This window comes from Comamonas sp. JNW (assembly GCF_003105075.1).
GTDB classification, from domain to species: Bacteria; Pseudomonadota; Gammaproteobacteria; order Burkholderiales; family Burkholderiaceae_C; genus Comamonas; species Comamonas squillarum.
Window position 1 is genome coordinate 1 of the sequence record NZ_QETI01000011.1, and the last position, 166880, is coordinate 166880.

At 64.7% G+C, this 166880-nt stretch carries 169 protein-coding genes, 5 tRNA genes, 2 pseudogenes and 1 riboswitch; of the genes and pseudogenes, 114 read left to right on the plus strand and 62 right to left on the minus strand.

All coding sequences use genetic code 11. From position 1 onward, the window contains the following. Nucleotides 1–100: 100 nt before the first annotated feature. Together DCO45_RS15745 and DCO45_RS23370 are read left to right on the plus strand one after the other, a co-directional pair. Nucleotides 101–646: pseudogene (locus tag DCO45_RS15745) on the plus strand (ProQ/FINO family protein); the annotation flags it as partial. 128 nt (nt 647–774) lie between these two features. Next, nucleotides 775–900 (plus strand): hypothetical protein, encoded by a 126-nt coding sequence (locus DCO45_RS23370; RefSeq protein WP_269075791.1) that lies wholly within the window; start codon nt 775–777, stop codon nt 898–900. A gap of 14 nt (nt 901–914) precedes the next feature. Here the strand turns inward: DCO45_RS23370 and DCO45_RS15750 are convergent, their stop codons facing one another. The 3 genes from DCO45_RS15750 to lplT form a co-directional block, all read right to left on the minus strand. Continuing rightward, nucleotides 915–1412, minus strand: coding sequence for a glutathione peroxidase (locus DCO45_RS15750; RefSeq protein WP_116926725.1), 498 nt, complete (start codon nt 1410–1412; stop codon nt 915–917). Nucleotides 1413–1449: 37 nt separating this feature from the next. After that, complete coding sequence (locus DCO45_RS15755) at nt 1450–2301, minus strand: DMT family transporter (protein ID WP_342395168.1); 852 nt, start codon at nt 2299–2301, stop codon at nt 1450–1452. A gap of 140 nt (nt 2302–2441) precedes the next feature. Then, entirely contained in the window at nt 2442–3746 is a 1305-nt protein-coding gene (gene lplT, locus DCO45_RS15760; protein WP_021027614.1) for a lysophospholipid transporter LplT, read from the minus strand. 141 nt (nt 3747–3887) lie between these two features. Here lplT and alr point away from each other — a divergent pair, with 141 nt between their 5' ends. Continuing rightward, a complete protein-coding gene (alr, locus tag DCO45_RS15765) occupies nt 3888–4991 on the plus strand; it encodes an alanine racemase (protein WP_116926727.1) in 1104 nt (367 codons plus the stop codon). 147 nt (nt 4992–5138) lie between these two features. Here the strand turns inward: alr and DCO45_RS15770 are convergent, their stop codons facing one another. Further along, on the minus strand, nt 5139–5642 hold the full coding sequence (locus DCO45_RS15770; protein WP_116926728.1) for a transcriptional regulator: 504 nt from the start codon (nt 5640–5642) through the stop codon (nt 5139–5141). A 143-nt stretch (nt 5643–5785) separates the two neighbouring features. Between DCO45_RS15770 and DCO45_RS15775 the strand changes: the two genes are divergently transcribed. The 8 genes from DCO45_RS15775 to DCO45_RS15810 all read left to right on the plus strand — a co-directional run bounded on the left by DCO45_RS15775 (nt 5786) and on the right by DCO45_RS15810 (nt 18346). Next, nucleotides 5786–6370, plus strand: coding sequence for a TetR family transcriptional regulator (locus tag DCO45_RS15775; protein ID WP_116926729.1), 585 nt, complete (start codon nt 5786–5788; stop codon nt 6368–6370). Further along, entirely contained in the window at nt 6367–8031 is a 1665-nt protein-coding gene (locus tag DCO45_RS15780; RefSeq protein ID WP_116926730.1) for an MFS transporter, read from the plus strand. The genes DCO45_RS15775 and DCO45_RS15780 overlap by 4 nt, the downstream gene beginning before the upstream one ends. Before the next feature lie 42 nt (nt 8032–8073). Further along, on the plus strand, nt 8074–9303 hold the full coding sequence (locus tag DCO45_RS15785; RefSeq protein WP_116926731.1) for an HlyD family secretion protein: 1230 nt from the start codon (nt 8074–8076) through the stop codon (nt 9301–9303). After that, nucleotides 9300–10766, plus strand: a complete 1467-nt coding sequence (locus DCO45_RS15790; protein WP_116926732.1) for an efflux transporter outer membrane subunit — start codon at nt 9300–9302, stop codon at nt 10764–10766. Before DCO45_RS15785 ends, DCO45_RS15790 begins: the two co-directional genes overlap by 4 nt. Before the next feature lie 178 nt (nt 10767–10944). Continuing rightward, entirely contained in the window at nt 10945–15012 is a 4068-nt protein-coding gene (locus tag DCO45_RS15795) for a Pls/PosA family non-ribosomal peptide synthetase (protein ID WP_116926848.1), read from the plus strand. After that, entirely contained in the window at nt 15000–15632 is a 633-nt protein-coding gene (locus DCO45_RS15800; protein ID WP_116926733.1) for a hypothetical protein, read from the plus strand. Before DCO45_RS15795 ends, DCO45_RS15800 begins: the two co-directional genes overlap by 13 nt. Nucleotides 15633–15802: 170 nt before the next feature. Continuing rightward, a complete protein-coding gene (locus tag DCO45_RS15805; RefSeq protein ID WP_116926849.1) occupies nt 15803–17425 on the plus strand; it encodes an ABC transporter substrate-binding protein in 1623 nt (540 codons plus the stop codon). 45 nt (nt 17426–17470) lie between these two features. Continuing rightward, a complete protein-coding gene (locus DCO45_RS15810) occupies nt 17471–18346 on the plus strand; it encodes a substrate-binding domain-containing protein (RefSeq protein ID WP_116926734.1) in 876 nt (291 codons plus the stop codon). Nucleotides 18347–18359: 13 nt separating this feature from the next. On the opposite strand, the gene DCO45_RS15815 is transcribed toward DCO45_RS15810, so the two are convergent. Next, on the minus strand, nt 18360–18986 hold the full coding sequence (locus DCO45_RS15815) for a glutathione S-transferase family protein (protein WP_116926735.1): 627 nt from the start codon (nt 18984–18986) through the stop codon (nt 18360–18362). A 135-nt stretch (nt 18987–19121) separates the two neighbouring features. Here DCO45_RS15815 and radA point away from each other — a divergent pair, with 135 nt between their 5' ends. Together radA and DCO45_RS15825 are read left to right on the plus strand one after the other, a co-directional pair. Continuing rightward, nucleotides 19122–20507 (plus strand): DNA repair protein RadA, encoded by a 1386-nt coding sequence (gene radA, locus DCO45_RS15820; protein WP_116926736.1) that lies wholly within the window; start codon nt 19122–19124, stop codon nt 20505–20507. Between the two features lie 4 nt (nt 20508–20511). Then, nucleotides 20512–21186 carry a phytanoyl-CoA dioxygenase family protein gene (locus tag DCO45_RS15825; RefSeq protein ID WP_116926737.1) on the plus strand — a complete coding sequence of 225 codons (675 nt, stop codon included), beginning with the start codon at nt 20512–20514 and terminating at the stop codon, nt 21184–21186. A gap of 21 nt (nt 21187–21207) precedes the next feature. Here the strand turns inward: DCO45_RS15825 and DCO45_RS15830 are convergent, their stop codons facing one another. From DCO45_RS15830 to DCO45_RS15845, 4 genes are all read right to left on the minus strand, one after another. After that, nucleotides 21208–22212, minus strand: coding sequence for an aldo/keto reductase (locus DCO45_RS15830; RefSeq protein WP_116926738.1), 1005 nt, complete (start codon nt 22210–22212; stop codon nt 21208–21210). 97 nt (nt 22213–22309) lie between these two features. Continuing rightward, the gene (locus DCO45_RS15835; protein WP_116926739.1) at nt 22310–23389 is read right to left on the minus strand and encodes an FHA domain-containing protein; all 1080 of its coding nucleotides are present in this window, start codon (nt 23387–23389) and stop codon (nt 22310–22312) included. After that, entirely contained in the window at nt 23386–24849 is a 1464-nt protein-coding gene (locus tag DCO45_RS15840) for a serine protease (protein WP_116926850.1), read from the minus strand. Before DCO45_RS15840 ends, DCO45_RS15835 begins: the two co-directional genes overlap by 4 nt. A 160-nt stretch (nt 24850–25009) precedes the next feature. Then, nucleotides 25010–25723 (minus strand): MarC family protein, encoded by a 714-nt coding sequence (locus DCO45_RS15845; protein WP_116926740.1) that lies wholly within the window; start codon nt 25721–25723, stop codon nt 25010–25012. Nucleotides 25724–25912: 189 nt separating this feature from the next. Here DCO45_RS15845 and DCO45_RS15850 point away from each other — a divergent pair, with 189 nt between their 5' ends. The 4 genes from DCO45_RS15850 (at nt 25913) to DCO45_RS15865 (ending at nt 28897) form a co-directional block, all read left to right on the plus strand. Beyond that, nucleotides 25913–26344, plus strand: coding sequence for a glycerate kinase (locus DCO45_RS15850; RefSeq protein WP_116926741.1), 432 nt, complete (start codon nt 25913–25915; stop codon nt 26342–26344). A 244-nt stretch (nt 26345–26588) separates the two neighbouring features. Further along, nucleotides 26589–26795: a zinc-finger domain-containing protein gene (locus DCO45_RS15855; protein ID WP_021028650.1), complete on the plus strand. Its 207-nt coding sequence runs from the start codon at nt 26589–26591 to the stop codon at nt 26793–26795. Next, the gene (locus tag DCO45_RS15860; protein WP_232539476.1) at nt 26796–27608 is read left to right on the plus strand and encodes a glycosyltransferase family 2 protein; all 813 of its coding nucleotides are present in this window, start codon (nt 26796–26798) and stop codon (nt 27606–27608) included. It begins immediately after the preceding gene. Further along, nucleotides 27605–28897, plus strand: a complete 1293-nt coding sequence (locus DCO45_RS15865) for an O-antigen ligase family protein (RefSeq protein WP_243419381.1) — start codon at nt 27605–27607, stop codon at nt 28895–28897. Before DCO45_RS15860 ends, DCO45_RS15865 begins: the two co-directional genes overlap by 4 nt. Before the next feature lie 29 nt (nt 28898–28926). Here DCO45_RS15865 and DCO45_RS15870 read toward each other — a convergent pair whose 3' ends face one another. Genes DCO45_RS15870 through DCO45_RS15885 form a run of 4 tightly spaced genes read right to left on the minus strand, consistent with a single transcriptional unit; the run spans nt 28927 to nt 32398 of the window. Further along, the gene (locus DCO45_RS15870; RefSeq protein WP_116926744.1) at nt 28927–29484 is read right to left on the minus strand and encodes a GNAT family protein; all 558 of its coding nucleotides are present in this window, start codon (nt 29482–29484) and stop codon (nt 28927–28929) included. 14 nt (nt 29485–29498) lie between these two features. Beyond that, nucleotides 29499–30416 (minus strand): pyridoxal kinase PdxY, encoded by a 918-nt coding sequence (gene pdxY / locus DCO45_RS15875; RefSeq protein WP_116926745.1) that lies wholly within the window; start codon nt 30414–30416, stop codon nt 29499–29501. Between the two features lie 48 nt (nt 30417–30464). Continuing rightward, nucleotides 30465–31517: a nitronate monooxygenase gene (locus tag DCO45_RS15880; protein ID WP_116926746.1), complete on the minus strand. Its 1053-nt coding sequence runs from the start codon at nt 31515–31517 to the stop codon at nt 30465–30467. Beyond that, nucleotides 31514–32398, minus strand: coding sequence for a LysR substrate-binding domain-containing protein (locus DCO45_RS15885; protein ID WP_347707646.1), 885 nt, complete (start codon nt 32396–32398; stop codon nt 31514–31516). The genes DCO45_RS15880 and DCO45_RS15885 overlap by 4 nt, the downstream gene beginning before the upstream one ends. Before the next feature lie 78 nt (nt 32399–32476). On the opposite strand from DCO45_RS15885, the gene DCO45_RS15890 reads away from it, so the two are divergent. The 7 genes from DCO45_RS15890 to rbsD all read left to right on the plus strand — a co-directional run bounded on the left by DCO45_RS15890 (nt 32477) and on the right by rbsD (nt 39971). Then, nucleotides 32477–33742, plus strand: coding sequence for a YbfB/YjiJ family MFS transporter (locus tag DCO45_RS15890; protein ID WP_116926748.1), 1266 nt, complete (start codon nt 32477–32479; stop codon nt 33740–33742). A 215-nt stretch (nt 33743–33957) separates the two neighbouring features. After that, nucleotides 33958–34908 (plus strand): sugar ABC transporter substrate-binding protein, encoded by a 951-nt coding sequence (locus DCO45_RS15895; protein ID WP_116926749.1) that lies wholly within the window; start codon nt 33958–33960, stop codon nt 34906–34908. A gap of 14 nt (nt 34909–34922) precedes the next feature. Then, nucleotides 34923–36512: a sugar ABC transporter ATP-binding protein gene (locus DCO45_RS15900; RefSeq protein ID WP_116926750.1), complete on the plus strand. Its 1590-nt coding sequence runs from the start codon at nt 34923–34925 to the stop codon at nt 36510–36512. Nucleotides 36513–36536: 24 nt separating this feature from the next. Further along, nucleotides 36537–37544 carry an ABC transporter permease gene (locus DCO45_RS15905; protein ID WP_116926751.1) on the plus strand — a complete coding sequence of 336 codons (1008 nt, stop codon included), beginning with the start codon at nt 36537–36539 and terminating at the stop codon, nt 37542–37544. Nucleotides 37545–37552: 8 nt separating this feature from the next. After that, nucleotides 37553–38602: a LacI family DNA-binding transcriptional regulator gene (locus DCO45_RS15910; RefSeq protein WP_116926752.1), complete on the plus strand. Its 1050-nt coding sequence runs from the start codon at nt 37553–37555 to the stop codon at nt 38600–38602. Further along, on the plus strand, nt 38599–39573 hold the full coding sequence (gene rbsK, locus DCO45_RS15915) for a ribokinase (RefSeq protein ID WP_260718454.1): 975 nt from the start codon (nt 38599–38601) through the stop codon (nt 39571–39573). Before DCO45_RS15910 ends, rbsK begins: the two co-directional genes overlap by 4 nt. Continuing rightward, nucleotides 39570–39971: a D-ribose pyranase gene (gene rbsD / locus DCO45_RS15920; protein ID WP_116926753.1), complete on the plus strand. Its 402-nt coding sequence runs from the start codon at nt 39570–39572 to the stop codon at nt 39969–39971. Before rbsK ends, rbsD begins: the two co-directional genes overlap by 4 nt. A gap of 83 nt (nt 39972–40054) precedes the next feature. Here the strand turns inward: rbsD and DCO45_RS15925 are convergent, their stop codons facing one another. The 3 genes from DCO45_RS15925 to DCO45_RS15935 form a co-directional block, all read right to left on the minus strand. Then, entirely contained in the window at nt 40055–41326 is a 1272-nt protein-coding gene (locus tag DCO45_RS15925) for a HAMP domain-containing sensor histidine kinase (protein ID WP_116926754.1), read from the minus strand. A 37-nt stretch (nt 41327–41363) separates the two neighbouring features. Next, a complete protein-coding gene (locus DCO45_RS15930) occupies nt 41364–42092 on the minus strand; it encodes a response regulator transcription factor (protein ID WP_116926852.1) in 729 nt (242 codons plus the stop codon). Between the two features lie 129 nt (nt 42093–42221). Then, nucleotides 42222–43571, minus strand: a complete 1350-nt coding sequence (locus DCO45_RS15935) for an MFS transporter (RefSeq protein WP_116926755.1) — start codon at nt 43569–43571, stop codon at nt 42222–42224. A 161-nt stretch (nt 43572–43732) separates the two neighbouring features. Here DCO45_RS15935 and DCO45_RS15940 point away from each other — a divergent pair, with 161 nt between their 5' ends. The 5 genes and pseudogenes from DCO45_RS15940 to cysC all read left to right on the plus strand — a co-directional run. Further along, the gene (locus DCO45_RS15940) at nt 43733–44434 is read left to right on the plus strand and encodes an AraC family transcriptional regulator (protein ID WP_116926756.1); all 702 of its coding nucleotides are present in this window, start codon (nt 43733–43735) and stop codon (nt 44432–44434) included. A gap of 78 nt (nt 44435–44512) precedes the next feature. Next, on the plus strand, nt 44513–45457 hold the full coding sequence (locus DCO45_RS15945) for a DMT family transporter (RefSeq protein WP_243419382.1): 945 nt from the start codon (nt 44513–44515) through the stop codon (nt 45455–45457). Nucleotides 45458–45545: 88 nt separating this feature from the next. Further along, nucleotides 45546–45899, plus strand: coding sequence for a hypothetical protein (locus tag DCO45_RS15950; RefSeq protein WP_116926758.1), 354 nt, complete (start codon nt 45546–45548; stop codon nt 45897–45899). Beyond that, nucleotides 45889–46407 carry a GNAT family N-acetyltransferase gene (locus tag DCO45_RS15955; RefSeq protein ID WP_165841214.1) on the plus strand — a complete coding sequence of 173 codons (519 nt, stop codon included), beginning with the start codon at nt 45889–45891 and terminating at the stop codon, nt 46405–46407. The genes DCO45_RS15950 and DCO45_RS15955 overlap by 11 nt, the downstream gene beginning before the upstream one ends. Before the next feature lie 44 nt (nt 46408–46451). Then, nucleotides 46452–47030, plus strand: a pseudogene (cysC, locus tag DCO45_RS15960) (adenylyl-sulfate kinase); the annotation flags it as partial. 24 nt (nt 47031–47054) lie between these two features. Here the strand turns inward: cysC and DCO45_RS15965 are convergent. Genes DCO45_RS15965 through DCO45_RS15990 form a run of 6 tightly spaced genes read right to left on the minus strand, consistent with a single transcriptional unit; the run spans nt 47055 to nt 52203 of the window. Next, nucleotides 47055–47579, minus strand: a complete 525-nt coding sequence (locus DCO45_RS15965; protein WP_116926761.1) for a tail fiber protein — start codon at nt 47577–47579, stop codon at nt 47055–47057. Between the two features lie 20 nt (nt 47580–47599). Then, nucleotides 47600–48745, minus strand: a complete 1146-nt coding sequence (locus tag DCO45_RS15970; protein ID WP_133248174.1) for an amino acid ABC transporter substrate-binding protein — start codon at nt 48743–48745, stop codon at nt 47600–47602. Then, complete coding sequence (locus tag DCO45_RS15975) at nt 48742–49767, minus strand: sulfotransferase family protein (protein ID WP_133248175.1); 1026 nt, start codon at nt 49765–49767, stop codon at nt 48742–48744. Before DCO45_RS15975 ends, DCO45_RS15970 begins: the two co-directional genes overlap by 4 nt. Continuing rightward, the gene (locus DCO45_RS15980) at nt 49755–50609 is read right to left on the minus strand and encodes an aspartyl/asparaginyl beta-hydroxylase domain-containing protein (protein WP_116926764.1); all 855 of its coding nucleotides are present in this window, start codon (nt 50607–50609) and stop codon (nt 49755–49757) included. Before DCO45_RS15980 ends, DCO45_RS15975 begins: the two co-directional genes overlap by 13 nt. Then, nucleotides 50606–51568 (minus strand): collagen-like protein, encoded by a 963-nt coding sequence (locus DCO45_RS23375; protein ID WP_133248176.1) that lies wholly within the window; start codon nt 51566–51568, stop codon nt 50606–50608. Before DCO45_RS23375 ends, DCO45_RS15980 begins: the two co-directional genes overlap by 4 nt. Continuing rightward, nucleotides 51565–52203 carry a hypothetical protein gene (locus DCO45_RS15990; protein WP_133248177.1) on the minus strand — a complete coding sequence of 213 codons (639 nt, stop codon included), beginning with the start codon at nt 52201–52203 and terminating at the stop codon, nt 51565–51567. The genes DCO45_RS23375 and DCO45_RS15990 overlap by 4 nt, the downstream gene beginning before the upstream one ends. Before the next feature lie 238 nt (nt 52204–52441). Between DCO45_RS15990 and DCO45_RS15995 the strand changes: the two genes are divergently transcribed. Continuing rightward, entirely contained in the window at nt 52442–53299 is an 858-nt protein-coding gene (locus DCO45_RS15995) for a M48 family metallopeptidase (protein WP_116926766.1), read from the plus strand. 20 nt (nt 53300–53319) lie between these two features. Here DCO45_RS15995 and DCO45_RS16000 read toward each other — a convergent pair whose 3' ends face one another. Together DCO45_RS16000 and DCO45_RS16005 are read right to left on the minus strand one after the other, a co-directional pair. Further along, complete coding sequence (locus tag DCO45_RS16000) at nt 53320–53619, minus strand: DUF2218 domain-containing protein (protein WP_232539474.1); 300 nt, start codon at nt 53617–53619, stop codon at nt 53320–53322. Nucleotides 53620–53624: 5 nt separating this feature from the next. Beyond that, a complete protein-coding gene (locus DCO45_RS16005; RefSeq protein ID WP_116926767.1) occupies nt 53625–54650 on the minus strand; it encodes an alpha/beta hydrolase-fold protein in 1026 nt (341 codons plus the stop codon). Nucleotides 54651–54812: 162 nt separating this feature from the next. Between DCO45_RS16005 and DCO45_RS16010 the strand changes: the two genes are divergently transcribed. Then, nucleotides 54813–55736, plus strand: a complete 924-nt coding sequence (locus DCO45_RS16010; RefSeq protein WP_232539473.1) for a helix-turn-helix transcriptional regulator — start codon at nt 54813–54815, stop codon at nt 55734–55736. Nucleotides 55737–55888: 152 nt separating this feature from the next. Further along, nucleotides 55889–58198: a TonB-dependent siderophore receptor gene (locus DCO45_RS16015; protein WP_116926769.1), complete on the plus strand. Its 2310-nt coding sequence runs from the start codon at nt 55889–55891 to the stop codon at nt 58196–58198. A gap of 67 nt (nt 58199–58265) precedes the next feature. Here the strand turns inward: DCO45_RS16015 and DCO45_RS16020 are convergent, their stop codons facing one another. Then, nucleotides 58266–58904 carry an MBL fold metallo-hydrolase gene (locus DCO45_RS16020; protein ID WP_116926770.1) on the minus strand — a complete coding sequence of 213 codons (639 nt, stop codon included), beginning with the start codon at nt 58902–58904 and terminating at the stop codon, nt 58266–58268. Nucleotides 58905–59094: 190 nt separating this feature from the next. On the opposite strand from DCO45_RS16020, the gene DCO45_RS16025 reads away from it, so the two are divergent. From DCO45_RS16025 to pntB, 6 genes are all read left to right on the plus strand, one after another. Then, entirely contained in the window at nt 59095–59931 is an 837-nt protein-coding gene (locus DCO45_RS16025) for an AraC family transcriptional regulator (protein WP_116926854.1), read from the plus strand. A gap of 80 nt (nt 59932–60011) precedes the next feature. Further along, the gene (locus tag DCO45_RS16030; protein WP_116926771.1) at nt 60012–60437 is read left to right on the plus strand and encodes a cupin domain-containing protein; all 426 of its coding nucleotides are present in this window, start codon (nt 60012–60014) and stop codon (nt 60435–60437) included. Nucleotides 60438–60573: 136 nt separating this feature from the next. Next, complete coding sequence (locus DCO45_RS16035; RefSeq protein ID WP_133248178.1) at nt 60574–60921, plus strand: hypothetical protein; 348 nt, start codon at nt 60574–60576, stop codon at nt 60919–60921. A gap of 163 nt (nt 60922–61084) precedes the next feature. Continuing rightward, nucleotides 61085–62710: a hypothetical protein gene (locus DCO45_RS16040; protein WP_133248179.1), complete on the plus strand. Its 1626-nt coding sequence runs from the start codon at nt 61085–61087 to the stop codon at nt 62708–62710. Nucleotides 62711–62857: 147 nt separating this feature from the next. Next, nucleotides 62858–64531: a Re/Si-specific NAD(P)(+) transhydrogenase subunit alpha gene (locus DCO45_RS16045; RefSeq protein ID WP_116926774.1), complete on the plus strand. Its 1674-nt coding sequence runs from the start codon at nt 62858–62860 to the stop codon at nt 64529–64531. A 19-nt stretch (nt 64532–64550) separates the two neighbouring features. Then, nucleotides 64551–65951, plus strand: a complete 1401-nt coding sequence (pntB, locus tag DCO45_RS16050) for a Re/Si-specific NAD(P)(+) transhydrogenase subunit beta (protein WP_116926775.1) — start codon at nt 64551–64553, stop codon at nt 65949–65951. Nucleotides 65952–65957: 6 nt separating this feature from the next. Here pntB and DCO45_RS16055 read toward each other — a convergent pair whose 3' ends face one another. Together DCO45_RS16055 and DCO45_RS16060 are read right to left on the minus strand one after the other, a co-directional pair. After that, nucleotides 65958–66545, minus strand: a complete 588-nt coding sequence (locus tag DCO45_RS16055) for a hypothetical protein (RefSeq protein WP_116926776.1) — start codon at nt 66543–66545, stop codon at nt 65958–65960. 62 nt (nt 66546–66607) lie between these two features. Continuing rightward, a complete protein-coding gene (locus tag DCO45_RS16060) occupies nt 66608–67411 on the minus strand; it encodes an exodeoxyribonuclease III (RefSeq protein WP_116926855.1) in 804 nt (267 codons plus the stop codon). A 10-nt stretch (nt 67412–67421) separates the two neighbouring features. Between DCO45_RS16060 and pyrE the strand changes: the two genes are divergently transcribed. The 3 genes from pyrE to DCO45_RS16075 are packed head-to-tail and all read left to right on the plus strand — an operon-like array spanning nt 67422 to nt 69439. After that, on the plus strand, nt 67422–68120 hold the full coding sequence (gene pyrE, locus DCO45_RS16065; protein ID WP_021026826.1) for an orotate phosphoribosyltransferase: 699 nt from the start codon (nt 67422–67424) through the stop codon (nt 68118–68120). A 40-nt stretch (nt 68121–68160) separates the two neighbouring features. After that, nucleotides 68161–68802 (plus strand): DUF4124 domain-containing protein, encoded by a 642-nt coding sequence (locus DCO45_RS16070; RefSeq protein WP_133248180.1) that lies wholly within the window; start codon nt 68161–68163, stop codon nt 68800–68802. Nucleotides 68803–68818: 16 nt separating this feature from the next. Continuing rightward, nucleotides 68819–69439 carry a DNA-3-methyladenine glycosylase I gene (locus tag DCO45_RS16075; RefSeq protein WP_116926778.1) on the plus strand — a complete coding sequence of 207 codons (621 nt, stop codon included), beginning with the start codon at nt 68819–68821 and terminating at the stop codon, nt 69437–69439. Between the two features lie 11 nt (nt 69440–69450). Here DCO45_RS16075 and DCO45_RS16080 read toward each other — a convergent pair whose 3' ends face one another. From DCO45_RS16080 to DCO45_RS16100, 5 genes are all read right to left on the minus strand, one after another. Next, nucleotides 69451–69984, minus strand: coding sequence for a GNAT family protein (locus DCO45_RS16080; RefSeq protein ID WP_116926779.1), 534 nt, complete (start codon nt 69982–69984; stop codon nt 69451–69453). Nucleotides 69985–70051: 67 nt separating this feature from the next. Further along, nucleotides 70052–70282: a hypothetical protein gene (locus DCO45_RS16085; RefSeq protein WP_021026822.1), complete on the minus strand. Its 231-nt coding sequence runs from the start codon at nt 70280–70282 to the stop codon at nt 70052–70054. A gap of 95 nt (nt 70283–70377) precedes the next feature. Continuing rightward, nucleotides 70378–70740, minus strand: coding sequence for a hypothetical protein (locus tag DCO45_RS16090; protein WP_116926780.1), 363 nt, complete (start codon nt 70738–70740; stop codon nt 70378–70380). A gap of 14 nt (nt 70741–70754) precedes the next feature. Beyond that, nucleotides 70755–71327, minus strand: coding sequence for a hypothetical protein (locus DCO45_RS16095; protein ID WP_133248181.1), 573 nt, complete (start codon nt 71325–71327; stop codon nt 70755–70757). A gap of 69 nt (nt 71328–71396) precedes the next feature. Then, nucleotides 71397–72527: an alkene reductase gene (locus DCO45_RS16100; protein ID WP_116926782.1), complete on the minus strand. Its 1131-nt coding sequence runs from the start codon at nt 72525–72527 to the stop codon at nt 71397–71399. A gap of 324 nt (nt 72528–72851) precedes the next feature. Between DCO45_RS16100 and serA the strand changes: the two genes are divergently transcribed. The 6 genes from serA to ugpC all read left to right on the plus strand — a co-directional run bounded on the left by serA (nt 72852) and on the right by ugpC (nt 79681). After that, on the plus strand, nt 72852–74081 hold the full coding sequence (gene serA / locus DCO45_RS16105; RefSeq protein ID WP_116926783.1) for a phosphoglycerate dehydrogenase: 1230 nt from the start codon (nt 72852–72854) through the stop codon (nt 74079–74081). Between the two features lie 193 nt (nt 74082–74274). Then, complete coding sequence (locus DCO45_RS16110) at nt 74275–75231, plus strand: TauD/TfdA family dioxygenase (protein WP_116926784.1); 957 nt, start codon at nt 74275–74277, stop codon at nt 75229–75231. A 109-nt stretch (nt 75232–75340) separates the two neighbouring features. Beyond that, the gene (locus DCO45_RS16115; RefSeq protein WP_243419383.1) at nt 75341–76705 is read left to right on the plus strand and encodes an extracellular solute-binding protein; all 1365 of its coding nucleotides are present in this window, start codon (nt 75341–75343) and stop codon (nt 76703–76705) included. Nucleotides 76706–76724: 19 nt separating this feature from the next. After that, nucleotides 76725–77732: a sugar ABC transporter permease gene (locus tag DCO45_RS16120; protein WP_116926785.1), complete on the plus strand. Its 1008-nt coding sequence runs from the start codon at nt 76725–76727 to the stop codon at nt 77730–77732. Further along, entirely contained in the window at nt 77722–78588 is an 867-nt protein-coding gene (locus tag DCO45_RS16125) for a carbohydrate ABC transporter permease (protein ID WP_243419384.1), read from the plus strand. Before DCO45_RS16120 ends, DCO45_RS16125 begins: the two co-directional genes overlap by 11 nt. Nucleotide 78589: 1 nt before the next feature. Further along, nucleotides 78590–79681, plus strand: coding sequence for a sn-glycerol-3-phosphate ABC transporter ATP-binding protein UgpC (gene ugpC, locus DCO45_RS16130; protein ID WP_116926787.1), 1092 nt, complete (start codon nt 78590–78592; stop codon nt 79679–79681). Nucleotides 79682–79744: 63 nt separating this feature from the next. On the opposite strand, the gene DCO45_RS16135 is transcribed toward ugpC, so the two are convergent. Next, nucleotides 79745–80299 carry a nitroreductase family protein gene (locus DCO45_RS16135; protein WP_116926788.1) on the minus strand — a complete coding sequence of 185 codons (555 nt, stop codon included), beginning with the start codon at nt 80297–80299 and terminating at the stop codon, nt 79745–79747. A gap of 58 nt (nt 80300–80357) precedes the next feature. Beyond that, nucleotides 80358–80816 carry a PaaI family thioesterase gene (locus DCO45_RS16140; protein WP_116926789.1) on the minus strand — a complete coding sequence of 153 codons (459 nt, stop codon included), beginning with the start codon at nt 80814–80816 and terminating at the stop codon, nt 80358–80360. A 161-nt stretch (nt 80817–80977) separates the two neighbouring features. Here DCO45_RS16140 and DCO45_RS16145 point away from each other — a divergent pair, with 161 nt between their 5' ends. The 6 genes from DCO45_RS16145 (at nt 80978) to DCO45_RS16165 (ending at nt 85413) form a co-directional block, all read left to right on the plus strand. Beyond that, nucleotides 80978–82363 (plus strand): hypothetical protein, encoded by a 1386-nt coding sequence (locus DCO45_RS16145; RefSeq protein ID WP_133248182.1) that lies wholly within the window; start codon nt 80978–80980, stop codon nt 82361–82363. After that, on the plus strand, nt 82360–83550 hold the full coding sequence (locus DCO45_RS16150; protein ID WP_133248183.1) for a hypothetical protein: 1191 nt from the start codon (nt 82360–82362) through the stop codon (nt 83548–83550). The genes DCO45_RS16145 and DCO45_RS16150 overlap by 4 nt, the downstream gene beginning before the upstream one ends. Before the next feature lie 273 nt (nt 83551–83823). Then, entirely contained in the window at nt 83824–83952 is a 129-nt protein-coding gene (locus DCO45_RS16155) for a transcription initiation factor TFIID subunit D10 (protein ID WP_116926792.1), read from the plus strand. 41 nt (nt 83953–83993) lie between these two features. Further along, complete coding sequence (locus tag DCO45_RS23015) at nt 83994–84152, plus strand: hypothetical protein (RefSeq protein WP_165841215.1); 159 nt, start codon at nt 83994–83996, stop codon at nt 84150–84152. Between the two features lie 107 nt (nt 84153–84259). After that, entirely contained in the window at nt 84260–85042 is a 783-nt protein-coding gene (locus DCO45_RS16160) for a hypothetical protein (protein ID WP_116926793.1), read from the plus strand. Nucleotides 85043–85260: 218 nt separating this feature from the next. After that, nucleotides 85261–85413: a transcription initiation factor TFIID subunit D10 gene (locus tag DCO45_RS16165; RefSeq protein WP_116926794.1), complete on the plus strand. Its 153-nt coding sequence runs from the start codon at nt 85261–85263 to the stop codon at nt 85411–85413. Between the two features lie 135 nt (nt 85414–85548). Here DCO45_RS16165 and gatB read toward each other — a convergent pair whose 3' ends face one another. From gatB to gatC, 3 genes are all read right to left on the minus strand, one after another. Then, nucleotides 85549–87003, minus strand: a complete 1455-nt coding sequence (gene gatB / locus DCO45_RS16170; RefSeq protein ID WP_116926795.1) for an Asp-tRNA(Asn)/Glu-tRNA(Gln) amidotransferase subunit GatB — start codon at nt 87001–87003, stop codon at nt 85549–85551. 20 nt (nt 87004–87023) lie between these two features. Beyond that, entirely contained in the window at nt 87024–88499 is a 1476-nt protein-coding gene (gene gatA, locus DCO45_RS16175; protein ID WP_116926796.1) for an Asp-tRNA(Asn)/Glu-tRNA(Gln) amidotransferase subunit GatA, read from the minus strand. A gap of 141 nt (nt 88500–88640) precedes the next feature. Continuing rightward, nucleotides 88641–88940 carry an Asp-tRNA(Asn)/Glu-tRNA(Gln) amidotransferase subunit GatC gene (gatC, locus tag DCO45_RS16180; RefSeq protein WP_116926797.1) on the minus strand — a complete coding sequence of 100 codons (300 nt, stop codon included), beginning with the start codon at nt 88938–88940 and terminating at the stop codon, nt 88641–88643. A gap of 212 nt (nt 88941–89152) precedes the next feature. Here gatC and DCO45_RS16185 point away from each other — a divergent pair, with 212 nt between their 5' ends. The 4 genes from DCO45_RS16185 to mrdA all read left to right on the plus strand — a co-directional run bounded on the left by DCO45_RS16185 (nt 89153) and on the right by mrdA (nt 93959). Next, a complete protein-coding gene (locus DCO45_RS16185; RefSeq protein WP_021026802.1) occupies nt 89153–90199 on the plus strand; it encodes a rod shape-determining protein in 1047 nt (348 codons plus the stop codon). A gap of 288 nt (nt 90200–90487) precedes the next feature. Then, complete coding sequence (mreC, locus tag DCO45_RS16190) at nt 90488–91429, plus strand: rod shape-determining protein MreC (RefSeq protein ID WP_116926798.1); 942 nt, start codon at nt 90488–90490, stop codon at nt 91427–91429. 37 nt (nt 91430–91466) lie between these two features. Then, nucleotides 91467–91985 (plus strand): rod shape-determining protein MreD, encoded by a 519-nt coding sequence (gene mreD / locus DCO45_RS16195; protein ID WP_116926799.1) that lies wholly within the window; start codon nt 91467–91469, stop codon nt 91983–91985. Nucleotides 91986–92006: 21 nt separating this feature from the next. Beyond that, nucleotides 92007–93959, plus strand: coding sequence for a penicillin-binding protein 2 (mrdA, locus tag DCO45_RS16200; RefSeq protein WP_116926800.1), 1953 nt, complete (start codon nt 92007–92009; stop codon nt 93957–93959). A gap of 31 nt (nt 93960–93990) precedes the next feature. Here the strand turns inward: mrdA and DCO45_RS16205 are convergent, their stop codons facing one another. After that, nucleotides 93991–94749, minus strand: a complete 759-nt coding sequence (locus DCO45_RS16205) for a TSUP family transporter (RefSeq protein ID WP_116926801.1) — start codon at nt 94747–94749, stop codon at nt 93991–93993. Nucleotides 94750–95269: 520 nt separating this feature from the next. Then, nucleotides 95270–96952 (minus strand): GMC family oxidoreductase N-terminal domain-containing protein, encoded by a 1683-nt coding sequence (locus DCO45_RS16210; protein ID WP_116926802.1) that lies wholly within the window; start codon nt 96950–96952, stop codon nt 95270–95272. Nucleotides 96953–97247: 295 nt separating this feature from the next. Here DCO45_RS16210 and DCO45_RS16215 point away from each other — a divergent pair, with 295 nt between their 5' ends. Genes DCO45_RS16215 through DCO45_RS16235 form a run of 5 tightly spaced genes read left to right on the plus strand, consistent with a single transcriptional unit; the run spans nt 97248 to nt 101502 of the window. Beyond that, complete coding sequence (locus DCO45_RS16215; protein WP_116926803.1) at nt 97248–98372, plus strand: ABC transporter permease; 1125 nt, start codon at nt 97248–97250, stop codon at nt 98370–98372. Nucleotides 98373–98374: 2 nt separating this feature from the next. Continuing rightward, a complete protein-coding gene (locus DCO45_RS16220; protein ID WP_116926804.1) occupies nt 98375–99202 on the plus strand; it encodes an ATP-binding cassette domain-containing protein in 828 nt (275 codons plus the stop codon). Nucleotides 99203–99204: 2 nt separating this feature from the next. Next, nucleotides 99205–100170, plus strand: coding sequence for an MlaD family protein (locus DCO45_RS16225; protein ID WP_116926805.1), 966 nt, complete (start codon nt 99205–99207; stop codon nt 100168–100170). A 10-nt stretch (nt 100171–100180) separates the two neighbouring features. Next, on the plus strand, nt 100181–100864 hold the full coding sequence (locus DCO45_RS16230; RefSeq protein WP_116926857.1) for an ABC-type transport auxiliary lipoprotein family protein: 684 nt from the start codon (nt 100181–100183) through the stop codon (nt 100862–100864). A 14-nt stretch (nt 100865–100878) separates the two neighbouring features. Further along, entirely contained in the window at nt 100879–101502 is a 624-nt protein-coding gene (locus DCO45_RS16235; RefSeq protein ID WP_133248184.1) for a hypothetical protein, read from the plus strand. A 70-nt stretch (nt 101503–101572) separates the two neighbouring features. On the opposite strand, the gene DCO45_RS16240 is transcribed toward DCO45_RS16235, so the two are convergent. The 6 genes from DCO45_RS16240 to DCO45_RS16265 all read right to left on the minus strand — a co-directional run bounded on the left by DCO45_RS16240 (nt 101573) and on the right by DCO45_RS16265 (nt 107523). Then, entirely contained in the window at nt 101573–101770 is a 198-nt protein-coding gene (locus DCO45_RS16240) for a hypothetical protein (RefSeq protein ID WP_116926807.1), read from the minus strand. After that, entirely contained in the window at nt 101767–103188 is a 1422-nt protein-coding gene (creD, locus tag DCO45_RS16245) for a cell envelope integrity protein CreD (protein WP_116926808.1), read from the minus strand. Before creD ends, DCO45_RS16240 begins: the two co-directional genes overlap by 4 nt. A gap of 110 nt (nt 103189–103298) precedes the next feature. Continuing rightward, entirely contained in the window at nt 103299–104771 is a 1473-nt protein-coding gene (gene creC, locus DCO45_RS16250) for a two-component system sensor histidine kinase CreC (protein ID WP_116926809.1), read from the minus strand. 9 nt (nt 104772–104780) lie between these two features. Next, the gene (gene creB / locus DCO45_RS16255) at nt 104781–105497 is read right to left on the minus strand and encodes a two-component system response regulator CreB (protein ID WP_116926810.1); all 717 of its coding nucleotides are present in this window, start codon (nt 105495–105497) and stop codon (nt 104781–104783) included. A gap of 25 nt (nt 105498–105522) precedes the next feature. Then, on the minus strand, nt 105523–106269 hold the full coding sequence (locus DCO45_RS16260; protein ID WP_116926811.1) for an SDR family oxidoreductase: 747 nt from the start codon (nt 106267–106269) through the stop codon (nt 105523–105525). A 372-nt stretch (nt 106270–106641) separates the two neighbouring features. Further along, complete coding sequence (locus DCO45_RS16265; protein ID WP_116926812.1) at nt 106642–107523, minus strand: helix-turn-helix transcriptional regulator; 882 nt, start codon at nt 107521–107523, stop codon at nt 106642–106644. A 129-nt stretch (nt 107524–107652) separates the two neighbouring features. Here DCO45_RS16265 and DCO45_RS16270 point away from each other — a divergent pair, with 129 nt between their 5' ends. The 3 genes from DCO45_RS16270 (at nt 107653) to DCO45_RS16280 (ending at nt 111816) form a co-directional block, all read left to right on the plus strand. Continuing rightward, nucleotides 107653–108870 carry an MFS transporter gene (locus tag DCO45_RS16270; protein ID WP_116926813.1) on the plus strand — a complete coding sequence of 406 codons (1218 nt, stop codon included), beginning with the start codon at nt 107653–107655 and terminating at the stop codon, nt 108868–108870. Nucleotides 108871–108926: 56 nt separating this feature from the next. Further along, complete coding sequence (locus DCO45_RS16275) at nt 108927–109619, plus strand: dienelactone hydrolase family protein (RefSeq protein ID WP_116926814.1); 693 nt, start codon at nt 108927–108929, stop codon at nt 109617–109619. A 145-nt stretch (nt 109620–109764) separates the two neighbouring features. Beyond that, entirely contained in the window at nt 109765–111816 is a 2052-nt protein-coding gene (locus DCO45_RS16280; protein WP_116926815.1) for a bifunctional 2',3'-cyclic-nucleotide 2'-phosphodiesterase/3'-nucleotidase, read from the plus strand. A 23-nt stretch (nt 111817–111839) separates the two neighbouring features. Here DCO45_RS16280 and DCO45_RS16285 read toward each other — a convergent pair whose 3' ends face one another. Both DCO45_RS16285 and hemB read right to left on the minus strand, forming a co-directional pair. After that, entirely contained in the window at nt 111840–113081 is a 1242-nt protein-coding gene (locus DCO45_RS16285) for a magnesium transporter CorA family protein (protein ID WP_243419385.1), read from the minus strand. Between the two features lie 77 nt (nt 113082–113158). Beyond that, entirely contained in the window at nt 113159–114172 is a 1014-nt protein-coding gene (hemB, locus tag DCO45_RS16290; protein WP_021026528.1) for a porphobilinogen synthase, read from the minus strand. Between the two features lie 199 nt (nt 114173–114371). Between hemB and DCO45_RS16295 the strand changes: the two genes are divergently transcribed. The 21 genes from DCO45_RS16295 (at nt 114372) to DCO45_RS16395 (ending at nt 129877) form a co-directional block, all read left to right on the plus strand. Then, the gene (locus DCO45_RS16295) at nt 114372–114791 is read left to right on the plus strand and encodes a CopD family protein (RefSeq protein WP_027010811.1); all 420 of its coding nucleotides are present in this window, start codon (nt 114372–114374) and stop codon (nt 114789–114791) included. A gap of 60 nt (nt 114792–114851) precedes the next feature. Next, on the plus strand, nt 114852–116066 hold the full coding sequence (locus DCO45_RS16300) for a VanZ family protein (RefSeq protein ID WP_116926816.1): 1215 nt from the start codon (nt 114852–114854) through the stop codon (nt 116064–116066). A 91-nt stretch (nt 116067–116157) separates the two neighbouring features. Beyond that, nucleotides 116158–116511 carry an NAD(P)H-dependent oxidoreductase subunit E gene (locus tag DCO45_RS16305; protein ID WP_021026531.1) on the plus strand — a complete coding sequence of 118 codons (354 nt, stop codon included), beginning with the start codon at nt 116158–116160 and terminating at the stop codon, nt 116509–116511. 98 nt (nt 116512–116609) lie between these two features. Then, nucleotides 116610–117251, plus strand: coding sequence for an alpha/beta fold hydrolase (locus DCO45_RS16310; protein WP_116926817.1), 642 nt, complete (start codon nt 116610–116612; stop codon nt 117249–117251). Between the two features lie 85 nt (nt 117252–117336). Beyond that, nucleotides 117337–118509, plus strand: a complete 1173-nt coding sequence (locus DCO45_RS16315) for a D-alanyl-D-alanine carboxypeptidase family protein (protein ID WP_243419386.1) — start codon at nt 117337–117339, stop codon at nt 118507–118509. 656 nt (nt 118510–119165) lie between these two features. Beyond that, nucleotides 119166–119543, plus strand: coding sequence for a 30S ribosomal protein S12 (gene rpsL / locus DCO45_RS16320; protein WP_012202325.1), 378 nt, complete (start codon nt 119166–119168; stop codon nt 119541–119543). A gap of 169 nt (nt 119544–119712) precedes the next feature. Next, complete coding sequence (gene rpsG, locus DCO45_RS16325) at nt 119713–120186, plus strand: 30S ribosomal protein S7 (protein WP_021026534.1); 474 nt, start codon at nt 119713–119715, stop codon at nt 120184–120186. A 158-nt stretch (nt 120187–120344) separates the two neighbouring features. Then, on the plus strand, nt 120345–122456 hold the full coding sequence (gene fusA, locus DCO45_RS16330; RefSeq protein ID WP_116926818.1) for an elongation factor G: 2112 nt from the start codon (nt 120345–120347) through the stop codon (nt 122454–122456). Nucleotides 122457–122603: 147 nt separating this feature from the next. Beyond that, a complete protein-coding gene (gene tuf, locus DCO45_RS16335; RefSeq protein ID WP_116926819.1) occupies nt 122604–123794 on the plus strand; it encodes an elongation factor Tu in 1191 nt (396 codons plus the stop codon). 25 nt (nt 123795–123819) lie between these two features. Next, nucleotides 123820–124131, plus strand: a complete 312-nt coding sequence (gene rpsJ, locus DCO45_RS16340) for a 30S ribosomal protein S10 (RefSeq protein WP_021025591.1) — start codon at nt 123820–123822, stop codon at nt 124129–124131. Nucleotides 124132–124364: 233 nt separating this feature from the next. Then, complete coding sequence (gene rplC, locus DCO45_RS16345) at nt 124365–125036, plus strand: 50S ribosomal protein L3 (protein ID WP_021025592.1); 672 nt, start codon at nt 124365–124367, stop codon at nt 125034–125036. Continuing rightward, the gene (gene rplD / locus DCO45_RS16350) at nt 125036–125656 is read left to right on the plus strand and encodes a 50S ribosomal protein L4 (RefSeq protein WP_116926820.1); all 621 of its coding nucleotides are present in this window, start codon (nt 125036–125038) and stop codon (nt 125654–125656) included. Before rplC ends, rplD begins: the two co-directional genes overlap by 1 nt. Then, nucleotides 125653–125988 (plus strand): 50S ribosomal protein L23, encoded by a 336-nt coding sequence (gene rplW, locus DCO45_RS16355; protein WP_021025594.1) that lies wholly within the window; start codon nt 125653–125655, stop codon nt 125986–125988. The genes rplD and rplW overlap by 4 nt, the downstream gene beginning before the upstream one ends. A gap of 2 nt (nt 125989–125990) precedes the next feature. Then, a complete protein-coding gene (rplB, locus tag DCO45_RS16360) occupies nt 125991–126815 on the plus strand; it encodes a 50S ribosomal protein L2 (protein ID WP_021025595.1) in 825 nt (274 codons plus the stop codon). Between the two features lie 10 nt (nt 126816–126825). Next, nucleotides 126826–127101, plus strand: a complete 276-nt coding sequence (rpsS, locus tag DCO45_RS16365) for a 30S ribosomal protein S19 (RefSeq protein WP_027010580.1) — start codon at nt 126826–126828, stop codon at nt 127099–127101. 10 nt (nt 127102–127111) lie between these two features. Further along, on the plus strand, nt 127112–127444 hold the full coding sequence (rplV, locus tag DCO45_RS16370) for a 50S ribosomal protein L22 (protein ID WP_021025597.1): 333 nt from the start codon (nt 127112–127114) through the stop codon (nt 127442–127444). Nucleotides 127445–127460: 16 nt separating this feature from the next. Further along, on the plus strand, nt 127461–128324 hold the full coding sequence (gene rpsC, locus DCO45_RS16375; protein ID WP_021025598.1) for a 30S ribosomal protein S3: 864 nt from the start codon (nt 127461–127463) through the stop codon (nt 128322–128324). A gap of 2 nt (nt 128325–128326) precedes the next feature. Beyond that, nucleotides 128327–128743 (plus strand): 50S ribosomal protein L16, encoded by a 417-nt coding sequence (gene rplP, locus DCO45_RS16380; protein WP_021025599.1) that lies wholly within the window; start codon nt 128327–128329, stop codon nt 128741–128743. A 17-nt stretch (nt 128744–128760) separates the two neighbouring features. Beyond that, nucleotides 128761–128958 (plus strand): 50S ribosomal protein L29, encoded by a 198-nt coding sequence (gene rpmC, locus DCO45_RS16385; protein ID WP_021025600.1) that lies wholly within the window; start codon nt 128761–128763, stop codon nt 128956–128958. Between the two features lie 11 nt (nt 128959–128969). Next, nucleotides 128970–129239 carry a 30S ribosomal protein S17 gene (gene rpsQ / locus DCO45_RS16390; RefSeq protein ID WP_021025601.1) on the plus strand — a complete coding sequence of 90 codons (270 nt, stop codon included), beginning with the start codon at nt 128970–128972 and terminating at the stop codon, nt 129237–129239. 128 nt (nt 129240–129367) lie between these two features. Then, nucleotides 129368–129877 (plus strand): peroxiredoxin, encoded by a 510-nt coding sequence (locus DCO45_RS16395; RefSeq protein WP_116926821.1) that lies wholly within the window; start codon nt 129368–129370, stop codon nt 129875–129877. 127 nt (nt 129878–130004) lie between these two features. On the opposite strand, the gene DCO45_RS16400 is transcribed toward DCO45_RS16395, so the two are convergent. Together DCO45_RS16400 and DCO45_RS16405 are read right to left on the minus strand one after the other, a co-directional pair. After that, nucleotides 130005–130499 (minus strand): GNAT family N-acetyltransferase, encoded by a 495-nt coding sequence (locus DCO45_RS16400; RefSeq protein ID WP_116926822.1) that lies wholly within the window; start codon nt 130497–130499, stop codon nt 130005–130007. 109 nt (nt 130500–130608) lie between these two features. Further along, entirely contained in the window at nt 130609–131121 is a 513-nt protein-coding gene (locus DCO45_RS16405) for a TlpA disulfide reductase family protein (protein ID WP_116926823.1), read from the minus strand. 136 nt (nt 131122–131257) lie between these two features. Between DCO45_RS16405 and DCO45_RS16410 the strand changes: the two genes are divergently transcribed. The 4 genes from DCO45_RS16410 (at nt 131258) to ptsP (ending at nt 134649) form a co-directional block, all read left to right on the plus strand. Next, complete coding sequence (locus DCO45_RS16410; protein WP_116926824.1) at nt 131258–131803, plus strand: hypothetical protein; 546 nt, start codon at nt 131258–131260, stop codon at nt 131801–131803. Between the two features lie 158 nt (nt 131804–131961). Beyond that, the gene (locus tag DCO45_RS16415; RefSeq protein ID WP_116926825.1) at nt 131962–132411 is read left to right on the plus strand and encodes a PTS fructose transporter subunit IIA; all 450 of its coding nucleotides are present in this window, start codon (nt 131962–131964) and stop codon (nt 132409–132411) included. Next, nucleotides 132380–132649 (plus strand): HPr family phosphocarrier protein, encoded by a 270-nt coding sequence (locus DCO45_RS16420; protein ID WP_116926826.1) that lies wholly within the window; start codon nt 132380–132382, stop codon nt 132647–132649. Before DCO45_RS16415 ends, DCO45_RS16420 begins: the two co-directional genes overlap by 32 nt. 239 nt (nt 132650–132888) lie before the next feature. Beyond that, a complete protein-coding gene (gene ptsP, locus DCO45_RS16425; RefSeq protein WP_116926827.1) occupies nt 132889–134649 on the plus strand; it encodes a phosphoenolpyruvate--protein phosphotransferase in 1761 nt (586 codons plus the stop codon). A 14-nt stretch (nt 134650–134663) separates the two neighbouring features. On the opposite strand, the gene DCO45_RS16430 is transcribed toward ptsP, so the two are convergent. After that, complete coding sequence (locus DCO45_RS16430) at nt 134664–135656, minus strand: helix-turn-helix domain-containing protein (RefSeq protein WP_116926828.1); 993 nt, start codon at nt 135654–135656, stop codon at nt 134664–134666. An 83-nt stretch (nt 135657–135739) separates the two neighbouring features. Between DCO45_RS16430 and DCO45_RS16435 the strand changes: the two genes are divergently transcribed. Continuing rightward, nucleotides 135740–136381 carry a cysteine hydrolase family protein gene (locus DCO45_RS16435; RefSeq protein ID WP_243419387.1) on the plus strand — a complete coding sequence of 214 codons (642 nt, stop codon included), beginning with the start codon at nt 135740–135742 and terminating at the stop codon, nt 136379–136381. Nucleotides 136382–136459: 78 nt separating this feature from the next. Here DCO45_RS16435 and lipA read toward each other — a convergent pair whose 3' ends face one another. From lipA to DCO45_RS16450, 3 genes are all read right to left on the minus strand, one after another. Next, complete coding sequence (gene lipA, locus DCO45_RS16440; RefSeq protein WP_116926861.1) at nt 136460–137440, minus strand: lipoyl synthase; 981 nt, start codon at nt 137438–137440, stop codon at nt 136460–136462. Between the two features lie 141 nt (nt 137441–137581). Further along, nucleotides 137582–138286, minus strand: a complete 705-nt coding sequence (gene lipB / locus DCO45_RS16445; protein WP_116926829.1) for a lipoyl(octanoyl) transferase LipB — start codon at nt 138284–138286, stop codon at nt 137582–137584. A 57-nt stretch (nt 138287–138343) separates the two neighbouring features. Beyond that, the gene (locus DCO45_RS16450) at nt 138344–138655 is read right to left on the minus strand and encodes a DUF493 family protein (protein ID WP_116926830.1); all 312 of its coding nucleotides are present in this window, start codon (nt 138653–138655) and stop codon (nt 138344–138346) included. A 219-nt stretch (nt 138656–138874) separates the two neighbouring features. On the opposite strand from DCO45_RS16450, the gene DCO45_RS16455 reads away from it, so the two are divergent. The 9 genes from DCO45_RS16455 (at nt 138875) to DCO45_RS16495 (ending at nt 146019) form a co-directional block, all read left to right on the plus strand. Next, nucleotides 138875–139348, plus strand: a complete 474-nt coding sequence (locus tag DCO45_RS16455) for an ATP synthase subunit I (RefSeq protein WP_021025613.1) — start codon at nt 138875–138877, stop codon at nt 139346–139348. Between the two features lie 20 nt (nt 139349–139368). Continuing rightward, entirely contained in the window at nt 139369–140232 is an 864-nt protein-coding gene (gene atpB / locus DCO45_RS16460) for a F0F1 ATP synthase subunit A (protein ID WP_021025614.1), read from the plus strand. A 52-nt stretch (nt 140233–140284) separates the two neighbouring features. Continuing rightward, complete coding sequence (gene atpE, locus DCO45_RS16465; RefSeq protein ID WP_021025615.1) at nt 140285–140533, plus strand: F0F1 ATP synthase subunit C; 249 nt, start codon at nt 140285–140287, stop codon at nt 140531–140533. A 35-nt stretch (nt 140534–140568) separates the two neighbouring features. Then, the gene (locus DCO45_RS16470; RefSeq protein WP_021025616.1) at nt 140569–141039 is read left to right on the plus strand and encodes a F0F1 ATP synthase subunit B; all 471 of its coding nucleotides are present in this window, start codon (nt 140569–140571) and stop codon (nt 141037–141039) included. Nucleotides 141040–141051: 12 nt separating this feature from the next. Continuing rightward, entirely contained in the window at nt 141052–141600 is a 549-nt protein-coding gene (locus DCO45_RS16475; RefSeq protein WP_116926831.1) for a F0F1 ATP synthase subunit delta, read from the plus strand. 42 nt (nt 141601–141642) lie between these two features. Further along, entirely contained in the window at nt 141643–143202 is a 1560-nt protein-coding gene (gene atpA / locus DCO45_RS16480) for a F0F1 ATP synthase subunit alpha (protein ID WP_116926832.1), read from the plus strand. 18 nt (nt 143203–143220) lie between these two features. Next, the gene (gene atpG / locus DCO45_RS16485) at nt 143221–144093 is read left to right on the plus strand and encodes a F0F1 ATP synthase subunit gamma (RefSeq protein ID WP_021025619.1); all 873 of its coding nucleotides are present in this window, start codon (nt 143221–143223) and stop codon (nt 144091–144093) included. A 34-nt stretch (nt 144094–144127) separates the two neighbouring features. After that, the gene (atpD, locus tag DCO45_RS16490) at nt 144128–145531 is read left to right on the plus strand and encodes a F0F1 ATP synthase subunit beta (protein ID WP_116926833.1); all 1404 of its coding nucleotides are present in this window, start codon (nt 144128–144130) and stop codon (nt 145529–145531) included. 71 nt (nt 145532–145602) lie between these two features. Next, a complete protein-coding gene (locus DCO45_RS16495) occupies nt 145603–146019 on the plus strand; it encodes a F0F1 ATP synthase subunit epsilon (protein WP_021025621.1) in 417 nt (138 codons plus the stop codon). Between the two features lie 51 nt (nt 146020–146070). On the opposite strand, the gene DCO45_RS16500 is transcribed toward DCO45_RS16495, so the two are convergent. After that, nucleotides 146071–146619, minus strand: coding sequence for a GNAT family N-acetyltransferase (locus DCO45_RS16500; protein WP_116926862.1), 549 nt, complete (start codon nt 146617–146619; stop codon nt 146071–146073). Between the two features lie 46 nt (nt 146620–146665). Continuing rightward, a riboswitch (cobalamin riboswitch) is annotated at nt 146666–146891 on the plus strand. Nucleotides 146892–147151: 260 nt separating this feature from the next. Here DCO45_RS16500 and DCO45_RS16505 point away from each other — a divergent pair. The 6 genes from DCO45_RS16505 (at nt 147152) to DCO45_RS16530 (ending at nt 152475) form a co-directional block, all read left to right on the plus strand. Further along, on the plus strand, nt 147152–148174 hold the full coding sequence (locus DCO45_RS16505; protein ID WP_116926834.1) for an ABC transporter substrate-binding protein: 1023 nt from the start codon (nt 147152–147154) through the stop codon (nt 148172–148174). A 24-nt stretch (nt 148175–148198) separates the two neighbouring features. Next, nucleotides 148199–149269 carry an iron ABC transporter permease gene (locus DCO45_RS16510; RefSeq protein WP_116926835.1) on the plus strand — a complete coding sequence of 357 codons (1071 nt, stop codon included), beginning with the start codon at nt 148199–148201 and terminating at the stop codon, nt 149267–149269. Continuing rightward, a complete protein-coding gene (locus tag DCO45_RS16515) occupies nt 149266–150069 on the plus strand; it encodes an ABC transporter ATP-binding protein (protein WP_116926836.1) in 804 nt (267 codons plus the stop codon). The genes DCO45_RS16510 and DCO45_RS16515 overlap by 4 nt, the downstream gene beginning before the upstream one ends. Before the next feature lie 12 nt (nt 150070–150081). Beyond that, nucleotides 150082–150531, plus strand: coding sequence for a pseudoazurin (locus DCO45_RS16520; RefSeq protein WP_116926837.1), 450 nt, complete (start codon nt 150082–150084; stop codon nt 150529–150531). 32 nt (nt 150532–150563) lie between these two features. Continuing rightward, entirely contained in the window at nt 150564–151898 is a 1335-nt protein-coding gene (locus tag DCO45_RS16525) for an OprD family outer membrane porin (protein ID WP_116926838.1), read from the plus strand. Between the two features lie 187 nt (nt 151899–152085). Next, entirely contained in the window at nt 152086–152475 is a 390-nt protein-coding gene (locus tag DCO45_RS16530; RefSeq protein ID WP_116926839.1) for a transcriptional repressor, read from the plus strand. A gap of 14 nt (nt 152476–152489) precedes the next feature. Here the strand turns inward: DCO45_RS16530 and DCO45_RS16535 are convergent, their stop codons facing one another. From DCO45_RS16535 to DCO45_RS16550, 4 genes are all read right to left on the minus strand, one after another. Beyond that, complete coding sequence (locus tag DCO45_RS16535) at nt 152490–153680, minus strand: DUF1624 domain-containing protein (protein WP_116926840.1); 1191 nt, start codon at nt 153678–153680, stop codon at nt 152490–152492. 113 nt (nt 153681–153793) lie between these two features. Beyond that, nucleotides 153794–154312 carry a TPM domain-containing protein gene (locus DCO45_RS16540; RefSeq protein ID WP_116926841.1) on the minus strand — a complete coding sequence of 173 codons (519 nt, stop codon included), beginning with the start codon at nt 154310–154312 and terminating at the stop codon, nt 153794–153796. After that, nucleotides 154312–155256 (minus strand): TPM domain-containing protein, encoded by a 945-nt coding sequence (locus DCO45_RS16545; protein WP_243419389.1) that lies wholly within the window; start codon nt 155254–155256, stop codon nt 154312–154314. Before DCO45_RS16545 ends, DCO45_RS16540 begins: the two co-directional genes overlap by 1 nt. A 13-nt stretch (nt 155257–155269) precedes the next feature. Continuing rightward, the gene (locus DCO45_RS16550; protein ID WP_021027151.1) at nt 155270–155872 is read right to left on the minus strand and encodes a LemA family protein; all 603 of its coding nucleotides are present in this window, start codon (nt 155870–155872) and stop codon (nt 155270–155272) included. Between the two features lie 130 nt (nt 155873–156002). On the opposite strand from DCO45_RS16550, the gene DCO45_RS16555 reads away from it, so the two are divergent. After that, nucleotides 156003–156572, plus strand: coding sequence for a DUF2946 family protein (locus DCO45_RS16555; RefSeq protein WP_116926843.1), 570 nt, complete (start codon nt 156003–156005; stop codon nt 156570–156572). Nucleotides 156573–156601: 29 nt separating this feature from the next. Here the strand turns inward: DCO45_RS16555 and DCO45_RS16560 are convergent, their stop codons facing one another. From DCO45_RS16560 to DCO45_RS16575, 4 genes are all read right to left on the minus strand, one after another. Continuing rightward, complete coding sequence (locus DCO45_RS16560) at nt 156602–157489, minus strand: c-type cytochrome (protein ID WP_116926844.1); 888 nt, start codon at nt 157487–157489, stop codon at nt 156602–156604. Nucleotides 157490–157683: 194 nt separating this feature from the next. Beyond that, nucleotides 157684–159123, minus strand: coding sequence for an efflux transporter outer membrane subunit (locus DCO45_RS16565; RefSeq protein ID WP_116926845.1), 1440 nt, complete (start codon nt 159121–159123; stop codon nt 157684–157686). Beyond that, nucleotides 159116–162334: an efflux RND transporter permease subunit gene (locus DCO45_RS16570; RefSeq protein ID WP_116926846.1), complete on the minus strand. Its 3219-nt coding sequence runs from the start codon at nt 162332–162334 to the stop codon at nt 159116–159118. Before DCO45_RS16570 ends, DCO45_RS16565 begins: the two co-directional genes overlap by 8 nt. 15 nt (nt 162335–162349) lie before the next feature. After that, complete coding sequence (locus tag DCO45_RS16575; RefSeq protein WP_116926863.1) at nt 162350–163669, minus strand: efflux RND transporter periplasmic adaptor subunit; 1320 nt, start codon at nt 163667–163669, stop codon at nt 162350–162352. Between the two features lie 230 nt (nt 163670–163899). Here DCO45_RS16575 and DCO45_RS16580 point away from each other — a divergent pair, with 230 nt between their 5' ends. The 7 genes from DCO45_RS16580 to tuf (DCO45_RS16610) all read left to right on the plus strand — a co-directional run. Then, complete coding sequence (locus DCO45_RS16580) at nt 163900–164535, plus strand: TetR family transcriptional regulator (RefSeq protein ID WP_116926847.1); 636 nt, start codon at nt 163900–163902, stop codon at nt 164533–164535. Between the two features lie 114 nt (nt 164536–164649). Continuing rightward, nucleotides 164650–164725: transfer RNA gene (locus tag DCO45_RS16585), tRNA-Arg, on the plus strand. A 345-nt stretch (nt 164726–165070) separates the two neighbouring features. Continuing rightward, nucleotides 165071–165147, plus strand: a tRNA-Arg gene (locus DCO45_RS16590). A gap of 153 nt (nt 165148–165300) precedes the next feature. Further along, nucleotides 165301–165386 (plus strand) — tRNA-Tyr (locus DCO45_RS16595). 53 nt (nt 165387–165439) lie between these two features. Beyond that, nucleotides 165440–165513, plus strand: a tRNA-Gly gene (locus tag DCO45_RS16600). Nucleotides 165514–165552: 39 nt separating this feature from the next. Next, a tRNA-Thr gene (locus DCO45_RS16605) sits at nt 165553–165627 on the plus strand. Between the two features lie 66 nt (nt 165628–165693). Further along, nucleotides 165694–166880, plus strand: a 1187-nt coding sequence (tuf, locus tag DCO45_RS16610) for an elongation factor Tu (RefSeq protein WP_116926819.1), incomplete at its 3' end; no start/stop codon positions are given.

Genomic DNA, 166880 nt, shown 5'->3' on the forward strand with positions numbered 1-166880 from the left:
TTTTTTTTTTTTTTTCTTTTTTTCTTTTTTTTTTTTTTTTTTTTTTTTTTTTTTTTTTTTTTTTTTTTTTTTTTTTCTTTTTTTTTTTTTTTTTTTTTTCCTGGGCCTGCATACCCGCTCGACCCGCTACCTCAACGCCGTGGCCATGGGCCAGCCCCGCCATGACCTGCAAGGCCAGGTGGTCGAGGCGATGGCGCCTGAGCACGTGTTCCATGCGCTGGTGGAGTCCTTCCGCCGCCGCAAGCCGCGCGACGGCGAAGACCTGCAGCTCAAGCTGCGCCGCCGCATTGGCATGGCCTATATTGCATCGGACCTGAGCCGCGACGACTTCCTGGCCAAGGTCCAGGTCAAGGATGAAGCAACCCAGGCGATGCTCGCTGCTGCCATGCAGGAAGTGGCCGAGTTCGACGCCAAGGCCGAGGCGCTGGCGACCGCCCATGCCGCCAGCGGCAAGAGCGTGGCCGAGTTTGCCGACATGTACGGCATGCACCCGGCTGCCGTGGAGCGCCACCTGCACCGCGCCGCCCAGACCAAGGCGATTGCTGCTCGCCCGGCAGCAGCCCCTGCGGCCCCCGAAGCGGCGGACGAGGACGAGGTGGCCGAGCCGGCCGCCGCCAAGGCCGACGACAGCGCTGCTGCTGAATAAATCCTGCCTTCGCCCAGTAAAAAGCTGCCCGCGCTCTAAAAGCGTGGACAGCTTTTTTTATGTGCTGGCTTGATCACCAATCAGCCGCTGCTTACACTGACCGTCTGAGACCTGGCAAGGAGACCGCCATGAAGCCCGATACCACCACAAGCACCACCAAGCGCCGCTGGCTGCGCAAGTTCTGGGGTGCGGTCTGTGTGATTGCGGGCCTGGCCAGCATTGCCGCCGGGCTGGAGACGGCGCTGATGGACTGAGCGCCGTTTGGTATTTAAGAAGCAGCCAAGGCCTTTTCGATAGCCGCTGCTAGCTTGGCGGGTTTGGTCATCGGGGCAAAGCGCTGCACCGTGCGGCCATCGCGCGCCACCAAAAACTTGGTGAAGTTCCACAGAATCCGCCCACCCAGGAGGCCCGGGGCCTGCGCCTTGAGCCAGACAAACAGCGGGTCGGTGTGCGGGCCGTTGACCTCCACCTTGGCCAGGCTTGGGAAACTCGTCTGGTAGTTCAGCTCGCAAAACTGCGCAATCTCGGTGTTGCTGCCGGGGGCCTGGGCGCCAAACTGGTTGCAGGGCAGGCTCAGCACCTGCAGGCCCTGGGGGCCATACTGTTGCTGCAAGGCTTCAAGCCCTTGGAGCTGCGGCGTAAAGCCGCAGGCGGTGGCCGTGTTGACCACCAGCACCACCTGGCCGGCATAGCGCGACAGCGGCAGGGGCTTGGCGCTGGCGTCGTGGAGAACAAAGTCCTGGATCGTGTGCGGTGTTGCGGGCATGGCGGCTATCTTAGTCGCTAACCCACCGTCACACCATTCAGGGCAGGCGCGACTCCAGCGCCGCGATCAGCGAGGCCGACAGCACCAGCGCGCCGCCCAGCAGCAGGCGGCCCGAGAGCACCGTGCCCTCGATCAGCACATTGGACGCGCTGGCAAACACCACCTCGGACAGCATCACCACCGCTGCGGTGGTGGCGGCCAGGCGCGAGGCGCCGTATTGCAAGGTCCAGTTGCTTAGCATGATCAGCACAGCGACGACCAGCACCATCAGCGGCCAGCTCCAGGCGATATCGGGCATGGCCGGCATGCGGCCCAGGGAGATGCCCAGCACCGACATGGCGCCGGCGGCGACCAGGCCGCCAAAGAACATGGCCAGCATGCGCGCCTCACCCGGCACGCGGTATTGGCTGCGCAACACCACATTGGTGCCAGCAAAGGTAAAGCCCCCGACAATGGCCAGCGCATCGGGCAGCGAAAGGTTGGCTGTCAGGCTCTGCCAGGTGGCGCCGGCCGGAATCATCACGATCAGCACGCCGCTGAAGGCCAGCACCAGGCGCAGGATGGAGTACTTGTTGGGCTTTTCACCCAGAAAGTACCAGGCCAGCAGCACCGACCAGGCGGGCATCAGATAAAACAGCAGCACCACGCGCACCACATCGCCGGTGGTGGCCGCCCAGTTGAACAGCACATTGGTGCTGCCCGAGGTAAAGGCCAGCAGCAGCAGCAGCGGGTGGCGCCGAGCAATGGCCGCTGCCGCCGGTTTGACCAGCAGCAGCCCGCAAAACAGGATCAGGTAGACCAGGGCCGTGCCCAGCACCGGGTGCACTCCCAGGGCCTGCAGCTGGCGGAACGGCCACCAGATCGTGCCCCAGATCAGGGCGTTGGTCATCAGGGCTAAAAAGGGCAGCGCGGTGAGCATGGGGCGATGTGAAACAGCGCCTGGGGTCAACAGGCGCTGTCCGCTTTCAATTTTTCTAAGGGATGCAGGAGGGGCGGATGGGCTTGGCGCGAGGCCCACCGGCGGATCACTCAGTGGTGGTGGTCGTGGCGGGCAATGTCCAGCAGCCGTTGGACTTCCTGCGGATGCTGCTTGCAATTATGCCGGTGCCACAGCAGGATGCACCACATGATGCCGGCCACCAGCAGGCCAAAGCAGGTGATGGCGCCATAGGCCGACATGCCAAAGCGGGTGAACATGCTGTAGACGACACCCAGGCCCAGGATGCAGGCCTGCTCGTTGAAGTTCTGCACCGCAATCGAGCGGCCCGAGCCCATCAGGTTGTGGCCCCGGTGCTGCAGCAGGGCGTTCATCGGCACCACCAAAAAGCCACCCAGGCCGCCCAGCACCACCAGAAACGGCACCGCCAGCCAGATGCTATGGATAAAGTTCATGCACACCACCAGCAGGCCCATCGCAATGCCCAGCGGGATCACGCGCGTGGCGCCATCGAGCTTCATACGCATCGAAGCGAGGATGGCGCCAACTGCCGTGCCGATGGCGACCACGCCGACCAGCGCCGAGGCCTTGGTGGTGCTGTAGCCCAGTGCCACCGCACTCCAGGCCAGCACGATATAGCGCAGATTGCCCGACACGCCCCAGAACAGGGTGGTGGTCGACAGCGAGATCTGGCCGAGCTTGTCGCGCCACAGGCGGCTGTTGCAGCGCCAGAAGTCGGGCAGCAGGTCCATCACGTTGGAGAACATGCTGCGACTCGTGTCCTGGCGCAGTGGCACCAGCTGGGTGCTGGTGCGCGGGATGCGGGTATTGAACCAGGCCGCACCTGCGTACAAGAGACCGATCACGCAGATCGCCGCCTCGGAAGGGGTATCAATGGGGGTGTCGATCAGGGGCAGATCAAAGGACAGCAGCCAGCCCGAGACCTGCGGGCCCACCAGCTGGCCGCCCAGCAGCACGCCCAGGATGATCGAGGTAATGGTCAGCCCCTCGATCCAGCCATTGGCCCGCACCAGCTGGCTGGCCGGCAGCAGCTCGGTGAGGATGCCGTACTTGGCCGGGGAGTAGGCGGCAGCGCCCAGGCCGACGACGGCATAGGCGAGCAGCGGGTGGTGGCCAAACAGCATCAGCAGGCAGCCGATCACCTTGATCGCATTGCTGATGAACATCACCTGCCCCTTGGGGTAGGCATCGGCAAAGGCGCCCACAAACGGTGCCAGGATCACGTAGAACAGCGCGAACATGGGCACCAGGGCGGCACGCTGCCACTCCGCAGCGCCTGCGCTGATCAACAGATCGACGGCAACGACAAACAGGGCGTTGTCAGCCAGCGAGCTGAAAAACTGCGCCGACATGATGGTGTAGAAACCGCGCTTCATTCGTTGGGAGGCTGATAAGGGATGCTAATGGCGCGAGAAATTTGTAAGCTGCGTGTAGGGAGTCGAGGTTATAGCACGCAGGGGCGAAAGCACGGTGCCAGAATACTAGGGGTTTTCATAATCTTGTTGTGAGTATTTGCCATGCCGCGCCCCATTCTAGCCACCATTCACACTGCTGCCTTGCAACATAACCTGGCACGTGCCCGTCTGGCGGCCCAAGACGCCAAGCTGTGGTGCGTGGTGAAAGCAAACGCTTACGGCCATGGCATCGAGCAGGTGTTTGATGGCATGCGCGCCGCTGACGGCTTTGCGCTGCTGGAGCCGTCCGAGGCCCAGCGCATCCGCGATCTGGGCTGGCGCGGCCCGATCCTGCTGCTCGAAGGCGTTTTCGATGCCCGTGACCTGGAGCTGTGCTCGCGCCTGAACCTCTGGCACACGGTGCACTGCGACCAGCAGATCGACTGGCTCGCCGCCCACAAGACCCAGCAGCCCCACCGCGTGTTTTTGAAGATGAACTCCGGCATGAACCGCCTGGGCTTCACCGCCGAGCGCTACCGCTCGGCCTGGGCCCGGCTCAATGCGCTGCCCCAGGTCGACGAGATCTCCTTCATCACCCATTTCAGCGATGCCGACACCGCCAAGGGCATTGGCGCGGCCATGGCGCTGTTCAACCAGACCACCTTGGACCTGCCCGGCGAGCGCAGCATCTGCAACAGCGCCGCGATGCTGCGCAACCCCGGTATGTCGGCCAGCGAGCGCGGCGACTGGGTGCGCGGCGGCATCCTGCTCTACGGCAGCGCGCCCGATTACCCGCTGCAAACGGCAGATGACTGGGGCCTGCAGCCGACGATGAGCTTGTCGGCCAAGGTCATCGGCGTGCAGGAGCTGCAGCCCGGCGACACCGTCGGCTATGGCTCGGCGTTCACCGCCGGCAAGCCCATGCGCATCGGCGTCGTCGCCTGCGGCTATGCCGACGGCTACCCGCGCCACTGCGGCAACGGCACCCCCGTGCTGGTCGACGGCCAGCGCTCGCGCCTGATCGGCCGGGTCAGCATGGACATGCTGACCGTCGACCTCACGGACATCCCCCAAGCGGGCTGGGGCAGCGAGGTCACCCTCTGGGGCCGCGCGGCCAACGGCACGGTGCTCTCCATCGACGAAGTGGCCCAGGCCGCTGGCACGGTGGGCTATGAGCTGATGTGCGCGGTGGCGCCACGGGTGCCGGTGGTCGTGGATGGGCGCTGAGATGCCTCAAAAATAGGCAGATTCGTCAAGGGCTGGGTTGGCGCTGCGCCTTCGTTGTTGAAGGACTCTTCCAGCCCCGCAGACTTTAAAGAAAAGCCTGCCTTTGCCGTCTGAGCGCGTCGCGGTCGATGCTGGCTGCGAGTTCACTCATGGCTCATTTGGGTGGGATTTGTTCAGCAGCGCTGCAATACCCGGGTGGATGCTGGAAAAGCCAGGGCCTGTCTGTGTGGATGACATTTTTTTCAGCGGGGAAATGGCTGACCCCGCCTGGCCAGGCGGTCCCGCGTCTGGTGGAGCTTCCTTTGCGCTTGCACTGTAGAGGTTGGCTTGCTTGTCGGGTGAGCGCTTGCTCCGGACGCGTGCTATTTCTTTCTCCAGCGCGCTATGGTCATGCTGCGGCGCAATCAGTTCCGCCAAAGAACTGCGTGGATTGACCAACCAGATGCACATCACATAGGACGCCATGGCCACGGATGGGTCCCCACGCTCGATACGGGCCATTGTGGGTTGCGAAACGCCCAGCCTCATGGCCCATTGCGCCTGTGATTCACCACGACGCTTGCGTGCAATCGCAATGTTCAGGCCCAGCTGTTTGATCTGCTGCAGCACGATTTCCGGGTAGTCCGAGGGCGGCGTATTTTGGCGAGGCATTCATAGATATTAGTGTTCAGCCCAAAAAATACAAATCTATAAATAAAACCACCCACGGGTTTACCCTGATGCTCTCAGGGTTTGTGCAGGCCTGAAAAAATTAGCGTACAGTTTTGTACGTTTAATTCTTTTGCCTCCACCCCATGACCACCAAAGAACGCCAACCCCGCAGTGATGCGCTGGCCCATCGCAGCCAGTTGCTCGATGCGGCCCTGCATGTGTTTACCGAGCAGGGGGTGACGGTGGCTTTGGATGTGGTGGCCGAGCGCGCCGGGGTGAGCCGCACGACGCTGTACCGCAATTTTGCGGACCGCTCGGCGCTGCTGCGGGCCTTGCTGATCCATATCCTGGAGCGGCTGGCCGCCAAGGCCCATGCCTTGAGTGAGACGGGTGATGCCGATGCGCTGTTCGAGTTTCTGCGCCTCTGGGCGCATGACTCGGTGCTGACCGTTCCGCTGACCGATTACTGGCGCTCGCTGCCGCTCGATGACCCCTTGGTCGTCGACCTGCGCGCGCGCCTGTTGGCGCTGGTGACGCCCTTGCTGCTGCAAGCCAAGGCGGCAGGGCGCTGCCGGGAGGATCTGCAGGGCGCTGATCTGCTGCTGATTGTGGGCATGTTCAGCGCGGCGCGGCGCGGCCGCACGCCGGCCGAGCGCCTGCAGCTGAGCGACCGCGCCTGGCAGCTGATCACCGAGGGCCTGCGCATGGATGCCAGGGAGACGGTATGAACGCGCCTGCCTTTCGCTATGTCGAGCAACCCCCGGATTGGGAGACGCATGAGCGCCCCGTGCTGCCGGGCTCGCCCGCGCGGCTGCAGCATACGCTGCCCCGGCGCATTGCCTACATCATGGTGGGTCTGTTTGTCGGGCTGGTTGGGGGTCTGGGCAATGGCCTGGTCACGGCCAACCTCACCTCGATTCAGGGCCAGCTGGGCCTGACAGCGGTCGAGGCCGCCTGGCTGCCTGCGGCCTATGTGATGGTCAATGTGACGGCCAACCTGCTGGTCTTCAAAAGCCGCCAGCAGCTGGGTCTGCGGGTGTTTGCCGAATGGGGCCTGGGCATCTATGCGCTCTTGGCGCTGCTGCACGTGTTTGTCGAAGGCTACACCATGTCCATCGTGGTGCGGGCCGTCGCTGGTTTTGCCGGTGCCACCACCACCTCGCTGGCCGTCATGTATGTGATGCAGGGCTTTCCGGCTTCCAAGGTGCCCTCGGCCTTCATCCTGGGCATGAACATGTCCTCGATCGCCGTGCCGCTGGCCTGGGTGCTGTCGCCTTCGCTGGTCAACGTCAACCCCTGGCCCCATCTGTATGCATTCGAGGCGGGTCTGGCGCTGATGGCCTTTGCCGCCGTGGTGGTGCTCAAGCTGCCGCGCGGCCTGCAGATCCATGTGTTCGAGCCGCTGGATTTTGTGACCTTCCTGCTGGTGGCGCCTGCGGTGGGTCTGCTGTGCGCGGTGCTGGCCCAGGGCGTCAATGCCTGGTGGTTCAACGCCCCCTGGCTGGCCTATGCGCTGATCGCGTCGCTGGTGCTGTTTGCGCTGGCCGCCCTGCTGGAATACAGCCGGCGCACGCCGCTGATCCAGCTGCGCTGGCTGATGCACCCCACGACGCTGACCTTCATGGCCGGCGCCATCATGATGCGTTTCATGATCTCGGAGCAGAACTATGGCGTGGTCGGCCTGCTGCGCGCGATGGGCGTGGTGCCCGAGCAGCTGCAGGCGCTGTACGGCGTCATTTTTGTCGGCATGCTGCTGGGCGTGATCGTGGGTGCTGCCACCTTCAGCCCCCAGGCCATCCTGCCGCAGATCCTGACCTCGATCCTGCTGATCGGCGTGGGCGGCTGGCTGGATCTGCACTCCACCAGCCTGAGCCGTCCGCATGACTTTTTCTTCAGCCAGTTCCTGATCGCGTTCTCGGCGGCGCTGTTCATGGGGCCGGTGATGATGATCGGCATCCAGCGCGCGCTGGGCAAGGGGCTGGACCACATGGTCACCTTTGTCGTGCTGTTCTCGGTCACCCAAAGTCTGGGCGGTCTGCTCGGCCCCGCGCTGCTGGGCAGCATCCAGCAGCAGCGCGCCCAGCTCTACACGCAGGCGATTGCTGCCGATATGCCGGTGACCAACCCGCTGGTTGCGCAGCGCCTGGCCCAGCAGTCGCAGTCGCTCGGCCGCACCATCACCGACCCGGTGCAGCGCGGTGCCCAAAGCCAGGCCCAGCTGGTGCAAGTGATCCGGCGTGAGGCGGCGGTGCGCGCCTTCAACGATGTGTTCCGCGTGATTGGCGCGATGGCGCTGGCCTTTCTGGCCTGGGCGTTCTACCGCGTGCTGCCCCAGCACATGCTGGCCTGGCTGGCGCGGCGCCGGGGTGAGCTGCCGGCGCCCGTCTGACCTCCATCCCCTTTTTCGATCCCTATCTACAAAGCAACAACAATGGCTGATACTGAAAAACCCACCCCCCAAGCGGCCCCCGCTCCCGCAGCGCAGCCCGCTGCCCCCCAAGCCACGGCGGCTGCGGCCGCCGCATCGGCTGCCCAAGCGTCGGCAGCCGCTGCTACGGCAGCCACCCCCGCACCCACAGCATCGCCGACGGCCAAGCTGATCCGGCCCAGCCGCCGCGCGGTGCTGACCATGGCGGTCGTCGCATTGGCCGGCGTGCTGCTGGTGCTCTGGGCCTGGAAGCTGCCGCCCTTTGCCTCCGACGTGATGCGCACCGACAACGCCTATGTGCGCGGCCAGATCACCGTGCTGGCGCCCCAGGTCAGCGGCTATGTGACGGAAGTGAACGTGCAGGACTATGCCCATGTCAAGCGCGGTGATGTGCTGCTGCGCATCGATGACCGCATCTATGCCGAAAAAGTGGCCCAGGCCCAGGCGCAGCTCGACAATGCCCGCGCGCAGCTGGCCAACTCGGACCAGACCCAGGCGCAAAACCGGGCCAACCTGGGTGCGCGCCAGGCCAGCCTGTCGGCGGTGGACGCCGAAGCGCGCCGCGCGGCAGCCGATCTGCAGCGGGTCGAGGACCTGGCCGCGCGCGGCTCGGTGTCGCTGCGCGAGCGCGACCAGTCGCGTGCTACCAGCCAGCTGGCCAAGGCCAATGTGCAAAAGGCGCAGGCCGATATCCGCATTGGCGAGCAGAGCATCAAATCCACCCAGGTGGCACGCGCCAGCCTGGAAGCGCAGGTGAAGGCCGCCCAAGCCCAGCTGGGCCTGGCCCAGATCGACCTGGACAACACCGTGGTGCGTGCGCCGCGCGATGGCCAGATCAGCGAGGCCTCGGTGCGCCTGGGCCAGTATGTGGCCTCGGGCACGCAGCTGCTGTTCCTGGTGCCCGAGCAGCTGTGGGTGGTGGCCAACTTCAAGGAAACCCAGATCGCCCACATGCAGCAGGGCCAGGCGGCGAGCTTCTATGTCGATGCGCTCGAAGGCGCCGAGCTGACTGGCCGTATCGAGCAGATGGCACCGGCCACCGGCTCGGAGTTCAGCGTCATCAAGGCCGACAACGCATCGGGCAACTTCATCAAGATCGTGCAGCGGCTGCCGATCCGCATTGCGATCGACCCGAACCAGCCGCTCGCCGCCCGCCTGCGCCCGGGCATGTCCGTCGAAGTGCATGTGGACACGCGCGCAGCCAAGGCCGCAGCGCAAGGAGACCGGCCATGACCCGCAGCCGGTTTTTGCAAGGCTCGGCCGCCACCACGCTGACGGTCCTGGGCATGGCCCTGCTGCTGGCCGGTTGTGCGCCGGCACTGCGCCAGGCGCCCACCGATGCGGCCGTCACCGTGCCCAGCACCTGGGCGCAGACCGAGGCTGCTGCCACCAGCGGGCCGCAAGCGGCGGTGCCCACCGCCTGGTGGCAGGCCTTTGGCGATGAAAAGCTCAACGGCTATGTGCAGGCGGCGCTGGCGCGCAATGCCAACCTGCAGGTGGCCGGCACCCGAGTGGCCGCAGCCCGCGCCCAGCTGGCGGCGGCCGATGCCGCGCTGCAACCCAGCCTGTCGCTGGGCGCCAATGTGGGCGCCACCCACACCTTGACCACCTCGGGCATCACCACCAGCCGCTCCGTCCAGCCCCAACTGCAGGCCAGCTGGGAGCCCGATCTCTGGGGCCGCCTGGGTGACCGAAGTACCGCAGCCGATCTGCAGTACCGCGCCAGCCAGGCCGACCGCGATGCGGTGGCGCTGACGGTGGCGGCCACCACGGCCCAGGCCTATGTCGATCTGCTGGGCCGCGAGGCGCAGCTGGCCCAGACGCGCCAGACCCTGCAGACCCGCAGCACCGCGCTGCAATTGGCGCGGGACCAGGAATCGGTGGGCTATATCTCGCGCCTGCAGGTGACGCAGGCGCAGGCCGAGTACGAGGCCATCCAGGGCCAGATCCCGCCGCTGGAGCTGGCCATTGCGCGCCAGTACAACGCGTTGCAATTGCTGGCCGGTGACGTGCCCGCCGTGCGCGATACCGCTGCGGCCGACGGCCAGGGCTTTGCCCGGCTGCAGATGCCGGTGGTGCCCGCTGCGCTGCCCTCGTCCCTGCTGCGGCGCCGGCCGGACCTGGTGCAGGCCGAGCTGAACCTGGCCGCCAGCGATGCCAGCCTGCGCGCCAGCCGCGCCGCCTATCTGCCCCAGGTCAACCTCAGCGCCAGCGCGGGGCGGCTGTTTGTCAATGCGCTGCAATACAACCCCATCAATGTCTGGAGCCTGGGCGCGAGCGCGCTGGCGCCGCTGTTGGATGGCGGCCGGCTCGACGCGCAGTACGACAGCGCCACGGCCCAGCGCGACCAGGCCGCCTACGCCTACCGGGGCGCGGTGCTGTCGGCCCTGGGCGATGTGGAAAACGCGCTGGTGGGCGTGCAGCGCCTGGCCGAGCAGGAGCAGGCCGCCGAGCGCCGCCGCGCCGTGCTGGCCCAGACCCTGGGTTATGCCAAGGACCGCTACGAGGCGGGCTATGCGTCCTACTTGGAGCAGATCGATGCCCAGCGCAACCTGTTCCAGGCCGAGACCGAGCTGGTGAACCTGCGCCAAAGCCGGCTGGACAACCAGATTGCGCTGTACCGCGCGCTGGGCGGGGGCTGGTCGGCTGATGCGGTGTTGCCGAGCGCCGCTGCGCAACCCGCCGCCGCAGATTAGGCGGGGCTTAAGCCGGGCGCAAAGCGTTGCGCCCAGCCCTCAGGCAGGCCTTGCCAGGGGTGATCCCGGCCTGGCGGGCATTGGCGCCGCCGCATAATGCGCGAATGCCCCATTCTGGGGCGTTTTGTGCAGAAAGGCGGTGCGCCTGCGCCTTCTGCATCTGCCGGGTATTGCTGCCATGTCTGAGACTGTTGTTTTGCGGGGGCCCGAGCGCCCCGATCTGTTGCGCCACGAGGTGCTGGCCGATGTGTTCGAGGCCACCGCCTATGCCCACCCCGAGCAGGTGGCGCTGATGGCCGGCGCGCGGCAGCTGACCTATGCCCAGCTCGATGCCGACGCCAGCCGTGCGGCACACCGGCTGATGGAGGCGGGCATCGGCCCGGGCGATATGGTGGGCCTGTGGCTGCCGCGCGGCATCGCGCTGCTCAGCCTGCAGCTGGCCATTGCCAAGACGGGCGCCGCCTGGCTGCCCTTTGACAGCGAGACACCGCCCGAGCGCATTGCGACCTGCCTCGAAGACGCCAGTGCCAAGGCGCTGCTGATGGCCGCTGCCACGCCCCAGCAGGGCCTGCGCGATGCCCAGGTGCTGTGCCCGCTGCTGACCGATCTGGACCTGCTGGCCGAGCTGCCCGCTGGCACCCCGCTGCGCCGGCGCAGCAATGCCCAGCCCGGCGATCCGGCCTATGTGATCTACACCAGCGGCTCGACCGGCAAGCCCAAGGGCATCGCCATCAACCAGGGCAGCATCTGCCACTTTTTGCGCAGCGAGAATGCGCGCCTGGGCGTGCGCCTGGGTGACAAGGTCTACCAGGGCTTCTCGGTGGCCTTTGACATGTCGTTCGAGGAGATCTGGATCAGCTACCTGGTGGGCGCCACCTTGTGGATTGCGCCGCGCGAGATTGCCGGCGACCCCGAGGCGCTACCGCAGGCCTTGCTGGAGCAGCAGGTCACCGTGCTGCATGCCGTGCCCACGTTGCTGGCGCTGTTTGCGCAGGATGTGCCCAGCCTGCGCATCATCAACCTGGGTGGCGAGATGTGCCCCGAAGCGCTGGTCGATCGCTGGGCGCGCTCGGGCACCGCCGCGCCGCGCCAGCTGTTCAACACCTATGGGCCGACCGAGGCCACCGTATCGGCGAGCCTGGCCGAGCTGCAGGCGGGCGAGCCCGTCACCATCGGCACGCCGCTGCCCAACTACAGCATGGTGGTCGTGCAGGTGATCGAGGCGGACAGCTTTCCCGCCGGCACCGCGCCCCGCTTGGTGGGGCTGCCGGCCGGTGAGGTGGGCGAGCTGTGCATTACCGGCCCCGGCGTGGCCGCCGGCTACCTGGGCCGGCCCGAGCTGACGGCCGAGAAGTTCTTGGACAACCCCTGGCCGGCAGGGCCGCATGACACGCGCCTCTACCGCACCGGCGACCTGGCGCGCATCGATGAAAAAGGCCAGATGCAGTGCCTGGGCCGGGCCGATGACCAGGTGAAGATCCGTGGCTTTCGCGTCGAGCTGGGCGAGATCGAGGCCGTGCTGGCCCAGCAACCCGGTGTGGGCACCACGGCGGTGCTGCTGCGCAAGGATGACGGCATCGACCAGCTGGTGGCCTTTTATGTGTCGCTGGATGCGCCCCCCAGCCATGCTGCGCTGCGCAGCGCGCTGGCCGAGCGCCTGCCGCCCTATATGGTGCCGGCCCGCTTTGAGGCGCTGGCGCTGATGCCGCGCCTGACCTCGGGCAAGATCGACCGCAAGGCGCTGCGTGCCGCCGCGCTCAGTGCCGCGGTGGACAGCGGTGATTCGGACACCGCCGAGACCCCGGCCGAGGCGCTGCTGTTTGCCGCGCTGGCGCAGATGTTCCCGGGCCAGCCCATCCGCCGCTCGCTCGATTTCTTCAGCGACCTGGGCGGCCACTCGCTGTTTGCCGCGCGCCTGACCTCGGTGCTGCGCGCCGATGCGCGTTTTGCGCAGGCCACCGTCAGCACCATCTACCAGCAGCGCCGCGTGGGCGCGATTGCCCAGGCGCTGCAGGCCAGCATGGTGGCGGACGATGCGCCGGCTGCGGCGCCGCGCGCTTTCCGCGAGCATTCGGCGCTGCGCCGCTGGCGCTGTGGCGCTGCGCAGGCGGTGGCGATTCCTTTGCTGGTGCTGGTCAAGATGGCGCAATGGCTGGCGCCGTTCTTCACCTACCACTTCTTTACCGGTGACGAGAACGATTCGGTTGCCGTGGCCATTGCAGTGTCGGTGCTCGCCTTTGCGCTGGCCACGGTGCTGGAGTTTGTCGTGGCCTGGGCCGGCAAGTGGCTGATTGCCGGCCGCCTCAAGCCGGGGCGCTACCCGCTCTGGGGCCTGACCTATTTCCGCTGGTGGCTGGCCGACCGGCTCGTGGAAGCCGTGCCGGTGGGCATGATCACCGGCTCGTCGCTGTTTCCGCTGTGGCTGCGCGCGCTGGGCGCCAAGATCGGCAACGATGTGCTGCTGGGCTCGATGACGGTGCGCGCCCCGGATCTGCTGCGCATTGGCGCCGGAGCGAGCGTGGGCAATGTGGTGAGCCTGGAGAATGCCCGGGTCGAAGGCGGCTGGCTGCTGCTGGGCACGGTCGATATCGGTGCCGATGCCTGCATTGGCTCCTATGTGGTGCTGGAGGGCAATACCCGCCTGGGCGACTGGGCCCATCTGGAAGGGCAGTCGAGCCTGAGCGACGGCCAGGTGCAGCCCGCGCGCAGCGTCTGGACCGGCTCACCGGCCCAGCCCGTCTCGGACTTTGACACCAGCTGCATGCCCGAGCGCCTGCGGCCCAGCGCCGCCTGGCGCGCCTGGGAGATGCTGGTCTATGCGGTGGGTGGCCTGAGCATCGCGACCCTGTTCTTCATGCCGGTGTTCCCGGCGTTTTTGCTGATCGATTGGCTGGATGTGGACGCGATCTCGGTGCGGCCTTTGCTCGAAGACGGCACGGTCGATGCGCTGGGTGCCTTTATCCTGCGCTTTTTCAAGTTCTTTGTGCTGGCGCTGCCTGCCAGCCTGGTGCTGGTGGTCTGCACCATGCTGGTGGCCGCCTTGATCCGCTACCTGTTCCTGCCCCGGCTGCAGCCGGGCACCTGGTCGGTGCACAGCGGCCGCTACCTGGGCAAGTGGCTCACCAACCAGATCCAGGAGGGGAGCCTGGCGACCTTGCACGGCATCTATGCGACGGTGTTTTCGGCCAGTTGGTACCGCATGCTGGGCGCCAAGGTGGGCAAGCGCACCGAGCTGTCGACCGCGCTGGGCGTGGTGCCCGATATGCTGACCCTGGGCGACGAGTGCTTTGTGGCCGATGCGGTGATGCTGGGCGACGAGCGCATCGACGGCGGCTACATGACGGTGCAGCCCACGGTGGTCTCGCGCCGCAGCTTTATCGGCAATGGTGCCTATGTGCCCGATGGCTCGACCATCCCCGAAGGGGTGCTGATCGGGGTGATGTCGGCCGTGCCGCGCAATGCCGACATGCAGGCTGGCCAGACCTGGATTGGCTCGCCGGCCATCAACCTGCCTGCGCGCGAAGTCGTGCAGGGCTATCCCGACCACCTGACCTTTGCCCCGTCACGCCGCCGCGTGCTGGGCCGGGGCCTGGTCGAGGCCTTCCGCATTGGCGCGCCCCATGCGCTGGTGATTGCCGCCGGTTATGCGATTGTGCTGGACGCCATGCCGTTGGCAGCAGCGGGCCGCTGGGGTGCGGTGGTGCTGGATCTGGCCGTCGCCGGCATGGTCTTTGGCCTGGGCGCCTTCTGGGCGGTGGCGCTGTTCAAGTGGCTGCTGGTGGGGCGCTACCGCAAAAAGGCTGCGCCGATGTGGACGCCCTTTGTCTGGCTGTCCGAGGCGACGACCAGCATGTACGAAGGCATTGCGGTGCCCAACTTCTTGCGCTACCTGCGCGGCACGCCCTGGCTCAATCTGGCGATGAACCTGCTGGGCAGCAAGATTGCCAGCAGCGCCTACCTGGACACCACCGACATCACCGAGCATGACTGCGTGACCATTGGCGCGCACAGCGAGCTCAATGCGCTGTCTTGCCCGCAAACCCATTTGTTTGAAGACCGGGTGATGAAGGTCGATGACGTGGTGATTGGCGCGCGGGTGACGGTGGGCGCGCGCTGCACCGTGCTCTACAGCGCCGAGCTGGGCGATGGCGTGCAGCTGGGCCCGATGACCTTGGTGATGAAGGGCGAGCGCCTGCCCGCCGGCACCCGCTGGCAGGGCGCGCCTGCTGCGCCATGGCGGGCCTAGCACTTCACTGGACCAGGCAGCCGCTGGCCCTGCCGCCAGCGCTGCAGGGCCGGGTACAGGCCCAGGCGGTGGTGATGGCGGGCGCAGCGCCATCAGGCGCGCTGCCGCGCGAGGCCATGCGCGAGGCCGTCTACCTGGCCATTGGCGAGACCTTGGCGCCGCAGCTGGGCTGCGAGCCAGCGCAACTGGCCGTGCAGCGCCGGGCCGGCCAGGCGCCGCAGCTGCTGCGCAACGGGCAGGTGCTGCCAGGGTGGCAACTGTCCATCAGCTATGCCGATGCGCTGGCGGTGTGGGCCTGCACGCAAGGCGGCGCCATCGGCATCGATGTGCAGGGCCCGCCCGGGGATGCGCAGACCAATATCGATGCCGCTGGCTGGCCGGCGGTGGCTGCGCTGTATCTGGAGGCTGATGCGGCCGCCACACTGACCGGCTTGCAGCGCATGGATTGGCAGCGCGGCTTTGCCCGGCAATGGGCGCGGCTGGAAGCCCAGCTCAAATGCGCCGGGCTGGCACTGGCCGAAGCCGATCACCGGCAAAAGGGCTGGAATGCCGGCATCGCGCTCTGGGATCTGGACAGTGCTGCGGGCGCAGTTGCGCTGGCCTGGCGTGCCTCGGCCTAGGCTGCATCTGGTTTTTGGCGGGGCCGTTACACTGGCCTGCCCGCCCGCCGCTAGCAGAAAATGCGCAGCACCAGGCCCATATCGATACAACGAATAAATCGTTGGCGCGGCCGGGCTGCACTGCCATAGTGCGGCGTTTTGATTTTTTGCATGGAATGAAGGAATCTGTGATGCAACCCACCACTTATCTGCAAGGCCGCAACGGCTGGGCGCGCAGCGTCTGCACCCTGGCCATCGCCGGCGCAGTGGCCGGCATGGCATTTTCTGCCCAGGCATCGAACTTCCGCTGGACCCGCTCGGCCGACCTCTCGTCCTGGGATATCCATGCGCAAAATGTTGGGGTCAACAACTCGGTACACCGCGCCGTCTACGAAGCGCTGGTCGAGTACAACAGCCAGACGCAAAAGCCCGAGCCCTCGCTGGCGACCAAGTGGGAGCGCATCAACCCCAAGCAGCTGCGCATCACCTTGCGCGAAGGCGTGACCTTCAGCGATGGCTCGCCGCTGACGCCCGAGGACGTGAAGTTCTCGCTCGAGCGCGCCAAGGCCAAGAGCTCCGGCTTTGTGGTCTACACCCAGGGCATTGACCGCATCGAGGTGGTCAATGCCACCACCTTGGATATCTTCTCGGACGTGCCCAACCCGGTGCTGGTCAACCAGCTGACCGAGCTGCGCATCATGAGCAAGCCCTGGGCGGTGCAGCACCAGTCCGAGGTGCCCAAGGACATCAAGGCCAAGGATGAGAACTATGCCCACCGCCATGCGCTGGGCACCGGCCCCTATGTGCTCGACAGCTGGTCGCAGGATTCGCGCCTGGTGCTCAAGCGCAACCCGCAGTGGTGGGGCAAGGCCCAGTACCCCAGCAACATCACGCAGGCGGTCTACACGCCGATCAAGTCGGACGCCACGCGCACCGCCGCGCTGCTGTCGGGCGAGGTGGATTTCATCATCGACCCGAGCATGAACGACCTGCAGCGCATCAAGCAGGCACCCAACCTGCAGGTGCTCGAATCCGCCGCTGACCGCACCCTGTTCCTGGGCATGGACCAGTTCCGCGACGAGCTGCCCCAGTCCAGCGTCAAGGGCAAGAACCCTCTCAAGGATGTGCGCGTGCGCCAGGCGATGTACCAGTCGATTGACATGGGCACCATCCAGCGCGTGGTGATGCGCGGCCTGGCCCAGCCCACCGGCACCTTGATTGCCCACCATGTGAATGGCTGGACCAAGCAAGCTGATAAGCGCCTGGCTTTTGATGCCGAAGGCGCCAAAAAGCTGCTGGCCCAGGCGGGCTACCCCGATGGCTTTGAGTTCGAGTTCTCCTGCCCGGCCGGCCGCTACCCGAGCGACGAGCAGCTGTGCCAGGCCATCAGTGCCCAGTGGGCCAAGGTGGGCATCAAGGCCAAGCTGCGCACCTACCCGTTTGCGACCTACTTCCCGATGATCCAGCGCTACGAAGCCAGCGTGTATCTGCTGGGCTGGTCGGTGCCCACGTTCGATGCCTACTACAGCCTGCAGGCGCTGTTGCGCTCGCCTGGCGGCAGTGGCGACGGCAACTTCAACCTGGGCCGCTTCTCCGACCCGCAGCAAGATGCCATGATCGAGCGCGTCAAGACCGAGACCGATCTGAAGCTGCGCAACCAGCTGATCGAGAAGGTGCTGCTCAACGAGCACAAGGCCATCTCGCATATTCCGCTGTTCAACCTGATCACCCCTTGGGCGGCCAGCAAGAAGGTCAGCATCCCGACCCGCGCGGACAACTACATCGACTGGCGTCTGCTGAACGTGGCCCATTGACGGGCGGGTGAGAGGGCTACGGCGCCGCTGTCTGATAATGCCTGCATGCGCCTGATGCCTCTTCGCCGCTCCTTCTTGCTCATTTGTGCCGCTGCGGCGCTGCTGGGCTGTGCCTCCGAGCCGCCGCAGCCCGATCCCGAACCCGCGCTGGGCCAGGCCAGCCTGCCGGTGCAGCTGCTGATGACCGAGAGCTTTGTGCCTGTGCACCGGGCACTGGCCGGGCAGCTGATGATCCCCACCCAGATCCGCGCCGAGCCCGGCTACGGCGCGTCGCCTGCGGTGGCGCAGGCGCTGGCCCAGTACCTGCAGCAGGCGGGCTGTGTCGATCTGGTGCTGGCGCCGCGCGCGGTGTTGCAGCTGTTGCAGGCCCAGGGCCTGGTGCGGCCGGGGCGCCTCTACGATGTGGTGCGTTCACCGCTGATGGCCATCGTGCAGGCCGGCCGCCCCGTGCCGGTGCTCCAGGACACGGAAGACGCCAAGAAGATGCTGGAGGCCACCCGCAGCATCGCCTACCCGTCGGCCGATGGCAGCGACTTTATCGAGCAAAAGCTGTTTCGCGAGCTGGATTTGACTGCCCAGGCTCTGCCCAAAAGCATCAAGGTATTTGGCCCACAGGTGGCCCAGTTGGTGGCGCGGGGCGATGCGGAGCTGGGCCTGCTGCTGCGCAGCGAGCTGCCGCGCTCTGCCGAGCTGCAGGTGGTGGGCAAGATACCGCCCCCCCTGGCCTACGAGGCCGTCTACAGCGCCGGCATTGTTCGCCAGGCCTGCAGTACCGCAGGGGCCCAGCTGCTGGCCCGCTTCTACCAGCGCGAAGCGGCCATGCATGACTGGAACGGCTCAGGCTGGGAGCCGGTGGCAGGGGTATCCCGGCCGCCACCGCCGCCGGCCGAGCACCTGGATCCGGCTGAGTACCAGCCTTGAGACTGGGAGCGTCTCAGGCCTGGGCCAGCGCTGCCTGCACCGCAGGGCGCGCTGCCACGCGGGCGTAATGGGCGGCGACACGCGGAAACTCGTTGATATCCACGCCATCGCTCTTGAGCCAGCCGGCCATCGTGAACAGGTAGCCGTCGGCCACCGTGTACTGCTCGCCCATCACCCAGGTCTTGTCGCCCAGGTAGTGCTGCTCGATCAGCGCAAAGGCATCGCGCATGTTCTGCGGCACCTTGGCCTGCATGGCCTTTTGTGCGGCGTCGTCATCGGCCCAGCGCGCAGCGCGTGGGCGGTGGGCATGGCTGATGTGCACGGTCGAGGCCAGGTAGCTGTTGAACTCCTGCAGACGGGCGAGTTGGAACGGGTCGCTCAGCGGCGCCAGTTGTTTGTCCGGGTGGGTTTGCGCCACATACAACAGCAGCGCGGCCGTCTCGGTCAGCACGCCTTGGGGGGTGACCAAGGCGGGCACGCGGCCCTTGGGGTTGATGGCCAGGTAGGCAGGCGTGCGCTGCGCGCCTTCGGCCATGTTCAGGCGCTGGGCCTCAAAGGCGGCGCCCGCCTCATGCAAGGCAATCAGCACGGCCTGTGCGCAGGTTCCGGGGGCGTAGTACAGGGTCAGGTCTTGGCTCATGGGGCTCCTTGGATGGGGGTTGGCGGCTGCGCCAGCGCATGGCGCCTGCCGTATCGCTTGGGGATGCTAATCGATTTGCCGGCCGCGCGCCGCGCTCGCCGTTACCATGGGTGTCTGTTCCGAAACGTCCACCCCATGGCCAAAGAAAAATCCGTTTACATCTGCAGCGAATGCGGCGGCACCAGCCCGCGCTGGCTGGGCAAGTGCCCCGCTTGCAATGCCTGGAACACCCTGGTGGAGAGCGCCGCCGAATCGGCAGGTGGCGGCAAGAACCGCCTGAGCCAGACCGGCCGCACCGGTTACGCCGGCCAGGCCCAGGCCGTCACGCCGCTGGCCGCCATCGAGGCCACCGAGGTGGCTCGCACGCCCAGCGGCATTGCCGAGCTGGACCGGGTGCTGGGCGGTGGCATTGTCGAAGGCGGGGTGGTGCTGATCGGCGGCGACCCGGGCATTGGCAAATCGACCTTGCTGCTGCAGGCGGTGGATGCGCTGCAGCGCCAGGGGCTGCCCGCCCTGTATGTGACCGGTGAGGAAAGTGGCGCGCAAGTGGCGCTGCGCTCGCGCCGGCTGGGGCTGGACAACAGCCAGGTCGATGTGCTGAGCGAGATCCAGCTGGAGAAGATTCTGGCCACCTGCGAGAGCAGGCAGCCGGCCATCGTCATCATCGACTCGATCCAAACCATGTACTCGGACCAGCTGAGTTCGGCCCCCGGCTCGGTGGCCCAGGTGCGCGAATGCGCGGCGCACCTGACGCGCATGGCCAAGAGCACCGGCATCGCGGTGGTACTGGTCGGCCATGTGACCAAGGAAGGCGCACTGGCCGGCCCGCGCGTGCTCGAACACATGGTCGATACCGTGCTGTACTTTGAAGGAGACACGCACAGCAGCTTCCGCCTGGTGCGCGCCATCAAGAACCGCTTTGGCGCCGTCAACGAGATTGGCGTCTTCGCGATGACGGAAAAAGGCCTCAAGGGCGTGAACAACCCCAGCGCCATCTTCCTGAGCCAGCACAGCGAGCCGGTGCCCGGCAGCTGCGTGCTCGTCACCCTGGAAGGCTCGCGCCCGCTGTTGGTCGAGATCCAGGCGCTGGTGGATGACGGCGGCCCCAGCCCGCGCCGCCTGTCGGTGGGCCTGGACCGCGACCGCCTGGCGATGCTGCTGGCCGTGCTCAACCGCCATGCCGGCGTGGCCTGCGCCGACCAGGATGTGTTTGTCAACGCGGTGGGCGGCGTGCGCATTGGCGAGCCAGCCGCTGACCTGGCTGTCATGCTCTCCATCACCAGCAGCCTGCGCGGCAAGGCACTGCCCAAGGGCTTTATCGCCTTTGGCGAGGTGGGCCTGGCCGGCGAAGTGCGCCCCGCCCCGCGCGGCCAGGAACGCCTGAAGGAAGCCGCCAAGCTGGGCTTTAGCGTCGCCGTGGTGCCCAGAGCCAATGCGCCCAAAAAGCCGATCGAGGGCATCACGATCCACCCGGTGGACCGGGTGGACGAGGCGATATCGCTGGTGCGGGGGCTGGACTGAGCGTATGGCCGCTGCTGCCTTCGTGCGCGATGGCTTCGCGCTGGTCAATGGCGTGATGACTGCTGCCGAATGCACCGCAACGCTGGAGGCACCCCGGGGCCAAACCGGCGATGGCCCAGGTGCGCGCCATCTGCTGTCCTTGCCATGGTGCGAGCGGCTATCCAAGCAACTGCGCACGGCCCTGGGCTTGGCGGCATTGATTCCTCAAAGCCATAGGGCGGTGCAGTGCACGTATTTTGAAAAATCCAGAGATACCAACTGGCTGGTCGCCTTGCACCAGGACCTGGCAATTGCCGTCCAGGCCCGGGTCGAGCATCCTGCGTTGACGGGCTGGTCGGCCAAGGGTGGGACCCACTTTGTGCAAGCGCCGCAGCAGTTGCTGGAGCAGCTGGTGGCTGTGCGTGTGCATCTGGATGACTGCGGCCCCGATGACGGCCCTTTGCGGGTGGTGCCGGGCTCGCATGCCATGGGGATCATCGATGCCACGCGTGCCAGGCAGGTGCGCGACCGCCGTGGAGAAAAGACATGCCCTGCCGCACAAGGCGATGCCTTGGTCATGCGACCCTTGCTGCTGCATGCCTCCTCCAAAGCGACTGGCGGCAGTCGCCGGCGCGTGCTGCACTTTCTCTATGGCCCAGCGCAGCTCCCCTATGGGCTGGCTTGGGCTTGCGCGGTGTGACTGCGTTCAGAGAGAGGCGTTTTATGCCAGCCGCCCCTGGGGCCACAGATGCGCCGGGTCGTTGTACCCGGGCGTCGAGGGGTGGCCGGGGCTGACCAGGCCGTTGACCAGGCGCTCGTCGTCCACGGTGATCTGGTAGTTCAGCGCCGGCTGGTAGTCCTGCCATTGCTTCAAGGTGCGCGGGCCGGCGATGACCGCGCTGATGGCGTTGTGGGCCAGCACCCAGGCGGTGGCGAACTGCGCGGCGCTGATGCCTTGCTGCTCGGCGTGCTGCTGCACCTGCTGGGCGATCAAGAGGGATTCGGGGCGGAACTCGGTCTGCAGGATGCGGGCATCCTGGCGGCCGGCGCGGCTGTCTTGGGGCGGCGCCATGCCGGGCTGGTACTTGCCGCTGAGCACGCCCCGCGCAATGGGGCTGAAGGGCACAACGCCGATGCCGAACTGCGCGCAGGCGGGCAGGATGTCGGTCTCGGGCATGCGGTTGAGCAGGTTGTAGTAGGGCTGGCAGACGACGGGCGGTGGCAGGCCGATCTCGCGCGCGGTGTAGACCGCTTCGACAATGCGCCAGCCGCGAAAGTTGGACAGGCCCCAGTACAGAATCTTGCCGCTGTCGATCAGCTGCTTGAGGGCATACAGGGGCTCATGCAGCTGCAGGCCGGCGCGGTCGCGGTGCAGGTAGAGGATGTCGATGCGGTCGGTCTGCAGGCGGCGCAGGCTGGCCTCGACCTCGCGCAGCATCCAGGCGCGCGAGTAATAGCCTTGGTTGGGCCCGCTGCCCATGGCGTTGCCCAGCTTGGTGGCCAGCACCCAGTCATCGCGCTGGCCTTGCAGCAGCTGGCCGACCATGCGCTCGGATTCGCCCTTGCTGTAGATATCGGCGGTGTCGATGAAGTTGACGCCCTGGGCGCGCGCATCGGCCACGATGGCGGCCGCCTCCTGGAGGTCGGTCTGGTCGGCGAACATCATCGTGCCCAGGCACAGGGCGGAGACTTGGAGGGGGCTGGCGCCCAGCTGGCGGTACTGCATCTTGGTCCTTCGGGAATCAGGTCGAGTTCCTCGATGCTAGCGGGCCGCCGCCGGTTTGTCAGTCACGGGCTGCGGCTTGCCCCGCCGCTCCCCTTGCTCAATCGAGACCGCTGTCGTCGCCTTCCTCGTCGTCGTCCTTTTCCAGCTGGCTGCGGTTTTGCAGCTGCTCGCGCATGCTGTCAGTGCCTTGCATGAACTGGTCCACCGAGGTGGTGGGCGCCCAGCGCCACTCAGGCGGCAGCATGGTGGACATGTACAGGTTGTCGCCCAGGCGCTTTTGCGTCTGCCACTGCAGGCCCAGCTTGGCGCCCACGCCCAGCACCAGCAGGCCGCCAACGGCCAGTGCCAAGGTACGGGCCGACACCAGGGTGGCCGCGCGCAGGTGGAGCCAGATGACCACAGCCATCAAGCTGAAGGACGCCAGGCTGGCAAAGCGGCTGAGCAGCGGCCAGGACAGCGCAAAGCCTGTTACCGACAGCAGCACATCGAGCAAGGCCATGGCGACCATGCCGACCGAGGCGATGCAGACATGGCGCCAAAAGCCCGTCACCCCGGTGAACAGCTTGCCCATCAGCGACCAGCCCAGTGCCCAGACCAGCAGGCCGCCCAGCATCCACAGCAAGATGGCGGGCAACTGGCGGGCCAGCGCCCCAGTTTCGGTGGCACCCAGCCAGGTGGTCCAGGCTGACAGCAGCACCAGCAGCACCAGGGCCATGGCCGTCAGCAGCCCTTGGGCGCGTGAAAACGGGCGCCAGCGCTGGGTGGCGGGCAGCGGCTGGGCGGTGCTGCGCAGGTTCAGCTGCACGCCCCGGCCCAGCGTCAGGCGCTGGCCGGGCTGCCAAGCAAATCGCTCACCGGCCTGGTAGTGGCGCCGGCCGTGCCAAACGCCATTGGTGCTGTCCAACACCTCGACGTCGTAATGGCCTGCTTGCGGTTGGTGCAGGCGCACATGGCTGGGACCAATGCTGGGGTCCGTCAGCACCAGGTCATTGGTGGCGGCCCGGCCGATGGTGCAGGGCCAGGCAAACACCGGCAAGGCCATGGCCAAGCGGTGGCCGCGCTCAACGAGCTCCAGCACGGCGCCTTCGGGCTCCTGCGCCAGGGGTGGTGCCTGGGTGCTGGCTTCTTCGTGGTCGGGGGCGATGTCGGTCAATTCGGGGTAGTCGTGCTGGCTCATTGGGCGGCCTCGCTGGAGAAGCCTTGCAGATACTGGCGGGCCAGGCGCTGGGCATTGTCAAAACTCACGGCGCTGACGTTGAGGCGGCCGAGCACGCCCTGGCGCGGCTGGTCCACCGAGACGGCCAGCACGGTCAGGTCATAGAGGCCGCTGAACTTGCGGTAGGCGGCCATGCAGACGACGGCGCGCAGCGGCAGCTTGGCGTCGCCCGCGACAAAATCCTCGCGGCATTCATAGCCGGTGCGCACGCGGTTGCCGCGCTTGCGCATCGGCTCATTGGCAAAGCTGGCGCCATAGGTGTGCGCAAACTGCCAGGGGCTCAGGCGCGGCGCGTCATAGGCCTCGTAGCGCATGCCCAGGCCGCCGACATCGCCGTCACCGGTGAAGACTTCGCTGTCGATGCGGCATTGGCTGCGCTCAAAATCAAACAGCGATTCGCTGCGCCGCTCGCGGCCGTCGCCCCAGCAGCGCGCCAGCGTCTCGGACGGCACGGGCACGCGGTAGGGGCCATAGCGCTCTGTGCGGCTGCTGCCGCTCAGCACCCGGTCGACCAGGTCCTTCTGGTGCGCCATCAGCTGGCGCGTGACTTCGGCATGCATGGCGCCCTTGACCGGTGAGGCCTCGCGGCCCTGGGCGAGCAACTGCTCGACAAACTCCACCGGCACCAGAAAGCTCAGCTGCTCGGCGCCCAGTTGCTTGGCGACATTGACGCCGACCACACGGCCCTGGGTGTCGATGGCCGGGCCACCGCTCATGCCCGGGTTCAAGGTGCCGCCAAAAAAGATGCGCGGGTAGAAGCTGCGCTGCACCAGGCCGTTGTAGGTGCCCTCGGTGATCGCAAAGCCGACATCAAGCGGGTTGCCCAGCGAGAAGATGCGCTCGCCCCCGCTCAGCGGCCGGCTGCTGGGGCGCAGCGGCAGCGCGCTGTAGTGGCGCTCCGTGGCCCCTTCTGCGCCTGCGCTGCTGTCCTTGGCCGGGGCCACGCGCAGCAGCGCCAGGTCATGCAGCACATCGATGGCCAGGAGCTGCACCGGTGCCTCCTGGCCGCTGACCGAGACCAGCACCGCGCGGTGGCGTTCTGGCTCCAGCGCCAGCTGGCTGACGACGTGGTAGTTGGTGATCAGCAGGCCGTCCTCGGAGACAAAAAAGCCCGAGCCGGTGCTGCTTTGCGTATTGGTCTGGCGGCGCAAGGTGCGGATCTGCACCAGCTTGTCGCGTGCGGCCATATAGGCTTGCTGGGCATCGGGCGAGGGCGGGGGAGCATCGGCGGCAGCCGCAGGGAGCTGGTTGGCGGCTGCAGGCGTCGCTGATGCCGTGGGCGCTGGCCCGGCGGCCTCGGCTGCGAGCGGGGTGGCCGCCTGTAGCAACGGTGCCTGGGCCAGGGCGGGCGCTGCCAGCACGGCAGCCAGCGCAAGCGCCAGGCCGTTGCGCCACAAAGAGGAAGATGAGCAATGGGTCATGGTGTCGGGGTTCGCGTCTTGGATGGGGCCACAGACGCAGGAGCGGGCAAGCCAGTAGCCTGGCATGCTATCAAAATAAAAGTGGCGCTGCACCTGGGGCAGGTGTTATGGCACCTATGCATTGGCCGACATGGCGAATGACGAGACCGCCATGTATGCCTCAGTGCCGCTGCTCATAAGCCTGGGTGACGCCATGGGCAATGGCATCGCTGATCAGGTTGCTCAGCCCGCTCCAGGCGATCTGTATGCCCAGGCACAGCAGGATGAACGCGGAGATGCGCAGAAACACAATCGTGCCGGTCTCGCCAAGGGGTTTGAGCAGCTTGTCGGCATAACGGTTACACAGCAGCAAGATGATGCCCACCACCAGGCTGCCGACCGCCGCCCCCATGACGTTGACCACGGTGATGCCTGGCGAGCTGCGGTCGAGCAGGCTCACGCCGATCGTGATCGTGGCCGCCAGGCTGCCCGGGCCATAGGTGAGCGGGAAGGTCAGCGGGTAGAACGCGCGGCGGCGTGCCATCTCGGGTGTGAAGGCCTCGGCCAGCTTCTCGGTGCGCCCTTCGGTGGAGTTGGTGTTGATCATGTTCCAGCCAATGACGGAGACGAGCAGGCCGCCGCCCAGCCGGACGACATCGATGGACAGGCCGAACATCTCGAGCAGGTAGGAGCCCACCAGCATGAAAAAGATCAGCAGCAAGGTCACATTGACGGCGATGCGGGTGGCGATGCTGCGGCGGGTGGCGTTGGAGGCCCCTTCGGTCAGCGTCAGGAAGATGGCCGAGACACTCACGGGGTTCAGGATCGGCAGCATGGTGGCGACCACCAGCAAAAAGCTCTTGCTGAAGGCGGCAAAGGCAATGGCAAAACTCATGGAAGGGCACCAGGCAATAGGACGGTTTGGCGCGCTAGCATGCCAGCCAACGCGGTGTTGCGCTAGGGCCTGCGGCCGGCGGTGTTGGGCCAAAGGTACGCCTGCCGCCGCTGAGCCCTGGGGCCAAGGCGCGCAAACAATTGGCCCCTGGCGACAAGGGCATCTGCACAGGCAGTGGACAATAGCGCCATGAACTGGAGAAACATACTGATCCCCATTGGCCTGTTGGTGCTGCTGGGGGCTGCTTACCAAAATTACAAATGGATGGGCGTGCTGGCCGTCAGTGGCGGCATTGTGCTGTGGCTGATGCTGCACTTCACCCGTCTGATGACCATCATGAAGCGCGCGTCCGAGCGCCCTTTGGGCTATGTGGCCAGCGCCGTCATGCTCAATGCCAAGCTCAAAGCCAATGTGCCGCTGGTCCATGTGGTTGCCATGACGCGCTCGCTGGGCCTGCGCCAGTCGCAGGCTTTGGAGCAGCCCGAGGTGTTTGTATGGCGCGACAACACGGACTCCAGCGTCACCTGCGAGTTTGTGCACGGACGACTGCAAAAATGGACACTGCAGCGCCCCAGCGACACGCAGCAGGGGGCGGGCAGCCACGCCAACCCTCAGCCTTGAGGCAGGCTTACTTGTAACAAGGGCGACCTGCCGAGCGCTTGCGCACGCCTTTTAGGCGGGGTTGGCGCGCAATTCTGAGGTGCGTGGTCTGCATCTTCTGCCAAGTCGGGCGCCGTCCACGTAAAATCACTGCCCAGCATGGGAGCCCCTGGGGGCTGGTCCCCACCATTTGCCCGTGCCCACAGAATCATCGATAGCCAGTCCGCCCCAGGGGTGCAGGGCTGGCGCAGGAAAGTTGAAAACCATGACGCAGGCAGTTGTTGAGTTGCTGGCCAAAGACCTGAACGCCCAAGGCGGCGTGTTTTGCCCCAACCCCAAGGCAGATATGAAATTGTGGAGTGGCCACCCCCGCGTCTTTCTGGACGTGGGCCACAGCGGTGAGGCCAAGTGCCCCTACTGCGGTACGGTGTATCGCCTCAAGGCGGGCGAAACCTTCCACGGCGGCCATTGAGTGACTGATTCCCCATTGGGCGGCGCTGCAGCTTCGCGCAGGCTGACGCTGACCATTGGCATCCTCACCCTCAACGAAGAAGACAACATCGAGGCCTGCTTGCGCAGCGCCTCGTTTGCCGACCAGGTGGTGGTGGTGGACAGTGGCAGTGTGGACCGCACCACGGCCATTGCCTGCGGCCTCGGTGCCCAGGTGTTTCGCTACGAGGACTGGCAGGGCTTTGCCTTGCAGCGCAACCGGCTGCTCAGCCACGCCAAGGGAGACTATGTGTTCTTCCTCGATGCCGATGAAACCATCTCTCCTGCTTTCCGCGAGGAGCTGGAAGCCATCGTCCAGTCGGGCGAGGAGGCGATCTGGATGGTGCGCTGGCGCATGGTCGCTTTCGGCAAGGAGCTCAAATACCTGCGCTCCACCGCCAAGGTCGAGCGCCTGTTCTGGCGCGGTTTGCTGCGCGAATACACCGGCGTGGTGCACGAAGAGGCGCAGCTGAGCCGCGCCAATGTGACGCGCCACCTGATGCGCACGCCGCTGCTGCACCATTCGCGCAGCACCGTGCATTCCAGCCTGGAAAAACTCACCCAGTACGCGATGCTGGGCGCGGCCAAGCGCGCCGAAGAGGGCGTGCGCGGCGGTATCTTGCGCGGTCTGGCCTCGTCGGTGGCCATGTTTGTGCGTCTTTACTTCTTCCATTTCGGCATCCTGTGTGGGGGCGCGGGCTTTTTGTACTGCGTCTTTGTCGCGCTCGAGAGCTTCTTCCGCTATGTGGCCCTGGCCTATGACCGCCCGTATCTGAGCGGAGACGTACGCCGATGAGCCTGGCTGCGGCGGGGTCCGCTGCACCCACGCCCGCGATGCGGGCCAGCCAGCTGGCGGCTTTTTTGGTGCCCGGTGTGGCGCTGACCTTGCCCTCGGGCTACTCCTTTGGCGCTGCCGTGCTGGCGCTGGCCAGCCTCGTATTTGTGCGCCAGTGGTGGGGCCGCCGCTGGGACCGCCGCGCGATCGCCTGGGCGCTGATGCTGGCCGCCATGGCCGTGCTGTGGACCATGAGCTTTGATGACTGGCACCTGCGCTCGCGCAGCGACCAGTTCGTCAAATATGCGCTGGCCATCACCGGCCTGGGTTTTTTGCAGACCTGTGCGCCCCGGGTCCGGCCGCTGGGCTGGGGCATGTTGGCCGGTGCGCTGGGCGCGGGCCTGGTCGCCGTCTACCAGACGGGCTGGACCGATGCCCACCGTGCCAACGGCTTTACCAATGCGATCCAGTTCAGCGGCATTGCGCTGGTGCTGGCGCTGGCCTGCTGCTTTGGCGTGCTGCTGCTGTGGCGCTCACTGGTGGCCTGGCAGCGCGCCTTGGGCTTGGTGTGCAGCCTGTTCGGCTTGCTCGCCGTCATCCTGTCCGATACGCGCGGCAGCTGGATCGTGCTGCCCTTTGTGCTGCTGATTGGCGCGGTACTGCTGTGGCGCTGCGGCCTGCGCAAACCGGTGGGCCTGGGCCTGCTGGCCGCCGTGCTGGGCATTGGCGGGCTGGTCTCGCTCAAAGGCGACGAGATGGCCCAGCGCTACCACACCGCCGTGCACGAGGTGCAGAGCTACGAGGTGCAGGACCGCGATGCGGCAGAGACCTCGGTGGGCCAACGCCTGGCCCACTGGCACCTGGCCTGGCACATGGGGCTGGACAAGCCGCTGACCGGCTGGGGCCTCAAAGGTTATATCGCCGAGAAGGCCCGCCGCGTGCAAGCAGGCGAGGCCAGTGCCTCGGTCCTCCCCTACGACCATGCCCATAACGAGCTGCTCGACATGTTTGCCAAGCGCGGCCTGGTGGGGGTGGCGCTGCTGCTGGCTTTCTATGCCGTGCCGCTGCTGATCTTCTGGCCCACGCAAAAGCGCATGGCCCAGTGCCCCGGCGCACCGATGGACCGCCAGATCCTCTACCTGCGCATGCTGGGCATCATGGTGCCGCTGTGCTACATGGGCTTTGGCCTGACCCAGGTGTTCTTTGCCCATAACAGCGGGCATCTGTTCTATGTCTACCTGCTGGTGCTGGTGCTGGGCGCGCTGATTGGGCGTGAGCGCGCACTGCTGGCCTTGCACCCCAGACGCTGAACCCAGCGCTTTGCCAGGCAGAATCTGCGTCAGCTTTGGCGGCGGTGCCACTCGCGCGCCAGTAGCGCATAGATGTATTCATCACCCCACTGGCCGTTGAACTGGTCGTTCTCGATCAGGTGCGCCTCACGCCGCATGCCCAGGCGCTCGACCACGCCTACCGAGCCCTGGTTGGCGGCATCCAGGCGCGCAAAAATACGGTGAAAGCCCAAATCGCCAAACCCCTGCGCTAATGTGAGCGCCACCGCCTCAGTGGCATAGCCTTTGCCAGCATAGGCTGGATCAAAGATATAGCCCACTTCGGCCTGGCGCGCAGCGGCGCTGGCCAGCTTGAGCAAGGTCTCGCCCAGCAGGCAGCCATCGCTGCTGCGCACCACGGCAAAGCGCCGGGTGTCGCCCTCCTGCGCCAGGCGCTGGGGCAGCGCATCACGTGCGAACTGGGCCTGCAGTACAGCGGTGTCCTGCGGTGCATCGGCATACAGGTAGCGGTAGACGGCAGGCTGGCGATGGTAGTGGGCGTAGGCCTCGAAATCGCTGGACATAAAGGCGCGCAGCTGAAGGCGGGGAGCGGAGGAGGGATGGGACATGCGGTGCCTGGCCTTCAAGCCACTTGGCGCGCGGCAAAGCGCGCTGCCGGCTCGATCAGCTGGGCCTGCGCTGCCACCAGCGGCAGATCGCGTGATCCTGCCAGCGTGCCCTTGACCAGCGAATACAAGGTGGCCGTCGCCAGCTCCAGCGCCTCCGGCAAGGGGCGGCCATCCATCAGGCGGCCCAGCAAGGTGGCGGCAAACACATCGCCCATGCCGTTGGGCAGCGGGTGCAGGTTGATGCGCGGCGTGGTCACCAGCCAGGCGCCCTGGCCGTTGACGGCCAAGGTGCCCAGTTGGTCGGCAGCGATATCGGGCGTGGCCAGGCTGGTGATGACAATGGTGTCCGGCCCCCGGCCACGCATCTGGCGCGCGACGGCGACGGCCTCTTCGGTGCTGGTCAGCTTGGTGCCGCTCAGCAACTCGAACTCGAACTGGTTGGGCGTGATGATGTTGGCAAACGGGATGGCCTGGTCGCGCAGAAAATCGGGGATGGCCGGGTTCACGAAGAGCCCCCGGCCCACATCGCCCATCACCGGGTCGCAGAGGTAGCGCAGCTGCGGGTTGGCCTGGCGGATGTCATTGACGGCATCGAGAATGGCCGCGCCGGTATCGGCATTGCCCAGGTAACCCGAGAGCACGGCGCCCACTTGGTGCAGCGCGCCGCGCTCGCGCAGGCCGGCGAGGATTTCGCGGATGTGTTCGGCGCTCAGGATCTGGCCCCGGAACTGCCCATAGCCCGTGTGGTTGCTGAACAAGACGGTATGCACCTGCAGCACCTCAAAACCCAGGCGCTGCAGCGCAAAGACTGCCGCCGAGTTGCCGACATAGCCCCAGGCCACATGCGATTGGATGGACAGGATGACGGGGCGAGCGGCGGGGCTGACGGAGCTAACGGCAGAGCTTTGGGCAGAGGGTGCGGCAGTGTTCACGGTAGGCAGTCTTTGCAAGGCCCGGACCAGGCTGCCGGGCGTTGGCTGCTATTGTGCGCCCGCTGCCTGCCACTCCACCTTGAGCTGCTGCAATAGTTGCGCAGCGGGCAGGGCTCGGGCCTGGGCCACACCCTGGCCGGCCCAGAGCGACAGGTACTGCGCATCGCCTGCCGCGCCCGCGAGCTTGCGCAGCGCGCCAGTCAGTGCGTTTTGCACCGGGTAGGGCGGAATGGCGGCCTCCTCGGCTTCGAGCGCATCGATCATCGCATTGCGGATGCCGCGTGCCGGCCGGCCCGAGATGGTGCGGGTGGTGACCGTGTCGGTGGCCTGGGCGGCAGCCAGCGCAGCGCGGTAGGCCGCGTTGATGGCCGATTCGGGGCAGACCAGAAAGGCCGTGCCCATTTGCACCGCCTGCGCGCCCAGCGCCTGGGCGGCGGCAATGCCGGCGCCATCCATGATGCCGCCCGCTGCAATCACCGGCAGCTGCAGCTGCTGCACGCAGTCGCGCACCAGTGGCAGGGTGGAGACCATCGACGAGGCATAGTCTGCCAAAAAGGTACCCCGGTGGCCGCCGGCTTCGCTGCCACTGGCGATGACCGCATCGGCCCCCACCGCCTGCCAGGCCAGCGCCTCGGCCACGGTAGTGGCCGTGCCCCAGACCTGGCTGCCTGCGGCCTGCAGGCGCTGCACCTGGGCGGCGCTGAGAATGCCGAAGGTAAAGCTGGCGACCGCCGGGCGGCAGGCGACGAGCGCATCGAGCTGCTGCGCAAAGTCTTCGCACCACTGCGCGGGCACGGCCGGCTCGGCGCCAAAGCGCGCATACAGCGGGGCCAGGCGCTGCAAGGCCTGCTGCACGGTGGCGGCATCGGGCGCGGGGGTGGCCTGCACAAACAGATTCATCGCAAAGGGCCGGTCGGTCTGCGCGCGCACCGCAGCGGCGGCTTCCGCCATCGCCTGGGGCGAGCGCATGCCGCAGCCCAGCGAGCCCAGGCCGCCGCCGGCGCTGACGGCAGCGGCCAGCGCCGGGCTGTCCGAGCCGGTCATCGGGCCTTGCACCACAGGCAGCTGCAGGTCCAGTTCTTGCATCACATCGCGGGTCATACGGTCTCCATCGCTGCTGTTAAAGGGGTAGGTGCGGCCGTCTGCAGGACCGCCAGCAATTGCTGCACCGCCGGCGTGGCATAGCCCTGGCGTGTGACAAACATCGTGGTGCAGGTGCCCAAGGGCTGGCTGTGTACGGGCAGCGGGTTGCGCTGCAGGTCGACCACGGTCTGGGGCACGACAGCCACGGCACTGCCTGCAGCCACTGCCGCGATGATCGCGTGGTAGGACGAGAGCTGCAGCACGCGCGTGGGAACCGGGCCATGGGCCTGCGCCATCCACTGCTCGCCAATGCGGCGGTAGGTGCAGCCATCGCTGAAACCGGCCAGGGTGCGGGGCAGCTCTCCCTCCAGGGTTTGGGCGGGGCGCAGCAGCAGCAGCGATTCTTCGTACAGTGGCACCAGATCGAGCGGCAGCGGCGCATCCACATCCGGAGGCGGCCAGGCGACCAGCGCGGCATCGAGCTGGTGATCCAGCACCTGCTCCATCAGCTGCAGCGAGGCGGCCGTTGACAGCTCCAGCTGCACCTGCGGGTGGCTGCGGTGGAAAGCGGCCAACGGCAGCGGCAGGCGTGCGGCAGCCGTGCTCTCCATCGAGCCCAGGCGCAGCCGCCCGCTGGGCTGCTGGCCGCGCAGGCTTTGCGTGGCCTCTTCGGCCAAGGTCAAGAGCTGGTTGGCATAGCGCTGCAGCTGCCGTCCCTCGGGTGTCAGCACCATGCGCCGGGCTTCGCGTACAAAAAGCGCGACGCCCAGCGACTCCTCCAGCTGCTGGATGCGGGTGGTGATATTGGACTGGGCGCGGCCCAGCTGCTGCGCAGCACGGGTGATGCTGCCGCTGGCAATGACCTGCTGAAAAATGGCGAGGGTGGCGAGATCCAACACGGCGGCATCTATCTTTTTTGAAGATGTTAATTTAACATAGCATCTCCAAAAAAGATACATAAGCACTAGGTCCGCACCATGCCACCCTCGGTCAGCTCCTCGGTTTCCTCTTCCACCTCCGCCCCCTCACTGCGCTGGGGCCAGCGCCCCTGGTGGGTGGCGGTGGCCGGCATGCTGGCGCTGGCCTCGGCCATGGGCGTGGGGCGCTTTGCCTTTACGCCCTTGATGCCGATGATGCTGCACGACGGCAGCATCGACCTGGCCCAGGGCAGCTGGCTGGCGATGAGCAACTACCTGGGCTACTTTGTCGGCTCGCTGGTCTGCATGGTGCTGCCCTGGGTGGCCCCGGGCTTGATGCAGCGCCTGCACCCCTCGCGCATGGTGCACTGGTGGCTGTTCATCACCGCAGTGCTGACGGCGGCGATGGCGCTGAACTGGCCTGGCGCCTGGGCCAGTCTGCGTTTTGTCTCGGGCGTGGCCAGTGCGGTGGTGTTTCTCAATATCACCTTGTGGTGCATGTCGCAGCTGGCGCATCTGGGGCGGCCGCAAATGGGCGGCCTGCTGTTTTGCGGCCCGGGCATCGGCATTGCGCTCACGGGCCTGGCCACCAGCGCGATGGTGGCGGCCGGCTGGCATGCGGTGAGCGCCTGGCTGGCGTTTGCGCTGCTGGCATTGGTGCTGTGGCTGATGGTGATGACGGTGGTGCGCGGGCCGCTGGCGCCGCCGCCAGCCCCCACGCAGGCGGGAGCCGCTGTGGCGCTCGCTCCCGAGGGTCCGGTGGATCGGCTGCTGCTGACCTTGGCTTACAGCCTGGCCGGCCTGGGCTATATCGTCACCGCCACCTACCTGCCGGTGATTGCGCGCGGCGCACTGCCGGCCGATTCGATCTGGCCCGACCTGTTCTGGCCCATGTTTGGCGGGGGCGTGGCGCTGGGTGCCTACCTCTCGACCCATTTGCCCGCCCGTTGGGACCGGCGCCGGCTCCTGATGGCCGGTTACGGCATCCAGGCGGTGTCGATTGCGATCAGCGCTCTGTGGCCCACGCCGCTGGGCTTTTCGCTGGGCAGCCTGCTGCTGGGCCTGCCGTTTACTGCGCTGACCTTTTTTGCACTGCAAGAGGCGCGCCGCATCTGGCCGACTGCGCTCAGCAGCTTTCCGGGCCTGCTGACGGCTGCCTATGGGCTGGGCCAGATCGTGGGCCCGCCCATGGTCGCCTGGATGCTGGCCCACAGTGCCAGCACCCAGCAGGGCTTTGCCTATGGCCTGGCGGCAGCGGGCGGCGCGCTGGTGCTGGGCATGGTGATTCTGGCCGGCATGGTCTGGCGCCATCCGCACCAGGGCTGAGCGGCGGAAACGCCGCTGGCAGCCCCGGGCAAAGGGGCTGCTAAACCGGGCGCTCCAAGGCACCCGGCCCGCATGTCCAACTCGTGAAACATTGTTTGACCTTGGGGTAAACTCCGGGGCGCAAACGTTTGCGCCTATGCAAACATGCGGCATCTCGCGGCTACTGCTGTGGATAGCGCCGCGTGATGCACAACAATCCTTCGGAGACTTATCTCATGCGCTTTACCCGCCGTACCCTGACTGCTGCGCTGGCTTTGGCCACCGTGGCTGGTTTTTCCCACCAAGCCGTCGCGGCTGACAAGCCCAAGGTGGCGCTGGTGATGAAATCGCTGGCCAACGAGTTCTTCCGCACGATGGAAGACGGCGCCAAGGCGCACCAGAAGGCCAATGCCGCCCAGTACACGCTGGTGGCGAACGGCATCAAGGACGAGACCGATACGGCCGCGCAGATCAAGATGGTCGAGCAGATGGTGGCCCAGCGCGTGCAGGCCATCGTGATTGCTCCGGCAGATTCCAAGGCGCTGGTGTCTGTGCTGAAAAATGCAGCAGACAAGGGCGTGCTGATCGTCAACATCGACAACAAGCTCGATGCCGATGCGCTCAAGAGCAAGGACCTGAACGTGCCGTTTGTCGGTCCGGACAACCGTGCCGGCGCCAAGCTGGTGGGCGATTTCCTGGGCAAGCAGCTGCAAGCCGGTGACAAGGTCGGTATCGTTGAAGGCGTCTCGACCACGTTCAACGCCCAGCAGCGCACCCTGGGCTTCCAGGATGCGATGAAGGCCGCTGGCGCCAATGTGGTCAGCCTGCAATCGGGCCAGTGGGAAATCGACAAGGGCAACACGGTGGCTGCCGGCATGCTGCGCGAGCACCCCGATCTGAAGGCGATCATGGCCGGCAACGACAGCATGGCGCTGGGCGTGGTCGCGGCGGTCAAGGCTTCGGGCCGCACCGGCAAGGTGCAGGTGGTGGGCTATGACAACATCGCCGCCATCAAGCCCATGCTCAAGGACGGCCGCGTGCTGGCCACTGCTGACCAGTACGCTGCCAAGCAGGCCGTGTTCGGTATCGAGATCGCGCTCAAGGCCCTGGCCGAGAAGAAAAAGCAGAGCGAGCTGCCCGCTGAGGTCAAGACCGATGTGGCCTTGGTGACCAAGGACAGCAAGTAACAACGGCGCACACCATGGCAACGACTGAGGCGCAAGGCGCCGGCACGCCACGCGTGCGTCTGCAGCAGATGGGCAAGGCCTACTCCGGCACCTTGGTGCTCGAGGGCGTGAGCCTGGATCTGCATGCGGGCGAGGTGATGGCGTTGACCGGAGAAAACGGCGCGGGCAAGAGCACCTTGTCCAAGATTCTGTGCGGGTTGGTGGATCCATCGCAGGGCCAGATGCAGCTCGATGGCAAGCCCTTTGCCCCCACATCGCGCCGCGATGCCGAGCGCCAGGGCGTGCGCATGGTGATGCAGGAGCTGGGCCTGGTGGCCACCTTGACGGTGGCCGAAAACCTGCTGCTCGGCCAGCTCCCCCACAAGATGGGCTGGCTCGACCATACCGCGATGCGGGCGCTGGCCCGCACCCAGCTGGCCAAGATCGGCATGGAGCATATCGACCCGGACACCCCGGTCTCGCAGCTTGGCATTGGCCAGCAGCAGATGGTGGAGATCGCCCGCAATCTGCAGGACGGCACGCGGGTGCTGGTGCTCGATGAGCCCACCGCCATGCTCACACTCAAGGAGACCGAGCACCTGTTCACGCAGATTGCGCTGCTCAAGGCGCGCGGCGTGGCCCTGGTCTATGTGTCGCACCGGCTCGAAGAGCTGCAGCGCATTGCCGACCGCGTGGCCGTGCTGCGCGATGGGCGCCTCGTCGATGTGCGGCCCATGCAGGGCGTGCAGGAACATGAGCTGGTCGAGCGCATGGTCGGCCATGCGGTGCAGGACAACGAAGGCCGGCCGCGCCGCACGCGTGGCGCGCTGCGCCTGTCTGCGAAAAATTTGCAACGCGGCGCGCAGGTGCGCGGCGTGAGTCTGTCGCTCTATGCGGGCGAAATCATGGGCCTGGCGGGCCTGGTCGGCTCGGGCCGTACCGAGCTGGTGCGCCTGCTGTTTGGTGCAGACCGCGCCGAGCAGGGTGAAATCAGTCTGCATGCCGCTGGCAGCGCGGCCGCGACGCACACGGTGGCGCCCAACTGGAGCAGTCCCGTGCAGGCCATCCGCGCCGGCATCGGCCTGGTGACCGAAGACCGCAAGTCGCAAGGCCTGCTGCTGTCGCAATCCATCCGCGCCAACACCACGTTGGCGGGCATGCACAAGATAGCGCGCGGCGGCTGGTTGCAGCGCGCCCAGGAGAGCGAAGTGGCGCGCCATTTTGTCGAGCGCCTGCGCATCCGCTCGCGCAGCGCCGAGCAGGCCGTCTCCACCTTGAGCGGCGGCAACCAGCAAAAGGTGGTGTTTGCCCGCTGGCTGCACCAGCCCTGCGATGTGCTGCTGCTCGACGAGCCCACGCGCGGCGTCGATGTGGGCGCGCGCGCTGATATTTACCACGAGATCGACCGCATGTGCGACGACGGCAAGGCCGTCTTGATGGTCTCCAGCGACCTGCGTGAGTTGATGGCCATGTGCGACCGCATCGGCGTGATGCATGACGGCGAGCTGGTGGCCGTGTTCGAGCGCGGCCAGTGGAGCGACCAGCAGCTGCTGGCCGCCGCCTTTGGCAATGTGGATGAAGCCCCATCGGCCCACGCCGCAGCCCAGGCTGCAACCCCCGAATAAAAAAGCAGGCAAGAGGACCAAGCCATGACCACCCCCCTTTCCGCGCGCGCCAGCGCGCCTACGCCGTCGGCTGCCAAGGCCTCTTCGGGCCGCATGCAGGCCTGGGGCACCTATGTGGGCCTGTTTCTGGTGCTGGCCGCGATGGTCGCGCTGTTCAGCTTCCTGAGCGAGTATTTCTGGAGCGCCGAGACCTTTGTCACCATCGCCAACGAGATTCCCGCGCTGGCGGTGATGGCTGTGGGCATGACCTTTGTGCTGATCCTGGCGGGCATTGACCTGTCGGTGGGCTCGGTGCTGGCGCTGTCGGCGGCAGTGGCGGCTCAGGCGATCCTGGTCTGGGGCCTCAACCCCTGGGCCGCAGGCGCGCTGGGCCTGCTCTGCGGCCTGCTGTGCGGCGCGGTGCTGGGCGCGATCTCGGTGGTCTGGCGCCTGCCGACCTTCATCGTGTCGCTGGGCATGCTCGAAGCACTGCGGGGCGCGGCCTACCTGGTGACCGATTCGCGCACCCAGTATGTGGGTGATGCGATCTCGGGCCTGGCCGCACCCATCGCCTATGGTGTCTCGTCCGCTTTTGTCATCGCCATCGTGGTGGTTGCGCTGGGCCAGATTGTGCTGACCCGCACCGTGTTTGGCCGCTATGTGGTGGGCATCGGCACCAATGAAGAGGCCATGCGCCTGGCCGGTATCGACCCGCGCCCCATCCGCATCCTGGTGTTTGCGCTGACCGGCCTGCTCGCCGGCCTGGCCGGCCTGATGCAGTCGGCGCGCCTCGAAGCAGCCGACCCCAACGCCGGCAGCGGCATGGAGCTGCAGGTGATTGCCGCCGTCGTGATTGGCGGCACCAGCCTGATGGGTGGGCGCGGCTCGGTGATCGCGACCTTCTTTGGCGTGCTGATCATCGCGGTGCTGGAAGCGGGCCTGGCCCAGATTGGCGCCAGCGAGCCTGCCAAGCGCATCATCACCGGCGCCGTGATCGTCGTGGCCGTGATCATCGACACGGTGCGCCAGCGCCGTGCCGCACGCCGGGCCTGACGGTGGCAATGAGCAGTATCAAGGATGTGGCGCGCCTGGCGGGCGTGTCCGTCACCACGGTCTCGCATGTGCTCAACAAGACGCGCGCGGTGCTGCCGGCCACGCAAGAGCGCGTGCTCGAAGCCGTGCAGACCCTGGGCTATGTGCCCAGCGCCGTGGCGCGCAGCCTCAAGATCAACGCCACGCACACCATCGGCATGCTGGTGCCGGACAACTCCAACCCCTACTTTGCCGAGCTGGTGCGCGCCGTCGAAGACGCCTGCTTTGCCGCCGGCTATGCACTGCTGCTGTGCAATACCGACAACCATGCCGGGCGCCAGCAGGTCTACCTGGATGTGCTGTCGCAAAAGCGGGTCGATGGCCTGATCGTGGCCTCGACCAGCGATGATGCGCTGATGTCCCAGCACCTGGCGCAGACGGCGCTGCCGATGGTGCTGATCGACCGGGCCATTGTCGGCCTGGAGCGGCCTTGCGTGCAGACCGACCATGTGCAAGGCGGCATGCTGGCCACCCAGCACCTGATGGCGCTGGGCCGCAAGCGCATTGCCTGTGTGGGCGGCCCGCAGGACCTGCAGTCCAGCGAGCAGCGGGTGCAGGGCTGGCGCCAGGCGCTGCAGCTGGTGGGCCTGCCCAGCGATTTGCTGGTGCATGGCGATTTCACCGCCAATGGTGGCTATGTGGCGATGCGGCGCCTGCTGCGCGACCGTGCCGCCGACCGGCCCACGGCCATATTTGCCTGCAACGACCTGATGGCCATGGGCGCGCTGCGCGCCGTACATGAAGCGGGCCTGCAGGTGCCCCGCGATGTGGCCGTGGTGGGCTATGACGATATCGAGCTGGCGGGCTACACCCAGCCGGCGCTGACCACGGTGGCCCAGCCCACCCAGGCCATGGCCGAGCAAGCGCTGGCCTGGCTGCTCGAACGCATCCAGGCGGGCCGCGGCGCTGAGCCTGTCGCGGCGGCCACGCAGCTGCTGGTGCCGGCGCTGGTGACCCGCGAGAGCAGCCGGTCCCTGGCCCGGGCCGCCGTGCCGATTGCGATTGGAGAAAACCTGTGAATGTGCCTATCTTGAGCCAGGCCCCGCGTATCGTGGTGCTGGGCAGTTTGAACATGGACCTGGTGCTGCGCGTGCCGCATATGCCGCGCGCTGGCGAGACCATGCTGGGCCAGTCGCTCAGCCAGGTGCCTGGCGGCAAGGGCGGCAACCAGGCCGTCAGCTGCGCGCGCCAGGGGGCGGCCGTCAGCCTGCTGTCCTGCGTGGGCGAGGACGCCTATGCCGACCAGCTGCTCGCTGGCCTCGTGGCCGACCATATCGATGTGCAGCATGTGCAGCGCAGCGCGCGCGATGCCACCGGCGTGGCCGTCATCAGCGTCGATGACAGCGCCCAGAACCAGATCGTGGTGGTACCCGGCGCCAACCTGCGCTTGCAGGTGACCGAGCCGGTGCTGCGCCCGCTGCTGCAGGATGCCGCCTATGTGGTGCTGCAGTTCGAGACGCCGCTGGAAGAAGTGGACCAGGCCTTGCGCAGCGCGCGCGCCGTGGGCTGCAAGACGGTGCTCAACCCCTCGCCGGTGCAGCCGCTGCCCGATGCCTGGTGGCCTGCGATTGATGTGCTGGTGGTCAACGAAGCCGAGGCCGCGCAGCTGAGCGGCAGCCCGGTCGACAGCCCCGAGAGCGCCGCCCGCGCCGCGCGCTGGCTGCAGGCCAAGGGCGCCGGCCAGGTGGTGGTGACCCTGGGCAGCCAGGGCGCCGTCTGCTGCGATGCGCGCAGCGCCAGCACCGCAGAGGCCCCTGCCCATTGGCACCGCGCGCCCCAGGTGCAGGCGGTAGATACCACGGCCGCCGGCGACACCTTCCTGGGTGCGCTCACCGTGCAACTGGCCTCCGGCGCCAGCCTCGACGAGGCCACGCAGTGGGCCATCCGCGCCGCTGGCATTTGCGTGACGCGCGCCGGTGCGCAGCCTTCCATCCCCTTCCATGCCGAGGTCGCCACCCGCACCGAAGCCAGCCCCTGGAGTCCCGTATGAAGCGAGCCGCACTGTTGAATATCGAGTTGTCGCAGATCATCGCCAGCATGGGCCATGGCGATATGTTGGTGATTGGCGATGCCGGGCTGCCGGTGCCCCCCGGCGTGCGGCGCGTGGACCTGGCCGTGGCCCGTGGCGTGCCGAGCCTGGACCAGGTGCTGCAGGCCATCTTGAGCGAGCTGCAGGTGGAGACCGCCACCGTGGCCCTGGAGTGCCTGGACGGGCAGCAACTGCCGGCCTGGTACCAGCAGCGCCAAGCCGATGGCCTGCCGAGCGCGCCGCAATGCGTGCCGCATGAAGAGTTCAAGACCCTGAGCCGCCAGGCCGTGGCGGTGGTGCGCACCGGCGAATGCACACCGTACGCCAATATCGTGCTGCATTCGGGCGTGGTGTTTTAAGAAGGCGTCGCCCTGAAAGCGCTTGAATAAAAAAAGAGTCTCAGCCGCTAGGCAAGACCCTTTGGTGCGTGCTTGAGCCGCTGTCACACGTTGGGCGGAGGCAGCGCTTGTGCAGGTGCGGTGCGTGCCAGCGGTGCCAAAGGCAGGCGCAGCACAAAGACTGCGCCGCCACCGTCACGCCCCTCGCAGTGCACGCTGCCTTCGTGGCGTTCGGCAATCGAGCGCACCAGGGCCAGGCCCAGGCCCACACCGCCATGGCGTTCGCTGGCGCCAGGCATGCGGTAAAAAGATTCAAAAATGCGCTCGCGCTGGTCGGGCGGCACGCCGGGCCCCCGGTCGGCCACGCGGATCTCGGCATAGGCGCCTTGCTTGTCCAGGAACAGGGTGATCGGGCCCTGGGAGTAGCGGCGGGCGTTTTCCAGCAGGTTGCGCACGGCGCGGCGCAGCAGCTTGGCAATGCCGCGCACCTCGATCGCATCGCCGTGCATGTCGGCGACTTCCAGATCGGCCTCGACCCGCGCGCACTCTTCGGCGCACAGGCCGATGATGTCGATCATCTCGGGGGTGCCCACATCGGCCTCGCGCGCGCCCAGGCGGCTGGCCAGCAGGATCTCGTCGACCAGCTGGTCGAGCTCGGCGATATTGCGCTGGATCTCCTGCTTGAAGGTGGGCGAGGGCTTCTCGCCCATCAGCTCCACCCCCATGCGGATGCGGGTCAGCGGGCTGCGCAGCTCATGCGAGGAGTTGGCCAGCAGCGATTTGTGCGCCTGCACCAGTGCCTCGATGCGGGCGGCGGCGGCATTGAACTGCTCGGCCAGGTCGCTGACCTCGTCATTGCCGCGTACATCGACGCGCACGGACAGGTCGCCATCGCCAAACTGCTTGACGCCTTTGCGCAGCGCTTCGAGCCGGCCCATCAGGCGGCGGATGATGGGGAACACGCCGACCACGACGACGACACCGATGAGGCCCAGCATCCAGAAAAAGCCAAACGGCGGCTTGACCCAGAACCACCAGGGGCCCAGGTTGGGCGGCGGGGGGCGGTGGCCTTCGCCCCGGCCGGAGCGGCGCTGCAGCTCCATCTCGTAGGTGCGGCCCTGGTCGTCTTCAATCAGGTAGAGCACCAATTCGCTCGGGTCGCCGGGCTGGCGCACCGCCTCGCCATGCAGCAGCACTCCGCCATCGGCACTGCGGATCAGCAGCTCGCGCGCGGGCGGCTGCAGCGGCGTGGCGTTTTTCTCCGCCGCCGCCTGCCAGGCCCAGCCAATCACCAGGATCAGCACGGCCACGCCGCCCACCACGGTGAGCCAGATGCGCAGATAAAGCCGCTCGGCGAAGTATTTGTAGAGATGCATGCGTGCAAACGTGCAAAGGGGGCGCTAGCGCCGGGTCTCAGTCCTGCTGTTTGGCAAACACATAGCCCACGCCGCGCACGGTCAGGATACGGCGCGGGTTTTTCGCATCGGCCTCGATGGCGGCGCGGATGCGGCCCATGTGCACGTCGATGGAGCGGTCAAAGGCTTCGAGCTCGCGGCCGCGCACCGCTTCCATGATCTGGTCGCGGCTGAGCACGCGGCCGGCGCGCTCGGCCAGGGTGACCAGCAGGTCAAACTGGTAGCTGGTCAGGTCGGCGGGCTTGCCGCTGATGGTGACAGCCCGGGCGTCGCGGTCGATCTCCAGGCTGCCAAAGCGCAGCACCTGGCTGGCCGGGGCCGCGGCGCTGCCGCCATCGACGCGGCGGCGCAGAATGGCGCGGATGCGGGCGAGCAGCTCACGCGGCTCAAACGGCTTGGGCAGGTAGTCATCGGCGCCCACTTCGAGGCCGATGACGCGGTCCATCGGGTCGCCCTTGGCGGTGAGCATCAGGATAGGCACCTGGGCCGCGGGGCCGCTCAAGGTGCGGATGCGGCGGCAGACCTCCAGGCCGTCCAGATCGGGCAGCATCAGGTCGAGGATGACCAGGTCGGGCGACTGGCCGCTGGCCGGGTCCTGCAGCGCCGACAGGCCGCTGGCGCCATCGGCCATGTGGCTGACCTGCAGCCCCGACTGGCCCAGATACTCGCTCACCATATTGGCCAGACGCTCGTCATCTTCGATCATCAACAGTTGGTGGGTATGCATGGCAGTCATGGTTATGGGCGGGAGAACCCGCAGATTTTGCTATAGGGGGCCATCGTGGCACGCTGGGGTCGCGCCGGATTGTCCCTGCCGTAAAGTTTGGTAAACCGCACCGAGCTCCCGTCAACGTTCTCAAAACTCCCCAGTGACAGGTCTGATGCGCGAGGCCAGCCAGACCAGCACCAGCACCGGCAGCCCCAAGAGCGCCGTCGATACAAAGAACTGCGCATAGCCAAAATGGTCCACGTACACGCCCGAGAACCCGGCGATCCACTTGGGCAGCAGCATCATCATCGAGCTGAACAGCGCGTACTGCGTGGCCGAGTAGTTCACATTGGTGAGGCTCGACAGGTAGGCGATAAAGGCGGCCGACGCAATACCGCCGGCCAGGTTGTCGGCCGAGACCACGGCAATCAGGCCCGCCAGGTCATGGCCGCGCGTGGCCAGCCAGGCAAACAGCAGGTTGCTGCCCGCTGAGAGCACCGCGCCCAGCATCAAGACCCGCATCACGCCGATGCGCATCGAGATCACGCCGCCAATAAAGGCGCCGACCAGGGTCATGATGACGCCAAAGATCTTGCTGACCGAGGCGACCTCGGCCTCGGTGTAGCCCATGTCCACATAGAAAGGGTTGGCCATGATGCCCATCACCACGTCCGAGATGCGGTAGATCGCAATCAAGGCCAGGATCAGCACTGCATGCCAGCCGTAGCGGCCGATGAAGTCGGCAAACGGGGCGACCAGTGCCTCCTGCAGCCACTGGGCGGCATTGCGGGCGGGGGTCATGGGCTTGGCCGCCGGCTCAGGCGACAGCAGCACGGTGACCACGCCCACCAGCATCGAGGCGGCCATCACCATATAGGCAAAGCCCCAGGCCTGGCGCTGGTAGTCGCCCGCGCCCTCTTGCAGGCCCAGGGCCACCAGCCACAGCACGCCGGCGCCGGCCCAGATCATCGCGATGCGGTAGCCGGTCTGGTAGGTGGCGGCCAGCGCGGCCTGGCGATCGGCGTCGGCCGATTCGATGCGGTAGGCATCGAGCGCAATATCCTGCGTCGCCGAACCAAAGGCCACCGCCAGCGCGCACCAGACCACATGGTTGAGGTGCAGCTGCGGATCGACCCAGGCCATGCCCAGCAGGCCGGCAACTACCAGGCCCTGGGCCAGCAGCAGCCAGCTGCGCCGGCGCCCCAGCAGGCGCGTGAGGCCGGGCAGCGGCAGCCGGTCAACCAGCGGCGACCAGACCCATTTGAAGGCATAGGCCAGGCCCACCCAGCTGAGGTAGCCGATGGTGCTGCGGTCGATGCCGGCCTTGCGCAGCCAGAACGACAAGGTGCCCAGCACCAGCAGCAGCGGCAGGCCGGCAGAAAAGCCCAGCGCCAGCATGCGCAGGCTGGCCGGCTCGGTATAGACGCGAAACGTGTCCGCCCAGGAGCGGCGGGCGGCGGGGGAGGAGGCGGTAGCGGGCGAAGAGGTGTCGGCCATGCGGACGAGGCGTACAGTAAAAAGGGGTGGGCCAGGCCAGGCCCGGACAATGCGCCAATATACGCTGATCCGCGCTGCTGAACGGGGCAAGCGGCGCAACAAGGGGTCAGGGCCCACGCTTGGCTACACTGTGCGCTATGCACTGATGCACCGCTGCTGCCATGGCCGACCACCACCACCACCGCTTGCTGGCTCCTGACTACTCTGTTCGCCACTACGAAGGCGAGCAGCAGGCGCACAGCCATGACCATGTGCAGCTCTTGTATGCACTGGCCGGCCGCATGGAGCTGGAGGTCGATGGCAAGGCCGCCTATGTCGATACCGCCAGCGGCGTGGTGATACCGGCGGGTGCCACCCACGCCTACCTGGCACAAAAAGGCAGCGCGCTGGCCGTGGTGGATGTGCCCGACGGCGCAGACTGGGCGCAGATGCGCCGCTTTGCCGCCCCGCCGCGCGACTGGCTGGCCACCCATGCCTCGGCCTTGACGGTCGCCCAGGCCCATGTGGCCTGGGTGCAGCAGTCGCCCGCGCTGCTGCTGCGCCGCGTGCTGGATGTGCAGGCCATCACCGCTGCGGTACGGGCCGATCTGGCCGGCGACTGGCGCACCCCCCAACTGGCGGCGCTGGCACACCTGAGCGCCCAGCGCTTTCATGTGCGCTGGCAGGAGCTGACCGGCAGCACCCCCCAGCAATGGCTGCGCGACCTGCGCCTGACCGAGGCCAGCCAGGCCCTGGCCGCCGGCCAGCCGCTGGAGACCACGGCGCTGCGCTGCGGCTACAGCACGGCCAGCGCGCTGGCCTATGCGCTGCGGCGCGATCGCGGCGTGGGCAGCCGCAGCCTGCGCAAACGCGGCGGCGCATGATGCGCTGGGTGCGTTTGGCAGCCCAGCCACAAGCGTTTCTCGACATTTGCCCCGGCCCCGTCGCGGCACCATAGCGGCATGACACAGACTTCCAGCGGCATGGCATCCCCCGCCCCTTCTTCATTTTTCAGCGCCTCTGCGCAAGGTATTGCGCTGGTCGCCATTGCCGGCGTGCTCTGGGGCACCAGCGGCACCGCCCAGTACCTGGGGGCTGCGGGGCTGTCGCCGTTCTGGGTGGGGGCTGCGCAGCTGGCGGTGGCGGCGGCATTTTTGGGCCTGAGCCTGCTGTGGGCGCGGCGTGGCAGCACCGGCAGCCTGGTGCTGCGGCCCCGCCAGGCGGGGCTGCGGCTGTCGTCGTTCTTCTGGGCCTCGCTGGGCATTGGCGGCTACAGCGTGTTTTTCTACGCCGGCCTGCAGATGGCCGGTGTGGGCGTGGGCACAGCCGTTGCCATTGGCAGCAGCCCCATCTGGGCGGGCCTGCTGCAGGCCGTGGTGCTGCGCGCGCCACTGTCGCCGCTGTGGTGGCTGGGCACCTTGGTCAGCGTGGCCGGCGGTGTGGCCATGGTGATGGGCGAGGGCGGCAGCAGCCAGGTCTCCTGGCCCGGCTTGGCGCTGTGCCTGCTGGCGGGTCTGTCCTATGCCGGCTATGCGCTGGTCAACAAGCGCCTGGTCAGCCATATGTCCCCCAAGGTGGTGAACTTCTATGTGTTCAGCGGCGCGGCACTGCTCGCACTGCCGGTGGCCGCACTGTATGCGGGCATGCCGCAGTGGAGCCTGTCTGCCGTGCTGGTTGTTGTCTACCTGGGCGCCGTTGTCTCGGGCATTGCACATTTATTGTTCTCGATGGGTCTGCGCCATATCTCGGGGCCCACCGGCGTGGCGCTCAGCCTCATCGAGCCGGTGGCGGCCTTTGTGCTGGCCGTGTGGATCGTCGGCGAACACCAGCCCTGGGTGGCCTGGGTGGGGCTGGCCGCCGTGCTGCTGGGGCTATGGGTGGTCGTGAAAGCCGAGATGCTCAGTTGACTGCCGGGTCGCACATGGACGGCGTGTTCTGCAGGCCCGGCGATAGAATGGCGCTCTTGCCACCACGGACTGCGTTTGCTGCCCCTGTATGACCTTGCCAGACACCACTTACCAACTGGATGACGCCGTATGGACGCGGGTGTTGACGCAGGAGATGGCCAGCCAGCTCCAGGGCCAGTCGCTGGTCTTTCTGGCGGGGGACACTGCCGGGCAGACGCAGCAGATTCCGCTGTTGGTGACCGCTTTTGAGGCGCAAAGCCGAGCCGCCCCCGGCATGGCCGCATACCGGCTCAATTTTCAGGGCCCGACGGCCCCGGTTCTGCCCAGCCAGACTTACCGCGCACGCCATGCGGAATGGGGTGATTTTGCGATCATGGTGTCCGCCACCGGCGCCGATGCGCAAGGCGTGTACTACGAAGCCCAATTCAGCCATGCCCTCTGAGCTGCCTGCGGCCCTGCAACTGGGCAGCTTGCAGCTGCGCCAGTCTTTGGCGTCAGATGCGGATTTTTCACGTGCTCTTTACCGCGATGTGCGCAGCGATGAGCTGGCGCTCACCGGCTGGCCACCCGAGGCCATCGATGCCTTCTGCCATTCGCAGTTTGATTTTCAGCGTCAGCATTACCGCAGCTACTACCCCCAGGCGCTGCATTACCTGGTTGAGCGGGATGGCCAACCGGTTGGGCGCCTGATCGTCGATGACAGCGCTGATGCACTGCGGGTTGTCGATATCTCGCTGCTGGCTGCACAGCGCAGCCAAGGCCTGGGCAGCGTGCTGCTGCGGTGGCTGTGCAACCACGCCGACGCGCAGCAGCGGCCCATGGCGCTGAGTGTGGAGCCCCAGAACCGGGCGCGCCATCTATATGGGCGGCTGGGCTTTGTGCAGCTGCCAAGCGATGGGCTGTACTGGACCATGTGCCGTGAGCCTGCCAAGACGGAGCCTGCCGAATGACCGGCCGACCCGATCCCGCTGCTTTTATCTTTCCGCCAGGCCAGGCGGTGCTGCCGGCGCAGCGCGCCGCGCTGATGGGCCATGCGCCCTGCTGCATTTGGCTTACCGGCTTATCGGCCTCAGGCAAGACCAGCCTGGCCCATGCGCTGGAGCGGGCCTTGCACCAGCGCGGCTGCCATACCTATGCGCTCGATGGTGACAACCTGCGCAAGGGGCTCAATGCCGATCTGGGATTCAGCGCCGAGGCGCGGGCAGAAAACATCCGCCGCATGGCCCATGTGGCGCGGCTGATGGTCGATGCGGGTCTGGTCGTTATCGTCTCTGCGATTTCGCCGTTTGCAGCAGACCGGGCACAGGCGCGGGCCTTGTTTGCGCCAGGAGCTTTTGTCGAGGTCTTTGTCGATACGCCCTTGGCTGTGTGTGAGGCGCGCGATCCCAAGGGCTTGTATGCGCGCGCTCGGCGCGGCGAACTGCGCGACTTTACCGGTATCGGCAGCCCGTATGAGCGGCCGCTGCAGCCGGAGCTGCATCTTCAGGGCGAAGATTTGGCGCCTGAAGTTGCTCTGGGCGCCGTGCTGGCTTATCTGGATGCGCTGGGCTTGGAACAGAAGCGGCCCGGCTGAGCGGGCTGCTGAAAGAACACCCTCTCAGTTGCGCGATGGGAAGATGCCTTCAAGTGCAATGATGAAATTTATGCCCAGATAGGGTTGCATGATGGAAATCGGCTGTGACCCACCAGCGATGCTGCTTCCACCCAATGGGACCGTTGTACCTACCCCACTGGCCTCAACGTACTGCGCGTCTCGCTGGTTTGATTGCGCCAGGAATGCGCCCGTAGCCGGAGCCTGTAGCGTACCTGCTGAAGTGCTAGCTATTGTGGGGTGGTTGTGTTGGGGGAGTTGCTGCAGGTTCAACGTGATGGTTGGGGTTCCACTTTGCTCCCCCAGGGTGACGAACGGAAGCCCTGGTCCTTGACCGGCGCCTACCGGCACCCGACCCATCAAATTTGGAAGCTGAAAAGTGGTCTGCCCATTGCCACCATAGGTGGTTCCTAAAATGGAGAACAAGGCTGGATTTTGGCTAATAGCGAGTGTCTGCCCTGCACAGTAAGCCCAGCCCCGCGGGGCAAAATTACCGGCGAACATAGTGATCATGCCAATAAACGGTTCCATGGTCGGTTCCTTTGATGTTGTTAGGTTTGCAGATAGCCATTGAGCCATCCACTGATAAGCGGGGTGGCTGGGCGGTTGAATACGTGGTTGGTTGAGGTCGTTATGCGCGAACTAACCGCGCGCGGGCCCTGCAGCACCGACATCATCCAAGCCTCGTGCAACGCAGAAGCAGAAGGGCCTTGCGTACTTTGGTCGAGGGCAGCCGCAATGCTGTAACCCGCCTCGGCACCCATCAGGGCAGCAGCGGTCCAAGGCAATCCAACCCGCTCAAAACGTTGCTTCCAAACCGGCTGAGCCTGTGCAGCGCTGGGCCATGCACCGGCGGTAACGGCATTGCCGCCGGTATGCACATCCGCCAGCCAAGGCAAGCCAGCCAGTCCCCAAGCGCCTTGCGACTGGGCGTGAGCCTGCCACCAGCGGCCAAAGCGGGCCAACTGCGGACCAGAGTACAAGGCCACAACGGCATCAGGCCGGTGGCTGAAAACGGCAGTGCGCAAGCCGTCAAATTCCGCGCTCTGCGGCCCAAACTCGCCCACATGGCGAGCAACCACCCGCCCCCCCAGCGCCCGGTAGGCATGCTCAAACGTATAGACAAAGTCATAGCCCCCTTCCATCTGCCCAACAGCCAGCACGGCCCGAGGGCCTAGCTGTTGGTAGACGGCCTGCGCCAGCTGCGCGGCGCTGCCGCACAGATCCAGGCTATGGCGCACGACAGCCTGGGGCTGGCCGGGCTCAGCGGAGGCAGGCAGATCGGCGCCGGTATCGCTGGCCCACAGGGGCAGGCCCAGGGGCTGGGCATGGGCAGCGACCTGGGCTTCGACGGCGGGCGGCATCCAACCGACAACACCATGCAGCTGGGGCCGCTGATCGATCGCCGCCGTGATGCTGCGGGCGGCGCGGTTGGGGGTGGGTGGGGCTTCCACCCAGTGCAGCTGTACAGCAACGTCAGGCCGCTGGGCCAGGCCCAGCTCCAGGCCTCGGCGGTAGTCCGATCCCAGATCGGCCACCTTGTGCGACTGGGGAGCGACGGCCAGCAGTTGCCAGGCCTTGGAGGTTTGCCGGGCCGGGGCACTGGGCGCCAGCGCCTGCGCTGCGCTCCAGCCACCGGTCGTGCTGACGGCCACGCTGGTGGAGGCGAGGAAATGGCGTCTTGGAATCATGGTCATATAGCGGCCTCGGAGAGAGTCTCTGCGCGGTCATGGGCTTCGCACCGGGCCCGCAATTGCTGGTAATGGGTGGCCATCCATTGCTCGGCCAGCGCGCGCAATGCAGCGTTGGCCTTGGCATGTTTGTTGTCTGTGTCCTGGACAAAGGGCTCATGCGGCCGTTTGCCGTGGCGCGACAAACGCTCGCGCAGCGCTTGCATGGCTTTTGCATCAGGTTGCCAGGACAGCCGTGGCAGAACCAGTTGCTCAATGGCCTCGGGCAGCTGAGCATGGTCCAGCACCAGCGCTTGCGCCGGATCGGCGACGCGTGCCATGTCCGCATAAATGCGGCCCAGCATGCGGGCGCAGTACTGCTCGGGCGGCATCGTGGCCTGCTCCAGCAGGCTCAGGCCCGGCAGGCCGAATGTGGGGCCAAAGGCACCGGGCACCAGGTAAAAGGCGCGTTCCTGCATTTGCGACACCAGCACCGCCAGCGGCTCGCGCGTCAGGAACACCGGCAAGGCCTCGGGCCAGGCCTGCATCAGCAGCGGGGCCTGGCCGGTGTTCCAGGCGTCGATCTTGAGGCTGGCCGATTGCAGTGCCGGGCTGGCCGCGTCGCTGCGCTGGGCCCAGGCGCTCATCCAGGCGCGCAAGGCAGCGATGGCTTGCGCGGGGCTGAGCCAGCCGTTGACCAGCGCTTCGCGCAGCAGGAAATCGACGGGAGGCGGCTCGGACATCGCCAGGTGGTGGGCACTTTCGGCCAGGGCCTGGGGGAACAGGGTGGAGCCGCAGCGCGAGACATGGAAGACCAGCAAGCAGGGTGCCATGCCCGGCGACTGCGCGTGCCAAGCCAGCAGCACCTCCAGCGGTGTCTGGCGGCGAAACGCCTGGTTGAACGGGGTGCCCAGCAGCGGCTTGAGGCTCTCTTGGTAGAACGGTGCGCGCAGCGGCGCATCGCCCAGGCGCGCCCAGTCCACCATGACCTGGGCCCCATCCCAGTACAGCCGAACGGGCCGCCAGCCCCGGAGTGTCAGAGCATCCATTGGGCATTCCAGGCGCGGCGCCCGGCCTTCATCGCCGATTCCACATCGGAGGCATCAAACACCAGCCCCTGGGCCTGGCCCAGCGCGATGCTGCGGGCGCTCAGACTGGCCAGATCCGGGCAGCCGGCCAGCGCATCGGCCAGAGATTCTTGCACAAACACGGCCTGGCGAAACTGCGCAAAGGCCAGCCAGGGGTCGCCGTCATCGGTGGCAGGCTCGCCCTGGTCACCGGCTGCAAAGGCCTGTGCCAGGCGCTCGTCGACCAGCACATCGGCCACCAGGTGGATGCGCGCCTTGCCGCTGCGGTTGCGCACGCGGTGGGGCAGGGAGACATCGGTGTACCAGCATTCGCCCACGCGCATCGGCACGCGCTGGCCACCCAGGTGGAAAAACACCTTCTCTTCGGTTTGCAAGGGGATGTGCAGCCGGGCATCGCCCTCGGCGGCACACAGGCCCGCGTCGGTGTGTTCCATGATCTCGCTGTCGGGCTGCAGGCGCATCAGGCGCACCGATTTGCACTGCAGGTCCAGGCTGCGCAACAGCTCGGCAATGGCCGGGCAGGCCTGCAGCGCTTCGCAGTCGGTATAGGCGTCCACGTCTGCATCCATCGGCATGATGTCCGATGGTGCCTGGGCAGACGCCCGCAAGGCCAGCGCCTGCCAGCCGCCGTCATGCCGGCCCTGGTTGAAATGCATGCGCCACAGCGATTCAGGCAACTGCTGGGCTTGCTGCAAGGCGGCCGCTACCTCCAGGCGCCAGGGCAGGCGCATGGTGGTGATGCCCTGCAGGCGCAGACCCTGACGGGGCTGGGCTGGTGGGCAGGGAGCGGCTGCTAGGGTCATGGGACGGCGGGAGCGACCGGAGCGCAGAGCGCGTAGGCTGTGCAGCTCAAGGAGCCATCACCCACGAAAGAGTTGAGCACGCGTACCGTCCAGCCTTGCGTGCCGCCACAGCTGGCAGGCGTGCCTGGTGCACTGGCCGAGACGCGCACATCAAAGTTCGCATTGCCACCCTTGGCATTGGCCGCTTCGTAGCCGCCACCCACCACTTGTTCGTTTGCGGCGCAGCAGGCCGAAGCCTGGCAGAGTTCACCTGATTTGGTGTCGGAGCGCAGATTGACCGCAGCAATGGAGCCTGGCGCACCTGTTGCACCGGTAGGGCCGATGGGGCCCTGGGGACCGGTCGCACCGGTGAGGCCAACGGGGCCTGGAATGCCTTGTGGTCCAGTGGGGCCTTGTGGGCCAACCGCGCCTGCAGGGCCTGTGGAGCCCGTGGCGCCAGTCGCACCCACGGGACCGACTGGGCCGGCGGGGCCTGCGTTACCCGTGGGGCCGACCGGGCCAACGGGGCCTGCTACACCGGTCGTGCCAGTGGGGCCTGCAGGGCCTGTGGCGCCTGCGGGACCCACTGCGCCTGCAGGGCCAATTTCACCGGCAGGGCCGGCAGGGCCAGCGGGGCCGGTGGCACCCACCGGGCCAGCGGCACCTTGAGGGCCCGTGGGGCCAGCAGGGCCCGTCGCCCCGGTGCCAATGCCGTCGGCGCAGCGCAGCAGGCGGCCCGTGGCGGGGTCCATACACAGCTGCTCGGTACCGGTGGCCGGCGCGGAAGGCAGCGGCGGGGCATAGGTCTCGCCAGTTCCCTGCACCCGGAACAGATCCTGGTTGGCCTGGCCCTTGATGACAAAGCCCGAGCCCGCCGCCGGCTTGAAGCTGGTATCGGCGGACCAAGCGGCGCTGGCAACCAGGGCCATGATGCCGCCGGCCAGCCAACGGCTGTGGAAGAAGGAGGTGACGAGGTTCATGGCTGGGTTCTCAGAAAAGAGCGAATGCGGGCGGAGCGCAAGGCGCCCCAAGACAGAAGCGAAAGCAGCAGCGCGAGGCTGGCCGTCCAGCCCAGGCCGGAGACTGGCACGGCGACGGGCGCGGTGCTGGGCGGTGGGCCGACATAGACATTGACCAGATTCACGTTTTGCTGGGTGACTTGTGCGCCGGGGCCCAGCGTGAAGGTCGCCGGTTGGCCGGCAGCGGTGGTGATCTGCAGCGGCTGGCCTGGCTGGCCCTGCAGCACCAGGCTGCCGGTGACCACGATATTGGCGCCGTTGGGCAGCACAAAGCTCTGGCCACTGCTGGAGCTGAGGGTGAGGTTGGCCACGGTGGTGACGCCGGTGACCGTGATGCTGGCCCCGGGGGCGGCGCAGGAGCCGTCAAACACCATGGCGCTGGCTGCGGCGTTCAAGCTGCCCTGGTTGCGGAAATCAGAACCCAGTTGGATGCTGCCCTGGGCATCGAGCACGCCACCCGCTTCAATGAGGAAGGCACCGGCATTTTGCAAGCTGCCCCCATCCAGGGCGTAAGTGCCTGCAATCGTGACAGATTCACAGCCCAGATCCTGGCTGCCTCCGCCCAGGCTCCCTTCAGAGCCGGCGGGGATTTCCATCTGCGCCTGTGCGGCGGAGGCGAAGCCGACCGCGAGGCACGCGGCGGCAAGAAGACGCAGGTAAGGCATGGGCGGCCCGCTTTGCTTGGAAGCAAAATGTAATAAGGTGTCGATTTGTACCAGAGCCCACCATTGTTTGCAATTTATTTGTTAAATATGTTCATCGATGTACCAAGCGAAATCGTATATGGGGCTAAAAATGCTGTGCAATCATCGCTCTTTCATGATTGGAACTGGAATGCCTGATCTACCCCATCCCTCACCACTGTTCAGCTGCGCCTGCCAAGGGCGCCGTGCCTGGCTGCAGGCCCTGGTGGCCGGAGCTGTGGTGGCCAGTGCTGGCGGGACGGGCACGGCCTGGGCGCAGGTGGAGGTGGGCAAGTCGTCGGCGCTGCGCAACCTGGTGCCGGCCGAAGCGCTGGAGCAGGCGGCACAGCAGCAGTACGGGGAGCTGCTGGCGCAGGCCAAGCAGCAGGGCGCATTGGCGGGGCCGGGCAATGCCCAGCTGCAGCGCCTGCAGACGATTGCCCAGCGCCTGATTGCACAGGCCCTGCCCTGGAACCCGCGCGCCAAGGACTGGAAGTGGCAGGTGAACCTGATCGGCAACAAGCAGATCAACGCCTTTTGCATGCCTGGCGGCAAGATCGTGTTCTACACCGGGCTCATTGACCAGCTCCAGCTCAGCGACGACGAGATTGCGATGGTGATGGGACATGAGATGGCGCATGCGCTGCGCGAGCACTCGCGCGAGCAGCTGGCCAAGACCCAGGCCACTGGCTTGGGCATCCGCCTGGGTGCGGCGATTTTGGGTCTGGGCGATATGGGCACCGCTGCGGCCAACCTGGGCGGCCAGCTGCTTACGCTCAAGTTCAGCCGCTCCGATGAGTCCGACGCCGATCTGGTGGGGCTGGAGATCGCTGCGCGTGCCGGCTATGCACCGCAGGCCGCCGTCAGCTTGTGGGAGAAGATGGGCGCTGCCACCGGCAAGGGCGGCATCGGCTTTTTGTCGACCCACCCGACCGGGCCCAACCGCATTGCCAGCCTGCAGGCCAATGTGCCCAAGGTGCAAGGCCTCTACGAGCAGGCCAAGCGCTAAACGTCAAGCCTAAGACGACCTTACACCCAGGCCACCACCATCGGGTTCTTGCGCGAGAACAGCGCCACATGCGCGTCGATCGCATGGCGCACCCTGGCCAGTGCCTCGGCATTGTCAGCGCTGCAGACAAAGGACAGCATGTCGCCCTCGGCCCGCAGGCTGCAGTGGCCCCAGGGGAACTGGGCCTCACCCTGGTGGCTGTCGTACTGCACGCTGATCTTGCGGCTGAAGTGGTAACACAGGCGCTGCAGATAGCGGCTGGCCTCCGGGGTGGCGACCTGGCCTTGGCTGGAGAGGATGGGTAATGTGGACACAGGCATGGCGCTCAGTCCTCGATCGCCATTGCCAGCGCCTGCTGGGCCGCTGGCAGCATGGCGCTGCCGTGGTCGGCGCCAGGAAAGCTGGCATAGCGCAACTCCAGGTCCGGCGCGCCGCGCAGGCCCTCCATCAGCGCGGGGATGCCCGGGGCGTTCTGGCGCTGGCGCCGTATGGCGTCGCGGGCCGGGTCGCTGGCGGGGGGGGATGGCGCGGGCCGAGATGCCTGCGTGGATGGCGCCACAGGCCTCGCTTCGCGCTCGCCTTGCGTGACCAGCAGCCGCAGCGCCGGCGCATCCTTCGCCTGGCTGGCGGCATGCGCCAAGAATCCGGGCAAGGCCTGCAGCACCAAGCCATCGCGCCACCAGATCGAGGGGCTGGCGGCGACATAGCGGCCAAATCTGCCCGGCCGCGTCAGCAGCGCGTGCAGCACACAGAGGCCGCCGTACGAGTGGCCAAAAAAGGTCTGGCGCGCCGTGTCGATCGGCAAGCTCCCCTCCACCAGCGGGCGCACCTGCTGGTCGATGAAGTCGAGGAAATGGTCGGCACCGCCTTCGGCGCGTCCGCGCGCATCGGTAGCCGGGCCGGGGGCTGGCGGCGTGTAGTCATAGCTGCGCGCAGCAAGGTCCAGCACCTGGCTGTCGGCATAGCCCAGGCCAACGACCACGGCGCCTTGCGTGGGCACCGAGGGCCCGCGCGCAAAACGGTTGCGCATCAGCTGCGCGGTGGGCGTGAACAGCAGGTTGCCGTCAAGCAGATAGAGCACCGGGTAGCCCTGGGGCGGTGGTGGCGCGGGCGGCACGGCCACCATGATGCGGTGCACGCGCTCGGGCGCGCCCGGGCCCGGCATGCCGGGGGCGCGCAGGTCCAGCTGCCGCGTGCCGGGCAGGGTGACCGGTGGCGCGTCCTTCAGGCTGCTGTGCCAGGCGCAGCCGGGCAGCGCGAGCGCAGCGCCCAGGCCCAGCAAACGGCGCCGGGTTATATCGGCCAGTTGGGCCAAGGGCAGGGTGGGAAGAGGGGGCAGGGCGAGTTGCATAGGGGCTGGGCTTGCGGCAAATCAACCATGGGCTTGAGAATGATTTGCATTAAGAAATTATCATGGCAAGCATGGCACAAACCCGCTTGGCCCATGTTTGCTGCAGCAAGAAAGATGTTTGCGCATGCTGGGCTCCTTCAACACGCTCTACCGGCCTGGCCTGTGCGCGCCGCTGATTCCGCGATCAACGCCGAGGCGGAGCTGCGCGCGCATGTCTCGCGGCTGCGCGAGCTGCGCCCTGGCCTGAACCTGCACAGCGAAGACGGCTGCGACCCGCGCGACCAGACCGCGCAGGCCGATATCGATGCCGGGCTGCGCCTGGTGGTGTTGCTCGAAGGGCGTATCGATGTCTCTTACGGCCTGACCCGGGTGGCGCTGAGCCACCAAGGCGCAGGCGCCAGCGCCGCGCTGGTGTCGGTGGCCGAGCGCGAGCGCTTTGAGCGGCGGGCGCGCTCGGGCGTGTACTCGCGCCGCGTCAGCCTGGGGCTCACCCCTGCCTGGCTGGCCCAGGCTGGTGGTGGCGATGGGGCCGGCTGGCCCGATCTGCAGCGCTTCATGCACGAGCACCTGGCCACGCGCCAGTGGCAGCTGTCGCCGCGCGCTGCGGTGATTGCCGAGCAGATCGTGCACCCGCCCGGCTTGACTCCCCTGCTGCAGCACATGTACCTGGAGAGCCATGCGCTGGAGCTCTTGGGCGAGGCGCTGGCCACCGTGGGCGATTGCGAGGCCGCAGCGGCGGGCGGCAGTGCGGCGAGATTGCTGCCGCGCGAACACCAGCGGCTGCGCGAGTTGCATGCGTTTCTCGCCTCGGGCCAGGCCGATGCACTGTCGATGGATGCGATTGCGCGCCAGGCAGGCGTCAATGCCAGCACCTTGCAGCGCCAGTTCCGCAGCGTCTACGGCACCACGGTGTTTGAGTTTTTGCGCGAATGCCGGCTGCAGCGCGCCCGCCAGGCGCTGGAGCGCGATGGCATCACCGTGGGCCAGGCCGCGCTGCTGGCCGGCTACACCAGCGCCGCCAACTTTGCCACCGCCTACCGCCGGCGCTTTGGCCTGGCGCCCAAGCTGGCGCGGGTACGGGTTTAATCACTCGCCTTCCGGCTTTTAGCCTTGCTGCATGCCTGTGCTGCCGCTGGCGCAAACATCTTTGTTGGCCGCGCAAACCACGAGTCACCCCTGCAATGGAAGAATTCGATATTCGGTAATGAAAATCATTTGTCTTTCAAAAAAGGGGTGGTATGGCGATCCAGGCAGGGGAACAGGGGTGGCGTTTGCGCGCCGTGGCAGCGGCGGTGGCGGTGCTGGGCATGCAGGCAGGGGCCCAGGCGCAAACACAGGCTGCAGCGCAAGCGCCGTCGGAGCAGGATCCGACCTTGGCGACGGTGCAGGTGCTGGGCACGGCAGAAAGCGCCTGGAAGCAGGCGCCGGGCGTCTCGACCGTCACGCGCGAGGACCTGGACAGCCAGCCGAGCAATGACCTCGCCGATGTGCTGCGCCAGCAGCCCGGTGTGAACCTGACCAGCAACTCCAGCAGCGGCCAGCGCGGCAACAACCGCCAGATCGACCTGCGCGGCATGGGGCCGGAAAACACCTTGATCCTGGTCGATGGCAAGCCCGTCAACAGCCGCGGATCGGTGCGCTACGGCTGGCGCGGCGAGCGCGACACGCGGGGCGACATGAACTGGGTGCCGCAAGAGGCCGTCGAGCAGATCGAGGTGCTGCGCGGCCCCGCCGCTGCCCGCTACGGCAATGGGGCGGCTGGCGGCGTGGTCAACATCATCACCAAGGGCATCCCCGACAAGCTGAGCGGCAGCGCCACCGTGTACTACAACCAGCCAGAGGATTCGCGCGACGGCAGCAGCAGCCGCACCAGCTTTTCGCTCGCCGGGCCGATCTCCGAGCAGCTGGGCTTTCGCCTGAGCGGCAATGTCGACAAGACCGATGCGGACGCCTGGGACATCAACCAGGGCCATGCCTCGACCCGCACCGGCATTTATGCCGGCACCTTTCCGGCCGGCCGCGAAGGCGTGCGCGACCGCAACCTCTCGGGGCGCCTGAGCCTCAAGCCCGCAGCGGGCCACCGCATCGACTTCGATGCCAGCTTTGCGCGCCAGGGCAATATCTACGCGGGCGATACGCAAAACACCAACAACTACACGGTCGATGCGAATGGCAAGCTGGTGGCCACCTCGCAGCGCGTGCTCGATGCGCTGGGCACCGAGACCAACCGCATGTACCGCTCGACCTATGCCGTCACGCACAAGGGCGAGTACGACTTTGGCAGCTCCACCGCCTACCTGCAGTACGAAACCACGCGCAACACGCGCATGAACGAAGGCCTGGCCGGCGGTACCGAAGGCCTGTTCTCCAGCGATGCCTATGGCACCTCCAAGCTCGACATCCTGACCGCCCATGGCGAGATCAGCGCCCGAGGCCAATGGGGCAGCCTGCCCCATGTGATGACCCTGGGCGCCGAGTGGGTGGAGCAAAAGCTCAACGACAGCAACTCCGTCTCGCAAACCACGACCGAGGCCGGCAGCGTGCCGGGGGTGGACAACACCGGCCGCAGCGGCAAAGCATCGTCGCGCATTGCCTCGCTCTTTGTCGAAGACAACATCGAGCTCAATGCCAGAACCCTGCTGACCCCCGGCCTGCGCCTGGACCAGCACAGCGAGGTGGGCACCAACTGGAGCCCGTCGCTGAACCTGTCGCACTACCTGACGGACAAGGTCACGTTGAAGGCCGGTGTGGCGCGGGCCTACAAGGCGCCCAATCTGTACCAGACGAACCCCAACTACCTGCTCTACAGCCGTGGCATTGGTTGCTGGGGCGCGGGCGGCGCCTGCTACCTGATGGGCAAGGCCGACCTCAAGCCCGAGACCAGCATCAACAAGGAGCTGGGCATCGAGTATGCCGACGAGGGCCTGCTGGCGGGCGTGACCCTGTTCCACAACGACTACCGCAACAAGATCGATGCGGGCATGACCCCGGTGGGCACCGCGACCGGCGGCACCGGCGCCTATGCCAATGCCGATGTGTTCACCTGGACCAATATCCCCAAGGCAGTGGTCTCTGGTGTGGAGGGTACGTTCAACGTCAAGCTCAGCCCCGCAGTGCGCCTGAGCAACAACCTCACGTACATGGTGCAGAGCAAGAACAAGACCACCGGCGAGCAGCTGTCCATCATCCCCAAGTACACGCTCAATTCACGCATGGAGTGGCAGACCACCAACGCCTTGCAACTGCTCGGCTCGGTCACCTGGTACGGCGGCCAAAAGCCCAACAAGCTCGACTACCAGGGCCTGCCGCTGACCGGCGAGGAAACCCGCCGCCTGGCCCCCTATGCGCTGGTGGGCGTGGGCGCGCGCTACAGCTTCAGCAAGGATGTCACCCTGACCGCCGGCATCAAGAACCTGTTTGACAAGCGGCTCTACCGCATGGGCAATGCCGTGGGCGTGAACAACCCGCGCACCATCTACGGCGCAGGGGCCGCCACCTACAACGAGCCCGGTCGCTCGTTCTACGCCTCGCTGACCGCCAAGTTCTGATCGGCGCCCATGCAAAATAGGCCAGCGGCATGCCGCTGGCCTTTGGCGTTAAAACCTGAACCCCGGATCAGGTCCCACCCACATAAGGATTGCTTTGGCGCTCGCGGCCAAAGCTGCTCTCGGGGCCATGGCCGGGGATGAACACCGTTGCATCGCCCATGGGCCACAGCCGCTGGGTGATGGAGTCGATCAGCTGCTGGTGGTTGCCCTGGGGGAAATCGGTGCGGCCAATGCTGCCGGCAAACAGCACATCGCCAACAAAGCAGCGCGTGATCTGCGGCGCATGGAAGACCACATGGCCGGGGGTGTGGCCGGGGCAATGGCGCACCTGCAGGGTCTCCTGCCCGATGCTGACCGTATCGCCATCCTGCAGCCAGCGCGTAGGTGTAAAGCTTTGCGCGGGTGGAAAGCCGAACATCTGGCTTTGCTGGGGCAGGCCATCGATCCAGAACTGGTCGCCCGGGTGCGGGCCAATGATCGGCAGGCCGCGCTGCGCGGCCAGCTCGCCGGCGCCACCGGCATGGTCGATATGCGCATGGGTGAGCCAGATGGCCTGGAGCTGCAGACCCAGGCGCGCGATCTCTGCCTCGATCCGATCCAGATCGCCACCGGGATCGATGACGGCGGCCTCCATCTGCTGGTCGCACCAGACCAGGGAGCAGTTTTGCTGAAACGCGGTGACGGGAATCGTGTGGTAGTGGAGCATGGTTCAAATCGGTGCCTGCGGCAACGCGCAGGGCTGGCGGATGCGGGGCGCAATCTGGCTATTGTGCGGCAAGCTGTGGTGGGCTTGGGGCTGGGCGGGGTTCGGAGCCGCAAGTGGCGGGCGCCGATTGGGGGATGGTTTGTAGAATCAGCACTTCGCCCCCTGCTTTCACCACCTGTCTGGACTCTTGATGCCCCGCCCCCCTGCCTTGCCACGTTCGGATTGGGTGCTGCGCAGCCCGCCTTCCGACAGCATGGAGCGCATCGAGGCCTGGTTCCAGGGCCGGGCCTACGCAATGCACCGCCACGACACCTATGCGATAGGGCGCACCCTGGCGGGCGTGCAGAGCTTTCACTACCGGCGCGGCCGGCGCGACAGCCTGGCCGGCAGCACCCTGGTGCTCCATCCCGACGAGGCGCATGACGGGCAGGCCGGCACGGACGAGGGCTTTCGCTACCGCATGGTCTATGTGGAGCCTGCGCTGATCCAGGACATTCTGGGCGGCAGCGCGCTGCCATTTCTGGAGGGCGGCATCACCAACGACCCGGCGATATCGGCCGCTGCTGAGGTCCTGCTGCAAGGCGTGGGGGATATTGCCGAGCCGCTGGAGCAAAGCGATGCGCTGGTGCAGCTGGCCCACGCCTTGGCCGCTGCCACCGGTGGGCCCGGCACGCGGCGCGCCATAGGCAAGGGCTACTACCAAGCCGCCCTCCGCGCGCGTGACTATCTGCAGGCCCATGCCACCCGGGTCGTGGCGCTGGACGAGTTGGAAGCGGCCACCGGCCGCGACCGCTGGAGCCTGTCGCATGATTTCCGCATGTTCTACGGCACCAGCCCCTACCGCTACCTCACCATGCGCCGGCTCGATGCCGTGCGGCGCGTGCTACTGGCGGGCCTGTCGCTGGCCGAGGCCGCCCAGGATGCCGGTTTTGCCGATCAAAGCCATATGACGCGGCATTTTCTCAAGACCTTTGGCATCACGCCGGGGCGCTGGCTGCAGGTCATGCGCCAGGCATCACGCCGCTGAACGCTTCCCCACAAACGTTCAATACTTTTGGGCGGTGCATTCTTAAGCTGGCTGCTGTTTTCAACACTTACAGCACCACCATGTCAGCACCTACCGAAACAGCTCCCACTCCAAGCCACCGTGGCCAAGGCCAGTCCATCGATCTGCAAGGCAAGATCGCATTGCTGCAGGGCCACTGGCAGCCGCGCGTGGTGGCAGAGATGAACGACTACCAGTTCAAGGTCGTCAAGATCGCTGGCGAATTTCTCTGGCACCAGCACCGCGACACCGATGAGACCTTTATCGTCCTCGATGGCCAGCTGCGCATCGACCTGCGCGACGCCAGCGGTGACATCCGCGCCATCCACCTGCAGGCCGGCCAAATGGCTGTTATCCCCCAGGGTATAGAGCACAAACCCTTTGCACAGGAAGAGGTTCAGCTGCTGCTGATCGAGCCGCGTGGGGTGGCGAATACGGGGGATGGGGAGGCGGGGGCGCGCACGGTGGCGAATGATCTCTGGATTTAGAACCCAACCAGTGAAAAGACGAAAATGGTGGGTGCTACGCCATATTCGCTAGACTTTTGGGTTCGACAGATGCCTGGAAAAAATGGGCAATGCTATAGCGCAATAAAGCACCAAAATAGCGGGGGAGATATTGACGATGAGCGCAGTATTGCGAGTTTCAGGTTTGAACGTGGAAGTCTGTTTGGCCAATACCACGATCCAACCCTATCGGCTGGAAAACGGCACGGCCCATTTCTTGGTGAGCGACTGCGACTTCGATGATGTTTCTGGCCAGTTGCGGGATGCACTGGCCTTTCTCAGCAACCATGCCGCCGATATCAGGTTGATGATGCAGACGCCGGAGTCGACGGCGACGCTGGATTTTGCGCGCGAGGCCAGAGAAGAGGGGTTTCAGTACCTGGCTTTTCCTGCGGTACTGGTGCAGTGCGCCGGGGAGCTGGGGATAGGTCTGGAAATTTCTTTGTACCCGGTGCAGGTGCCTTGAGTATTTAGAGCCATGGGTTTCTGCAAACGCCACCTAAGATGTATTGGTGAATGCAATAGTGCGGAGTTGCTGTATATACTGCCCCGATAATCAAAGGAGGTAGAAGGTGAAGAAAGCTCTGGGTATTCCATTTTTTCGATCTGCAGTTTTGGCGGGCGCCGCGATGCTGTTGTGCACCCCTGGCTGGGCAGCACGTGATTTCACGCCGCAAGCAGGCACCTGGGTGGTGACTGATGAGCTGGACGGCAAGCCCGGCCGAGGCCTGGCGATTGATGTGCAGGGCAACACCTTCTTCATGCAGGTGTTTGGCTATGAAAAGAATGGTGATGCCACTTTCTACACCGCCACCGGCCAGATGGACGGCAACAGCGTCACCGCGCCACTGATGCGCTACAAGGGCGGCCGCAGTTTTGGCAGCGAGGCGCGCGATGCCGTTGAAGACCAATCCCTCGGGAATGTGCGTGTGAACTTCCGCAACGGCGTTGCTGGCACGGTGCAGTTCCCCGGCGAGCCGGAGACGGCTATCGAACGCTTTGTGGTGCGCAGCGATGATGCCAACGTCACGAACCCGCGTGCGCAAACGGGGATACGCGTGCTGTCGATGCTGGTGCTGGATGGCCAAGGTGATGTGAGCAACCAATGGAAGAGCGAACTGACGCGTATGTCGGATGGCCGCTTCCGACTCACTTTGATGGAGGCCCAGGCAGGGTACTACAGTCCTGCTTTCACTGTTTTTGAAGAGCTGGACTGCGAGCTGCAGGGTCAGCGCGCGCGTTGGCATTGCTCACACCCCAACACAGCCACACCGGCCAATGATGCGGCGAGCTATCGCGTGGCGGCATTGACTTTTGAGCTGGTGGGCTATGACCTGGTAGGCAGCGTGCAATTGCAAGGTGCACCGGCGGGAAAGGCGCAAACCATTACCGGCTATAACCTGGGAGCGCACGAGGTAGGAGGCCGCCGCCAAGAGGGCAACACGACATGGACCACCTCTGTCGAGCAGAACTACCAGCGCGGGCTTTTTAGGCGAGGTGGAGTCTGCCAGGTCAGCTGCTTTTCCACGGAAAACGTCTCGACTTTGATGCCGATCAATGGCACCTGGGTGGTGGAAGATGAACTGACCGGCAAGCCGGGGAGGGGGCTGGCGCTGGACATCCAGGGCAATACGGCCATCTTGCAGGTCTACCACTACCGCGACAATCTGCAGCCGAGCTTTCATATGGGCAGTGCGGCCTATCTGAGCAAAGGGGTGAAATCCATGGCTTCGGTGGCCGCCATTCCGATGGACGAGTACGTTGGCGGCCGCAGTGTGGGCGGCGCCAAGCAATCCGCGCAATGGCGCAGCCAGGCAGGCCATGCACAGCTGGAGTTTGCCTACGACATCGCCAATGACCGCTCTGATACCCCGCCCAACGAAGCGTCGTTGTGGTGGACCGTGGGCCAATTGCAGTTGCCGGGAGAAAGCCCGGTCCGTATCCGCCGTCTACAGCTGGAGAAGCCGGCCAATTTCCCCGAAGCGATGCTGGGCAAGTGGTTTCTTCACGGTGCCAAGAAGACCTTGGAGCTGACCCAGGTGGTCGGAGACGTGGTGACCACAGCCGATGGCTCGGTGTTTTGTTCTTTGGTGAGCGATCGATACGATGCGGACGTCAGTTGCGGGCAACTTGCCCCCGAGGTGGGTTGGGCATGGCACCAGTTCTTGCAAATGCCGATCATGAACCGTGGTGGCACGATGACCCGTTTGCGCGACCGCCATGGCAATGCGGTGGGGCTGGGTGTATTGGACTGACGTGCCGGGGCGCGATAGGGCCCCTAGGCAAAAATGCGCGTAGCCCAAATGGCTGCCCCGTGATACAAGGGGTTCAGCGCTGCAGCCATCGCCGGGCATACCGGCGCTCTGCAAGCCCGTTGATCCCTGAACCAGGAGCGCGCATCCATGTCCAGCATCTCACCGCCCACCGCGCCTGCGCCGCAGGCCGCGGCGTCTCCGCCCCAGTGTATCGGTGTGCCGCACGAGATATTTCCCGGTGAAAAGCGTGTCGCCACTGTGCCTGCGGTGGTCGACAAGCTGGTCAAGCTGGGCTTTCGTGTCAGTGTGGCGGCTGGCGCTGGCGAGGCGGCCAGTTTTGGCGACGAGGCCTACCGCGCGGCGGGCGCCCAGGTGCTGCCCAGTGCGGCGATCTGGGCAGGGGCTGACATTCTCTTCAAAGTGCGGCCCCCGACGCCTGAAGAGGTGGAATGGATGCATGCCGGCCAGATTCTGGTCGGCTTTGTCTGGCCCGCGCAAAACCCCGCGCTGATGGCGCAGCTGGCAGCCAAGGGGCTGACCGTGCTGGCCATGGATGCGCTGCCGCGCACCCTGAGCCGCGCGCAGAAGATGGATGCGCTGACCTCGATGGCGGGCGTCAGCGGCTACCGGGCGGTGGTCGAGGCTGCCCATGCCTTTGGGCGTTTTTTCAACGGGCAGATCACGGCGGCGGGCAAGGTGCCGCCTGCGCAGGTGTTTATTGCGGGAGCAGGGGTGGCCGGCCTGTCGGCGATTGGCACGGCGGTCAGCCTGGGCGCGGTGGTGCGCGCCAACGATACGCGGGCCGAGGCGGCCGACCAGGTGCTGTCGCTGGGCGGCACCTTTGTGCCGGTGGACTATGCCGAAGAAGGCGGTGGTGGCGGCGGCTACGCCAAGGTGATGAGCGAGGGCTTTCAGGCCGCGCAGCGCCAGATGTATGCGCAGCAGGCGGCATGGGCCGACATCATCATTACCACGGCCCTGATCCCCGGCAAGCCCGCGCCGCGCTTGATCACTGCCGAGATGGTGCAGGCGATGAAGCCCGGCAGCGTGATTGTGGACATGGCCGCCGAGCAGGGCGGCAACTGTGCGCTGACGGTGCCCGGCGAGGCCGTGGTGCGCCACGGCGTGACGATTGTGGGCTACACCGACCTGGCCTCGCGCCTGGCGGCGCAGTCCTCCACCTTGTATGCCAACAACCTGCTGCGCTTGACCGAGGAGCTGTGCAAGGCCAAGGATGGGCATGCGCTGGTCAACATGGAGGACGATGCGATCCGGGGCCTGACGGTGGTGTACCAGGGCAGCATCAGCTGGCCCGCGCCTGCGCTGGCGGCCGCGCCCGTGGCCAAACCGGCAGCGGCTACTGCGGGAGCTGCGGGCACGGCAGCAGCCAGCCCGGCGGCTGCAAAAAAACGCGGCCACGGCCACGGCCACGGCCATGGCGCCGGCAGCCCCTTGCCGGCACGCACCCTGGCGATCCTCTTTGCAGTGCTGGCGCTGCTCTTCTGGCTCATTGGCGCCCATGCGCCTGCGGCCTTCCTGGGGCATCTGACGGTGTTTGTGCTGGCCTGCTTTATCGGCTACATGGTCGTCTGGAACGTGACGCCCGCGCTGCACACGCCGCTGATGAGCGTGACCAATGCGATCTCCAGCATCATCGCCATTGGCGCGCTGGTGCAGATGGCACCGCCGGGCGTGGTGGGCACGGACCGGCCGGGGCTGCTGATCGGCGCACTGGCCTTTGTGGCGCTGGTGCTCACGGCGATCAATATGTTTGGTGGTTTTGCGGTCACGCGCCGCATGCTGGCCATGTTCCGCAAATAGGCCACCGAGGTAGAACCGCATGACCGAAAGCCTTGCCACCGTCGCCTACCTGGGCGCTGCCATCTTGTTCATCCTCAGCCTGGGCGGGCTGTCACACCCCGAGACCGCGCGGCGAGGCAATCTGCTGGGCATGCTGGGCATGGGCCTGGCGGTGCTGGCGACCATTTTTGGCCCGCGCGTCTCGCAGTCCGGCGTCGTGGCCATTGTCATCGCGCTGGTGCTGGGCGGCGGCATCGGCCTGTATGCCGCCAAGCGGGTCAAGATGACCCAGATGCCCGAGCTGGTGGCGCTGATGCACAGCCTCGTCGGCCTGGCCGCCTGCCTGGTGGGTTTTGCCAGCTATGTCGATACCTCGCACCCGCTGCAAGGCGCCGAGAAGGCCATCCACGCGGCCGAGATCTATATCGGCATTCTCATTGGCGCGGTCACGTTCTCGGGCTCGCTGGTGGCCTTTGGCAAGCTCAATGGCCGCATTGGTGGCAAGCCGCTGTTGCTGCCGGGCCGGCATCTGCTCAATCTGCTGGGGCTGGTGGTGGTGGTCGTGCTGGGCTGCTGGTTTGTGCAGAGCGCATCGCTGGGCCTGGGCATGCTGGCGCTGCTGGTGATGACCGCCATCGCGCTGCTGTTTGGCCTGCATATGGTGATGGCCATTGGCGGGGCGGACATGCCGGTGGTGGTGTCCATGCTCAACAGCTATTCGGGCTGGGCCGCAGCGGCCACGGGCTTCATGCTGGGCAATGACCTGCTGATCGTCACCGGCGCGCTGGTGGGCTCGTCGGGGGCGATCCTGAGCTACATCATGTGCCAGGCGATGAACCGCAGCTTTATCAGCGTGATCGCTGGCGGCTTTGGCAGCGGCGCGCCAGTGGCCGCTGGGCAGGCGCCCCAGGGCGAGGTGGTGGCCATCAGCGCAGCCGAAACCGCCGAGATGCTGCGCGAGGCCAAGCGCGTGGTCATCGTGCCGGGCTATGGCATGGCAGTCGCCCAGGCCCAGCACACCGTCAACGAGATCACCCGCACGCTGCGCGAGCGCGGGGTGGAGGTGCGCTTTGCGATCCACCCGGTGGCCGGCCGCATGCCCGGCCACATGAATGTGCTGCTGGCCGAGGCCAAGCTGCCCTATGACATCGTGCTGGAGATGGACGAGATCAACGACGATTTTCCCGACACCGATGTGGCCATGGTCATCGGCGCCAATGACATCGTGAATCCCGCCGCGCAGGACGACCCCAGCAGTCCCATTGCCGGCATGCCGGTGCTGAAGGTCTGGAAGGCGCGCCAGTCGATCGTGATGAAGCGCTCGATGGCGACCGGTTACGCCGGCGTGGACAACCCGCTTTTCTACAAGGACAACAACCGCATGCTGTTTGGCGATGCCAAGCAGATGCTCGATGAGGTGCTGGCGACGCTCAAAAGCTGAGCGCTCTTACCATTCGAAGGCGGAGTCACTCTTGGGAAAGCGCTCGACCGGGCACTCGCCGCTGCGCGCATAGCGGTCGGCATAGTTGAAGCGGTAGGCCATCTCGCTGCCATTGCGGCAGGGCAGGCCGCCATACAGCCGGGCATAGGTCGCGCGCGCGCCACTGCTGCTGCGGTAGGTGTCTTCGCCCTTGAAGACCAGCTTGCCGTCCTTGTGCTGGATGCGCAGGGTGCCGTACGAGGCGTTATTGGGCGTCTCGTAATCGACCAGCATGTCCGCGCCCTGCTGGCCCAGCTGCGAGATGATCAGAAAGTTGGCGCGCTGCTCGGCCACCAGCTGCTCCCGGCTCAGCACCCGCATCGTGGCGGTGGACTGCAGCCGGGGTGCCAGTGCCAGGGCCTTGCCTTCGAGCACGATGATGGCGGCGGTATTGTCTGGTGAATCCCGCGTAGGCCCTGCCAGCAGCACCTTGGACAGGCGCTGGGCCAGCGCCTCCACCAGCTCCTGCGTGCTGTAGTCGGAGGCATTCTTGGCGCAGGCGGCCGTGCTGGCCAGCAGACAGGCCAGAAGAACAGGTACTGCGGTCATGCGCATGGAAGGCTCCCGAAGGGCGGTTGCAGCTCCCGGGACGGAGGCCGCAGGGACTGGGCGATGGGTTACAGCTGGAAGTCGTAATCGATGGTGATCGGGGCGTGGTCCGAGAACTTCACATCCTTGTAGATATGCTCCTTGCGGGCCAGCGCGGCAATCGCGGGCGTGGCCAGGTGGTAGTCCAGGCGCCATCCCACATTGTTGGCATAGGCCTGGCCCCGGTTGCTCCACCAGGTGTAGCAGGCATCGGTGGTATCGGGCTGCAGCACGCGGTACACATCGACCAGGCCGCCGGTCTCGGTCTCTTTCTCCAGCAGCTGGGTCATCCAGCTGCGCTCTTCGGGCAGAAAGCCGCTGTTTTTCTGGTTGCTGCGCCAGTTCTTGATGTCGGCATTGGTGTGGGCAATGTTCACGTCGCCGCAGAGAATGAAGTCGCGCTCGGCGCGCAGGCGCATCAGGTGGGGGTGCAGCTCGGCCAGAAAGCGGTACTTGGCGGCCTGGCGGATCTCGCCGGAGCTGCCGCTGGGGAAGTAGCAGCTGATGATGGAGAGCTTGCGCATGGGCGTGTCAAAGCGCAGCTCCACATAGCGGCCTTCGGCGTCGAACTCGTTGGGCGAAAAGCCGATCACCACATCGCTGGGCGCATGGCGGGTATAGATGCCCACGCCCGAGTAGCCTTTTTTCTCGGCAAACTGGAAATACCCGTTCATCTCATCGATGACGTCGAACTTGTCCAGCATATCCGCTTGCTGTGCCTTGATTTCCTGCACACAAATACAATCGGGCCGGGTTGTCTCAATCCAGGGGATCACGCCCTTGGTGGCAGCGGAGCGGATGCCGTTGAGGTTGAGGCTGGTTAATTTGAACAAGGATTGGGTCATGGTCGTTAGTCTCCCACAGTCAGGCGCGGATGCGCAGCTGGCGCAGGATTTTGTAGAGTTTGCCGTGGACGCGGGCGTGCTGCGCTTTGGGCAGTTCACCACCAAGGCCGGCCGCATCAGCCCGTATTTCTTCAATGCGGGCCTGTTCGATGACGGCGCCAAGATGGCGCGGCTGTCCGAATTCTATGCAAAAGCGATTCTGGCCAGCGGTGTGGCATTCGACATGGTGTTCGGCCCGGCCTACAAGGGCATTCCGCTGGCTGCGACCGTGGCCGTGGAGCTGGCGCGCCAGGGCAAGAACGTGCCCTTTGCCTATAACCGCAAAGAGGCCAAGGACCACGGCGAAGGCGGCAGCCTGGTGGGTGCGCCCCTCAAGGGCCGCGTGCTGATCATTGACGATGTGATGTCGGCCGGCACCGCAGCGCGCGAATCGATTGCGCTGATCCAGGGCGCGGGCGCCATCCCCCACGCCATGGCCATCGCATTGGACAGACAGGAAAAAGCCACTGAGAATGGCAAGGATGTGGCGCATAGTGCGGTGCAATATGTGCGTGACCAGCTGGGCATGCAGGTCTGCACCATCGCCAAGCTGGAGGACCTGCTGGCCTTTCTGGCCCAGGGTGCGGCCGCCGATTCGATGCGTGAACACCACAGTCAGGTGCTGGCGTACCGGGAACGTTATGGCGTTGGCAATTGATTATTAGAATTCGATAGTTTTGAATGATAAGGATCTGACGATGCGCAAGGACCGGTGTGCCGCTGCTTGGGCCATGGCGATGCTGATGCTCGCTGGCGCCAGCCATGCCCAAAAGTCCCCGTCTACGACCATGGTCTACAGCTGCGTCGATGCGGGCGGGCGCCGCCTGACGGCGGACCGGCCCATTGCCGCCTGCGCGGACCGTGAGCAGCAGGTCACGATGCCCGGCGGTGCGGTACGCACGGTCGGGCCTGCTTACTCCGAGCGCGAGCGCGCCGAGCAGGCCGCCCAGCAGCGCCGTGAGGCCGAAGAGCGCTACCGCGCCAATGACGGCAAGCGCCGCGAGCGGGCACTGGCGACCCGCTTCCCCAGCAAGGCCGCGCATGACGCCGAACGCGCTGAAGCCGTCGACGTGCTGCGCGCCCAGATCCGCATCGTGCAGGAGCGCCGCAGCTTCTTGCTGGAAGACCGCAAGAAGATCGACCAGGACATGGAGTTCTACAAGAAGGACCCGAGCAAGGCGCCCGCCCCGCTGCAGGCGCGCCTCGATGGCAACCGCCGTGACTTCAAGGAAGTGGACGAGCAGATCGCCACGATCAACGACGAGATCAAGGCCACCAATCTGCGCTTTGACGAAGAGGCCCAAAGCCTCAAACCCTACTGGAGCCCGGCTGCCAAGTAGCCGTGCGCACGCCCCCATGCCTCTTGACTCCCTCGCCCCAGGCCTGGCGCTGGCCGACGACCAGCGCGCGCGCTGCAGCTGGTGCATGGCCTCGCCCCTCTACCAGCACTACCATGACCATGAATGGGGCTTCCCCGTGCATGACGACCGCCGGCTGTTCGAGAAGATCTGCCTCGAAGGCTTTCAGGCGGGCCTGAGCTGGCTGACGATTCTGAACAAGCGCGCGTCATTCAGAGCCGCCTTTGCACAGTTTGATGCCCTGCAGGTGGCGCAGTTTGGCGCCGACGATGTGCAGCGCCTGCTGGCCGATGCCGGCATTGTGCGCCACCGGGGCAAGATCGAGGCGGTGATCAACAATGCCCAGCGCCTGGCCGAAGTGCAGCGCGAGTTCGGCAGTTTTGACGCCTACCTGTGGCGCTTTGCGCCAGCACCCGCCAGCCGCCCCGAGCGCATCACGCTGGAGGCCGTGCGCCAGATGGGTGTGCCGCCCGAGGCGGTCGCCCTGTCCAAGGACCTGAAAAAACGCGGCTGGAAGTTTGTCGGCCCGACCACGGTCTATGCCTTCATGCAGGCCATGGGCATGGTCAATGACCATCTGCAGGGCTGCCATGTGCGCGATGGCCAGCCGGCGGGCTGAGCGCTGTTGCGCTACAGCGCAGCCAGTTCGCTGACCAGCAGCGAATAGCGCTGCAGCGATACATACGCTCCATCGCGCTTGCTGCAGTCGCGCAGCAGGCCTTCGTGGCAAAAGCCCAGGCGGTCCAGCAGCCGGGTCGATGCCGCATTGCCAGGCTCCACATAGGCCACCACGCTGTGCAAGTCCAGACGCGCAAAGGCGCTGGGCAGCCACTGGCGCAGCGCCTGGTCCATCCAACCCTGGCCCCAGTGGTCGGGCAGCAGCCAGTAGCCCAGATCGGCGCTGTCGGCTTCGTCGTCATGGTCGTAGAGGCCGACGGCCGCGATGACGGCGCCATCGAGCAGCACCGCCTGCCACCAGCCGCTGCCCTCACTGGCGACGGACGCATACCAATCGAGTTGCTCCTGCGCAATCGCGCGGGCATCGCTGTGCTCTGTTTCCAGCCCGTAGAACGCGGTCAGCCGCGCATCACCCATCGCATGGGCGACGACGAACAGGTCGGCGGGGGAGAAATCGCGGAAATGGAGGCGTTCGGGCTGCAGCATGGTGCAAGCCTAGCACCGCTGGGCGGCGGTGCTGTGCGATAGGGAAGAGGGGGAGGTGAAACAGCCGTTAAGCCGCTACATGCCAGCGGGCGGGCTGGTGGCTGCCAACGGTCTGTATGCCCAGCAGCGCCGCGTTGCGCTGCAATACGGCTTCAAACTGTGCGCCGCTGGCGCCGATCTGCTCGGCAGCGCCATCCCAGTAGTCGTCGGCAATCTGGGCGGCCGTGAAGTCGCGGTGCGTGAACTTCTGCACAATATTGCGCAGCTTGTCGAGGTTGATGCTGTCGATATCGGTCATGGCAAGCCTCCAACTCAGATGTAAACACCAGTGTCGCGCAAATGGGGCGGCTGTCAATCGGCAATCGCCACCAAACCGGTGCTTTGAACAGGTTCTTAGCCGCGCATGGCCGCTGTGCTGCGCAGCAGGCGCTGCACCAGGAGCGCGCCCACCCAGGCAATGCCGCCAATCCACAGCGGCACCAGCACATAGCTGGGTGCGCGGGCCCACTGGCCCAGTTCGTCCAGCTCCCTCAGCGGCCACAAGGCCAGCGCCAAGCCGCAGGCCCACCAGGCCAGCGCCAACAGCGCAAAGGCCCAGGGCAGCCAGGCGGGGCCGCCACCTGCTGCGCGCTGCCGGGTGGGGCGGTTTTGCACAAACATCCACAGCACGGCGGCGAGCACCAGCAGCAAGGACAGGCCCAGGGCCACCGGCCACCACAGGGCCAGCGGCAAAAAGGCCAGAGTCAGCGAATCCATGGCAGGCCCGGCCTTTATTCCTTGTTGCAGAGCATGGAGTCAGCCAGGCTGCCCACGGTCACGCGCAGGTTCTTGCCCTTGTGGGCCTGCACCGCCCAGGTGTCGCTCAAATCTTCGGGCACCAGATCCTTGTCTTGCATCAGCTCGGGCTTCTTGTGCTCGGAGCGGTCCTGCTTGACCACCTCGGGCACGATCATCGTGATGGTGCTGCCGTCCATGCGCCACTGGCCCGTGCCTTGCAGCACAAAGCGGTATTGCTGGTCGGTGCTGGGCATGTCATAGACCAAAAAGGCCTGCGAGCGCAGGCTGTGGTCGGGGTTGAACTGGTTGGTATAGGTAAAGCTGGCGCTGTCCTTGCCCATGCTGATCTGGAACTGGCATTCCCAGACGCCGGCCAGGTCGGCTTCGCTGATGCTGGCCGCCGCAGGTGACGGGGCCTGCGGTGCCGGTTTGTCTGCGGGAGCCTGCTGGGGCGCACGTGGCGCCGGTTGGGCCTCTTTTTTGGAGGGCCAGAGGCTGGAGCAGGCGGCCAGGCCGGGGACCAGCAGCAGACAGAACGTGGTGCGGAAGAGGGGAGTCAATGGCATCTGCGCACTCTACCAAAATCCGGTAAAGCCGCGGCCCGGGCCTTTGTAGGCCCAGGCCGTTCAAGGCGCTTAGCCGGCGAGGGTGGGGTAGTCGGTATAGCCCTTCTCGCCGCCGCCATAGTAGGTGCTGCTGTCGCCGGTGTTCAGCGCCGCGCCGCTACGCAGGCGCTCGACCAGGTCGGGGTTGGCAATGTAGGGCCGGCCAAAGGCGACGATATCGGCCTGGCCGCTGGCTACGGCTTGCTCGGCCAGCGCACGGTCATAGCCGTTGTTCACCATCCAGGCGGCCTTGCCGCCGGCGCGGCGGTATTCCGCCTTGAAGGCCTCGTAGTCGAAGGGACGGCCTTCGACTTCACGCGGGCCGCCGGTGGCGCCTTCGATCACATGGATATAGGCCAGGCCCAGCGGCGCCAGCTGGTGGGCCAGGTAGGTGAACAGGCTCTGGGGATCGGCGTCGTCGATGCCATTGGCGGGGGTGACGGGCGAGAGCCGGATGCCGACCTTGCCACGGCCGACCGCGTCGATCACCGCGCGGGTGACTTCCAAGGTCAGGCGGGCGCGGTTTTCGATCGAGCCGCCGTAGTCGTCGCGGCGCGCATTGGCGCCGGTCTTCAAGAACTGGTCGAGCAGGTAGCCGTTGGCGCCGTGGATCTCGACGCCATCGAAGCCGGCGGTCTTGACCGCATTGCGGGCGGCCGCAGCAAAGCTGTGCACGATGCCGGGGATCTCCTCGGCATCCAGCGCGCGCGGCTCGGAGGTCGGCTCGAAGCGGCCTTCGCCGGTGGCCGGGTCGATCAGGTAGGTCTTTGTCTTGGCAGTGATGGCCGAGGGCGCCACGGGGGCCTGCTGGTCCGGCTGCAGCAGGCGGTGCGAGACACGGCCCACATGCCACAGCTGGCAGACGATCTTGCCGCCCTTGGCATGCACCGCGCTGGTGACCTTGCTCCAGCCATCGAGCTGGTCCTGCTCGTACAGGCCGGGCACATCGGCATAACCCTGGCCCTGGTGGCTGATGGCGGTAGCCTCGGTGATCAGCAGCCCGGCGCTGGCGCGCTGGGCATAGTAGGTGGCTGCCATCGGCTGGGGAACGGCCTTGGGCGAACGGTTGCGCGTCAACGGGGCCATCGCAATGCGGTTTGCCAGGGCCAGATCACCCACCTGCACAGGTTCAAACAGGTTATGGGTTGCGGTGCTTGTCATACAAAACTCCTGGTGGTTGTGTCACAAAATCACCCGCTTTTTGTACCACGCAGCCCCGCCCTTTGCAGGCCAGGGTTGAAGCCCGGGCGCTGTCAGCGAAGGCCTTGGATTCTTAAATACCCAACAAATCAAAGGTTTGCTGTGGGGCGGCGGGCAAGCTGGCGCAGGTGATTGGGCGCCAGCCCTGCTGCGATACAACCTAGGGTCAACCCGACAACACGTAATGGCAAAGGTTCTGCGCCATGATCGACCCGGGTCTGCTAGCTGCCGATCGCAGCCTGGTGGGCAGACCGCAGTCGTTTGTGAAAGAGAAAGCGCGCATTCATGACCAAAACATCGCTGGATAAATCGAAGATCAAGTTCTTGCTGCTCGAGGGCATCCACCCTTCTGCGCTCAAGGTGTTGCAGGCGGCAGGCTATACCCAGGTCGAGGCGCTGACCGGCGCCTTGGAGGGCGAAGAGCTCAAGCGCAAGATTGCCGACGTGCACTTTGTCGGCATCCGCTCGCGCACGCAGCTGACGGCCGATGTGTTTGCTGCGGCCAACAAGCTGGTGGCAGTGGGCTGTTTTTGCATCGGCACCAACCAGGTCGATCTGAATGCGGCGCGCGAGCGCGGTATTGCGGTGTTCAATGCGCCCTTCTCCAACACACGCTCTGTCGCGGAGCTGGTGCTGGCCGAGGCCATCTTGCTGCTGCGCGGCATCCCCGAGAAGAACGCGGTATCGCACCGGGGCGGCTGGAAGAAAAGCGCCGACAACTCCTTCGAGATCCGTGGCAAGACCTTGGGCATCGTCGGCTACGGCTCGATCGGCACGCAATTGTCGGTGCTTGCCGAAGGCCTGGGCATGAAGGTCGTGTTCCATGATGTGGTCACCAAGCTGCCGCTGGGCAATGCGCACCAGGCGGCCAACCTCAACGCGCTGCTGGCGCAGTCCGACATCGTGACCCTGCACGTTCCCGAGTTGGCCTCGACCCACAACATGATTGGCGCGGCCCAGATCGCGGCGATGAAGCCTGGCAGCATTTTGATCAATGCCTCGCGCGGCACCGTGGTGGACCTCGACGTGCTGGCCCAGGCGCTGCAAGCCAAGAAGCTGCTGGGCGCGGCCATCGACGTGTTCCCGGTCGAGCCCAAGAGCAACAAGGACGAGTTCCAGTCGCCGCTGCGCGGCATGGACAACGTGATCCTGACCCCGCACATCGGCGGCTCGACGATGGAAGCCCAGGCCAATATCGGCCTGGAAGTGGCAGAAAAGCTGGTCAAGTACAGCGACAACGGCACCACCACCTCGGCGGTCAACTTCCCCGAAGTGGCCCTGCCCGAGCACCCTGGCAAGAACCGTATCCTGCACGTGCACGAGAACCGCCCAGGCATCCTGTCGGCCATCAACCAGGTGCTGGCCGACAACGGCATCAACATCGCCGGCCAGTACCTGCGCACCGATGAAAAGGTGGGCTATGTGGTGATCGATATCGACCAGGAATCGTCGGCCCTGGCGCTGGAGAAGCTGGCCCAGATCGCCGGCACGATCCGCTGCCGCGTGCTGTTCTGATGCCGCGCCCACCGTACGGCGAACCAGCGGCGCCGATGCGGTAGATGGCTTTAGACACCGAAGAAAGAGGCTTATGCCTCTTTTTTCTTAGCTGCTGTTGGCATATCGATGCATGAAATGCGTCGTTGTGGTGGCGCACCCCGCTGCCTAGCATGAAGGCTTCAACCCGATTGCCAGACCACGAGGAGCGCCCATGAATGCCATCACCAATGTTCGCCACCTGAGCCCAGCGGCCGATGCCGCTGCAGCTACGGCCCTGCACGTCGAGCCCCTGGCGGGCCGCATCGGCGCGGTGGTGCATGGGGTGTCGCTGTCGGGTGCATTGGAACCGGCGCTGTTTGCCCAGATCAAGGCAGCGCTGCTGCAGCACCGGGTGATTTTCTTCCGGGGCCAGCAGCACCTCGATGACGCCGGCCACCAGGCCTTTGGCCGTTTGTTTGGTGAGATCGAGGCCCACCCTACCGTGCCCGCGCCCGATGGCACGGCCTTTCTGGAGCTCAACTCGCAGCACGGCGGCCGGGCCGATTCCTGGCACACCGATGTGACCTTCAAGGCGGTCTTCCCCAAGGTCTGTGTGCTGCGCGCCGTGACCTTGCCCGGCCATGGTGGCGACACCGTCTGGGCCAATACCGTGGCCGCCTATGAAGGCCTGCCCGCGCCGCTGCAGCAGCTCGCCGAGCAGCTCTGGGCCGTGCATGGCAATGACTACGACTATGCGGAGAACTTCCGCCAGAACACAGCCGCCAGCCAGACCGAGACGCAGGGCCGGGCGAGCTACCGCAAGGTCTTCACCAGCAAGACCATCGAGTCCGAGCAGCCCTTGGTGCATGTGCATGCCGAGACGGGCGAGAAGGCGCTGCTGCTGGGCCACTTTGCCAAGCGCATCAAGGGCCTGCGCAGCAACGAGTCTGCCGCCTTGCTGCAGCTCTTCCATGAGCGCATCGTGCGGCTGGAAAACACCGTGCGCTGGCACTGGCAGCCGGGCGATGTTGCCATCTGGGACAACCGCGCCACCCAGCACTACGCCATCAATGACTATGCCGATGCCCACCGCGTGATGCGGCGCGTGACGGTCACCGGCGACGTGGCGACCTCGGTCGATGGCCGCACCAGCGTCGACCTGACCGTGCGCGAGCCGGCAGCGGCCTGAGCAGCCTGAGCGGCGGCCAGGCGCACCGGCTGGGCGCAGCGCCCTCCCCAACAGCAACACACCGATCGCAGATGGCGATGGCCGCCTGCGCGCACCACAGAGAGTTTCCATGACCCGAACCACCTACCACTACGAAGGCGGCCTGCTGGTGCCGCGCCGCAAGCTGCTGGCCTCTGCGCTGGCGGCCGGCGCCGGCAGCGTGCTGGGCTTTCCGGCACTGGCGCTGGACAGCAAGCCGCTCAAGGGCGTAACGCTCAATACCTCGCTGTACAGCTCGCCGTATTCCAAGCTGCTGCGGCCCTGGATTCCCGAGTTCGAGGAGGCCACGGGCGCCAAAGTCAATTTCGACACGCCCGGCTTTCCGGTCTACAACCAGCGCGCTGACCTGGAGCTGTCCACCAAGGGGGCGTCCTTTGATGCGGTCAATGTCACCTTCATCTATTCGAGCCGCTGGATCAATTCGGGCTGGCTGACGCCGCTCGATGGCTATATCAACGACGCCAACAAGACGCCGGCGAGCTTTGACATCCGCGACTTTCTCGAAGGCGCGCTGGCGCCCGAGCGCGGCCGCGATGGCCAGCTCTACGGCATCCCCTGGCAGGCCGAGGTCACGATTGCGGCGGCCTCGCGCTTTGATGTGCTCCAGCAGTCGGGCCTGGCCTTTCCCGATACGACAGACGCCTGGCTGCAAGCGGCCAAGCTGCTCAACCGCAAGGAGCGCGCGGCCGGCTTTGTCACCGACAACCACTATGGCTGGACCTTCATCCCGTTCCTGCAGGCCTTTGGCGGCGATGTGTTCCGCAAGGCGCCCGATGACCTGTTCCCCACCTTGGACAGCCCCGAGGCGATAGCGGCGGCCGACTACTTTGCCCGCCTGCTGCGCGAGTACGGGCCCGACGGTGTGGTCTCCTACACCTCGGACCAGGCCGTGCAGTCGCTCAAGGCCGGGCGCAGCCATTTGAGCGTGCAAGGCCAGATCAACCTCTCGCAGCTGGCCGATAAGTCCAGTAGCAAGGTGGCGGCATCGGCGGCCTGGGGCCAGGTGCCCAAGGGTGTGGCCGGGCGCTTTCCGGGCACGGCCATCCATGGCTGGGGCATTCCGGTGGGCAGCAAGAACAAGGATGCCGCCTGGCAGTTCATCCGCTGGGCCACGTCCAAGGAAACCTTGCAGCGCGCCGTGGCTGCAGGTTACGGCTCGCCCACGCGGCGCTCGGACATTGACTCGGCCGCCTACCGTGAGCGCCAGCGCGTCAACGGCTATGACATCGCGTCGCTGGTGACATCGTCGGTGGAGCTGTCGGCCAAGCAAGGCCATATGAAATACCGCACCGTGGCCGCCTACCCGCAGGTGGACCAGCAGATCAACAAGGCCATCGAGCTGATCGTGACCGGCCAGCGCACGCCTGAGCAGGCGATGAAGCAGGCGCAGACCGCGTCGATTGCCGAGCTGCGCCGCGCCGGCGTCTCGGTCTGAGCGGTGAGGGAACGCGCCCATGCCGCCCACTGCATCTCTCGCGCCGCAGGCGCTCGACACCGGACCCGCGCGCCCGCTGCCCAGCCAGGCGCGCGGCAAGCCCGCTGCGGCTGCAGCGTCGCGCCACTGGCAGCGCAATTGGCAGCGCGAATCGGCGCGGGCCTATGGCCTGGGCCTGGCACCCGCACTGGTAGTGCTGGCCGCCATCACCTTGCTGCCGCTGGTCACGCTGGTGGTGGTGAGCCTCACGCCGCTGAGCCTGACCGACCCGGCAGCGACCTTCCATTTTGACCAGCCCGCCGGCAACTATGCGCAGCTGCTGCAGGACCAGCGCTTTGTAGATTCGCTCTGGGTGCAGGCCAAGCTCTCGTCGGTCAGCGTGCTGCTGCAGCTGCTCGTCGGCCTGGGCCTGGCCTTGCTGCTGCACAGCAGCAGCCGCGTGGTGGCGGGCCTGCGCACGTTCTTTCTGATCCCGATGGTGCTGCCGCCGATTGTGGTGGCCCTGGTCTGGAAGATCATCTACACGCCCGACATCAGCCCGATGCATGCGCTGCTCGAGCAGTGGGGCTGGCCGCTGCGCTCGCTGATCGCCAACCCCGACACCGCGCTGTGGGCCATTGTGGCCGCCGATGTCTGGCAGTGGTTCCCGTTCACGATGCTGATGGTGCTGGCCCAGCTGCAGATGGTGCCGCGCGACCCGGTCGATGCCGCCCGCATCGATGGCGCCAACCGCTGGCAGGTGTTTGTCTACATCGTGCTGCCCTATCTGCAGCGCACCCTGGTGGTCTGCGCGCTGTTTCGCCTGATCGACAGCTTCAAGGCCTTTCCGCTCTTGTATGTGCTGACCAATGGCGGGCCGGGCACGGTGACCGAGGTCACCAATTTCTACGGCTTTATCCAGGCCTTCAACTTCTCGTACTGGGGCTACGGCAGCGCCATTGCGGTGGTGATGCTGGCCATCATCTTTGTGCTGAGCGCACTGGTCAGCCGCCTGAGCCGGGCCAAGGGAGATGCCCATGCACGCTGAGACCTGGCACAACGCAGCACCTGCGCTGCCCGTATGGCAACGCGCCGTGCAAGGCGCGCAGCGCCATCTGCGCAGCACCGCTGCCGTGGTGGTGCTGATGGTGGTGCTGCTGCCTTTTTTGTGGATGGTGCAGATGGCCTTTCGCCCGTCGGGCGATGCGCTGTCGCTGGATTTGATCTTCAGCCCCACGCTAGAGGCCTTTGCGGGCCTGTGGCAGGACAACTTTGCACGCTCCTTTGGCAACAGCTTGCTGGTGAGTGTGCTGTCCACCGGGCTGTCGCTGCTCTTGGGGGTGCCCGCTGCCTATGCGCTGTCGCGCTGGCGCTTCAAGCAGCGGCGCCAGGTGGCGCTGTGGGTGCTGTGCACGCGCATGGCGCCGCCCATTGCGTTCACGATTCCGTTCTTTCTGGCCTTTCGCTGGCTGGGCCTGCTCGATTCCGTCTGGGGCCTGGTGCTGGTCTACCTGACCTTCAACCTGGCCATCGTGATCTGGATGATGCAGGGCTTTTTTGAGGCCATTCCCACGGCGCTCGAAGAGGCGGCCTGGATGGACGGCTGCAGCATCTGGTCGGCCTTCTGGCATGTGACCTTGCCACTGACCCGGCCGGGCCTGGTGGCCACCGCCGTGCTGTGCTTCATCTTTTCGTGGAGCGACTTTTTCTTCGCACTGATTCTGACCCGCACGCAGGCGGTGACGGCGCCGGTGGCCATCGTCAATTTTCTGCAGTACGACGGCTGGGAGTGGACCAAGATTGCAGCGGCCGGCACCCTGGTGATGCTGCCGGTGCTGCTGTTCACGGTGCTGGTGCGCAAATACCTCGTTCACGGCCTCACCGCCGGTGGCGTTAAGGACTGACATGGCTTCGATTGCATTGAGACAGCTGCGCAAGCATTTTGAGGGGCACGATGTGCTCAAGGGTATTTCGCTCGATATCGCCGAGGGCGAGTTTGTGGCGCTGGTCGGCCCATCTGGCTGCGGTAAATCCACCTTGCTGCGCATGCTCGCCGGGCTCGAAGAGGTCAGCAGCGGCCAGATCGTGCTGGGTGGCCAGCTCATCAACGATGTGCCGCCGCGCGAGCGCAATATTGCGATGGTGTTCCAGAACTATGCGCTCTACCCGCATATGACGGTGGCCGAGAACCTGGGCTTTGCGCTCAAGCTGCAGCGCCAGGCGCCCGCAGCCATTGCGCAGCGCGTGCAGCAGGTGGCCGAGATTCTGGGCCTGGAGCCGCTGCTGGCCCGCCTGCCTGCCCAGCTGTCGGGCGGCCAGCGCCAGCGTGTGGCCATGGGCCGCGCCATTGTGCGCGAGCCACTGGCCTTTTTGTTTGACGAGCCGCTGTCCAACCTGGATGCCAAGCTGCGCGTGCAGATGCGCACCGAGATCAAGGCCTTGCACCAGCGCCTGCGCACCACCACGGTCTATGTGACGCATGACCAGATCGAGGCCATGACCATGGCCGACCGCATCGTGGTGATGCGCGACGGCCTGATCGAGCAGGTGGGCACGCCGCTGGAGCTGTACGACCGGCCACGCAATGCCTTTGTCGCGCAGTTCATTGGCTCGCCCTCGATGAACCTGATTGCCGCCCGCAGCCAGCCAGCGCAGGACGGCTGGCAGCTGGTGACCGACGATGGCCTGCGCCTGCCGCTGCTGCCCGGCCTGCAGGCCCAGGGCGAGCGTGCGCTGTGGCTGGGCGTGCGGCCCGAACATGTGCAGCTGGAAGTGGCGCCCCTGAGCGGTGTCGCCACCAGCGCTGCGACCGTCGAGGTGGTGGAGCCCACCGGCGCCGAAACCCAGGTGGTCAGCCGCTTTGGCCAGCAGCCACTCATTTCGACCGTCAAGGAACGCCTGGCGCTGGCGCCCGGCCAGGCGCTGCATTGGCACACGGCGCCGCAGCACTGGCATGTGTTTGACCGGCAAAGTGGCGAGCGCCTCAACGTCGCTTAATACCAAGTACCTCATGCACAAAGGCTTCCAGTCGGGAGCCTTTGCGTTGCTGGGTGCCGGTGTTTAAGCCAGGGGGCCTGCGGTCAAGATTTCCGACAGCGCCTTGCGCGGCGAGGGCGTCTCGCGCTCGGCCAGGTCGGCGGGCAGGCTGGACTTGTCGCCGCGCTCGCCAATGGCGACCAGGCATTCGACCTGCCAGTTGTCACCGAGCTTGAGCACGGCGCGTGCAGCATCGCGCTCGATGCCGCCCATGGCGTGGGTGGCCAGGCCCATCGCATGGGCTTGCAGGGCCAGGTAGCCCCAGGCGCAACCGGTGTCAAAGCTGGGCGCGGGAGACTCGTCCTTGTTCGACAGCACCACCAACAGGGCGCCGGCATTCAGGCACCAGCGGCGGTTGAACTCGTTGGGAATGGTGGAAAACGCCTGCCAGTTGGCATCGCCGTTGATCGAATAGGCAAAGTGCCAGGGCTGCTTGTTGCTGGCCGAAGGGGCCCAGCGTGCGCCTTCCACAATGGTCTCGATGTCCCTGTGCGTCAGCGCCTTGCCCGAGAAGGCGCGGGGCGAGAAACGGTCCAGAAACTGGGGATGGATGGCATGGGTGGATTGGCGCGTCGTCATGGTCAAAAAGTGAGCAATAAGACCGCCAGCATGCCATATCTGCCGGTTTTTTGCAGGCTTAGATTTTTTGTTTATCGACCAGCTTGAAGGTGCCGGTGGCCAGGCCCAACAGGTTGCCGGCATCGTCATGCAGCTCGCCGCGCACAAAGGACAGGCTCTTGCCGCGCTTTTCGCAAACGGCCGTGCAGACCACATCGCCGCTGCCCGGCGCAATGTAATGAATGGTCAGGTCCACGGTGATGACGCCATAGCGCAACGGATCATGCGCGCGAGCGGCGCAGGACAGGCCCACATCGAGCAAGGTGGCGATGGCGCCGCCATGCATATCGCCCCGGCTGTTGGTGTATTGCTTCTGGTAGGGCATGCGCACCCGGGCGCGCTCATTGCCGATCGCCTCGCCCTTGAGCAAGAAGGCCTCGGCCATGGCCATGCCGAGGCCGAAGATCTGGTTGGCGGGCTCATCCACGGTGTAGGCGGGGATGTCGTTGGCAACAGCGGGGGATGCAGTGGTGGTCATGGGGCAGGGCGCAGCAGGTTCAAAACCTTGGATGTTAGCGGCTGGGCCGCCAAGCCGCGCCGCATGGCTGACACCTGGGAGTCGCCGCCCCAGCGGCGCCCAGCTTCGTTTGCAAAGCGGCTGCCTCCACTTCTGTGCCCTCGGTTTATCATCGCTGGCTTATGCCCGTCTGGCCCCCGTCGTCCTCTCTGTCATCCCCGTATTGCCCGCGCTGCGGCGCAGCGAACTGCCGCAGCGCAGGTGCGCGCGACCGCTTTGCCTGCCTGCAGTGCGGCGCGCAGTTCCGGCTGGAGCAGCTGCAGGGCCAGTCCTTCGCGGCTGGTCAGGCCGCGCCAGGGGCGCCAAACGGGGCGCGGTTGCGCCAGCACCTGCCCTGGCTGGCGGTGGCGATGGCCATGCTGGTGTCCATCCCCTGGTGGCTGCCCCGGCTGCAACCCGGGCTCCAGCTGAAGCTGCCCACTGCCTGGCAAGACAAGGCACCGCAGCTGGCACTGGGCCGCAGTGAGGCGACGACGCTGATCGAGCGCAACGGCCAGCGCTTGCTCGTGCAGCTGTTTGAAAACCGCGAGCAGGGCGATGTGGTCTACCGCGTGCTGGTCCGTGATGCGGCCACCGGCGCCAGCCTGGGCGAGCCCCAGCGCATGGCCATGCCCTGGGCCGGCAGCTCCGGGCGGGCCGAGCTGCAGTTTTTCTCGGACGGCCAGCTCTACCTGTTTTTGCGGGAACGCGGCTTTTGGCGGCTGGATCTGGCGAGCCTGCGCTTTGTCGATCTGCTGCCCCAGCTCAGTGAGAAATTTGCCGCGCAGCTGGGCGAGGGCATCGTGGGCGTAGCGCCCAAGGGCCGCGACCGGCCCGACAGCCTGGAGGTCACCAGCCGCAGCGGCAGCAAATACCTGGTGTACTGGCTGATCGGCCAGATCTGGCCGGCGGCCGACAGCAGCAGCCTCTACGAAAAGGCCCAGGCCGGCTACCGCCAGGAGATCGCCTTCTACCGCTATGAATCGCTGCCCCGCCCGACCGGCGAGGAGAACCGCGCCGTGCTGGTGCAGTCCTGGTGGCGGCACGAGCCCGGCCAGCCCGCCTACTTTGGCTATTACGACCTGCAGCCCAGCGACAGCCGCGAGGTGCAGACATCGCCGCGCAGCTATGTGGCCATTGGCGATGGCTTCTCGACCCGCCCCTATGCCACCAAGGACCGGGGCCTGCTGCGCATCAAGGTGGTGCAGCCGGCGGTGCCGCGCTTCCATGCCGATGTGATGGCCGAGAACGCGCGCCGCCTGCTGCTGGCCTACAACCCCACGCCGCTGCGGCAGGAGGGGCGCGTGATCCAGCTGCTGGACAAGGCCAGCGAGCAGGTGGTGTGGAGCCGCACCATCGACCAGTTGCCCGCACTGGGCCAGCGCGAAGGCGGCATGTATGTCACCGGCCAGGCCGTCAGCGCCGGCTTTTTGCTGGTCAACGACATGCGCCAGCCCGCGCTGCTGATTGGCGATGACGGCGAGGTGCTGCAGGACTTTGGGGCTGCGGCCGCAGGAGCTGCGCAGTGAGCATTCCTCGGCGTTTTTATCTTCCGATGGGCCTGGGCTTTCTGTTCTTTTTTGTGCTGCCGCTGCTGGTGCCCGCGACGGTCAAGCTGCTGCAATCGGGTGCAGACAAGGCCGAGGAGCTGGGCGATGTGGCCGCCTCGGCCATCTACCAAGGGGAGGACGGCAGCCTGCGCATGCTGCGGGTGATGAAGCACAGCACCGCGCAGGACGATGTGTTTGTGCTGCTGGACAACGACCTGCAGGCCAAGCAGCTGCTGGGCGAGCCCCAGCGCATTGTGCTGCCGCGCGCCCAGCTGCGCCAGCCGGCGCGCTTGCGCAGCGAGGCCCATGGCCAGCTGTCGCTGCTGCTCAATGACCGGCACTGGTGGCTGCGCGAGCCGGCGCAGACCGCGTTTGCGCCGATGGATGCCGCGCTGCGCCAGCGCTTTGCGGCCGAGCTGGGCACAGGCGTGTCCAAATATGCGTTTGGCGAGCTGCGCGAGCCGGGCCTCTTGGATGTGACCAGCAATACCGGCGACCGCTATGCGCTGTACTGGGCCAGTGGCGAGCTCTACCCCTGGGCCGAGCGGCTGCAGCGCTGGCAGCAGCGCCCCTGGGCACAGTACCCGCAGACGGCCTCGCGCATCGACTATGCCGACTTTGACACCGACGTGGCCCAGTACGGCATGCCGATGATCTTGCTGCAGTTTGCGCAAAAAGTTAGGCCAGGCGAGTTTGAGCGCTGGCCACGGCTGAGCGTGCACTCCAGCGCCGACAAGCAGGTGCGCGCCGCCCCCAAGCTCTACCAGCCGGTCAGCGATGGTTTTGTCGTCAGCCGCCAGGCGCTGCGCGACGCGGGCATTACCCAGATTGCCGCGGTGGCCAGCGTACCGGTGCAGTTCAGCGGCGAGGTGCTGGCCCGCAATGCGGACCGTGTGCTGATGCGCTACGACGAGACCCCTACCACCGCCGCCGAGGTGGTGCTGCAGATCGTCGATGCGCACAGCCTGCAAGTGGTGTGGCGCAAGTCCACGCGCGAGATGCCGCAGTTGCTGTTTGACGGCGAGCACCTGGCGGCCCAGGCCTGGCCCGGCGGTTTTTACCTGAGCACCGGCTTGAACCTGCCAGCCCTGGTGATCGACAACGAGGGCCAGACCTTGGTCGACTTTCAGCCCCAAAAGCGCCTCGAGCAACCCAGCGAGGACTGAGGCCTAAGAACCTGTTCAAAGGCAAGCACACGCGGCCCGGGCGGCCCATTGTCAACGTGGATAGTGGACGATAAAAGTGCAGGGCCATCCGATAGTTATTGGCTGGCCTACAGCGCTGTTTTGTAAAGAAATTTTGCAAATCCACCGGCCTGTTTACGTAAAGCCAAACGAATCTCCAAAACTCCTACAGCCAGCGCCACCCTTCAGCGGCACCATGTCCTTACGGCAGGCGTTTGTCCCTGCCGCCAACCTGACACTGAAGGAGTAAACGCCATGAACCAGCAGAACCACCAACAGTCCGGACAGCACCCTGCCCAGAAAAAGGAGCAGCAGCAACAGCAGCAATCCCCGAAGCAGCAGCAACCGGGCCAGCAGGACCGCAAGCAGTCCTCGCAGAAGTAGGCTGCGACAGCGCGGCCCACGAAGACCACACGGAGCACCCCATGCAACAACTGCCATTGCCGATGACCAAGCAGCAGCCTTGGCCGCTGCAACAGGGCCAGCCGTTGCGCGAGGCCAAGTACTCGCAGCAGCAGTGCAAGTGCAACCGGCGCCAACTGGGCACCGAGCCCAAGACGCCGGACAACGCACAGATGTGCTGATCTTCTGAACCCTGCGCCAAAGCCCGCACGATGCGGGCTTTTTTGTGGGCGCGGCAGCGCATGCGCGGCGATACTGGCGCTCTCCATCCCCCAGCCAGCAGACCTCCATGAACACCGGATTCTTCGCGCAGCCCAGCCCGCCGTACCCCCGCACCAACTACAGCTTTGCCTACCAATGGATCGAAGAAGTTGGCAGCCTGACCGCCTTGCTGGCGCATGTCGAAGCGCTGCGCGCCGCAGACCCCGCGCACCGCTATCTGTGCACCTTGGACGATATCCAGCAGGGCAGCTACACCAGCGGCCATGCCAGCCAGGATGACCGGCTCTACCTGGCCAGCCCGCCGGATATGGACTGGGACGACCCAGTGCAGGAGGCGGCCTGGGATCTGCAGGCGCTGCAGCACCGCGCGCGCCAGCTGCGCCAGGGCCCGCAACGCTGGGCCGATGTCTGCGGCAGCCTGGCGGTAAGCGCCAGCGATCTCGACGCACTGCTGGCCGCGAATCGCGCGCCTGATCTGCTGCTCGATGACGTCGTCTATATCCAGCGCCTGCCGTTGGCCCAAGGCGATCCGCTGATTGCTGGCCAACCCAATGGCTATTTCAGCGCAGACTGGGACAGCTTTCAAAACCACGCCATCCACCAGCATCTGGCCGAGCAGCATGGCTACCAGCTGTTGGCCATGGGCGCCGCCTGGATGGCACTGGCTCGCGTGCAGCCGCCCGGTGCCGTGCAGGCCCAGGCGCTGGTGGAGGATTTGCGGGCGCTGTATGCCACGGGTGATGAGGCGCTGCTGGCCCATGCGGGCTGGCAAGCCTTGCCAGCGCTGCTGCAAACCCAGCGCATCCTGGTGATGGGCTATACCGAAGATATGGCCGACCGCTGGGAGTAAAGCCTCGCTTGTATTTCTGTGAAGGACGGAAAAGGAATGTAGGCGGCCCTGCGTTGCTTACCGCCTGGAATGCACCAAGCGGCTTTGCAAAATGTGCACCGAGAAACGTCTCGATGCAGGCGGCGCGTCAATTCCTACACCGGCCGTTCGGCTGCAGCGCGACCATAGAGCCATGGCAGGGCATGTCGCCCGGTCATCATCTTGAAGGAGCTAACGCTATGAATCAGCCAAACAGCCAACGCAATCCCAACCAGGTGAACCAGCAGCAATCGGGCCAGAAGCCCGGCTCGCCCAAAGAGCAGCAACACCAGCAGCAGTCGCCGCAGCACAAGCAACCTGGTCAGCAAGACCGCTCCCAGCAGCAGCGCTGAAGGCCGCGTTGGCCTGAGCAACTGGTAGTCGCCACCGCGCGATAACCAGGAGGGTCAGCCAGGGTGCATGCCTGGCAAGCCCGTAAAAAAGCCTCCATTGCTGGAGGCTTCTTGCTGTCAGCGGTGGCGGGGAGATCAGGCCAGCTTGGCCTTCAGCAACTCATTGACCTGGCCCGGGTTGGCCTTGCCCTTGGAAGCCTTCATCACCTGGCCGACCAGTGCGTTGAAGGCCTTGTCCTTGCCGGCCTTGTACTGCTCGACATTGCCGGGGTTGGCGGCGATCACCTCGTCGATGATGGCTTCGAGCGCGCCGGTGTCGTTGGATTGCTTCAAGTCCTTGGCGTCGATGACAGCGTCGACGTCGGTGCCTTCGCCGCTCCACAGCGCTTCAAACACCTGCTTGGCGCTGTTGTTGCTGATGACATTGCCGTGGATGCGGTCGATCAAGGTGCCCAGCTGCGCGGCGCTGACCTTGACCTGGTCCATGCCGATCTCTTCCATGTTCAGGCGGCGCGAGATCTCACCCATCACCCAGTTGCTGGCCAGCTTGGGCTGGCCGCTGGCCTTGGCAGCGGCTTCAAAGTAGTCGGCCATGGCCTGGCTTTGGGTCAGGGTGGTGGCGTCGTACTCGGGCAGGCCGTAGTCGGCCACAAAGCGGTCGGCGCGCTGGCGCGGCAGCTCGGGCATCTCGGCCTTGACGGCCTGCACCCAGCTGTCGGCGACCACCAGCGGCGGCAGGTCCGGATCGGGGAAGTAGCGGTAATCGGCCGCGTCTTCCTTGGTGCGCATCGCGCGGGTCTCGCCGGTGTCGGGGTTGAACAGCACGGTGGCCTGCTGGATCGCGCGGCCATCTTCGATCTCTTCGATCTGCCAGCGGATTTCGTAATCGATGGCGATCTGCATGTTCTTGAACGAGTTCAGGTTCTTGATCTCGCGGCGGGTGCCCAGCGGCTGGCCGGGCTTGCGCACGGACACGTTGGCATCGCAGCGGAACGAGCCTTCCTGCATATTGCCGTCGCAGATGCCGATCCAGGTGACGATCTTGTGCAGTTCCTTGGCGTAGGCCACGGCCTCGGCGGTGCTGCCCATGTCGGGCTCGGTGACGATCTCCAGCAGCGGCGTGCCGGCGCGGTTCAGATCAATACCCGATTGGCCGATGAACTCGTCGTGCACCGATTTGCCCGCGTCTTCTTCGAGGTGGGCGCGCACCAGGCGCACGGTCTTTTTCTGGTCGCCGACAAAGAAGCTCACCTCACCGCCTTGCACCACCGGGATCTCGAACTGCGAGATCTGGTAGCCCTTGGGCAGGTCGGGGTAGAAGTAGTTCTTGCGTGCAAAGATGCTGACGGGCGCAATCGTGCTGCCCAGCGCCAGGCCGAGCTTGATGGCGCATTCGACGGCCTTCTTGTTCATCACCGGCAGGGTGCCGGGCAGGGCCAGGTCTACGGCGCAGGCCTGGGTGTTGGGCTCGGCGCCAAAGGCGGTGCTGGCGCGGCTGAAGATCTTGCTGTTGGCGGCCAGCTGGGTGTGGGTTTCAAAGCCAATCACCACTTCGTAGCCGTTGATGAGCTTGATGCTTGTTTCGGTCATGTTCTGTTTTCCTCCCTGCGTTACTTCGCGATGCCGGTTGGCTGGCGCAGGTGGTGGTCGGTGGCTTGCTGCAGCTGGTGGGCGGCGTTCAGGAGCTTGGCTTCACCAAAATAGTTGCCGATCAGCTGCAGCCCCACGGGCATGCCGCCTTCGCCAAAGCCGGCGGGAACGCTCAGGCCAGGCAGGCCGGCCAGCGACGCGGGCAGCGTGTAGATGTCGGCCAGGTAGTTGGCAAGCGGGTCGCTCTTGCCGCCCAGTGCCCAGGCCACGGTGGGCGCAGCGGGGCCGGCGATCAGGTCGCAGTCCTGGAAGGCGGTCTGGAAGTCGTCGGCAATCATGCGGCGGATCTTTTGCGCCTGCAGGTAGTAGGCGTCGTAGTAGCCGTGCGAGAGCACATAGGCACCGGTCATGATGCGGCGCTTGACCTCGTCGCCAAAGCCTTCGGCGCGGGTCTTCTTGTACATGTCCACCAGGTCGCTGTAGTCCTTGGCGCGGTGGCCAAACTTCACGCCATCAAAGCGCGAGAGGTTGGACGAGGCCTCGGCCGGGGCGATGATGTAGTAGACGGGGATGGACAGCTCGGTGCGCGGCAGGCTGATGGGCACCAGCTTGGCGCCCAGCTTTTCGTACTCCTTCAAAGCCGCATCGACGGCGGCGCGCACATCGCTGCTCAGGCCATCGCCAAAGAACTCGGCGGGCACGCCAATGCGCAGGCCGGCCAGCGAGTCGTTGAGGTGCAGCGTGAAGTCTTCGGCCGGGTGGTCCAGGCTCGTGGAGTCACGGTCCAGGTCGGGGCCGCACATTTCGCTCAGCAGCAGCGCGCAGTCTTCGGCGGTGCGCGCCATCGGGCCGGCCTGGTCCAGGCTGGAGGCGAAGGCGATCATGCCGTAGCGGCTGGCGCGCCCATAGGTGGGCTTGATGCCGGTGATGCCGCAGAACGACGCAGGCTGGCGGATCGAGCCGCCGGTATCGCTGCCGGTCGCCGCAGGCGCCAGGCGCGCGGCCACCGCTGCTGCCGAGCCGCCGGACGAGCCGCCGGGAACCCGGCTGGTGTCCCAGGGGTTGCGCACCGGGCTGATGGCGCTGTTCTCGTTGGCCGAGCCCATGGCGAACTCGTCCATGTTCAGCTTGCCCAGCGTGACCGCGCCAGCAGCTGCCAGCTTGGTCACCATGGTGGCGTCAAACGGCGACTGGTAGCCGGCCAGCATCTTGCTGCCCGCGGTGGTGGGGAAGTCCTGGGTGACGAACAGGTCCTTGTGGCCCATCGGCACACCGGCGAGCTTGCCGGCCGTGCCCGCTGCAATGGCGGCATCGGCAGCGCGGGCCTGGGCCAGCGTCACGTCTTCATTGATGTGGATGTAGGCACCCAGATCCTGGTGGGTCTTGGCGCGGGCCAGAAAGTGCTGGGCGGCCTCGACGGAGGACACTTCGCGGCTTTTGAGCTTGGCAGCCAGCTGGGCCACGCTCAAGTCATGCAATTCGGTAGGGATGCTCATGCAAATCTCGCGATCTTGGCGATCTCGGTGAATGGGAAGGGGCGCGGGGCGCCGGTCTCAGGGGCGGGCTGCAAGCCTGGGCTGCCACCCCGGCCGGGGGCCGGTGTTTGCCCGGCCCGCCAGGCCTGAAGATGCTGTGAATTACTCAATCACCTTGGGCACCAGGAAATAGCCTTTTTCCACGGCAGGGGCACTGCGCTGGTTGGCCTCCCGGTTATTGGGTTCGCTGATGACGTCATCGCGCAGGCGCAGGCTGATTTCCTGGATCGCGGCCACGGGGTGTGACAGGGGCATGACACCGGAGGTATCCACAGCCTGCATCTTCTCCACAATGCCGAAAAAGTTATTCATCTGCGAGAGCATGCGCTCACTCTCGGAGCCGGATAATTCGAGCCGCGCCAGGTTGGCGATGCGGGCAATGTCATCTTTTGTCAGGGCCATAGATAGTCGTATGTAAACCAGTCGTAAAAAAACGGGGCCGGAAAGCGTTGCCCTGTAAGTTATTCACAGGGGATGGGGTATTATCCCGTCTTTGACGCAATAACGCGGCAACGTCGGTCATTGCGCATCAAAAACCCTTCTGTCATCTCACCACACACCAATGAAGGGCGATGGAGCGCCGAAGCGCGTTCCATGCCCTAGAGGAAACTTGCATGTTCGGAGCGTTCCGTCGCTACTTTTCCACCGACCTGGCCATCGACCTGGGCACGGCCAACACCTTGATTTTTGCACGCGACAAAGGGATTGTGCTCGATGAGCCCTCCGTGGTTGCGATTCGCCATGAAGGTGGCACCCATGGCCGCAAGGTCATCCAGGCCGTAGGCCGCGAAGCCAAGGCCATGCTGGGCAAGGTGCCCGGCAATATCGAAGCCATCCGCCCGATGAAGGACGGTGTGATTGCCGACTTCCTGATCACCGAGCAGATGATCAAGCAGTTCATCAAGATGGTGCACCCCCGCACCTTGCTCTCGCCCAGCCCGCGCATCATCATCTGCGTGCCCTGCGGCTCGACCCAGGTCGAGCGCCGCGCGATCAAGGATGCTGCGCTCAAGGCTGGCGCCACCCAGGTGGAGCTGATCGAAGAGCCGATGGCTGCCGGTATCGGTGCCGGCCTGCCGGTGTCCGAGGCCTCGGGCTCGATGGTGGTCGACATTGGTGGCGGTACCACCGAAGTGGGCGTGATCTCGCTGGGCGGCATGGTCTACAAGGGCAGTGTGCGCGTGGGCGGTGACAAGTTCGACGAATCCATCATCAACTACATCCGCCGCAACTACGGCATGATGATCGGCGAGCCCACGGCCGAGCTGATCAAGAAGAGCATTGGTTCGGCGTTCCCGGGCTCCGAAGTCAAGGAAATCGAAGTCAAGGGCCGCAACCTCTCCGAAGGCGTGCCGCGCAGCTTCACCATCAGCTCCAACGAGGTGCTGGAAGCCCTGACCGAGCCGCTGAACCAAATCGTCTCTGCCGTGAAGAACGCGCTGGAGCAAACGCCGCCCGAGCTGGGGGCCGATATTGCCGACCGCGGCATGATGCTGACCGGTGGCGGCGCCTTGCTGCGCGACCTGGACCGCCTGCTGGCCGAGGAAACCGGCCTGCCGGTGCTGGTGGCCGAGGAGCCACTGACCTGCGTGGTGCGCGGCTGCGGTATCGCCCTCGATACGCTCGACCGCAAGGGCGTGACCATCTTCACCAGCGAATAACCCGGGCGCCCTCCGCGCGGATACGCAATAATGGCGAGCGTCAGCGACTATGCAACCCATAGCCCGCTGCCGGCCCGCCATTGCGTTTTGTGGCCCGCTTGCCACTGGCAGTGTGCACAAGGTCTGGCTGATGGGCCCGCCGCCGCCATGCGCCCGCTTCTGCTTTTTCGCTTTTCTCTGATGTCCCTGCTCATGTCCCTTGTCCACCGTGCAGACCGCCGAGCGGCGGGGCGGCACGCGCCCGGAACAGGCGCAGCGCGCAGGGCCCGGTTCTGCTGAGGCCACCGCATGGCACGCAACGTCTTCTCCGGCGGTATACCGACCTTCCGACCCCAGGGGCCCAGCGCCAATGTGCGCCTGGCGCTGTGCGTGGCGCTGGCCGTGTTCCTGATGGTGGCCGACGTGCGCTTCAAGCTCACCGAGCCGCTGCGCAAGGCCGTCGCCACGGTGCTGTTCCCGATGCAGTGGGTGATGCTGCAGCCGGTGTTGCTGGCCCAGGGCGGCGCCAGGTATTTTGAAGACCTGCACACCGCGCAGGCAGCGGCCATAGTGGCCGAGAAAAACGCCATCGCGCTGACGCATCGCGCCAACCTGGTCGAGACCCTGGACCACGAGAACCAGCGCCTGCGCCAGCTGCTCAACCTGGTGCCCCGCCTCAAGACCGAGGGGCGCGCTGCCCAGGTGGTGTACGAGACGGCGGACGCCTTCAACCGCCGCGTCGTGATCGACAAGGGCGAGGTCGCCGGCATTGCGCGCGGCTCGCCGGTGATGGACGAGATGGGCGTGCTCGGCCAGGTGACCCGGGTGTTTCCGATGTCGGCCGAGGTGACCTTGCTCACCGACCGGGAGCAGGCCATCCCCGTGCTCAACCCGCGCACCGGCGCGCGGGCCGTGGCCTATGGCGACCCGACCAATGCCTATGGCGGCGGCATGGAGCTGCGCTTCATGCCCAGCAATGCCGATATCCAGGAAGGCGATCTGCTCACCACCAGCGGTGTGGATGGCGTCTATGCGCCGGGCCTGCCGGTGGCGCGCATCGTCAAGATCGAGCGCCGTGCCGATTCGCCTTTCTCGCGCGTTTACTGCGAGCCGCTGGCGCAGATGTTCGGCACGCAGTTTGTGATGGTGATCAACCCGCTGCCCGAAGACGCGCTGCCTCCGCGCCCGCCGGTGGAGACCAAGACCCAGGAAGGCCCGGCCTCCACCCCCCGCAAGGGCAAGCGCGGATGATGCCCGCTACGATGAACCCCACACCAGGAATGCAGCCATGATCATGCCGCGTGGGCAGCCCTTGCTGCTCCCTGTCCCCCCGGGCTTTATTGCGCTGACCCTGGTGCTGGGGCTGATGATCAATATGCTGCCGCTGGGCCGCGCGCTGTGGCTGCCTGATGTGCTGCTGCTGGTGCTGGTGTACTGGGGCGTGCACGAGCCCGGCAAGATCGGCATGGGCTGGGCCTTTGTGCTGGGCCTGTGCATGGATGTGCACCAGTCGTCCCTGCTGGGTTTGCATGCGCTGGTGTATTCGGCCGTGCTGTATGGCGTGGCGCTGCTGCGCCAGCGCATCACCTGGCTGAGCGTGATGGCCCAGGCGGTGCAGGTGATGCCGCTGTTCCTCGCGTCCGACGTGGTGCTGATGCTGCTGCGCATGTTGCTGCGCGGCAGTTTTCCGGGCTGGGGCTTTTTGACGCCCGGCCTGTGGTGCGTGGTGCTGTGGCCGCTGGTGAGCTGGCTGCTGCAGCTGCCCCAGCGCCAGCCGCCCGACGATGACGAAAACCGCCCTTTGTAAGCGGGGGCGTTTGCGCAGACCATGACCGAGATCCAGAATTCAGACCGCGCCTTCAGCCGCTTTCGGCTGCGGGTGATCGTCATCGGTCTGGTGGTGGTGCTGTGCTTTGGCATTCTGCTCTCGCGCCTGTATGTGCTGCAGGTCGAACGCCATGATGACCTGCTGGCACAGGCCGAGAGCAACCGCACGGCGGTGGTGCCCATCGTGCCCAACCGTGGCCAGATCTATGACCGCAATGGCGTGCTGCTGGCCACCAACTACTCGGCCTACACGCTGGAGATCACGCCCTACAAGGTCGGTGATGTGGAAGAGACCATCGATGCGCTGTCCCAGCTGATCGAGATCACGCCGCGCGACCGGCGCCGCTTCAAGCGCCTGCGCGAGGATTCGCGCAATTTCGACTCGCTGCCGATCCGCTCGCGCCTGACCGACCAGGAAGTGGCCAAGTTCGCCGCCCAGCGCTACCGTTTTCCCGGCGTGGATGTGAAGGCGCGGCTGTTTCGCTCCTACCCGATGGGCGAGACCGGTGCCCACCTGATCGGCTATATCGGCCGCATCAACCAGCGCGAGAAGGAGCGCATCGACGACTCCGACGAAGCGGCCAACTACCGGGGCACCGAGTACATCGGCAAGACCGGTGTCGAAGCCAGCTACGAAAAGGAGCTGCATGGCCACACCGGCGTGGAGCGCATGGAGACCTCGGCCGGCGGCCATGCGGTGCGCAAGCTCGACAGCTCCCCGGCCACCCCCGGCGAGAGCGTCGTGCTGTCGGTGGACATCAAGCTGCAGAAGATGGTCGAAGACCTGTATGGCGACCGCCGGGGCGTGGCCGTGGCGATCGACCCGCGCAGTGGCGAGCTGCTGGCCATGGTCAGCAAGCCCACGTACGACCCCAATATCTTTGTTGAAGGCATTGACCAGGAAAGCTGGAAGGCGCTGAACGAATCCATCGACCGCCCCTTGCTCAACCGCGCGATGCGCGGCACCTACCCCACCGGCTCCACCTACAAGCCCTTCATGGGCCTGGCAGGGCTGGAGACGGGCAAGCGCACGCCCTCGACCATCATCCAGGACGGCGGAAGCTGGACCTTTGGCGGCCACACCTTCCGCTCCGGCCATGCGCTGGGCCCGGTCGATCTGAACCGCGCGATCCAGCACTCGAGCAATGTCTACTTCTACACGCTGGCCAATGAGATGGGGGTCGATGCGATCCATGATTTCATGAAGCCGCTGGGCTTTGGCCAGATCACCGGCATCGACCTGCCCGGTGAAGTGCGCGGCGTGCTGCCCAGCACCACCTGGAAGCGCGACACCTACAAACGCCCCGAGCAAAAGCGCTGGTATGCGGGCGAGACCATTTCGCTGGGCATTGGCCAGGGCTACAACAACTTCACCATCTTGCAGCTGACCCATGCGTTGGCCACGATCCTGGACAATGGCAACAGCCGGGTGCCACATGTGGGCCGTTCGCTGATCGACCCGGTCACCGGCGAGCGCCGCCCCATCGAGCAGCCCCCGCCCGTGAACCTGGGTTACAAGCAAAGCAATATCGAGGCCGTCAAGCGCGGCATGGTGTCGGTGGTGACGGGCGGCACCGGGCGCGGCTCCTTTGGCACGGCCCGCTACACGGCCGGTGGCAAGACCGGCACGGCCCAGGCCATCAGCATCGGCCAGAAGGAAAAGTACAACGCCGCGCGCCTGGCCGAGCGCCAGCGCGACCATGCGCTGTACATCGCCTTTGCCCCGGCCGATGACCCCAAGATCGCCGTCGGCGTGATTGTCGAGAATGCGGGTTTTGGTGCCGGCTCGGCCGCGCCGATTGCCCGCCGCATCATGGACTACTGGCTGCTGGGCGAGTACCCCAGCGAGGCCGACATGGCCGCAATGCAGCGAGGTGAAGGCCGCGCGCCAATGGGCACGCCGCGCAGGGTCGAAGATATCCAGCTCAAGCCGGCCGCCGAGCCGGGGCAATAACGAGGCCGGCCTTCGCGCTGAGTGCCGGTTTCTAGCGCAAGAACGCGTCGTAGCCGGTCTTGAGGATCAGTGCCGCCACGACGACGATGAACATGCCGCGCACAAAGCCCGAGCCTTTTTTCAAGGCCATCCAGGTGCCCAGCATGCTGCCCAGGATGTTGGCTGCGGCCAGCGGAATCGCAAAGTGCCACCAGACATGGCCCTTGGCGGTGAACAGGATCAGCGCCGCGATATTGGTGGCGATGTTGAGGATCTTGGCGCTGGCCGAGGCATTCAGGAAGTCATAGCCCAGCCAGCGCACCATCAGGAAGACGAAGAAGCTGCCGGTGCCCGGGCCAAAGAAGCCGTCGTAGAAGCCGATGGTGGCCCCAATGGCCGAGGCCACCCAGGCTTCGGCGCGGCCGCTGTAGCGCGGCGCATGGGTCTGGCCCAGCTGCTTTTTGTACAAGGTGTAGGCCAGCACGGCAACCAGGATGACCGGCAAGGCCTTGCGCAGCATGCTGGGGTCGACCACGGTGACCGCCCAGGCCCCCAGCAGCGAGGCGACAAACCCTGCGCCTGCAGCCGGTGCAATGGCGGCCCAGCGCATGTCCACCCGCTTAGCGTACTGGCGCGCCGAGATCAAGGTGCCCCAGACGCCGGCGCTCTTGTTGGTGCCGAGCAAGGTGGCCGGCGGCGCAGAGGGGAAAGCGCCAAACAGCGCGGGCACCAAAATGAGGCCGCCACCACCGACGACCGCATCCACAAAGCCCGCGAACATCGACGCGAAGGTAACGAAGATCCATTCCATGGGGCGAGATTGTCGCATCGCCGCGTGGGGTGCAGCACCGTACCAGGGCCGCTAAATGCAGCGCTGCCAGCGGAACAGAAGGGGCGGTGGTGCCAGGCCGTGATGGGCTGGCCGGCGGGTGCGGGTGCGGGCAGCGGCGAATGCGGCGCCAGAAAAACAAAAGCGCCCGAAGGCGCTTTGAAGGAGCATCTCATTTTTATTGATGCTTTTTATAAATGTTCGAATTGTAGAGATGTCTCCTCGGTCCTCTCGCAGAGCACTGTTTCAGTGCCTCGAGTGCCTCTACTATAGGTCATCGCACCTGCATGGTGCATTGGGATTTACCCCAAAGGTAACTGATTTGGTGCAGATTGCAGGATGCGACCGATTTCTGCCCCTTTCCTGCGCCCAGCCGCCCCATAACGGCAAAAAATGAGACAAAACTGCCGTTTCAGGGCGTGCTGGGCGCTTGATTGCCCTTGAAGAGGGCAGGGTCAGTGCCGTGGGCGCGGTAACCGCGCTGAAACTCTGCGGCGCACCATCATGGCCCATGGCTGGCGCGTATCCACTCCGAGGCCCGCTCGGCCAGCATCAAGGTCGGCGAGTTGGTGTTGCCGCTGGTGATCGTGGGCATGGCGCCGGCATCGACCACGCGCAGGCCCCGCACGCCGCGCACGCGCAGCTCGCTGTCGAGCACGGCCATTGGGTCGTGGTCGGCGCCCATCTTGGTGGTGCCCACCGGGTGGAAGATGGTGGTGGCGATATCGCCGGCCAGGCGCGCCAGATCCTCATCGCTTTGGTACTGCGCGCCGGGCTTCCACTCTACCGGCTGGTACTTGGCCAACGCGGGCTGCGCGGCGATGCGGCGGGTCACGCGCAGGCTGTCGGCTGCGACCTGGCGGTCCTCGGCGGTGGACAGGTAGTTGGGTGCGATCGCCGGCGCAGTGCGGAAATCCGCGCTCTTGATCTGCACGGTGCCGCGGCTCGTGGGGTTGAGGTTGCAGACGCTGGCGGTGAAGGCAGGAAAGCTGTGCAGCGGCTGGCCAAAGGCGTCGAGCGACAGCGGCTGCACGTGGTACTGGATATTGGGGTGGGGCTGGCTGGCGCTGCTGCGGGTGAAGGCGCCCAGTTGCGAAGGCGCCATGCTCATCGGGCCGCTGCGCTTGAGCAGGTATTCCAGCCCGATCTGGGCCTTGCCCCAGAGGTTGCTGGCCAGCACGTTCAAGGTGGGCGCGCCATCTATCTTGAAGACCGAGCGGATCTGCAGGTGGTCCTGCAGATTGGCGCCGACGCCGGGCAGGTCATGCTGCACGGCAATGCCATGCTGCTGCAGCAAGGCGCCGGGCCCGATGCCCGACAGCTGCAGGATCTGTGGCGAGTTGATGGCGCCCGCGCTCAGTACCACCTCCTTGTCGGCCTTGACGATGGTCATCTCGGTGCCGGTCCAGACCTCCACCCCGGTGCAGGCGAGCTGGCCGCCGGCCTGGCGCTCCAGCACTAGGCGCGAGACCTGGGCATTGGTCCACATCTCGAAGTTGGAGCGGCCGTAGCAGGTGGGGCGCAAAAAGGCCTTGGCGGTGTTCCAGCGCCAGCCGTTTTTCTGGTTGACCTCGAAGTAGCCCACCCCTTCGTTGCTGCCCCGGTTGAAGTCCTCGGTGGCGGGGATGCCCGCTTGCTGGGCGGCTTGCGCAAAGGCATCCAGAATGTCCCAGCGCAGGCGCTGCTTCTCGACACGCCACTCGCCGGTGCTGCCGGTGCGGCGGTTGCCATGCCACTGCGCAAAGCTGGGGCTGGTCTCGCCTTCCTGGTCCAGGCGCCAGTGGTCTTCATGGCGCTTGAAGTAGTTCACCGTGTCGTTCCAGCGCCAGCGGGCGTCGCCGGTCAGCTCGGCCCAGTGGTCGTAGTCGCGCGACTGGCCGCGCATGTAGATCATGCCGTTGATGCTGGAGCAGCCGCCCAGCGTTTTGCCGCGCGGGTAGAGCAGGCTGCGCCCGTTGAGCCCGGCATCGGGCTCGGTCTTGTACAGCCAGTCGGTGCGCGGGTTGCCGATACAGTACAGGTAGCCCACGGGGATGTGGATCCAGTGGTAGTCATCGCGCCGGCCCGCCTCGATCAGCAGCACCCGGTTGTGGGTTTTGGCGCTGAGGCGGTTGCACAGCAGTGCGCCCGCCGTGCCTCCCCCGATGACGATGTAGTCGAAACTTGTGTTGTCTCCAGATTGCATGTGCGGTCTTTTTCTCATTGGGAGTATTGGGCTCCCTCGGTCCATCGAATCGGCAAGTTTGTGAGCAGTATGCCGGGCTTGCCAAGCGGGAAAACCAATGCCCTGTCACCCATCGCGCCTACTGCCTGCCCTTGGCCGCCCAGCGTGGTGTAGATGCCGCACAAGCGTGGCTCGGCGATGCCTTCCTACAGCGGCACGCGCTGTGATCGCCAGCCCGCTGGGTGCGCCTGGGTGACAGACCGGCTATAGTGCGAATGGCGTGCGCGCAGGGCGACACGCTTTGTTTTTGGACCCCATGGACGATACAGCCCCTCATCTACAGCAACTTCAGGACGGCACGCAGCGCTGGGCGCAGCTGCGTGGGCGCTGGGGTGCGGCAGAGCTGGGCCAACGCCCGATGTGGCGCGAGTTGCGCCGCCAGCTCGATGGCGCCGCGCCCAGCGCCGATCAAGGCTGGGACCTCAGTGAGGTGCAGTGGCTCGACCATGTGGGCGCGCAGCTCCTGTGGGACCACTGGGGCCAGCAGTGGCCCGCGCAGCTGCGCACCACCGAGCTGCAGCGCCAGATGCTCGAACGGGTCGCGTCGCTGACGATGGGCTGCCCGCCGGAGACCAAGGTCAACTGGTGGGGCTGGCTGATCCAACTGGGCCTGGTGCTGCTGGGCTTCATGGCCCATGTGCGCAGCATGGTCGAGATGGTGGGGCAGCTGTTGCTCGATGTGCTGCGCCTCATCAAGAACCCGCTGCGCGGCCCCTGGCGCGATGTATCGGGCCATCTGTATGCGATGGGGGCCACCGCGCTGCCCATCACGGCCCTGGTGGGCTTTTTGATTGGCGTTGTGCTCGCCTACCTGATGTCGCTGCAGCTGCGCCAGTTCGGTGCCGATGCCTTCATCGTCAATATTCTGGGCATCTCGCTGGTGCGCGAGCTGGGGCCCTTGCTGGGCGCCATCTTGGTGGCCGGCCGTACCGGCTCGGCCATTACCGCACAGATCGGCGTGATGCGCGTCAACGAAGAACTCGATGCGATGCAGGTGATGGGCATTGCGCAGGGCTACCGCCTGGTAATGCCGCGCGCGCTGGCGCTGGCGCTGGCCATGCCGCTGGTGTCGATGTGGACCACGGTCTGCGCGTTAGTGGGCGGCATGATGGCCGCCGATGCCGCGATGGGCGTATCGCCCGCCTATTTTCTGCAGGCCATGCCCGGCGCGGTCGATATTGCCAACCTCTACCTGGCGCTGGCCAAGTCGGTCACCTTTGGGGTGGCGATTGCGCTGATTGCCTGCCACTGGGGGCTGGAGGTCGAGCCCAACACCCAGAGCCTGGGCCGGGGCACGACCTCGTCGGTGGTGATCTCGATCACGGCCGTGATCGTGCTCGATGCGATCTTTGCGATCGCGTTCCGCAAGGTGGGGTTCTAGCGATGAGCCATGCCATCTCCCAACCCCCCAGCGCGCCGACCAGCGATGAGAAAGTGGTCGATATCCGCAAGCTCTGGACCGTGTTTGGCCAGGGCGACCGGGCCTTTGCGATCCACCAGGACCTGGACCTTACGGTTTATCGGGGCGAGATCCTGACCCTGGTGGGCGGCTCGGGCACCGGCAAATCGGTGCTGCTGCGCCAGATGCTGGGGCTGCTGCACCCAGCCAAGGGCGAGGTGCTGGTGATGGGCCAGCCCGTCAAGGAGCTGAGCCTGCGCGGCGCGGCCTCGCGCATCGGCATGCTGTTCCAGCAGGGCGCGCTGTTCTCGGCCTTCAATGTGCTCGAGAACATCGCGTTTCCGCTCAGCGAGCAGGGCACGCTGCCCAAATCCGTGGTGCATGATGCGGCGATGGTCAAGCTGCAGATGGTGGGCCTCAAGCCCGAGCATGCCACCCGCATGCCCTCTGACCTGTCGGGCGGCATGATCAAGCGCGTGGCGCTGGCCCGGTCGCTGATCATGGACCCGCCCCTCTTGCTGCTCGACGAGCCCACGGCCGGGCTCGACCCCAACAGCTCGGACGAGTTCTGCGCTCTGCTCAAGGACCTGCATGCCGAGCTGGGGCTGACCGTGGTCATGGTCACCCATGACCTCGATACCTTGTTTGCACTGTCCACCCGCGTGGCGGTGCTGGCCGAAAAAAAGGTGATTGTCTCGGGCACACCGGCCGATGTGGTGCAGTTCAAGCACCCCTTTATTGAACATTTCTTCCTGGGTGAGCGTGGACGCCGTGCAATGGCTCCAGTGGCGCTTGGTGGGGTGAAGGAATAGCTATGGAAAACAAATCACACGCACTGGCGGCTGGATTGTTTGTGGTCTTGCTCACGGCGCTGGTCATCTTCCTGAGCCTGTGGATGGGCCGTGACAACACGAACTACATCCGCTATGAACTGTCCACCCGCGAGACCGTCAGCGGCCTGCAGCCGCAGGCGGCGGTGCGCTACAAGGGGGTGGCCGTGGGCCGCGTGACCAAGATCGAGTTCGACCCGGCCCGCGACGGCACGGTGCTGATCATCATTGCGGTCAATGCGGAAGCGCCCATCACGCAAACCACCTATGCGATGCTGGGCTACCAGGGTGTCACGGGCCTCGCCCATATCCAGCTCGATGACGACAACACCGAGACCACGCCGCTGCCCCCCGGCCCCGACGGCATTCCGCGTCTGCGCGTCAAGCCCTCGCCGTTTGGCCAGATTGCCGAGCAGGGGCCCATCATCTTGCAGCAGGTGGAAGACGCGACGCGCAAAGTCAACGACCTGCTCAGCGAGGACAACCAGCAGGCGCTGGTGGATAGCATGAAGAGCCTGGGCCAGGCGGCCCAGAGCATAGAGCAGCTGAGCAAGCGCCTGATGGTGACGGTCGACACCAAGCTCGACCCTGCACTCGCCAGCCTTCCTGCCATCGCGCAGGATACGCGCAAGACGCTGGCGGGTATCCAGAAGACCTCCAATGACGTGAGCACGGCAGTGGGCAGCCTGGCGGCCAAGGGCGGCGTGGTGGACCAGATGGGCCAGGCGGTCGAGAAGGTGAGCGATGCGGCCGACAACTTCAACCGCAGCACCTTGCCGGCGATGGGCCGCACCATGCATGACGTGGGCTCGGCCGCGCGCCGCATGGGCGATACGGCCGATGCATTCAAGAACAACCCGCAGTCTCTGATTTATGGCAGCTCCAATGCGCTGCCAGGCCCTGGCGAGCCAGGTTTTGTAGCCCCTGCCGCCGCAGGCAGCGGCCGATAGGATGGATGCCATGATTTCTACTTCCCTGCGTGCACCATGGGGCCGCCGCCTGCAAGGCGCAGGCCGTGCAGCCCTGGTGGCTGCGTCCGTGGCGGTGCTGGCCGCTTGCTCGGCCCTGCCGCAAAAGCCCCAACCCGTCGCCCGTTATGACTTTGGCCCGGCAGCCGCGCCGGTCTCGCCCAGCGCAGCTGCCGCCGGCGCCGAGCCGCTGGTGCTGGCCAATGTGCGAGCCGCGGGCGTGCCCGATGCCAGCGCCGCCATCTACTACCGCCTGGCCTATGCCGATGTGCGCGAGCTGCGGCCCTACACCCAGGCCAGCTGGGTGCTGCCGGCCATGCAGCTGATCCAGCAGCGCATGCGCGATGTGCTCAGTGGCCAGCGCGCCGTCGTGCTCGATGACGATGGCGCCACCCAGCTACTGCGCAAGAGCGGTTACCCGGCGATGCTGCGCCTCGAAGTGGTGGATTTCAGCCAGGTCTTCGACTCGGCCCAGTCGAGCCAGGGCGTGCTGCGCCTGCGCGCCACGCTGAGCGAAATCACCCCCAAGGGGGAGCGTTGGCTGGCCCAGCAGGTGTTCCAGGCCCAGCAACCCGCCGCCAGCGCCGATGCGGCTGGTGCCGCCGCCGCATTGGCCTCGGCCACGGACCAGGTGGCCCAGCAGCTCGATACCTGGCTGCGCCAACAAAACCGCTGATGGGCGGCGCAGTGATGCGCCCGCTGTGGCGCCTGGCCGCTGCCTGGGTGATAGGCGCCGTGGCCGTGCTGCCGCTGTTGGCAGCCGCGATGGATGACGATGCCTACCGCGAGGCGGTGGCACAGCTCGATGCCCGCGCAGACAAAGCCCTGGCGCATTGCAAGCGCCTGGCCACCGGCTCGGCGGCGCAGCGCCGCTGCACCGCCCAGGCCCAGACCCAGCACGAGGTCGACGCCGCCCAGCTGCAGGCGCGCCGCCACCCCAGCGGCAACAACCGCTTCAAGGCGCTGGCCGCCCAGGTGAATCGCCGCTATGCGCTGGCGGTCGAGGACTGCAAGACCGGCCATGCCGGCAACGACAAGGACAGCAAGAGCGCGCAGCAGGAGTGCCTGCGCGGGGCCAAGCAACAGCGCGCAGCCGGCATCCAGGAGGCCCACCAGCAGGCGGCCAGCGAGGTGTCCATCTTCACGCCACCCAAGAGCGAGGCCGAGCGCCAGCGCGAAGCCGATCTGGACACCGCCATCCGCAAGTGCGACAGCCTGCTGGGCGACGCCAATGTGCAGTGCGTGCGGGGCCTGTCGCCGGAAGCTCGCTTGCGCGCCATCAGCCGGGGCAGCGGCGTACCGCCTGCCAAATAGGCTCTCATTTTTAGAAAAGCAACAAGGCAGCCCGAGGGCTGCCTTGTTGCGTTGGGGTGTGAAAAGGCGTTCAGAACCGCTGCTGCGCCAGTAACAGCGAGCAGCGCAGCCGCAGCCACATCAGGCGCCGGGCATTGGCCTGCAACGGCAGCTGGCTGCCGCGCTCCAGCCACTGGTCACGCAGCGCGCGCAACTGGCTGCGGCTCATCTGGTGCTGGGCCTGGCGCCATTGCTGGCGCTGTTGATCCATGCGGGTGTCGGTGTTCATGCGCTCTCCTGGGTGCGTGGGCCAAAAGTCTTGGAGGCTGGGGTGGGAACTGGCTCGGGGGCGTCGCCTTTGCCAAACGCATACCAGTCGACCTTGCGGGTGGCCACCATCACGATCGCCAGCACGGCGAACAGCGCGAGCGAGCCGACGGCCAGCGCGGTTTGTTCGAGCTGCAGCAGCACAAACAACAGGCCATACATCACTGCGATCAGCGCGGCAAACGGCAGGCCGCGCCGCAGGCTGCCCAGGATGTGGCTGGCATAGTAGCCCAGCAGCAGCACGCAGGCGCCCGCGCCAATGGCATAGGCCTGGCTGAAGCCCAGGTGCTCGGACAGGCTGATCAGGAGCAGGAAGAAAATGCACAGCGCCGAGCCCACCAGCAGGTACTGCACCGGGTGTACGCGCAGCTTTTTGAGCACCTCGAACATGGCCACGGCGACAAAGGTCAGCACGACAAAGAGCAGGCCGTACTTGGTGGCACGGTCGCTCAGGCTATAGGGGTTGACCGGGTCGATGAAGCTGGTGCCAAACTGCTCCAGGCACTGGCTTTCGTCGGAGGCATGGGCGTAGGTGGTGTCGGGCGTGCCCAGGCTGCACAGCGAGCGCTCCTGCACAAAGGCCTGGCGCGCCGATGAGGCCAGCGCCGGGATGCTCCAGCTGGCGTTGAAGCCCTGGTCGCTGATCTCGCGGCTGAGCGGCAGAAAGTTGCCACCAAACGAGGGATGGGGCCAGTCGGCCTGCATGCTGACCTGGTTGGTGCCGCCCAGCGGCACAAAGGCCAGGCGCTCGGTGCCCATCAACTGCAGCAGCACGACCACTTCGATGGCGCTGCTGTCGTTGCCACTGGCAGCAGTCATAGGCTTGGTCTGCAGGCCCCGGGTGTAGACGCCGTGGCCGGTGCCTGGCTCCAGCGGCAGCGGCTTGCCATCGACCTGCAAAGTCGCACTGCGGATGCCGCGCGGATCGCTGAGCGGCAGGACCAGGCGCGGCGCATCGCAGTGGCGCACGGCACCGCCCTCGGGCTTGCCTTGCAGCTGGTTGCCGGGCGCAAAGCGGGCCACCAGCTTGTCGTGCATGAGGAAGGTGTTGACCTGGTAGAGGCCGCGCGCGCGCGGCTGCATCTCGGCCCGCGTCTGGTGGCTGATCTCATCGGGCAGCGCGTAGCGCTGAAAGCTGACCAGGCGGGTCTCCACACGCCCCTCGCTGTCCTTGCCGCTCACTTCACGGCTGCAGCGCTGGGCCAGCACCGGGCCAAACAGGGTCTGCGACCCTGCGGTGCTGTTGACCACGCTTTGTACCGCGCGGTCGCGGTTGTAGATGCGGTCGCGCACCACATCGCTGATCATCATTAGCGCCACCAGCAAAAGCGCCATAGTGATGGCCAGGCTCAGGGCCTTTTGCACCAGTCTGTTTTTCATGCATTCCTCGTTGCTCTGTGTATCGGTGCGGCGAGTGTCTGCGGCCCCGGTGAGCCGAGCATGAAGTCTGTGAAGGCAGTGTGAAGTGCAGCGGCTTGCGGCGGAAGTGCTCAGTCCTGGGCCGAGAAATCAAGGCTGGCGCGCAGGCCCGGATGGGTATTGGCAAACTGCAGCCGGCCGCCATGGAGCAGCATGATGCGCTGCACGATGGACAGGCCCAGCCCGCTGCCACTGCGCTCGCCGTTGGGGCGCGGCGTGGTGAAAAAGCGCTCGCCCAGGCGGAGCAGCAGGCTGGCCGGCACGCCCGGGCCGCAGTCCTGCACGGCCAGGCGCTGGGGCGCCAAGGTCAGCACGATCTGGCTGTGGGCAGGCGAGAAATCCAGCGCATTGGCCAGCAGGTTGCTGATCGCCAGCGTGACCAGGGCCGCATCCCAGGCGCCCTGGCTGTCATCGCCTTGCAGTACCAGCTGTATGCCTTTTTGCGAGGCCGTGGCCTGCAGCTGCGCGATGGCCTGCTCGGCGCAGGCGCGCAGGCTGGTGTGCTGGCTGACCGTAGCCAGCGCGCTGCGCTGCTCCAGCTGGCTCAGCTGCATCAGCTGGTCGATCAGGTTTTGCAGGCGCAGGCTCTGGTCCACCACCTGCTGGGCAAACATCGCGCGGTCGGCGGCGGGCAGCTCGTCCTGCAGCAGCTCACCCGCGCCCCGGATGGCGGCGACCGGGCTCTTGAGCTCATGCGTGAGGGCGCGCACATAGCCTTCGATGTAGTCGCGCCCCTCCAGGCGCCGGCGCATCGAATCCATGGCCTGGGCCAGGTCGCCCAGCTCGCCGGGGACATTGGGCACCTCGGGTGTCTTGGGCGCGCGGGTGATGCGGCTGCCTTGCGCCTCCTGCAAGGTGGGGCCCTGCACCTGCTGGGCATAGCTGCGCAGCTTGCGCACCTGTACCACCAGCCACCAGGTGATGGCAAAGCCGACGGCCGCCGACAGCAGCAAAAACAGCACACCGCCGCGCAGCATCTTGCTTTCGCTGCTGTCGATGATGCTTTGCACCGCGTTGGCCGGCTTGGAGACGGTGAGCACGCCCAGGATGGTGCCGCCCTGCACGACGGGCGCGGAAACATACATGACGCTGGTGGCCTCGTCGGTGGCCACTTCGCGCGAGGTGCGGGCGCCGTATTCGCCGCGCAAGGTGAGCGCCACATTGCGCCAGCGGGAGTAGTCGGCCCCCACATCCAGCCCTGCCGAATCGAACAGCACGCGCCCCTGGGCATTGGTCACGGTCACGCGCAGGTCGAGTGCGGCCTTGCGCGTGTCCCAGATCCACACCCGCAGCGGCTGCTGGAAGGCGGCCTGCACCTGCTGGGCAAAGCGGCTGGTGCTGCTGCCGCTACCGCTGCCCAGCTTTCCATCGGCCAGGTCATCGCTGGCCTGCGCGGCCAGCAAGTAGGCGGTCTCGACCAGCGTGTCTTCGGTCACCTTGCGCACGCTGGGCTTGATCTCGGCCATGAACACGCGCAGCACAAAAAAGGCCGCCAGCCCGTTGATCAGGAAGAACGCAAACAGCAGGCGGATCCCCAGACGCATGGCCGGTCCTCAGTCGCCATCGCGCAGGCTGTAGCCCATGCCGCGGTGCGTGGTGATGAAGTCGCGGTCGGCCACCACGGCGCGCAGCTTGGCGCGCAGGGTCTTGATGTGGGTGTCCACCGTGCGGTCGGTGCTGTCGCTGTGCAGGCCCCAGACGGCATCGAGCAGATGGTTGCGGCTGAGGATGCGGCCCTGCGCGGCCAGCAGGCTGCTGAGCAGCTGGAACTCGCGCCGCGTCAGATCCAGCAGCACGCCCTGCAGGCGCACGCACTGGCCGGCCTCGTCGAGCTGGAAGGCAGCACTGGCGGCATGGGGCGGGGCGCTGCTGGCGCTGGCCGGCGCCAGCGTAAATTGCTGGGCGCGGCGCAGCAGTGCGCGGGTGCGGGCCACCAGCTCGCGCGGGCTGAAGGGCTTGCTCAGGTAGTCATCGGCGCCCAGCTCCAGGCCCAGCACCCGGTCGACTTCTTCGCCCCGGGCGCTGAGCACCAGGATGGGCGCGGGCGAGCCAGCAACGCGCAGCTGGCGGCACCAGTCCAGGCCATTGCCATCGGGCAGGCCCACATCGAGCAGCAGCGCATCAAAGTGGCCACTGGCCCACTGCGCGCGGGCATCGGCCAGCAACAGGCTGTGGGTGCAGCCGATGCCATCGCGCTCGAGCGCATAGCAGACGGTGCGGGCAATGGCTGGATCGTCTTCCAGCAGCAGAACATGGGGAGCAGGGCGCATGGTGGGTTCCGTCAGAACGGGCGGCCTAGCGGCCGCCTCCGGCATCGATGAAGGAGCCGGTGCAGTAGCTGCTGTGCTCGGACATCAGCCAGTAGATGGCCTGGGCGATTTCGTCTGCGGTGCCGCCGCGCCCCAAGGGCACGCCTGCCGACAGCCGCTGCACGCGGTCGGGCTGGCCGCCGCTGGCGTGGATGTCGGTCTCGATCAGGCCCGGGCGCACGCCATTGACGCGGATGCCTTGCGCGGCCACCTCATGGGCCAGGCCCAGGGTCATCGTGTCGATAGCGGCCTTGGACGCCGCATAGTCCACATACTGGTGGGCCGAGCCCAGGCAGGCGGCGCGGCTCGAGACATTGACGATGCTGCCGCCCGCGCCGCCTTCGGCGGTGCTCATGCGGCGCACCGCCTCGCGGGCGCAGAGAAAGCTGCCCAGCACATTGATGTCGAACATGCGTCGCCAGCGCGCCATGTCCATATCCTGCAGGCGCTGGGCGCGGTCCACCACGCCGGCGTTGTTGACCAGCCCCGTGATGCGCCCCAGCTCGCTGTCCACGCGCGCAAACATCGCCAGCACCTGGCCCTCGTCACCCACATCGGCCTGCACGGCGATGGCGCGGCGGCCCAGAGCCTGCACCGCCTGCACCACGGCCTGGGCCGCAGCTTCGTTGCTGCTGTAGTTCACGGCCACATCCCAGCCATGGTGGGCGGCCAGGACGGCGGTGGCGGCACCGATGCCACGGCTGGCTCCGGTGATAAGGACGATTGAGGTCATGGCATGTCGGCTCGCAAAAGAGGCCCTATCTTAGAACCTGTTCAAAGTCACTACGTAGCCGCGTTGGAGTGCAATCGGGATGAGTTCGAAGGGATGGAACGCAGCTTGCACCGGGGTGCAAGCAAGGGCCAGCGTGAAGAAATTGCCCGATTTCACTCCAACCCGTAGGGACAGTGGCTTTGCGGGCGCCCGGCTAGGGCCGCCCGGGCAGGGGCGGTCTGCGGCGTTGCAGCGCTTGCCAATAGCTGGCTATTGGCTGCGCACTGCGCCTAGCATCCCATCCCGCAAAGACACTGTCGCAGCGCGAGGAGACTTTGAACACGTTCTTAGGCGAGCTTGCGGCCGCTGCCCACTGTGCTGCCCAGGTCGCGTTCAAGGCGCGGGCAGCGCGGCCAGCCGGTCCAGCGCCTCGGCGTCCTGGTCGCTGACGGGCAGGTAGACCACCATGCGCATGCCGTTGCGCGGGGCCGACCACCAGTAGGTCTGGCGCAGATGGATGATGCCCAGCGTGGGGTGGTCAAAGGTCTTTTCGTTGTTCTCGGGGCTGCGCACCTGGTAGCGCTCCCAGGCATGGCGGAAGACCTCGGAGTGCCTGAGAAAGTAGTCCAGCCGCTGTGCAATGGCTGGATCGCCGCTTTGCTGGGTGGAGGCCGCCCGGAACATCGCCACCATGCGCTCAATGGCCTGGGGCTCATGGCGCACCACGCGCTGCCACTGGGGGTTGAACAGGTTCATGTGCAGGCAGTTGCGCTCCAAGGCAGGCAACTGCTGCAGCGACACGCCCATCAGCCGCTCATAGGCGGCATTGGCGGCCAGCAGGTCAAAGGCCGCGCTTTGCATCTGGGCGGGGTAGGGCAGCAGCTTGTCGAGCAGCTGCATGTGCAGCGCACCGGGGGCGTCGTCGGCGGAGGGTGCAGCCTGGTCGAGCTTGATGCCCGCCAGCGCCAAGAGGTGGCGCAGTTCGTCGTCATTGCATTGCAGCGCCCGGGCAATGGCCTCGATCGCCTGGCGCGAGGGTTGCACCTCGCGGCCCTGTTCGAGCTTGGTGTACCAGGTCACGCCAATGCCGGCGAGCTGGGCGACCTCTTCGCGCCGCAGGCCCGGGGTGCGCACCCGGCCGTGGCGCGCCAGGCCCATGGCGTCGGCCGACAGGCTCTCGCGCCGCGCGCGCAGAAAGTGGCCCAGCTCCTGCGAGCGGACAGAGGCCGCGACAGCTGGCGGGTCATGGGGTGGGGGGGCTGCAAACAATGTCATGGGGCGCTAGTCTCGCGGTCAATGGTGCAGTGCAGTATAGGCCTTCCAAGCCTAGGCTAAGCAGAATCTTGTACCAGTCTAAAAAACATAGCACACTGGCGCCCTGTTTATTTTCAGGCGCAGACTCCCATGCGAAGAATCACTGCTGACAACGCCACATTCGGCGTTTTTCTGGCCTTTTTGCTGATCCCGCTCTCGGGCATCGGCACCGATATCTACCTGCCCTCGATGCCCGCCATGGCCCAGAGCCTGGGCGGCACCGCGTCCCAGATCCAGCTGACCTTGACCTTGTTCATCGCCGGCTATGGCCTGGGCCAGCTGGTGGTGGGCGTGCTGCTGGACCGCTTTGGCCGCTGGCGGCCCACGATGGTGGCGCTGGCCCTGTTTGCGCTGTCGAGCGCGGCCATTGCCGTCAGTGACGACATCGTGGTCATCTGCGCGCTGCGCCTGCTGCAAGGCCTGCTGGGCGCGGTCGCCGTGGTGGGCAAGCGCACCTTTTTTGTCGATGTGTTCCGGGGCCCGGCACTGCAGCGCTACCTGACCTGGATGACCGTGGTCTGGTCGCTGGGGCCCATCTGCGCGCCTTTTATCGGCGGCTTTGTGCAGACCCATTGGGGCTGGCGCGCCAACTTTGTGGTGCTGGCCGTGTTCTCGGTGGTTGCGCTGGTGCTGGAGCTGCTGGGCGGTGGCGAGACCCTCGCCCAGCCCCAGCCCATCCGGCCGCGTGAAGTGGCCAGCCGGGCCTGGGAGATCATGCGCAACCGCGCCTTTGCGCGCGGCGTGCTCTGCGTCAGCGCTGCGTATGCGATGGTGATGGGCTGGAGCATGGCCTCGCCCTTTATCGTCGAGACCGTGTACCACCGCCCGCCCACGACGACGGGGTCGCTGGCGCTGCTGATGGGCCTGGCCTGGATGGGCGGCGGCTTGATCGCCCGCGCGGCGATGGCGCGCTCGCTGGCGGCCAAGCACCAGGCTGCGCTGTTGGCGATGGCTGGTTTCATCGCACTGCTGGCGCTGACGGCCTGGCTGCCCGCGTCCTGGCCATCGCTGGAAGTGATGGCGGCCGTCGCCTTTTGCATCCATGTGGCAGCGGGCCTGGTGTTCAATATCCACTTCGCCAATGTGCTGTCGATGTTCCCCAAACACGCTGCCTTGTCGGGCGGCATTGCCGGCGGTCTGGCCTTTTTGCTGACCTCGCTGCTCGCGTCCTTGGGCATCCACCTGGTGAACCCGCAGACCGGGTTGGGCCTGGCGGCGGTCTATGGCGGGCTGGCCTTGCTGCTGGTGGCCGCCTGGCTGACGATGCTGGCGCGTCCGGCGCCGGCAGCGGCCTGCGCAACGCCATAATCGACCAGGCCCCCAATCTCGCATCTGTCGAATCTGTTTAGCAAGGAGTGATCGCTATGGGACATTTTGTAGATCTGACCTCGGCCGACGGCCAGGTGTTTCCGGCCTACATCGCCGAGCCTGAAGGCCAAGCGCGCGGCGCCATCGTGGTGGTGCAGGAGATCTTTGGTGTCAATTCGCACATCCGCTCGGTGGCGGACCGCATTGCCCAAAGCGGCTATGTGGCGATTGCGCCGGCCACGTTTGCCCGCATCAAGCCCGGTGTGGACCTGGGCTACAGCGAGGCCGACATGCAAGCCGGCGTGGCCCTGAAGGCCGCTGCCGAAGCGCCCGCCGTGGCGCCCGGCGTGCTGCTGGACCTGCAGGCTGCGATTGACGAAGGCGCACGCCGCAGCGGCGGCAAGGTCGGCATCACCGGCTTTTGCTGGGGCGGTCTGCTGGCCTGGCGCGCAGCCTGTGAGCTCCAGGGCCTGTCGGCCTCGGTGCCGTACTACGGCGGCGGCATGACCACGGGCGAGGAGATCGCGCGCACGCCCAAGTGCCCGGTGATGGCCCATTTTGGCGACAAGGACCACTGGATCTCGCTGGCGTCGGTGGACGCTTTCCGCACTGCCCACCCCGAGGCCGAGGTCTATGTCTACGTGGCCGACCACGGCTTCAACTGCGACCAGCGCGGCTCGTACGATGCAGCAGCATCGGCCGCCGCACGGGCGCGCAGCATGGCCTTTTTTGCCAAGCATGTAGGCTGAGCGGTCACTCCCGCTGTGCTCCGCACCAAGCCTTGCCGGCCCGCAGCCTGCAAGGCTTTGTTGCATTTTCGGGGGCCGTTCGTAACACCGTCGTCATAGGGGCTGCAGATGATGCGCGCATCGCTCACTTTCAACGATAAGCACCATGCGTACCCCCTTTTTCCGTGCCACCGACCTGCGGATGGCGCCGCTTGCCTTGTCCGCGCTGGCCGCTGCCGCCATGCTGACGGCCTGCGGCGGTGGCGGCTCCAGCAGCACCAAAGCGGCCACGGCCACGTTGGCGGTGCTGGAGACCACCGACCTGCACTTCAACATCCGCAGCTACGACTACTTCAAGCTGGCCGATGACCCCTCGTACGGCTTTGAGCGCACGGCCACCCTGATCCGCCAGGCGCGCAGCGACTATGCCAATACCTTGCTGGTGGACAACGGCGACACCATCCAGGGCACGGCGCTGGCCGACTACGAGGCGCAGGTGGCGCCGATTGCCTGCGACCAGCAGCTGTCGATGTACAAGGCCATGGCGGTGTTCAAGTTCGATGCCGGCACCTTGGGCAACCATGAGTTCAACTATGGCCTGCCCTTCCTCAATCAGGTGCTCGGTGGCGGCCTCCAGGTCGATGGCGTCGATGCCAGCAAGAAGTGCGCGGGCAATGGCTACCCGATGGCGCTGGCCAATGTGATCAGCAGCCAGACCAAGGCCCCGCTGGTGTCGCCCTATGTGGTGCTGGAGCGCGAGATCAGCGGCACCGACAGCGACGGCAAGGCCGTCAAGCTGCCCATCAAGATCGGCGTGATCGGCTTTACCACGCCCGGCATCCTCGGCTGGGACAAGCGCCATCTGGAAGGCAAGGTGCAGGTGACCGGCGCCGTCGAGGCGGCGCAAAAGTATGTACCCGAGCTGCGCAGCAAGGGCGCCGACATCGTTGTGGCGCTGCTGCACGGCGGCCTGGACGCCTCGGAATACCGTGCCGACATGGAGAACCCGGGCCTCTACCTGAGCCAGGTGGCGGGCATCGATGCGATGGTGATGGGCCACCAGCACAGCGTGTTCCCCGACACGGCCGCGCAACCGGCCTTCAGCATGGCGGGGGTCGACAACAAGGCCGGCACCATCAACGGTGTGCCGGCGGTGATGGCCAGCAGCTGGGGCAAGGCGCTGGGCGTGGTGGCGCTGGCGCTGAAGTGGGACGGCAAGGCCTGGAGCGTGGACAAGACGCAGAGCAAGTCGGAGCTGCGCAGCACCACCACCGGCAAGGATGCCGCCGGCAAGACCAGCTATGTCGCCGTCGACAGCAGCATTGCACCGGTGGTGGAGAGCCAGCACCAGGCGGCGATCAGCTATGTGAAGACGCCGGTGGGCCAGACGGACTTTCGCATGGGCACGCAGTTTGCCGATGTGGGCGATCCCGGCGCGATCCAGCTGGTCAACCAGGCGCAGCAGGACTATGTGCAGCGCTATGTGCAGGCCAATCTGCCGCAGTATGCGCAGCTGCCGGTGCTGTCGGTGAGCGCGCCCTTCAAGTCGGGCTTCCAGGGCGGTGGCGATTACACCGATGTGGCCGCCGGCCCGCTGGCGATCTACAACGCGGCTGATCTCTACCTCTACCCCAACACCGTCTACGCGGTAAAAGTGAACGGCGCGCAGATCAAGCGCTGGCTGGAGGCCGCTGCCCAGCGCTTCAACCGCATCGACCCGGCTGACACCGCAGACCAGTGGCTGATCAGCAGCTTCCCCGGCTACAACTTTGACATGTTCACCACCGCCGACATGCGCTACCAGATCGATGTGACCCAGCCCGTCGGCAGCCGCATCGTGGATCTGCAGTACAAGGGCGCCCCCATCGACCCGGCGCAGGACTTTGTGATCGCCACCAACAACTACCGCGCCACCAGCGGCAAGAGCTTTCTGCCTGAGCTCGATGGCCGCGCCACGATCTATGCCTCGCCCGATGCCAACCGCGATGTGGTGATCTCCTACATCAAGGACCATCCGCAGATCAGCCGCGCGGCCAACGGCGCTGCCCACAGCTGGCGCTTTGCCAAGACCCCGACCGCCGGCAAGGTGCTGTTCACGTCGGCGGCCAACGCGTTGCCTGTGGCGCAGGCGGCGGGCCTGGCTAATGTCTCGCTGGACAAGGCCGATGACGGCACGGGCACGCAGCGCGCGGTCTACCGCATTGATCTGGGCCTGTAATCCGTGCAGCAGCGGCGCAAGCGCTATCGGCCCGTGCGGGTCAGGTAGCGTTTGTACGAGAAAAAGCCGATCAGCGCCACCGTGATGAAGGCCATCACGCCCATCGCCCACCAGAAGCCGTCTTCCTTGTGGATGAGCGGGATGAACTCGAAGTTCATACCAAAGATCGCGGCAATCAGGTTGAGCGGCAGGAAGATCGCGGTGATGGTGGTGAGCGTGCGCATGATGTCGTTGGCGCGGTTGCTCTGCACCGAAAAATGCATCTGCACGGCGGTCTCGGTGCTTTGCTCCAGCCGGCGCACATGGTGCACCACGCGCTCGATATGTTCGAGCACATCGCGGCTGCGCACCTTGAGCGCTTCGAGCTCGCGCTGGGCGCTGGGCGCCTCGGGTTGGGGCCAGGTCTCCAGCGCATCGACCCAGTCCTGCACGGCGGCGCGCTGGTCCTCGCAGATCTCGTCGAGCTGGTGCAGGGACAGGCGCGCTTCGAGCAGCGCCTGCCAGTTGGCAATGCGCTTGCGCGGCGACAGCAGCGCGCTTTGCCACTGGTCCAGGTGGCGCGAGAGCTCGCGGCGCAGGTCCAGGTAGTTGTCCACAATGATGTTGACCACGCGCATCATCAGATCGGCCGGGGACATGGGCAGGCGGATGGGCTGCAGGCCGCCCGGCGTGGGGCTGCTGCCGGGGTTGCGAAAGGCCTTGTCCTCGCGCGCCAGGCGCTCTTGCGTGGCATGCGATATCTGGCCCAGGTCGGGCGCGCTGGCATCCTGCGGGGCGGGCGCGCCGGCCTTGGCAAACTGCAGCAGGCGCCGGGCATAGGCGTCGCGCACGGTGCAGTCCTCCGGGTGCACCGACAGCAGCACCCGCTCCCAGGCGGCAAAGCCCACCGGGATGGTGCTGATGTGGGGCGCCTCATTGATGGGCTTGGCAGCGGCGGTGCGGCGGGCGGCGGCCAAGGCGGCGGTGCCCGCCTGCGAGGGGGTGCTGGCCAGGCGCCGTATCACCAGCAGGTCGTACTGCGAGGTGTAATCGTAGTGGGAGGGGAGCTGGGCATTGAGCAGGTCGGAGACATGCAGATCGACCAGCGGCGCGCCGCTGAGCTTTTGCAGCGCCAGCTGCAGGCTGCCCAGCTGCTCGCTGAAGTAGCCGCGCGTGCAGGCCAGCCACAAAAAGCCCTTGTCCGGGAGTTCATAGGGCACGGCGGCCAGTTCGCTGGCCTCGTTGCCGACGATGTGAAAGATGCGGATGCTGCTGGGTGTACTCACCGGAATTCCTCGAACGGTTCAGGCGCAGCATGGCAAAAAAAACGGGCCTGTGCAAGCCCGTTCTGGTATTTTTGCTATCAGTTTTTCTCTTTGAGCCAGCGTGCGGCATCCAGCGAGAAATAGGTCAGGATGCCGTCGGCGCCGGCGCGCTTGAAGGCCAGCAGCGACTCCATCATCACCTGGTCATGGTCCAGCCAGCCGTTCTGGGCGGCGGCCTTGAGCATCGCGTACTCGCCGCTGACCTGGTAGGCAAAGGTGGGTACCTTGAACTCGTCCTTGACGCGGCGCACGACATCCAGGTAGGGCATGCCGGGCTTGACCATCACCATGTCGGCGCCTTCGGCCAGGTCCTGCGCCACTTCGCGCAGCGCCTCGTCGGTGTTGGCCGGGTCCATCTGGTAGACGTTCTTGTCGGCCTTGCCCAGCGCGCCGCGCGTGCCCACCGCATCGCGGAAGGGGCCGTAGAAGGCGCTGGCGTACTTGGCGCTGTAGGCCATGATGCGGGTGTAGATGTGGCCCTGGGATTCAAAGGCCTCGCGGATGGCGCCAATGCGGCCGTCCATCATGTCGCTGGGGGCGACGATGTCGACACCGGCCTCGGCATGGTTGAGCGCCTGGCCCACGAGAATCTCGACAGTTTCGTCATTGAGGATGTAGCCGGTCTCGTCGAGCAGGCCATCCTGGCCGTGGCTGGTGTAGGGGTCGAGCGCCACATCGGTCATCACGCCCAGTTGGGGGAATTCCTTTTTCAGCGCCCGCACCACGCGCGGGATCAGGCCCTCGGGGTTGAGCGCCTCCTTGCCGTCGGGGGTCTTGAGCGCCGTGTCGATCTGGGGGAAGAGGGCCATCACCGGAATGCCCAGCGCCACGCACTGCTCGGCCACCGGCAGCAACAGGTCCAGGCTCAGGCGGTCAACGCCCGGCATGGACAGCACGGGCTCGCGCTTGCCTTGTCCTTCATGCACAAAGACCGGATAGATGAAGTCGTGCGGGGTGAGCACGTTCTCGCGGACCAGGTTGCGGGTGAAGGCATCGCGGCGCAGACGGCGCGGACGGTTATGGGGAAAGGGGGTGGGGCTGGACAGATGCATGCAGCAATTGTGCGCCAGATCAATGCCAGGCTGCACAGCGCGGGCCCGAGAGACTGCGCTGGGCATGGAGGAATGGACGCTGGGCTTGTGCCTGGCTTGCGCCAGATCAAGCCCCGACCTGAGCGCGGCATCGAACCGTGTTTAAGCCGGGGTCCAGCGCTGGGCCATCGTGCCAGCCACTACACTGTGGCGCATGCTCATGCTGTGGATCAAAGCCTTTCATATCGTGTTTGTGGCCAGCTGGTTTGCGGGCCTGTTCTACCTGCCTCGGATCTTCGTGAACCTGGCCATGGTGCCGGCCGACTCGCAGGCCGAGCGCGAGCGCCTGCTGCTGATGGCGCGCAAGCTCCTGCGCTTCATGACGATGATTGCGGTGCTGGCGCTGGGCCTGGGCCTGTGGCTGTGGCTGGGCTGGTGGCGCGGCGCAGGCGGCTGGCTGCATGCCAAGCTGTTCTTTGTGCTGCTGGTCATCGGCTACCACCACGCCTGCGCGGTGCTGCTGCGCAAGATCGCCAATGGCACGGACCGGCATTCGCATGTCTGGTACCGCTGGTTCAACGAGGTGCCGGTGGTTGCCATGGTCATCATCGTGGTGCTGGTCGTCGTCAAACCCTTTTAATCCGCGCACACTCGGGTACCGCCTAACGCACCACCATCTGCGCACCAGGGTCCACGCACCATGCCTGACAGCAGCCCCGCTCCCCTCAACCTGCAAGAGCCGGCCCCGGCCGGCGAGCACCGCACCATCGCCTGGCCGCTGGTGCCGGTGTATATGGCGCTGATCGTCTTTGCCAGCCTCTTTCCCTTTGCGGGCTGGCGCACCCAGGGCATCTCGCCGGCGGAGTTTTTGCTCGCCCGCATTCCGCCGCCGTACTGGACCTGGTTCGATGTCTGGATCAATGTGGCCGGCTATGCGCCGCTGGGCTTGCTGCTGAGCCTGGGCTGGTGGCGCCATGGCTGGGTCAGAACGGGCTGGCTCTGGGCCTTGTGCGTGGGCAGCCTGCTGTCGCTCGCGATGGAGTTCCTGCAGATTTTTCTGCCGCTGCGGGTGTCCAGCAACATGGACTGGCTGCTCAACAGCATCGGCACCTTGCTGGGCGCGCTGGCCGTGCCCCTGCTGGCCTGGCTGGGTATCTTGCGGCGCTGGCGCGATGTGCGGGCGCGCTGGTTCGATGCCGATGCGCGGGGCGCGATCGTGCTGCTGATGCTGTGGCCGCTGGCCTTGCTGTTCCCGGCCGCGCAGCCCTTTGGCCTGGGCCAGGTCTTTGACCGGCTGGAGATGTGGCTGGTCGACATGCTGGAGAACTCGGCCTTCGAGCACTGGATGCCCAACTTCATGCAGGCCACCGAGCCGCTGTCGCCCATCGGCCAGTTGATGGCCGTGCTGCTGGGCCTGCTGATTCCCTGCTGGCTCGCCTTCAGCGTGATGGGCAGCGTGACGCGGCGCATGGCCATGGTGGCGCTGGTGGTGCTGGCAGGGATTGCATTCTCGGCGCTGTCGTCCTCGCTGAGTTACGGGCCCAGCTATGCCTGGGACTGGCTGGACCAGACCACGCGCCTGGGCATTGCGCTGGCCGTGTCGCTGGCGCTGCTGCAGGTGGGCCTGCCGCGCCGCTACTGCGTGCTGCTGCTGCTGATGGGCTTGATGATCGATGTCAACTTGCTCAACCAGTCGCCGCCCAACCCCTACTACGCCGATGCCCTGCAGTCCTGGGAGCAGGGGCGCTTTATCCGCTTTTTTGGCCTGGGCCAGTGGCTCAGCTGGCTGTGGCCGTTTGCGGTGATCGCCTATGTGCTGCTGCGCCTGGGCCGGCTGCCTGCGGTGGTGGCGGCGCGCCGGCGCCAACGCCTGGACCAGCGCGCGGCTTCCAGCACACCGCCCGAGCAAGGCTAAACGCAGTAGCCCGTGGCAGTATTGCGGCCTCTGGGCGCCAGGCGGGCGCCAAGCTGCCACAATGGGGGATCGCATTCGAAGAGAGCTTGGCATGAGCGAGCAAAAACCTGGCAACGACGGCCAGTACTACCAGCACCACGTGTTCTTCTGCCTCAATGACCGCGTCAACGGTGAAGACAGCTGTGCCCACCATGGCGCCAAGGACATGTTTGACCACTGCAAGGCCCGCGTCAAAGCCGAAGGCTTGAGCGGGCCGGGCAAGGTGCGCGTCAACAAGGCTGGCTGCCTGGACCGCTGCGCAGGCGGCCCCATCATGGCGGTCTACCCCGAGGGCGTCTGGTACACCTATATCGACAATGACGATATCGATGAAATCGTCGAGTCGCACCTGAAGAACGGCAAGGTGGTCGAGCGCTTGCTGACCCCGCCCGACGTGGGGCGCTGAGCGCGTACTTTTTCCCTCCCCCGATTTTTTTCCGCACAGACACAGGGCGCCACTGCCGCTGCAGGCGGTGGGTGGCCCGCCATGGAGTAGACCGCAGCATGAACGCGCAAACCGAACGTTTCACCATCCACGGGCCGGCCGGCATTCTGGAAGTGGCCCGTGATCTGGCCGCCAGCCCCGATGGCGCACAGCGCGGCACGGCCATCATTGCCCATCCCCATCCGCTGTTTGCCGGCACGATGGACAACAAGGTGGTGCAGACCCTGGCGCGGGCCTTTGTGGCGAGCGGCTGGACGGCGCTGCGCTTCAACTTTCGCGGTGTCGGCCAGTCGGCAGGCAGCTATGACGAAGGCCGCGGCGAGCGAGATGATTTTCTGGCCGTGGTCGAGCAGCTCGCGCCCCAGGGGAATCTGGCGCTGGCCGGTTTTTCTTTTGGCTCCTTTGTGATGAGCCATGCGTTGGCGGAACTTTGGCCCCAACGCCAGATCGACAAGGCGGTGTTCGTGGGCACGGCCGCATCGCGCTTTACGGTGGCGACCTTGCCGCCCGAAGCCCATGAGCGCACCTTGGTGGTGCATGGCGAGGCCGATGACACGGTGCCGCTGTCGGCGGTGATGGACTGGGCCCGGCCTCAGATACTACCGGTTACGGTTGTGCCCGGAGGCGGGCATTTTTTCCACGGACAATTACCGCTGCTCAAAGGCCTGGTCACGCGCCACCTGCTGGCCCCCGCCTTGTGATGGTGGTGTAGTATTGCTATTGTTTTTGATATCCTGCGGCCAGCCATCCTGCGCTGCAGGCACTTGTTTCTAAGAGTTGAACGACATGAAATCGAGCTTGATGCCCACCCTGCGTAACTGGGCTGCAGCAGCGCTGCTGGCGCCCACCCTGGCCTTTGCCCAATTGGCAGCGCCCCAGCCGCCCGAGATCGCGGCGCGCAACTACCTGTTGTTTGACGTGACCACCGGCCAGATCTTGGCGGCCAAGGATGTGGATGCGCCGGTCGAGCAGGCCTCGCTCACCAAGCTGATGACGGGTTATGTGGTGTTCGATGCGCTGCGCAACAAGAAGATCAGCCTGGAGCAGACCATGCCGGTGAGCGAGCGCGCCTGGAAGATGCCCGGCTCGCGCATGTTCATCGACCCCAAGATGCAGGTGAAGGTGGATGACCTGCTGCACGGCATGATTGTGCAATCGGGCAACGATGCGACGATGGCGCTGGCCGAAGCGGTGGGCGGCACGGCCGAGAACTTTGTGCGCCTGATGAACGAGCAGGCCAAGGCGCTGGGCATGACCAACACGGCCTACAAGAACCCCGAAGGCCTGACCGAGCCGGGCCACACGACGACCGCCAAGGACCTGAGCATTCTGGCCAACCGCCTGATCAAGGACTTCCCGGAGTACATGCACTACTACGCGACCAAGCAGTGGTTCTACCCCGGCACGCCCAAGTCCAACGGCACCAATCGTAATACTTTGTTGTTCCGCGACCCGACGGTGGACGGCCTCAAGACCGGCCACACCAATGCCGCCGGCTATTGCCTGGTCTCTACGGCCAAGCGCCAGGTACCCAATGCGGGCGAGCGCCGCCTGATCTCCATCCTGCTGGGAGCGGCCAGCGACAAGGACCGCGCCAACGAAAGCCAGAAGCTATTGAACTGGGGCTATACCGCATTCGACACCGTCAAGCTGTTCGATGGCGGCCAGGCCGTGGCGACCCCCAAGGCCTGGAAGGGCGCGCAGGACACCGTCAAGATCGGCAGCGTGGCGCCCATCGTCGTGAATGTGCCAGCGGGCACCGGCGGCAAGCTCGAAACCCAGGTGGTGAGCCAGGAGCCGCTGATTGCGCCCTTCACCAAGGGCCAGAAGCTGGGCACCTTGAAGGTGATGGCAGGCGGCCAGCCAGTGGCCGAGGTGCCGCTGGTGGCGCTCGACGATGTCGCAGAAGCGGGCATCTTTGGCCGCGCCTGGGATGCGATCCGTCTGTGGATCAAGTAAAGCGGTGCTGATGCCGGCCCTATAAGAACCTGTTCAAAGTCTCTACGCAGCCGCGTTGGAGTGCAATCGGGATGAGTTCGAAGGGATGGAACGCAGCTTGCACCGGGGTGCAAGCAAGGGCCAGCGCGCAGAAATCGCCCGATTTCACTCCAACCCGTAGGGATAGTGGCTTTGCGCTGCCCGGGAAGGGGCGCCCGGCTAGGGCCGCCCGGGCAGGGGCGGTCTGCGTCGTTGCAAATCCTCGCAATAGCCGGGCTATTGCTGCGGTATTGCGCGGCTGGGCGCCCCCCCCTAGCATCCCATCCCGCAAAGACACTGTCGCGGCGCGAGGAGACTTTGAACAGGTTCTAAGGCCCGGCAGACGCCCAGTCCACCCCTCTGCAAAGCGTGCCCCTGGCACGCTTTGTGGTTTCTGTGCTTGCAAAAATGAGAGCAGCTAAAGCAGAGCTGTTGGGCCCTGCCTGAAGAAAGTGCCCCGATGGCGGCCACCGGGCAGTGGCCTTGGGTCCAAACCATTTGCTCAATTTGGAGTCAGGTGGTACATTAGAGGGCTTTTCGGAATTTCCGAAGGGGCTGCCGTCTTTGCCTTTGGGGCAAGGGGCTGGCAGCAAATCACGGTAAGTTCACGGTAATTTCACGTTTAGGGACGTTTATTAATGCCAACCATTAACCAACTCGTGCGTCAGGGCCGCACGGTAGAAGTTGTTAAATCCAAGAGCCCTGCTATGGAAAACTGCCCCCAGCGCCGCGGCGTGTGCACCCGTGTGTACACCACGACGCCTAAGAAGCCTAACTCGGCTTTGCGTAAGGTGGCCAAGGTTCGTCTGACCAACGGTTTCGAAGTCATTTCGTACATCGGCGGTGAAGGCCACAACCTGCAAGAGCACAGCGTTGTGCTGGTGCGCGGTGGCCGTGTGAAGGACTTGCCAGGTGTGCGTTACCACATCGTGCGCGGTTCGCTTGACCTGCAAGGCGTCAAGGACCGTAAGCAGTCCCGTTCGAAGTACGGTGCCAAGAAGCCTAAGGCCAAGTAAGCCCTGGTTTTTTGAACGAATACAAAGGTGCTGTGTCCCGCGTGGCGCGAGATTCAGCGTAGTGACCCCAAGCGCAAGTGTTTTGTGTGGGTCGAGTAAGTGGGAGTCCTTGATTGGCTCTCGCGGTGTCTGAAAAGATGCCAACTGAAGCAAAGATAGAGGTAAAGAAATGCCACGTCGTCGCGAAGTCCCCAAACGTGAAATTCTGCCGGATCCAAAGTTCGGCAATGTAGAGCTGTCCAAATTCATGAACGTGATCATGGAAGGCGGCAAGAAGGCAGTTGCTGAGCGCATCATTTACGGCGCTCTGGAACTGATCGAGAAGAAGCACCCTGATAAAGACCCGCTGGAAGCTTTCGTTGTTGCCATCAACAACGTCAAGCCCATGGTCGAAGTGAAGTCGCGCCGTGTTGGCGGTGCCAACTACCAGGTGCCAGTGGAAGTGCGTCCTGTCCGTCGTCTGGCTCTGTCCATGCGCTGGATCAAGGAAGCTGCTCGCAAGCGCGGTGAAAAGTCCATGGCCCAACGCCTGGCCAACGAACTGCTGGAAGCCACCGAAGGCCGTGGCGGCGCGATGAAGCGTCGTGACGAAGTGCACCGTATGGCCGAAGCCAACAAGGCATTCAGCCACTTCCGCTTCTAAGCTGCGCGAGATCTGTCTCGATATTGCAAAGGCCGCATGCAACAATTTTTGCCTGCGGCCTTGCTCGGATTGAGACTGCCCTCACATCGTAGGCTGATGCCTGCGCAATCCGCCAGTCCGCATCGCCTCCACACTTACTGATCAACAAAGGATCAACCATGGCTCGCAAGACCCCCATCGAGCGCTACCGCAATATCGGTATTTCTGCGCACATCGACGCAGGTAAAACCACCACGACCGAACGTATCCTGTTTTACACCGGCGTGACCCACAAGCTGGGCGAAGTGCACGACGGCGCTGCTACCACCGACTGGATGGAGCAAGAGCAAGAGCGTGGCATTACCATCACTTCCGCTGCAGTGACCTGCTTCTGGAAGGGTATGGACATGTCCTACCCAGAACACCGCTTCAACATCATCGACACCCCCGGCCACGTGGACTTCACGATTGAAGTGGAACGTTCCATGCGCGTGCTCGACGGTGCTTGCATGGTGTACTGCGCTGTGGGTGGCGTGCAGCCCCAGTCCGAAACCGTGTGGCGTCAAGCCAACAAGTACAAGGTGCCACGTCTGGCCTTTGTGAACAAGATGGACCGTACCGGTGCCAACTTCTACAAGGTCTACGACCAGATGAAGCTGCGCTTGAAGGCCAACCCCGTGCCCGTGGTGATCCCAATCGGCGCTGAAGACAACTTCACCGGCGTGGTCGATCTGGTCAAGATGAAGGCCATCATCTGGGACGAAGCGTCCCAGGGCATGAAGTTCGAATACGCTGACATTCCTGCAGACCTGGTCGAGACCGCCAACAAGTGGCGTGAAAACCTGGTGGAATCGGCTGCCGAAGCGTCGGAAGAGTTGATGAACAAGTACCTGGAAGAAGGTACCTTGTCGGAAGAAGACGTGAAGGCCGGTATCCGCGCCCGCACGCTGTCGACCGAAATCCAGCCAATGCTGTGCGGCACCGCGTTCAAGAACAAGGGTGTGCAGCGCATGCTGGACGCCGTGATCGACTACCTGCCTTCGCCAGTGGACATCCCTGACGTGGCTGGTACCGACCCAGAAGACGAAGAAAAGAAGCTGACCCGCAAGGCGGACGACGGCGAGAAGTTCTCCGCTCTGGCGTTCAAGCTGATGACTGACCCGTTCGTGGGCCAGTTGACCTTCGTGCGTGTGTACTCCGGCGTTCTGTCCAAGGGCGACACCGTGTACAACTCGGTCAAGGGCAAGAAAGAGCGTATCGGCCGTATCGTGCAGATGATGGCGAACGACCGTATCGAAGTGGACGAAATCCGCGCCGGTGACATCGCCGCTTGCGTGGGCCTGAAGGACGTGACCACCGGTGAAACCCTGTGCGACGTGGCTTCGCCTATCGTGCTCGAACGCATGGTGTTCCCAGAGCCCGTGATTGCACAGGCTGTGGAACCCAAGTCGAAGGCCGACCAGGAAAAGATGGGTATCGCTCTGTCGCGTCTGGCTGCAGAAGATCCATCGTTCCGCGTGCGCTCCGACGAAGAATCGGGTCAGACCATCATCGCCGGTATGGGCGAGCTGCACCTGGAAATTATCGTTGACCGCATGAAGCGTGAATTCAACGTGGAAGCCAACGTGGGCAAGCCCCAAGTGGCCTACCGCGAAACGATTCGCCAAAAGGTGGTGGACGTGGACGGCAAGTTCGTTCGCCAGTCCGGCGGTAAGGGCCAGTACGGTCACGTGGTGTTCACGGTTGAGCCGCAAGAGCCAGGCAAGGGCTTCGAGTTCGTCGACGCCATCAAGGGCGGTGTGGTTCCTCGCGAATACATCCCTGCGGTGGAAAAGGGCGTGATCGAAGCGCTGACCTCCGGCGTGCTGGCTGGCTACCCTGTGGTGGACGTCAAAGTGACGCTGACCTTCGGTTCGTACCACGATGTGGACTCGAACGAAATGGCGTTCAAGATGGCCGCTATCTTCGGTTTCAAGGAAGCTGCTCGCAAGGCCAGCCCCGTGATCCTCGAGCCCATGATGGCCGTGGAAGTGGAAACGCCTGAAGACTACGCCGGTACCGTGATGGGTGACTTGTCTTCCCGCCGCGGTATGGTGCAGGGCATGGACGACATGGTCGGTGGCGGCAAGGCCATCAAGGCAGAAGTGCCACTGTCCGAAATGTTCGGCTACGCCACGTCGCTGCGTTCGCAAACGCAAGGCCGCGCTACGTACACGATGGAGTTCAAGCACTACGCTGAAGCCCCACGTAATGTGGCCGAGGCTATTGTCGCTTCCCGCGCAAAGGCCTAAAATATGCGCCCGCACCTGGCTTGCCAGGTGCGGATCGCTTTTTTGTCTACGACCGGGTGCCGCTTTGTTTCCTGTGCGAAGCGACCCAGCAATTCGGTGTAGACGTTAAACCCAACACAGGTTTTGCTCTTTATTTGGAGAATTCTCATGGCAAAAGGTAAATTCGAACGGACCAAGCCGCACGTCAACGTGGGCACCATTGGTCACGTGGACCACGGCAAGACCACGCTGACGGCTGCTATCGCAACCGTGCTGTCTGCCAAGTTCGGCGGCGAAGCCAAGAAGTACGACGAAATCGACGCTGCTCCTGAAGAAAAGGCACGCGGCATCACCATCAATACCGCACACGTTGAGTACGAAACGGCTAACCGCCACTACGCTCACGTGGACTGCCCAGGTCACGCCGACTATGTGAAGAACATGATCACCGGCGCTGCCCAGATGGACGGCGCTATTCTGGTTTGCTCGGCTGCTGACGGCCCCATGCCCCAGACCCGTGAACACATCCTGCTGGCTCGCCAGGTGGGCGTGCCTTACATCATCGTGTTCCTGAACAAGTGCGACATGGTGGATGACGAAGAGCTGCTGGAGCTGGTGGAAATGGAAGTCCGCGAACTGCTGGACAAGTACGATTTCCCAGGTGACGACACCCCCATCATCCGCGGCTCGGCTAAGCTGGCTCTGGAAGGCGACCAATCCGACAAGGGTGAACCCGCTATCCTGCGTCTGGCTGAAGCGCTGGACACCTACATCCCAACGCCAGAGCGCGCTGTGGACGGTGCTTTCCTGATGCCCGTGGAAGACGTGTTCTCCATCTCCGGTCGTGGTACCGTGGTGACCGGCCGTATCGAGCGCGGTATCATCAAGGTCGGCGAAGAAATCGAAATCGTCGGTATCAAGGATACCGTCAAGACCACCGTGACCGGCGTGGAAATGTTCCGCAAGCTGCTGGACCAAGGTCAAGCTGGTGACAACGTTGGCCTGCTGCTGCGCGGCACCAAGCGTGAAGACGTGGAGCGTGGCCAAGTGCTGTGCAAGCCTAACTCGATCAAGCCACACACCCACTTCACCGCTGAAGTGTATGTGCTGAGCAAGGACGAAGGCGGCCGCCACACCCCCTTCTTCAACAACTACCGTCCTCAGTTCTACTTCCGTACCACGGACGTGACCGGCGCCATCGAGCTGCCAGCTGACAAGGAAATGGTGATGCCTGGCGATAACGTGTCGATCACCGTCAAGCTGATCAACCCCATCGCTATGGAAGAAGGTCTGCGTTTCGCTATTCGCGAAGGCGGCCGTACCGTGGGCGCTGGCGTGGTTGCCAAGATCATTGCTTAATTCTTAGCACAACTGGGAATTAACCATGTCCAAGCAAAAAATCCGCATCCGCCTGAAGGCTTTCGATTACAAGTTGATCGACCAGTCCGCTGCTGAAATCGTTGAAACCGCCAAGCGCACCGGCGCGATTGTCAAGGGTCCAGTGCCACTGCCAACCCGCATGAAGCGTTTTGACATTCTGCGTTCGCCCCACGTGAACAAGACTTCGCGTGACCAGCTGGAAATCCGCACCCACCAACGCCTGATGGACATTGTCGATCCTACCGACAAGACCGTTGACGCGCTGATGAAGCTGGACCTGGCTGCCGGCGTGGACGTCGAAATCAAACTGCAATAAGGCCTGAAAGCCACACCTGCCGGTGTGGCTGCTTGTCCTTTCTAACGCGAACTTGCCTATTTGGGAAGTTCGCGTTAGAATTTATGGCTTCGTGATCTATACATCCAATGTGCCTGGCATTTTGGTGGTAAGAGGCGAAGTTTTTATTAACCTTCTTTCGTGCCTGTGGCGTCAAACCCAGGGGCAACACCGAGCCAATTGCAGTTTCGGTGGCGGAAGTTTTGGAGCAACAAATGAGTCAAAGCAACTCCCTCGGGTTGCTGGGCCGTAAGGTAGGCATGATGCGCCTGTTCACGGATGACGGCGATGCAGTGCCTGTCACCGTGGTGGATGTGTCTAACAACCGCGTGACCCAGGTCAAAACCCAAGAGAACGACGGCTACGTGGCCCTGCAGGTCACTTTTGGTCAACGCCGCGCTTCGCGCGTGACCAAGCCAGCCGCTGGCCACCTGGCCAAGGCAGGCGTGGAAGCTGGTGAAATCACCCAGGAATTCCGCGTTGAAGCTGACACCGCCGGCAAGTACGCCGCAGGTGCATCCTTGCCAGTGACCGAGATCTTCGCAGTGGGCCAAAAGGTCGACGTGCAAGGTACCTCGATCGGTAAGGGCTACGCCGGTACCATCAAGCGTCACAACTTCAAGTCGCAACGTGCTTCTCACGGTAACAGCCGTTCGCACAATGTTCCCGGCTCGATCGGTATGGCACAAGACCCAGGTCGCGTGTTCCCCGGTAAGCGCATGACCGGTCACATGGGCGATGAGACCGTGACTACCCAGAATCTCGACGTGGTTCGTATCGACGAAGCCCGTCAACTGCTGCTGATCAAGGGCGCAATCCCCGGTTCGAAGAATGGCTTCGTGACCGTGCGTCCTGCTGTCAAGGCAGCCGCTAAAGGAGCGAACTAATGAAGCTCGAACTCCTGAACGAACAAGGTAAGGCAGCCTCCCAAGTGGACGCTCCTGAGACCGTGTTTGGTCGCGATTTCAATGAAGACCTGATTCACCAGATCATCGTTGCTTACCGCGCCAACGGCCGTCAAGGCACACGCGCTCAAAAGGACCGCGAACAGGTCCGTCACACCACCGCCAAGCCTTTCAAACAAAAGGGTACTGGCCGTGCACGTGCTGGTATGTCGTCTTCGCCTCTGTGGCGTGGCGGCGGTCGCATCTTCCCGAATCTGCCTGATGAAAACTTCACGCAGAAGATCAACAAGAAGATGTACCGCGCCGGTATGGCATCCATCTTCTCGCAGCTGGCCCGTGAAGGCCGCCTGGCTGTGGTTGATTCGCTGACGGTTGATTCGCCCAAGACCAAGGTACTGGCTGACAAGTTCAAGTCCATGAACCTGGACTCGGTGATGGTGATCGCCGACGAAGTGGACGAAAACATGTACCTCGCTTCGCGCAATCTGAAGAATGTGTTCGTGGTTGAGCCACGTTACGCTGATCCAGTGTCGCTGGTGCAATTCAAGAAAGTGCTCGTTACCAAGGGCGCTCTCGACAAACTCAAGGAGATGTTCGCATGAGCCGTGTGAACCCTACTCCCGCCGAACGCAAGTTCGACGAAGGTCGTCTGATGCAAGTGCTGGTTGCTCCTATCGTGTCCGAAAAGGCCACGCTGGTTGCTGAAAAGTCCAACGCTGTGACATTCAAGGTGCTGCAGAACGCCACCAAGCCCGAGATCAAGGCCGCTGTTGAGCTGCTGTTCAAGGTCGAAGTGAAGGGCGTGTCTGTGGTGAACACCAAGGGCAAGACCAAGCGCTTTGGCAAGACCATCGGCCGCCGCGACAACGTGCGCAAGGCTTATGTGCTGCTCAAGCCAGGTCAAGAGCTGAACCTCTCTGGGGAGGCTGCGTAATCATGGCTGTTATTAAGCTCAAACCAACTTCGCCCGGCCAACGCCATGTGGTGAAGGTGACCCGTGGCCATCTGCACAAGGGCGAAGGTTTCGCTCCTCTGCTGGAACCTCAGTTCCAAAAGGCAGGCCGCAACAACAACGGTCACATCACTACCCGTCACAAGGGCGGTGGTCACAAGCACCACTACCGTGTGGTGGACTTCAAGCGCACCAAGGACGGCATCCCCGCCAAGGTGGAACGCATTGAATACGATCCAAACCGTACCGCTCACATCGCTCTGGTGTGCTACGCAGACGGCGAGCGTCGTTATGTGATCGCTCCGCGTAACCTGGAAGTGGGCGCAACCATCATCAGTGGCTCTGAAGCACCGATCCGCGTGGGTAACACCCTGCCGATCCGCAACATCCCTGTGGGTTCGACCATTCACTGCATCGAGCTGAAGATCGGCGCTGGCGCACAAATCGCCCGTTCCGCTGGTACCTCGGCTACCCTGCTGGCTCGCGAAGGCGTTTACGCCCAAGTGCGTATGCGTTCGGGCGAAGTTCGCAAGATCCATATCGAATGCCGTGCAACCATCGGTGAAGTCGCCAACGAAGAACACAGCCTGCGCCAACTGGGCAAGGCCGGTGTCAAGCGTTGGATGGGTATTCGTCCTACCGTCCGCGGTGTGGTGATGAACCCTGTCGATCACCCACACGGTGGTGGTGAAGGCAAGACCGGTGAAGGCCGTCACGCAGTTGACCCATGGGGCAATCTGACGAAGGGCTACCGTACCCGTAACAACAAGCGCACACAGACCATGATCGTGTCGCGCCGTAAGAAGTAAGGGGTAGCAAATGACTCGTTCTCTTAAAAAGGGTCCGTTTGTTGACCATCACTTGCTGGCAAAGGTCGAAAAGGCCATCGCCACCAAGGACAAGAAACCAGTGAAGACCTGGTCGCGTCGCTCCATGGTTCTGCCCGATTTCATCGGTCTGACCATCGCCGTGCACAACGGCAAGCAACACGTACCGGTATATGTAACCGACCAGATGGTGGGCCACAAGCTCGGCGAATTCGCCCTGACGCGCACCTTCAAGGGTCACCCCGCTGATAAAAAAGCGAAACGATAAGGAGTAGACCATGTCTGAAACACGTGCAGTCCTCCGCGGCGTTCGCCTGTCGGTTGACAAAGGCCGTCTGGTTGCGGATCTGATTCGCGGCAAGAAGGTTGACCAAGCTCTGAACATTCTCGAATTCACGCAGAAAAAAGCTGCCGTGATCGTCAAGAAGGTTCTGGAGTCCGCTATCGCCAACGCTGAGCACAACGACGGCGCTGACATCGACGAATTGAAGGTCAAGACCATCTTCGTCGAGCAAGGCACCACGCTCAAGCGTTTTACCGCTCGCGCCAAGGGCCGCGGCAACCGCATCAGCAAGCCTACCTGCCACATTTATGTGACCGTGGGTAACTGAGGCCTAAAGGAAGAACATGGGACAAAAAATCCATCCTACCGGCTTCCGTCTGGCGGTCAGCCGTAACTGGTCTAGCCGCTGGTACGCAAGCAACCGTGATTTCGCCGGCATGCTGGCCGAAGACATCAAGGTTCGTGAGTACCTGAAAGAGAAGCTGAAGAACGCTGCCGTGGCACGCGTTCTGATCGAGCGTCCTGCCAAGAACGCCCGCATCACCATTTACTCGGCGCGTCCTGGTGTGGTGATCGGCAAGAAGGGTGAAGACATCGAGGCCCTGAAGAAGGAACTCGCTGCTCGCCTGGGCGTGCCAGTGGCTGTGAACATCGAAGAAGTGCGCAAGCCTGAAATCGATGCCCAGCTGATCGCTGACTCGATCACCCAGCAGCTCGAAAAGCGTATCCAGTTCCGTCGCGCCATGAAGCGTGCGATGCAGAACGCGATGCGTCTGGGCGCTCAAGGTATCAAGATCATGTCGTCGGGCCGTCTCAACGGTATCGAAATCGCACGTACCGAGTGGTACCGCGAAGGTCGTGTGCCACTGCACACCCTGCGCGCCGACATCGATTACGGCACCTCCGAAGCCAAGACCACCTACGGTGTGATCGGCGTGAAGGTGTGGGTCTACAAGGGTGACACTCTGGGTCGTAACGATCTGCCAGCCGCAGAAACGCCACGTCCTGAAGAAGAGCGTCGTCCACGTGGTCCTCGTCGTGACAACCGCAATGGCGATCGTCCATCGCGTGGCCCTCGTCGCCCCGCTGGTGGTAACACGGCTCCTGCAGACGGCAGCGACAAGCCCGCCGGCGCTGGTGCTGATTCCGTTAAGCGCGTTCGCAAGACTGACGCGCCCGCTACAGCAGCGGACGGTAAAGGAGAATAACTATGCTGCAACCTGCTCGCCGCAAATACCGCAAGGAGCAAAAGGGTCGCAACACTGGTATCGCAACCCGTGGTAACACGGTAGCGTTCGGTGATTTCGGCCTGAAATGCACGGACCGTGGCCGCCTGACGGCCCGCCAGATCGAGGCTGCACGTCGTGCAATCTCCCGTCACGTCAAGCGTGGTGGCCGTATCTGGATCCGCGTGTTCCCTGACAAGCCAATCTCGACCAAGCCAGCCGAAGTCCGTATGGGTAACGGTAAGGGCAACCCAGAGTACTACGTGGCTGAAATTCAGCCCGGTAAGATGGTGTTCGAAATCGTTGGCGTGCCCGAAGAACTGGCCCGCGAAGCGTTCCGCCTGGCTGCTGCCAAGCTGCCGCTGCGCACCACGTTCGTTACCCGTCAGCTTGGCGCTTAAATTCAGGAGAAATCGATATGACGAAAGCTGCTGAACTGCGCCAAAAAGACGTTGCTGGCCTGGAAGCCGAGATCAAGTCCTTGCAAAAGGCTCACTTTGGTCTGCGCATGCAAAAGGCAACGCAACAACTGGGCAACACCGCTACCATCAAGGCTACCCGCCGCGATGTGGCACGTGCCAAGACCATTCTTGCTGAAAAGCAAGCCGCCAAGTAATAGGAGCCGACATGACGGAAGCTAAAAAATCCCTCAAGCGCACCTTGATTGGCAAGGTGGTCAGCGATAAGCGTGAAAAGACCGTGACCGTTCTGGTAGAACGTCGCGTGAAGCACCCCATCTACGACAAGATCATGATCAAGTCCAGCAAGTACCACGCCCACGACGAAAAGGGCGAGTACAACACCGGCGATACGATCGAGATCACCGAGAGCCGTCCGCTCTCCAAGACCAAGAACTGGGTTGCTACCCGCTTGGTGCAAAAGGCTGCTTTGGTTTAAGTCTTTTGCGACTTGCACCAACGTAACTTCAAAAACGACCCACAATCTGTGGGTCGTTTTTTTATGCCCGTTTTGGCCCTCCGGCCGGCGGGATCACTGCCTGATGGGCAATTTACAAGGAGTACACCATGATCAAAGTTGGCGATTCGCTTCCCTCTGCAACCCTGAGCGAGTTTGTGGCGGTCGAAGGCAATGGCTGCAGCCTGGGCCCCAATGCCTTTGATGTGAGCAAGGAAGCGGCTGGCAAGACCATCGCTTTGTTTGCGGTGCCCGGCGCTTTCACGCCGACCTGCTCGGCCAAGCACCTGCCTGGCTACGTGGAAAAGGCAGACGCCTTCAAGGCCGCCGGTGTGGATGAAATCTGGTGCCTGTCCGTCAATGACGCCTTTGTGATGGGCGCCTGGGGCAAGGACCAGCACACCGAAGGCAAGGTGCGCATGATTGGTGACGGCGATGCCGCCTTTGCCAAGGCCACCGGCCTGACGCTGGACCTCAACGGCAAGGGCCTGGGCCTGCGCAGCAACCGCTACTCCATGCTGGTCAAGGATGGCAAGGTGGTGCAGCTGAACGTGGAAGCCCCTGGCCAGTTCACGGTCAGCGATGCCGACACCATCCTGGCCCAAGCCAAGCAGGCCTAAGGCCACATCGGGCTGCTGCTGCGCTGCAAGGCGTTGCAGGGCCTGGCCGGAATGCACAAAGCACGCCTGGGCGTGCTTTTTTGTGGCTGGCAGCGGTATCTGCAGTGCGCTGTTCCTAGCGCAGCGGTCAGGGATGGACGTCGGCCTTGAGGTAGTGCGTACCGGCGACGGGGTTGTGGTAGTAGGGCGGAATCTCTTCAAAGCCAAAATCGGCATAGAGCGCGCGGGCCGACTCCATGCTGTCCAACGTGTCGAGCAGGATGCAGTCATATCCCAGGCGGATCGCGCTGGCCATGGTGTAGTCCACCAGCTGGCGGCCCAGGCCAAAGCCCCGGAAGGCCTTGCGCACATAGAGGCGCTTCATCTCGCAGGCGTTGCTGTAGTCCACGTCGTCCATGGGCCGCAGCGCGCAGCAGCCGGCGACCGAGCCTTCCACCAGCGCCAGCACCAGGTCGCCGCGTGGGTCGCCATATTCGCCGGGCAGCTCGGCCAGCTCTTCCTCAAAACCCTGGAAACCCAGATCAATATCCAGTGACTGGGCATATTCCCGAAAGATCTCGCGGGTCACGGCGAGCTCTTCCGGTGTGGTGGGGTGCAGGAACGTTATCTCAGGTCGGTCCACAGCGGCGGCGCTTAGTCAAGGAATGTGCAGTGTAGCGCCCGCGCCATCGCAGGCGCCATTGAAAAACCGCCTATCAAGGGCGGTTTTCTTGGGGGGGTGCTGCAAAGGTTCAGGTCTCTGCGAGCAGCTTGTCGATCAGCTTGTGCAGCTCCTCAAAATTGGGCGCGCCCACATAGCGCTTGACCACCTGGCCCTGCTTGTTCACGACAAAGGTGGTCGGGGTGAGTTGGATGTCGCCCCAGTCCTTGGCAATCTGGCCGGTGTTGTCGATCGCGACCTTGAAAGGCAGCTTGCGCGACTCTGCAAAGTTGACGACATAGCTGGGCGGGTCGTAGTGCATGGCCACTGCCATGGTGTCGTAGCCACGGTCCTTGTACTTGTCGTAGGTCTTGATGATCTCGGGCATTTCCGCCACGCAGGTGGTGCAGCTGGTGGCCCAGAAGTTCACCAGGGTGACCTTGCCCTTCATGTCGGCCGTCGTCTGCGTGCTGCCGTTGAGCAGCACAAACCGGCTCTCGGGCGCGGCCGCCTGCCCCGTGCCCTGGTAGACAAAGGCACCAATGCCAATCGCCGCAGCGATGGCCAGCGTGGTGAGGACGGTGGTGGAGGTTTTTCGGGACATGGTGCTCGGAGTCAAGGCGGTGCCGAAAGTTCGGCGCTGTGGTCATTATGCGACCAGTGTTGCTGACGGGTGCAGTACGCTGGCCATACCTGCGCGCACGGCTTGACCATCACAGTGCCGTGCCCATAATGGCCGGATGCCCCTGGCCCGCCGCCTGATCCTCACCACTGCCATGCTGCTGGCCGCCTGCAGCCCGGCGCTGAACTGGCGCGTGGTGCGCCTGGCCGATGCACCGCTGGACCTGATGCTGCCCTGCAAGCCTGACCGTGCGGTGCGTGAGCTGGCCTGGGGCACGCAGACCTTGGCCGTGTCGATGGTAGGCTGCAAGGCCGACGGGGCGACCTATGCACTGGCCCATGTGGCCCTGGCGCAGCCGCAGGATGCGGCCTCGGTGATGGTTGACTGGCAAAAGGCACTGCACCAGCAGCTGCAGATAGCCGATGCCTGGCAGCCGCTGCCCGGCGAGACCTTTGTACTGCCCGGTACCTTGGCGCTGCCCCAGGCACGCCAGCTGCAGTGGCAGGGCCGCAATGACCAGGGGCGCACCGTGTATGCGAATGCACGCTGGTTTGCGCGCGCCGAAGGGCCGCAGGTGCGCGTGTACCAGGCCCTGGTGCTGTCCGCTGAGCCTTTGGCCGCTGAGGCGCTGCAGAGCTTTGTCCAAGGTCTGCAGCTGCGTTAGGAGTCGCCGGATTGGCCACGGGCCAGCCCGGGCGCTTGGCTAAGCAACACTACCAATGTTGCAGTGCCGCAAAATCGCTACACTGGTGCAGGGTACGGCTGGGCCGGGATTGCCGCCTGCTGCATGCCCATTCACAGAACTTCTGGGTTTTTGATTTGATGAGCAACCGGATATTGTTGATCGCCCATGCACCGCTGGCCCAGGCGCTGGCGCAATGCGCCGCGCATGTGTTCCCCGACAGCGGAGAGCACCTGATGGCGCTGGATGTGCCTGCCAGCGCCGATCCGGTGGCCTGCCTGCAGGAGGCGCGGGCCATGCTCGACCACAGCCACAGCGGCCCCGTGCTGGTGCTGAGCGACGTGTTTGGCGCGACCCCGCATAATATTGCCCAGGAGCTGGCCAAGCGCCGCGCATCTACAAGGCTGGTGGCCGGTGTCAACCTGCCGATGCTGCTGCGCGCGCTGTGCTATCGCCAAGAAGCGCTGGACAGCCTCGTGGCCCGGGCGATTGCAGGGGGCAGCCAGGGCATCATGCAGGTGACGCAGAACACGCCACAGAACCAAAATATCCGAGCACATGATCAAGACCGCAGTCACCATCAGCAATAAACTGGGCCTGCATGCCCGTGCGTCTGCCAAACTCACCAAGCTGGCCGGCAGTTTTGCCTGCGAGGTTTGGATCACGCGGGGCGAGCGCCGCGTCAATGCCAAAAGCATCATGGGCGTGATGATGCTGGCCGCCGGCATCGGCACCGAGGTGACCATCGAGACCGATGGCGCCGATGAGCAGCAGGCCATGGATGCCTTGCTGGCCCTCATCAACGACAAATTCGGCGAAGGCGAATAAGGCGCAGCCTGGCGTCTGCAGCGGCGCGGGCTCGCTTTTCGCACCGGCCACGACCTTCCAGGCACGCCGCTGCCTGTCGGTGCTGGCAGGTTGCCCAGCTGGCACTGGCATGCGCCGCTCTTTACCTGAACGCCCGCCTTTCCCTGCGCTTTACCAGCCCCCGTGCTTGTACAGTCTTCTGAGACAGGCGTATAAATCAGCTTGGCGCAACGAGCGCGCCAGCGAAGAGGAAGATCCGCATGACATTTGCCATCCATGGAATTGCAGTGGCCCGGGGGATTGCCATTGGCCGGGCCGTCATGGCGGCGTCCAGCCACCTGGAGGTGACCCATTACCTGATCGAGCCCGACCAGGTGGCGCGCGAGATCGAGCGTGTGCGCAAAGGGCGGCTGGCAGTGATCGAAGAGCTGCAGCGCCTGCGCGGCGACCTGGGGGTCGATGCCCCGCAGGAGCTCGAGCCGCTCCTGGATGTGCACCTGATGCTGGTGCAGGACGACATGCTGTCCTCGGGCGTGCGCCAACTGATCAGCGAGCGCCTCTACAACGCCGAATGGGCGCTGACCGCGCAGCTGGAGCTGCTGTGCCGCCAGTTTGACGAGATGGACGACGAGTACCTGCGTGAGCGCAAAGGCGATCTCGAGCAGGTGGTCGAGCGCGTGCTGCGTCATATGCGTGGCGTCTCCAGCCCGGTGGCGGCGCCCGTCAGCACGCCGCTGGGCGTGCAGGAGGGGCAGCACGACTGGGTGGCCGATGAGCGCGATGCGCCGATGGTGCTGATCGCCAATGACCTCTCGCCGGCCGACATGCTGCAGTTCAAGCAAAGCGTGTTTTCCGGGTTCGTCACGGCCGTGGGCGGCAAGACCAGCCACACCGCCATCGTCGCGCGCAGCATGGATATTCCGGCCGTTGTGGGCGCACGCACGGCCAGCCAGCTCATCCGCGCCGATGACTGGGTCATCATCGACGGCGATGCCGGGGAGGTGATCGTCGATCCCTCGCCGATCCTGCTGGAGGAGTACCGCTTCAAGCAGCGCCAGATGCGCCTGGAGCGCGAGCGCCTCTCGCGCCTGCGCGATACGCCCTCCATCACCATCGATGGCGAGCGCATCGAGCTGCTGGCCAATATCGAGCAACCCGGCGATGGCCCGGCCGCAGTTAAAGCGGGTGCCGTGGGCGTGGGGCTGTTCCGCACCGAATTTCTCTTCATGGGGCGGAGCGGCAAGGTGCCCGATGAAGAAGAGCAGTACCGCGCCTACCGCGAAGCGCTCGAGGGCATGCAGGGCATGCCGGTGACGATCCGCACACTCGACGTGGGCGCCGACAAGCCGCTGGACAAGGCCCAGCCCAAGGACTACTACCTCAACCCGGCGCTGGGCTTGCGCGCCATCCGCTTCAGTCTGGCCGACCCGGACATGTTCCGCACCCAGCTGCGCGCCATCTTGCGCGCCGCAGCGCACGGCCCGGTGCAATTGCTGTTTCCAATGCTCGCCCATGTCAGCGAGATCAAGCAGACCCTGGCGCTGGTCGAGCAAGCCTCGCAGGAGCTGCGCGAGCGCAATGTGCCCCAGGGCCTGGTCAAGCTGGGCGCGATGATCGAGATACCGGCCGCGGCGCTGACGGTGCGCACCTTTTTGAAGTACTTCGATTTCCTCTCGATCGGCACCAACGATCTGATCCAGTACACGCTGGCGATCGACCGGGCCGATGAGGCGGTGTCGCAGCTCTATGACCCCTTCCACCCCGCCGTGCTGCGCCTGGTGGCCGAGGTCATCCAGGCGGCCAACGCCGCCGGCAAGGATGTCTGCGTCTGCGGCGAAATGGCCGGCGATACCGCGATGACCCGCTTGCTGCTGGGCTTGGGGCTGCGCAGCTTTTCGATGCAGCCCGCGCAGATCCTGGCCATCAAGCAGCAGGTGCTGCGGGCCGATACGCGGCGCCTGGTGGGCTGGGCCCAACAGGTCGTCGACGCCGAGAATCCGGCCGATCTGTTGGAGAGCTAAGGCCTTCGCAGGGATTACTCCGCCGGCGTGCGAAAGCGGCTGCGGTACTGGCCCGGTGTCGTGCCCAGCTGGCGGCGAAACGCGCGCTGCAGCGTGTCGGTGGTGTTGAAGCCGCAGGTCTGGGCCACCCGCTCCAGCGGGGCATCGGTGGCCTCGAGCTGCTGGCGGGCTGCCTCCACCCGCGCAGCTTCCAGGTAGGCGGCCGGTGTCATGCCCAGCTCGGTCTTGAAGATACGGGCCAGCTGCCGGTCGCTCACATGCATCTGCTCGGCCAGGTCGGGCATCGACAGCGGCTGGCCCAGGTGCTCGGCGATGTACTGGCGCAGCTTGTCCATGCGGCGCGTGCTCGACAGCGGCTCGAGCATCACGCTGAACTGGCTTTGCCCGCCGGGGCGTTTCAAGAACATCACCAGCTGGCGCGCCACGCGCATCGCCAAGGTGTTGCCAAAATCCTCGGCCACCAAGGCCAGCGCCAGGTCCAGGCAGGTGGTCAGGCCCGCACCGGTCCAGATGTGGCCCTGCTGGATGTAGATGCGGTCGGCATCGACGCGGATGCAGGGATGGTCCTGGGCCAGCTGCGCGGCCGTGGACCAGTGCGTTGTGGCCTCCCTGCCGTCGAGCAGGCCGGCGGCGGCCAGAATATGGGCGCCGACACAGACCGAGGCCACGCGCCGGGACTGTCCCGCCAACGTCTGCACCCATTGGACGACAGCCGGATCGGCCAGCGCCTGCACGCGGCCCTTGGCATCGGTGTCGACCGAGCCCGGCACGATCAAGGTATCAATGGCCTGGTGCTGCAGGCTATCCAGGCGTATGTCGGGCAGCACGCGCACGCCTGCAGCGGTGGTGACCGGGTCCAGTGACTCTGCAGCCAGCAGCACCTGGTAGCCGCAGGGCGCTTCCATCTCGCGCTGCAGCAATGCAAATACCTCGGGCGGGCCGCTGATGTCGAGCAGGTCAACCCGGTCAAACAACACGATCACCATCAGGCGTTCAGGGTGCGGCATGCGTTCTTTCGTTCAAGGCGGGTGTCGGTTTCTGCGGCAAAGACGGCATTGTCCGAAGCGGGGGCTGTCCCTAAGATGCATCCATGCCGCCACCACTGCCGGTGGCGGTCAACCCTCTACACCAGGCCACCACCATGCATACCAGCACTTTACGCGAACTCAACCAACTTGACGCCAAGCCCGCGGTCCTGGCCCAGTCGACCCTGATTCTGGTCGACTACCAGAACACCTACACCCAGGGCGTGATGGCGCTCGAAGGCTGGGAGGCCGCGCTGGACGCCGCATCCCGCCTGCTGGCCCAGGCCCGCGCGGTCGGCGCCAAGGTGATCCATGTGATGCATGATGGCGGCGCGGGCTCGCCGTATGACATCCGCGCCGAGATCGGCCAGATCCATGCCAGCGTGGCGCCGCAGGCCGGGGAGCCGGTCGTCGTCAAGACCGCTCCCAATTCCTTCCACAACACCGATCTGGCCGAGCACGTCGATGCTGCCGGCAACGCGCAGCTGGTGATCATCGGTTTCATGAGCCATATGTGCGTCACCTTCACCGCCGAAGGCGCCTTCCTGCGCGGCAAGCGCGCCACCGTCGTTGCCAATGCCTGTGCCACCCGCGCGCTGCAGTCGGCTGCCGGTTCGGTCTCTGCCGTGCAACTGCACCAAAGCGCGATGGCCACCATCGGCGACCTGTATGCGGTGGTGGTGGGCAGCAGCGCGGCGCTGGGTTAAGACTGCGACTCTGGCGCGAGCCCCAACGCAAAAAGGCTGCCCGGTAGGCAGCCTTTTGCTGTGATGAACACCGCGCGTTTACACGCCAGCCGCGTGTGCCTGCTGGTCGGCGTGGTAGCTCGAGCGCACCATCGCGCCCACGGCGGCATGGGTGAAGCCCATCTTGTAGGCCTCTTCTTCAAACATCTTGAAGGTGTCGGGGTGCACATAGCGGCGCACCGGCAGGTGGCTGTTCGAGGGAGCCAGGTACTGGCCGATGGTCAGCATGTCGATGTTGTGGGCGCGCATGTCGCGCATCACCTGCAGGATTTCCTCATCCGTCTCGCCCAGGCCGACCATGATGCCGCTCTTGGTCGGCACGCTCGGATGCAGGTCCTTGAACTTCTTGAGCAGGTTCAGGCTGAACTGGTAGTCGGAGCCGGGGCGCGCTTCCTTGTACAGGCGCGGTGCGGTTTCCAGGTTGTGGTTCATCACATCGGGTGGGGCAGCCTTGAGGATTTCCAGCGCGCGGTCATCGCGGCCGCGGAAGTCCGGCACCAGGATCTCGATCTGGGTCGTGGGCGAGAGCTCGCGGATGTTCTTGATGCACTCGACAAAGTGGCCCGAGCCGCCGTCGCGCAGGTCATCGCGGTCGACGCTGGTGATCACCACATACTTGAGGCGCAGTGCGGCAATGGTGCGCGCCAGGTTCAGCGGCTCGTTCAGATCGAGCGGGTCGGGGCGGCCATGGCCCACGTCGCAGAACGGGCAGCGGCGCGTGCACTTGTCGCCCATGATCATGAAGGTCGCCGTGCCCTTGCCAAAGCACTCGCCGATGTTGGGGCAGCTGGCCTCTTCGCAGACGGTGTGCAGGTTGTTCTGGCGCAGGATGTCCTTGATCTCGTAGAAACGGGTCGTGGGGCTGCCGGCCTTGACGCGGATCCAATCGGGCTTTTTCAGCACCTCGGCTTGCTGGACCTTGACGGGGATGCGCGCCAGTTTGGCGGCCGCCTTTTGCTTGGCCAGCGGGTTGTAGGTGGCAGCGGACTGTGCTTCGCGCACGACTTCATTGGTGCTCATGATGCTCACTTTAGTTGTTTCACCGCGTTCTGTGCGAGATGCACGCACAAACCCGCTGGGGCCGTAGGCTCTGAGCAAGAACGGCCCGAGGCTGCTGCGCCGCCCCTTGGTGGGGACCAGGGCGTGCGCTGCGGCACCCGCTTATGCAGAACCGGCAGTCGCCAAGCGGGAGGACAGCTCGCGCGCCAAGGTCTTGGCCACGTCCTCCCAGTCGGCGTTAACCCCAATTGTAGAAAGATCGACGGTTTGCAGCCCGGCATAGCCGCAAGGGTTGATGCGGTGGTAGGGTTCCAGGTCCATCTTTACATTCAGGGCCACACCATGGTAGCTGCAGTGGCGGGTGATCTTGATGCCCAGCGCGGCAATCTTGCCCAGGCCGTCAAACACCGGCTCGGGTGCGGGGCTGGTGCCATCGCGCTGCACCGGGCGCTGGGCCAGCATCGCGTGGGAGAAGGGGTCATCGAGGCGCACATAGATGCCGGGGGCCCCCGCCACGCGGTGGCCGGTAACGCCCAGCGAGGCGAGGGTGCGGATCACCGCCTCTTCAATGCGGAATACATATTCTTTGACGAAGTAGCCGGCACGCTGCAGATCGATCAGCGGGTAAGCGACCACTTGCCCCGGGCCATGGTAGGTGACCTGGCCGCCCCGGTTGGTTTGTACCACTGGAATGTCGCCTGTATGCAACAGATGGCTGGGCAGGCCCGCAATGCCCTGGGTGAAAGTGGCCGCATGCTCACACATCCACAGCTCATCGGGCGTTTGCGGCGTGCGCTGCGCAGTGAATTGCTGCATGGCGTGCAGCGTGGTCTCGTAATCGGCCTGGCCAAGAAAGCGGGTCTGCATGGCGAAAAGCGGCCGCAACGGGCCGGCAAGGTTCACAAAGGTGACAACAAGGTGCGCTTACAGTACGACCTTGACCAGGGGGCTGGAGGTGAGCGCCCGGTAGAGGTTGTCGAGCTGTTCGCGGCTGGTGGCCGTCACGGTGATGGTGACACCCAGGTACTTGTCGCCGCTGCTGGGGCGCAGCTCTACCTTGCTGGCGTCGAAGAAAGGGTCGTGTTCCTTGGCGATGGCGGTGACCGCGTGGACAAAGCCGTCCTGGTTGAGCCCCATCACTTTAATCGGAAAGTCTGAGGGGTATTCGATCAGGGAATCTTTGCGAGGATCGGTGCCGGAATCGCTGGGGTCTGCAGCAGGTGTGTTGGTGCTCATTTTGCTATTAAAACAGAAGCTTGCAAGTGATGTGCCATCAGTCGATAAGCCATCTTCATGGTGTGGAATTTGTCGGATGCAGCTGACGTCAAAAGGGGCTGGATGGGGGCTTGTGTGACGCAAAAAAACAGACGCGCAACAAAACGCTTCCCGTTTGCAACGGGTTTATCCTTATAATCGCAGGCTTTGGCTAGGTTGTTCTGCCCGGGAGCCAACACTATGACAACAAATGCTCCACAAGAAGAACATGTGGCCGAAGAATCGGACTTCAAGCCCCTGACTGCTCAAGAAGCAGCAGAGTGGCGCCAGCGCCATCCGCCGGTATCGGTGGTGCGTGTGGTGAAGTGGCAGCTGGTTGTCGGGGTGGTGCTCACCGTGTTGGTGGGTCTGGTGACGCAGCGGGCCGGATGGATGTGGTCGGTGGCATACGGTGCGGCGGCGGTGGTGATTCCTGCTGCCTTTTTTGCACGTGGATTGCGGCTGCATCTGGGGGCTGGGCAAGAGAATCTTGCGATGGTCCGGTTCTTTGGTTTGGAGATCGCAAAATTGGTGCTGACCGTGGTGCTGCTACTGCTGGCGCCCCTGGTGGTGCCGGGACTCAACTGGTTGGCGCTGGTGTTGGGTCTGGTTGTAGTGATGAAGACGTACTGGTTGGCGCTTTGGCTGCTGACCAGATCTGCAAAAATTTTGTAATTGAGAAGAAGAGTTGTCCGATGGCCGCAGAAGCGAATGCACCCACTGCAAGTGAATACATCGTTCACCACTTGCAGCATCTTCAGAATATCAAGCAAAAGTCGATCATCGATTTCTCGGTGGTCAACCTTGATTCGATCTCAGTGAGCGTGATCCTGGGCGTGCTGGGCATCTTTGTGATGTGGCTGGCCGCGCGCACGGCCACCTCCGGCGTGCCTGGTCGTTTCCAGGCAGCAGTCGAGATGCTGGTCGAGATGGTGGATAACCAGGCCAAGGCCAATATCCACAACGCCCAATCGCGCAAGTTCATCGCTCCTCTGGCGCTCACCGTCTTCGTCTGGATTTTCCTGATGAACGCGATGGATATGCTGCCGGTCGACCTGCTGCCCCTGCTGTGGCAAGGCGCTACCGGTGACCACCACGCCTATCTGCGTGTCGTGCCTACCGCCGATCTGTCGACCACCCTGGGTCTGTCAACGGCCGTGCTGATCCTGTGCCTGTACTACAGCGTCAAGATCAAGGGTCTGGGCGGCTGGGCGCACGAACTGGTGTCCGCACCTTTTGGTACCAGCAAGAATCCTGTCTTTGCCGTGATTCTCGGCATCGTCAACCTGCTGATGCAGATTATTGAATACGTTGCCAAGACGGTGTCGCACGGTATGCGACTGTTCGGCAACATGTACGCTGGTGAGTTGGTGTTCATGCTGATTGCCCTGATGGGTGGCGCAGCCGCTATGTCGCTCTCTGGTGTGTTGCTCCCCGTGGGGCACATCATTGCAGGCACGATCTGGGCGATCTTCCACATTCTGGTGATTACTCTGCAGGCCTTCATTTTCATGATGCTGACGCTGATTTACCTCGGCCAGGCACATGAAGCTCACTAACTGTTCCCTTTCCTTTTTCTCTTAACCTTTCTTTTTTTTCTCAGGAGTCATCATGGAAAACGTTCTCGGTCTCGTCGCTCTGGCTTGTGGTCTGATTGTTGGTCTGGGCGCTATTGGCGCTTCGATCGGTATTGCTCTGATGGGCGGCAAGTTCCTGGAATCGTCGGCACGTCAGCCTGAGCTGATCAACGAACTGCAAACCAAGATGTTCATCTTGGCTGGTCTGATCGACGCTGCATTCCTGATCGGTGTTGCTATCGCTCTGCTGTTCGCTTTCGCCAACCCGTTCCAACTGGCCTAAGCTCCGATCAACGCCGTAGATAGAAAGGTGTTGCCGTGAGTATTAACGCGACCCTGTTCGTTCAGGCCATTGTCTTCTTGATTCTGGTGCTCTTCACGATGAAATTCGTGTGGCCACCTATTGCCAAGGCGTTGGATGAGCGAGCAAAGAAAATCGCCGATGGTCTTGCTGCTGCCGATAAGGCAAAGTCCGAGTTGACAGCTGTGAACAAGCGCGTTGAGGAAGAACTTTCCGCAACCCGCAATGAGACAGCGTCGCGTATCGCGGACGCAGACCGTCGTGCCCAAGCAATCGTAGAAGAGGCCAAGGCCCGTGCTACCGAAGAAGGCAACAAGATCATTGCCGCCGCTCGTGCAGATGCCGAGCAGCAAGTGATCCAGGCGCGCGAATCGCTGCGCGAGCAAGTTGCTGCTTTGGCTGTCAAGGGTGCTGAGCAGATTCTCCGCAAGGAAGTCAATCCTGCGGTACACAGTGATTTGCTCAATCGCCTGAAGACTGAGCTGTAAGGAAGCAACGAAATGGCAGAACTCGCCACCATTGCCCGTCCTTACGCTGAAGCCTTGTTCAAGGCCTGCACTGAAAAGAGTGTTGGCCTGAACGATGCCCTGTCTTGGACGGACGAACTGGCGGCGATTGCCGCCGATCCGGAAATGCGCCTGCTGGCCGACAATCCCAACGTCACCAACGAACAGGTGATCGATGTGATGGCCGGTGTGACGCTGGCACGCGGTTGGGCCTTGTCAGACCTGGCGCGCAACTTCCTGCGCACGGTGGTGGAAAACCGCCGTCTGGATGCGCTGCCTGAAGTGGCCTCGCAATTTCGCGCGCTGGTGAACCGTAACAACGGTTCGTCCGATGCGCTGGTGTACAGCGCCTTCCCCATGGATGACTCCGCATTGAATGCGCTGGGCACCGTGCTGGAAAAACGCTTTGGCCGCCCACTGAATCTGAGCACCACCGTGGACGAGTCGCTGATTGGCGGCGTTCGCGTTGTGGTGGGTGACGAGGTGCTTGACACCTCGGTCAAGGCCCGTCTGGAACAAATGAAAGCAACCCTCACTGCTTAAAGCAGTTCGAGGATTCGGCTAAACCATGAAAAGGAGTGAGTAATGCAACTCAATCCCGCAGAAATTTCTGAACTGATCAAGAGCCGCATTGAGGGTCTGTCAGGCAATTCCGATATCCGTAACCAAGGTACGGTGGTGTCGGTGACCGACGGTATCGTGCGCGTGCACGGCCTGTCCGATGTGATGGCCGGCGAAATGCTGGAATTCCCAGCCACCGCCGATGGTCAACCTTCCTTCGGTCTGGCTCTGAACCTGGAGCGTGACTCGGTTGGCGCCGTGATTCTGGGTGAGTACACCCATATCTCGGAAGGCGACATCGTCAAGTGCACCGGCCGTATTCTGGAAGTGCCCGTGGGCCCGGAACTGGTCGGTCGCGTGGTGAACGCACTGGGCCAGCCTATCGACGGCAAGGGTCCTATCAACGCCAAGATGACCGACGTGATCGAAAAGGTTGCGCCTGGTGTTATCGCCCGTCAATCCGTGGACCAGCCCCTGCAATCGGGTATCAAGTCCATCGACGCGATGGTGCCCGTGGGCCGTGGCCAGCGCGAGCTGATCATTGGTGACCGCCAGACCGGTAAGACCGCTGTCGCGATCGACGCCATCATCAACCAAAAGGGCCAAGGCGTTACCTGCGTGTACGTGGCCATTGGTCAGAAGGCTTCGTCGGTCAAGAACGTGGTGCGTGCGCTGGAGCAAGCTGGCGCGATGGAATACACCATCGTCGTGGCCGCTACCGCTTCTGAATCCGCTGCCATGCAGTACGTGTCGGCCTACTCGGGTTGCACGATGGGTGAGTACTTCCGCGACCGTGGCCAAGACGCCCTGATCGTGTATGACGACCTGTCCAAGCAAGCCGTCGCTTACCGCCAAGTGTCGCTGCTGCTGCGCCGTCCACCAGGCCGCGAAGCGTTCCCTGGCGACGTGTTCTATCTCCACAGCCGCCTGCTCGAGCGCGCAGCCCGCGTGAACGCGGACTACGTGGAAGCCTTCACCAAGGGTGAAGTCAAGGGTAAGACGGGTTCGCTGACGGCTCTGCCCATCATCGAAACCCAAGCCGGTGACGTGTCGGCCTTCGTGCCTACCAACGTGATCTCGATCACCGACGGCCAGATCTTCCTGGAAACCAGCCTGTTCAACGCCGGTATCCGTCCCGCTATCAACGCCGGTATCTCGGTGTCCCGCGTGGGTGGTTCCGCTCAGACCAAGCTGATCAAGGGCCTGTCCGGCGGTATCCGTACCGACCTGGCGCAGTACCGTGAACTGGCTGCTTTCGCGCAGTTCGCTTCTGACCTGGACGATGCAACCCGCAAGCAACTCGACCGCGGTGCCCGCGTGACCGAGCTGCTCAAGCAAGCCCAGTACAGCCCTCTGCCCGTCGCTCTGATGGCCGCTTCGCTGTTTGCCGTGAACAAGGGTTTCATGGACGACATCGAAGTCAAGAAGGTCCTGCCTTTTGAATCGGGTCTGCACCAGTTCCTCAAGACCAGCTACGGCGCCTTGGTGGACCGTCTGAACGAGAAGAAGGCTTTCGACAAGGAAGGCAAGGACGAAGCTGAACTGACTGCAGCGATCACTGCATTCAAGAAGTCCTTCGCTTAATCCGGTCGAGGAGTCATCATGGCAGCAGGCAAGGAAATACGCGGCAAGATCAAATCGGTGGAAAACACCAAGAAGATCACCAAGGCCATGGAAATGGTTGCCGCATCCAAAATGCGCAAGGCGCAGGAGCGGATGCAGGCAGCCCGTCCATACAGCGAGAAGATTCGCGCAATTGCAGCTCACCTGAGCCAGGCAAACCCCGAATATGTCCACCCCTTCATGGTGTCGAATGACGTCAAGAAGGTGGGTGTGATCGTGGTGACGACTGACAAGGGCCTGTGCGGCGGCATGAACACCAATGTGCTGCGTGCCGTGACGAACAAGCTCAAGGAACTGCAATCTGCGGGTGTCAGCACGGAAGCCGTGGCCATTGGCAGCAAGGGTCTGGGCTTTCTGACGCGCGTGGGTGTCAAGGTGGTGGCCAACGCTACCGCCTTGGGCGATACGCCGCATCTGGATGCGCTGATCGGCCCGGCCAAGGTTTTGCTCGACCAGTACGCTGAGGGCAAGCTGAGCGCGGTCTATTTGTGCTACACCAAGTTCATCAATACGATGAAGCAGGACTCGGTTGTGGAGCAGTTGCTGCCCCTGTCGCAAGAAGCGATCCAGGGCTCGGCACCGGCTGCATCCCACGGCTGGGACTACATCTACGAGCCCGATGCGCAAAGTGTGATCGACGAGCTGCTCGTGCGTTATGCGGAATCGCTGATCTATTCGGCCGTTGCAGACAACATGGCTTCCGAGCAGTCTGCGCGCATGGTGGCCATGAAGGCCGCTACCGACAACGCCGGCAACGTCATCAACGAGTTGAAGCTGATCTACAACAAGACGCGTCAGGCTGCGATTACGACCGAGTTGTCGGAAATCGTCGCAGGCGCCGCGGCTGTGTAATACAGCTCGACTGAAATCAATATTGGAGCAACAAATGGCTCAAGTACAAGGCAAGATTGTTCAATGTATCGGTGCGGTGGTGGACGTTGAGTTCCCCCACGGCAGCGTGCCTAACGTGTATGACGCACTGAAGCTCGAAGGCACTGCCCTGACGCTGGAAGTGCAGCAGCAGCTGGGCGACGGCGTGGTGCGTACCATTGCGCTGGGCTCGTCGGACGGTATCAAGCGTGGCCTGATGGTCACCAACACCGGCAAGGCGATCACCGTGCCCGTGGGCAAGGCAACCCTTGGCCGCATCATGGACGTGCTGGGTAACCCCATCGACGAACGCGGTCCTGTGGACCAGACCTTGACCGCTTCCATCCACCGCAAGGCGCCCGCTTATGACGAGCTGGCCCCTGCACAGGAACTGCTGGAAACCGGCATCAAGGTGATTGACCTGGTGTGCCCGTTCGCCAAGGGCGGTAAGGTCGGTCTGTTCGGTGGTGCCGGTGTGGGCAAGACCGTGAACATGATGGAGCTCATCAACAACATCGCCAAGGCGCACAGCGGTCTGTCCGTGTTCGCTGGCGTGGGTGAGCGTACCCGTGAAGGTAACGACTTCTACCACGAAATGTCGGACGCCGGTGTGGTGAACCAGGAGTCGCTCAACGACTCGAAGGTTGCCATGGTGTACGGCCAGATGAACGAGCCACCAGGAAACCGTCTGCGCGTGGCGCTGACCGGCCTGACCATGGCTGAAGCGTTCCGTGACGAAGGCAAGGACGTGCTGTTCTTCGTGGACAACATCTACCGCTACACGCTGGCCGGTACCGAAGTGTCCGCACTGCTGGGCCGTATGCCTTCGGCCGTGGGCTACCAGCCTACGCTGGCCGAAGAAATGGGCCGTCTGCAAGAGCGTATCACCTCGACCAAGGTGGGCTCGATCACCTCGATCCAGGCCGTCTACGTGCCAGCGGACGATTACACCGATCCATCGCCAGCAACGACCTTCGCCCACTTGGACTCCACCGTGGCGCTGTCGCGTGACATTGCTTCGCTGGGTATCTACCCTGCGGTGGACCCCCTGGCGTCGACCAGCCGCCAGCTGGACCCCCAAGTGGTCGGTGAAGAGCACTACTCGGTCGCCCGCCAGGTGCAGGGTACCCTGCAGCGCTACACCGAACTGCGCGACATCATTGCGATTCTGGGTATGGACGAACTGGCTCCCGAAGACAAGCTCGTCGTGGCCCGCGCTCGCAAGATCCAGCGTTTCCTGTCGCAGCCTTTCCACGTTGCTGAAGTGTTCACGGGCGCTCCAGGCAAGTACGTGCCGCTGTCGGAAACCATCCGCGGCTTCAAGATGATCGTCAACGGCGAGTGCGACCACCTGCCCGAGCAAGCCTTCTACATGGTTGGCACGATCGACGAAGCCATCGAGAAGGCGAAGAAGATCTAAGCTTTGCAGAACGGGCTGCCGCACGCAGCCCTGCTCGCAAACTAGTTTCTTTTTCACTCTGAGGATCAAAGATGAACACCTTCCACGTTGATGTGGTCAGTGCTGAAGAATCCATCTTCTCCGGCGAAGCCCGCTTTGTGGCTTTGCCTGGTGAAATGGGCGAACTCGGTATCTACGCCCGCCACACGCCGTTGATCACCCGCATCAAGCCGGGTTCGGTGCGCATTGAGAAGGCCGACGGCGGCGAAGAGTTCATCTTCGTGGCTGGTGGCATTCTCGAAGTGCAACCCGACTGCGTGACCGTGCTGTCCGACACCGCTGTGCGCGGCAAGGACCTGGACGAGCAAAAAGCGGTTGAAGCCAAGCAAAAGGCTGAAGAAGCCCTCAAGAACGCCAAGGGCGAGCTTGACCTGGCCAAGGCCCAATCCGAGCTGTCCGTCATGGCCGCCCAGATTGCCGCCCTGCAAAAATACCGCAAGAAGCGCTGATCCGCTGTTTGCGCAACTGCCACAGGAAAACCACCGCATGCGGTGGTTTTTTTACGCCCGTACCGGATGCGTCGGAGCAGGCCCCGTCTGCAGCACCTGCTGCATATGGATGGTTTGCCACAGCGGGTCGGCATCCTGGTGCAGGGTGATAAAACCCTGGCGCTGCCAGAAGGTTTGCGCGCCTGGCAAAAAAGGATGCGTGTGCAGGTAGAGCCGCTGCACACCCTGCTGCAGCGCCCGCTGACGCAGCTGCGCGAACAGCACGCCAGCCAGGCCTTGCCGGCGCCAGGCCGGATCCACATACAGGCGCACCACCTCGGCGGTGCCTGCACTGGGCACGGTCAGATGGGCAAAGCGCCCGTCATAGGCGCGGTAGGCAATGCTGCCGATGACGCTGTCGCCCTGCCAGGCCGCCAGCATGCAGCCGCCGGGCGATGCGTAGACCGAGGCAAAGTCGCGCAGGTCGGCCTGCGGCGTGTTGGTATCGACCCGATCGCCGAACATGGTCTGGCGCGCCGCCTGCAAAAAGGCCGCCACCGGCGCGAGATGTTCAACGCGGCGGATGCCGTATGCGCTGGGTGTAGTGGGTGGGTGGTTCATGGCCATCAAACGGCCTGCAGCTTAGCATGCAGGCCCTGTAAATCGGCTACAGTACAGCCACTTTGGTTTCGCAAGAACATGCGCACGGCAGGGTGCCGGGGCATGAGGGAATCCAGGGAGCGCGAGCCGGCAGCCAGCGCCCCAAACGGAACTGCCCCCGCAACTGTAGGCCACGAGCAGGCCATCCATGCGCCACTGAACTGCGGTTCGGGAAGGCGATGGTCTGCGCAGACCGGCCAGTCAGGAGACCTGCCAAGGTCATGCATTCACAACCCACTGGCAAGCCCCTGGTTTGCACAGAGAAACAGGCATGCCACCGGTTTGCGCGCTGCAAGGCGAACATCGCAAACACCGGTGATGCAAACCCATTCATGGCGGATGTGCGTGTGTTTTGATCATGACCGGCGGGGTGTCCGGGCGGTGAGCAGCGTCTCGTCTGCGCAAGCCTGTCCTGGCTCCACCGGGCAGCGCCCCGCACCGGATCGGCTCGCACGGCCCGCATGCCCAGCCTCTACCTGGAGAGACGATTCCGATGCCTGTTCGCCGTTTTGCGCTGCCTGCCCTGTTGGCTACCTGTGTATTCACCTCGCTGTCCGCCTGGGCTGCCCCTTATCCGATGCAGCTGCACAACTGCGGCTACGCGGTGTCCCTCAAGCAGGCGCCCGCCTCGGTCGTCACCATCGGCCAGGCCGGCACCGAGATGCTGTATGCGCTGGGTCTGGGCGACAAGCTGGTGGGCACCTCGCTGTGGTTCAACGCCGTGCTGCCCCAGTTCAAGGCGATCAATGACAAGGTGCCACGCCTTGCGGACAACGACCCGAGCTTCGAGTCGGTGATCGGCAAGCGCCCGGCACTGGTGGTGTCGCAGTTCGAGTGGATGGTCGGCAAGGACGGCGTCGTGGGCACGCGCGAGCAGTTCCATGACCTGGGCATTGCCACCTATGCGATGCCCTCCGACTGTGAAGGCAAGAACAACCTCAAGGGCGCCGATGGCACCCGCACCGCGGCCTACGATGTGCAGGCGCTCTACAAGAGCATCACGCAACTGGCGCAGCTCTTTGATGTGCAGCCCCAGGGCGAGCGCCTGGTCAAGGACCTGCGCGAGCGCCAGGCCAAAGCGGTCGCCAAGGTCCAGGCGGCGCAGCAGCCGAACCTCTCGGCTGCGCTGTGGTTCTCCAGCGCCGATCTGGCCATCGACCCGTATATGGCTGGTAAGAATGGCGTTGCCGGCTACATGCTGCAGACCTTGGGCCTGCGCAATATCGTCGACTCGTCCGAAGAATGGCCCACCGTGGGCTGGGAGACGATTGCCAAGGCCAACCCCTCGGTCCTGGTGATCGCCCGCATGGACCGCCGCCGCTTCCCTGCGGACGACTACCAAAAGAAGCTGGAGTTTCTGAAGATGGACCCGGTCACCCAGCACATGGATGCGGTCAAGAACAACCGCATCGTCATTGTTGATGCCGATGCGCTGCAAGGCTCGATCCGCCTGGTCGATGGCATGGAGCAGATCAGCGATGCGGTACGCAAGCTCGGCCCAGCGGCCGCGCGTTGATCAGCCGCTGATGCAAGGCTCTGCATGATGGTGGCAACGGCATCAGCGCGCCCATCGGCGCTGCGCAGGCCGCTGCATGGGGCCGCCTGGTGCCTGGGCGCGGCACTGGCGATGCTGCTGAGCGTGGCGCTGGGCATCACCATTGGCGAGACGGCGCTGTCGCCCAGCCTGGTGCTGCAGGTGCTGGCCAACAAGCTGGCCGGTGCCCACTACGCCATCGATCCCATCAGCCAGGGCATTGTCTGGAACTACCGCCTGCCCCGCGCGCTGGTGGCGGCCAGCTGCGGCGCGGGCCTGGCGGTCTCGGGCGTCATTTTGCAATCGCTGCTGCGCAATGCGCTGGCCGAACCCTATTTGCTCGGCATCTCTGCCGGGGCCTCCACCGGCGCAGTGCTGGTGACCGTCGTGGGCATCGGCGCGGGCGCCATCTCGATGACCGTGGGCGCCTTTTTTGGCGCGCTCTGCGCATTTGCACTGGTCGCCCTGCTGGCCCACGCCGCCGGCAGCGGCGGGCTGCGCAACAGCGGCCAGATTGTGCTGGCCGGCATTGCGGGCTCGCAGCTGTTCAATGCGCTGACCTCGCTCATCATCACCAAGTCGGGCAGTGCCGAGCAGGCCCGGGGCATCATGTTCTGGCTGCTGGGCAGCCTGAGCGGCGTGCGCTGGCCCGATACCGTGCTCACGGCCTGCATCGCGATCACCGGTTTGCTGCTGTGCCTGCTGCATACGCGCGCGCTCGATGCCTTCACCTTTGGCAGCGAATCGGCGGCCGCGCTGGGCGTGCCGGTGCGCCGTGTGCAACTGGTGCTGCTGCTGGCCGCGGCGCTGATGACGGCCGTCATGGTCTCCATCGTTGGCGCGATCGGCTTTGTCGGCCTGGTGATTCCACATGCCGCGCGCATGCTGGTCGGCGTCAGCCACCGGCGACTGGTGCCTGCCAGCGCGATGATGGGCGCGGTGTTTCTGATCGCCGCCGATGTTCTCTCGCGCACCCTGATCCGGGGCCAGGTGCTGCCCATTGGCGTCATCACCGCCCTGGTCGGGGCGCCGGTGTTTGCCGTCATCCTGCTCCAAAGCCAGCGGAGGCGCGGATGACGGCGGCAGCTGTGGTCAAGGCGGATCAACCCGTGTTGCAGGCCTGTGCGCTGGGCCTGCGCCTGCAGGGCCGGCCGGTTGTCGAGCAGCTCAGCCTGCCGGTGCAGCGCCACGAAATGCTGGGGCTGATCGGCCCCAACGGCTCGGGCAAATCCAGCCTGCTGCGCTTGCTCGCCGGTGTGATCCGGCCCAACGAGGGCCAGGTGCTGCTGCAGGGCCAGCCGCTGCACAAGAGGGGGCGCCGCGCCGTTGCGCGTGAGCTGGCCCTGGTGGCGCAGATGGCCGAGACGCAGGATGCCATCAGCGTCGAAGACGCGGTGGCGCTAGGGCGCACGCCCTGGCTGTCGGCGCTGCAGCCTTTTGCCGCGCAGGACTGGGAGGCCGTGCAGCAGGCCCTCGATGCCGTGGGCATGGCGGACCGCCGCCACAGCGCCTGGCACAGCCTCTCGGGCGGCGAGCGCCAGCGCGTACACATCGCACGCGCGCTGGCGCAGCAGCCCGGTGTGCTGCTGCTCGATGAGCCCTGCAACCACCTCGATATCCACCAGCAGCTGTCGCTGATGGCCTTGATCCGCAGCCTGCCCGTCACCAAGGTCGTGGCCCTGCATGACCTGAACCAGGCGCTGGCCTGCGACCGGCTGGCCGTCATGCAGCAAGGCCGGCTCGTTGCGCTGGGCAGGCCCGAGCAGGTGCTCGATGCCGCGCTGCTGGCGCAAGTTTTTCGCGTCGAGGCCAGCGCGCTGGTCGACCCCTGGGACGGCAGCCGCGTGCTGCGTTTTCGCCCGCTTTCTTCTTCCTGACTGTGAGCCGATATGCCCACCCTGAACCACCGAATCTGGCTACCTGTTGTGTTGAGCGCCTTGCTGTGCAGCCAGGCGGGCGCAGAGACTTTTGAAGTCAAGATGCGCAACCGCAGCGCCACCGGCGCAATGACCTATGAGCCCGAGTTTTTGCAGATCAAGCCGGGCGACAAGGTCAAGTTCCTGGCTAGCAGCAGCGGTCACGATGCGGTCAGCATCCCGGGCATGGCGCCCGCCGGTGCCAAGCCCTTCAAGGGCAAGATCAACGAGGAGATCGAGGTCAGCTTTGATGCCCCGGGCCTCTATGGCGTGCAGTGCCTGCCCCATTACGCGATGGGCATGGTGATGCTGGTGCAGGTGGGCGATGCGCCGCTGCCCGGCCTGCAGGTGCCCGCCGAGGTGCCCGAGCGTGCGCAGCAACGCTTCAAGGACATCGTCAGCCGCGCCTCGGCGCCGCGCTGAATGGCTGCAGTGATTATTAGCGACACAAGACAATGAACAATTTCACATGGATCGCCCGGGCGAGCGGCCTGGCCTTGCTGGCTGTGATGGGTGGCCAGGCACAGGCCGGCGCGCAGGACGAGGCCAAGGGCTTGATCGAGGGTGCGAGCCTGGGCATGGTCAACCGCATGGTCTATGAGCAGCTGGACTACCGGCACGGTGACAGCACGCGCGTGGTGTCGGGCGGCGCGCGCTCGGACAAGGCCGCCGAAGCGGCCTATGGGCTGATGATGAACTTCAGCTCGGGCTACACGCAGGGGGTGGTTGGCCTGGGGCTGGATGCGCATGCCTATGGCGGCATCAACCTGGGCTCGGAGGCCGACAAGGTGCGCAGCAACCCGCGCTATATCGCCAAGGACGGCACGGACCTGCAGGACAGCTTTGGCCGCGCAGGGGCGGCGCTCAAGCTGCGCTGGTCGTCGACCGAGCTGAAGGTGGGTGAGATGCGCACCAAGAACCCGATCTTCCACTCGTCCGACACCCGCCTGCTGCCCGAGACCAACCGGGGCTGGCAGATAAGCAGCGACGATATTGCGCAGCTGACGCTGCAGGCCGGTCGCTTTACCCGCTGGGCCGACCGCAATGCGCGCAAGAACGGCCAGCCCCTGCTGGCCAATTACTCGGGCGTGCAAGGCGATGCCTTCAGCTTTGCCGGCGGCAGCTGGACTACGCCCTGGAGCGGGCTGAGCCTGTCGAGCTACGTCGGTCAATACGAGGATGTCTGGAACACCTGGTACCTGGGCGGCGTCTACAAAAAGGCGCTGGCCGAGAAGCAAAGCCTCTCGCTGAGCCTGAACCTGTACCGCAACAAGGACACCGGCGCGGCCAAGGCCGGTCGGGTGGACAACCTGACCTGGAGCCTGATGGCGACCTATGCGGCCGGCATGCACCAGCTGGGCCTGGGCTACCAGAAGGTCGATGGCGATACGCCGTTCGACTATGTCAACCGGGGCTCCATCTGGCTGGACAACGCGATGCAGCTGTCGGACTTCAATGCGCCGCATGAGGCGTCCTGGCAGCTCAAGTACGAGGCCGATCTGGGCCAGTGGCTGACACCGGGCCTGCGCGCGGGCGTCGCCTATACACGCGGCTCGGGCATTGACTACAGCCGCGCCGGCAGCGTGTACGCCAACTACCTGGGCGCCAGCGGCCGTGGCGGCCGCCACTGGGAGCGCGACATGCTGCTGCGCTACACCGTGCAGCAAGGCCAGGCCAAGGGGCTGGCGCTGCAGCTGCGCTACGGCGTGCACCGGGCCAACCAAACCCAGGGTGAGCTCAATGTGAACCAGGTGCGGCTGCTGGCGGAGATGCCGTTGCAGATTTTCTGAGGCGCTAGCGCGGCCAAGGAGGGCAAAGGAGGGCAAAGGAGGGCAAAGGAGGGCAAAGGAGGGCATTGGCGGCCAGCGATGCAGCGCCTGCCCGCCAGGGCTGCCTGGCTGCAGGCCGCAGCCCAAGCGGCTATGATGGGCGCTCCCCCGATTGCCCATCCGTTCTTCGGAACGCCCCTGTCAGACCATGCAACGTCCTACCCGCCAGCGCGCCGCCATCGCCGATGCCTTTGCATCGCAAGGCCGTCCACTCTCACCCCAAGAGGTGTTGGAGATCGCGGGTGCTGCGCTGCCGGCCTTGGGCATTGCGACCGTCTACCGCAACCTCAAGTTGATGACCGAAGAGGGCCTGCTGCGCGTGGTCACCTTGCCCGGTGGCCTGCCGCTGTATGAGCCGGCCACGCACGACCACCACCACCACTTCCAGTGCAACAGCTGCCGGCGGGTGTTTGATATCCAGGCCTGCCCGGGCGACCTCAAGGGCATGGCACCGCCGGGCTTTCTGGTGGAGGGCCATGAGATCACCTTGTACGGCCAGTGCAAGGATTGCCGCAGCGGCGCGGGCCCTGCGGCTTAAGCTATCACGGCGGCTTACAGGTACTTGAGCCAGGCAATATCGCGCCGGCGGGCCTTGAACGCGGCAAAGGCCTTGACCGGCGGGTAGAGCGCAACGCCCAGGGCGAGGGTGCTGAGCCAGACCATCCACATCGAACCAAAGCCGAACAGCTCGCCCTGGTTGTTGCCCCAGATCGCCTGCGCGCCCAGGTAGAGAAACTTGAGCACATAGAGGTGCAGCACATAAAAGAACATCGGCGCGGCGCCAAACACCGTCAGCGGTGCCAGCCAGCGCATCTGTGGCCGGCGCTCAAAGGCGCGCAGCAGCAGCAGGCCGATGCCCAGGGTCAGCGCCAGAAACAAGAGGGATGGCGGGTACTTGGTGATGTTCAAAAAGCCCATGGCGCTCACGAGGAACGAATCGCCCACCACCCAGGGCTTGTCGCCATAGACGTTGGCGGCACGCAGCAGCACAAAACCCACCAACAGGCCCAGGCCCCAGGTCAAAAGGCGGCGCTGGCGCTGCAGTGCATCGGCACCCTTGGCAAACCAGGGGCCCATCGCATAGCCCAGGGCGATCACGCCGATCCAGGGCAGCAGGGGGTAAGAGGTGCGCAGGCGCAGGGTCTCGCTCACCTCGATCCAGCCCCGGTCATGCAGCACGGCCCACAGCGTGTGCAGCGCATGGTCGGGCGCAAAGTGCAGGTGGTCGAGCAGATTGTGGCCGGCCACCAGCAGCAGGCCCAGTGGAATGATCAGGCGGCGCGGTAGCCACACCAGGGCCGACAGCATCAGCATCGACAGGCCAATGGCCCAGATCACTTGCAGGAAGATCTTGGTGGGCGGGAACTGGAAGGTCCAGGCAAAGTTGACCACGGTCACCTCCAGCAGCACCAGAAACAGCCCGCGCTTGAACAGAAAGCCCGAGGCCGCCGCGCGCCCATCTTCGTACTTGCTGCCGTACAAAAAGGCCGACAGGCCCGTGAGCAGCACAAACACCGGCGCGCACAGGTGGGCAAGCAAGCGGCTGAAGAACAGCTCCGGTGCGGTGGCGGAGACATCCATCGGGTCGGGCACCTGGTGGTGCAGGTAGAAGGTCTCGCGCACATGGTCGATCAGCATGAAGAGGATGACCAGGCCGCGCAGGGCGTCAATCGATTGCAGGCGGCTGGCGCCCGGCAGACCGGCAGCAGGGCTGCGGGGGAGGATGGGGGTGTCGGAGGACATGGAGCAGGCAGGCGAGAAGGGCGGGCGAAAGGCGTATCAAATGATATTGATTGCGCATTATCATTTATATCGGCTACCCCATCTGCCTTGCGGGCCGAAATCGGCCTGCTGGTTCAGCCGATCAGCGGCTGGTTATCGAGTTCGTTACCTGCCGCCGAGGGTGCGGCGCCGCGTGGGAACTGCTGCTCCAGATGGTGCGAAACCTGGCCAATGGCCGCCAGCAAGGCCTTTTCGTACTGGCCGCTGCGCAGGTCGTTAGCCAGGCTGTCGACCATCGCCTGCCACTGCGGGCCGCTGACGCAGCGCGAGACGGCCCGGTCGGCGACGATCTCGATCGCATGGTCGGTCAGCAGCAGGTAGATGAGCACGCCATTGTTGTGCTCGGTATCCCAGACGCGCTGCTTGCCAAACTGCATCACCGCGCGCTCGCGCGCGGGCGCATCGCGGCGGATATAGCTCCAGGGCAGGGCGCTTTCCACATAGACGCGGATCTGGCCGCTGTGCCTGGCCTCCGATGCCGCGATGGCCTGCGCCAGGCGCTGCCTTGCGTCATCGGGCAAGGCATGGGAGGCATCGCGCTCCAGAAAGCGGTGGCGCAGTTGCCTGCCCCAGCGTTGCAACCAATGGCCCATCACCAACTCCCCGAGGCGCCACCGCCCCCAAAATTGCCGCCGCCGCCGGAGCTGAATCCGCCGCCTCCACCGCCGCCGCCGCCAAATCCACCCCCGCCAAAGCCGCCTCCGCCAAAGCCGCCTCCGCCGCCAAAGCCACCGCCACCGCCGCCGATCGAGCTGCCCCCTCGCATGGTGCCGGCCAGCAAGACCACAAAGAGCGCAGCAACGCCAGCGCCAATGCCCAGCAGCACGCTGGAGGTGAGCCAGGCCGCTACCAGGCCAGCTGCGCCGCCGGTGGCCAGCGAGCCCAGCGCGCGGCCCAGCATGCTGCGCAACACGCTGCCGCCCACCATCACAAAGATAAAGAAGAACAGCAGCAGCTGCGCCGGGTCATCGGGCAAGGCCGACGACGCTTGGTTGCGGGCGGGGGGCGTGCTGCGGGGCGGCGGCAGCGCCTCGCCCTTGATCAGCGCGCTGATCTGGGCCAGGCTGTCGCCAATGCCGGCGGCAAAGTTGCCGGCGCGGAAAGCCGGTGCCATCGTCTGGTCAATGATGCGCGCAGCGCGCAGGTCGGGAATCGCGCCTTCCAAGGTCTTGGCGACCTCGATGCGCATGCGCCGGTCTTCCTTGGCCACCAGCACCAGCAGGCCATCGCCCACCTCCTTGCGGCCAATCTTCCAGGTGCTGGCCACGCGCTGGGCATAGGCGGCAATGTCTTCGGGGCTGGTGCTGGCGACCATCAGCACCACGACCTGCGCGCCGGTGTCGCGCTCCAGCGCCGTCAGCTGCGCTTCGAGCTGGGCCTGGTCCTGCGCGCTCAAGGTGGCGGTCTGGTCGATCACATGGGCGCTGAGTGCGGGCACCGGCTGCACGGCAGCGCGCGCTGGCGCGCTGAGCCAGGGCAGCAGCACGGCCACTGCCAGGGCCAGCACCCAGGCCAGCGGCGGGCGCCAAGCGGGCATCCGGGCCATGCGCTTACTTCCGCTCGGACGAGAAGTCGACGCTAGGCGGCTGGGAAATCTGGGCCTCGTTCTGCACCGTGAAATTGGCCTTGGGCTGGTAGCCAAAGACCTTGGCCGTCAGGTTGGTGGGGAACACGCGGGCCTTGATGTTGTAGGCCTTGACGGTGCCGATATAGCGGTCCCGCGCCACGGCAATGCGGTTTTCTGTACCTTCCAGCGTCACGCGCAGATCGCGGAAAGCCTGGTTCGCCTTGAGCTCGGGGTAGCGCTCCGAGACCACCATCAGGCGCGACAGCGCGCTCGACAGCTCGCCCTGGGCCTGCTGGAACTTGTTGAAAGCCTCGGGGTTGTTCACCAGCTCGGGCGTGGCCTGGATCGAGGTGGCCTTGGCCCGCGCTTCGATCACCTTGGTGAGCGTGTCCTGCTCGAAGTTGGCCTCACCCTTGACGGAGGCCACGATGTTGGGCACCAGATCCGCACGGCGCTGGTACTGGCTCAGCACCTCGCTCCAGGCGGCGGTGGATTCTTCGTCCAGCCGTTGAAAATCGTTATAGCCGCAGCCCGTCAGTGCCAGCGCTGCGGCTGCTACCACCAGAAATCGTTTCCATGCGTTCATGAGGGCTCCTCGCCATGTTCAGAGCCGCCATTGTTACCGATCTGGCAGCGGCCCATTGTCAGCGATTATTGACGGTCTGAGGGGCGCATGACCGGCATGCCGGCGTCAGCGCATGCAGTAGGATCAGCAGATGGACGATATCGTGAAACAAGCCATGGCCAAATGGCCCAACGTGCCCGCCTGCTGGGGCTGGCTGGCGCTGGATGCGCGCGGCAACTGGTGGCTGCGCGATGCGCAGGCCCAGGCCGCCGGTGCTTTTACCAGTGGCCTGCCAGGCGCCAAGGGCTCGCGGGTGGAGCACGACAAGCTCGCGCAGTTCATTGCCCGCAATTACCTCGCCGATGCCCAGGGCTGCTGGTATTTCCAGAATGGCCCGCAGCAGGTGTTTGTGGAGCTGGAGGCTACGCCCTGGGTCTGGCGTGCGCAGTGGCGCGATGGCGCGCTGCATCTGCATGCGCATACCGGCGCCGTGCTGGCGCCTGCGCAGGTGCAGGCCGTGCTGGCCGATGAGCAAGGCGCCGTCTACCTGCACACGGACCAGGGGCTGGGCATTGTGCATACGCAGGATGTGCTGGATGTGTCGCAGGCCCTCGAGCAGGGCCTGCTGCCCGAGCCGACCGAAGTGGCCAGCGTGCTGCTGGAAAAGCGCTATGGCTTTGTGCGCTCGCCCGCTGCGCTGAAGGCGGCGGGCCAGGCTTGATCTTTTAGGTCGCGCGGTGGGCGGCTTGGTTACTGCGCTTGCTCCACCATGTACTGCACCGCCGCATGGATCTCTTCATCCGATGCGCTGGAGCCGCCGCGCGGGGGCATTGCGCCCTTGCCGCTGATGGCAATCTTCACCATGCTGTCGATGCCCTGGGCGATATAGGGTGCCCAGGCGGCCTTGTCACCGAACTTGGGCGCGCCTGCCACACCAGCGGCATGGCAGACAAAGCAGGCCTTGTCATACAGCGCCTTGCCATTGGCGGCGGCGTTGGCTGTGGGAGCAGCGGCTGCGGGCGCTGCGGCTACGGCCGCTGCTGGCTCGGAGGCTGCCGCAGCAGGGGCACTAGTGGCAGCCGGTGCAGCCGCAGCAGCAGTGGCGGGGGTGGCACTGCCCGCCGCATCGGCGCTGGCAGAGGCCGGGCGCTGGGGTTCGTCAAACTTGGCGCCTGCAGCATTGGCCATGTAGACCACGCCGCGCGCGATTTCGGTGTCTTCAAAGTCACCGCCGCCTTGCGGGGCCATGGCGCCCTTGCCGGCCAGGGCCGAGTGCAACAGCGCTTCCAGGCCGGTCTTGATGCGCGGCGCCCAGGCAGCAGCATCTTCAAACTTGGGGGCGCCGGCGGCGCCGGTGGCATGGCAGGTGGCGCACTGCGCCTGGTAGACCTCCTGGCCGGATTTGAGGGGGCGGTTGGCGTCGCGTATTTCGACCGAGCCCACTTTTTGCAGCCGGCTTTCGATGGATCCTGCGTTATCGGCCGCGCCAGGGCCGGATTTGTTGGCCGAGGTCACAAAGGTCACCAGGCCAATGATGGCAAATACCGGGATCACAAAAGCAAAGATCACCGTCCACAAAAATTGCTTGGGTGATTTGACGGGGCCTGTATGTGCTTCTTCTTGCTGGATGTCGCTCATGGCTTCCTCAAATTCTCTGTGGGCTTGTTGTTCATCGTGCAGAGGCCAAAATCATTATATCGACGGGTTTTTTGGCAGGGCCTCCGGGCAAATACCTGCAGGTAAACAACCACAGTTGCACCGCGCGCGCATAAAAAAATGGCTTGCCAGCAGGTCTGGCAAGCCATTGTGGGGCCGCAGTCGCGGGCAGGAACCTATGGTTTGCCAGCAGTCGGGGCCGCCTGTGCGACAGTGTCGGCCGGTGCCGGATCGGTCCAGCCGCCACCCAGTGCCTTGTACAGGCCGACCTGGTTTTGCAGCTGGGTCAGGCGCACTTGCACCACGGCTTGCTGCAAGGTGAACAGCGAGCGCTGCGCATCGAGCAGGTCCAGGTAGCTGGCCACGCCATTCTTGTAGCGCAGGTCCGACAGCTTCAGGCGTGCCGACTCGGCCTCGACCTGGGCTTGCTGCGACTGCAGCTGGTCGGACAGCGTCTGGCGGCTGACGAGGGCATCCGACACTTCGCGGAACGCCGTCTGGATGGCCTTCTCATACTGCGCAGCCGCAATCTGGGTCTGCACCTGCGCCACTTCCAGGTTGGCCTGGTTGCGGCCGGCATTGAAGATCGGCAGGTACAGCGAAGGCGCGATCGTGAAGCCCTTGGACTTAGAGTCGAACAGGTCGGACAGCTCGGAGCTGGCAAAGCCGGCGCTGGCCGTCAGCGAGATCGCCGGGTAGAACAGCGCACGCGCCGCGCCAATGTTGGCATTGGCGGCGATCATGGTCTGCTCGGCCTGGCGCAGGTCGGGGCGGCGCAGCATCAGGTCCGAGGGCAGGCCCGCTGGTACATCGGCCATCACCGGCAGATCGGTCAGGCGCTTGCCCTGCAGGCTGGTCAGCAGCTCGGCCGGTGGCGTCTGGCCCAGCAGCAAGGTCAGGGCGTTGACGTCCAGCGCGCGCTGGCGCAGTTGCTGGGCCAAGGTGGCCTTGGCGTTTTCCGTCAGCGACTGGGCCTGGCGGTAGTCCAGCTCCGAGGCCACACCGGCATCGAGGCGCAGCTTGGACAGCTTGATCGATTCCTCACGCGTCTCCAAGGTGCGGCGCGAGATGTCGATCAGCTCCTCGTCGGCCTGCAGGGTCAGCCAGGCATTGGCAACCGAGGCCACCAGGCTGATCTGGGCTGACTTGCGGCCTTCTTCGGTGGCCAGGTACTGGGCCAGAGCCTGCTCCTTGAGGCTGCTGATGCGGCCAAAGAAGTCAATCTCCCAGCTCTGGATGCCGACACCTACGCTGAAGGCATTCGCATAGCCGCCAGTGATCTGGCTGCGCTGGCGCGAGGCCGCACCCGAGACGCCCACTTCCGGAAAGCGCTGGGCGTCCTGGATCTGGTAGAGCGCACGGGCCTGGGCGATGTTGAGCACCGCCACGCGCAGGTCACGGTTGTTGTCCAGCGCGGTCTGGATCAGCTGCTGCAGGCGCGTATCGGTGAAGAAGTTCTGCCAGGGAATATCGGCAGCGGCCTGCTGCGTCTCTTCCGTGGCCACCGGGTACTGCGCCGCCACCGGGCTGGCGGGCTTGTCCAGTGAGGGAATCAGCGAGCAGCCCGAGGCCAGCAGCGCTGCAGCCAAAACGGTTGGGATCAGTTTCTTATTCATGGTGGGTTCCTTTCCCCACATTGGCAGACAGAACGGCGTCATGTCCGCGATCAGGCGAATGCGGCGCGGGCGGGCTGCCTTGCGGTCCCTGGTTCTGCTCGCCCTTGCGGCCGAACAGACGGAAGACCTCGACAAAGAACACCGGCACCAGGAACACGGCCAGGAAGGTGCCGATGATCATGCCCCAGAACACGCCGGTGCCGATCTCGTGCTGGCTCACGGCGCTGGCGCCCGAGGCGATGTACAGCGGCACCACACCCAGGATGAACGCGAGCGAGGTCATCAGGATCGGGCGGAAACGCAGGTGACCGGCTTCGAGCGCCGCATCGAGCGCACTCATGCCCTGGTCGTGCAGGTCCTTGGCGAACTCCACAATCAAGATGGCGTTCTTCGCAGACAAGCCGATCACGGTGATCAGCGCCACCTGGAAGTAGATGTCGTTGGGCATGCCACGCAGGTGCATACCGGCAACGGCGCCCAACACACCGAGCGGCACCACCAGCAGCACGGCCAGCGGAATGCTCCAGCTCTCATACAGCGCTGCCAGGCAGAGGAACACCGCCAGGATCGAGAACGCGTACAGGATCATCGCCGACGAGCCGGCTTTCTTTTCGTCCAGCGACTGGCCGGTCCACTCATAGCCAAAGCCTTGGGGCAGCTCGGCCGAGAGTTTTTCCATCTCTGCCATCGCGTCACCGGTGGTGTAGCCGGGCTTGGCCTGGCCGGTGATGCTCATCGACGGATAGCCGTTGTAGCGCGACATCTGCATCGGGCCGGTGATCCACTTGGCCGTCACCAGAGTTGAGAGCTCGACCAGCTTGCCGTCCGCATTGGGCACGGTCAGCTTCAGCACGTCCTCGGGCTGCATGCGGGTGGCGGCGTCGGCCTGGATGGTCACGCGCTGCATATAGCCCTTGTTCGGGAAGTCGGTCGAGTTGCTCGAGCCCAGTGCTGTCGACAAGGTGGTGGCGATATCGCCCATGCTGACCTTTTGCGCATACACCGCATTGCGGTTGATATCGACCTGCCATTGCGGCGCATCGTCCACACCGTCAAAGCGCATACCCGTCAGAATCGGGCTCTTGCTGGCCTTGGCGATCAGGTCATTGCGGGCCTTGAGCAGCTCGGCGTGACCATGGTTGCCCCGGTCCTGCAGACGGAAGGTAAAGCCATCGCTGTTGCCCAGCTCGGAGATCGACGGCGGCACCAGGGTGTAGATGAAACCATCGCGCAGGCTCATCATCGCGCCCATGGCACGGCCGGCGAACGACGAGGCATCCGAGCCCGGCGCGGTGCGCTCTGACCAGTCCTTGAACACCGTGAAGGCCAGACCCATGTTCTGCGCTTGACCGGCAAAACTGAAGCCCAGAATGCTCACGATGTTGGCCGTCTCAGGTTGCGCCAGGGCAAAGTCTTCAAGCTGCTTCATGGTCTCGCTGGTGCGCTCCTGGGTGGCACCTGGGGGCAGCTGCACCAGGGAGATCACATAGCCCTGGTCTTCCACCGGCAGGAACGCGGTGGGCAGCGCCTTGAAGCCAAACACCACACCGACGATCACCGCGGCATAGACCAGGAAGGCCATGAAAGTGCGCTTGACGACGCCGACCAGGGTCTTCTGGTAGCCCTTGGTGGCCTTGCCGAACATGCGGTTGAACCAGTTGTAGAAGGGGCCCAGCAGGCCGGTCTTCTTGTCATGCGCATGGCCCTTGGGAATGGGCTTGAGCATGGTGGCGCACAGCGCAGGCGTCAGGGTCAGCGCGAAGAAGCCCGAGAAGAAGATCGAGATCGCCATCACCAGCGAGAACTGGCGGTAGATATTGCCGGTCGCGCCCGAGAACATGGCCAGCGGGATGAACACGGTCACCAGAATCACGGTAATACCGACCACGGCGCCCTGGATCTGGCCCATGGCCTTGATCGTCGCCTCCTTGGGCGATAAACCCTCTTCGGACATGATCCGCTCGACGTTCTCAACCACCACGATCGCATCGTCCACGACGATACCGATCACCAGCACCATCGCGAACATCGACAGAATGTTGATGGTCAGCCCCACGCTGTACATCACCGCAAAGGCCCCGAGCAGCGCAATGGGCACGACGATAGTCGGGATCAAGGTGTAGCGGATGTTCTGCAGGAAGATCAGCATCACGATGAACACCAGCACGATGGCTTCGAGCAGCGTGTGCAGCACTTTTTCAATCGAGATCTTGACGAACTTCGAGGTGTCATACGGCGCGGCCCACTTCACGCCGGCTGGCAGGAAGGGTTCGAGCTCGTCCATCTTGCTGTAGACCTCTTTGGCGGTGGCCATCGCGTTTGCGGTCGAGGTCAGCTGCACCGCCAGCGCCACGGCGGGCTTGCCGTCCAGGCGCGAGTTGGTGGCATAGCTCTCGGAGCCCAGCTCCACGCGGGCCACGTCCTTGAGGCGCACGGTCGAGCCGTCCGAGTTGGAGCGCAGCACCACCTCGCCGAACTCTTCGGGCGTGGAGAGCTGACCTGGCACGACGATAGTGGCGTTCATCATGGTGCCTGGCAGGCTCGGCGTATCGCCCAGCGCGCCGCCGGAGATCTGCTGGTTCTGCGCGGCAATCGCGGCATTGATCTGCGCGATCGACATGTTGTAGCCCTGCAGCTTGGCAGGATCGACCCAGACGCGCATGGCGCGGCCGGCCGCAAACAGCTGGGCCTTGCCCACGCCGTTCAGGCGCTGGATTTCCGGCACCACATTGCGGTTGACGTAATCGGAGATTTCGTCACGCGAGGTCTCCCCGGTGTCCGACTGGAAAGTCAGAATCATCAGGAAGTTGCTCATCGACTTGTCGACACGCACCCCCAGCGATTGCACGATGCTGGGCAGGCGTGGCGTGGCGCGGGCCAGCCGGTTTTGCACATCCACCTGGGCCAGGTCGGGGTTGGTGCCGGGCTCGAAGGTCACGGTCAACTCGCCGCTGCCGGTGGCAGAGGCGGACGACGACATGTACATCAGGCCTTCGGCGCCATTGATTTCCCGCTCGATCAGTTGCAGCACCGAGTCAGTCAGGGTTTGCGCGGTTGCGCCAGGGTAGGTCGCCGTCACCGTGATGGTGGGCGGAGCCACACTCGGGAACTGCGCCACCGGCAGTCGGGTAATGGACACGATACCTGCGAGGACCACGAAGATCGCGATCACCCAGGCAAAAATCGGTCTGTGAATAAAGAACTTTGACATTCCGCTGTGTCCTGTTTATTTGCTGGCGGCGGTGTTGCCTGCAGCTTCTGGCGAGGCGGCAGGCTTGTCCGCCGCGGGTGCCTCAGCCTGGGGCGCTGCCCCGGCTGCGGGAGCCGCTGGCGCTGCCGCCTTGTCGCTCGGTTTCTTCCATGGCACCGGCGTGACGTGCGTCGCGCCCATGCCCAGCTTGATGAAGCCATCGACCATGACCTGGTCGCCCGCCTTGAGGCCTTCGCTGACCACCCAATTCGTGCCCTTGGACTGGCTGATCTGCACCGGCCGTGGGCTGACCGAGCCATCGGCAGCGACGACCATCACGGTGTTGCCCTTTTCATTGCGGGTGACGGCCTGCTGGGGCACCAGCACGGCGTTTTCCACTTGGGCTTCCTGGATGTGCACACGCACATACATGCCCGGCAGCAGCAGGTTTTCGGGGTTGGGCAGCTCGGCGCGCACGCTCACCTGGCCGGTGGCTGGGTCCACCGTCAGATCGGTGAACAGCAGCTTGCCGGGGTGGGCATAGGGCTTGCCGTCGTCGGTGTAGACGATGACCTTGGCGGCGTTGTCACCGGCCTTGGCCAGCTTGCCGGACTTGAGGGCCTCCCGCATGCGCAGAATGTCGGACGACGACTGCGTCACGTTCACATACAGCGGGTTGATCTGCTGAATCACGGCCAGTTCGGTCACACCGCTTTGGCCCACCAGCGCGCCTTCGGTCACCAAAGAGCGGCCAATGCGGCCGGAGATCGGAGCCGTCACCGAGGCATAGCCCAGGTTGATGTTGGCATTGGTGACTGCAGCTTTGCCGGCCGCGACCTGGGCCTGTGCGGCCTTTTCGTTGGCGACGGCAACGTCGTATTCCTGCTTGCTGATGGCGTTGGCTTCGACCAGGGGCTTGTAGCGGCGGGCGGTGGATGCCGCCTGGGCCAGCGTAGCCTGGGCCTGGGCCAGAGTCGCCTGTGCGCTTTCCAAGTTGGCCCGGTAGGGCGCATTATCGATCTGGAACAGCACCTGGCCGGCCTTGACGTCCGAGCCTTCGGTGAACAGACGCTTTTGCAAGATGCCCGCTACGCGCGCGCCGACCTGGGCGACGCGGACGGGCTCCAGGCGACCGGGCAGGTCGGAGACCACGGGAATGCTCTCCAGCTTCACCGTCAGAACGCTGACCTCAGGCGGCTTGGGCGCGCCTCCTTGTGGGGCTGCGTGTTCGTCTTTCTTGTTGCCGCAGGCGGTCAAGACCAGGGCAGCGACCAGCGTCAGGGCCAGCACGCCGGTTTTGCGGCGTGGGCTGGTAGCGGCTGGGCGGTTCCCGGTAGATTGGTTTGCTTCATACATCTGCTGCATGAAAGTCCCTTCGGTAGATGAGAAATGGTAAAGATGGAGAACCCGGAGGTTCCTCTAGGGCTTGTCTCACATCCGGGCGCGGATGATCCTCAATTCCCATGAAATTGCTGCGCGATTATACATACATGCGCAAATGTATAATTGTCGAAATTTGATAAATAACGCATGGCCTTTGGGTTGACAAACAGGGGTCATGTGCTTGCAAGAACGGAATACACGCGATGGCCCGACGTACCAAAGCAGAGGCAGATGAGACCCGCATCAAGCTGCTGGATGCGGCAGAACAGGTGTTCTTTGAGAAAGGCGTTGCGCGCGCCTCACTCAACGAAATCGCCCAGCGGGCAGGTGCGACCCGCGGGGCGGTGTACTGGCACTTCAAAGACAAGGTCGATGTGTTTTCATCGATGCTCGATCGCATTTGCATGCCCTTCGAGGAAATTTGTGATGACAAATACGGTGACCTCGCACCGCTAGACCGCATTCGCCGGTCCATCTATGCGGTGTTCGACAGTATGGATGGGGATGAACGCCGCCGCAAGGTATTTGACACGGCGCTGTTCAAGCTCGAATACGTCGGTGAGCTAGAGAGTGTGCGCGAAGGCCATGTCGAGAGTTTTGCCTGCTCGCAGCGCAAATTTGCCGCGGATCTGGAAGAGGCCGCCAGCCGGGACCGGGTGCAGATGCAGATGACGCCCCAGGAGGCGGCGCTGGGCTTGCACTCCCTGTTTGTGGGGCTGATCCATGGCTGGGTGCTCAATGAGGGCAACTTTCCGCTGCGCAGCATGGGTGAAAAAGCGGTCGAAGCCTATCTGGCAGGCCTGGGCTTTGGCCCCGGCAAGCTGCCTGCGGGTGCCTGAAGGCTGGTGGTGCCGGCAACAGGTGCGATGCCGCGCGACAACTGAACGGCCAGGGCATCCAAGCCATGCCATAATCTGCGGGTTGATCTGCAGCGCCTGGCGTCTGCAGCTTGTGCGGCTGTAGCTCAGTGGATAGAGTATTGGCCTCCGAAGCCAAGGGTCGTGGGTTCGATCCCCGCCAGCCGCACCAACGCCTTCTTTGTGTGCTGCCAGAGCAGCACCAACCCGCCTGTGGAGCCGCAGTGCGGGTTTTTTGTTGCCTGGTGCCTGGTGCCTATTGGGTGCTGCTGGTGTGCGGATGTTGGGTTGCCCGGCTGCAGATGGGGCTGCATTCTGCGGAGGGAGGCGTTGCGCAGCGGTGGCTACCAGGCCTTTGCGTGTCGCTGGTTGGGCATTGCTATGTGTCTCTGCAGGCACCAAAGAGGCCCCATGTGCGCCATCGCTGCGACGGATCGCCCGGTTTTCGCACGATTTTTTGAAAAAACCTGGCCGATTCGTCTGAGGCACTCAAAAACCGCCTACAATACGCAGCTTAGCGGCTGTAGCTCAGCTGGATAGAGTACTTGGCTACGAACCAAGGGGTCGTGGGTTCGATTCCTGCCAGCCGCACCAGTTAAGAGCCTCGAGATTCAGGTCTCGGGGCTTTTTATATAGAGTGAAGCATTGTTTTCGGGTTTGTTCGGGTTGCGTCCCTTGAAGAAATTTGCGAGAAATCGGAAGTTTCTAAAAACAGCCAAAAATGATGCTACAATCTAGTTCTTCTTCGGAGGGGTGCCCGAGTGGCTAAAGGGGGCAGACTGTAAATCTGTTGGCTTACGCCTACACTGGTTCGAATCCAGTCCCCTCCACCAGAAATGGTTGAAGAAGAAAGCTTTGCAGCAATTGCGCTTCTGGCGCGGTTGATGCGGGAGTAGTTCAATGGTAGAACCCTAGCCTTCCAAGCTAATGACGCGGGTTCGATTCCCGTCTCCCGCTCCAGTCTGCAGTAAAGCGATCCTGTTGCAATTTGAAAAAATTGCCCATGTGGCTCAGTGGTAGAGCACCCCCTTGGTAAGGGGGAGGTCGGCAGTTCGATCCTGCCCATGGGCACCATATTTAAGTGCGCACGGTTCTTGTTGCGCTATATCCCATTAGGTTTAGGTTTTTTCGGAGTCTAGAATGGCAAAAGGAAAATTCGAGCGCACCAAGCCGCACGTGAACGTGGGCACCATTGGTCACGTGGACCACGGCAAGACCACGCTGACGGCTGCTATCGCAACCGTGCTGTCTGCCAAGTTCGGCGGCGAAGCCAAGAAGTACGACGAAATCGACGCTGCTCCTGAAGAAAAGGCACGCGGCATCACCATCAATACCGCACACGTTGAGTACGAAACGGCTAACCGCCACTACGCTCACGTGGACTGCCCAGGTCACGCCGACTATGTGAAGAACATGATCACCGGCGCTGCCCAGATGGACGGCGCTATTCTGGTTTGCTCGGCTGCTGACGGCCCCATGCCCCAGACCCGTGAACACATCCTGCTGGCTCGCCAGGTGGGCGTGCCTTACATCATCGTGTTCCTGAACAAGTGCGACATGGTGGATGACGAAGAGCTGCTGGAGCTGGTGGAAATGGAAGTCCGCGAACTGCTGGACAAGTACGATTTCCCAGGTGACGACACCCCCATCATCCGCGGCTCGGCTAAGCTGGCTCTGGAAGGCGACCAATCCGACAAGGGTGAACCCGCTATCCTGCGTCTGGCTGAAGCGCTGGACACCTACATCCCAACGCCAGAGCGCGCTGTGGACGGTGCTTTCCTGATGCCCGTGGAAGACGTGTTCTCCATCTCCGGTCGTGGTACCGTGGTGACCGGCCGTATCGAGCGCGGTATCATCAAGGTCGGCGAAGAAATCGAAATCGTCGGTATCAAGGACACCGTCAAGACCACCGTGACCGGCGTGGAAATGTTCCGCAAGCTGCTGGACCAAGGTCAAGCTGGTGACAACGTTGGCCTGCTGCTGCGCGGCACCAAGCGTGAAGACGTGGAGCGTGGCCAAGTGCTGTGCAAGCCTAACTCGATCAAGCCACACACCCACTTCACCGCTGAAGTGTATGTGCTGAGCAAGGACGAAGGCGGCCGCCACACCCCCTTCTTCAACAACTACCGTCCTCAGTTCTACTTCCGTACCACGGACGTGACCGGCGCCATCGAGCTGCCAGCTGACAAGGAAATGGTGATGCCTGGCGATAACGTGTCGATCACCGTCAAGCTGATCAACCCCATCGCTATGGAAGAAGGTCTGCGTTTCGCTATTCGCGAAGGCGGCCGTACCGTGGGCGCTGGCGTGGTTGCCAAGATCATTGC

What these genes read in the sequence shown, in the direction of transcription:
- DCO45_RS23370 (WP_269075791.1), top strand. Translation starts at nt 775, where the DNA reads ATGAAGCCCGATACCACCACAAGCACCACCAAGCGCCGCTGGCTGCGC.
- DCO45_RS15750 (WP_116926725.1), bottom strand. Translation starts at nt 1,412, where the DNA reads ATGCCCGCAACACCGCACACGATCCAGGACTTTGTTCTCCACGACGCC.
- DCO45_RS15755 (WP_342395168.1), bottom strand. Translation starts at nt 2,301, where the DNA reads ATGACCAACGCCCTGATCTGGGGCACGATCTGGTGGCCGTTCCGCCAG.
- lplT (WP_021027614.1), bottom strand. Translation starts at nt 3,746, where the DNA reads ATGAAGCGCGGTTTCTACACCATCATGTCGGCGCAGTTTTTCAGCTCG.
- alr (WP_116926727.1), top strand. Translation starts at nt 3,888, where the DNA reads ATGCCGCGCCCCATTCTAGCCACCATTCACACTGCTGCCTTGCAACAT.
- DCO45_RS15770 (WP_116926728.1), bottom strand. Translation starts at nt 5,642, where the DNA reads ATGCCTCGCCAAAATACGCCGCCCTCGGACTACCCGGAAATCGTGCTG.
- DCO45_RS15775 (WP_116926729.1), top strand. Translation starts at nt 5,786, where the DNA reads ATGACCACCAAAGAACGCCAACCCCGCAGTGATGCGCTGGCCCATCGC.
- DCO45_RS15780 (WP_116926730.1), top strand. Translation starts at nt 6,367, where the DNA reads ATGAACGCGCCTGCCTTTCGCTATGTCGAGCAACCCCCGGATTGGGAG.
- DCO45_RS15785 (WP_116926731.1), top strand. Translation starts at nt 8,074, where the DNA reads ATGGCTGATACTGAAAAACCCACCCCCCAAGCGGCCCCCGCTCCCGCA.
- DCO45_RS15790 (WP_116926732.1), top strand. Translation starts at nt 9,300, where the DNA reads ATGACCCGCAGCCGGTTTTTGCAAGGCTCGGCCGCCACCACGCTGACG.
- DCO45_RS15795 (WP_116926848.1), top strand. Translation starts at nt 10,945, where the DNA reads ATGTCTGAGACTGTTGTTTTGCGGGGGCCCGAGCGCCCCGATCTGTTG.
- DCO45_RS15800 (WP_116926733.1), top strand. Translation starts at nt 15,000, where the DNA reads ATGGCGGGCCTAGCACTTCACTGGACCAGGCAGCCGCTGGCCCTGCCG.
- DCO45_RS15805 (WP_116926849.1), top strand. Translation starts at nt 15,803, where the DNA reads ATGCAACCCACCACTTATCTGCAAGGCCGCAACGGCTGGGCGCGCAGC.
- DCO45_RS15810 (WP_116926734.1), top strand. Translation starts at nt 17,471, where the DNA reads ATGCGCCTGATGCCTCTTCGCCGCTCCTTCTTGCTCATTTGTGCCGCT.
- DCO45_RS15815 (WP_116926735.1), bottom strand. Translation starts at nt 18,986, where the DNA reads ATGAGCCAAGACCTGACCCTGTACTACGCCCCCGGAACCTGCGCACAG.
- radA (WP_116926736.1), top strand. Translation starts at nt 19,122, where the DNA reads ATGGCCAAAGAAAAATCCGTTTACATCTGCAGCGAATGCGGCGGCACC.
- DCO45_RS15825 (WP_116926737.1), top strand. Translation starts at nt 20,512, where the DNA reads ATGGCCGCTGCTGCCTTCGTGCGCGATGGCTTCGCGCTGGTCAATGGC.
- DCO45_RS15830 (WP_116926738.1), bottom strand. Translation starts at nt 22,212, where the DNA reads ATGCAGTACCGCCAGCTGGGCGCCAGCCCCCTCCAAGTCTCCGCCCTG.
- DCO45_RS15835 (WP_116926739.1), bottom strand. Translation starts at nt 23,389, where the DNA reads ATGAGCCAGCACGACTACCCCGAATTGACCGACATCGCCCCCGACCAC.
- DCO45_RS15840 (WP_116926850.1), bottom strand. Translation starts at nt 24,849, where the DNA reads ATGACCCATTGCTCATCTTCCTCTTTGTGGCGCAACGGCCTGGCGCTT.
- DCO45_RS15845 (WP_116926740.1), bottom strand. Translation starts at nt 25,723, where the DNA reads ATGAGTTTTGCCATTGCCTTTGCCGCCTTCAGCAAGAGCTTTTTGCTG.
- DCO45_RS15850 (WP_116926741.1), top strand. Translation starts at nt 25,913, where the DNA reads ATGAACTGGAGAAACATACTGATCCCCATTGGCCTGTTGGTGCTGCTG.
- DCO45_RS15855 (WP_021028650.1), top strand. Translation starts at nt 26,589, where the DNA reads ATGACGCAGGCAGTTGTTGAGTTGCTGGCCAAAGACCTGAACGCCCAA.
- DCO45_RS15865 (WP_243419381.1), top strand. Translation starts at nt 27,605, where the DNA reads ATGAGCCTGGCTGCGGCGGGGTCCGCTGCACCCACGCCCGCGATGCGG.
- DCO45_RS15870 (WP_116926744.1), bottom strand. Translation starts at nt 29,484, where the DNA reads ATGTCCCATCCCTCCTCCGCTCCCCGCCTTCAGCTGCGCGCCTTTATG.
- DCO45_RS15880 (WP_116926746.1), bottom strand. Translation starts at nt 31,517, where the DNA reads ATGACCCGCGATGTGATGCAAGAACTGGACCTGCAGCTGCCTGTGGTG.
- DCO45_RS15890 (WP_116926748.1), top strand. Translation starts at nt 32,477, where the DNA reads ATGCCACCCTCGGTCAGCTCCTCGGTTTCCTCTTCCACCTCCGCCCCC.
- DCO45_RS15895 (WP_116926749.1), top strand. Translation starts at nt 33,958, where the DNA reads ATGCGCTTTACCCGCCGTACCCTGACTGCTGCGCTGGCTTTGGCCACC.
- DCO45_RS15900 (WP_116926750.1), top strand. Translation starts at nt 34,923, where the DNA reads ATGGCAACGACTGAGGCGCAAGGCGCCGGCACGCCACGCGTGCGTCTG.
- DCO45_RS15905 (WP_116926751.1), top strand. Translation starts at nt 36,537, where the DNA reads ATGACCACCCCCCTTTCCGCGCGCGCCAGCGCGCCTACGCCGTCGGCT.
- DCO45_RS15910 (WP_116926752.1), top strand. Translation starts at nt 37,553, where the DNA reads ATGAGCAGTATCAAGGATGTGGCGCGCCTGGCGGGCGTGTCCGTCACC.
- rbsD (WP_116926753.1), top strand. Translation starts at nt 39,570, where the DNA reads ATGAAGCGAGCCGCACTGTTGAATATCGAGTTGTCGCAGATCATCGCC.
- DCO45_RS15925 (WP_116926754.1), bottom strand. Translation starts at nt 41,326, where the DNA reads ATGCATCTCTACAAATACTTCGCCGAGCGGCTTTATCTGCGCATCTGG.
- DCO45_RS15930 (WP_116926852.1), bottom strand. Translation starts at nt 42,092, where the DNA reads ATGCATACCCACCAACTGTTGATGATCGAAGATGACGAGCGTCTGGCC.
- DCO45_RS15935 (WP_116926755.1), bottom strand. Translation starts at nt 43,571, where the DNA reads ATGGCCGACACCTCTTCGCCCGCTACCGCCTCCTCCCCCGCCGCCCGC.
- DCO45_RS15940 (WP_116926756.1), top strand. Translation starts at nt 43,733, where the DNA reads ATGGCCGACCACCACCACCACCGCTTGCTGGCTCCTGACTACTCTGTT.
- DCO45_RS15945 (WP_243419382.1), top strand. Translation starts at nt 44,513, where the DNA reads ATGACACAGACTTCCAGCGGCATGGCATCCCCCGCCCCTTCTTCATTT.
- DCO45_RS15950 (WP_116926758.1), top strand. Translation starts at nt 45,546, where the DNA reads ATGACCTTGCCAGACACCACTTACCAACTGGATGACGCCGTATGGACG.
- DCO45_RS15955 (WP_165841214.1), top strand. Translation starts at nt 45,889, where the DNA reads ATGCCCTCTGAGCTGCCTGCGGCCCTGCAACTGGGCAGCTTGCAGCTG.
- DCO45_RS15965 (WP_116926761.1), bottom strand. Translation starts at nt 47,579, where the DNA reads ATGGAACCGTTTATTGGCATGATCACTATGTTCGCCGGTAATTTTGCC.
- DCO45_RS15970 (WP_133248174.1), bottom strand. Translation starts at nt 48,745, where the DNA reads ATGACCATGATTCCAAGACGCCATTTCCTCGCCTCCACCAGCGTGGCC.
- DCO45_RS15975 (WP_133248175.1), bottom strand. Translation starts at nt 49,767, where the DNA reads ATGGATGCTCTGACACTCCGGGGCTGGCGGCCCGTTCGGCTGTACTGG.
- DCO45_RS15980 (WP_116926764.1), bottom strand. Translation starts at nt 50,609, where the DNA reads ATGACCCTAGCAGCCGCTCCCTGCCCACCAGCCCAGCCCCGTCAGGGT.
- DCO45_RS23375 (WP_133248176.1), bottom strand. Translation starts at nt 51,568, where the DNA reads ATGAACCTCGTCACCTCCTTCTTCCACAGCCGTTGGCTGGCCGGCGGC.
- DCO45_RS15990 (WP_133248177.1), bottom strand. Translation starts at nt 52,203, where the DNA reads ATGGAAATCCCCGCCGGCTCTGAAGGGAGCCTGGGCGGAGGCAGCCAG.
- DCO45_RS15995 (WP_116926766.1), top strand. Translation starts at nt 52,442, where the DNA reads ATGCCTGATCTACCCCATCCCTCACCACTGTTCAGCTGCGCCTGCCAA.
- DCO45_RS16000 (WP_232539474.1), bottom strand. Translation starts at nt 53,619, where the DNA reads ATGCCTGTGTCCACATTACCCATCCTCTCCAGCCAAGGCCAGGTCGCC.
- DCO45_RS16005 (WP_116926767.1), bottom strand. Translation starts at nt 54,650, where the DNA reads ATGCAACTCGCCCTGCCCCCTCTTCCCACCCTGCCCTTGGCCCAACTG.
- DCO45_RS16015 (WP_116926769.1), top strand. Translation starts at nt 55,889, where the DNA reads ATGGCGATCCAGGCAGGGGAACAGGGGTGGCGTTTGCGCGCCGTGGCA.
- DCO45_RS16020 (WP_116926770.1), bottom strand. Translation starts at nt 58,904, where the DNA reads ATGCTCCACTACCACACGATTCCCGTCACCGCGTTTCAGCAAAACTGC.
- DCO45_RS16025 (WP_116926854.1), top strand. Translation starts at nt 59,095, where the DNA reads ATGCCCCGCCCCCCTGCCTTGCCACGTTCGGATTGGGTGCTGCGCAGC.
- DCO45_RS16030 (WP_116926771.1), top strand. Translation starts at nt 60,012, where the DNA reads ATGTCAGCACCTACCGAAACAGCTCCCACTCCAAGCCACCGTGGCCAA.
- DCO45_RS16035 (WP_133248178.1), top strand. Translation starts at nt 60,574, where the DNA reads ATGAGCGCAGTATTGCGAGTTTCAGGTTTGAACGTGGAAGTCTGTTTG.
- DCO45_RS16040 (WP_133248179.1), top strand. Translation starts at nt 61,085, where the DNA reads ATGCTGTTGTGCACCCCTGGCTGGGCAGCACGTGATTTCACGCCGCAA.
- DCO45_RS16045 (WP_116926774.1), top strand. Translation starts at nt 62,858, where the DNA reads ATGTCCAGCATCTCACCGCCCACCGCGCCTGCGCCGCAGGCCGCGGCG.
- pntB (WP_116926775.1), top strand. Translation starts at nt 64,551, where the DNA reads ATGACCGAAAGCCTTGCCACCGTCGCCTACCTGGGCGCTGCCATCTTG.
- DCO45_RS16055 (WP_116926776.1), bottom strand. Translation starts at nt 66,545, where the DNA reads ATGCGCATGACCGCAGTACCTGTTCTTCTGGCCTGTCTGCTGGCCAGC.
- pyrE (WP_021026826.1), top strand. Translation starts at nt 67,422, where the DNA reads ATGGTCGTTAGTCTCCCACAGTCAGGCGCGGATGCGCAGCTGGCGCAG.
- DCO45_RS16070 (WP_133248180.1), top strand. Translation starts at nt 68,161, where the DNA reads ATGCGCAAGGACCGGTGTGCCGCTGCTTGGGCCATGGCGATGCTGATG.
- DCO45_RS16075 (WP_116926778.1), top strand. Translation starts at nt 68,819, where the DNA reads ATGCCTCTTGACTCCCTCGCCCCAGGCCTGGCGCTGGCCGACGACCAG.
- DCO45_RS16080 (WP_116926779.1), bottom strand. Translation starts at nt 69,984, where the DNA reads ATGCTGCAGCCCGAACGCCTCCATTTCCGCGATTTCTCCCCCGCCGAC.
- DCO45_RS16085 (WP_021026822.1), bottom strand. Translation starts at nt 70,282, where the DNA reads ATGACCGATATCGACAGCATCAACCTCGACAAGCTGCGCAATATTGTG.
- DCO45_RS16090 (WP_116926780.1), bottom strand. Translation starts at nt 70,740, where the DNA reads ATGGATTCGCTGACTCTGGCCTTTTTGCCGCTGGCCCTGTGGTGGCCG.
- DCO45_RS16095 (WP_133248181.1), bottom strand. Translation starts at nt 71,327, where the DNA reads ATGCCATTGACTCCCCTCTTCCGCACCACGTTCTGTCTGCTGCTGGTC.
- DCO45_RS16100 (WP_116926782.1), bottom strand. Translation starts at nt 72,527, where the DNA reads ATGACAAGCACCGCAACCCATAACCTGTTTGAACCTGTGCAGGTGGGT.
- serA (WP_116926783.1), top strand. Translation starts at nt 72,852, where the DNA reads ATGACCAAAACATCGCTGGATAAATCGAAGATCAAGTTCTTGCTGCTC.
- DCO45_RS16110 (WP_116926784.1), top strand. Translation starts at nt 74,275, where the DNA reads ATGAATGCCATCACCAATGTTCGCCACCTGAGCCCAGCGGCCGATGCC.
- DCO45_RS16115 (WP_243419383.1), top strand. Translation starts at nt 75,341, where the DNA reads ATGACCCGAACCACCTACCACTACGAAGGCGGCCTGCTGGTGCCGCGC.
- DCO45_RS16120 (WP_116926785.1), top strand. Translation starts at nt 76,725, where the DNA reads ATGCCGCCCACTGCATCTCTCGCGCCGCAGGCGCTCGACACCGGACCC.
- DCO45_RS16125 (WP_243419384.1), top strand. Translation starts at nt 77,722, where the DNA reads ATGCACGCTGAGACCTGGCACAACGCAGCACCTGCGCTGCCCGTATGG.
- ugpC (WP_116926787.1), top strand. Translation starts at nt 78,590, where the DNA reads ATGGCTTCGATTGCATTGAGACAGCTGCGCAAGCATTTTGAGGGGCAC.
- DCO45_RS16135 (WP_116926788.1), bottom strand. Translation starts at nt 80,299, where the DNA reads ATGACGACGCGCCAATCCACCCATGCCATCCATCCCCAGTTTCTGGAC.
- DCO45_RS16140 (WP_116926789.1), bottom strand. Translation starts at nt 80,816, where the DNA reads ATGACCACCACTGCATCCCCCGCTGTTGCCAACGACATCCCCGCCTAC.
- DCO45_RS16145 (WP_133248182.1), top strand. Translation starts at nt 80,978, where the DNA reads ATGCCCGTCTGGCCCCCGTCGTCCTCTCTGTCATCCCCGTATTGCCCG.
- DCO45_RS16155 (WP_116926792.1), top strand. Translation starts at nt 83,824, where the DNA reads ATGAACCAGCAGAACCACCAACAGTCCGGACAGCACCCTGCCCAGAAA.
- DCO45_RS23015 (WP_165841215.1), top strand. Translation starts at nt 83,994, where the DNA reads ATGCAACAACTGCCATTGCCGATGACCAAGCAGCAGCCTTGGCCGCTG.
- DCO45_RS16160 (WP_116926793.1), top strand. Translation starts at nt 84,260, where the DNA reads ATGAACACCGGATTCTTCGCGCAGCCCAGCCCGCCGTACCCCCGCACC.
- DCO45_RS16165 (WP_116926794.1), top strand. Translation starts at nt 85,261, where the DNA reads ATGAATCAGCCAAACAGCCAACGCAATCCCAACCAGGTGAACCAGCAG.
- gatB (WP_116926795.1), bottom strand. Translation starts at nt 87,003, where the DNA reads ATGACCGAAACAAGCATCAAGCTCATCAACGGCTACGAAGTGGTGATT.
- gatA (WP_116926796.1), bottom strand. Translation starts at nt 88,499, where the DNA reads ATGAGCATCCCTACCGAATTGCATGACTTGAGCGTGGCCCAGCTGGCT.
- gatC (WP_116926797.1), bottom strand. Translation starts at nt 88,940, where the DNA reads ATGGCCCTGACAAAAGATGACATTGCCCGCATCGCCAACCTGGCGCGG.
- DCO45_RS16185 (WP_021026802.1), top strand. Translation starts at nt 89,153, where the DNA reads ATGTTCGGAGCGTTCCGTCGCTACTTTTCCACCGACCTGGCCATCGAC.
- mreC (WP_116926798.1), top strand. Translation starts at nt 90,488, where the DNA reads ATGGCACGCAACGTCTTCTCCGGCGGTATACCGACCTTCCGACCCCAG.
- mreD (WP_116926799.1), top strand. Translation starts at nt 91,467, where the DNA reads ATGATCATGCCGCGTGGGCAGCCCTTGCTGCTCCCTGTCCCCCCGGGC.
- mrdA (WP_116926800.1), top strand. Translation starts at nt 92,007, where the DNA reads ATGACCGAGATCCAGAATTCAGACCGCGCCTTCAGCCGCTTTCGGCTG.
- DCO45_RS16205 (WP_116926801.1), bottom strand. Translation starts at nt 94,749, where the DNA reads ATGGAATGGATCTTCGTTACCTTCGCGTCGATGTTCGCGGGCTTTGTG.
- DCO45_RS16210 (WP_116926802.1), bottom strand. Translation starts at nt 96,952, where the DNA reads ATGCAATCTGGAGACAACACAAGTTTCGACTACATCGTCATCGGGGGA.
- DCO45_RS16215 (WP_116926803.1), top strand. Translation starts at nt 97,248, where the DNA reads ATGGACGATACAGCCCCTCATCTACAGCAACTTCAGGACGGCACGCAG.
- DCO45_RS16220 (WP_116926804.1), top strand. Translation starts at nt 98,375, where the DNA reads ATGAGCCATGCCATCTCCCAACCCCCCAGCGCGCCGACCAGCGATGAG.
- DCO45_RS16225 (WP_116926805.1), top strand. Translation starts at nt 99,205, where the DNA reads ATGGAAAACAAATCACACGCACTGGCGGCTGGATTGTTTGTGGTCTTG.
- DCO45_RS16230 (WP_116926857.1), top strand. Translation starts at nt 100,181, where the DNA reads ATGATTTCTACTTCCCTGCGTGCACCATGGGGCCGCCGCCTGCAAGGC.
- DCO45_RS16235 (WP_133248184.1), top strand. Translation starts at nt 100,879, where the DNA reads ATGCGCCCGCTGTGGCGCCTGGCCGCTGCCTGGGTGATAGGCGCCGTG.
- DCO45_RS16240 (WP_116926807.1), bottom strand. Translation starts at nt 101,770, where the DNA reads ATGAACACCGACACCCGCATGGATCAACAGCGCCAGCAATGGCGCCAG.
- creD (WP_116926808.1), bottom strand. Translation starts at nt 103,188, where the DNA reads ATGAAAAACAGACTGGTGCAAAAGGCCCTGAGCCTGGCCATCACTATG.
- creC (WP_116926809.1), bottom strand. Translation starts at nt 104,771, where the DNA reads ATGCGTCTGGGGATCCGCCTGCTGTTTGCGTTCTTCCTGATCAACGGG.
- creB (WP_116926810.1), bottom strand. Translation starts at nt 105,497, where the DNA reads ATGCGCCCTGCTCCCCATGTTCTGCTGCTGGAAGACGATCCAGCCATT.
- DCO45_RS16260 (WP_116926811.1), bottom strand. Translation starts at nt 106,269, where the DNA reads ATGACCTCAATCGTCCTTATCACCGGAGCCAGCCGTGGCATCGGTGCC.
- DCO45_RS16265 (WP_116926812.1), bottom strand. Translation starts at nt 107,523, where the DNA reads ATGACATTGTTTGCAGCCCCCCCACCCCATGACCCGCCAGCTGTCGCG.
- DCO45_RS16270 (WP_116926813.1), top strand. Translation starts at nt 107,653, where the DNA reads ATGCGAAGAATCACTGCTGACAACGCCACATTCGGCGTTTTTCTGGCC.
- DCO45_RS16275 (WP_116926814.1), top strand. Translation starts at nt 108,927, where the DNA reads ATGGGACATTTTGTAGATCTGACCTCGGCCGACGGCCAGGTGTTTCCG.
- DCO45_RS16280 (WP_116926815.1), top strand. Translation starts at nt 109,765, where the DNA reads ATGCGTACCCCCTTTTTCCGTGCCACCGACCTGCGGATGGCGCCGCTT.
- hemB (WP_021026528.1), bottom strand. Translation starts at nt 114,172, where the DNA reads ATGCATCTGTCCAGCCCCACCCCCTTTCCCCATAACCGTCCGCGCCGT.
- DCO45_RS16295 (WP_027010811.1), top strand. Translation starts at nt 114,372, where the DNA reads ATGCTGTGGATCAAAGCCTTTCATATCGTGTTTGTGGCCAGCTGGTTT.
- DCO45_RS16300 (WP_116926816.1), top strand. Translation starts at nt 114,852, where the DNA reads ATGCCTGACAGCAGCCCCGCTCCCCTCAACCTGCAAGAGCCGGCCCCG.
- DCO45_RS16305 (WP_021026531.1), top strand. Translation starts at nt 116,158, where the DNA reads ATGAGCGAGCAAAAACCTGGCAACGACGGCCAGTACTACCAGCACCAC.
- DCO45_RS16310 (WP_116926817.1), top strand. Translation starts at nt 116,610, where the DNA reads ATGAACGCGCAAACCGAACGTTTCACCATCCACGGGCCGGCCGGCATT.
- DCO45_RS16315 (WP_243419386.1), top strand. Translation starts at nt 117,337, where the DNA reads ATGAAATCGAGCTTGATGCCCACCCTGCGTAACTGGGCTGCAGCAGCG.
- rpsL (WP_012202325.1), top strand. Translation starts at nt 119,166, where the DNA reads ATGCCAACCATTAACCAACTCGTGCGTCAGGGCCGCACGGTAGAAGTT.
- rpsG (WP_021026534.1), top strand. Translation starts at nt 119,713, where the DNA reads ATGCCACGTCGTCGCGAAGTCCCCAAACGTGAAATTCTGCCGGATCCA.
- fusA (WP_116926818.1), top strand. Translation starts at nt 120,345, where the DNA reads ATGGCTCGCAAGACCCCCATCGAGCGCTACCGCAATATCGGTATTTCT.
- tuf (WP_116926819.1), top strand. Translation starts at nt 122,604, where the DNA reads ATGGCAAAAGGTAAATTCGAACGGACCAAGCCGCACGTCAACGTGGGC.
- rpsJ (WP_021025591.1), top strand. Translation starts at nt 123,820, where the DNA reads ATGTCCAAGCAAAAAATCCGCATCCGCCTGAAGGCTTTCGATTACAAG.
- rplC (WP_021025592.1), top strand. Translation starts at nt 124,365, where the DNA reads ATGAGTCAAAGCAACTCCCTCGGGTTGCTGGGCCGTAAGGTAGGCATG.
- rplD (WP_116926820.1), top strand. Translation starts at nt 125,036, where the DNA reads ATGAAGCTCGAACTCCTGAACGAACAAGGTAAGGCAGCCTCCCAAGTG.
- rplW (WP_021025594.1), top strand. Translation starts at nt 125,653, where the DNA reads ATGAGCCGTGTGAACCCTACTCCCGCCGAACGCAAGTTCGACGAAGGT.
- rplB (WP_021025595.1), top strand. Translation starts at nt 125,991, where the DNA reads ATGGCTGTTATTAAGCTCAAACCAACTTCGCCCGGCCAACGCCATGTG.
- rpsS (WP_027010580.1), top strand. Translation starts at nt 126,826, where the DNA reads ATGACTCGTTCTCTTAAAAAGGGTCCGTTTGTTGACCATCACTTGCTG.
- rplV (WP_021025597.1), top strand. Translation starts at nt 127,112, where the DNA reads ATGTCTGAAACACGTGCAGTCCTCCGCGGCGTTCGCCTGTCGGTTGAC.
- rpsC (WP_021025598.1), top strand. Translation starts at nt 127,461, where the DNA reads ATGGGACAAAAAATCCATCCTACCGGCTTCCGTCTGGCGGTCAGCCGT.
- rplP (WP_021025599.1), top strand. Translation starts at nt 128,327, where the DNA reads ATGCTGCAACCTGCTCGCCGCAAATACCGCAAGGAGCAAAAGGGTCGC.
- rpmC (WP_021025600.1), top strand. Translation starts at nt 128,761, where the DNA reads ATGACGAAAGCTGCTGAACTGCGCCAAAAAGACGTTGCTGGCCTGGAA.
- rpsQ (WP_021025601.1), top strand. Translation starts at nt 128,970, where the DNA reads ATGACGGAAGCTAAAAAATCCCTCAAGCGCACCTTGATTGGCAAGGTG.
- DCO45_RS16395 (WP_116926821.1), top strand. Translation starts at nt 129,368, where the DNA reads ATGATCAAAGTTGGCGATTCGCTTCCCTCTGCAACCCTGAGCGAGTTT.
- DCO45_RS16405 (WP_116926823.1), bottom strand. Translation starts at nt 131,121, where the DNA reads ATGTCCCGAAAAACCTCCACCACCGTCCTCACCACGCTGGCCATCGCT.
- DCO45_RS16410 (WP_116926824.1), top strand. Translation starts at nt 131,258, where the DNA reads ATGCCCCTGGCCCGCCGCCTGATCCTCACCACTGCCATGCTGCTGGCC.
- DCO45_RS16415 (WP_116926825.1), top strand. Translation starts at nt 131,962, where the DNA reads ATGAGCAACCGGATATTGTTGATCGCCCATGCACCGCTGGCCCAGGCG.
- DCO45_RS16420 (WP_116926826.1), top strand. Translation starts at nt 132,380, where the DNA reads ATGATCAAGACCGCAGTCACCATCAGCAATAAACTGGGCCTGCATGCC.
- ptsP (WP_116926827.1), top strand. Translation starts at nt 132,889, where the DNA reads ATGACATTTGCCATCCATGGAATTGCAGTGGCCCGGGGGATTGCCATT.
- DCO45_RS16430 (WP_116926828.1), bottom strand. Translation starts at nt 135,656, where the DNA reads ATGCCGCACCCTGAACGCCTGATGGTGATCGTGTTGTTTGACCGGGTT.
- DCO45_RS16435 (WP_243419387.1), top strand. Translation starts at nt 135,740, where the DNA reads ATGCCGCCACCACTGCCGGTGGCGGTCAACCCTCTACACCAGGCCACC.
- lipA (WP_116926861.1), bottom strand. Translation starts at nt 137,440, where the DNA reads ATGAGCACCAATGAAGTCGTGCGCGAAGCACAGTCCGCTGCCACCTAC.
- lipB (WP_116926829.1), bottom strand. Translation starts at nt 138,286, where the DNA reads ATGCAGACCCGCTTTCTTGGCCAGGCCGATTACGAGACCACGCTGCAC.
- DCO45_RS16450 (WP_116926830.1), bottom strand. Translation starts at nt 138,655, where the DNA reads ATGAGCACCAACACACCTGCTGCAGACCCCAGCGATTCCGGCACCGAT.
- DCO45_RS16455 (WP_021025613.1), top strand. Translation starts at nt 138,875, where the DNA reads ATGACAACAAATGCTCCACAAGAAGAACATGTGGCCGAAGAATCGGAC.
- atpB (WP_021025614.1), top strand. Translation starts at nt 139,369, where the DNA reads ATGGCCGCAGAAGCGAATGCACCCACTGCAAGTGAATACATCGTTCAC.
- atpE (WP_021025615.1), top strand. Translation starts at nt 140,285, where the DNA reads ATGGAAAACGTTCTCGGTCTCGTCGCTCTGGCTTGTGGTCTGATTGTT.
- DCO45_RS16475 (WP_116926831.1), top strand. Translation starts at nt 141,052, where the DNA reads ATGGCAGAACTCGCCACCATTGCCCGTCCTTACGCTGAAGCCTTGTTC.
- atpA (WP_116926832.1), top strand. Translation starts at nt 141,643, where the DNA reads ATGCAACTCAATCCCGCAGAAATTTCTGAACTGATCAAGAGCCGCATT.
- atpG (WP_021025619.1), top strand. Translation starts at nt 143,221, where the DNA reads ATGGCAGCAGGCAAGGAAATACGCGGCAAGATCAAATCGGTGGAAAAC.
- atpD (WP_116926833.1), top strand. Translation starts at nt 144,128, where the DNA reads ATGGCTCAAGTACAAGGCAAGATTGTTCAATGTATCGGTGCGGTGGTG.
- DCO45_RS16495 (WP_021025621.1), top strand. Translation starts at nt 145,603, where the DNA reads ATGAACACCTTCCACGTTGATGTGGTCAGTGCTGAAGAATCCATCTTC.
- DCO45_RS16500 (WP_116926862.1), bottom strand. Translation starts at nt 146,619, where the DNA reads ATGAACCACCCACCCACTACACCCAGCGCATACGGCATCCGCCGCGTT.
- DCO45_RS16505 (WP_116926834.1), top strand. Translation starts at nt 147,152, where the DNA reads ATGCCTGTTCGCCGTTTTGCGCTGCCTGCCCTGTTGGCTACCTGTGTA.
- DCO45_RS16510 (WP_116926835.1), top strand. Translation starts at nt 148,199, where the DNA reads ATGATGGTGGCAACGGCATCAGCGCGCCCATCGGCGCTGCGCAGGCCG.
- DCO45_RS16515 (WP_116926836.1), top strand. Translation starts at nt 149,266, where the DNA reads ATGACGGCGGCAGCTGTGGTCAAGGCGGATCAACCCGTGTTGCAGGCC.
- DCO45_RS16520 (WP_116926837.1), top strand. Translation starts at nt 150,082, where the DNA reads ATGCCCACCCTGAACCACCGAATCTGGCTACCTGTTGTGTTGAGCGCC.
- DCO45_RS16525 (WP_116926838.1), top strand. Translation starts at nt 150,564, where the DNA reads ATGAACAATTTCACATGGATCGCCCGGGCGAGCGGCCTGGCCTTGCTG.
- DCO45_RS16530 (WP_116926839.1), top strand. Translation starts at nt 152,086, where the DNA reads ATGCAACGTCCTACCCGCCAGCGCGCCGCCATCGCCGATGCCTTTGCA.
- DCO45_RS16535 (WP_116926840.1), bottom strand. Translation starts at nt 153,680, where the DNA reads ATGTCCTCCGACACCCCCATCCTCCCCCGCAGCCCTGCTGCCGGTCTG.
- DCO45_RS16540 (WP_116926841.1), bottom strand. Translation starts at nt 154,312, where the DNA reads ATGGGCCATTGGTTGCAACGCTGGGGCAGGCAACTGCGCCACCGCTTT.
- DCO45_RS16545 (WP_243419389.1), bottom strand. Translation starts at nt 155,256, where the DNA reads ATGCCCGCTTGGCGCCCGCCGCTGGCCTGGGTGCTGGCCCTGGCAGTG.
- DCO45_RS16550 (WP_021027151.1), bottom strand. Translation starts at nt 155,872, where the DNA reads ATGAACGCATGGAAACGATTTCTGGTGGTAGCAGCCGCAGCGCTGGCA.
- DCO45_RS16555 (WP_116926843.1), top strand. Translation starts at nt 156,003, where the DNA reads ATGGACGATATCGTGAAACAAGCCATGGCCAAATGGCCCAACGTGCCC.
- DCO45_RS16560 (WP_116926844.1), bottom strand. Translation starts at nt 157,489, where the DNA reads ATGAGCGACATCCAGCAAGAAGAAGCACATACAGGCCCCGTCAAATCA.
- DCO45_RS16565 (WP_116926845.1), bottom strand. Translation starts at nt 159,123, where the DNA reads ATGAATAAGAAACTGATCCCAACCGTTTTGGCTGCAGCGCTGCTGGCC.
- DCO45_RS16570 (WP_116926846.1), bottom strand. Translation starts at nt 162,334, where the DNA reads ATGTCAAAGTTCTTTATTCACAGACCGATTTTTGCCTGGGTGATCGCG.
- DCO45_RS16575 (WP_116926863.1), bottom strand. Translation starts at nt 163,669, where the DNA reads ATGTATGAAGCAAACCAATCTACCGGGAACCGCCCAGCCGCTACCAGC.
- DCO45_RS16580 (WP_116926847.1), top strand. Translation starts at nt 163,900, where the DNA reads ATGGCCCGACGTACCAAAGCAGAGGCAGATGAGACCCGCATCAAGCTG.